Origin of the sequence: Sulfurirhabdus autotrophica (assembly GCF_004346685.1) — a bacterium.
Classification (GTDB): domain Bacteria; phylum Pseudomonadota; class Gammaproteobacteria; order Burkholderiales; family SMCO01; genus Sulfurirhabdus; species Sulfurirhabdus autotrophica.
Map to the genome: position 1 here is coordinate 1 of NZ_SMCO01000002.1, position 230,686 is coordinate 230,686.

A 230,686-nucleotide genomic window follows, 5' to 3' on the forward strand; every position below is an offset into this window, starting at 1 on the left:
ATTGTTGGGGCCCAAAGCATGCTAAAGGCGCTGGATTCGAAGGAACAACACTACTCAGTTGATTTGGCAGAGTCAGTTATCTCGGAATCACGTCTAGAACTGTTATGCGAGGATGACCAGGTTGATGAACTTGTAGAGATCATTCGAAGTAAGGGGCGTACTGGCCAACCCGAGGCAGGCTGGGTGGTTGTGATGGATGTAGCAAAGGCTGTCCGGATCGATGTAGCATGAGAAATTGTCAAGTTGACTGTTCAGGCAGGCCCACGTGCTACTTACGGCAAGTCTGTAGATTTAAGTCTTCCGCCATAAATTTTCATGTTGAGATGTCTGGCCTTGGAATTAGATACTAGTGAGACGTTACAACTTTCCGAATGATAGTATGGGGCAGAACATTATACAAATTGGTAGGTCAGTGAGGCGCGCAATTCAACTGTGTCACTTATCAGAGGCTGAACGGACCCTTGATGGATAGGCTATGACAGTCTCTAAAGGGTCGAGGTTGTGTGAAAACACCCCAAACATGTAAACGAATAACGTCCACCATGCGTTAAATTTCATGTAGCAACATTGATTGAGGTGAACATGAAACGATTCATTCAGGGCCAAGGTCGAAACCAAGTCACGTTGCTGCCGGAATGCCTCGATGACTACATCAGTGAAGACAACCCAGTGCGCGTTATTGATGTGTTTGTTGAAGAACTGAATCTCATTGAGCTGGGTTTTACAGGAACTTCACCCGCCGCGACAGGACGGCCCGGTTACCATCCCGCCACACTGCTGAAGATTTATCTCTACGGCTACCTGAATCGCATCCAATCCAGCAGACGCTTAGAGCGTGAAGCGCAACGCAATATTGAGTTGATGTGGCTCACAGAAAGACTATCCCCAGACTTCAAGACCATCGCTGACTTCCGTCATGACAACGGCACCGGTATCCGCAATACCTGTCGACGCTTTGTCGCAATGTGTCGTCAGTTCAATCTGTTCACCCAAGCCATGGTGGCTATCGACGGCAGCAAGTTCAAAACCGTCAACAACCGCGACAAGAACTTCACCCAGCACAAGCTTGAACAGCGGATGAAACAGATCGATGAAAGCATCGAACGCTACATGCGTGCGCTGGACAGTGCAGACCGCGCGCAAACGATCGAAACTGAATTCACGACAGCGCGGTTGAAAGAGAAATTGGCCAAGCTCAGAAAGCATATGCAGGCACTCAAGGCAGTCGAGCAGAATTTACAGCAACAGCCTGATAATCAATTATCCCTGACTGATCCAGACTCGCGCTCCATGGCCACCAGTGGTCGAGGTACAGGTATGGTCGGTTACAACGTACAAACCGCAGTTGACACTCAGCACCACTTGATCGTTGCACACGAAGTAACCAACCTTGGGCATGACCGCACACAACTTGCCAACATGGCTTTCCAGGCACGAGAGGCAACGGGTGCCGACGCATTGGAAGTCATCGCTGACAGGGGGTATTACAAGGGGCCAGAATTGCTGGCCTGCGAACAAGCGGGTATCACGGCCTTTGTGCCCAAAACCATGACCTCCAACAATAAGACACTGGGGTTGGTGGATAAACGTGACTTCATCTATATCAAGCAAGACAACGAGTATCTGTGTCCCGCAGGAGAAAGGCTGGCCCAACGTCATTCAACAATAGAGCATGAAATGAAGATCAATGTGTACTACACCAGAGCATGCCACAGTTGTGCGCTCAAAGCGCAGTGCACAACCGCTAAAGAGCGACGCATCAGACGCTGGGAACACGAAGACGTGCTAGATGTCATGCAGGCTCGCCTGGATAACAATCCTGGCAAGATGAAGCAACGACGATGTACCGTTGAACATGTCTTTGGCACATTAAAACTGTGGATGGGATCTGCGCACTTCCTGATGAAAACCATTGAGCATGTGAGCACTGAGATGAGCTTGCACGTCCTCGCCTACAATCTGCGACGTGTCATGAATATCATGGGTATCTCAGAAATGTTGACAGCGTTGCGACTGGCAGTCGCTTGAGAAGTTAGAGGGATTTTATGTTTATTGGACCTGATAAACCAGCCAAACCACTCTCAGTTTGATCTAAGCGCGTTTTAACAACATCAATCAGAAATTGAAATGAGCTTGGGGCAAAAGCCAACTCAGCAAAGCGCCAAGTTATAGGATTGCGTTTTCACACAATCTCGGTCGGGTACGACCACACACCTTCCAACAAAGCTGACATACGCAAATAATTTTGTAGATAATATTTATCAACTACAGTGGCTGAAAACTGGCTTGCAGCCTTGGACAGACAGACTATAGTGTAAAAGTATTTTTGCACGAGCATTTTTATTGATACGCCAACAGACTTTATTGTTTTAGATCACTACTTAGTTTCATGCGACGCAATTCCGCTGAGTTTTTTGATTAAAAACCAGCATTGTGATCGCCACGCCCCCTTTTGCTGATTTTTTAAGACTCAAACAAGCACTTGGCGTGTTTCCGCAAAAAAACGGTGGATCTGCTGCTCTATTCGTGGATCGATCATCACCTCCGGGCGCTTGCCATTCGGACAGGGAAGTCGTGGCGTCGTTCCGAACAGTCGGCAAATCAGCGGACGCTCTGCATAAACTTGGCATCCCTTGTCACCAAGGTGGGGGCAACTCCATTCAGCAAGCGCAGCCTCATGTTCCGCATCGCTTTTGGCTGGCAGTCTTGCCATCTCCTCAGCAGAGGTGGTCACCGGCCCACAGCAGTCGTGACATCCGGGTACGCACTCAAATGATGGAATTCGCTCTCGGAAAAAACGGATTTTGTGAATGTTACTGGTCATTCGATATCGCACTTAGAAAAAAACAGGTTATTTCGAATCTGCCTATACACAGTCCACCAATAGCCGTCCAAATTAAAGGCTTTCGCTGACGCAAGTTGTTTTTGTCAGTTAGTCTGCGGCGTCAGTATGCATTACTTTGAAACACTCGTCATCTGGAAAAATCAACAATGAATCACGTTACGTAATCACATAAGGATTAATCTCCAGGGTCGTCATTGGCTTAAATTATGAACGTCTGGCAGTACCGTTCTTGGTGAAGATGGAACTGACTGCGACATTTTTGGTCGAATGCCAAGTACGCAACGGAGAAGAAAAATACGATGAAATCGACGTCTACCCCAAGTGATACCCAGTTTGTTCTATTCGGTGCCGGTGGCGACCTATCCTGGCGCCTGGTGGTTCCTGCTCTTTTTAACCTTTTTCTTGATGGAAATCTGCCAAAACGATTTCAGCTACTGGCCGTGGATCGTTTGGACACCAACAACGCTGACCTCGCCGAGCACTACTTTAAAGGCATCACGGAGAATTCGCGTCGGGGAGAGCCGCCTCCTGATTCTTGGGAAACTTTCACCAGTATGATCCACCCCATCATGCTCGATGCGACCGACGCAGAAGGTTTCAAGAAACTGGCCCAAGCGTTGGACTCGAAAGAATCTGAATGGGATTGCAAGGCAGAGCGGGTTTTTTATCTGGCTACACCCCCTTCACTGTTCGAGCCCATTGCGATTGGTCTCGGTGCAGTTGGCCTGGCGCAGGATCGCGAGCATGTGCGCCTGGTGGTCGAAAAGCCACTCGGGAACGACTTGGCATCCTTCCACCAAATCAACGATGTGTTGTGCCGAATTTTTGAAGAACGACAACTTTTCCGTATTGATCATTTTCTCGGCAAAGAAACAGTGCAAAACATTCTGGCCATGCGTTTCGCGAACCCGATCTTTGAGCCAATATGGAACCGACGCTATGTGGACCATGTTGTTATCACCGTTGCCGAAACCTTGGGCGTTGAAAAGCGCGGCAGTTTCTATGAACATGCCGGAGCATTGCGCGACATGGTGCAAAATCATTTGCTGCAATTGCTGTGTCTTGTCGCCATGGAACCTCCCGTGGCCTACGATGCAACTGACATCCGGAACAAAAAGGTTGATGTACTGCATGCTTTGCGTCCCATTCCACACGATGAGGTGGATGCCTTTGCTGCACGTGGTCAGTATGCCGAGGGATGTATCCATGGTGAGAAGCGCCCGGCTTATCGCAACGAGCCCAATGTTGACCTACATTCAAATACCGAAACCTATGCTGCGCTCAAACTCTATGTTGACAACTGGCGTTGGCAGGACGTGCCATTCTATTTACGAACCGGCAAAAGGATGGCGGCCGATGTTTCAGAAATCTCTATTCGTTTTCGCGATGTGCCGCACCGCGCTTTTCCCGCTTCAGCTGGTCTGAATACCCAACCAACACGGCTTGTCATACAGCTCAATCCGGAGCAAGGTATCGTGCTCAAATTTATGGCCAAAGAGCCTGGCTCGCAATTACGGCTAAGCCCCTTCGATATGCGCTTCAGCTATAAGGAAGCCTTCCAGGTTGAAACACCAGCCGCTTATGAAACGTTATTATGGGATGTCATGGTTGGTGATGCCACCTTGTTCATGCGTGCCGATCAGGTAGAAGCTGCGTGGGAAATGGTGATGCCGATTATCGATGCATGGGCAAAAAATACTGCGGCGGATTTTCCCAATTATTCTGCCGGATCGTGGGGGCCAGAATCGGCCGACATGTTAGTGGCTCGCGACGAACACAGTTGGCTGACGCCGACCCTTACGAATGACTAACGGACCATGAGCTTAGTGATGCAAGGACAAACTGAATAATGAATAATGTATCTGTGCAAACCCCCAACCTAGAAGCGCCTGGCAGTCCGGGTATCTCGCCTACATGGTGTAGCAGCGCCAAGGAAGCGGTTGGCTGTGCATTAGGGCCTTCGCGTGTATGGTTCACCATCGGTGGCGGCATCGTGAACGAAGTATATTACCCGCGCATCGATATTCCGCAGATTCGTGACCTTGGTTTCATCGTCGCTGACAATCAAGGTTTTTGGGTAGAGGTGAAGCGTTTAGACAGCCATAAGCTGGTTTGGGCAGCTCAAGGCATCCCGGCAATAGAAATCGTTCATCAACATGACCGTTTCACACTTACGCTGAGGATAACACCTGATCCCCAGCGCGACGTATTGCTTGTGGATGTCCAACTTGATGGCGATGCTAGCCTGCGACCATATGTACTTCTCGCTCCACACCTGGGTGGAAGTGGAAATAACAACCAAGCCGAAGTAAGCACCTATCGCGGCCGCCGTATACTGTGGGCAGAACAAGGCCCTTTTGGTTTGGCCCTGGCTGCGGTAGAAAAAAACCAGCTCGATGCATGGGGTTGCGCAAGTGCGGGATACGTAGGTACCAGCGATGGCTGGCAAGACTTCAATCGCCATGGCCGCATGCAATGGCAGTACGCCGGCGCTGGTCCCGGAAACGTGGCGCTAACGGGTGAGCTTCCTCGGCAAGCGACCCTTGCCCTTGGTTTCGCCGGCAGCAAGGAATCGGCAGCGACCCTGGCAGTTTCCGCCCTACTGCAACCCTTTAATGAACCTTGGCAACAACAGATCGACGACTGGACGACTTGGCATCGTTGCTGCGAAAAGCAGAACGACGGCCTGCACAGCATTCCAGATCTGCTGCGTGACCAATTCTTCACTTCGGCCATGGTATTGCGCTCCCACCAGGACAAAATCTACCCCGGAGCGATGGTGGCAAGTCTGAGTATTCCCTGGGGTAACACGCGCGACGAACGCGGCGGCTACCACCTCGTATGGCCACGAGATTTGGTTGAAAGTGCAGGTGCATTATTAGCCCTCGGCGCCGAAGATGAAGCGCGGGACATACTGCGCTATCTCATCACAACCCAACATGCCGATGGGCACTGGTATCAAAATCAGTGGCTCGGTGGAAAACCCTACTGGCAGGGCATGCAACTTGACTAATCGGCATTTCCCATCTTGCTCGCAGCTCGCTTAAAAGAGCGCAACGCGCTGAAAGGCGTTGAAGTTTCTGACATGATCTCTCGTGCCATCGGATTTATTTCGCGCACCGGGCCAATCAGCCAGCAGGATCGGTGGGAAGAAGATGCAGGGATAAACGCCTTTACTTTGTCCATATGTATCGCTGCCCTTGTCGAGGGGGCTGAATGGCTTGAACCCAAAGCACGCGTGTTCACCCTGGCGCTGGCGGATTTTTGGAATGCTCATATCGAGGACTGGACCGCAGTTTATGATACGGATCTTGCCCGTCAAATCGGTGTACGCGGCTATTACATCCGTAATGCACCGACCGAGCTTGAAAACAATCCCCGCGCACTACTCGATGTGCTGCCAATCAAAAATCTGGCCCTTGATCCGGCACTGCCCGCCGCAGAACAGATTGGCATCGATTGCCTGCAACTTGTTCGGTTCGGCTTACGCCTGGCCGACGACCCATTGATGCTTGATAGTCTTCAGGTCATCGACAAATTATTAAAAGTGGATACGCCGAACGGACCTTCCTGGCATCGCTATAATTGCGACGGCTATGGAGAGCATGATGACGGCGCACCCTTTGATGGCGTAGGGAAGGGCCGAGCCTGGCCGCTACTCACAGGCGAGCGTGGCCACTATGAACTTGCCGCCGGCAAAGATCCGCTTCCCTATCTGGAAGCTATGGCTGCCATGAGTGGTATGGGCGGTATGATCCCGGAGCAAGTATGGGACAGCACACAGATTCAATCACTAGGACTCTATCCGGGCCGCCCCAGTGGGTCTGCAATGCCACTCGTGTGGGCACACGCCGAATACGTTAAGCTGCTGACCTCCAGGCAACTGGGTTACCCCTATGACCGGCCGCCAGCAACCTGGCGGCGATACCAGGGAAAGCGTCCCGTTATTCAGCATGCCATCTGGTTAGCACAGGACCCTATTCAGGAAATTGCAGCTGGGCAAACACTGCTGGTTTCCTTGTTCGAACCGAGCATTATTCATTGGGGCATTGATGGATGGCAATCGAGTCAAAATACAGCAACACTAGAAACAGCCGTTGGGATGCATGTTGCCGAAATCGATACTAAAGGATTACATTCAGGGCAGCGTGTTGATTTCACGTTCCAGAGTGCAGATACAGGTAAGTGGTTGGGCCAAGACTACCTCATTGGAGTAAAATGACGGTGAAGTGAGAGGTTGAGCCTCTTTCGATAATGAATCACTATTAAAACTATGTGTATGGTCACCAAGGTAACGGTACCCTGCACTTTTGCGTAGCTGAATCAGCATAGGAAAGGCTGATATACACCAGTAAATTCGTCATTTAATTTGCAAACCAAAGCAACTTAACACTGGCCTTGGGATTTGATCAGACAGACTTATTGTTCATGTACGATTGAGTTGATCGCATGGGCAATTTTCAGCCCCAGCGCGTTAAGTGCTTTTGCATGTGCGGAGATTAATGGCGCCACACCGGGATTCGCTACCTTTTCAACCAAGACAGAACGCGCTTCGCGTAAACGCTTTCCTGATCTGTTTCGCACACTCCACGCAGCTTCCAATGTGATGGAATCACCCGGTACTGACTCGAACCGCAACACATCTATCAGCACAAAGTAATCCGCACCCTGTCCGCCTTGCTGCAAATCTACCGCAACATGGGCTACTGGCAGTTGCTGCCCAACCGCTTCTGCGATAACGCGGGGGATCTCGCGTTTCAAGGACTCAGACCATCGTTCGGCATCAGAAATACTGTAACGATTCGGCGCTACACGGAGCACAATTTGGGGTCGGTCCAAAGCCTCTGGCAAGGTTGCAGGTTCAATTACAACGCGATATTCAGGCTTGCTTACCGCTTTTACTGGCGGTGGCGACTCACTGGAAAGCACATAAAAATTTGTTTTCTCTGGTGTCGCGCAAGCTGCCAGCACCATGATAGATATGATCAAAACTGCCAGACGCATCATTTCGCAGGCTCCTCTACACGCCCGCGTAAAATCGCACCGGGTTTGCGCTCAAGATAGTCTGCAAGGCTGCGCAAAGCTTCGGCGGCACGCGAAACCTCTCTCAGCGTCTCACGCACGTCACGCTGTATGGGCGCATCGTCCGCAAGCAAGCCATCAAGCCCTTGATCAACACGCGCCAAAGTATGGCTCAGGTCAGCCAATGTTTTTGCTGCTTGCGGGGTTACATCACTGTCAATCCTTTTTATAGCGCGATCTGTTGTGGCAAGCGTGCTTTCAAGGGCTTTTATCGATTTGCGTGCGTCAGCGACTGTTGACTCAAGGGGTAAATTATCCAATTTTCGTGCGAGCCTCAACAGTGTGGATTGCAATTCCTGTACGCTACTAACAACCGTCGGGATTTCTGCACGGCCGGCCTGCTTGCTCATCGCCACTTTAGGTTTTTCAGAAAAAATATCAAGCGCTACGTAAAGCTGCCCTGTAAGAAGGCTTCCGCTCCGCAACTGTGCGCGCAATCCCCGTGAGACAAGCTTTTCCATAAAGGAGCCTCGCTGAACAGCACCATTTTTTTCCTTGCCTCGCAATCGATCAGGATAAAGACGTACTTCAACGGGTACACGAACATCTGCATTTTTTGCATCAAAATCGACGTCGATGGCAGTCACCTCGCCTATTACAACCCCCCTGAAATCAACAGGCGCCCCAACTGACAGACCACGAACCGATTCGTCGAACACCATACGATAAGTTTCCTCAGCAGTATCTGGCAGGCGCATAGCTTTGCCACGGTCGGAATAAAGCAGGAAACTGGTATTTCCCTGTGCCGATGGCGCCGACACTGATTCAACAGGTGTCTCAAAGGATACGCCACCAAACAGTAGCGAAACGGCAGATTCAGTATTCAAGCGAATCCCATTAGCATCAAGAGCCAAATCAAAGCCACTGGCTTGCCAAAAACGGGTATTGGCTTTGACATAACGATCATAAGGGGCTTTGACAAACACATGCAACTGCACCCCTGTCCCGTCTTTATCTAGCTCATAGTTAACAATTGAACCTACCTGAACGCGACGAAAATAGACCGGCGAACCAATATCCAGCGAACCGAGATCTTCAGAATGTAGCTGAAAATGTTGTCCGGGTAAGTCAACAGTGACAATCGGCGGCATATCGAGCCCGACAAACTTGCGCTTAGAATCACCAGATGAGCCTACATCCATACCGATATAGGCTCCCGACAACAACGTATTCAACCCGGAAATCTGTGTGCCGCTAACTCGCGGCCGCACAACCCAGAAGCGGGTATCTGCAACCAGAAATGGCTCTGCCTGTTTACTGAGTATCACGGTAGCAACGACCCGCGTACGGTCTTCCGAAAACGCCACGTTAGTAACACGACCAATATCCACACTGTGATATTTAACGCGCGTCTTCTCAGGCTCTAATCCTTCCGCAGTGCTAAAACTGATTGTGATAGTCGGCCCACGATCGAGTACCGCCTTCACGGCAAGCCAGCCACCAATGAGCGCAGCAACTATGGGTATCAGCCACACCAGTTGCAATGACCACCTTCGACGCGGTACCACACGGGCCTCAGGAACTGTCGATATATCTTGTATGTTTGGTGGCTGCTCTATGATGCTTCCTCCTGTGTATCCCAGATCAATCGTGGGTCAAAACTTGTAGCAGAAAACATGGTAAGTACTACCACTGCGCCAAATGCCGCTGCACCAGGCCCGGCATGAATCGATGCGAGTGTACTCACCTGAACCAGCGCCACAAGAATTGTTACGACGTAAATATCGAGCATAGACCAGCGGCCAGCGAACTCTATCAAGCGATAAAGCCGCGTGCGAGTCCGTCGATATCTGACAGAGCCCATTTGCACTGAACCGGCAAGTATTGCAAGTGCAATCATCTTTAGCAGGGGAACCAGCACACTGGCAAAAAATACGACCATCGCCAAAACATAAGACCCCGAAGTCCAAAGAAATGCAATGCCAGAAAGAATAGTATCGTTCTGCGTCCCGAATAGCGAACTTGTGTCCATAATCGGCAGAACATTGGCTGGTACATACAGAATCATCGCTGCGATTAGAAATGCCCATGTTCGAACCAGACTTGCAGGCTTTCTCGTATGCAGCGCCGCTCCGCAGCGTGGACAGTGAGCTACATCACCTGTAGATGGCGCGCGACTTACCAGCCTGCAAACTTCACAAGCCAGCAACCCTATCCGGGCTGTAATGGGTGCTGGATTCAATTTACTGCCTCCAACTGCACCCAAGCGGCATCAGCATCGAACGAAGCGGCAGACGCTGCAATAAATACCATCAATGCACCAAAGGTAAACAGGGCCATTCCTGGTTCAATTATCGCGATATGCGCAAGTTTTACCAACGACACCAGAACACCGAGCAAAAACACCTCTACCATGCCCCATGGCTTGACTCTCTCAATAAAATGAAGGATTGGAACAGCTCCCCATCCCTGCGAACCGCTACGCAGCACTACAAGCACCCATGTGAGTCCGATAAGTTCAGCCGCCGGCACGAAAATTGTAGTAAAGAATACCAAGGTGGCTACCGCACGTGAGTTGTCATCCCACAGTGACTCCACCGCACCGAAGAGTGTGGTGCTGGTGTGAGTCCCTTGTACTTCCAAACCAAATATAGGGTATATATTAGCTATCACAAATAGAATACATGCCGTCAGCGCCAGTGCCAGCGCTCGTTCATTGGAATCTGATGGTGCTTGCCGATAAAGAAATGCACCGCAGCGTACACAACGCGCCACACCTTTTGGCGGCAGCGTCGCATGACGATGTAATAAATCGCATTCTTGACAAGCTACAAAAGTAACTGAACTCGTATCCAGATTATTAGCCATAGAAGCATGAAAAACTTGGGTGAAAAAGCCTGAAAAACAAACTGCATTTTTATCAATTAACAATTGCCTGCTCAAAACCAGTATCAACACAAATTAATATCATTCAAAAATACGGTTAATTTTAATAAAAACATAGCAATTATCTTCTATTTAATTTGTTTCAACGCAATAAGTATGTCTATTGAAACAGGTGAAGTCCAGCCTCTTTGAACTTTTTAAAAAAAATATTCTCTACATCAATTCAAGTGAACTTATTTGGAAGACATTACGATGGATGCAGTTACAGCGCCCTTTATCACTTCTGCGCATGCGGCTTTCAACAGTCTGCGAGACTATCTTAACGACCAGATTTTGGGACAGGAAAACCTGGTCGAACGTCTGTTGGTGGCCCTGCTTGCTGATGGCCACTTACTGGTTGAAGGGCCGCCGGGATTAGCCAAGACTCGTGCCATCAAAGCTCTGGCCCATGGCCTGGAGGCCGATTTCCAGCGCGTGCAGTTCACGCCGGACATGTTACCGGCAGATCTCACTGGATCCGACATCTATCGTCCTCAGGAAGGTGAATTCCATTTCCAGCGCGGCCCACTGTTTCATAATCTGATTTTGGCAGATGAGGTGAACCGTGCACCTGCCAAAGTTCAATCAGCCCTGCTTGAAGCCATGGGTGAACATCAGATCAGCGTTGGCACCAATACCTATCGTCTGCCCGGCCTGTTTCTGGTGATGGCAACCCAAAATCCGATTGAACATGAAGGCACCTACCCCCTCCCAGAGGCACAGTTAGACCGATTCATGCTCAACACCCTGGTGGATTATCCCGACCGTGCTACCACCTTACGCATCATGGCGTTATCACGGCACGAAGCTCAGGAGGCCAAGGAACTATCACCCCCTCCCAGATTATTGTCACAGGAATTAGTCTTTATTGCTCGCCGTGAAGTACTGGGTCTCACGCTCGTCGATTCGGTAGCCGAATATATCGCCGCTCTGGTCGAAGCCACACGAAAACCTGAAAAATACAGCCCCAAACTGACCGAGTGGTTACGATGGGGTGCCAGTCCACGTGCAGCTATCGCCATGGAGCGGGGAGCCAGGGCACTTGCATGGTTAGAGGGACGAGACTATGTTAGCCCGGAAGATGTTCAGGCTATCGCCCCTGATGCACTCCGCCATCGATTATTACTGGATTACACAGCCCAAGCCCGTGGTGTAACGACCAAGGAGTGCATCACTGAATTGCTGCAACAGGTTCCAGTCCCATGATTCTCCCTGATCTGACGGAACTGGTTGCCATGCGCGGTGCCGCGCATGGCCTCAGCTTACACACCCACCGGCCCGCCTTGGCAATGTTACACGGGGGACACCGCAGCGCCCAGCGAGGTCGAGGTCTGGATTTCGAAGAAGTGCGACGCTATGCTCCCGGAGACGATGCCCGCACCATCGACTGGCGAGTCACTGCCCGACGCGGTCAGCTCTATACAAAACTGTTCAGAGAAGAACGAGAACGGCCTGTCTGGTTGGTGGCAGATCTGCACTCTGGCCTTTTTTTCGGCAGTCGCTATCAGTTGAAATCAGCTCTGTTGTTACGCACGGCAAGTATGCTGGCCTGGGTTGCCGCCCTCGGCGGTGACCGCCTGGGAGCATTGATCACCAACAATCAGTCATTACCCCAGATCTTTCCGCCTCGCGCCAGAGAAGCCGGCGTACTGCCCGTGCTGGAAGCACTGGTAGAGGCCCAACCAAAGATGCCTGGCGCACCTGATGAAAAAGGGCTTAACCTGGCTCTGGCTTCCTTGCGCCCTCTTCTCCAGCCTGGCAGTCTGGTGATGATTTTAAGCGATTTCAGCGGACTGAATGACCTTACTGAAGCCAGCTTGGCAGGTATAGCATTTCACAATGACTGTCGACTGTTGTGGCTGACCGATCCGTTAGAAAGTTCTGGCTTACCCACTGGGAAATATCGGGTTGGCCTGCCTGGTCAGCTTTGGTGGATGAATGGCGAGCAAAGTCGTACCGCCTGGCAAGAAAAGTGGGCCGCACGAGAAACGCGTTTAGACCAGATTGCTCGCCGCCTCAACCTCCCGCTCATTCGGCTTGATACCCAAAACCCTGTTACTGAAACCCTCCCACCGCTGCTCCGGGAATCAACATGGTAGAAAATAACACTGACTGGCTCTCCAAACTGGCTCCACCACATGCACCAACACCCGCAGGCTGGTGGCCACCTGCACCGGGTTGGTGGGCATTAGCGCTCATTCTGCTAATTATTTCCGGGATCATCATCTACCGAAATTCTCGTCATAAAACCCACCTTAGTCGCATCGCCTTACGCGAACTCAAACAACTGGAATCCACCTCTATCAATGATGTTCAGCTTGCCAGCGAACTGGAGCATCTGATGCGCCGCTATGCGCTTGCCATCTATGGCAGAGAGTATGTGGCCAACTTGAGTGGCGACACCTGGCTGGCCTTTATTGCCAGTCATGGGGCCAAGGAAATGACTGGAGAAGCCGGTAAAAGCTTTTTATGTGCCGCATATGGCAGCCAGGTAAAAACTGATCGTACACAATGGTTGCAAGGTGCCAGAAACTTCTTGAGGCGCTATTGATGATTCATGTTGAATGGCCATGGATGCTAGTTTTCTTGCCCCTGCCCTGGCTGCTGAATCATTGGTTGCCACCCGCTCAGCCGTCCGGTGCCGCTTTGTTTTTACCTTTTGCTGCAAAGATAGCGACTGGTTCGACACCTGCAGTTCGCACCCTGCCTCGGCTTCGTAAATGGCTGTTCGCATTTGTCTGGTTGTTACTGATGCTGGCAGCCATCCGTCCTCAATGGCTAGGCAATCCGGAATCTGTGCCTATTACCGGTCGGCGTCTGCTATTAGCGGTAGATGTTTCCGGCTCAATGTCCACTGAAGACATGGCCGGAGGCTATACCCGGCTCCAGGTTGTACAAAAAGTGGCGGGAGATTTCATCCGCCGCAGGAAGGGTGACCAACTAGGGCTCATCTTGTTTGGTACTCGACCTTATCTGCAGGCACCACTCACCACCGATCAACATACCGTAGGTCAGTTTCTGAATGAAGCCATGGTCGGCGTAGCTGGAACGCAAACAGCCATTGGCGATGCCATCGGTCTTGCTATCAAAAGATTGCGGGACAATCCAGACAAGACCGGACATAAGGGTGACACGGTGTTGATCCTGCTTACTGATGGAAGCAGCAACGCTGGCGCCATGCCTCCGGAAGAGGCAGCAAAAATGGCGGCGACCGCCGGCCTGCGTATTTATACCATCGGCGTGGGTTCCAACGCGCAACCGGATTTCTTCGGGCTTGGTGGCGGAAGCGATCTCGACGAAGACACCTTGAAATTCATTGCTAAAACTACGAATGGAGAATACTTCCGGGCAACAGACGCCAGCGACCTTGAAAAGGTCTACGCCCGGATCGACAAACTCGAACCTAGCGCCGCAAAACAACAATGGTATCGCCCAAGGGACGAGTGGTTCCAATGGCCACTTGGAATGGCCCTGCTTCTCAGCTTACCAGCCGTATTGTGGAGTGAAAAAAAATGGATCTGATGCAGAATTTTCACTTGCTGCGCCCTGGCTGGTTGCTTGCGTTGCCACTGCTTTGGGGAACGAGTTTCTGGCTGGCTCGCCGCAATAGTGGAGACGGAGACTGGAAACAGCTTGTTGACTCAGATCTGCTGCCCGGCCTGCTTCTGGCGAGCGATAGCAAGCGCAACTGGACTCCATGGCCATGGTTAGCACTGGCCTGGACAATAGCAGTATTGGCTCTGTCAGGTCCAAGCTGGCAAAAGGAAACCTCTGTCGCATTTCGTGGCACTGAAGAATGGGCGCTTATACTGGATTTATCTCCATCAATGGCGGCCTCTGATGTAAAACCGAATCGCTTCACTCGCGCCCGTTATGCATTGGATGACATCCTCAACTCCGCCAAAGATGCACGCGTGAGTTTAATCGCATTTAGCGATGAGCCCTATACCGTCACACCAATGACGGACGATGTTGCCACGATACGTGCGCTCTTGCCCCCACTAAGCCCCAACATCATGCCCAGTGCGGGAGACAATGTCGCTCCCGCCCTTGAGCAAGCTGAAAAATTGATCAGACAGGGCGGTGCTAATAAAGGCCAGATAATAGTACTGACTGACGGTTTTTCGGATCCAGCAGCAGCATTCGTTGCAGCCAAAAAACTCAAATCACAAGGTATGACAGTCAATGTGGTGGCAATTGGCACCCCTGCAGGCGCACCGCTCAGCAAGCAGGATGGTAGTTTCGTCCAAAATGCGCAGGGCACACTGAAAATGGCCAGCCTTGATGTAGAGCTATTACAGCAACTAGCCTCCGCAGGAGGTGGCCGCTATGTGGAATTGTCCCAATTACCTGATTTGCTAACTAACCTTCAAGCACGGTCAGAACAAACTGGCAAAGTGAATGCTGAGAAAAATATCCAGGTACAACATTGGCTGGATGGCGGAGTATGGCTCTTGCCATTCCTGTTATTGGCCTCTGCTTTTCTGGCTAGGCGGGGATGGTTATGATGCGAGGTCTGTTAATCATATGTCTGCTGGTATGGACAGCCATCGCCCAGGCTAGCGATACATGGAAAAACTTGTGGCTCACCGCAGATCAACAAGGTGAACAACTGATGCAACAGGGTAAGGCCAAAGAAGCTGCCAGGATTTTCAGCAACCCACGGCGTAAAGCTTATGCAGAATTGCAAGCTAAAGATTACCAGCATGCTGCAAAAGATTTCGAAACGTTCAATGACAGCGATGGACATTACAATCGAGGCAATGCGTTAGCTAAAGCCGGTCAGCTGCAAGAAGCTATCAAAGCCTATGATGCAGCCCTGGCACATGACCCAAAGAATGAGGATGCCCGCCACAATCGTGAGTTAGTAGCCAAGGCACTTCAAAAACAACCACCCCAGCCTAAACCTTCTCCCACTGACAAATCTTCAAGCAACGAGAACAAAAATACCAGTAACAATCAGCCCGGCAATAAAAAAGATGCTAACAAGCAGGCTGATGATAAAAAGAGCTCCACTTCCAAAGACACAGAAAATAATGGGCAACAAAACCAAAACAATCGAGCTAAATCCAATCAGGACAAAGCCGATCAGAGTAAAAATAACAATACCAATACTAAACAGAAAGATGCTAATTCTGGGCAGAAAAACGCTAATTCAGAACAGAAAGCTAACCAGGAACAGGAACAACAAGCACAGGAAAATCAACCAGGCCAGGCCAGCAAACCGAATACTCAGCCTCAACCAGGCAACGATGCAAATGAAGCTAAACAAGCCAAACAAGACGCAGAAGCTGCACTGAATAAATTACCTGCGGGCCAAAAAGCAGTATCCTCAAACACACCTGTCAGCGAAAAACAACTTGCGCAAGAGCAATGGCTGCAGCGTATTCCGGACGACCCCGGTGGTTTGTTACGACGTAAATTTATGATCGAACATATGATCCGACAGCAAGGCACTAATCCATGAAAAAAACAGTTCTTTTCTTTATTTTATTGTTAATTTCCGGACTGAGCCTGCCAGCCTCGGCAGCAATCACCGCCTTGCTGGACAAAAATCAGGTCGGGATTGGCGAATCTGTTCAGCTCACTCTGCAACACGATGGGCAAACCGACAGCCAACCCGATCTAACCCCTCTAAAACAAGATTTTAATGTACTCGGGCGAAGCACTGGTTCCACCATTCAGTTCATCAATGGAAAAATGTCCTCACAAGTGCAGGTAAGCCTTGCTATTGCGCCTAAACACAGTGGTAAATTAATCGTGCCAGCACTGCAATGGGATGGACAGTTTTCTCCTGTGCTTGCGTTAACCGTCAGCAGTAACAGCGCAACGGGGCAAACGGCAAACCAGTCCAATGGAAATGCAACTCACGAATTCGTCACTACCGCACTGGACCAGAAACAACCTTATGTACAAGCTGCGGTTACACTGACCGTACGTCTTTATACTGACGAACCCCTGATAGAAGCCAGTCTGGACATTCAACCCAACAATGATGTCCAGATCCAGCAACTTGGGAAAGACCGTCAAACCAGCGAAACGCGCAACGGCCGAAATTACCAGGTTATTGAACGTAAATATCTGTTGTTTCCACAACGCAGTGGCCGGATAACGCTGGATGGGCCAGTGCTAAACGCCCAAGTAAAGGATACACGCAATACCGATTCAATCAGCCAGGACCCATTTTTCAATAATTTTTTGGGGCATAATCCGCTTGCCGGCATGTTCAATGCTACCCGGCCCTTACGACTTCAGGGTGAACAGATCGTATTAAACGTATTGCCACGCCCTGCAGGTAATACTGGGAAGAATTGGCTTCCAGCGCAAAATGTCACGCTAGAGGAAACCTGGCAACCAGATAATGGGCTTGTCCACGCTGGAGAACCCATTACCAGGCATCTTCATCTTGTTGCCAAGGGGTTAACCGCAAACCAATTGCCTGACATGAGTTCATTGATGAACCTGCCAGCAAATCTTCGAGCCTATCCAGACCAGCCCAGTCTGAATACAGAGGTTCAAGGAGAAGGGGTGATCGGTACCCGGGATCAAGACATCGCTTTAATAGCCAATCAGCCTGGTAAATTTGTCATTCCCGCTACGCATCTATTCTGGTGGGACACTAACAAAAATATTCAGCGTGAGATTGTTTTACCTATACATACACTGGATGTGCTACCCAGCACGACTGCCGTATCGACTAGCTCTACGCCCTCCAGCAGTCAGGTTGCTCCTGCTTCGAGACCACCAGTCAAGAACGATTCCCTTACACCTGCAAAGCAAAAATACACGGAGAATGCTTACTGGCCATGGATCAGCCTGGGTCTGATAGTGCTTTGGATCGCAACTATTTTCGCATGGTGGCGCACCAGTCGTTCCAGGCACCCTAAAATGCCAACCGGACTTATACAGAACGCAGCCATTCCGGCTTCAAAATCCAGCGCTGACAACGCCCACAAAGCTTTTCAGCAAGCCTGCCTGAAAAATGATCCTCAGTCAGCACGTCGCCACCTCCAGGACTGGGCAAAGAACACTTGGCCGAATGACCCTCCTATTGGCCTCAAAGCAATTTCAGAGCGATTGGGCATATCAAATCTGAAACCATTACTGAATCAGCTTGATCGAGCCTGTTATGCAGGCGAGAAATGGGAGGGAAAGGCATTAAAGGAAGCACTCAAATCAATACCCGTCACCACAAAGAAGGGTATTAAATCTACGCCAGAACTATCTGAGTTATATCCATAATCCGCTTGAATGTATTGGTCGGCACAGTAGTGCTGTGGCACAAACAACTTAAGGTCGTGCTCCAAGTCTATCGTACAGAGCCAAGCATTTTGAAACATATCCAACCTTGAAGTTCAGGGCACAGCTGAATCAATGGTAATAAGAATATTCTTTTCACCAATCTTGACTTTACCGCTTCCCCCTTGCAAGTCACCCGACTGCGGCATTGCATTACCCGATTTTGATACCCTTGAAAGCACTTCAACTTCTGGAAAATTAGACAGCTTGAGTTGCGCCATCATTGCCATGTCATCTGTCAGCGTGAATTTGAAAGGCAAGTCTTTGACCTGCTTTTCGATAATCGCGAGGGGCATTTTAGTTCCGTTCAGTGCACGAGCATAGACAAACACTTTATCAGAGGGTGATGCTTTTGAAACAAGCGAAGGGCTCAAAACAACCTCACCACTAACGCTGGCACTGACAGTTGCCGATTTGTTTTCACCAGAAGCAAAATCAGCAAGATTATCCAACTTTTCTTCAGCTCGTGCCCCAGGTGTGAGCCTATTCCTGGCTTCATTAATACTCATGGAAATGTCGCGCGCATCTTCAGAATCGGGTGGCAACTGCTTGAGCAATTTTTCCCAGTAGTTCACCGCACCAGCAAAATCCTTGCGCTCAAAAGCTTCAGAACCAGCGAGCATCAACACCTTGGCATTATTTGCATCCACTGCCAGTGCTTGTTTAATCAACTCAGCCGGTTTACCTTCTAAGCGTCGATTATTCACCATCGCCTGAGCATCAGCGTAATCAGCCAGCAACCGCGCATCTGCAGGCAACAGCTTGACCGCATTTTCGAATGCATTTACCGCATCCGAAAAACGTCCAATCTCGGCATAGGAATGAGCAAGAAGCGCCCAGCCTGCACCATCTTCAGGTGAGTTTTGCAAATGTGTCGCCAGCTTTTCCACCAACGGATTGAGCTGACCGCCTGTTGCATGTCCCATTTCGGGAGCAGCAACCGCAGGTTGCGGCACTACTGCTTGTGGCGACCCCAGCTTAAGGTAAAGCAAAACAGCTGTAAGCGGGACAACCACCAGCAACGCAGCTGCCAGCGGCAAGTTGCGGCCTGCAGTAGTTGAAACATCCTTTGCCTGAGCATCAGCCAACATGCGGCGTTCCAGTTCACGGCGACTTTCATCGTATTGCTCAGAATTCAGCGCACCATTATTCAGATCGCGTTCCAATTCAGCAAACTGTTCACGATAGAGCGCAACGTTCATAGCAGCATGCTCTCCTCGTATATTTCGATACATGCCAAGCAAGGGAGGTAGCAAAAAAGCTAGCGCCACGTATATCAACCCGGCAAGAGAAAACCAGAATACCGTCATACTTGCTCTCCATTATTTTGTAGCAATGCTTCCGCTTTTTTGTGGTCATCTTCACTGAGCTGACCTTGTGCTGCCAGACGTTGACGACGGGTTTTCAGATACCGAACCAACATCAATCCAACGCCTATAAGCAATACAAATGGCCCAAACCATAGCGCCAGTGTTTTAGCATTTAGTGGCGGTCGATACAGCACGAAATCACCATAGCGACTTACCATGAACGCAACAATTTCCTTGTCGCTCATACCCTTCTCAGCCATACCACGCATTTCCCGACGCAGGTCACCTGCCAGATCAGAGTGTGAATCAGCCAAAGTCTGATTCTGGCAAACCAGACAACGCAATTCATTAGCCAGCGCCATCATGCGCGCTTCTACTTCGGGGTTTTCTGCCAATGGCTCAGCTTCTTTCGCAAAGGCTATGACAGGCAGGAAAAACAAAATCAGGAGAAAATGTTTCACTTTTGCAACTCCTTTACCATCGGCATAATCTTGTCACGCAAAATTTCAGGCGTAATCGGACCAGTTTGCTTATAGCGAATCACGCCTTGCCGATCAATTAAATAAGTTTCAGGTACGCCATAAACGCCATAATTAATGCCCACGCGGCCATCTTCGTCAAAAGCCACTGTTTCATAGGGATTGCCCATACCGCTCAGCCAGCGCATACCATCGATCCGGTTGTCTTTGTAATCCAGACCGATAATTGGCACAACACCACTTTTTCCGAATTCAACTAATAGCGGATGTTCCTCACGACAAGCGCTACACCAGGATGCCCATACATTGAGCAGCCAGACCTTACCCAGCATTTCCTTTTGCACGAAAATTTCGGCTGGATTTTCCAGTTTCGGCAAATTAAATTCAGGTGCTGCTTTGCCCACCAAAGGCGAAGGTACATCACGCGGATTCAAGTTCAGGCCAATACCTAGAAATACCAGCAGAACAATAAACACGCCCAACGGTAATAAGTAACGATTCATGCCTTGGCACCTTGTACCTGCAAGGGGGAATGCTCAGCCTGCTTTGCAATCCGTTTCTTCATACGATATCGTTTATCGCTCACTGCCAGAAAGCCACCCATTGCCATAATGATGCAACCACCCCAAATCCAGTCCACTAGAGGTTTGTAATAAACACGTACACTCCAGGCCCCGTTCTCCACAGGCTCACCCAGCGACACATACAAATCGCCAAGAAGGGTTGGTCTGATCGCAGCTTCTGTCTGCGGCATGGTGGATGAAAAATACGTGCGTTTTTCCGGATGCAATTCAGTGACGGGCTGACCATTGCGGCTTACCAGCACCGTACCATGCATGGCTTTGTAGTTTGGCCCTGGAATTTCTGTCACACCCTTAAACTGGAACTGGTAGTTGCTTACATGCACCACATCGTTCACTTCCATCTTTACATCTTTTTCCACCTCGAAACCTTTAACCATCGTGACGCCGGCAACAAAAATCGCAATACCAAAATGCGCCAGCTGCATACCCCACCAACTGCGTGACTGCTTGGACAAACGCGACAATACACCACCAGTGGCTGCACTGTGTTTGACAGCATCGGCAAATCCCGCAGCTACACTGAATGCCACCCATAAAGCCAATGCAATTCCCAGCGCAATCATTGGCGTCCATTTACCCAAGGCAAATGGCACGAGCACCCCGAGCACGACGCTAGCTATCAACGGCCAACGCAACCGGGCCAGCATTTCCTGCATATTTCCTTTTTTCCAGCGCATCAGCGGCCCTACTCCCATGAGCAATAGCGCAGGCACCAGCAACGGCACGAATACGGCTTCAAAATAAGGGGGGCCAACAGAAATCTTACCCAACCCCAACGCATCCAGAACCAAGGGGTATAGCGTACCAAGTAACACTGTTGCTGCAGCTACGCTCAGCAAAACGTTGTTACCCAGCAGCATTGACTCACGTGATGCAAGCTCAAACGCCCCTCCCAAACCGATTTTTGGCGCGCGCCAGGCAAACAGAATCAACGAGCTACCCACAACAAAAGCAAGAAACATTAGAATGAAAATGCCGCGTTTAGGGTCAGTCGCAAAAGCATGCACTGAAGTCAGCACGCCGGAACGCACCAGAAAGGTACCCAGCAGGCTCAATGAAAAAGCACTAATCGCCAGTAATATTGTCCAGCTTTTGAAGCCTCCGCGCTTTTCCGTTACCGCCAGAGAATGTATCAATGCAGTTCCCACAAGCCATGGAATGAACGATGCATTTTCAACCGGATCCCAGAACCACCAGCCTCCCCAGCCCAGTTCGTAATAAGCCCACATACTCCCCATGGCAATGCCAACAGTAAGGCACATCCAGGCCATTGTCGTCCATGGCCGCGACCACCGTGCCCACGCCGCATCAAGCCGCCCAGACATCAGTGCAGCAATGGCAAAGGCAAAGGCTACCGAAAACCCCACATAACCCATATACAACATGGGTGGATGAAATACCAATCCGGGATCCTGCAATAACGGATTCAGATCGCGCCCATTAAACGGCATGGGGAAGAGGCGATCGAATGGATTGGAAGTGAATAACAGAAATGCCAGAAAACCAACACTCACCAAACCCATGACGCCAATCACCCGCGCCACTGTGTCATCCGGCAAATGCTTACTGAATATCGACACGGCAAATGTCCAGCCACCGAGTATCAGCACCCATAGTAATAGCGAGCCTTCATGTCCGCCCCACACTGCACCAAAACGATACACTGCAGGCAAATCAGAATTGGAATTCGAAGCCACATACAACACGGAAAAATCGTTGGTGAGAAAAGCATAGACCAAACAACCGAAAGCGAATAACACCATAAAAAACTGGCCACGCGCTACAGGTCTGGCTAACGCAATCAGCGTAGCATCGCTGCGAGCCGCACCTATCAGAGGAAATATGCCCTGAATCAACGCAAGCAGGGCAGCCAGTATAAGTGCGAATTGTCCAAGTTCAGGGATCATGGTTTAACTCCTTTCTGCTTTTGTGCCTGCTCGATTGCGCTTTTAGCTTCAGGCGGCATGTAGTTTTCGTCGTGTTTGGCCAACACATCTTCGGCACGGAACACCCCATCTGCTTCCAGTTTACCTTGTGCTACCACACCTTTTCCCTCACGAAAAAGGTCTGGCAATATACCTTTGAATACAACCGGCATGCTACGCGCCGTATCAGTGACAACAAAATGAACGGTCAATCCATCCCCTTCGCGTTTCATGCTTCCAGCCTCAACAAGACCACCAATCCGAAATGCTTTATTCAGCGGCACTTCCTTGTTAAACACTTGAGTTGGCGTAAAGTAAAATGCGACGTTGCTATTGAGCGCATTCAGTATCAGTGCAGTGGCAATGCCTATCACCATCAAGCCAACCATGATATAAGCAAAGCGTTTTTGCCGAACTTTCAAGATTTTCTCCCATGCAACATAATCAGGCGTTTCAGTAATTCTTTGCGCCGCTGCTTCAGAAACCACACTTCAAACACCAGGCATATCAACGTTACTCCAAAGGAGCCCCATACATAAAAAGCATAGCCACCCATATGGAAAAAGTCGAAAACCGATTTCATTTTTTCATCCCCTCTATGAGCTCAGCCACCCAAGTTGTTTTTCGTTCCCTTTCCAGTATCTCGCAGCGAACACGCGCAAGGGATACGGCAATCGAATACATCCAGCACGCCAAAGCCATCAATAACATACCAGTAAGCATAGTGGCTGCCATACTGGGAGATTTGGTCATACTCACCGAGGCTCCCTGATGCAGGGTATTCCACCACTTCACTGAAAAATAGATGATCGGCACATTGACTGCACCAACCAGCGCCAACACTGCACCCGCCTTGTCTGCGCGACGCGTATCGTCAATAGCTGCCTGTAACGCCATGAAACCAAGATACAAGAACAACAGAATCAATTCAGATGTCAGCCGTGCATCCCACACCCAATATGCGCCCCACATTGGCTTACCCCACAATGCGCCAGTCCACAAAGCGATAAAGGTGAACAACGCACCGGTAGGAGCCAATGCGCGCGCCATCATGTCCGACAACCGCGTGTTAAGAACCAAACCAAACCCGGCGTATGCAGCCATCAACAGATAAATAAACATCGACATCCACGCGGCAGGCACATGGATAAAAATAATGCGATAAGCTTCACCCTGTTGTGCATCGGTAGGCGCTACAAAAAAGCCAACATACAACCCTGCAATGGCAAACCCCACCGCCAACAGGGAAAACCAGGGAATCATTTTGCCAGCCAGGCCGTAAAAAACCTTGGGAGCGGCGAATCTGAACAAGCTAAATTCCTTCATTGCTTCCTTACTCCAACGCAATCCGCAAAGCTGCTGCTGTCGCTAGCGGCGCAAGCAAAAGCGACAATAAAAGCAGCGCACCCAGAATCGAAAAATGAGCTTCAGCGCTTAAGCCGCCACTCACTGCTTCCACTGCACCAGCACCAAAAACCAATACAGGAATGTACAGCGGCAACACCAGCAACGCAAGCAATGCACCACCGCCTCGCAATCCAAGGGTCAGTGCGGCACCAATACCACCAATCAAACTCAATACCGGCGTACCCAGCAAAAGCGCAATCACCAAAACTGTCAGAGACTCTCCTGACAAACCATATTGCACGCCGATCACCGGCGCAATCAATGTCAGTGGCAACCCGGTCACAATCCAATGCGCCAGCGCCTTCCCAAGTGTCAGCAACGCTAACGGGCGAGGCGACAATACCATCTGTTCCAACGTACCGTCCGCATAATCAGCCGCAAACATTCTGCTCAATGACAACAGCGCAGCGAGCAATGCGGATACCCAGATAACTCCTGGCCCCATAGCCCGCAACAATTTCGTTTCCGGCCCGACGCCAAGTGGGAAGAGGCTAGCTGCCACTATGAAGAAGAAAAACACTGTCAGCACGTCTGCACGTCGGCGCAGTGCCAGCTGGATATCACGCCTTATAATGCAAAAAACATCACCCATCAGCCGACACGAATCTCAAAATTGAAACTGATCTTAAGTGGCTGATGCGTCGTAAGCACTACTAGCCCACCCCCTGTCAGATGTTCTGACAGCATTTCCTCAACCAGTGCTACTGCCTGCACATCCAATGCGGCAAGCGGTTCATCCAGAATCCACAAACGAGATTCAGCAAGCAGCAATCGTGCCAGTGCTATGCGACGCCGTTGTCCTTGAGACAACATTTTTGCCGGAAGTTCCTCACATCCACAAAGACCAACCCGGTTCAGCACCTCCCCAATCTTATCTTCAGGCGCAACAACGCCTGCCACAGTAGCGGCAAAGCTCAAGTTTTCCAAGGGGGACAATTCTTCTTTTACACCATTGTGATGGCCGAGGTAAGCCATGCTATGGCAATACTCACTTCGTTGATCCTGAATATTTTCGCCTTGCCAATGCACCTCACCCGTTGCAGGTTGTGCAAGACCACACAATAAACGCAGCAAGCTGGTTTTACCCGTACCGTTGGATCCACTCACCAACAGCATTTCGCCCGAGCCAAGTGCAAAGTTCAGGTTATTGAATAGCTCGCGATCGCCGCGCACACACTGAAGGGAAATCGCTTCCAGCATAAAATGTCATGTGGTTATTGGGACAACACAAATCATGGTCGATCAAAATTAACCGGCAATGACTAAAAATTTCTTAAATTATAACAGACTAGCGCGGTTTGAATGCCAGTTAAATATAGTTAAGAATCTACTTTATAATCAAGTTTGACACAAGATACAAACCATCCCACTGAACCTTGCATAGAAATCAACGCCAGGCTGAAATATCATGACACCCTTATTTGGTCACTTTCCCGCCAATTTGGAGTTTGCTTCCTTGATATTCATCTCAGCCAGTTTTGCAAACTGTGAATCAGCGGGGGCAGCTGCCTGCAACCGCTTCCAGAGAATCACCGCCTGCTTGTAATCAGCTCGGTCAAAAGCTTCGCTACCAGCCAGCGCAAGTGCTTTCAGATTTTTCGGATCAGAAACCAATGCCCGTTTCACGATATCGCGCGATTCATCATCCCATTTTCGTCCATTAGCAAGCACATGAGCATCTGCCCACTCGCTTAGCATTGCAGCATTTAAGGGGATCAGTGCAGCTGCTTTAGAATAAGCGGCTGCCGCTTCTTTACTCTGACGAAGCTCCCCATAAGTACGTGCAAGCAAAAGCCAACCTTCGCCATTATTAGGATCTTTGGCCATTTTATCTGCCAGATGCTTAACAGCCACATTAAGGTCACCACCTGAGTTAGCCTTCGGAGGAGACTGCAACTGTGTTTTAGGTGGCTGTGCATTCATCTCTGAAAAAGCCACCGGTGCAGGCGTTGTTTCTATGTCTTTCGGCTTACCAATGAAAGCGTACAATACAACTAGCGGTACCACCACTACGGAAATAACCACAATTACTATCATTCGCAGGTTGGGCTGCTTCGCTGTTGGATCTTGCTGCGGCGAGCCAATCAACGAAGCGTGTAGCGCAGCCTGACGTCGCTCGAATTCTTCACTGCTCACTTTTCCCTCTGCTCGCTCAAGCAAAAGCACCCTTAATGCAGCACTAATCTCGCTCCCTTGGTCCCTGCTCCAGAAGGGTAAAAAACCGCCAACAGCTAGCACAGCAAAAATAAGAGCGACAACAACTATAATGGTAAAAAAAATCACGGTTGAATCTCCGGTGGCGTTTTTATGAAATGATGATTAGGTATTCGTTCTGAAGCAATGAAAAGCCGGAAGATACTATCCAGTGTAGTTTTAGAAAAGACGTGCGCACATTTTTAATGTATGTCCCACCGTACACCCATATACATATAATCCCGGCTAGAGTGATCGTCGCGGGTTGGCCCAGAGGAATTAGACACCTCATGCCCCACTTCCCCTTCCAGGTAAAGGCTGGTACGCCATTGATAGGCAAGCTTCAGACTAGGTGAGATCCGGTCCTGCTTATTATCGCTATCATCCTTCTGAGTATAATAACGAAGATTAGTATCAAGTCGCCATTTTTCCCAGAATGGGAAGACATAACTTAAGCTCAACGCTTGCCCTGAATAAGTCGGTGCTTGAATCAAGCTGAGGTTTGCTACTCCAACAGCATTGGAAGAAAATAAATTGGTACCCACAGCCTGAAAAGACACTACATGGTTCATGCCTGATGCCTGCTGAGAAGCTGTGTCGATTATACAAGTCTCATTCACTGGGTCAATTACGCCAATACAGGTGCCGATCAACGCTAGCGGCAATACTGCCTTGACAGGCTCAGTGCTGGAAATGGAGGACAATCTGTAGTCCACACCAACCTGCCAGTTCTCCGAAAGAGGATGCGTTACACCTATTGCGAACATATCAGATATAGCTGTCAAGGAAGTGGCTTGTGTACGTACCTGGTCAAGGCCTTGCAACGCAATCATTTCCTGCAGTGACAATCCAGGTGCAGCGGGCAAAGCGTTGGTCAAACTATAAGATGGTGCGCGACGATGATCTAATACAAAAAAGTAATTATCCCCTTTGTCACTCAAGTAATTTCCCTGCAACAAGGCAATATTGACACCTTTATACAAAACATCATAGTCGAGCATACCGTATGCTGTTACATGCCCATCGAAATAACGGACCTCCGTTCCAATAGCGCGACGGTTAGCAAGATCATCTAAGGTCTGCTCAATTGCGTAAACACTGACTCCAGGCAATCCGATTTGAGGCAACAGATCGACGCTCGCGCCATAAAAGTTTTTCTTGAATGGAGAATTGAACTCTACAGCATCCCCATATACCCCATTAATCCGCCATTCCGGATTCAGGTTAAAACCAGCCTGGAGACCATCAAAACGGTCCATGACGCCCATGCCATTCGGGTTTTGCCTCCCCACTCTGAAGTAATATCCCGCTTGACGATCAGTATGGTCAAGATAGGCTGAGTAAAGTCGTGTGTAACTGCGAGTGGGCGAAAGGTAATTATGATTGTCCGTACCACGAACGACTAAGCGTGTATCCCTGAAGGCATCCCGTCGTCTGGCATTGAGATTAATAGAGGTAATCAACGAATCCTGATCTACCAACGACAAAGTATCACGATTAAAAGTCAGCTGCCCCGGAGGCGGAGGAACTAATGTCTCGATCTGCGATTTTCCTGTGTAATAGTAAGAGGAAACACTACCGTTGAAAGTCCAGTCTGCTGGACCAGCCTCCTTTGGTAACGCCCTTGTAGTAGATCGAGCAATAGATGCACCCTTAGGCAAAGCAGCAAGGCGCTCTTTGACATGCTGGGCATTGGGGCCAGAGGGAAACAACTTGAGATACAAATCATACTCAGCACGAGCCTTAAGAACCTCACCACTCATCTCTCTTGCCTCACCAATAAGTGCTTGAGCAGCTTCTGTTTGACTGCTGGCAGGTAGACCTAAAACCCGATATAAACGATTAACCGCTGTCGCAGAATCTTTTGCAGCAATTGCGTGTCGCGCCTCATCCATATAAGCCTTAGCGCGCGTTTCAATCTCGGTTGAGGAAGGCATAGGGGCTTGAGGAACCGGGGATACCCCACTTTCTTTGGCTCCTTGTGACATCGCATCAATCGGTTGGCTCACTGGTGGCGTTTTAATTGGTGCTGGTGCAGGTTGAATCACAGGCGCAACTTTTGACGGAACCGATAGTGGGGCCGGCATTACCGTGGAAACAGGTGGCAATTCTTTTGCAATTTTTTCTATCGGTTTTTTTACCTCTGGCACTGGAGCAGAAGATTTTTTTTCTGCCGGGAGCAAAGGCACTGTGATAGCAATACTTTGACCATCCGAACCGGGTCGTACCGAATATTTAGTTGACTGTGAAAAAGTAACCAACATCCCATTAATCAGCTCTGGGTATAATATGGTTAAATCCGGAACTCGTTCGGTTTTAGGTGACCGAACAATTTCCTGTACCAGATCACTTTCCAATAGATTAGTATCAATCAGTCGTAAGAAAATACGCAGTTTTACCCCTTCATTTAAGGGAATGTGCCTTAAATACAGAATTTTTTCTGAAAAATGGATAACAATCTCTGCATCATGCTCACCTGGCGTGACATCGATGTGGTCAATGATCTGGGCGTTAGCTACTGAACATACGAACAATAAAAAAACTGTCAGAAAGCAGCGTAGCTGGGAAGAAAGACAATTAATAAATGACATATTCAGCAATGTAAGCACTAAGCAAGCCGATTTTTCGGTGCATGAATTAAAATCGCAAGGCTTACTTGAGCCTTAAACAGGTTACGCAACATCAGTTCCATTTAATGTAAGTACTACCCTTAGAACCCAGTGGCTTATGACAGCCACTTGAAGAGCAATCTTTACCAACCGCATTTACACCATGGTGATTCGACGTACGGGTGCTCTTTATCATGTTTCCGAGGTAAGATGCTGACGCGTCATGACAAGTTATGCACGAAGTCTGCATGCTACCGTGATTCATTCTTTCAACTGCGAATGAAGTTGTGCTGCTGTGACACAAAGAGCATTCATTTCCTGGCATTCCGGCAGGGGTAAGGGTCGGAATATGATTTCCAGGTTTCACAGTGATATCTGTATAAGAACCACCATGGCAAGTTTGGCAAGTTCCCGTTACAACTCCAGAATGATTAAACGTCGTTGGCAACCAAGTGGAAAAACTATGGTGGCAGGATTCACATGCTCCCGTAGTAGGCAAGTGATTAGCAGGTTTTACGTCAATATTTGGATAAGCACTGCTATGACAATTACTGCAACCGGTTGAAGCTACACCAGTATGCGAATAAGGAGTAATAAGTGGTAGCCAAGAAAGCCCGGTTCGATGACAGGCATCGCAAGACTGTGTCGTCGGGATGTGCGGGGTAGACTTACCGCTTGCATTGACGTTGTTGTGACAAGTAGCACAAGTGCCAGCCACGACGCCAACGTGAGCGAAACTGGTGGGTTTCCAGGCGGTTGTTGAATGACAAGCATCGCAGGACTGGGTTGTAGGTATATGTGTTGCATTTTTGGCCAAGGCATTAATAGCAACATAGGCTCCATTATGACAAGTTGCGCAATTACCTGTTGCAACCGGGCCTGTTGTACTGCTGTGACTCATTACAGCCGGATTAAAAGCCGTGTAATTCAAATGGCAAGTATCGCACTGTGCTGTAGTAGGTATATGCGTGGATGGCTTACCTAGTGCATTCGTACCGTTATGACAAGTTGAGCAACGGCCGGTGGCTGGCGGGCTTGCGGTAGCATGATTATAAGTGCCTGTCGTCCATGTAGTGGTCGAGTTATGACAGGTATCGCACTGCGCTGTAGTCAAAATATGAGTTGGGGTTTTTGTCTGCGCATTTTGAGCAACATAGGCACCGCTGTGACAAGTGGAGCATTGACCAGTCAACCCTGCGTGATTCATCACAGACGGAGACCAGGCAGCATAGCCCCGAGTATGGCAGCTATCGCATTGGGATGTTGTCGGGATATGCGTAGCAGGCTTGGCTAATGCGTTAACCGGAATATAGCTGCCATTGTGACAAGTCGTGCAATTAGCTACTGCGACCGGTCCCGTCGTTGCAGTGTGACTCATCGTGGCAGGACGGAAGCTATTGTAGTTATTATGACAGGTAGAACATTGTGCAGAGGTAGGAATATGGGTGGTTGGTTTACCCAGAGCAGTCGTTCCATTATGGCAAGTAGAACATTGGCCTACCGCTGAAGCATCGTGTGTATAAGTGGCAGTAGCCCAAGATGTTGTCGATTTATGGCAAGTATCGCATTGTGCAGTGGTACTGACGTGAGTTGCTGGCTTGACCTGCGCGTTGAGCGAAAGATATGCCCCAGTGTGACAGGTTGAACAATTGCCTGCCGTCAATGGCCCAGTAGAACCCGCATGGTTCATATAGGCTGGAGCAAACGCGTTGAAATTGGTATGACACACATCACACGATGCACTTGTCGGCAAATGGGTCGACAATTTTCCGAGAGCTGTCGAACCATTGTGACAGCTTGCACAAGTTCCGGCTATTACGCCCTGATGGGAGTAACTGGTTGGTTTCCAGGCAACCGTACCATGACAAGTATCGCAGGATTGCGTGGTCGGGATATGTGTAGCCGGCTTGATTTGTGCATTGATAGCAACATAAGCGCCGCTATGACACGTAGCGCAATTGCCAGCAGCAACTGGACCACTTGTACCACTATGATTCATAAGCCCCGGAGCAAAGGCAACAAAACCAGTATGGCAGGTATCACACTGCGCTGCCGTAGGAATGTGGTTGGTTGGCTTACCAAGGGCATTAGTGCCATTATGGCAAGTGGAACAGCGACCAGTAACAGGCGGGGATGCAACTGAATGGTTAAAGGTAGAAGTTGCCCAAGTGGTCGTTGAACTGTGACAAGTATCGCACTGTGCCGTGGTGGATATATGAGTCGGCGACTTCATCTGGGCGTTTTGAGCAAGATAGGTACCGCTGTGACAAGTAGAACAATTCCCCGCCGCAACCGGTGAGTTTGTGCTGGCATGACTCATAACGCCAGGAGCGAAAGCGGTGAAACCGTTCACGTGGCAAACGTCGCACTGAGCGCCAGTCGGGATGTGAATAGCCGGCTTACTCAGTGCATTGACTGTAGTATAAGACCCGCTGTGACAGGTAGAGCATTGACCAGTTAATCCAGCATGATTCATCCTCGCTGGTTTAAATGCAGTGTAATTAGTATGGCAGGCATCACACTGCACGTTAGTAGGGATATGCGTTACCGGCTTGCCTATAACTGTAGCGCCGTTATGACATGACGAACAGTTACCGGTTGCGGTGGCGTCGTGCGTATAAGAAGCGCCAGCCCAGGTGATCGTTGACTTATGGCATACATCGCATTGGGCAGATGTGATCAGATGCGTAGGTGTTTTGGTCAGCGCATTGGAGGCAAGAAAAGTGCCATTATGACACGTTGAGCAGTTTCCAGTAGAAACCGGCCCGGTAGTATTGCCATGGCTCATGGCTGCTGGAGCGAAGGCGGTTGTATTAGTATGACAAGTGTCGCACTGAGCAGTGGTCGGAATGTGATTTGTTGGCTTACCCAAAGCAGAAGTACCATTGTGGCAAGTAGCGCAACGACCTGCCACTGGGGGCGAAGCTGCGCCATGGTTAAAGGTGCCGGTCGCCCAACTTACGGTTGAATTGTGACAGGTATCACACTGAGCTGTGGTCGCTATATGAGTTGGCGTCTTCATCTGCGCATTTTGCGCAACGAAAGCACCACTATGGCAGTTCGAACATGAACCCTGAAGGCCTGTATGATTCATCACAGATGGCATCCAGGCTACAAAACCAGCCGTATGACAGGTATCGCACTGGGAAATAGTCGGAATATGGTTAACCGGTCTGCCCAATGCATTTGCAAATACGAAACTGCCACTATGACAAGAAGCACACTGGCCTGACGTTCCGGTATGACTCATCCGGGCTGGTCTGAAAGACGAGAAGTTAGTATGACAGGTATCGCACTGTACGCTTGTTGGTATGTGGTTAGTTGGTTTACCTAGCGCTGTTGTGCCATTATGACATGTAGAGCATTGACCGTTAGCGCTGGCATCATGCGCATAAACTGCTGTTGCCCATGAAATTGTAGATGAGTGGCAGCTATCGCACTGCGCAGTTGTACTGATATGCGTAACAGGCTTCATCTGGGCATTCTGAGCGAGGTAAGCTCCACTGTGGCAAGCAGAACACAATCCGTTCAACCCGCTATGGTTCATCGTGGCGGGGCTCCAGTTAACAAAACCACTAATGTGACAGGTATCGCATTGGGCAATGCTTGGAATGTGGTTGATTGGCCGTGTTAGCGCATTCGCGAAAAGATAGGAGCCATTGTGGCAAGTAGAACACTGCCCACTCAAACCGCCATGGTTCATCTGTGCCGGCTTGAAGGCAGTGAAACTAGTATGACAACTGTCACACTGCGCTCCAGTTGGAATATGTGAAACCGGCTTACCAAGCGCCGACGAGCCGTTATGGCAGCTTGAACAACGGCCAGTTACTGCGGGACTAGCAGCAGCGTGATTAAAAACCGCCGTCGCAAAGGAAGTTGTTGAATTATGACAGGAATCGCACTGGGCGGTAGTACTGACATGAGTTACTGGCTTGGTTTGCGCGTTCTGGGAAATAAACACACCGCTGTGGCAAGTTGCACATTTCCCTGCCATACCCGTATGGTCCATTGTCGCAGGCGACCAGGATATGAAACCACTGACGTGACATGTATCACACTGTGCAGTTGTTGGGATGTGTATATTGGGTTTTGCTTGAGCGTTTGCGAAATTGTAAGCACCGCTGTGACAAGTTGAACATTGACCGACCGTACCAATATGATTCATGAGTGCTGGCTTGAATGCCGCGAAATTAGTATGACAACTATCACACTGTTTTGAAGTAGGGATGTGATTAGAAGGTTTTCCCAGTGCATTGACACTATTATGACAATCCGAACAACGCCCCACTACAGACGGGGTGATCGTTGCATGATTTGGTTTGGCAGCAGTTGCCCATGAAGTCGTAGAACTGTGGCAAGTATCGCACTGTGCAGTGGTGGGAATGTGTGTTGGTGGTTTGACCTGGGCATTCTGCGAAAGAAACGAACCGCTGTGACAGGTAGAACAATTACCAGCCGCTGCTGGGCCTGCCATATTTGCGTGCATTCCGCTCACACCAACAGATATTGGCGCAAAGGATACACCAGCCGCATGACAAGAATCACAGGAAGCCGTAGTAGGAATATGCGTTGCCGGCTTGCCTGTAGCGCGCGTTCCATTATGACAGGTGGCGCATGTACCAGGAGCTACAAGGGCGTGAGTATAGCCGGCAGGTAGCCAGGATGAAGTTTTATGACACGAATCGCAAGAAGAACTTGTCTGAACGTGCGTAGAAGGTTTACCAGTTGCAGTACCACCGTTATGGCAAGTATTGCACGCGCCCTGAACGATTCCTTGTGTTGTACGATGTTGAAAATTGCTGGGGGCCCAGGTTATATTACCGTGACAAGCATCACAGGCTGTGGTTGTTGGCACGTGCGTTGCTGTTTTACCGGGTGATCGCCCACCGGGTCGGTGGCATGTTGCACAATCCCGAGGAGTGCCGCGAAACTGCCCCTGAATGTGGCAGGATTCACAAGTTTCTTTGGCATGGGCGCCATCCAGAAAAAAACCTGTGGTGTTATGATCGAAAGACAAGCCTCCAGAAACAGAGGTTGCAGCTGAGGTTACACCAGAAAAAAATGCGGCAAACACAAAAAAGACCGTTAAGGTCAATTGTCGTATCAGGCGATCAATAAGCTTTTTCCGAGAAATCATTTTTTATTTTCATATGGTTAAACCCAACCGACAGAGATGACATGTGGGTTACCTTCACTTTTTTCGCAATTGTATATCAACAATCAAAAAAAGTTCAATTAATTTTGTGTTAACTAAAAATAATTTCTATAACTCCATGAAAACCATGGGTGAACCACCCACAACCACTTCTATCTACGTACTTTTTTCCAGCTGCTTGCAACATGACAACGCTCACATTGACCGCTGAAGCCGCCATTGTGCACATCGTCCTTCAAGTGACAACTGACACATGCTCTGCCAGGTTTGCTCTGACTACCGGCTGTTTCCTTATGACAGTCATAACAGGCCACTTTTATGTGCGCCCCATCCAGTGCAAAGCGAGTAGTACCATGGTCAAAGTCCCATGATTGCCATGTACCAGTGTAGTGACAAGACTCACACTTGGTGCCGAACCGCCGCTTGTGCTTGTCATCTTTTTCATGGCATGCAATACAGGTGGAAGGCGCATCTTTGAATGCCGGAGTCAGATGACATTTCTTGCATTCCACCTTGGCGTGGCTACCTGTCAATTGAAAACGCGACTTATTATGATCAAAAGGGGCTTCTTGCCAGCGCTTCTCGTTATGGCAACTTTCGCACTTATTGCCAAGCTGCCCCTTGTGCTTGTCATCCCCGCGGTGGCAATCAATACACTGGCTGCCTAACTTGACTTTATAGATGGGCCCTTTCTCGGGAACATGGCAGGCATCGCACTTGGTTTTTATGTGCTTGCCCTTCAGCGCGTATTTGGTTTCTCGATCGTGATTGAAGATACTGGTCTTCCAGTCCTTCGCTGTATGGCAGGTTTCACATTTTGCGCCATAGCGACCTTTGTGACCTTTGGCGTCATCGTCCTTGCGGTGACAAGCCACGCATTCCTTATCCACTTTTATTTTGGCATTCGGACCGGAAATACCGCCCTTGTGACAGGACTCACATTTAGCATCCCGGTGCTTATCCCGCAGGGGAAAATCCGTATCATCATGATCAAAGACTGAATTTTTCCATCCGCGTTCGTTATGGCAGGTCTCGCATTTTTCACCCAAGTTACCGCGGTGCCCCTTGTCCTGATCATCTTTTTTATGGCAGGCAACACATTTTGTCGGCAACTTTTGCTGCTGATATAGCGCCCCTTTCTCAGGTAAATGACAGGACTCACATTTAGCCTGCCGATGTTTCCCCTTCAATGCATAGTGGGTATCAGCATCGTGATTAAATGTGATCTCTTTCCACCCTTTATCGTTATGGCAGGATTCGCATTTAGTGCCATATCTACCCTTGTGGCCTTTTTCCTGATCATCCTTTTTATGGCAACCATTACAGGTAAGCGGCGTGTGCTGGAATGTTTTATCCGCATGACACTCCTTGCACTTAACGTCCGCGTGTTTCCCGCCTAGCAGCGAGAATTTGGTTTTCTCGTGATCGAAACGAGCTTCTTTCCAGGATTTTTCGTCGTGGCAGCTTTCGCACTTCTTGCCCAGACTGCCCTTATGCCCTTTTTCCTGGTCGTCCTGCTTGTGGCAGTCATTGCACAATTTAGGCGTGTCACGGTACTTTACTTTGGAAACATGGCAGCTGGCACACTTGGTGCGCGCATCCTTGTGCGCACCCTTGAGTTGAAAATTGGTGTAACTGTGATCAAATTTTTCTTTATCTAAAACCGCAAGCTTTGCGTTGCGCCCCTTATGCTCGGTATGACAATTACGACAAGTGCTATCCTCAAGCTTCCCGTGCATTCTTGTCTTGCTGCTAATATCCGCTGCGATTTCCTTGTGACAATCGACGCAAAGCTTGGCTTGGGCGACTTTGTCAAAACGCTTGTGACATTTGTTGCAGTCCAGTTCGTATTTGGCGTGACCTTGAATCACTGCGCCCGGCATCAAAGCCTTTTCAAACTGAGCAGCATTCGCCACACCAGCAAAGCTGGTCAGCAATAGCAACAAGCTAGTAAAGATGAACCGCAATAACATGAGCGATCCCGCTGAAGACCAACAGATAGATGAAAGGTACATGAGCAAGATGCCAGAGAGAGAACAATTTTGTCCACCCCGCCATCTGGGCGAGCCGGATGATTGCAAAAAGATAGTCGTCTATTTGTCGTTTGGCCAAGTTGTAGTTAAGTAGAAGTTGCGCGTGGGGCCAGCCCTGCTTTTTTGCTTCTGCAACCAACACTTTTTTGGCATCGTGACGAATTCTACGCGAGAGCTTTTTCCCCCTATGTCGCATCGTCATGAAACGCCAGACTCGATGTAGCGTACTGTCAATCGGAGCAAAAGCTGCCTGATGAAAATCCTTAAGCCTGTGCTCAATGTTTGGTTGTAACGAAAAAACCGATCCAATATGTTCCTGGCGCTCCTTGAATTCGGCCTCCAGTTCTGCCAGTGTAATTTCTCTTCCGTACATACCGCGGTGAATACGGCGGTAAACAAAACGTCCTACTACACCACTCAAAGCAACCAGCAACATTGAGAGCAAGGCAATATTGGCATTCATCGAGCCGGTTTTGAAGGTGGTATGAAACAGGATAAGCACTGGGCCGCCAATTCCCATGAACATATGGTAACGAAACCAGTTTTCCATTTGCCCAAGTCGTTCCAGCGCACGAACACGCTTACGCAAGGGATAAAGCAACAGGCTAAGCATGATTAACCCACCTGCCAAGCCAAGGTTATAGCCTAAATCAGATCCTGCAACAAAAAGGTCGGCGAAAGCCACCAACCAGGCCAGGCCAAGAACAAGCAGTACTAATAGCCCAACGGAAAAGCGCCACAGCCACAGCAGTGCGGTTTTTGTGATGGGTTTAATTTGTATATCTAAGGGTATGGCGTTCATTAATTTTGAATATAATTGGTTATGCTTTATTTTATTTATATCCAGGGAATACGGTAAAGTGAACAATCCGTCACTTAAACCCATCTATACACATGGGTATTCGCGATTATAATGTTCCGTTACCAATTTTGTCATTAATATTAATTTATGTCTGATTTCGTCTTCTATCTTGTACCGGCATTGTTCGTCCTGATTGCGATTGCACTACATATAAGATCCAATAAAAAGGCCCACAAACGCCATGCGGAAGTTCTGAAAGAGGCTGTGGAATCAGGCTTGACTGAGCCTCCTTCGTTGCACCCCGTCGTAGACGCCACCATCTGCATAGGTTCCGGTGCTTGTGTCCGCGCATGTCCGGAAAGTGCATTGGGTGTCATCAGTGGCAAGGGCCTGCTGGTTAACCCTTCTCACTGCATCGGCCACGGCGCATGTGCACCAGCGTGCCCCGTTGGCGCAATCAAATTAGTTTTTGGTACAGCCAAACGTGGTATGGAAATCCCCCATGTCACACCGGAATTCGAAACCAATGTTCCCGGCATCTTCATTGCTGGTGAACTGGGAGGTATGGGATTAATTCGCAACGCAGTCAGGCAAGGCACTCAGGCTATCGGAACAATCTCAAGTCGCCCAAGAGGTAAGGCTGATTTAGATGTTGTCATTGTGGGAGCCGGGCCTGCCGGAATTTCCGCCTCGCTTGCCGCCAAGCAGAGTAATTTACATTCTGTCACTATCGAACAGGAAGATTCTCTCGGCGGCACCACTTACCATTATCCGCGTAATAAACTGGTGATGACCTCACCGATGAATTTACCCCTGATCGGCGAGATAAAAGTGCGTGAAATAAGCAAGGAGTCGCTAATGGAAATCTGGCTGGGTGTACTTAAAAAGACCAGCCTGGACATCCACTTCAGTGAACGGATGGAAGATATCAGCCAAGAAGATGGCTTATTCGTGGTTAAAACCAACAAAGGCAGCTACCGCACTGCAAATGTATTGCTCTCCATTGGACGTAGGGGCACCCCTCGCAAACTGGGCGCCAAAGGGGAAGAACACCCCAAAGTTGTTTATCGACTGATCGAAGCCGAACAGTATCGAAACCTCCACGTACTGGTAGTTGGCGGTGGAGACAGCGCACTTGAAGCGGCTTTGGATATCAGCGACCAACCTGGCACCATCGTCACAATTTCTTATCGCAGCAACGCCTTCAGCCGGGTCAAACCCAAAAACCGCGACAGGCTAGACCAAGCCATCGCCAAACATCGCGTTCAAGTTGAATTAGAAACGACAGTCAAAGAAATCACCCCAGAACTGGCAATTCTTAAAAAAGGTGACGAACTAATCGAACTACCCAACCAGGCAATCATCGTTTGCGCAGGGGGAGAATTACCTACCCCCATGCTCAAAAAAATTGGGGTTCAAGTGAATGCGCACTATGGCACTTAAGATGACAGGGTAGGAACCCAAGACGAAATGAAGAACGTAGCTCACATTTCATGTATCCAAATTCTTAGCCGCCTTGCTGTCTACGCACTGCTCACAATTATATTGCCAGTAGCCACCAACGTTACATACGCGGCAGAACCGTCGATTGATATTTCATTCGGCACGCAAAAGCAACACCTTACCCGCACAGAACTACTCAGGCTCCCTGCCCTACGAACCATTAAAGTTCGAAGCGACATAGTATATAAACGCACAACAAGCTATCAGGCCATACCTTTATCCGCATTGATCACATCGATGCCGCTCATCGAATCAGTACAGTTTACTGCGCTAGATGGATTTGTAGCCAATATTCCCGGTAGCTTGCTTACCAGCGAAGCACAACCATGGTTGGCAATAGAACAGGCTAATAAAGGATGGCCACCATTAAAGTCGGGAAGCAGCAGCGCAGGGCCATTCTATTTGGTATGGCTAGCGCCTGAAAAAGCGGGTATCTCACCTGAGCAGTGGCCGTATCAGATTGCAAAAATTTCGGAAGCAGCGCCACTGGAAAAACGCTACCCGCAAATTCTGCCGAAGACCGAAGCGAACAGCCCTGAGCAACGCGGAATGCATGTGTTTATTGCCAACTGTGCGACATGTCACAAGATGAATGGCGGCGGCGATGCGGCGGTGGGACCGGATCTAAACATTCCTTTAAGCCCCACCGAATATTTCAAGGAACCATTTTTACGCAAACTGATTCGCGACCCGACATCGGTACGAAACTGGAATAGGCTCGCCATGCCTGGATTTACACCGTCTGTGTTGAGCGATACGCAGCTGGACGAACTTTTATCCTATCTTCAACAGATGGCAATTCAGCGCTAATATTGTAAATGAGTGATTTGGCGTTAATTGGCATATTATCCAGCAGCGTTGGATCCTGACAAGTTACTCACTGACAGCTCTCATTCGCAGGCACAGATCAACAAAAAGTGACCGTAGCTGGTACACTGCAGGAATTGCATTCTGCTAACAGCGTGCCGCAAAGTCGTCATTCATCGTTAACCGAATTCTGGCGGTAGCGGCAGACCGCTTTGGCCGATTATGCACAGCGCTTGATTATGAGAAGTAGCGAGGTAGTTTTTCGCTAGAGTGGTTGTTGGGAGCGGCCCCGACGTTGATTGACAACTGCGAGCGCTTAACATAATTTCCACTTTTGTTTGGACTGAGATGTAACGGACAACGGACTGTTATGTAACACATCTCTTTCCATCAGGCCGAGTGTATCCCCAACCAGGCTGCCCTGTCGGTGAAGTCCTGTGCATTTGAATTATGAACGCCTGCCAAAATCCATCGTTATCGTCCGCCTTGCTCACAGGTGGATGGCCTTATGGCTCGGTGATTATGTGAAGATCGAAATTCGTGCTTGCCGTGGCAAATCAGCGTTTGGTGCGCATTTTGATCCTTCACTTGACATAATCAAGCACTGTGCATAATCGGCCTTATGTGAAGCTTCACATAAGGCCGAGATATTATCGTTGACATGATTCGCATTTGGATATCTTGGGGGCAAGCATTACATCCCTAACCAAAGTTACTGGAATCGAATTTTTTGGAGGTAGTAACAAAGCTGAAATGAAATCGACTCAGGTACCTTTGATTTTGTTATTTTCTGCTCTAGACTCGGCAATATGCAGCATATTTACATCAGATGCAGTATAATTATGCACTTTATTTAATTGTTTGCCGCCCCAGTGGTGGCTTAGGTATACGACCGTTAATTCACAGGCCGTAGATTCGAAGCCTACTCGGGGAGCCAGACATAGCAAGCAATCAGGCCATCCTTTGAGGTGGCTTTTTTTTCGAGCGGATCAGTCTCTGACTGCCAGCGACGATGTGTTCAAGAAAGACTCGGACGCAAGACATGATCGCTTCAAAGCTGTATTGGCAGTCTAGGAGTCCAGTGGGTAATCCCTTCAGCGAGATGGGATCCCAGTGGGTTTCAACAAATATTAAGGAGCAATACCAGTGACCAACGCACAACGCAAAGCACTCAGTCGCATGGCTGAAATGAATTCATCAAGTAACGACAGCAAACCTGAACCAACGCACAGTAGCGCGTTCTGCCCGCATGAGGCAGGCGCGTATTACCTTGCGACAGTGGGAACTGTCGGCAAGGTCATCAACCTATTCGCCAAGGAAATCGAGCCGCCCGTTTACACATACGCCATCACCACCATTCATTTTGAACAGGATCCCGATACCGGCAAATGGATATGGTTCGATAGTAAAGAAAAGCTATCACCACGCAAAAACCAGGATGGTTGGCGTCTTGGCAGCAAGAAGTTATATGACACACGCGAAGGCGCAGAGGCTGAGCTTCAGCGCATGATGGTCAAAAACGGTGACCGGGTGACCAAGGTACATGACCTGCCAGATGATATGACTAAACTGAAAAAGATCCGTAGTACCCACCATCCAGACCGCAACAACCCCGATTCCGATCATGATCTCTATCAAGCTGTTATCGAGAAAATTGACAGGATGCGTGCGGTGAGTTTGAGAACCACACCGTAGCCTGACCGAGTACCCCACCTTTGCCCGGTGGGTTTTTTCATGGCAAAGCATCGCACAGTTTCACCTTCTTTGGATTGCTTTTTGTGAAATTCACATTTCCCGATAATCGTTCGGAACCTAAGGGGCGGAGCCCAAATGAATTTGTGAAAAGAATAGAGCTCCGTCCCAAGCAGTTCGATTGTGACTGTTCAGGTGAAGCGAACATTGTGGCAGGTAACGCCGACATCATTTTCATAACCTCTTCAGTGTTTCCTTAGGCCGACTTTGAGACACCTTCAACTCTAAACGAAAACTGCCATTTGGCACGCTAGAGAATGGCAGAACACATTCGAAATGCAAAATACCATGATTAAATTTAAGAAGCCCAGTGTAAAAACCAGGCCTTTTAAACGTTAATGTCCGACAGACTTTATTGTTTTATATTGATCTAAAACAATAAAGTCTATCGAAAACGAAACTCATAGCTATTTGATTTCTATGGCAGTTGAAAATTAACAAAATCATTGCAAAGTCTGTCGGATTATCAATAAAAGCACTCCGACAAAAACACTTTTACAATATAGTCTGTCGGACATAGGCTACAAGCCAGTTTCTAGCCACATGTAGCTGATAAATAATATCTACAAAATATTTGCGTATGTCAGCTTTGTTGGTAGGCGTACCGCCATACCTGACCCTAAGCAGGCAGTCATGTTGAAGAAACTTGAAACGCTAATATCTCTGATAATTTTGCATTAATGGCAGGCAACATCCAGTTTTAATAGCGTTGTCCAAACATATCTCAAAAGCCTTATTCAACTGCTGGCAAGTCAAAAAAAAGTGAATCCGACTCATTTAACCAACTATTTTCAGGTGCAATCGAAGCAAGCTGCAAGGCATTAGGCAAGTCGCCCATCTTCGAAGTGTAGCTAGCAAGACGCCACTCTTTCAGGAGATGGAGCGCAAGTTCAAACGCGTCATAGGGTAATTCATATAACTTCACCAATCTGAATTCTAAACCAGCATCCAGGGCAGTTAGAAGCTCGCCTAGCGTGTTAGCCGCTTCTGTGCCTTCGTTTTTCAAAAGGTACCTGTTAAATTTTATAAGCAGTTTATCCATTGCCGGTGTCTCCAAATTTGCTACAAATAACTACAGATACCTAACTGGCGCGTACTTATTCAATAGCACCGGACTGCTTTAACATATTTGCAATCGCGGATTGATTCATCGCATTTGCCCAGTGCAGAGGCGTGTAGCCTTGAGTTCGCAAATTCGGATTAGCACCATTTGCCAACAAAAGTGGTATTAATTCATCCGTCCCTTCCATCACATCCCAAAAAACAACAGATCGACCTTCTTTATCAAGGACATTAAGTTCCGGTGATTTCTTCAATATATTTTTTGTTAACGCTATATCACCGTTCTTAACTGCCAACATGACTGGCGTCATACCCTCACGATTGAGAGTGTTCACATCCGCGCCGTGTTGCAACAGCAAATCAGCAATTTTCGAGTATCCCAATTCAATGGCGTTAGACAATGCCGAATTACCATCATCGTTAATTGCATCAACATCCGCGCCAGCTTTCAAGAGTATTTTCACCATGCTTAAATCACCACGTAATGCGGCAATACCCAGCGGTGTAAATCCTGAACTTCCTTTAGTATTCACAGGGACATTCTCATCCAGCATGAACCGCAGCATTGTTTGATTACCACCGGTAGCAGCCAGCAATACAGCATTGTTTCCTGAAGCATCCGTCGCCTGTGGGTTGGCACCCATTCCAATCAACATTTTTACCAGTCGCATGTCACCTTGCCCTGCAGCCTCCATCAAATTAAGATCATTTTCAGTAGCTGACCATGATGGATTTGAGGCCAACATACTAATGGCGCACATAAGCAAGGTCAAATTTCGCAGATTGTTATATTTCATTGCAAGCTACTGCTTTTATCTACCCGTTGCATATCAAGTTTATCTCTGTAATCACTCACAGCAGACTCGATTTTTACACTTTCAATTTGCGTAAAAGGTTCATTTTGTAAAAGCGAGTCCAGGAAACCTTTATTCTTATATTTCTCTAGCAATTCGACATTCAGCTCATACAGCGTAATGTTTTTCTTCTCACATGAAGCTAATGATTGACCACGTGTCGCTAAAGAAGCTTCCAGTTTTACTTTTTCTTGTGAAGCGATTTCCTGATCAACTGCGGATTTTTTTAGCAGTGCAGCTAGATTGGTGTCCGTTAAACTCAGTTTTGCTTTTAAGCTATCATTCTCAACGCGCAACTTTTCAAATTCCTTCTCAACTGCATTTTTACCCCGATTGGCACGCGCAGCCTCATCTTTTAAACCGCCCGACTGAGAAGTTAATTCACTTAACTGTTTGGCAAGGTCGCTTTTTTCCTGCTCAAGCACTGATTTTTCTTCTGCTGCCTTTTTCTGTATCAGTTGAATTTTGCGCATGGCTTCCCGTTCGGGATCCCTTTTTGCTGCTAAAGAAGGGCCAGCAAACATTAAACATACCAAAATTATCGAAAGAGTCGTAAAACCAGATTTAGAATTTCGCATTGAGATCAACCTGTAATACATCAATTGCCAGTGGCGGACCATCTATTGCATCAGCACTCATATAACGCATACTGAGCCAGGCATTTTTTCCGATACCGTAATTTCCACCAACAAAATAACCTTTGGTATCGGTACCGCCCAAATGAAAGTCTGAGTCAGTGAATGCGTCCAGCACTGCATCACGCTCTAGATGCCGGTAACCAACATAAGCTTGCCAATCCCCCAGCTTATAGGTATCCAGCATGCCAAGAGTGACTTTTGTCTGGTAACCCTTCACCCTAGGCTCAATATCCTGTCCAGTGCGCTGTAATATTTCGGAACGGTTAAACCCGACGTTTTTTACGTAATCTCCGGTTACAACCACATGAACCGGATCAAATGCGGCAAAATCTGCTGAAGCGGTTAAATTGATTTCACGGAAATTTGAAGATAGCGCCCAAAGATTCGTAGCGGGATTTCCGTCGTTATCAATATTAAATACCGAGTTTCCCTTCTGGCGAAATTGCGGGGCAGTCCCGTTGAAATTAGAGGAATTAAGAACTGCATTTGGTTTCCCCGCCACATTCATATACTGATAATAGGCAAGCCCCACCTTGAATTTCGACTGGTTATCAGAGATCCATTCTCCCCCACCCTGAATACCATATAGCCACTTGCTTTTTGCTTTTACCGTGTCAGAAGATTCTATTTCCTGCAAAGGGAATGCGCCACCCGTTAAGAATCCTGTCAGATTGTCTGTAATGCGTGGTTTTAATGTGGCTGCTACACCTTCAAAATTCAAATCCTTATCCCATACCAGGTCTGTAGAAAACCATGGGTTAGGAATACGACCTCCCGAAGCACTCAGCCAGCGATAAGGGTCATATTTCAAGTAAACCTGATCAAACATCACGCTGTATTTGTTAAATGAAGTGCCCAGCGTTTGATTAGTGGAAACAGGGTCCGTGGTATTTCCAGTAGTCAGCCTCAAGCCAGCAACAAGATCATCTGTCACTTTAGCTTTCACGTTTAGTCTGGCACGTAATCGTAATCTCTCCCTGTCTTCTGATGTGTTATTAATATTAATTCCGAATGGCGCCAGCTGCGTAGGCGTAAAATTGTCTTTCTGAAATATATCCTTCTGATAACGTAAACGTACATCTCCATCCAGTTTGAATCTTCCCACCCAATCAGGCAATGCACCTGGATCTCCCCACCGTTCATTTTTAGCCTGGGCCAATACTTCATGTTTAATCTGCTCGCGAATTTCCTTTTTAACTGACTCAGGCACATAAGGCACACGAATCACGCCTGCTTCAGTTTTACTAGAGAAAGCATCAGTTACAGGAGACGCAGCCGCACGGGTTATCAAAGCTTCGGCCTGTTTTTTAGGCAGCAATCCCTGATCCACTAACGCCTGAATTAAATTCAGTGTTGTCTGCCGTAATGCTTCCAGCTCTTCTTTTTCACCAGCTGAGGCGCCTTGACAAGCAAGCGCTAAGGACACAGCCAATACGAGTTTTTTGGTTTTGAAATTCATGGTACTCCAGTTTCAATATATCTATCAGCAATGCAAATGACTGAAAGTGAAAATTTTATGTTCTTGAACTGATACGCAACTTAACAGGTTGTGGCATATCATCCGGCGGCATATCTCTTAATGGCGGCATCGCTGTCAATGCAACCTTGATTGCAGCATCTGTTTCGGGATTCCCGCTCGACCCTGTTAACTCAAAGTGATCAAGGCTTCCATCATGTTTAAGCCATACTTTTACAATTGCCTTGTAATCCCCGTTACGCAGGCGTTTATCCTTGGCAAGCGCCTCCTGTATTCGTTGCTTGAGCAAGCCGGTATATCCTGAAAACTTACCCCCGCCACCGCCAAACAAATCTCTCCCCCCTTTTTTACCAATCAACCCGAAACCGTCTGCTCCTAGGCCACCATCAGCATCAACGCCCAGATCTTTACCTGCGGGAGTATCGTCTTGTGTTTGTTGTGGTGTTTCTGGTTCTGGCTGAGGTTGATCGATTTTCACCTCTTCTTTCTTGATTTCTGGTTCAGGCGGTTTTTCTTCTGGTTTGGGTGGAGGAGGAGGTGGCGGTCTAAGCAGCGATATTTGCTGAACTACCGGTTTTTTTACCGGTGAATCCGAATTCAACATACTGCGCACAAACAAGAAAAACAATGCTGCCAAACCAACAAATCCGGCCCCTATCAATACTTTTTTCAATACCCTGTTATTCTTTTCATTAGTCATACATGCGCACTCAGTACAACCCTATTTGACCAGACGCTGGGTTACTAATCCAAGCTGGGTGATATCAAGCCGCCCCAACAATTCCAACACTTCAACTACCTTATCGTATTGAACATGCGCATCCCCTTTGATCACCACGGGAAAATCAGGTGTCACAGCCTTCATCTGCTGCAGGCGTGTTTCCAGTTCGGCCAATGTCACAGGGTAGGTATCCAGAAAAATCTGTCCATCCTCGGCTATTGTGACTGCCTTGGTACTGGGTTTGGCCAAACTTGGCGAGGAACTTGCCTTGGGCAAATTCACCTTAATGCCTTGCACTGAAGCGGTTGTCATGATGATAAAGATAATCAACAATACGTACGCCAAATCCAGCATGGGCGTAATATTGATTTCGTCATACGGTTGATTTTCTGCCTGAACCTTCATGTTTTTTCCTTACTGCTAAGCGTGATAGTGTTCAGCTACTTTGCTGATGAACTCATCGACAAATACATGCATGTCAGCAGTAATATCCTTGATTTGACTGCCCAGATAGTTATAACCAAACAGTGCCGGAATCGCGACTCCCAGGCCAGCAACTGTCGCCACCAAAGCCGCAGCAATACCTGGCGCAATCGCATTAACGTTCACATCCCCACTCGCGGCAATGGCTGCAAAGGTAATCATTACCCCTACCACTGTCCCCAGCAGACCCAGGAATGGCCCACCACTAATAGCAATTGTCAGCAATACCATTTTACTATTAAGCCGCTGGTTTTCCCGTATGAGTGTTGCATCCAGACTTGCACGAATAGCATCAATCGCTTGTGGCGAAAGTGTTTCACCATGCAATTTGGCAGGATCAGTACTTCCAAATCTGTTTTTGATTTCCTGCACACCAACGTGATAAATACGGAATATAGGTGAATTTTTAAAATCACCATGAGAACCGAATAATGAATGTGAAAATTCGGATTTGTTGGATTCGTCTACATCCAGTGCACCAGGATCTCGCGCCAGCTTCTTGAATGAATCTGTGAACTTTGCATTATCTGCACTCATGCGGTTAATAATCATGCCTTTCCCGATCATGACTATCCAGCTTATGACTGCCATCACCATGAGAATACCGATGACGACCCAACCATCCAGCGTCACACTGTGCAAAATTGTGCCAAAGTAGGAGGCGCTTTCAGTTTCGGCGCCTTCTTCTTCGCCTTCGGCAAAGGAAATCATCTTGGCATCCTGACCTTGTGATAAAGCTTCCGCTTTGATCCACTCAGCAGAGCGCGCTCCATTCAATATCTGCACTTCATCCAATTCACCCTGAAAGAAATGCTCGCCTGATGCAGTTGCACCCATTACCATATCGCCGTCAAGCGCAACCATTGCTGCGGGCTCAGATGCAACCTGTTTGCCATCAACATAAATCGTTACAGCATTTGAAACCGTGACAGCAATATGATGCCAAACGCCCGGCGCAATCAGTACATTACTTTTCACCTCGACCGGTTTTGCACTCTTCAAGCTGACATATAAACCAGAGGCGTCCATTCCAATTTCTATGCCACCAGCACTACCTTGCCGAGAAAAAAGCACTTCATCCTTTGCCGCTTCCTCTTTAACCCCGGCCTTGCTTCCAACTTCTTTGGGCGCATTGACTTTCACCCAGGTCATGAAAGTAAAACCCTTATCGGCCGAAATACTATTGGCAGGAGTCCCGGTTATGACAATTTTGCTTTTTCCATTGAACGACGCTGAAGACCCAATCACCGAACCACTCTGCATTGTCACACCCTGAGAAGTGATTGGATTGCCATAAGCTGTAGCATCTTTGAAGCCATTTTTATCTTCAAAATGCAGAACTGCTAACTGGTTAACGTCATAAATACCCTTATCATCACTGACGGTTGCTTTTTCATTACCGTAATACATCCAGAATGAATCGGCTTTTGATGCGCCAGCCACTTTGGGTAAGTTCACCCAGATAAGCGCCAGTTCATTTAAAGGATCAAATTTTTCGATATGAAATTTCAGGGGCGTTTTATCATCACCAGCAACAAAACGAATATCAGAGCCATCCACTTTTGCGTTTGCAAAAGGAAAATTTCCTGTATGCAAACGAACCAGTACCGGAACCTGGTCAAGACTTTGTTTGATATCTGCTCCGGTCTGGGTCGTGTCCAATTTTACTTGTGTTCGGCTGGCCCAGTCGTTGCTCCATTTAGCTTGAGCCAGGGTTGGCAAAAGCAAAGCGATAGCAAGGCAACTAATTATTCGTTTCTTTATTAGGATATTTAATTTCATGATGAAAGCTTAATAGATTAATGTTTCAGAATTGTTATGAAGAAATAACTTGTGCGTAAATAAGGACTATTCACCCAATCCAATGACTTCTACGTTAAGGAAAGAAGGCTTATAAGTTTCCTGTGTCGATCTGGCTGCATCCCCCAGGTTTTTCGAAATATCACTTCCTGCCTTACCAGCATCCGCACCAGGATTGCTGACCCCGGTTAAGCCGGCTGCAATCGGAGAACTTGCCACAGGGATACCAGTGGCAGTGCCTGCCACTTGGATATTAGAAGCGCCATCCACTCGCACTGCTGCCAAATGCAGATCACCAGCAGAACCAATACCGGCATCACCGGCATTGATAAATCCTTTTGGTGCGATCAGATCTACCGAACCTGCCTTCGCATTGCCTGTTAACAGAACACGAATACCGCTTCCCGTTGCAGCGCCGCGATATTCCACCTTGGTTGAACCGTCCGCCTGAGGGGTAATAATGGGTGGAGGTACGGATTGAGCCGTTTTTGCCCCTTTACCTGCGTCAATATTGCCATCGGACGACCAGAGCAGAATATTGCCTCCCTGCAAAGTAAATACCCTTGAAGAATTTACCAGAAAATCTCCGCTGGAAACTGAACGAACATTGCCCCCCTTCATTGTCACAACACCAATCACGGAAGGCAGTAACGCTTTATCATCTACCTTGGTTGAAATCATCTCCATCGGAATATTGGCAAGACCAGCATTCACTGCTCCACCCGGAACATAAATATCAATATTGCCACCTCGCTCGGTTTTTATTTGGCTGAAGAAAAGATTCAAGTCACCTTTGTAGCTAGTATTAGGGAACAAACTACCGATTTCATTGAGTCCAGCTGTGTATTTTTTGATTGGATCAGTTTCTCTACCTGAATCTCTGAGAGCACCAAAAAATGTGTTGGCAAATCCAGTATAAATACCGTTATCGGTAAATGTTGCGTTGGAATTTGCATTAGATACCCCCGCGATAACAGTAATATCCGCACCTTGATCAGGTAAGGCCAGATTATTTTGATTACCTTTGGTGACGGCACCTACAGAATTACCTAAATCAATATTTCTGCCTGCCGTCATCAGCAGCCTGCCAGGTCCGCTCAACTCTATGGTTCGGAAATTAGTCTTCAGTGAATTGGAATCGTTACGGGGCAAAACATAGTAGATGTCGCGCCCTGCGCTGATGGTCGTTACATCCGAGGCATGCATATTCTGGCCGAGCAAATCAAGACCAACAATATCCCTTCCGGCTTCAATTAACGCTGATTTTGGAAGCAAATAGGTAGACTCATCTTCCTGAGCTGAACTTTGCGCGATAATATCGCCTTTTTCAGCAATAATTCTCACTGGCGTATTATCATTACTATGGAGCAAAGCCGCTGAATGGGCTTCTGGCGTCTTAAGCCTGTATACCAATTTCTGATTGGTGTCTGTGTACTTGGTTACAGGAGTCGTTACGCCTGGCAATAATCCAGGGTCAAGATCAGACATATTTATCTGACCGTGCGTCGTAATATTACCTTCCGCAAGTAAAGACAAGTTACCTGTTGCTGAGGGGAAAAGTGAAAACTGCTTATTTACTTCAATGTTGCCCCCCAAAGCAGTAACTGCCAGGCTGCCAGGATAGATTAGAAGCGAGTTAAACTCATCGCTTGAATTAGTCAGCTTGGTCAGATTATTCAAGTCGCTAATGTTATTTTCCAGGCTGACATTTCCAGTAATTGATGTCAGAGCCACTTTACTTGTCGGCGCGTAAGTAAAGAAAAATGAAGTGACACTCTTCTGTCCGCTACCCACGGCATACACCGTAGGGTTCATTACAGTGCCTAGATGCAAATCTCCTGAAGAAGTCAGTTTAAAATCGCCGTCGCCAAGAGCTAGAACCGAATAGATAGGGTTACCAGTGATTGTTCCGGAAACAATGGATCCGCCAGCCGTTAATTCACCATGACCGCGACCCACATAAAATACACCACTCTTTATATCACCGTCGGCATGTACAGTAAGATCTCCCCCACCCTGGACATCTATCTTCGCTGTAGCAACATTACTGCCACTCACTCTACCAGTCGTTGGAATAACAGCCGAGGCATTGGTTATATTTCCACCCGCCACCAGTTCCAGATCGCCTCCACCCAACGTACCAAAATTCTGCATGAAGCCGCCACTGGTCGTCGTTTTCTTTGTAATTTTATTGGTTGTCGTTACAGGAACTAAATGTAACCACCATGAAGGATTTGAATTTGCCGCAAAAGTACTATCAGTATTTACTTGCCCTTGCCGATACAGCCAATCCGTTACTATTTGGTTACTTGTCTGCCCCTTAATGTCGCCTTGAGCATAAATAGACAAATTGCCGCCATTTTTGGCATAGATAGCCTGTGCATCTGATGCCGTAAATCCAGATAAAGGATCCGCTGTCTCACCTGCGGTATAGATCGCTGAATTGCTGTTACCGAGCGCTATATTATTTCCTGCTGCAACAGCGATACTGCCTGTACCTGTTCGCACCAGCTTATCAGCAGCAATATTGACATTACCTTTATTGCTGCTTGTCAGATTCTCTTTGGATATCAGTGCCAGCGGGTTAGCAGCATTCAAGTCCGCTCCTGCAACCAGCTTATAGGAGGCAGAAGCTCCGTTTGCCAATGCAGCGGAACTCGTGGACCCGACAAAACCGTCACTTAACGTGCCGTTAATATTAAGGTTACCTGCTGCGCGAAGTATAAGATCCACCGGTCTGCCTGCAAAATTCCAGCCAGCATTTGTAGCTGGATCAAAAGCAGCAGACAAATTCAGATCGGTATTCAGCGCGAGATCACCTGTTGAACGAATTTCAATTCCTGCTCTTAATTGCGCATTGTTTCCCAGTCGTTTCTCAATGGCAGTAGCGTTTGCCATCAAGTTTCCTATGCCGTTTTGCACCTGACCGGCAGCTAGCGTGCTACTGGTAATGGAGGAGAAATTATCATAAACCGTAACTGCCTCAGCGATGACATCTCTTGCACCATTGGCGATGACAGAGCTGCCCAACTGCGCTGCAATACCCTTAATTCCCTTGCTTGCGTCAGCGGCGTCAACAAGTCCATTATCGACCGGCGCCCGCAATATTACCTTTCCACCATCTTTGGCAACATTGACCGTTGCGCCAGAAACATCAATCCGGGAGCCAACCTGACCATCCAGCATACCGGATGTCGTGGATAATTCCACAGTACCACCGTGGCTTACTTTCCCGTGTGCATTCAAGCTGCTGCCGTTGTACAAAGTGACATTATCCCGAGCAGCAATCAATACATCCCCACCCTTGTCGCCGGATGCATCCACCTTGCCCTTTACATCGATCTTGCCCGCATCTGCAGCCAGAATGAACTGATGGGCGTGAGCTTCATCTCCAGCATCGATTTCGATATCACCTTGACGTACGCGAATATTTCTTTGCTCACCAAAGCTACCCGCCTCAAGTGAGGTATTCAGTGCCGTAAAACTCGTTAACGTTTTACTGTCCTGGGTATAACTGCCTTGATGGCTACCGCTCTGAGCGCTACCTTTAACCACCCCTGCCAGATTTACTTTCCCCTGTGTAGCAATTGTAGTCACGCTGCCTGCGTCACCCCCCTCTTTAGAACCGGAAACATCAATCTCAGCGCCAGATTTAATATCAACATTGCCATTAGCAGAAGTCAAAATCACATGACCACCAGGTGCAGAAACTGTTACATCGCCAAATGGTTTTGCTACACCGGCAACATTCATATTTGAGCCAGCACCCAGCGTGACATTATCCTCGGCTGCAATACCAGTAGCAGTGAGTTTGACTATACCTGCGGGCAATTCGATATTGCCATTTTGTTCTATGCTTTTTCCGGAAATTGCCAGTCGTCCATTAATAGGTGCATCGGCAAGTGTCAGCGCATTTACCGATCTGGCTATACTTACTTTCCCGTCTGCCGTCAGACTCTGGTCCGAGTTACTTGCAGTCGTCAATCGGGCTGCTTGCAGCGAGAGATCTCCTCCGTTTACTTTTAAGCTTCCTGTTCCATTCCCTGAAATTTCTCCATCTGTGATCATTCCCACACTGGCAAAACCACTTACTTGCTTTTCACCTGCACCTACTGTGACATTGCGTTTTCCAGACAAGCTGAGGGACATACCCGAAACGGGTGCCAATAATGTAGTCGCGCTACCGTTATTTTTCAGCGTGATATCCCCAGCTACTAGGCTCGCTTCATTTGCATTTTTGCCATAGCCGCGCAGTCCAGCAGCATCCAGGGAAAGATGATTGATGGTTTGATCCGCGGTAGCGCCACCGACTTTTACGTTGCCATAAAAATCAATCGTACTGTAGCTTTTCAAATACAGACTATCGATGCTACCCAATGCTGCAAGCAATGCGTTGGGAAGCGCAAGCCCGTTAGACAAACCTGTGGTTTCTCCCAGGTTAATGAGATTGGCTCCAAGGCTCAAACTACCACCATGTATTTTCAGTTCAGCTGCAGATACGGTAGAAAGTGTTGCATCCAGCACTATCGACTTGCCATCCAGCACCACATTATTTTGCACATCCAGCGTACCGGTTACCTTGCTGACATTTTCTCGCTTTACTGCGGCATAATCACCCGGGGACACACGTAACAAAGCCCCATCTCCATTACCATCGCGCCCTAAAATAAGATTCTGGGAAGCGTCAACGGATCCTGCAGCCTGAATGATACTTCCTTTGGAAACCGTCAATTTATCTTTGGCGACCAGCAATACTTCCGGTGCTTTTAGTGCATTATCCACACTGGTTGCAATGAACAAGTTATCTGATTTTGTTGTAATGACCTGACCATCTGATGCAACGCTTCGGGTACCCCCAAGAAGCAAACTTTCTGCGCCAAGACTATTCAAAGAAACTGTATCTATCCCTACATAACCAGCAGGTATGTCATTCGCCCCCCCAACAGCCAGGCTCTGCGCAACGATGTCAACAATCGCGCCTTTGCCTCCCGCTTTGTTCGCTATTAATGGCGATCCACCTAATGAAAACGTCTGAGTGGCTGAAAGTATCAATTGGCCCGCATCCATCGGCAAACGTGGTGTGATTGCGCCACTCACAACATTATCCGTAAAGAATTTGTTGCCGTAGGACTCCAGGTAAACCGCTTCTTTTTTAATATCTGTGCCGGTACGCACAGCGAAACCAGAAAAACGTGTCGAGTCATTGACCTGATTCACAACTGTACGATAGCCCGCAACGATATTTGTGCCATCAGCCTGAATAATCGGTTGTTGCGGCAACATATCACGGTAGCCGCCTACCGCCTGCACCATGAAAGCGCCCGGAAGCAACGCATAACGTGCTGGCAAAAGTGTATAAACGCCAGCAGGCAGGCCAGCCATCCCCGACAAATAAACGCTATCGCCCGGTTTAACCGTTGACCCCGTATAAGACTGTGCGTCATAAGGAGCATATGTACCATTCAAGCCAGGCATAACCGCAAAAGTATCTGGCGCATTCAAAATATCAACAGATCTCGTTGGCGGGCCGGGAAGAAACTCTGTTCCAAATATATCCCCACCGCCGCTGATATCAACTTTGGCACCGGGTTCAACAGTCACATTTTTGCCATCGAGGGACACAATTTTTTCTGTCGGCTTCAGAATGGCTATTTTTGCATCTTGATTGAGGGTATAAAGCCAATCTTTTCCGTTTGAAGTACCACCAAGGGGAATAATCTGGCCTTCTGCTGAAGCTGAAGTAATACTGTCTTTCCCTATCGTCAGGTTTTCGCTTGCTTTAAAAGCGATAGTCCCCAGTGGCGCTTTAATCACACCTTCTTGCAGGATATTCGCCGCAACAACCGTCAATTTTCCGCCTGCAGATAGAACTGGCGTATCAACGGCACCCGTTGTAGCAATGCGAATTTGTCCCAGAGAATCGTTGCTCAGCACGCCAAGGTTAAACTGGGTTAATGTAGTTGGATATATCTGGCGTGCCAGCAATGACAGATCAGACCATGCCGACAATGCGCCGGTTAAGGCCGGATTAACCGTATCGTTATTCCAGACACCTTTCAGTCGTATGTCACCATTACTGTTTAACGCGGTATGAGTAAACCCGCTCAGCGCAACATTGCCTTCCAGATCGATCAAGTCAGCATTGCCCGTCAGTTTGGCTGTCCCTGTTTGCGCCACTGGAATTGTTTGGTAATTGGCGTCGCTGTTAGCGATATGCAAATAACGGGTGTTCAAGTTCACAATTGCATCATGTGTCGCCGCAATGACCGGTGCATCCAGCGTGATTGCACGCGCCGTATCCAGCGACACATCTCCTGAGAATCGAACCGCCTGCTGGGCCTGTAATTCAACTTGGCTGAAGCCACCAACCTTCAAGCTGTCTGCAGCAACCATCCCCTTGCCGTTGTAGTTCGCAGTATTAATGACATCTTCTGGTTTAATCCCCGCAGGTAAAAATCCAGCATGCTGCGCCAGAATAATCTGGCGATCATTGGTCGGATAGGGATTAGTGACCTGATCACTCGGGATTGCCAAATTGTTCTTTGTGTCAACACTGAGACTAAACGTGCCGGCCTGCGCACCCTTGCCGCCTGCCTTGCCAATCATGCTGCCATCCAGCAACGCACCCTCACGGGTTGAAATGCTGATTGACCCTGCATCACTTGCGACTGCCACAGGCTGATAGCTTGTTCCATTAGCACTTGAACGCAGAATGTCTACAGTACCGCTTGTGCCGGAAACATCCATAACTGATCCGCTTTCAGCCACTACGTAGCCTTTATTCGCCACGATAGATATTACACCACCATTGAGCACTTCACCCTGACGCAAGCCGTTAACGGCGTCAGGGTGCGTTTGATCCGCACCTCTGCTCAACAATTGAGCATTATGATCCAGCCAGATTGACTGATTTGAAAGAAAACCAACTTCACCGCTAGTACCAGGCGTACCCAGCATGGTTAAATTAATGGCGCCTGCCGGTGCCTCTACCGTGCCACTGAGCGTCATTTGACGACCAGCCACAAGATTGACAGTACCCTTCGGCTCTACCCGAAGCACGGCATTTTGCTCCAACTGCAACGTACCACGATTCACGTTATCGGAAGACAAGGTCAGGCTGACAGGCTTGCGCAAAAGTGGGTCCAGCAAAGCATGTTGGCTAATGGACGCCATTCTGCTGCCTGTCGGTGCCGATTGAGAAGCAGGTTTCAGAATCAGGCTTTCAGCCTTTGCATCGATGGTTGTCCCGGCTGCAACAGAGAGTGATTCAATACCATTTACTTTGTATGAATTAAAACCACCTGCAGTGAAAAAACGCTCAGGCAGCACTAAAACGCCTGACTCCACTTGGCCACCTATTTTCACCTTGCTTGTAGAAACAGCCAGGCTACCCCCCTTGTTCAGGGCATAACCACTTAGGCTTCCATCAAGCGTGAGCGCAGATTCATTTAGTTGCAAGGCAGGCTGCCCCATGCCACTTTTTATCGAAATGGCGCCCGCATCTGCGCCACTACCCAACTTGCCGTTACCTTTCAGCCACCCCCCGCTGGAAACATCCAGTTTGCTTGTGTTACTTAATACAATATTTGAATAGGCATTGATATCAATTGCACCGCCTTTAACCAGCAATGGATCTTGTGGAGCAAAACCAGCTGGATAAAGCGAATCATTTATCCAGCCACCGCTTGCATCCAGCACGCCACTGACTGTCACTGACTTTCCGGCTTGCCCATTAACACTTTGCGCCTGTAATGTAATCTTGCCGGATTGGGCCGTTATAGAACCCGATACATTCACCTCATTTCCTGCCAGTTTGACACTACCATCTGGCATATTCAGCCTTGCATCTGCAGCAACATCCACCTTGCCATTGCTGTAAACTTCAAGATTGGAAACCGCGTTTTTACCCATCATGCCGGCCGATAACTGCACGCTATTGACTCTGTCTGCAGGTAAAGCATTGCCCTGATTAAACCCGGCAAGTAATGGCGCAGCACTCGCCACAATACTGACATCCGGTGTTTTGAAATCAGGTGGAACCGAATCGGTTATATGGGATACATCACCAATAACAAGGGTCGCCCCTTTTGGTGCCATGGTGTAGCGTGCTTTGTAAAGCGCACTGGCAGGGTTGCCAGAATCAATTTCTGAATAGGGCTGTCGCTGATAAATACCCGCTGTGGTCTGGCCGACTATACTGCCATTCAACACCATGGATGGCGCAAAGAATTGAACCGTACCGGCGTTCTTACCTTCCGTGTATCCAGAAGCCGGATCGCCTCGACCGCTTGCCACGGAGGGTGCAGTCCAAGTTTTGGTTACGCCCCATTTTGAATAATCACGAGTCAGTACCCCGGCGAAGCCATCGTAAATACGGTCAGGAGATGCTTCACTGATGTCGTACACCACACCTTGAGAAATCAGTTTGGTGGTATTCAAGAAACCATCAAGGTACTTGATCGACCCGCCAGACACATCGATCTTTCCTCCATCTTTCATGACGATATCGCCTTCCGAAGCGATTTTTACCGTGCCACCTGTTGAAGTCCGTTCAGCTACAGAGCGTTCGATTTTACTTTCATACCCGGAATAATCGGCAAGTGGCGTCCCTTTACTGATATCCACGCTAACGGTTTTGCCATGCAGAAAGCTGTTGCTTTGCAGGGGTGAATCTTTAAGCTCAGCTCCGTACAAATCCACCTGAACCAGATTTCTTTCAATGGCCACCGGCACATCTTTACTACCGGAAACGTCAATCAAACTGCCGCTATCCAGAAACACCCTGCTACTATTTTTTGCAGTACCTGGCACGGTTAGCGGCAAATCGAAAGGCTTGAGCGTTAGCGGGTTTTCTACAGCACTTAATGTGACCTGCCCACCCGTTGCGATGATTTTGCTATTTCCCAGCATATTTATCTGGTTACCCACCACCTCAACCCGAGAAGGATTAAACTGCTGGGCATCAGGGCTGGTTGCTGTATCTTTCAAATCTGGCAACACTTCCGTAACACTGCCATCACCAAGCGTTACGGTGCCGGTATTTGTCGCATTAACAAATTTGTCGGTGCTTCCACTACCGTTGGCACGTAATATACTTGTTACGGTATCTCTTGCCAGCAAACGAATAGAACCATTCGCATTTACCGAGGTAGTCGCAGTAATTCTGCCCTGCTGGTTCACCGCCAATCCAATCAGGGTAGCATTGCCGCGTTCCGCTAAAATCGTACCCAAATTTGCGGCTGTTCCACCGTTGTCTACCTCAACCAGCAAACCACGCAAATTATTACTTAATGAGGCACCATTCCCCAGATTGCCGGTGTTTTGCAAATTCGTGGCATCATCAATCGAAGTCAGATACACCTTGCTGCCCGCAGCAAGAATAGTCTGCCCGTCAGGAGTCGTAATGACGCCGTGATTTTCTACGTTAGGCGCAAAAAGCATAATCTTGCCGCCAGTTGAGGCAGATAAATTAGCCCCCTCTTCCACCCGAATAAAACCACTGCCAGAACCACCTGCAAAGACCGGGCTACCATCTTTCACATTACCAATTCCACCATTGAAAATGGTGTCCTCAATGTTCAAAGATGAGGCAATCAAAGAACTGGCATTAACCTGAGAATCTTTACCAAAAATAATGCCATTCTGGTTAACCAGGTAAATTTGACCATTTGCCGTCAAATGGCCTTGGATTACGGATGGATTGTTATCAAAAATCCGGTTCAGTGCAGTAGCACTGGAATTAGGTTGATTGAATACAACCGCACTGTCGCGGGCAATATTAAATGACTGCCAATTAAAAATGGCACTCTGGCTTATCTGATTAATGGTCAGCGTATTACCAGATCGAGTAGGATCATTAGCCAAAGTTGCTGCGCTACCTCGCCAGCTCGCGCTTGCAACAGGCAAAGTTCCTGATGGCAAAACTGGCGCAACAGTCGTATCTGCAATCGCCGCTGTGCAAGATAAAACACCACATGCCCACAACACAAAAATACTGGAAGTGACTTTACGTTTGGAGAATAACGCCACCCATTGGGGTATAAATTCGCGTGTTTCGATATTAGTGTGATCAGAATTCATAAAGCATCCTAAAGTGCATGCGTATATCACCGGAATGGGTATTGGTTGATTCCCTGAATGCCCTGCCCAAATCAAAAGAAGCACTTAAGTTGCGCCAGGCTTTCATCCGTGCGCCAAAACCTGCACTTGTTAACGTATAACGTGATTTTTGCTGCGGTAGCGGATCAGTAACGCGAAGCGCAGCGCTATCCATGAATACAAGAAAATGCAGATCGTCTAGATTGCTGGAAATCAGATTCGCGACCGACGGACTGCGGAGCTCCAACGTGGCATGCAAGGCATCATCGCCCAGCGCTTCAGACTCCAGATAACCGCGAACGGTATCGCCCCCCCCTGCACCATATTGTTCATTACTGATAAGCGGCTGATCTGCCCACTGTCCGCCGATTTTTGCCATATAGCTGTAATTACCAAACAGCTTGCTGCTATGCTCAACCTCGCCACGCAGATAAAAATAATTCGGCTGAGCCAGATAGCGTTTGTTACCAAACTCTTCCGGTTTATTACTCAATCCCCGTACTGCAAAATTAGCACTCAGGTTATATTGAGTAAGGCTTTGCTCAAGCTGACTGGTGGCATTGTATGAAAGCGAAAATGGCAGGTAGCTGATGGGCGTACTGAAACTGTCAGACCCACGCAATGTCAGGTCCTCTTTAAAGTCTTTATAATCCGCACCAAATGACAAAGAGTGGAATAACTGGCTGCTGCCCGGCAAGGGAACAATGCGTCGAATGCCATAAATCGTACCGTTACCCTGCACGGTAATTTCACCCACAGCAGCCACATCACTACGGGTGCGAATGGCATACATAGCCAGCGCATCCCCTTTATCAGAAAGAGGGATGAGGTAAGATGCGGAAAACACACCAACCTGACTAGGTTCTTTAGGCGCAGTCTGATATTGCAGACTTAAGCTGTGCTCCCGTTGCCATAAATTATCGTAACGCACCATTCCAATTGCCCGCCAAGGGGTCGTATTCGCACCATGGCGATCATTGAGTTCCAGGCTGGCATGCAAGGGCAGTTTGTCATCTACTTTGAGATCAACATCTACCGTACCAGGAGTTTTACCGGCTTTCAGGATTGGCGTAACGCGGCGGTCTGCAGTGGTATTGACTGAAGCAATATCTTTTTGCAAATCAGGAAAGTAAGGCACACTGCCTTCGGCAATCGAAGGCGTTTTTGCGAGAATTCGGTCCTGTGAAAAGTAACGAGAGCCAGTAACCCGCACTTTACTGATAGTCCCTTCAGTCACCTTCAGATAAATAATCCCGCTATCCACCTTTTGCTCAGGAATATCCACCAGCACAGTAGAATATCCTGCGTCATGATACGCGCGTTCCAAATCTTCCCGCGCGTGCTCCACATCATCAACGGTTTTTTTCTCACCCAACCATGGGTACACCACTTCTTCAACAGCGATCACCGGCAATACCGAATTACCTTCGATCTGATATTCCATCACGTCGAAACGGGGTTTTTCCTCTACTTTATCTTCCCCAGCAAAAGCTTGAGTCGCCAGAATGAATCCCATCAATAACAATGTAAGCCGCATTTTTATCCTGTTTTTATCACTACTTTTGGTTATTTATCCACCCCTTCATCAGAGACGGATAAATAACCAAACCATTCTCAGAAAATGAAGAATGGTTTGGTGGGTTGTACGGCAAAACAACATTGCATTGCTTTACCGTACTTGCATGACACTACTTAAGAAACAACTTAGTAGAACAACTGGGTTGGTTGGCAAGTGTTGTTCAGTTTAGTACCTTTCATGACCTGACCAACTGGGTACAGCGAAGGATCATAGTTGGTTGGCAGAGCAGCAACGCCTGGCAATGTAGCCAAAATGGTTGGTTCGCCTGAACGTGTCTTGAATTGATCAAGGAAGGTCGCCATATTGCCAGAAGGAGCAGCTACACCGGCAACAGTTGCATTACGCCACTGGATAGACTGTTCAACAAAGTAGTCATACTTGCCAGCAACAGCATTGGCAACCGTTGCAGGGATACCATCGATTGAAACAAAGTGCCAGTGATCTGTACCTGCTACAGGGGTGTTCTCAGTAGAAACCAAACCAATCGCCTTGTTGCCAACGGTGAAAGAGGTATTCAAGCCAGCTTTCACACCACCGGTAGAGGAATTTTCAACGACGGTATAGCCAGTGATTAATGTGGTTGGGGTTGCAGCAACTGAACCAGCAGCCAAAGGCACACCATTTGCGGAACAAGGCAATCCACCGAAATAAGCATTAGCAGATGCTTGTGTGCCGGAACCGGCACCACGACGTTCAACCATTACAGGACCAGACAAGGCTGGGTCAACTAAACTCCAGTCTGCATAGTTGCCTGTCAACAAACTGGTTATCTGTGAACGGCTCAAGTTAGTAACAGATACGTTATCGCTCACAGCAATACCAAATACCACAGCGTTCTGGCTGGCTGGGCTTATATGGCCCAGTTCAGTAGTGCTAAGAGCGGTTTCGCCAGCTGGAAGGTTAGGATAAACAAACAAAGCTGGCTCCACATCGGAAACACCCGCATCAGGCACCGCTTTCACAGTGCTGGTACATTTGAAAGTAGCAGATGGGTAAGCCGCACCTGTAGAAGCACAAGTAGCTGCTTCAATTTTCATACGGTCAATTAACTGAGCACGAGCAACGGGGCCAACACCCTGGAAAGAACCGCCCGCAGCACGGTTATGCATTAATACTTTCTTGCCATCCAGCGCTGTGCCAGTACCGGACACAGTACCAAAATAGGCGCGATAATCCTTACCACCGGTAGCATTGTCGTAATATACATCGATCGTGCCGGCAGTCATCATACCTTCGGCAATCTTGCCCAGTGTGCCTTGCAGGGCAGAAGAACCGGAAATAAATACTTGCAGATCAGGGGTAACAGCAGGACCATGGGCAAAAGCCTGAGTTGCTAGCGTAGCAACAGCCAAACCACAAGCGGCAGCAATTTTGTTCAGTTTCATGATAAATCCTTTGAATAATTTAGACTAAGTGACGGTTATATTATTCAGGTGACCCACAATAAGTCACCTGTCATACGATGCCTATTACTTAACTTTGCGGCGAGCTACACCAACCATGCCGATCAGACCCGAACCCAATAGCCACACAGCTGCAGGTACTGGAACAGCAGAAGGAGCAGGAGAAACGTAACTCAGGGTACCGTTGCTGGCCAATGTCCAGGTAGCGGCGCCATCTGCGTTACCAAACTGGGTAACAGTAGCCTTATGTAATCCACTGTTGTCACTTGGTGTCAACGCAAAGAAATTCAAACTACTACCTACTGCAGCAGTGCTATCAAATACTGCCTTCTTATTCCAATTATTACCGAAGCTATTTCCGAAATAGGATGAGCCATCAGCAGAAGCAGCTGTACTGGAATTGTTAGTTACAAAGTCGGTAGCACCCGCGTTAACGGCGTTTACATAACCATCAACTGTAGCAAAACCAGCCAGGTTAGTATTGGTTTGAGTTTTGACGGTAGCCAAGGACGCATTAGTTGTACTAAGGAATTGCATACCTACAAATGAATTTCCTGGATTAACAGTACTATCAAGCGCAGCCACGTTCCACAGCAGGTTGCTGTTTGTAGCTAACGATCCAAAAGCGGAAGCCAGCAGTGAGTCACCAGCAAAAGACAAAGAATATCCAGCATTAGAACCACTTGCGTTAAAGGTATTCATGTCGATACCCAGATCACGGGTATAAGATGTTAGCGCAACGGAATCATAAACCGACAGGAACAGTTCGCCATTACCGGAAGAACCAGGAGCAATTGCAGCAGCAGCCTGACCGGCTACAGCAAACATGGTTGCAGCAACTAATAATTTCATTTTCATTTTGGAGACCTTTTAAAAAATTAAGTTAAAAAGAAAACACCTCGTCAGGGAAAGAACTGGGTGCTTTCATGCCACCTGAACAACCGGAAATAAAAATGCCGGATTGCCTCTTTCCATAAGGCAACCCGGCTATCTCTTCATTGCTTGAGACCCGAAGCTTTCCGAACCTGCCTCACGACAGGGGTGGCTTTAACTTTTTCCGATACACGCAGTTTCTTGTTTCGGTGTTCAACAATTTACAGAACGACTATTACAGTTCGTGCAGGATTTTTAACTGATTTCATAGACCGATCGGACTATACGAATTACGATAAATACTTTTAAAAATATATAGATAGGTTACATTAACCGATTGAAATTGATTCTCAATATCCGATTTTTTTGTATGATGTGTTTAATACAAGAGACTTAATAAGCTCAGCCTGCATGAATAAATGACGTGAAAGATAACTTTCATAGATAACAAATCTTTGACGGTGATTATTGAAGTAACCCACACCGCATTGCCAGCGTAATTGCGTGTGCTCGATTATTGGCTTGTAATTTGTAGAGGATTTTTTGCACGTGGTTTTTAACAGTAAGCGGACTAACCTGTAGCTTCTCTGCAATCGCACTATTTGAAAGCCCTTCATTCAGGTGCTTAAGTACTTCTTTTTCACGCGCAGTCAGATTTGTTTTCCCCATGGGGATTTTTTTTGCGCTGGCAGTTTCCTTGCTTAGCACACGTATCAGCGCTGTATACAGATGAGGAACCAGTATTTCAAGCAGGTAATGATGCCGCATGCCTAGCGGTTCAGAAACACGGGAAAAACTGAAAAAACCGAGAACGGCACCATTGGTGTGGGTGACGCCATGTGCAGCAATATTTTTTAACCCGGAATCCTGCAAAATACTATCTTTACCCAGGAGCCTTCGATCAACAGGGAAAGAGGCTTCGCGCCTTTGTTCAAACAAGCAAGGATGCCCTGATTTTTGCCACAAACCAATGATATGGGAAATGATGCCCTCTTCTGGATGCGTGACGCGATCAAAATGCTCCGCAGTAAAATCTTGAACAGAAGAAAAAGAATGCATGCCGAGTCCCCTGCCATCTATGTCACTTAGCCCGCATATGAGAATTTCATGGGGCAATAGTCCCTGCAATTCCATTTGCACCAATGAATAAAAATGATGTCGCTTGCGGATTTTTAACGTTGCTTCGATTATGCGAAACAGCCGCTCTCGCTCTTCTGCATTTAGCTCAGGCGCTTTAGGCATACTCCCCCACTTCATTCTTTTATTTTTAGGAATACGTCATAATGAACTAAATTTATGACGTTATTATGAAACCAAAATAACAGGCAACAAGCCAGCATATGAAGTCATGGATTTGTGTTTTTTACTTAATTGTGATTATTGAAGCCACCTTGAGGAATTGTCGTTTGATTCTGATTGCGATTGAATACGGGCTTTGCAGTTGCTGAATTAGCTTGCTGACCGCTATTGTTTATAGCGTCTGCGGCATTACTGGATTGCTTAGGCACGTAGATAAATTTCCATTCTGTATATTTGCTTTTCCCTTCCAGATCCTGATCCGCCATCTTAAAATTATTCTGTTTTAACGGGACATCTTCCGACAGACTGTATACGCCCATAATGCCGCCATCGGGACTTTCAACCAACCCCCACTCTTTGCTTTTAGTGAGTGGATCCCAATATATTTTTCTGAGATATCGCTGCGTGAATACATTGCGATTATCCTGTAACAACGAATCCAGTGTTTTGGGGTATTGTTTTTTTGAACTGGCTGAACCCGGTGTTTTTTCAAAATAAAAACCAATTGCTTGTCGAAACTGATTACCAACAAAAATCAATTCATGCTCTTTTTCTCGCTTCTGGGCTAAATGCCAGACGTTTCCTGCCGTAGCAGCAACAATACCCATGATCATAATGAGAAAAAGCAGCCCCAAATAAGTAAAGCCGGTCTGAGATAATGATGTTGAAAAACGCTTCATTCATTACAACGCAGTATAAGGCTGACCATCGCGACCATTGCCCGTTGCGCCACTGTGAATATCATAAACACTGCCGCTCAGTGCATCTTCTGGTGGCGTAACAACCCAGCTTGTTGCACTATCGGTTATTGGATCGGGTGGAATGATGCGCAGGTATTTCTTGCTGACCAGATCATCCAGCGCGTCGGGATATTTTCCGTTATCGCCGTAAAATTTATCAATGGCATCACGCATGATATTCAGATCTTCTTTCAGCACAGCCTCTTTGGATTTTTCCAGACTATGAAAATAGCGTGGCACAGCAATGCTTAGCAAGGTTGCAATGATCGCCATGACAACCAAAAGTTCGATCAGTGTAAATCCATTATTTTTACTGAACAGCCGCATTTACCACTCCTTGTAAGGGATGCCGTTCAACCCTTTACCAGCCGCAAATGAATAAATATCGAATACGTCCTCCCCCTCCTGCGGGTCTTCTGCGCTGCTTTTATAACTCCGTTTCCCCCAGGTTGCTTCTGCCGTTGCTTTACTATCAGGTGAAAAAGGGTCACGAGGAATCCGCCTCAGAAAATATATTTTGGATTTTACCGGGCTCAATTCGTCTTCGACTCCTTCTACCAGAATATCAAGAGATTTAGGGTATCCGGATTCATCTGACGCCGCCTTGATATGCTTCTCTTCTACTGCCCTGCGATATAAATCAATCGCTTCTCGAATTTGCTGAAGAGAGTAATGCAACTCTTGCTCTTTAGTCCGTTGCAGGGTCAGCGAAGTCAGTGGCATTGCGACAGTTGCCAACAATGCCACAATCGCCACTGTGATCATCAGCTCAATCAGCGTGAACCCATTTCGATAAGCTTGCTGCATAGACTTAGGGCACAATTGTCACATTTCTTGCCGCTGGCACATTACTGGGCAAGCTGCTTCCTGAGATGTCTGATGCCGTCGGATTGACGATCCCAAGTTGCGTAGCACCTGGCTTTCCGGCCAATGGCCTGAACGTCACTGTGGCTAAATTACCGCTACCGCTAGCTGGAGTATTTCTACTAATACTGATTTGCAGATGACCTGTACCTTCACCAGAGTGCTGATAATCTGTTTGCCCACTCCCCATTTTCATCAGCAACCCTGCCTGAGAATCAACCACGTCCAATTTTGCAGGGTCATAGTTAATTTCGAATGCCACCTGTTTTACGCCATTTAAACCGGATGCATTAACATTCAACGTAAAGTTTTTACCTATTGGAGCCTGTGTCGGCGCATTCAAATTAAGTTGAACAGGTGTCCCGTTTTGCTCCTGATCGTTTGCAGGTGATGGTGCACTTTGCGGCACTTGCGACAGCCCAGTTTGCTGAACTGCAGAAACACTTGCGTTTACACCCATAGGTACCGATGCTTTTGCAGCAGAACTTAAACTGAGCGGCGCTGCACCAATCGATGATTCTGTTCCCGATGTAAATTCCGTAATAGCAAATTCCGGCCGCACCAGATTACGTATTACATGCGGCGTTATCAGCAGGATAATTTCGGTTTTGGAATGCTCATCTCGATGGCTGGAGAACAAGTGCCCAAATAATGGAAGATCGCCCAATCCAGGTAGCTTGCTTGCACTTGCACGATCTTCATCGTTAATCAAACCAGCCAGCACCTGGGTTTCTCCATCCTTTAGCCGCAATGCAGTTACCGCATTACGGGTGCCAACCTGATAAGTAAGCGTGCCGGTACTGCTCTTAATTTCACGTACAATATTGCTGACTTCCAATCCGACTTTAATGCCCACTTCGTTATCCAGAAAAACATTCGGCTCAACATCCAGCTTGAGACCTACATCCAGATAACTAACTGATTCAGAAATGCCCACATTGGCTGTGCTGGTGGTGGTAATAACCGGAACTTTATCACCAATATGAATTTTGGCTTTTTCCCGATTTTTTACCCGAATACGGGGGTTGGCTAACAAATTCGTATCGCTGTCCTCCTTCCTGAGATTAAGTACCGGACTGGGAATACCAATTTTGCTACCATTAAGACTCCTTAAACTGTCCACAGTAAACTGGCTGGCTACGACGCTTGGCGTTGTTGCAACTACAGCTCCCGCAGAAGTCGTGACAGTGTTGCTATTGGTTAAATTCAGTGCAGTAAACTGATTGGGATACTGAATACCCAATTCAGTCAATTTGGAGCGTTTTACTTCCAGCACTTCAACATCCAGCATCACTTCAGGCTCAGCCTTATCCTGCGCTGCTATCAATTTTTCAGCTAACCGAATAACTTCTGGCGTATCCCGCATCATCAGCAGATTCAACTTTTCATCGATAAAAACATCGCGGGTTTTGAGCAATGTCTTGATCATATTCAGTGTTTGCTTTACATCAGCATTACCCAGATAAAAACTTTTTAAAACAAGTTCCTGATAATCTTTTGTTTTGGCTGGCGTATTTGGGTAAATCAGAACGGTATTCTCGTTCAGAATGCGTTTATCAAGCTGATTGGTAACTACCAGCAAGTTGATGACATCCTCGATTGAGCTATCTTTCACAAAAAGTGTCGTTTTGAGATCAGGACGCACATCCTTGTCGAAAATGAAATTGATTCCGGCAGTACGCGACAGCACCTCAAATACAGAGCGCAAGTTGGCATCACGAAATTCTAGAGAAACCGGTTTTTTGTAACGCGACTTAAGTGCAGGCATTACGCTGGTGTCCTGCTTGTTTTTATCATTGATTCGCTGTTGGAGCGAAATGGCAACGTCCAGTGATTTATTTTCCTGCAATACAGGACGCAACATTTCCTGTGCCGCCTCTACATTCCCATTGTTGAAAAGCGTTTCAGCGTCTGCCACAATCAATCTTTGGCGACGTTGTGCCTGGATTGCGTTGAGCCCTTCCTGAACGCGAGGATGATTTTCATCCAACCCCTGCACGCGATGATAAACAGCCTCGGCTTCCTCCAGTTTTCCTTTTTCGCGCAGAGAGTCCGCTTCTACCAGTAATCGATTGATAATTTGATCACGGCTACGAAACAGATGTGCGCGAATTTCCGCATTGTTTGGATCATCCTTGGCGGCGGCCTGCAACTTGGAAATGCCTTCCTCGTACTTGCCTTCTGACAACAACAGGTTACCTTCACGAAACGCCCTGTCTGATGCACAACCTGAAATGAGAATGGCGATAAGCGCTGTTACCAAATAGTTTTTATACCGTTTCAATTATGTTTCTCCACCAATCATGAGTGTCTGTTTGATATTCATGGGTAAGTAAGTCAGGTTCATGACACGTCCGTTAATATCATCTACACGGTAAGTGTTATCCAGTGTGTCACCTCGTTTAACTACGTAATTTCTTTCCTGCTTGGACAAAAACACGACCTGCTGACCGTCCTCGATCAATTTACCCATATAAACAAATGGAACTGGTGGTGCTGTCGGAGGAGGGGGAGATATCGGTTTAGTTGGCGGTGGAGGAGGAGGCACATACCAGGATTTAGCAGCAAATAATTCATTATCACTTTCTGCCATCGGGGTTCGCTGCAACTTTTCCATATTTAAAATATTGCTCGACCGTTCGTCTTTCTTCACAGCCGCCACCCTTACAACATGTGCCTTTGTGGCCACTTGATTCTTTTTTTGCTGCACTGCAACGGGCTGATCCTCATCTTGCCCAACCCAAACAACAGCAGTCAAAGTAAGTCCCATTAACATAGTCAATATGACCCAACGCTGCCTGCTACCCATTTTCATCACACTGCTCCCATAAAAAGAGTCAATTTGATTTGGGCGTCGAGTTGCGGGTCACCTACTTTTTGCCTTTGCAAATGAATACTATCCAAAGCAATTGTCGGCAAATCAGTCAAAAGCTGAGCGATAAACTTGCGTAATTGCGGGTAGGTGCCTTTAGCTGGCAAGGTTATCTGGTAGCGACCGAGCTTATCACCCTTGGCAGCAATCATGCGGTATTGCCCTTGTTGCAGCGCTATGCCAGTAGAAGCAGCTGCGTCAAACAGTTTTTCGAGCAAATCAGGTGCTATTTGAGTGGAGGGAAAAAACCTGTAAAAATCTGAAAGCTGATCTTCAGGACCTTTCACTCGTACCTGAGCAACTTTTTTTTGGCTAAACTGCTGGTTCAGAACCGTGATCTGCGCCTGCATTTCACCAAGCTTTACTTTTTCTGGCTGCAAAGTGAATACATAAAACATAAGACATAAAGCAAGCCCCCCCAGCCCCGCCATACCTGACCAGCCCAACCATCTCATGCCGGACTGTGCGTACCATCTGAATTTCAATATTATTCTGCGATCCATTTAGCGCTCAATGTAAATCTGACTGGTTTTTCTGCATCCTGCTCCTGAATGTTATGGGAGAGAAGAGCCACTTCTTGCAAGGGTTTTTCCTGAATCAAGCGGCGCATATACTCAAGCATAGCTTTGACATTTTTAGCCTCAGCCCCGATCGATAGCGTCCCCTTTTTCCGATCCGGTTGAAGCGACAAAAGTGACACATCCTGTTCACCTGCATCTTCAACAGCACCAAACAACCGCCCCCAGGGTAACGCCAACTGATCAATAACATCAGCAGCTTGCTTAAATTCAGAACTGTCTTGCTCAGATAATTTGCGGTTATTGTGGGGCTCAGCTGTTCGCCCAGTTAACCGTTCAAGGCGAACCAGACTAGCCTGCGTCCGTTCAGACAATGCTTTAGCTTCTAAATAATCTGCATAAAGACTACCGCCTGTCAGAACTGTAACAATCAAAATTAACATGCCTAGCATGCCCGGCACACGACTCTTGGGTTGAAAATTGAGATCCAGCTTCCGCATTATTTATTTCCACTTAAAGCTAAACAAAACGGGGGGGCTGAATCGGGTGAAAAACCCTCTATTGCAGAAGGTTTCATTGTAGTTATTGACCAATTACCAAACTTGGATGGGTAACTGGAATGCATTGATGAAAAAAGAAAAACGCGCTGGGGGGTATCAGCAACATCGGCAAGCAATCTTTCGCGATCCAGTACTGCAATTAAATCGTCTACAGTGCTGCCAGCCAGATGCCTGTTCTGGATGGCATGCCACCCCCCCTGAAAGTACAAAGCTATCAGTAGCTTTCCTGGTTCGATAATGCAAAACCAGCTACTTTCTTCTTTCACCTGATCACACCAGTGATTAAATACCGACATCAACGCGGGTTGTATCACAGTCAGATGCACACCAACTTCCTGACAGACAATTCTAAGCCCTGCCAGCAAACCTCGTTCCATACTGCATGCCAGCATAGGCGCACCAAATGCTGACTGACTCACACGCACTTCCCGGTTACTTGCCTGATCTCCATACACTTGATTAAAGCGGTGGTGCGCTATAGCAGCAACTTCTTCGTCATTACTGACAGCGTCGTTCCAGGGAACGACCACATAGCGCACAAACTGATTGGACAGCACAATTATGGCTTCTGCCCCACGCTGCTTTTCGAGCAGTTTTTTTAAAGCAGAAAATGCAGCGATCCATGGCTCTGTTTCATGTGAGTCATACACTTCGATGTGCTTTTCAAGTACACGTCGCCGTATCCCTTTACCAATTCTGGCAAGCGTAATTTGACCGGGTTCAATACCGATTTGCAACTGATCACGAAACGAAGGTAACACGGTTGGCTTCCTGTAATGTAGTTTCTCCGTTGGCCACTAATTCCAGCGCTGCTTCACGCAAGAAACGCGTGCCGTTGCGGCGCGCTGCTTCTTTAATTCGCCGTATTGGTTCCCGCGCAACAATCAGTTCGCGGATTTCATCATTTAGATTGAGCAATTCAGCAATAGCTTTTCGCCCTTTGAATCCAGACCCGCGACATAGTCCACAGCCCAACCCACCTTTGAATGTGTAGTGTGCAGCGGATTCTGGTGAAATACCGGAATCAGCAATTAATTGAGCATCAGGTTCAACCGGCTCCATACAATGAGGACAATTCACGCGTATCAAACGTTGCGCCAGAATGCCGTTCATGGCGGCCACAAAGTTGTAAGGGTCTACTTCCATATGAAGAAATCGACCAATGACATCAAGGGAACTATTTGCATGAACTGTAGTGAATACCAAGTGACCGGTGAGTGCAGCCTGAACGGCAATTTGGGCAGTTTCAGAATCACGAATCTCCCCCACCATGATTTTGTCCGGGTCATGTCGCAGAATTGATCGCAACCCCCGGGCAAAGGTCAGCCCCTTTTTTTCATTGACAGGAATCTGCAACACGCCTGCAAGCTGATATTCCACAGGGTCTTCAATGGTGATAATTTTATCCAGACCATTGTTGATTTCAGATATGGCAGCATACAAAGTTGTCGTTTTTCCACTACCTGTCGGGCCGGTAACCAGCACCATGCCGTAGGGTTCGCTATACAATCTGCGCATTTGACCGATAGTAAATTCATCCAACCCAAGATAATCCAGACGCAACCCTTTTACCTGATCGGCAAGGGTCTGTTTATCGAGAACACGCAACACCGCATCTTCACCAAAGATGCTTGGCATAATCGACACCCGAAAATCGATTTCACGTCCGCGCATAGAAACTTTGAATCGACCATCCTGGGGTACCCGGCGTTCTGCAATATCCAGCTCAGACATGACTTTGATACGTGATATAACCTGGTCAGCCTGCTCCAAGCCTTGAGCGGAACCCACTGAAGACAAAACGCCATCAATTCGGTATTTAATAGTCAAACCAGTCGGCGTTGTTTCAAGATGAATATCACTGGCAGTGAGTTTAAGTGCATCGTAAAGCGTGGAATGCACCAATTTCACAACCGGACTAGTATCTTCGCTAATGGATTTAAGCGAAAGATCTTCCAACCCTGCAGTAACATTTGACTCATTACGATCTGCAATGGGCACATTTTCCATGGCTCGCATGGACTCTTCGTGCCGTGACAAAAACGCTGCAACATCATCACGCTGGGCAAGTTGCCATATGAAGGGCTGGGTGATGAACGCTTCTACCCAGCTTTGTACATCCTGTGCAAAAGGGTCCACAAAAATAATACGCAACTGGCCATCTGGAGAGCGAAAAGCGAGGCATTCCTTGTTTGATGCTAATGAAAATGGCAAGACATCAAATGCAGCTTCCCATTGATGCAGATCATGCATATTGGCAACCGGATAAAGCAACGTGCGCCCCAGAACCGCAACAAACTCATGTGGAGGCAAAGCCAACTTTTCTTCAAGCACCTCGTATATAAGGCGCTTGCTTCGCACTGCTTCGTCACGAGCATCATGCAGCAGTACAGACGAAATTTCCGGGATTGATACATCCGCAGCATGAATCATATTCATTGAATGCTACCCGCCAATTCAAATATCGGCATGTACATCAAAACAACAATCAAGCCAATAATCAGCCCGATAACCGCCATCAACAGGGGCTCAAACAACTTGGTAAACCAGTCAACCCAACGCGCCATTTCTTCATCGTAAAATGCAGCGATTCGTTCCAGCATATCGCCCATGTTTCCAGTTCGTTCACCAACCCTTAACATGCGTGAAGAAACCGGAGTGGTCAGCGCATATTCTTCCATGGCAGCTGAAAGCGGTCGCCCTTCGCTCACGCCCTGAATCGCACCGTCCAAGCTATTCCTCAAGGCCGTCGCGAGCAATCCAGACACCATATCCAATGCGGTTACAACGGGAATTCCTCCGCGCAAAAGCATGCCTACTGTGCGATAGAATCGCGCCAGTTGATAGATTTTCATGTGCTCTCCAATCACCGGCACCAACCATAACTTTTCACCGATCCATCGTTTGGTTTCTATACGAGTCAAGACAAAGACAATAATGGCTAGCAACCCCACCACGCCAAGCAGCATGGCGCCACCATGCGCTTCAAGCAGTTTTCCCCATTCGATCAACATCCGTGACATAAAAGGCAGGTCACCACCCATGTCTTCGTAAATATGGCTAAATTTAGGCACGACATATACCATCAAAAATAGCGTCACCAACCCGCCAACAACAATCAATACCACAGGGTAAATTGATGCACTGACAAGTTTTTTTCGTACAACATCCAGTTGCGCCTGATAAGCAACATACCGCGTAATGGCTTCACTTAATCCCCCGGTTTTTTCACTGGCTTTAACCGTAGAAACATACAATGCAGGAAATGCTTCGGGAAATCGAAGTAACGCAGCGGAGAATGTCTGACCTTCGTATAAAGAGGCAATTAGCCTGTCGAGCACTTTCCGTGTTTCTGGACGCTGCTCTTTTTCTGCTAACGTCTCAACGGCCTCCACCAGATTCAAGCCAGCGTCAAGCAATGCCAGTAATTCCTGACTGAACAATACCAAGGGGAAGTGTGTATGACGCTTGCCGAGTAAACCAGCCAGATTTTTCCAGGATTTGATCGCGAGGACGGTATATCCTTGCGTCATGACCTGTTGCAATGCTTCACGCTCATCAGTGGCATCCAGTGTCAGCTGAACAACACTATTTCCTTCTCGTAGCGCTTTGATTTCAAATTGCATGGAGGCTACCAGTTGGTAATATCAGCAGATTCCGCATTACCACCAGGCTGCCCATCTTTGCCGTAAGACAAAAGATCATACTCACTATGTTCACCTGGTTGTTTGTAAACATAGGGTTTACCCCAGGGATCCATAGGTACGCTTTTTCGTAGATAAGGGCCTTCCCACTTTGGCTCGTTTGCAGGGCGAGTATCTAGCGCAGCAAGGCCTTGTTCATTTGAAGGATAGTGTCCCGTATCCAGTCGATATTGATCGAGAGATTTACCAAGTGAATCTAATTGTGCCCGGGCTGCTTTCACTTCTGACTTACCAATCTGGGAAAAATATTTCGGACCGACATAACCAGCAAGCAAACCAATAATGACCATCACCACCAATAATTCAAGCAGCGTAAACCCTTTTTCCCGATTGATCTTATTTATTATTATCATTACAACCAACCCGTTCCTTTTGAAAAAATTCTCCGGGAAATCCGGCATACATCACGATACCTATTTCCTGAATTTACACTTCCCACAAGCCCCTGCTTAAATACATGGCTTGCAGTTATTCATTGAATTTCTGACAAGATACCGATTACTTGTTGCAGTAATATTAAAATCGAAAGAACAGCTGGGGAGAATAAAGGAGTGAAACGGCGGAAAAGTTAATTTATATCAATAAAACAATAGAGTTATCGTTTACGAATGTAAAACAGCATTAGGAAAAAACCCTCAATTCACATAGTCCGATATAACTACAAAATTAGAATACATCACACCATTATTTGTAATGTCAGCCTGATAATTTGTGTGCTCATACAAAAATTATTTCTGGCCTGAAAACTTAGGCAGCTTATAAACTATCCAGGTTGAAAATGAAAAACTTTAAACATTTCAGAAAGCTTTTTTTAGTTATCCTGACACTGGCTACTCTTGTCAGCTTGCCAACTGAGGCTACGATTATTTCAGATGGTTCCGCTGGTATATTTCACCCATCCAAAAATACAATTTTGGATCTGACAGGCCCGGATTTTCCACAATTCAGTGACGTACAGATTGATGCAGGTATTACTGTCAAAGTGTTATCAGGAACACCCGACTCACCTGCACGATTTCTCGCGCAAAATAATTTTTTGCTGAATGGCGTTATTGATGCAATCAATAGCCTTCTGACTATAGCGGCAGGGAATAGCATTGTATTAGGATCAAATTCACAGATTAATGCAGGCTCTCTCAGCCTCTACATCAATCAAGGAAGTATTAATTCACTAACAGGAAAATTCCCTGTTCGCCCACCTGCAGGCGGCTCTGTTTCCCTTTGGGGTAATATTAATTTATCCTCTCGTGGTGACCTTTCGTTACTTCAATCACCGGATTCCACTAATGTTCTCAACCCGATATTCGGTGGAAGTATAGCGCTGACGTCAGGTGGCGGAATATCAAACAGTAACAGGCTTTCTGGTGGCATTCTCACCGTCAGCCAGCCATTTTTAAATATTCCAGAACCCAAGACATTATTTCTTTTTTCAATCGGATTATTTCTGCTTACATACCGCAGAAAATGGTCCGCATAGCATCTTATTTCAATTCATCCATGTTTAAGCCTGAATGGAGCTTCCATGAAAATCAGAAACAACATTATCAATGATGTAAAGAGGTTAAGAAGAGAATTTCCTTTGCAAGACAGGATTGAATCTATAGAAGTTAGAACAACGAATACTTACACTTCTGTATTAAATTCATGGATTAAGGATGGTGTCGCCCCTCTTCCAGATGCCATCCCACCAGATGATCTGGAAACGCTTTTAACACTGGATGCAGTAGTCATGACCAATTCCGGCATTGGATGTTATCCATTCAGCGCTGCCAAAACAAGTATCAGCGCAAATTACCGCGAACATCAAATCTATGCGATGAATGCAATAGACGCACTCGCGATCCCGCTTTTAACTGGAACTGAGGTTGTCATAAAATCTCGATGCAGCCGTTGTGCTCTATCACTTACAATCAAATCTGACAGCTTGGGACAAATCAAGGAAGCAACGCCATCCGATACACAGGTTGAATACCGTCAGATATCAGCAAATCACACATCATGTTGTAATGATTTATGCCCTGGCATCACATTTATATGCGGATCTTGTGCTGAAATTACTATCAATCAAAATGACTTGATCACCCTGAAAGAAGCATCTGTTGTTGGTCGTGCCTTTTATCACTTCCAGTTATGCCTGACAAATCCATCAATACCTAATACTATGCCCTTAGATGCAGTATGATATGGCTCATTCAAAAAACAGCCCCCCTCAGTACAAAAAGAAAAGGCCCAGTGTAAAAACCAGGCCTTTTAAATTTTAAGCTTCAATCTCCGACAGACTTTATTGTTTTATATCACAACCCTACCAACCTGCTTCCCGCTCAGGCGTTGCCGATATCTTGTGTATTGAAAGATCTGCCCCGTTAAATTCTTCTTCTGCATCAAGGCGAATACCTACCATTTTCTTCAAAATGCCATAAACCAGAAAACCGCCAGCCAATGCAATTCCAACACCAAGTAGTGTGCCTAAAAGTTGCGACATGAAACTTACACCACCTATACCTCCAAGTGCTTTCATGCCAAATATACCTGCTGCGATTCCACCCCATGTTCCACATAAACCATGCAAAGGCCAAACACCCAGTACATCATCAATTTTCCATTTATTCTGTGTGACGGTAAACATCCACACAAACAAGCCACCAGCGATCAAACCAGTAACGAGTGCGCCTAGTGGGTGCATCAGATCAGAGCCCGCACAGACGGCAACCAGCCCGGCCAAAGGTCCGTTATGTATAAACCCCGGGTCATTCTTGCCAACTACCAATGCTGCCAGGGTACCCCCAACCATTGCCATTAAGGAATTCACAGCAACAAGACCACTGATTGCATTAATAGTCTGGGCTGACATGACATTAAAACCGAACCATCCTACTGTCAGTATCCACGCACCAAGTGCTAAAAATGGAATATTTGAAGGCGGATGAGCAGCCATCATTCCATTCTGGTGATAACGACCACGACGCGCGCCTAGCAAGACAACCGCACCCAGGGCAATCCACCCTCCTACGGCATGCACGACAACTGATCCTGCGAAATCATGAAACTCTGCACCGAAAGTTGCATTTAACCAACCCTGAATACCATAGTGGTGATTCCAGGCTATTCCCTCAAAGAAAGGGTAGACGAATCCTACAAGTAAAAAAGTTGCCGCGAGTTGTGGATTGAATCTGGCGCGTTCAGCAATCCCGCCCGAGACAATCGCCGGTATTGCAGCTGCGAATGTGAGCAAGAAGAAAAACTTGACCAAGTCATAGCCACTTTTTTGAACAAGGTGCTCTGCCCCTTGCATAAAATTTACGCCATAAGCAATGCTGTATCCGATGAAAAAATAGGCAATAGTCGAAACGGCAAAATCCGTCAGAATTTTTACCAGTGCATTAACCTGATTTTTTTTTCGTACCGTGCCTAATTCCAGAAAGGCAAATCCGGCATGCATCGCCAGAACCATGATGGCACCAAGCAAAATGAACAATACGTCATTATTTATTTTAAGTTCTTCCATATTTTCTCCAGACTAATCCAGCAGTACATAAGCAATAATTGTACCAAAACAACAACAATATGATTTAAAAGGAATACCATTAAAGCAGCACACTATTTTTAGTAAATCATGCTCCACAATAGTGCAAATACCGAAAAAATTGCACCAAATTAGTGCGAATTTATCAATAATATTTATTTACAATTTACGGCTGCAATTGCCTTGCTTCCAGCTCCATGCTATTTTTACACAAAACATGCATACGCAATATCCTGAGATGTTAATCGAAGCCTAGATTGAGCAACTTTAATCACAGTAGCCAATACTTAACACTAAGAGGCACAAGCGTAAATTGACTAACCTATCACCCAATACTATTTCAATGCCTGAAAACACATCGGATAACAGTTCAGTGAATGAGTTTATTTTCATTTCCAGGCAACCTATTTTCGATGCATCCGAGAAAATTATTGGTTACCAGTTACTGTTTCTGGAAGATCCTTCCAACCAGGAATCTCCTCCAAATACGCTTCGATCCAGCGCTCGACTGATTGCCAACACTTACAATAATTTTGGAATCCGCCAGGTTTTGTCCAACAAACTGGCTTTCATCCCTGTTTCAATTGATGCGCTGGTCAGTGATTTTCTTGATCTGTTACCACCCGACAATATCGTTCTGGAAATTTACCCTTCCAACATCAGAATTACCGAGCTGCTTGCCACCCTGAAAAATTTAAAGGAAAAAAAATATCGGTTTTCACTGCATAACTTCTCTTTTAGTCCCGAGCTGCTGCCACTATTCAAAATGGCATCTTATGCTTCCTACGACATTCAGAACAATTCGCTCGAAACCATTTCAAGAGAAATCAGACAAATCCAGCACCTGCCAATTCAACGTATTATCAGAAATATTCAAGGTTATCAGGAATTCAAGGAGCTTCATGAAAAGGAACCCCTTTTCAATTTATTTCAAAGCACTAACTTAGCCCCTCCTGAGACACAAACCATGAAACGCATGGACCCATCTACTATGCGTATCATGCAGCTATTTAATCTTGTTATGAGTGAGGCAGAATTCAATGTCATTGAAGAGTCATTCAAGCACGATGTAGCGTTATGTTACAGCTTGCTTTGCTATCTGAATTCAGCCGGATTTGGCATGCCATACAAGGTTGAATCCATACGTAGCGCCCTCATGATGATGGGTTATGACTTTTTGTGGCGCTGGTTGAGCCTGTTGATTTTTGCCGGCACAGATATCCATGCTGGTCAGCGCGTTTTACTCAATACTGCACTTATTCGTGGACGAATGATGGAACTATTAGGCCAGCATTCGCTAACCAAGAAAGATGGTGACCGTTTGTTTATAACGGGCGTTTTCTCAATGATCGATGCGCTAACTGGCATACCGTTAGAGCAAGTGCTGGCCAATCTCAATTTACCAGAAGACGTAACGCAAGCACTGCTTACGAACCAGGGAACCTACGCCCCTTATTTGGCGCTTGTCCTTTGCTTTGAAAAAAATGACATTCAAACAGCCAAGACGCTTTGCAACACCCTGGCAATTAATTTAAATGAAGTTACCGCCCATCATTTAGCCGCCATTGAGTGGGCGCGCAAACTAAGTTAAGTCAGACTAAATAACCTGTTTTCAGGTCAACCAGAAATTCAATTCTTGGCTGACCTGATCTTACAGAATCAAGCATCCAGTCCGTTACGGTGCGTGGTATTAATCACCTCCAGCAGTCGCTTGAACGGAATCGCCGGGCCATACATCCTCACTATAGACATATACGGTAAATCAATATCTGAAGGAAAGCTATACTGTTTACTGATCATGCTATCGTAGAGCGCACGTAATTGATGGTCCAGTGGATCAATAAAGGGAAGACTCGCTTCCATTTCTTCCATATCATCTTCGATACAAGCGCGCAATTCATCTACTTCATAAACCGCTTGATGGACAAGATCGATATACTCATCCAGTGTCTTGGGTGCTTTCATAAAAACGTTCCGTAAGATGTAATAAAAACAGGGGCGTTAAGCCCCTGCAATAAAAGACCATTAGTAAAAATGGTTATTTCTTAGATGCAATTTGTTCCAGTTTGCTAGCCTTGATAAGCTGTCCATCCAAACCGGCTTGTTTTGCAGAACCACCATAAGCTACGGTCATGAGTTGACTGTAGTATAGCACCGGGATATTGAACTTGGTGCCATAGCGCTTATTGACGTCACTCTGGTAAATTTCTACGTTAGCCTGGCAAAGCGGACAAGGTGTCACGATCATTTCTGCGCCATGATCATAGGCAGATTCAACAATGTCCTTGATCTGCTTCTGACTCTTTTCTGGTTCGGAAAATGCCAATGCACCACCACAACAAGTCACTTTCTGATCATAGGCAGCTATCGCTTCCCCCCCAACCATTTCAACCAGCTTATCCAGATAAACCGGATTCTCGAATGACTCGCCATCAATACCAAATGGGCGGTTAGTTTGACAACCTACGTATCCTGCAAACTTGATGCCTTCTAATGACTTCACCACTGGTTTTTTGAGTTCATCGTAACCGAAATCCTCAATCAGCACTTCAACCATATGACGTACATCTGCGCCACCTTTGTAGTTGAGACCTGCTTCTTTCAAAGCTTCATTGGTATCAGCCATGAGTTGTGAACTGGCATCCAGACGCTCTTTGGTTTCGCGAGCACCTAGCCAGCATGCAGCGCATGTTGCTACGATTTGCTGACCTGGCAAATTGTCTTCCGCCAAAGCAAAATTACGTGCATTCATAACGTGACGAGGCAACTCACCGCCTTCTGCATAGCCAATGGATGCGCCACAGCAATTCCAGTCAGGAATTTCTGTCAACTTAATATCCAGTGTCTCGCACATGGCGTTAACCGAAGTCAGGTAATTAGAAGCCGACGCCCCTTTCTGTGATGAACACCCTGGGTAAAATGCGTATTCTTTCTTTGCCATATTCTATATCTCCTCAGGCGGTGAAATTCTTACGACGCGCTTCAATTTCCTGCGCCTTCTTCAACATTGCATGAATACCTTTTTTGCCTTTGCATCCGTGCCCGCCAAAAATTTCAAATGGATTTAATCGCTTGGCTTTAAGCAAGCCCAAGCCAGCATCTTTCATCGCCAATGCGTTTTTTATGCCCTGAGAGAATCCGTCCTTGAAGTACAGTGCCAGAGAAAACTTCAACTCATTGATACGGCCATTCTGAATAGCGTTATTCCAGAACAACGTGCCCAATACCCGGGTAGGTTGGTTCTTTGGAGCCAATCCCAAACGGTGAGCATAATTTGCCAAACCGTGCATGATGTGGGTGATCGGCAATTTCCGTGGGCATCGTACGATACAGTTGTAGCACGAAGTACACATCCACATAGAGTCAGAGGTAAGCACTTCTTCGCGCTTACCTGCACGAATCATCATGAAAATTTCCTGTGGGGGATGTGCCCAGGCTGAGCCAAGCGGGCAAGAGCCGGAACATACACCGCACTGCATGCACATCTTTACCCAGTCACCTTCTTCAACTCGCTCGGATACCTCTTTCAGAAAGTTATTGCGGTACTTTTCAACTGCTTGTGTATTTGCATCACTCATTCTCGTCTCCTAGAAGCCTTTGAACGGGCTCATGCCGATCTCTTCGATCTTAGCCGCGTACTCATTGATTAATCGTGGTAACCGCTCTATATCTGTAATAGCAGCTTCAAAGGTTTGCACACGTTCAGGTTCCAACCCCATCCCTTTCAGAGTGTCATCAACTTTACTCATGCGGTAATTAGCTAATTCTGAACCTTTTACAAAATGACACTGATAGTCATCGCCATGTTTGCACCCCATCATCATTACGCCATCATATCCATTATTCAACGCGTCAGTAATCCAGATTGTATTGACCGAACCCAGACAACGTACTGGAATAATCCGGACAAAAGAACTGTATAACTGCTTGTTCATCGCCGCCATATCCAGTGCAGGATAGGCATCGTTTTCACATGCCAGAATCAAAATACGCAACTTTTCAGAAAACTCATCCGGCACTTCCACTGCCTTGATCTGAGAACCCACGGTATCTACAGAGTAGTTTTCAAACGAGATCACTCGAACCGGGCACGCTCCCATACACGTTCCACAACGGCGGCAACGTGACTCGTTAAACAATGGATAACGTTTTTCGTCTTCGTCAATGGCACCAAATGGACATTCAACTGTACAGCGTTTACATTGCGTGCAACCTTCCATACGGAAGCTAGGGTAGGACAAATCACCTGAGCGAGGATGCGCGGCACTACCGACTGCCGCATTTTCCATTGCCTGAATGGCTTTCATTGCCGCGCCTGTCGCATCTTCTACCGCCTGGGCGATATCCATCGGACGACGCACCGGGCCAGCAGCATAAATACCGGTTCGGCGGGTTTCGTATGGGAAGCAAATAAAATGCGAATCGTTAAAACCATATTTCAACTGCGGCAGATCAGGGCCTTGGCGGTAGGTCAGGTTAAGAATAGAAATCTTTTTCCCTTCTTGCGATTCCTGAGCATCCAGTGCCGTTAACAAGGCATCATCACCTGCCAAAGAAGCTGCTTCGGCCCTCAGCCGTGCTTCAGTATCCACACCAGAATTTGCTACTTGGCCTGTTGCAAGCACAACCAGGTCAGCATCAACTATGGCTGCATTTTCATCACCCAGAATCAAATCATGGAAGTTTACTTTGCAGGTATTGCCTGTGGCATCTACTGTAGAAACCTTACCTTTAGTAAAGGTCACACCCTTTTGCTGAGCGCTGCGATAAAAGTCTTCGCCGTTGCCGGGTGTACGCAGATCATCAAAAATAACGACTGTATCAATATCCGGATTCGCATCTTTAAAATACATTGCTTGCTTGATGCTGGTATTACAGCAGTTGCCTGAACAGTAAGGCAGATGTTTGCCTGTGTCATCGCGCTGACCAGCACATTGCACAAACACGACGCTCTTCACTTCACCACCATCGGAAGGGCGTTTGATTACCCCCCCATTAGCGGCTTTAGCCAATGCTTCCAGTCCAGCCTGATCAACCACATTTTTACTCTTGCCGTAGCCAAGCTCTGGAAGATTATTCGCATCGTAAGGTGTGAAGCCGGTAGCTTGAACAATCGCCCCAACTTCTTCAGTTATCGCAGCCGCACTTTCAGGGGTAATTTCCACGACAAATTTACCTGGCGCGCCACTTGTTTTGCTGGTTATCGCGTTGAGGTAAACCTTGATATTCGCATCCCCTTGCACCGCAGCAGCCAATTCTTCGACGCCGGTATCAACCGGATCTGAATAAGGGCTATGGGACGGTACACGCTTATACAATTGCGCCATCCAGCCACCCAGTTGCGGGGACTTTTCTACGATAACCACTTTATAACCCGCTTTGGATGCCTCAAGCGCAGCAGTCATACCTGATATGCCACCGCCAACCACCAGCATCTTCATATTGGTAGCCGCGTTTGGGTTGCCTGTTGGCAAGACCATTTTTTTCACTTCAGCGCAGCCCATACGAATATAATCTGCAGCCATTTCCTGTGTTTTTTCACGCGCTTCAACTGTATCTGGCTGAGTCCAGATCACACCTTCACGCAAATTGGCACGCGATACAGCCACATCTGTAAATCCAAAAGCCTCGGTTTTGGCACGACGTGAGCATGCACCTATCACAACGTGAGTCACCCCTTCGTTGGTAATATCATCACGGATCATTTGAACACCAGCAGCATTGCACAAAAACTCGTGCTCTTTCACCAATGGTACTTTACCTTCTTTTTGTGCGACCTTTGCTAATTCAGCGGTATCAAGGCGCTCGCCTAATCCGCAGCCTTGACAAATATAGGCTGCTAATTTCGTTTCTGCCATGACTTATCCCTCCACCCTGGCTACTTTGTTAATCACTTGGATAGCGCGTAAAGCACTCGCGGTTGCAGACTGGACTGACCGATTTACATCCAGAGGGTTTGATGCACATCCTGCGCCAAACAACCCACCATTAGATTCATCAGCTTCGATAAAACCACTCGAATCAGCCACAATTTCTGCAGGGATATTTGCCCCTTTGACACTAGGTTCCATTCCGACAGCCAGCACCACCAGATCATGTGCGTTTGCATAACGGTGATACCCTTCGGTATCTACACCGTGTAGCACTACATCACCGGTTTTTTCATCTTGCATTGCCTTGGCTACTTTTGATTTGATAAAGCTGACGGTTTTATCAGCCTGAACTTTCTGATAGAAATCTTCAAAACGATCAATTGCGCGAATATCAATGTAATAAATGGTTGATTTACCTTCTTCACCAAACGCTTCACGAACATAATTTGTCTGCTTCAGCGAGGCCATGCAACAAATACGTGAACAATGGCGCAAATGGTTTTCATCACGCGATCCCGCACATTGAATAAAAGCAACGTTTTTGGCTTCTTTACCATCAGATGGTCGCAGTATCTTGCCGCCCGTGGGGCCATGAGGATCTGATAAACGTTCGAATTCAACACTGGTAATCACATTTGAAAAACGATCATAGCCGTAAGGTTGAATTTTGCCTGCATCGTATGGCTTCCAACCTGTTGCCCATATTACTGCGCCCGCTTTGATTTGAACTGTCTCTTCCTGCATATCCAGTTCAATTGCATCGTATTTACACGCTGCTTTCGCTTTTTCACCATCGGCTGAACCAACGATGGAAGGATCCAGCACATAACGTTGTGGATAAGCCATCAAGTGCGGCAGATAAGCTGCTTTCACTTTGCTGAGATTATAATTAAACGGGTCTGGCACTTCGGTTTCCACAGCCTTACCGCATTCACCGCAAGCGGTACAGTTATCATTGACATACCGTGGGGTCAACTTGATGCTGGCAGTGTAATCTCCTTTTGAACCTGTAATTTCGGTTACTTCCGCCATCGTCAGGACGCGAATACGCTTATTCCCTTTTAAGCGTCGCAGGTTGATTTCCATCCCGCAAGTAGGATGGCACAGTTTGGGAAAGTATCGATAGAGTTGAGAAACCCTTCCGCCCAAACTGGGATTTTTTTCTACCAGGACAACATTTTTACCGCATTCCGCAGCTTCCAGTGCTGCAGTCATGCCGCTAATGCCGCCACCCACGACCAGAATGGTCTCGTTGGTTGCCACTACTTCTGTCATCAGGCCTCCTCCAAAAGTACCGATTTATTGCAGTTCCTGCTCTTTAGCCAGGACCAAAATGAAATCATTTGATTATTTTTAAACTTGATCGCCAAAGCGCTTGAATACGATGAACGCACCAAATATCCAAGCGTTCAGGATGATCAAATCCGTTTATAGACATCACTGAATATTACTCTGAAAACACAGGCCAAGCCACAGTGAGGAAGGTATTTGACGATTGAATCTTCTTATGCGCGAATAGAAAAAGTATATTCAAGCAGTAAATAAGCAAAACCAAATATTGAAATTACTACTAGATAAAACCTAAAGTGAATAGGCGATAAAAATAGAGATGGTACTTCAGGGAGTTTATATTTCAGGAGGAAGCAACTGCACCATGATTTTAAAATCCGATGCAATTGCAGCTTGAAAATACGCTCTAGAAATATTTAAAGCGTACAAATTTCAGGAGTTGGTTGTTGAAGCCTCTGGGGATCTTTCAGAAGTTGAAGATCCAGCATTCGCTACTTCAGCATCTGCCGGAACATCAAATACTGAAAACTCCATCGTCTCTAAATCACCAAGCACGTAAGTTGGCGGCGCACCCAAACCCGCTACTGTGCCGGGATTAACCATCAATGTCTTGCCACCTTTGATAGTAGGTACTAAGGAAATTTCGGCACGGTGATCGTGCCCGCAGCACACCAGATCCCAATCTCCGGTACATGCCATGGCGCGTGCGTAATGCGGGTAATGTACGATGAAAATATTGCGTCCACCGAGGACAATACCCGTGTCCTGCCCATAGTAATGAATCAGACCGTTCGATTCATGAGCAACTTTGTGCATCATGAACAGGTCACCCGTGTTGTTACCGTGAATAACATGAATTGGCAGGCCAACTTTTTTCAGTCCCAGCAAGGAACTTGGTGCCACTACATCACCGCAATGCAATATTACTTCAGCACCATGTGCTTTTGCCTCTACCGCAGCAGCAACCATTAAGCGGCGATTATCGTGACTATCTGATAGTACGCAAATTTTCATTGTTCCCACCGTGCAGATTTAAAAGTTTTCAACAAATTCAAAGTAACTCAAAACCATTTACCCGAGTAACTAGCTAACCAGCTAACCACTTTAGAACATTGGTTTTTCATCAGCATTCTTGTAACGGTCAACACCAGCCATAATTTCTACTTTTGCTTCTTCTGCCCCTACCCAACCTTCAACCTTTACCCATTTATTTGGCTCAAGGTCTTTGTAGTGTTCAAAGAAATGGGAAATTTGTGAAAGCAAAAGTGGTGAAACATCTTCGGGTGACTTCACATCTTTGTAGATCGAGCATAACTTGTCGACTGGCACCGCGATCAGTTTGGCATCCACCCCTGCTTCGTCAGTCATTTTGAGCATACCAACGGGACGGCAGCGTACTACCACACCAGTGATCAACGCTACTGGGGTAATGACCAGCACATCTACCGGGTCGCCATCTTCAGACAAGGTATGAGGAATATAACCATAATTGCATGGATAGTGCATGGCTGTGCTCATGAAACGGTCAACAAACATCGCGCCAGTTTCCTTATCCACTTCGTATTTGATTGGATCGCCGTGCATGGGGATTTCAATAATTACGTTGAAATCATTGGGCAGATCGCGCCCTGAAGTGACTCTGTCAAGATTCATTACACTTAACCTCAAATGGTATATTAGACAAAACGGGGAATTATACCAAAAATCAGCAAATCATACCTGCTTGAATTCATAGCACTTTCTTACAGCGACAACGTGATTAGTTGCCCATGAGCTTCGCCAGATGCAGTAAAAGCAGCACAACCAGCCATAGCACTAGCGTACGCCAGACAAGGCTCACTGCACTGTGCATGTAATCAAAGTCCGCATCTTCACCCACCCCTAGCTCTGGGCGAAACACAAGCTCACCATTCTGATGAATTGGATCACCCAATTTCACACCCAGCGCACCGGCTCCGCTAGCCAGAAGAATCCCCTGGGTTTTATGCATCCATAGCGCTGCCTGGCTACGCCAGCAATACACGGCATCTTCAAAGTCACCTACTATGGCAAAACTGATGGCAGTGAGCCGCGATGGCACCCAATCCATCCAATCAAAAATTCGCGTAGCAAATTTGCCGAATTCACCCAGATCATTGACCGACATATCACCCCATTTGCGAACCAGTATGGACGTTATCCGATATAAAACTGCTCCCATCGGCCCAAGTGGGCTCAGCACAACAAACCAGGCAATTGCTCCGAATATTTGTCGGTGAGAGCAAATAAACACCTGCTCAATACAGAGCCGAGCTATCTCGCCCTCGCTCAATTCGCCAGCGTCTTTGCCTGTCCACTTGGCTAACTGGCTGCGTGCCTGTTCAACATCATTATTTTTTAATGCTTCAGCAATAGCAGCATTGATATTGCTGAAATATTTAAATCCCATGGTGGCATACAGCACAACTGCATTCCAGGCCCATGCAAGAAACGGGCTGATCGAAAAGAGCAGGAAGTAAATAACAGTGACAATGATTACGGGTGGCAGAGCTGCCAGAATCCAGGCGATCATGCCGTGTTTATGCTGTTCAGCATTAAACTGCAGTTCCAGAAAATTAGTATAGCGCGTAAACAAATGATAAATCTGTAAACGGCTATTCAGCGGGTAAAAGTGCTCTACCAGCAGGGCCGCGATCAAAGACAGAAAACTCATTGGTATCCCTTAAATATCCATTTCAACAGTCAGTCCCTTATTCTGGTATATCTCCACGGTCGGCAATACCAGTTTCATTTGATGGGATTTCAAATATTCCGCTAAAGCTTTGTAAGCGATACTGGGTGCTATAACAGGATTCGCTTTAACATTAACCACCAGTACACGACGTGCAGGAATATCTGCCATCAGCAAAGGCTCACGAGCCTGAGCACCTGATTCAAGTATATACCCAGCCTGAGAATGGAGATCCTTTTTGGGTGTTATTTCAGGGTCGTTCTGCAAAACAGAAATCGGAGCATGGGCCGTGATATTTTGTTCCTTTAATATCTGATAAACACGATTCTGCTTGTCTATTAATTTGTCGTACCTTCCAATATGTTCAAGATACGCATAATGGTAGGGGCCTCTCTGCGTAATTTCAACGGTAGCCGAATTAAACGCGCCCATCATCCAGAAAACGATAATGATCGGCCCAATAAAAAACAATACAAAATAAATCCAATTTTTCTTCAACGAAACGCCCAACCCTTCAAACCAAATTCAGAAGATAACATATTCAAACAAGCATTGTCCCACATAGCGCTGGCGCTGTAACGATGGATTTCACGCTCATGAGAAGTCAGCTTATTCTATAATGATAAACAAAGTAATAAGCGCCAATCCAGTTTAACCATCTTTACAAGAGGCATACATGCAACGCTCTTTCTTTCTTTTCTTATTGATTTTTATTGGTTTTCCCACTTTTGCGGATAACCTGAGCAGCGTTTCAGTCAAGGTTACTCCTGTCAAAGTTGGCAATCATTCTTACTATGTCCAGGGATTACCCGGTGCAGCATCTTCAGCTAACCAGGGATATATGTCTAATGCAGGTTTCGTCATTACTGATAATAGTGTTGTAGTTTTTGATACATTAGGCTCTCCTCCGCTCGGTAAGGAACTGATAAAGGCCATTGGGAAAATCACAAAATTGCCAATCAAACGTGTCATCGTAAGCCATTACCATGCAGACCACATTTATGGTTTACAAGCATTTAAAGCCTTAGGAGCAGAAATCTGGGCGCATAAGCTTGGCAAGCTATACCTCAATTCAGAAGAGGCACCATTGCGCTTAACTCAAAGACGCGAAGAACTATTCCCCTGGGTAGATGAAAACACCAAACTATTGCCCGCAGACAAGTGGCTGGATGGCGATACTGACTTTGAAATGGGCGGTTTGCACTTTCAACTCCGATACATAGGACCAGCTCATTCTCCGGAAGACATGGCAATGTATGTGAAAGAAGACGGCGTACTATACTCCGGTGACATTGTATTCAAGGGGCGCGTGCCTTACGTTGGCAATGCAGATAGCAAAGCCTGGCTGGCTGCCCTTGATAAGCTGATTGCTATCAAACCGAAGTTTCTGATCCCCGGTCATGGCGCCGCTTCCAACACACCTGTCAAGGATATGACCTTAACCCGCGATTACCTTACTTACCTCAGACAAACCATGGGCAAAGCCGTAGAGAACTTCGAAACATTCGATGATGCCTATACACATACCAGTTGGAAAAAATATGAAAAATTGCCCGCCTTTGAGGCAGCCAACCGATCTAATGCCTACAACACCTATCTATTGATGGAAAAAGAATCATTGAAAGTAAAATAAACTTCAAGGAGGCAACCATGGATGTGAGCAAAAAAACACTTGGCACGCTATTTGAGCAACTCGGATTAAGTAATGATACAGCGGCCATTGAAGCTTTCATTCAATCGCACAATCTTCTGAATAGAGCAGGGCCAATTTGGGCTGAACCTTTCTGGACTCCTTCACAAGCCACTTTTCTCAAAGAAGCGCTTGAGCAGGACGCTGACTGGTCTGAAATTGTGGATGAAATGAGTAACCTCCTGCACAAACCCTAATACCTTGCCCCCCCCATAAAACAAACGAATTCATTACAAGAGATCAAATGTCTAATTTATACACTACCCTTCAACGTTCAGATATCGTTGCAGCTACCCACTCCGGTTCTTTTCATGCTGACGAAGTGCTGGCTGCGGCTGCGCTACGCCTTGTCAATCCGACCCTAACCATCCAACGCACGCGCGATCAGGCAGAACTGGATGCTGCAGATATTTTGTTCGATGTAGGACGCGTTTTTGACCCTGCAACATGCCATTTCGACCACCATCAACTGGAGTTCAAGGAAGCGCGAGAAAACGGCATTCCATTCAGTTCTTTTGGCCTGGTATGGCAAGAGTTGGGAGAGGCGCTATGCGGCTCAACAGCTGCAGCAGCCAGGGTAGATCGCTGGCTGGTACAGGGTGTTGATGCGATAGATTGTGGAGTTACTTTATGCAAAGAAACCCCGCCTGTAACAATCATGTCTATATCTTCAGTCATCGGGGGCTTCAATCCCGGCTGGCAGGATGACGCTTCAGCTGAAGCCAGACTTGCAGCTTTTGAACGTGCGGTTAGCCTGGCTAAAACAGTTCTGGAAAACGCAATTGCGGAAGCAAAAGGATTTGAAAAAGCACGTGCCATTGTGGCGCAAGGCACCCTGCTTGAAGACAGCCAGATACTGGTGCTGGATACCGATCTGCCTTGGAAAGAAATTGTATTAAGCTCTCCGGCTTATGAACACCTGCTGTTTGTTGTTTCCCCTGATTCCCAGGCAAAATGGCATGTAAATACCGTGCCAGATTATCCAGGAAGCTTCGGCAACCGCAAGCCGCTGCCTTTAGCTTGGGCCGGGCTGGACGATGAAAAGCTGGATGATGTCACAGGCATTAAAGGCTGCATTTTTTGTCACAGGGCACGCTTCGTAGCCGGAAACAAAACCAAAGAAGGGGCAATGGAAATGGCGAAATTGGCTTTACAGGAATAAACTTTTGCTATTTACCAGACCACCCTGCGGTCTGGTAAATACTTCTACATACTGACATTCACTCCATTAAATAAAGCGCTAATCATCCCGCCCCTTTCCTTGGTGCTTCCACTCTTTATTGCGCTCTTTCATTTCTTTACGCTCACGCTTATCCCATTCCTTGTCCCTCTTATCATAATACTTGTCTTTTTTACTACGGCGCACATCTTCGTTAATCACAATAAAATTATCACCACGGGATCGCATCCGCATCACCTCTTCAGGCGCATAGCCATAACGCTCAGAAATGAAACGCAAGTTAACCATATTGACTACGTCATCATCATCCAGCCTGATTTTTCTTTTGTTTTTATTTTTGTAATGGCCATAGGCATGGCCGTAAGGAGGACCATATACTTCCCTGACAGGCACATAGTAAATTTGAGGGTCAAGACCAAAGTGCAGCGTAATATCCATCCAGCTGCGTCCGCGCAAACGGTAATCAATAATCACCTCAGGCTCTACACGCGCCCTTTCAGCCAAAAACAGCACCACAGGGATATCATAGTCAGGGATTCGTCGCTCACGGATAAATACCACTTCCCTTTCAGGAACGCGATAATACTCACCAATGGCAAGGTAAAAATTGCTAATTCCGCCATTTCCAATTGAAACACCCACATCGGTACGAGTATCTGAAAATGCTGTAATACTGGTCATAAACAACGATACGGATAGTAGCAATTTCACTAATTTAAGCATGTGTACACCCCAACTGAGAATAAATTTCCGACATTCTAATTATGGACGCTCACAACCAGAAATGATTAAGATGAACAACATTTAATGACCTGTCGGCTTCGTCCAGCCTTAAATTGAGAATAAACCATGCGTGCTTCAAATGACCTCCGCACAACGCTTTACCCCAATATTGAACCCAATCTGACAGGTATGCTGCCTGTAGACGAAATTCATACACTTTACTGGGAAGAATCCGGCAACCCCGCCGGTGTCCCGGTAGTTCTACTGCATGGAGGACCCGGTGCCGGCACCAACCCTCAATTACGGCGTTTTTTCGACCCCGCCTATTACCGCATCATTCTGTTTGATCAGCGCGGCGCGGGGAAATCCATCCCTCACGGCGAGTTGCGCGCCAATACTACACCCAACCTGATTGCAGACATTGAAACCCTACGTAACTATTTAGGTGTGGAAAAGTGGCTTGTATTTGGCGGGTCGTGGGGCAGCACTTTAGCTATAGCCTACGCAGAAGCACATCCACAGCGTTGCCTTGGATTAATTCTGCGAGGTATTTTTCTATGCAGACAAAGCGAGATCGACTGGTTTTTATATGGCATCCGCAACCTGTTCCCAGAACCATGGCGACAATTTGCAGAATTCATTCCAGAAGCTGAACGTAGCGACCTGCTTGAAGCTTATTACAAACGTCTAATTGATCCAGATCCAGCTATTCATATGCCAGCAGCGCACCGTTGGAGCATCTACGAAGGTTCGTGCTCCACACTTTTACCCAGCCCCGAAACGGTTGCCAGATTTGGTGAAGATAATTTGGCACTGGGCATGGCGCGCATTGAAGCCCATTATTTCAAAAACAACATTTTTATGCCCAAAAATGCGTTATTGGAAAGTGTAGATCAGTTACGGAAAATCCCTGCGGTGATCGTTCAAGGAAGATATGATGTGGTCTGCCCTATTGTCACTGCCGATGAATTACATCAGGCATGGCTAGAAGCAGAGTATATTATCGTGCCAAACTCTGGGCACTCAGCAATGGAACCGAATACGCTTGCGGAATTAGTTGGTGCTACGGAGCGTTTTAAAAGAGTTTCTAAAGAGATATTTTGTAAAACATAATCACGGGCTTGAAAGCATGGACAAGAAAATATTACCAGAATTTTGTTTAAAGCAGGTACCAAGAAAAAAACTTTGCCCTCAGATTAACTATAGTTCCTGATATAAAACTATCCATCGGAACAGCAACCATTACATGTCAGGGGCAAGCTGCTTCAACAAAATTTTTATCTGAACGATAAGTTTGTCGCGGTGCTCGACAGTAGTCACAAAAACTCTGAAATCATTGTTTTGCAAATCGGCCGGCGCGGTACGCCGGTGCCAACAAAAAGTGCCTAAAATCCATTCTCCAACTCACTGCTAAGCTTGTAAAGCCCCTCCAATGCGCATACAATGCGCATTGGAGGCACCCAATGAAAACTAGTTATAACCTGCAAGCACGCAAACGCCCTGTCAATCTTTCACTCAATGAAGATTTGGTACTTCAAGCACGAGAGATAACCGATAACCTTTCAGGCATTGTTGAATCACTGTTGGCTAGTTTTCTGGAACAAGAACGTCAACAACGCCTGGCCAAAACCAAAACGGTAGAAGCCACCATTGCATGCTGGAATAATTTTAACGCCAAAATCGGTTCATTTGCAGACGATTATTCGACTCTCTGATGGCCCAATTCGACGTTCATCGGAACATAGGGAAAAACCGCGAAGCTATTCCATTTGTCGTGCTTGTACAATCATCACTCTTCGATAGCTACCGCCGAAGAGTTGTTATCCCTCTGGTACGCAAATCTTCGTTATCACTGATCAGTGATAAGCGCTTTAACCCCACTTTCACCATTGAGAAGATAGCTGTGGTTTTGCATCCTCTGGAGATTGTATCAATACCCGTTGAACAATTAGGTGAGTTTGTGGAATCACTTGCCAATGAAGGAAATAGCATCATGGACGCACTTGATGAGTTACTTACCCGAGCTTGGAAATAACAACCTAGTCACACAAATTTTCTCAATGTTCATTGACACGGCTTTTACAGCAATATCAGCAACTTTCCCCTCCGATTTTAACTTCAACTTTGCATTTCAACCATTCATCCCATCAGCCCGCGTTTACAAGGCTTTAACGAGCACAGTTTCAGACAAATTAGACTTGCTCTATGTGGCGATTCAAAAAGCAAATCATAAATATTGCTATAGTTATGACGGCGACGGTTTGTCTTTTAGAGTAAACTGCTCCAAAGTGAGCAATCTAATCAGGAATTGCCGAAAACTAAGAGCAAGAGTGAACCCGTTACCATAATGATATCGCTGCGCTCATGTATCCAGGTATTCACGCTCTTCCCGAAGCGAACCCTTCCTTCGAATATTCATTTCAAGCATCGACCTGGATTTTTTTACTTTAAACATGCCATAAAACTTGCCGCACCACTACATCGCATTGGCTGGAGAACAAAACTTGAACGAAAATACCCAACAGATACCCTGGTATTTTCAAATTGCTACGATAATACCCAAGCACGTATTTCTGAAAAGCATCGGAACCATGCTATTCATCGGCTTGTTTTTCGGTGCTTATTTTTATGTACTTAAAGTGCCAGCCTATCCAGCCACGATCATGCCAATCACCATTTTGGATCGCCTGATCGGTTATCAACCACTGGCGTTACCGGTTTATATTTCACTGTGGGTCTATGTTTCTCTTCCCCCGGCACTTCTTTCTACACGGAGGGAACTCTATGGCTATGGTATTGCTATGACGGGTACATGCCTGACGGGACTGATCATATTTTACTTCTGGCCCACTGCAGCCCCTGCTGCCCATGTTGATTGGTCTTTACATCCCAGCATGGATTTTCTCAAAAACATGGATACATTAGGCAATGCTTGCCCTTCGTTGCATGTGACTACGGCTATATTTTCAGGTATCTGGTTGCATCACTTGCTGCGCCGTTTTGGTGGGCCACAATGGATACTTATCTTCAATTGGGTGTGGTGCTTCGGGATCATTTATTCGACAATAGCCACCCGCCAGCATGTGGCGATGGATGTTTTGGCTGGCCTGGTAATGGGAGTCGTGGCAGCCTATCTTTCTATGCTGTCACCAGCAATGATAAACCGAAACAGTGCACCTATTAAAAACTGATCAACTTTTCACCATGGCCGACGAAATTTTGACATGTCACAAACACTGGCATTATTTATTCTGTAGCTTATAGATCGCCATGAACTCAGCGATACTGAGTTCTTTCACTTCTATCGCATCGAGCGACTGATTAGGTGCAAGCCATTCAAAATCATTTAAAACAACAGGTTGCTTCATAGCCATATGAACAGCTTGAGGTTCTTTTGTGGTAATTCTGTCTGAAATCCAGTTTAACATTTTTCACTCCAATTATTAGATATTGCAGCTTTGCTTCTTGCTGATAATTATTAAGCAGCAAGAAGCATGCCTATTTCTAAAAATTAGAGGAGCATTTCAGCATTAACCACCTAGTTTTACTGCATGCTCCCGCGTTGCGTGGAACACCACCTTGGGCCACCGTTCCTGAATGAGATTCAGGTTAACGCTGGAAGTCGCCAAATAAGCGAGGTTACCTGCTGCATCGTGCCCTACATGGGCGTACAGATTTTTTTCAAAGTCGGCCATGATTTTAGGGTCTTCGCAGGTTACCCAACGCGCGGTGTAAATACTGCTGCCTTCGAAAACCGCGTCTACCCCATATTCACCCTGCAATCGATGTGCTACCACTTCAAATTGAAGCACACCCACAGCACCCAGAATCAGTTCGCCGCCATGTACTGGTTTGAACACCTGCACAGCCCCTTCTTCGCCCAACTGCTGGAGCCCTTTCTGAAGCTGCTTGACCTTTAATGGGTTACGAATTCTAACCGTGCGGAACATTTCGGGCGCGAAGTAGGGAATACCGGTAAATTGCAGCGCTTCTCCTTCGCTGAAGCTATCGCCTATCTGCATGTCTCCATGGTTATGCAATCCGATAATATCCCCGGCAAAAGCTTCTTCTACCTGTTCGCGTTGCTGTGACATAAACGTGATTACATTGGAAATTTTGACGTCGCGGCCTAACCGCAAATGTCTGATTTTCATGCCGCGTTCAAACCGGCCTGAGCAAACGCGCAGGAATGCGATTCGGTCACGGTGTGCCGGGTCCATGTTGGCCTGAATTTTAAATACAAACCCACTGAACTTGGGCTCTTCTGGTGAAACATCACGGATTGTGGCATCGCGTGGTTGCGGTGCTGGAGCCCATTCAATCAAGGCATTCAGAATTTCCCTCACACCAAAATTATTGACGGCAGAACCGAAGAAAACAGGGGTTTGCACACCAGCGCGGAACGCTTCCAGATCAAACGGATGGGATGCGCCATTTACTAGTTCCACTTCCATGCGTAGCTGTTCCATTTCAAGCGGAAAAAGCTCGTCAAGACGTGGGTTATCAATACCTTTAACGACTTCAACTGTTTGTTTCTGCTCTGATTGCCCTGCTTCAAACAGTAGAATTTCATCACGCAGCAAATGGTATACACCACGAAACGTTTTACCCATACCGATAGGCCAGGTCACTGGCGCACACTGAATTTTTAGCACGGATTCCACTTCATCCAGCACTTCCAGCGGGTCGCGTACTTCGCGGTCCATTTTGTTCATGAAAGTCAAAATGGGGGTATTGCGCATACGGCAAACATTCAATAGCTTGATGGTTTGCTCTTCCACACCCTTGGCGGCATCAATCACCATCAGTGCGGCATCCACTGCGGTCAATACACGGTAGGTATCTTCAGAAAAATCCTGGTGACCGGGAGTGTCCAGCAAATTGATGACGTGATCGCGGTAATCAAACTGCATGACCGAACTGGCTACTGAAATTCCCCGTTGCTTTTCGATATCCATCCAGTCCGAAGTGGCATGTCGGCCACTTTTCCGACCCTTGACTGTACCCGCCATCTGAATCGCACCCGAAAACAGCAACAGTTTTTCAGTCAGCGTGGTTTTACCCGCGTCAGGGTGGGAGATAATACCGAACGTACGGCGACGCGCTACTTCCTTTGTGATCAAGGCTTGCGCGGGAGACTTGGAGCCGGTTGCTTCTGTGGTCATTGAAATCGTCTGAAAAAGGTATGAATTTTAAAGAAAAATGGGGACTAAGTCTAATCAATTCAATTGGATCGATAAAGCAATCACGCGAGCCTTCTAAAGCAGCCCCAATTTGGCAAGCTCTGGACGCACGGCCTCTTAACTTCAGCTTACAGTATCAGTCTCGTTCAGTGAAACCCAACCAATTATTACGTTGAGCCACCGCTACTACATCCGCATTATCCATCAGCGTCAGTACACATGTATCCAGAGGGGCCGCTTTCAGTACAGGATTAAACACCATCAGCTCATCGCGCCGAAATACGTGCAACTCCAGCGTTTCCCCTACGGGATAGCCACCTATGTTTTGTTCCAGATTACCGGATGCAGCACGAAGTCCATTGATTGCCATAATCACGTCCCCTGCGGCCAGCCCGGCTTCTTGTGCTGCCCCCCCATCGAACACATAGCTTAGTCTGGCGTCACCGCTACCCTGAATTTTCGCACCCAAGACGGCACGGGCTTTAGATATGTCTTCGGACTTCTTAGATGGCTTCCCACCCTTATCATTTTCTGACTCGGCAGCTCTTAACATAAACGCCACCCCGAATGGTGCCAACAATTCATTCAGTGGCAAATCTTCAGTGCTACGCAGCGCCTTATGAAAAAAATCTTGCAATGGCAGTCCTGTTACTTCCAGGACAATCTTTTCAACGCCCTCATCCGGTACACCTTTAAGGGGCAAACCGTATTCTTGCCACAAGGCGCGCATGACATCATCCAGCGATTTTTCCTGATTTGTGCCGCTACGTATGCTTAAATCCAGAGCCAGCGCTACCAGCGCACCTTTGGTGTAATAGCTGACTATGGCATTGGGGGCGTTTTCATCCTGCCGGTAAAATTTGGTCCATGCATCAAAGCTGGACTCTTCCAGTGTTTGCTTAAACCTGCCTTGGCTACGCCAAACACGGGTTGCGGTCTGTCCCAGCAATTCCAGATAACTCTCCTGCGTAATGAGCCCACAGCGCAACAGTGCGAGGTCATCGTAATAAGAAGTTATCCCCTCAAAAGCCCATAACAAGGGTGTATAGGATTCACGGCTTAATTCATAAGGTAAAAAGGCCTTTGGCTTGATCCGCTTTACATTCCATGTATGGAAATATTCGTGACTGCACAACCCTAAAAATGTGCGATAACCTTCACTGACTGCCAACTCATCTGATTTAGGCAGATCATCCCGGCTACACAACAAACTGGTAGAGGCTCGATGCTCCAGGCCTCCATATCCGTCACCAACTGCCATCACCATAAAAACATAGCGATCCATGGGTGCGGGTTCACCAAAGAAGCGAATATGGTGTTCGCAAATTTTCTTTAAATCGGTACACAAGCGATCCATGTCACTGCGATGGCGGCCTGTGATGATGATATCGTGAGGTACGCCACACGCCTCAAAAGTAGCAAGGGTAAATTCACCCATTTCCACTGGATGATCGACAAGTTCATCGTAATTTTCTGCCCTGTACAGCCCAAACCCATAAGGAGCAGCAGAATCTCGCGACATGGCTGTACCAACTCGCCATGACTGAAACACGTCTCCCACCGGTGGTCTGATATCCACGATACACGGCCGGTCTTCTTTACCCTGTACCATCAAAAAAACGCTGGTCCCATTAAAATAGCCATGAGTATTATCGAGATGAGCGGCACGTACTGACAAATCCCAAGCATAGACTTCATAGGTCAGCTTCATTGGGCCATCACATGGCGCACACTGCCAGGTATCTTTGTCCAGTTTTTTGGTCACAACGGGTTTCCCGTTGCATTCGGCAGAAAGCTGCACAATATTTTTGGCAAATTCTCTGATCATGTAACTGCCGGGAATCCAGGCTGGTAATGAAAAACGCTGACCATCCTCATCCGGATCAGAAACGATACAAACGATTTCGAATAAATGTGCAGCCGGATTTTTTGGATAAATTTGATACTGAATTGGGCTTAAATTAGTCATAATAGTCAGATGTTAATGCGTATTCTCTCAATAATTTTTCCGGTATTCGCTATTGCCGCAATTGGCTATGCTTATGGACGTTATAAACGACCTGACATGACATTTGCCAATCAGCTGAATATGGATCTCTTTGTGCCAGCACTGGTATTCAGTGCACTTGCCAGCAAGTCTTTTGATCTTGCTTCACACCAAAACCTGGCAATTGGCGCACTCGTCGTCGTACTGGGCTCCGGGTTACTTGCTTTGCCCGTAGCTAAGTGGCTCAAGGTGGATTATAAAACGTTTGTGCCGTCCATGATGTTCAATAACTCCGGCAACATGGGCATCCCGCTCATGGTGCTTGCCTTCGGGCAAGAAGCTTTGGCGGGCGCAATCATATTGTTCATCGTGGAAATGGCTCTGCATTTTTCGCTAGGCACGTATATTCTAGACCATCGCACCCGTTTCTCCCACCTGCTTCGCATGCCCATGATTATTGCCACATTGCTGGGTCTGATAGTTAGCTTTGCCAACTGGGAAGTGCCTTCCATGCTATCTATCAGCATTAAAATGCTGGGAGATATTGCCATTCCGCTGATGCTTTTTTCTCTGGGGGTTCGGCTTAATGTCGTTTCTTTGAAAGATTGGCGAATTGGTTTGTGGGGCGCGGCCTTATGCCCGATTTCGGGCTTGGCCATTGTTTGGCTCATAGCACCATTCCTCCATCTACCTCCCTTGCAGCAAAGCCTGCTATTAATATTTGGCGCCCTCCCCCCCGCTGTATTGAACTATATGGTCGCTGAAAAATATCAGCAGGAACCGGAAAAGGTGGCCTCCATTGTCATGTTAGGCAATTTAGGCGGTCTGATAGCAATGCCCATCGCCCTGGTGTTGGCACTTCAACCTGTCTGAATGAACCCCCCCAATAAAATATTAAACTCAACTTTGGCGCAAACAGGCCGTTATTAAGTCAATACAGCATGGTTACGATCAAAATCCAGCTTCATCAATAGTATGCTGGTGAAAAAATGTTGATACGGCATCTCACCGTTATCTCGAATTGAGGCTTACCCATGGGAAAATTAATTTCCTCACTACAACACACTTTAACTATTATCTCCTTTGGTCGCATAAAGGCCGCTACAGATATTCCGGAAGAGTCTGATATTACAAGCAAACAAACCTCACCAACAAAACGGCACGCCTCTGTAGATGATACAGAATCTGTAAACTCAACCAGTTTTTTAAAACGCAGCGTTGCTAAATTCAAAGGGATTTTCAAGAAGAATGCTGATAGCCCTTCCGATATCAGCAGTAAAAAATCTAAAAATGTCGCAACTGCCGATGATATCCCAACCCTGTCTGACACTGTACCTGCGACCCAGGAAGATGCGTTACTCGCAAGCACCATGGTTGTACCCTCGCCTGAAATCCCTTCAGAGCAACCTGATTCTTCAGAACCTGATGAAATGGAAGAGATGGCGGATATGGCGGACATGTCTGTGCTTTTCGAGACTACTTCGGTCAGCCGTCCAATTGAAGACACTGATATATCCGCACTATTTGAAAACAACGAGAGTGATGACATTTCGGAACTTTTCAGTTCTCCAAACGAAACAGATAGCGATGAAACTGATATATCACAGCTTCTCGATGCTAGTGACACTGTTGAAATCCCTCCTCCCAAAGAAGCAGTTGAGGACACCAAAATACCGCAATACCAACCAGTCAAGGAAATCAAAGAAAACGATCATCCGGAAATTGATGCAGAATCAGAACAAGAGGCATCATTTTTCAAACGTTTACTAGGAAAAATTTCCCTTCTGATCAAACGCCGTACAAAGACGGAAGAGGGGAAAGATCAAACAGAGCCGGAATCCGCTCTGGATTCCGATGGGGAATCTGATGAAACACCTTCCACATTCAAGCGTTTCTTTAGCAAGAAGATACTGATTATTGCTTTGGCTATTTTCCTGATTTTACTTGCCGCAGGCATTGCTACCTACGTCTTTTGGCCATCAAGCAAGCATCCGGCTTCAAAAGCAGGCAACCCTGAAAAAACGCATAAAACTCCCGATACAAGCGCGCCGGAATCACTAGAAAGCCGCAATAGGAAATTGGAAGAAGAGTACAAAAAACTCAAGGCAAAAAATACTGCCCTGCTTGAAGAAAACAAGAAACTGCAAAACCAGTCAGGCCAAACTTCTGACAATTCAGGGACGATTTTATCTTCTTCAAACGCAAATCGAAACACAAAATCTGGCAATGTGATGGATTGCGCAATCACTAGCAAAGAAGGTGCTGGTAAAACGTTAAAAGAATGTATTGATGCTTACAATGCAGGCAACTGATAACGCCGCATATTAGCCAATTGTTCAGTTCATGGCTTGGGATAGTAGAGAACGGTAGCGTGTAACCAATTCGCCCTCATTCCCCAACATGCCGAAAAGGGAAATCAAACCTTTGCGTCCTGCATCATCGCGGAATGCTCTGTCACGCTTTACAATCTCGAGCAAATGCCCCATTGCACTTTCATAATCATCCTGAATCAATTTCAACGCACTAAGCTGATAGTGCGCCAGGCTATTATCAGGCTCGCCTTCTAATATTTGCTCAAGGGTTTCGAGGTCTGGAGCATCCTGCGCAACACGGATGAATCCCACATGGGCAAGCAAAGTGCCTATTTCTGCATCATCTCTCACTTCAGATGGCAGATACGTCAGAAGATCTTCAGCTTGCGCAAAATCCCCCTTCAACACCAGCAATTTGGCAAGATCAAGAGGAATGCGAGGATTACTGGTATCATCCAGCGCCGCCTGCGCCAGCAATGAACATGCCTTGTCAATATCCCCATCCTGATAGGCGCGTAAAGCGATTGCGTGGGCCCTGTCAGAATCCCTGGCCACGAACCGATCAATTACTTTACGAAACTCAGCATCCGGATCGGCACCGTGAATCGTGTGCACCAGCTTACCGTTTCGGAAAAATTTCACTGTTGGCACACTGGTGACACCCAGGTCTTTGGACAACCTCCCCTGCTCATCTGTATTGACCATGACGAGCAAAAATTTGCCGCCATACTCTGTCGCCATCTTGACCAACCGCGGCATAAGCAACATGCAGGGCCCGGCACGAGGCGACCAGAAATGAACTAATACAGGTCCTTTTGCAGAGTTTTCCAATACCAGGGTTTGAAAATTTGCACCAGTTGCATCAAAAACATAGGGAGAATTATTCATAGCCGACTAAAGTAGCAAACCATCGAATCAGATGCAAGCCACATTGCGCAGCTTGCATCTTTGATTCTTAGCCAAACTGCTAAGACTGAACTACAAATAACTCCATGTCAGCAAGGTCAACACCATCAGAAACACCCAGGCTACCAACCCCGCTGCAAAAATAGAGCCGGACATCAGCAATGAACGACCTTTGTCTTTAAGATGAAATAACGCTGGTACTGCATAATAAATGACCGCAGCAGACCCTATCATGGCAGCAGAAGTTACTGCAATATTAAGCAGCAAATTGGGAACAAACAAGAACAAAGGCGCCAGCCACAACGGCGTCGGTGCTACTGCCGCTAATGTAAAAGCTTCGCGATAATGAGGCTGGATGCCGGCCACTTCTCCCAATGCTTGTATGACCCAGCCCATAATAGGGACGATGGCCAATTCAACCAAAAAGAAAATGGCAACAATCATTTGCAGCTTATTAGCTGAAAGCACAGGGAAAATCTGATCAGTGTACATAGTGCCTGCAAAATACACCATCAACGGCGGAATCAGTGACAGCGGTACAACATAAAGCAGATACAATTTCAGAATAGAGAGATGGCTGTGCGCAACATATTTCCAGCCAGAATGGTGCAAAAACAGTTTTGATAAAATAAGAGGATTCATAGAAAATCTCCTTAATTGAAACAAATTGTTTGGATCTTAAGTATAGTCAATTTCGCATCAATAACAATTCTTAAACGATTCGTTCCGGTTACGTTGAGCGACAAGGCTCAATCCAAGCACAATGAGCCAGGAATCTTTTAACGTTTCCTATAATTCCCATTTTTGGTTTATGACTTCAGCGAGTTACATCTTCAATTGATACGGCAACACCTTTCATTTTGCGCATCCGCAACCACGCCAACATCCCAATAGCAAGGAACACCAACAGACCAAACAGGCTAGCCGATGCGACCACGGGCATCCCAGCCTTCACCATCAGGGTATAGAGACCCACCATGATAATCATCATGAAATTTTCAAACACATTCTGGATTGCTATAGCATGCCCAGAGCCGACGGTTTCATGTCCGCGTTCCTGCAAGAGCGCATTCAGCGGAACAACATAGAAGCCCCCGCACGCGCCGATTAATATCAGCATCATTGCAGCCGTTGGCAAATTGGTGGTATGTGCGAACACCGGGATCAGCAACCCTATTAAAATACCCGCTGGCAGCGCGCGATTGATTGTCTCGAGATTGACGAATTTTGCAGCAGCTGCGGCACCCAGCGCGATTCCAATAGCGACAACTCCGCTTAAGTTTGCCGCCGTGCCGTTATCTGCAATAAACAATGCAACCGGCACCCAGGCCACCAGCAGGAACCTAAGCGTACTGCCACTCCCCCAAAATACACTGGTGCCAAGCATTGAGAACCGCGCGTCTGGATTTCTCACCAATGTATTCAGTGCTATCCAAAAATCATTGATCAGTGCTATGGGCGAAAAAGTTGCAAGCGGATGGGCTGGCGGAAGTTTTGGAATAAACAGATTTGCCAGCCCTGCAATCCCATAGCATGCTGCAACGCCTGTCAGCGCTGCGGTGATCGACCAATCTGCCAACATCCCCCCCAGAACAGCACCCAATAAAATAGCAACGATGGTAGAACCTTCCATCATGCTATTGGCTTTAACCAGCTTGTCAGCACCAACCAGTTCACTGAGAATGCCATATTTTGCAGGAGAATAGGCTGCAGCACCGACTCCAACTAAATTATAGGCAAGCAAAGGGTGCAGTCCGAATAGCATCGCAACTGCACCAGCACATTTCATCGCGTTAGCCACCAGCATCACCCTGCCCTTGGGCCAGCTATCGGCGAACGGGCCTACGAAAGGTGCCAGAAAAATAAAAGCAATGGCAAAAAATCCCTGCAACAGGGGAGTCTGCCAATCAGGTGCCTGTAAAAATTTAAGCATGGCTATTGCTGCAAACAGCAGCGCATTGTCAGCGAGAGCAGAAAAAAACTGGGCCGCAAGCACTGCAATCATTCCACGTGAGAGCAGACTGTCGTTCTGGCTAACTGGTTGATTTGTTTGGATCATGCAAGCTTCCTTTCAAAAAAACGACGTGTTTCGAAAACATTGGACGGGAACTGTCGTTTTCCCAAACTCACCAACCGTTTCAAAGCAAAATCAAACAGCAGCGGATTGTGCAGCCTGACCTCCTGCAAAAACGGTACTGAGGCAGAATCAAGTAGCCCCATATTTGCCAGGTCAGTAGCCGAAAATAAGGGCATGACACCCGGTAATGGGTAGTCAGAACCATTTAGCAAACGCGAATGCCAGTCATCTCGCTGCAAAACGGCTTTAAGTGCCCATACACGGTTGAGCTGAGTCAATGCAGAAATATCGGCATAAAGCTTTTCAGCATACCGAGATTCATCCATCATGCGAGCAAAAAGATCATAGCTTTTCACGCGCGGGCCGTTAGCACCTTGATCAATATCCTGGTCATCGCCATCGGAAGCGCAATGCGCAATGACCACGCGCACACCATGATCCATAGCCCGCCGCAACCGTAGCGGATTCCCAAAATCCTGGTTACCACCCTGCACTGCCAGTTCACGCCCGGCATGACTTATGATAGGCATATCCACCGCTGCCAGCGCTTCATAAAAACGGTCACAGCGAGGTGAAAGCGGATCAATACCCATAGCAGACGGGAGCCATTTAATTGCCTTTGCCCCATCACGTACAGCTGCTTGTACAGCGGCCACGCAATCTGTGCGATAAGGATGAATAGATGCTACCCACTCAAAAGTTTCTGGATGACTATGCGCCACCTGCGCCGCGTAATGATCAGGAATATGGAAAATAGAGCGATTTCGGTCTGGCCGTCCTGCTTCATCATGAAACCAGTCGAAAGCAAACAGCATTGCCTTGAAGCCTGGCCGCATACCCTCAACCAAATTTAACATACGATCAACATAGCTCTGATCAAGGTGTCCAGGCGTATCATGCACGCAACCCGCATTCATATAGAACAGCTTCTGTAATTTCAGTATGGGATGCCACAAACTATCCATCGCGGGGCTAAACCAAACGCCGTTATTAGAATCCCCCCCGCCCACCAGATGCACATGACAATCCCAAACTTGCATTGAGTCCAACCCTGACCACACCGACTGCATCAATGGGTGGTTCGCAACTGATCCGGGCAGATTGGCGAGACAGGGGTTAATGAGGCCTTGTTCCGGCCAAAATTTCCATCCCGCTGAGCTCCCTGCAACAAATCCAAATGCACCCAGCGATCGCATAAAGTTTCTGCGATTCATCAAGCGCTTTCCGACATCTGTTTCAGTGTGACGTAATCAGTTTTACCTGTACCCAGCAATGGCAACTCAGCCATATGTACTATCTTGCGAGCTACGGCCAGTTCATGACTGCCTAGCTCTCTTGCAGCAGCAAGCAGAACTTCACGCGTAAGGCTTGCGTCGGTTGTAAACAGCAGGATATTTTCACCACGTTGCTGATCTGCTTGTGTAGTGGCCGCATGGCTAGAGGCGGGTGATGCAAGATTTGCAATTTGTTCCACCACTTCCAGCGACACCATTTCTCCTGCTATCTTGGCAAAGCGTTTAACGCGACCTAATATGCGCACAAAACCATCAACATCCATATTTACCACATCACCAGTGCTGTACCAGCCGTCTACGGGCGGCTTCAGCACCCCTGGATTATCATGGAAATAATATCCCTTCATGACATTGGGACCGCGAACACTGAGCAGCCCACCCTGAGTAATGCCTGGCACGGCTTCCAACCGGAATTCAAGTCCCGGCAATAACGGCCCTACGGTACCTGCGCTATAAGCCATCGGTGTATTCACAGCCAGCACTGGCGCACACTCTGTAGCACCATAACCTTCCAGAATGCGGATACCAAATTTATCCATCCAGGTTTTACGGACTTCTTCTTTAAGTTTTTCTGCACCTGCTATTACATAACGAAGTTTGTAAAAATCGTAAGGATTCGCGTATTTGGCATAGTTACCAAGAAAGGTGCTGGTTCCAAACAGAACCGTACAACCACGGTCATAAATAATTTCGGGAATGATGCGATAATGCAAAGGGGATGGATAAAGAAAAATCCTGGATCCGGTTACCAAAGGCATAATGCCGCCACAAGTGAAACCAAAAGCATGAAATAGCGGCAGTGTAACCATGAATTTGTCTGATGGAGAAAAATCGACTACGGCTCTAATCTGCGCAATATTGGATAAAATACCACGATGGGTATGTACCACACCTTTGGGCTTTCCTTCCGAACCTGAAGTAAAAAGCACTACTGCAGGATCATCCGGAAGCCCCTGTTGTGCAGCAAGCGTTGGCATCCAGCGGGCAAATCCCATCAACCAGAGCTTATCCCACATATCCAATTGCTTACGCAGATCTTCCAGATAAACAACCTGTATGTTTTTCAGATTGTTCAGATTACTATCCAACTTGGCTGCCTCGACAAACTGGCGTGATGTAATAATAGTACGCACCCCTGCAGCAACGCAGGCATTCTGGATTCCAGCTGTACCAGCCGTATAATTCAGCATAGCGGGCACGCGTCGCATTGCGCTCATGCCAAATATCAAACAAATAGTATTGGTGACATTGGGCAGCATGACCCCCACATTTTCACCAGAAATACTTATCTTGCTCACCAACCTCCCAAGACCAAGGCTTTTTTTCAGCAGTTGACCATAGGACTCTTCGACTTGTTGCATATCTTCCAATAAACGCGTGCTTCTTCCATGAATTTTAATTGCGTCGATAAAAGCGCTGAACAACGTTTGAACAGGGTGCGATGCAAATAACATTTCTTGCATCACGCGACGCATTGCGTCACCTGCCATACGGCGTCGCAATTTGGCGGTGGGTGCATCCGGCATGGCAATGGATGTTGTTGGCAAAATAGAAAGGGTGATTCTGGGAAATACACGGCGCGGATAGTTACCCGATAAACGACTGAAGTAAGAGCGCGCTGCACCATCCAGCCTCACCGGCAGAATAGTGGCACCTGTTTTAGCCGCGACAAAGCCAGGACCATCGTAAACCTTCATCAGGCTTCCTGTCAGGGTAATGCGCCCTTCCGGGAAGATTACTACCGGTTCACCAGCCTCTAATAACTTAATCACTTTTTTCATTGCCAGTGGGCTGGTAGGATCCACTGCCAGATATGGAACGCGGGAAAGCAATAAACGAAAAAAAGGATTATCAAGTACCGTCGTATGCACCAAAAAGGTAGCGCGAAATGGTAGAAACAACCCTAGCAACAGCCCATCTAAAAATGATTCATGGTTGGCTACAACCAGCAGCTTTCCTGTTTTTGGAAGATTCACTTTACCGCGAATCTCAACTCTGAATAGCATTTTGCACAGTAAGCGCAGCAATAGTTTCAGCATGTTATCCCCTATATTTTCTTTTAAGTATTGTTTTTCACGTAATCCAGCACGGCTTGTAAGGTTTCTGAAACCCTGTCCCTGTTAATCCAGAAATACACTTCCTTGCCGATTTTCTCGCTATCCAAAATTCCGGCATGATGTAACACCTTAAGATGGTGTGACACCGCCGTGCGACTTAAAGCTGACACAGAAACCAGTTGTGAAACATTAAGCCGCTCACCAGGTTCAAATGTCAGCAAAATGCGTTGACGTTGCTCGTCCCCCAGCGCAACAAACACACTAGAAACATCTCGCCACTCTTGAGGCAGTTTATGAATATGTTCAGTTAACATGCCTATATGTTTACACTCGTAGTTATGTATGTCAACAACATTTTAAATGTTGCAGCATGATAAACATCTATGCGACTGCTTTAGGCGGCTGAATGAGTATTTATCTAAATGAAAATGGATAATAAAATTTCATTTTAATGAAAATATATTATCCATGTTGAAGTGACCAGCATCTTGCTGAAGTTATCTGAAGCCAGTAAACAATGAAATAACACCTACCTTTTTAATCCTTATTATTTCAGTTTGCGCTTCTTATCCATCATTTCACGAATAATTGGCGTGCAGGTAATCTCCATAGCGTGATCCATTTTCCCCCCAGGCACCACCATGGTATTAGGGCGTGACATAAAAGCTCCATCAATATTTCTCATCAAATAAGGGAAGTCATGTTTTTTGGGTTCACGGAAACGAATGACAACCATACTTTCATCCAGAGTGGGAATATCCCGGGCGATGAATGGATTGGATGTATCCACCAGCGGTACACGCTGGAAATTAATATCGGTTAACGAAAACTGGGGGGTGATGAAGCTGACGTAATCTTTCATACGCCTAAGGATTGTCGCTGTGACAGATTCCACAGTACACCCTTTTTTGCCACAATCGCGATGGATTTTCTGTATCCATTCCAGGTTGACGCTGGGAACCACACCAACCAGTAGATCAACATGCTGAGCGACATCCACACCGTTATTCTGTCTTCCCTGACGACGATCACGAACCACCTTGGGGTTATGCGAAGGACTCATACGCCGGCGTGTCCACGTAGAAGCCACTACACCACCATGCATGCCTTCATAAAACAACAAATCCGATTCTTTAGGCAGTGATTCCCACGGTGTAAATTCGCCAGTTGCCTGTTCATAATCCACCAACTGTTCGCGATCTTTAATATAGCGACGAATCTGACCTACACCCTTCTCCCCATATTCGTTAAACAACATTTCCAGTTTATCGAACAAATTGGCATCTGGGCCAAAATGACTAATCGGATTGCCTGCGACTATCGAGGATTGAATCGCTTTCTGCATTTCACTGCGGTTATAACGAAAAAAGCTGTCCCCTTCAACAAAAGCCGCGTTAATTCCTTCTCTGCGGAAAATATCGCCAAACGCATCTCGAGTCGTTGTCGTACCTGCACCTGATGAGCCTGTAATCGCAATGATAGGGTGTTTTATTGACATGCTTTTATCCTCCGGAACAATAGGCTACCTGAATTAGCCTTATTTCGGCAAGCATCATGTTACAGATAGATTACATACCCACCCTTTATCCCGCTATTTCAATGGAAGTGGAGAAATCAGTCTGCCTACTTTTTTGTCGCCGCCGATCACCTTGAGCGCGAGTATCCAGTAATATTTGAGCATCACCGACCCTGCGGCAATACTGACGACGCCCCTGACTTGATCGTTCCTGTTCGTTAAATTTTAAATCAGCACCGGTAAGATTTGACCTGTTTTCGACATACATTGCGCCTCGCCGCATCATAAGAGACGGTATCAACCGTGCACCCACTCGTTTTGCAGGTAGCACAGACCACACATATTTGACTTCATTGGTCTCTTCAACACCTTCAATTGGCGGAACCCAATTCGAGGTGAATCTCATGCCACTTTATCCTTAACCATTTTTTCTATTATAGACATCACCATCATGTTCATTGATATCCATCAAAAATGATCTATTTTTAAATAAGGATCATCCATTCACGGACTGTTTTCATTGACATCAATAACATGACCACACCACAAACTTATATTGCGTTTACACCCAGAGGTGCCGGTCTGTTATGCGCAGTTACCTACATTGAAATGGATAATCATGTTTTTGGCTGGTGGATTGGTTACCACGATGCCGCCTTTCCCTCCGCATTTTTCAAGCTTGCAAATTTCTTTTCGCTTGAAAATCCCGCTTTTTTTGTTACTGATGGACTGGACATCTATGGTGGGTGGAAATTTAATTATTCTTTGAGCGCGCCAAAGTTAGCCATGCCTATTCCTGTTGAAGATGAGATATGCCATCAGTTGAATCAACAGCAAAATGCATTTATTACAGAATGGTTGTTTTTCAATACAGATGCAGATATTGAAGAGATCAAAGCGTATCATCAAAACGAGTTACCCGTTCAAAACGTCAATATCAAATACAAAAAATTAAACAAGTTGGATCAAAGCAATGTGATCTGGACCTATGCATCAAACAATCTCAGCCAGAATGTTATCGAATACATGGCGTCTCGCTGGCCGCTGGATTATGGCAAACCCTAGCCTGTTTCGCTTTTTGTTGATGTCACCATGTTTCACGAAATCACAGAACTTCACTTCCAAATCACCTAAAATGCCCACCAGCTGAGCTGGCTGATATAATCCCCAATCTAGACAATGCAGGGAGACCCCTGCCCCCCCCATAAAAAGGATACAGATTGCAGAAGTTTATTGTTCGCATTGCTTCTATTAAGCAAGAAACACCTACTATCAAGTCCTTCACATTGGATTATGGTCAACAGGCATTCCAATTCCTGGCCGGGCAATGGATTGATTTATCTGTAGAGATAGAAGGCAAAGTGGAAACCGGAGGCTATTCCATGACGTCATCTCCGCTCAAAAAAGGCACTTTTGAGCTGGCAATCAAACAAGGCGCACGCCATCCAGTGACGCGTTTCATGTATGAACAGGCTCAGGAAGGCGACACTGTCACGGTTTCAACGGGTCAGGGTGTATTCGTTTATGTTCCAGGCATGGGAGAAAAAATTGTCCTGATTGGTGCGGGGGTCGGTGTAACACCGCTCATGAGCATTCTTCGTTTTGTTGATGATGCGGCACTTGAAGTTGACGCCACATTGGTTTACAGCATCCCCACTGCGGACGAATTTCTCTTCCGCACAGATTTGCAGCAAATTGAAACTCATAATCCCCATATTCAGAGTCTTATCACTGTTACCCAGCCAGATCAGGAAAACTGGCAAGGACGAACTGGCCGTATTGACAGTGAATTACTGAAGCAAGCTGGTCTGTCACACGAGACCATGTATTATCTTTGCGGCCCGCAATTAATGATCGAAGATGTTGTGACCGAATTGAAAAATATCGGCGTACCGGAAAGCCGGATTGTGTATGAAAAATGGTGGTAACACAGGTTTCCTGAAAGATATGAAGCAAATATGGGACCCGCAATTTCTTTCACGCTCCCCCATGTTTGAGCCACTGTACGCGATTGCTTCCAGCTTCATGAAACATACTACATGGCCACATCTGCAGGACTATCAGCAGCTATTACATACAACTGAAAAAGCCATTTCCAACCAGAATGGCCAGCCCATCCAATTTGTCCCACAAGGCCAAAAACCGCTGCAGTTTTCCGAGAAATATGAACCAAGAATTTTTCTGACTGGTGAAGTTCAGACTCGCACCCATAACTGGCATGACCTGTTCAATTCGTTAGTTTGGCTGGCCTTCCCCAAAGCTAAAGCCATTATTAATGCACGTCACTACGCCGCTTTCCGATTAAGAAATGGAACTGAAGCGAGTGAAAACAATCGACCAAAGGCTCAGGATGCTATTACATTGTTTGATGAGAGCGGAGTCGTTGTCGCCTATTCCGATGAAAACCTAGCAAACTTACTAAAAGATTTTCAGTGGAAAACATTATTTTGGGAGCAACGCTCTGCCATTCCCTCCGGCATGAAATTATTTCTCTTTGGACATTCTCTCTATGAAAAAGCTTTACACCCATACACCGGAATGACCGGGAAAGGATTGCTCGTAAAAGTAGACAAGCTTTTTTTTGACAAGCCTGTCACTGAACAAGTTATAGAACTGGACGGGAAAATTGCGGCCATTTTGTCAGATGAAAGCAAGCTCACCGCCCCGCAAGCGCTCTCCCCAGTCCCATTACTCGGAATGCCAGGATGGTCAATAGAAAATGAATCTGAAAAATATTATGACAACTCTGATTATTTTCGGCCAGGCAGATTGAACAACTCATCACAACGCGCCTGAAAACCCAATCACAGAAGCATTTCATCTTTTTAATTCCAGAAACCGTTTTTCCTGGATTTAGCCCCTCTTATGCTTGCAACACATCTTGTGTTCAGCTATTCTCAACACACAAATTCACTACTAATAATATCTGAGGAGTTTTGAGCATGAGCAATAAAGTCAATGTTGCCTTATTGGGCTTGGGTAGTGTCGGAGAAACATTTGCCGAAAACTTCCTTGAAAAAATTCAAGAACAGCATATCAACGTAGAAATCGTAGCAGTATCCACGCGCCATATCGACTCTCCGGTTGCCATGGGATTCGCTCACAGCAAAGTGCCAGTTTTTGAAAACGCACTGGATGTCATCAATTTAGGTGATAAAGTGGATATTATTTTTGATCTTACCGGCAACCCTGATTTGCGCAAATCGCTCCGCAACCGCCTGCAGGAAACAAAAAACACCCACACAGTGATTGCACCGGAAGTTGTTGCACATTTGTTATGGAATTTTTTCGGTGAAAAAACCGATATGCCTGAAAGCGAGAAAACAGGTTATTAATTAAATACACAGGCTATGATTACTTGCTTTATCAATCGCAGCCTGTTGCATTAAAATGGTTTGTCCAATAAAACTGCGTACTGGTGATGCGGCATGTAACATCACCCATTACTCCCCTTTACTTTTTCCAAGCCAGAATTCGATTATTTGCTGGCATCGCTTCATCTTGCACCAAAACCATGCCTTGAGATTCAGCCAGTTTATTCACTGCTTCAAAATCCCTAATTGCACTTTTAGCGTTTCTGCCTTTCAACCAGTCATCAAAACGTGCATTGCTTTCAGAAGTATATTGACCGTTGTAATTAAACGGACCATAGAGACATAAAATTCCGCCTGGTTCCAGGATTTTGCCTATGTTTTCAAACATTCTTTCTACTTCCTGCCATGAAACAATATGAACCGTATTCGCATTAAATACAGCGTCCACTTTATCCAGCGACCACTGACTATCATTCACATCCAATGCAATTGGCAGCAACACATTATCCAACACTGATTCTGCAAGCCAAGCGCGAATCCCGGCATGATTTTCCTCCAATTCACTTGTCTGCCAAATTAAATGGGGTAATGCTTGACCAAAATAAACGGCGTGTTGGCCTGTGCCGCTGGCAATTTCCAACACACGTGTTCTATCAGCAAACAAGGGGGTCAGTATTTCAAGAATATGCGCCTGATTACGCTCACAGGATTCAGAATAGGGCTTCATATCAATCACCTTAACAAATCATAAAAAATTTAGATATTTTACATGTGGAAGCCACAGTACCTAAGCCGCATTAAAATTTCATTGTCTATCAATGCATTAAATAAATAATAAATAAACCCTGCAGTCTGCTAAAATGCTGGCTTGAGACGTTTGCTTTCAGTCTTCTCGTCTCTGGCCAACCTGGCCCTTCACATTTTTATCCGTCTGCCTAAGACTGGCGCCGACAACGGCGACAGGCCGATGTTATTCCCGGAGTTATATGTCTTTCGCTACCCTCGGCTTGTCCGAAGAAATTGTCCGTGCTGTCACCGAACGTGGCTACACCGTCCCAACCCCTATTCAGTCACAAGCGATTCCCGCCATTTTATCTGGTGGCGATCTGTTGGCTGGCGCGCAAACCGGTACCGGCAAAACTGCAGGTTTTGTACTGCCAATATTGCATTTACTGACCACTAATGCGGCCAAAGGCCCTTCAGAAGGTCGCCCACCCATTCAGGCACTGATTCTGATTCCTACTCGTGAACTTGCTGCGCAAGTTGAAGAAAGCGTGCGTGAATATGGTAAATACCTGAAACTGAACTCGATGGTAATGATTGGCGGCGTGAACATCAACCCCCAGATCAGCCGTCTGAGAAGCCGTGTAGACATTCTGGTTGCTACACCTGGGCGCCTGCTGGACCATGTGCAGCAAAAAACCCTTGATCTCTCGCACATTAAAATTCTGGTGCTGGATGAAGCAGATCGTATGCTGGATATGGGCTTCATTCGTGATATCAAAAAAGTACTGGCATTGTTGCCTAAACATCGACAGAACCTGCTGTTTTCTGCAACGTTCTCTGATGAAATCAAGGCGCTGGCTGATGGTTTACTCAACAAACCGGCAATGATCGAAGTAGCAAAACGCAATGCTACGGCTGACAAGATTTCGCACAAGGTATATCCGGTCGATCGCGATAAAAAACGTCCTCTGCTAGCCCATCTCATTAAGGAAAATAACTGGCATCAGGTTCTGGTATTTACGCGAACCAAACATGGTGCAAACCAGTTAGCCGAATATTTAACCAAGAATGGTATTAATTCACTCGCTATTCACGGCAACAAGAGCCAATCTGCACGTACCCGCGCGCTGGCAGAATTTAAGGATGGAAGCTTGCAGGTTTTGGTTGCAACCGATATTGCGGCAAGGGGTATCGACATCGCCGACCTGCCGCATGTTGTAAATTACGAACTTCCTAACGTACCAGAAGATTATGTACACCGTATTGGTCGTACAGGGCGCGCGGGGCAGACGGGTGAAGCGGTATCACTGGTTTGCGTAGACGAAATCAAGTTGCAATCCGATATTGAAAGACTGCTCAAACGTGAACTGCCTGAAGAAGTAGTTCCCGGTTTTGAGCCTGACCGCAATGCCAAACCGGAACCTATCCAGAATGGCAGAAGTGGGCTGCCTGGACGTGGTCAGCCACGAGGCCGTTCCAGCAGCAAACCTGCATCTCAAGGACAGGCCAGATCCAATACAGGCCCAGCCAAGGCGGGAGGCGGCGGATTTGGAAGTGCAAAACCAGCTGCAACCCGCAGGCCTGCAGGCCGAGGGCGCTAACCAGTACAGTTATGCCATTAATCTCCCGCCGCGCTTTAATACAAGTTTTTCATGAAAACTATTGTAATGGTGTGGTGGGTGACAGTTCCTTGATGATAGCGGGTTCTATATAATAATTACCACGTCTTTTACTGTACTATCTTTGCTCAAAGCTTAAAGACAATTTTTTTCCATCAGGTGGATCTAACCATCCTGATTATTCACAAAACCTGATAGTTGCTCCGTTTTTTTATATGTTCACGCATTAAACCCATCTGTCTGTATTTCATGCCTCTGAGTTTGATGAAGTAATTTAGGCAATTCTTTAAATAATTTAATATAAGTAAATCATTACCGTAAATATATTTAACTTTTATTAATTACATATCAACTTCATAATTCACACCAACAATCCAGCCTCTGAGATGCACGCTTCTATTAATTTGAGATTGAAGGCTTTCGCAACCGTTGCTTGTTTAGAAGCCGCGTCATTAATTTCCGAATGACTGCAGTTCTGAGTAATATATAAATACGCCAAATAAAAACGATAGAGTTACTTTTAGGAAAAATCATGCAACCACTTGTCGGTCTGATCATGGGATCTGTCTCGGATTGGGAAACACTACAACACACTGCGCAAACCTTGGACAGGTTAAACATTCCACATGAAGTGCAAGTAGTGTCCGCCCATCGCACACCGGATTTGCTATTTGAATATGTCGCCAGTGCAGAAGAGAGGGGCTTGGAAGTCATCATCGCGGGAGCTGGTGGTGCTGCTCATTTGCCGGGTATGGCAGCCGCCAAGACGGCGCTCCCCGTGCTGGGCATACCCGTACAGTCCCAGATGCTCAACGGACTTGATTCCTTGCTTTCTATCGTACAGATGCCTGCTGGCGTGCCAGTTGGTACGCTCGCCATCGGCAAGGCAGGGGCAATTAATGCGGCACTCTTTGCTGCAAGCATTCTTGGCAACAAATATCCTGATATCCGCGTAACATTGGCCGAATTCAGGCGAAATCAGACAGAGGCAGTGCTTGCTCGACCCGACCCAAGGGAGGGTGCATGATCGTAGGTATCGTCGGTGGCGGCCAGCTTGCGCGCATGCTGGCTTTGGCCGGCTATCCACTGGATTTTGAATTCCTCATTCTCGACCCTGTGCCGGATGCCAGCGCTGCGCCATTAGGCGCACATTTATGCGGCAATTATAACGACCGAGCCCTGCTTGCCGATCTTGCCAAACGGGCAGATGTTGTCACATACGAATTTGAAAACGTGCCTCAGGAGAGCATTAAATACCTCGCTGAACACACTGCAGTTCACCCAAGTCACCATACACTTGCCATCGCCAGAGACCGGATGCGTGAGAAGACTATGTTCCGTGAACTCGGCATCCCGACAGCCCCCTTTGCGGAAGTTAATTCTCGAAGCGACCTGGAAAACGCAGTAGCCGAAATCGGCTTACCTGCTGTACTCAAGACCCGAACACTGGGTTACGATGGCAAGGGGCAAACGGTATTACGTAGTCCGGCCGATCTGGATACTGCCTGGAAACAACTGGGCAGCATGCCGCTCATATTGGAAGGATATATACCTTTTGACCGGGAAATATCTGTCATAGCTGTACGCGGGCTTCATGGCGAAACAAAATTTTACCCTATATCAGAAAACACCCATCGCGATGGGGTTTTACTGCTTTCAACAAGCCGCCCTGATGACCCAATGCAGCAACAAGCACAAAACTATGCAAAACGATTGCTGGATTCACTGAATTATGTTGGTGTGCTTGCTCTTGAACTATTCCAGGTAGGCGAAACACTGCTCGCTAACGAAATGGCACCTCGGGTGCACAACTCAGGTCATTGGACTATCGAAGGGGCCGAGACTAGCCAGTTTGAAAACCATCTACGGGCTATTTTGGGATTACCGCTAGGCGCGACAACTCCTGTGGGATACGTTGCCATGGTGAACTTTATTGGCACGATCCCCAAACCTGAACAAGTGCTGGCACTGCCTGGGGCACATTTACATGACTATGGAAAAGAAGCGCGTCCCGGACGCAAGCTTGGCCACGCTACGCTTCGGGCACAAAATGAAAAAATGTTAGCTGAAGGAATCAACCAGTTACTGACACTTGCTCAACCGGAGATCAAAATCTGAGTAAGAAGGGCAATATAAAGCGGTAAAACAATCAACTGGCGGTAACGCACAAGTTACCGTGTAAATTAAAGCTCATCTTTCATATCACAGCAATCACGTTGACATCTGTAGCGTTCCCTGAGCGGCGCGCCGCAATCTGTCCCTGACCGCAAGCCAGGGGGATGTATCAGGCGGAGCTTCAATAAGCAGAAAATCGAACCCTGCACTATCCAGGCTGCGTAGCGTCGAATAAAGTACTCGTGCATATTCATCAGCCTGCACGGGCATAGGCACAAGGGCAAAATCCCCTGTTTTATCTCCACCTGCATCACCCAATCCCAGTATAACTACCTTGCTTCCTTCAGTTGAGAGTTGGAATACTCTTTGCCACAACACTTCCGTCGCATGTAGCTCTAGCGGAGTTACCGGTGCATAGTGGGAAGCCAATGCCCCTGGAACACGTACTTCATGCCCAATCGGCTGGGTTATTGCTATAGACTGCCGAAGCACGTCTTCCATAGCTGAAACCAGAACTCCACCAGGTCTTAACAACACTGCTCTGCCAGTTACCAAACTGATTATCGAAGATTCCACTCCAACGCGGCATGGACCACCATCCAGCACCATACTCACTTGGGCACCCAGCTCATCGCGCACATGTTGGGCCTTGGTAGGACTCACCCGGCCAAAACGGTTTGCCGAAGGCGCCGCAACACCTCCACCAAACTCCCGCAGCAATGCAGCTGCAACGGGATGATCCGGGACACGCAAGCCGACAGTATCCTGCCCACCGGTAACTTCGTTCAATACCCGATTATGCCTCTGCAATATCAGGGTTAATGGCCCCGGCCAGAATGATTCTGCAAGTTGCCACGCTTCATCCGGGATATCTCGTGCCCAGCCAGACAATTGGGAAGAATCTGCAATATGAACAATAAGCGGGTGATCGACTGGTCGTCCCTTGGCTTCAAATACCCGACGCAAAGCCAACGGGTTGGCAGCATCAGCTCCTAACCCGTACACTGTCTCTGTAGGGAACGCGACTATTTCACCGGAACGCAGCAACTCAACAGCGGTGTGTATTGCATCCTGTGAAATAGTCTCTGTTTTCAAGGCACCAATCTGCCAAAAATCGGCTTTATTTTTTCTGTAGCACCAGTTTTTGCTTTACCAGCATCAGCTAACGACTTTGCTGAGACAGGTTCATGTAGCTTGCATTGCAGCAATACTTCTGCTGCGCGACCTCCGCTGCCCCATACCTTGATGCAACGCTCCACTTCTTGTCGCACCACATCGCGCACTCCAGCCATAGTAGCGGCGTACCCTTCAACACCGGCAAGCGCATTTTCCCGGATACGCTTTGCTGCAATATCCAGCAATGTGGTGCTATAGTTTACCTTGGCTGCGCCAAATCCGATCATGCGGCGCAGTTGATCGTCAGTAAAACCAACACTGTCATGTATCCCCAGAGGAATACCCACGGCTTGATTAATTTTCGAAAGTCGGGTGAAATCGTATTTATTACCGCCGCTGTTCATACGGTTGACTGATACAGCCAGACATCCCACACCAGCACGCTCCACATAGTATTTGGCTTCGAGAGGAGACGTCGATCCAACCGGGGAAGACTCCCCTCCATCATTTGCCTGTTCGCTTTCAAGCTGCCCAACCTGCCCCACTACCATTACGCCATGCGGCTCTGCCAAACCGACTACTTTTTGAGTGAACGACACATTTTCAGGTAACGGACGAGTAGAGGCATTAAAAACCACCCCGCCACAACCCATCTCAATGGCTGCTTGTGCAGCTTCGAGTGTATCTTCCACCTCAATCTGAAAAGCAACAGGAATAGACGCACGCTGCCCCATTTCTATCACTGCCCGTGCCAATGATTCAATATTATCCGTACCAGGATAAGATTTAGAAACACTCAAAATTATCGGGGCGCGCATACTCTCTGCAGCTTCCACGACACCTTCCAAAATATCCCAACCAGCTACGCCAAATGCGCCCACTGCATATCCATGACTATAGGCGTGGCTAAGCATGTCTTTCATATCAACCAATGGCATTACTTATCTCCCAAAAATCTGGCATTCAACATTTGCAAAGCAACTTCACTCGAACTGAACAGGTTTTCCTCTCCTTCGAGTTGCGTTAATCCGGCGCGGTCAAAAGTTTCTCGAACGGGCTTTTTAAGACTGCTGAACGCGAGTGTGACATTCGCGGCTTTCAGATATTGTGTTATTTCGCGGATTTTTTCTTCACCGGACGCATCGATACTGTTAATACCCTCACCCACCACCAGGATTGCCTTTGCATCTGGGTAATCAGCGCGGGCCTTCAGAATCACATCTTCAAAATGTACGGCATTCACAAAATCCAGTGAACCATCGTAACGCAAGGCTACAAAATTTGAGCTGACTGGTGTCACATGATGAGTCTTGATATCACCCAGACGTCCGTCCTGAAGACGGCCCAGGATCACTGCACGCGGTTCCATCTGACGTAGCATAAACAAAGAAATCGCCACACCAGCCCCCACCAATATACCCATATCAAGGTGAGGCGCAAAAAACAGCGTTGCAATAAATGTCACTATCGCTGCGGTTCCATCATGATGCTGGGTTTTCCAGGCATGGTGCATCGCTTTGAAGTTAATCAATCCTATCACCGCCAGCATGATGATGGCAGCCAGCACAGCCTGTGGCAGGTGATACAGTAACGGGGTTAGAAACAATAACGTGATCAATACCAGCAGCCCTGAAAAAACGGAGGACAATCCAGTAACCGCTCCAGCACCAATATTGACTGCTGAACGCGAGAATGAGCCACTGACTGGGAAAGACTGACTAAAACTGGCAGTAATATTGGCTAACCCCTGCCCGATCAGCTCCCGATTGGGATCAATACGCTCGCGAGTTTTTGCTGCCATTGCCTTTGCGATAGAAATCGCTTCCATAAAAGCCACCAGGGAAATCACCAACGCTGCAGACAACAAGGCACTAATGCTGTCCCAGTCAAAATGAGGCATTGCCAGAGTTGGCAGGCCAGGACGAACATTCCCGACCACTTCACCTCCTACTACAAGATGCACGCCCTTTGCATCTATCTTGCTGATGCGCCATTGTTCAGACGAAGCAGCGCCAGGGCCTTGTAGTGAGAGTTTAACATTCCCCAGATTATCGACTGAGGAAGCGAACATGTGGCGGCGCAACGCCTGAAAACGTTTCCTGTTTTCCTTTCTCCTATCAGTCAGTGTCAGTTCAATCAGATCGCGGCGGTAATCCACAGTAGCCATGTCAACAGTACGTGCAACCTGGCCATTCCCAGATTTTTTAATCACTGACCGTTGCTCAACCAGCGATTTTTCAAGTTCAGTTATCTCCGCTTCTACACTTAGATAGGTTTGTACTTCCGAGCGTATTTCAGGCGCTGAAAAGTGGCTGACTTCCGTACTCATTTTACTCTCGAAACCCATACTCCAACTCACCAGGGTCGTAATGGCAACCGTGATCAGCACGCCTGGTAATTTTGGCGCATAACGTTTAAGTAACAACATCAGAGTAAGCGCGCCCACTCCCATGAATAAAGTGGGCAGATGTGTATCGCCCAACTGCTGTACTACGCCCCAAATATCATTCAAGAAATGATCGCTTCGGCTCATCGAGACCCCTATGAGCTTATTGAGCTGAGACAAACCAATAATAATGGCAGCAGCATTCATGAACCCGATAATGACCGGGTGTGAAATAAGATTGACGAGGGCACCCAGTCGAAATACACCCAGACTCAGCTGAACCACCCCCACCAGAAATGCGAGCAGAATAGCCAGAGCGATGAACTGTTCCGTCCCCACAGCTGCTAATGGTGCTAATGCAGAAGCCGTCAGTAAAGATACAACAGCCACTGGTCCAGTTGCCAGCTGACTTGATGAGCCCCACAAAGCACCCACCATAACAGGCAGGAAAGCGGCGTACAGACCGTAATAAGCCGGCATTCCGGCAAGTTGAGCATAGGCCATGGACTGAGGTATCAGTACCAGTGCTACTGTCACCCCGGCGATGATATCTGCGCGTAAGGTTTCCCGACTAAGCGGGAGCCAACGCAAAAACGGGAATACTTTTTTAAAAGTACTAGTCACGCAATTTCTCCCTGACTGTTCAACAGAAAATCATGCGGGGTAATTTAGCAACTGCACAGCATTATCCTGCAGCGGGTATCCCGGAAAAACGCGACTGCAATGCCTGAAATGCAGTCTCCCTGGATTTAAATATGTTTTCTTCACCTAACAGGTCCGGCAAACCTGCACGCTCAAATTTTTCACGAACAGGCTGTTTGAGACTGCTGAATGCCAGGCTGACATTCGCTTTTTTCATATACTCGGCGATTTCGCGTATTTTCTCCTCACCTGAAGCGTCAATACTATTAATGCCATTCCCTATAACCAATATCATTTTAGCATCAGGAAATTCAGCATGTGCGCGCAAAATTACCTCTTCAAAGTGTGCCGCGTTCAGAAAGTCCAGCGAGCCATCGTAACGTACTGTAGCAAAGTGAGTGCTAAAGGGCGCCAGCGCATGCTCCTTCATGTCACTTAATCTGCCATCAGGCAACTGCCCCAGCATGACTGCACGCGGTTTCATCTGTCGCACCAGCAGTAATAGCACCGTAAGCCCAACCCCGATCAACACCCCATTGGCAATCGCTGGCGCCATTGCCAGCGTAGCTACAAAGGTAATCACTCCAGTCAACGCACCCAGTTTATCCACTTTCCACGCTACAAAAAGTGGACGTGTTTTGATAAGGTCGAACACCGACAACATCACGATCACTGCCAGCACTGCCAGTGGCAAGTGATACAGGAGTGAAGTAAAGAACATCAATACCAGCGCCACCGCTAGCGCACTCACTATAGCGAACATACCGGTGCGAGCCCCCATACGCGCCGCTACTGCCGAACGGGAGAAAGAGCCACTAACGACAAAGGAATGAAAGAACGAGCCGACGATATTAGCCAAACCCTGACCGATCAGTTCACGGCTAGGATTAATCTTTTCACGCGTCATAGCTGAAATTGCCTTGGAAATGGAAGTCGCTTCCAGAAAACCGATAAGCGCCATGACCAAGGCTCCTGGCAACAGCGCCATGAACAGATCCCAATGGATATGAGGTACAGAAAATGTCGGCAAACCAACTGGGATATTGCCTACCACGCGGCCACCACCAGTAAAGACAATCTGACCATCTTTGATCTTGCCAAAGCGCCAATTCGACTTTCCTTCTTGCCTGTCAGCCATAAACATATAAGTCCCATCAGCTTGCTCGATGCGTTTAAATTTGATCGCGTGCAATTCAACTCGGCGTTGATTGTTATCTGCCTTTAGTTTGATGATTTTCCGCCGCGCCAGATCAGCCTGGGCATTTAGCCCTGACTCAACTTCTTCTGAGTCCACGCTTTTTTTCAATTCACGCAGGTGCTGGTTGATGTCAGAAAGCTGTATTGTCAGAGCCTTTACCTGCTTTTCAGTTTCAGCATACATAAGTATTTCTGTCTGCGCTTGAGGACTGCCTACAGCCGATACCTGCACACTCTGATTGCGTTCGAAACCGATAGCCCAACTTGCCAGCGTGGTAATCACCACAGCAACCAGAATACCTGGAATACGTGGAAGAAAACGCCGCAAACCAAGCATGATTGCGGCCGTAGCCAGAGCAAACCCTATTGTCGGCCAATGTGCCTGCCCTATCTGGGCGACAACACGCCACAGGTCAGCCATGAACACATCACTGCGCGGAAACGGCACGTTCAGCACCTCGGCAAGTAAGGACAACCCGATTATCAGCGCAGCGGCATTGGTAAAACCGACAACTACCGGACTGGACAAAAGGTTGACCATCGCCCCCAGGCGAAGAAATCCAAGTATCAGCCGCAACACGCCTACCATCAGTGCCAGCATAAGGGAAAGCTCAATAAACTTATCACTGCCAGGCGTAGCAAAAGGGACAATAGTGACGGCAGAAATCAGCGCCAGCATAGCTACTGGTCCGGTGTGCAACTGGTTGGATGAGCCCCACATTGACCCAATAACCACGGGCAGAAGGGAAGCATATAACCCATACACTACTGGCAAACCCGCTAGTTGTGCATAAGCCATGCTTTGCGGTACCAGAATCAATGCCACCGTAATTCCGGCGACCAGATCAGCACGCATTTTTTCCTGAGTGAGCGGAAACCATCTTAAAAATGGAAACAATGTCTTCAAAATGGATTTCTTTTCGGTATTCATCGTGTCAATCCCATATAAAGCATAGGTAGTTTCTCCGGCAAGCGTTGAACGTGATCCACCACCATGTAATTCTTGGCACCAAAAATGCGCGATACGTACTGATCAGCTCTAGGGTCCAGGCTTAGGCAATAAGTTGAAACGCCGTTACGTGTTAGCTCCTCTACTGCTTTTTTGGCATCAAAACGCAGATATTGTGGATCGCGCACATCATTGTCAGCAGGTTCGCCATCTGTTATCACCAGCAGCAATTTTTTACTGCTGTGCTGCTGTTTCAGAATCGATCCTGCATGACGCATTGCAGCGCCCATACGCGTGGAAAGCTGCCCGCTCATGCCTGCCAGACGAGACTTTGCTTTATCGTTATAAGGCGAGCCAAAATCTTTATAGCGAAAATATTCCACATCGTGACGCCCATTGGAATCGAAGCCGTGAATCGCAAATGGATCACCGATCTTGTCCAAGGCGTCAGCCAATAACACCGTCGCTTCCCTTGCTAATTCCAGCACTGTGCTTTCGGAACCGAGTACGGCATCATTAGTGGATTCGGACAAATCAATCAGCAGCATCACTGAAAGATCGCGCACTTTGCGTACATTACGAATCATGATGCGCGGATCAGGCTGTTCACCCATACGCATTTCAATCATGGCGCGTACTGCGGCATTGATATCGATCTCATCGCCATCTTCCTGCTTGCGCAGACGCTGTACACCCTGCGGCTGCATAGCTTCAATCAGGTATTTAAGCCGCGCAACGATAGGTTTGTGCTTGACCACAATATCGTCAATCATTTGCAGTTCACCGGGCTTAGCACGCTTTTCCAGCACCGTGCACCAGTCGGGACGGTCCAATTGCATCTGATAATCCCACTCCGGATAATGGTAGGGATCAGGTGGCGGCTCACGACCTTCCTGCTGGTTGATACTGGTAGTTTCCTCATCGCGAAAAAATTCGCTGTTGAGCACCCAAATTTCATTAGCATCATCACCCGCGCCAGGCACATCAATCGCGTTAATCATTTCCATCACGCTAACGTACTTGCGGATTTGCTGTGTGGTCACACCGGCAACAACTTGCCCGGCTTCACGAATATCTTCGAACTCCCACATGTACTGATTGTCATCGCGGTAAAGAATATCAATCACATCATTAGACTGACTATAAATCACGCCCATGCCCTGCATTTCTTCCGCAAGGCGAATACCCATTTCGCGTACCCATTCCGTCACATTTTGCTGCGCTTTGTTTTCACTGAACAGGCGATAGCCAAGCATTACCAAAGGGTGATTATCACGATAATCTTCGTCCAACAGAATGCGTGCCAATCGCGCCATCAATCCCACAGCACTATCACCAGTTTGCGGGGTGGCCGTATGAAATGACAACCATGTTTGCTTAAGTCCCGGAAATTGTGCTACTGCCAACCCTTCAATGCGTGCATCTTCAATTAACCCGATCAGTACAACTTGCAATGCGCTAAGCCCGGTGCTATCAAATTGCTCAGTGGTATATACCTGATGGCATGCCGCATGTGCTGCACTGGCTCGGTAAAGATCAATACCGGGTATGCGTACTTCTTCACCAGTAGAAGAATCAAATACGAAATCATCGAAAGCATCGGGTAAATGAATAATATAACCGTCAATTGAAGGTCGATAACCTTCGCGCTGCTCAAAGTCACCGCTGGTTGGCCGCATAAAGAAATCACGCCCCCACAAGGCGCGCATATACATACCAATGCGTCGCTGCACATCGATGAACAAGGTCCCCTTGCGTTCTTTTTGCAACACGCCGATAGACTCAGGACTTTCCAGGCTGAAATATTTAAGCTGTCCATCAAAATTGGTTTTATGGGCCTGTGCACCCCACAACGCCCAGCGCCTTAACCCGCCCAATGTAAGCTGACCAAGCAGCGTACTAAGATGGTCCAGCATCGGACGAATTCCGCGTGGCGCTTGCGCCAGCAGCGTATCCAGCAAATGCAAAAATCCGCGAAACAACTCAGGATCACCAAGGCGTGCAGCAGCTACAGGACTGGTAGCAAAAATGGCAGCAATCACTGATGCGCTGGTCTTGGAATACATTTTGATTGCTGCGGCAAGCAGATCGCTCACCGAGTCTTCACCTAGCTCGCGCGCAACTGCAGGTGCATTTTGAATAAATGTCACGACCAGATCAGTACCACGACCTAACGATTTTAAACCGGTAGCACCTTGCAGATAATAGTTTTCCAGTCCACGTGGGCTGAACACGCGTGCTGCTTCACCCCAGGAGGCACGTAACACTTCGCCTGCATGCTCCCCAAGTTCGTCCAGAATATCCTGATATTTTTCAAGTTCAACCGACATAATCCTGCTCCGGATGGTGTGTTGCTTTAGTGAGTTGTTGTATGCAATGTAAGAAATACAAAACACGCAACTGACCCATTAAGGTGGGTAAACCCTTGGAAAACCCACCTGCGCGATACAAAACTCAGAAGAACGTGCTTACTGCTGCATCCAGCGCATCGCGCATATCAGGATCATCCGTAATCGGGCGAACCAGGGTCATGCGGCAAGCAGACATGGGATCCACACCACTGGCAATCAAACTGCCCGCGTAGATCAACATACGAGTGGAAATCCCTTCGTCCAGGCCGTGTCCTTTCAAATTGCGAGCGCGCTCGGCGATCGATACCAGCTTGCTGGCCACGTCTTGAGAAACCCTTGTCTCATGCGAGACAATTTCGGTTTCAATTTCATGGTCAGGGTAGTTGAAATCCAGTGCACCAAAACGCTGCTTAGTAGACTGTTTTAAGTCCTTCATCAGCGATTGGTAGCCTGGGTTATAGGAGATAACCAACTGAAAATCTGGGTGCGCCTGAATTAACTCGCCTTTCTTTTCGAGTGGCAGCACCCGGCGGGCATCAGTCAGTGGGTGAATTACAACGGTTGTATCCTGGCGTGCTTCGACCACCTCGTCCAGATAGCAGATGGCTCCGTGGCGCGCAGCAATGGCCAACGGACCATCTTGCCAGCGGGTTCCGGAAGCATCCAGCAGAAAACGGCCAACCAGGTCGGAGGCGGTCATATCTTCGTTACACGCTACGGTAATAAGCGGCTTGCCTAATTTCCAAGCCATGTATTCAACAAAGCGTGTTTTACCACAGCCGGTAGGGCCTTTCAGCATCATCGGCATACGGACTGAGTAGGCGGCTTCATACAGCGCTACTTCATCTGTTACTGAGCGGTAGTAAGGTTGTTCTTTAACACTGTATTGGCTAATCACGTCATTCATGATGGTTCCCTTTAAAGTTGGCAGCAAAACTGTCGACAACTTGCAGCAGGGGCATCTTCAATGACGCCTCTCGCTACTGCTTACCCACTGCCGACTGCATTTCGCAGTACATAATGATTTACAATCAAACTCTCAGTCTGGCCAGACACGGTCTGGGTGCAGCACGTTGGTTGAATTGGTTGAGCTAGCTGCAGGTTTTGTTGCTGCTACTTTTGTGGTTGGCTTGGCAGCGCTTACTGTTGCAGGTTTAGCTGCTGACTGAGCGTCAGACTTTTCCGCAATGGCAGGTGTCTTGGCTTGCTGCGCTTTAACCTGGCGTACACCTTGTGCAAGTTTGGATCCCATTTTTTTTACAGACATAAAACCTCCTCAATGATTGCTTCAATATCCGCCACAGCCTGCTGGCCACGCTTACCCATACCGTATACGCTCTGACCTTCTACTGCAGCACTGCGGTAAGCCGCGCGTCGCTGCATTCCGGCAACCAGCACCGGCACATCAAATTCCGCCACTGCTTCCCGCATATCCCTTGACAGGGCATTACGCGCTTCCAGTTGATTCAGTACCAGACAGGCCCGGAGATCAGGGTTGTACTGTCTGGCTTCATTTACTGCAACGGCCATATCCACACTGGCCCACAAATCAATCGGTGATGGCAACACCGGAATCAAGGCGAGGTGAGCAACGCGCAAAATCGCTACTATGGCATCACCTTGTACTGTCGGAGGACAATCCACCACCACATAGCGATGTTTACGCGACAATTTGCTAAGCACACCGGCAGGATTACCACCCAGCTGAGCTACCCCCGGCAATCCAGAATTACCTCCGCCCATTCCCACCCACTGGGTAATTGAGCGTTGGGGATCGGCATCCACCAGATGAGTAGAACTGCGTAATGCCAAACCCGCTGATAAATTCAGTGCCAGCGTCGTTTTACCGGTGCCGCCTTTCTGGTTAATCACTGCTATGATTCGGTTACTCATGTCCGCTCCATCATGGTTTTCTGCCAGTTATGGTGGGGTCGTATCGCTGGATCACACCGCGTTTAATTCTTTGTTTTCGTCACCAATGCTTGCATATCGGCAATAAAAGTAGAATTCATTTCACGCAATGCAGCCTGCCCTTCACCATCGATACTGATATTCGCGTAGGTTTTACCAAAACTCACGTCAGGATAGTAATCATCACGTTTCGATAATTCTGCCAGCTCATCCAGGAACTGACGGGTTTCAGCATAACTGCCAAAATCAAAACGTTGATTAAACTGTGCAACGCGTTCCTTACTGGCTGTTGAACCAGCATTCACATCTTTAGATTCCGTCATGATATGGCTCCTTTCTGAATTTCCATCAGCCCTCGATCCAGCTCACTCAAGTGACCCAGTTCGTCCTGCAAAATTTCAGCAAACAGCGACTGCGTCTCGCTATCGCGTATCCGTGCACAGTAGTGCGACGCTTCTTCATACAAACGAATCGCCTCAATTTCCAGCACACGATTTATCTGCAACATTTCTTCAACGCTACGCCCAGTTCGCACTGGTGGTAGCTGGGTGGCATTAGAAGGAATACCTAGCACCAGCATTCTTTCCATCAGACGTTCAGCATGAACCAATTCCTCATTCACATCCTCACGCATACGCGCACTCATGTCAGCCATGCCCCACAAACCAACCAGCTTGGACTGCATCAGGAACTGTTGCACTGCAGCCAGTTCATGACTGAGAGCGCGCGTCAGATATCCGCTTAAACGTGGGTCGGAATACATAGCCATACCTCCATTCGCCTTAAACGCCGTTTTTAGCTGAGATCACCTTCAATCATGCCCATACTGCCATCAGGTGTACTTGGCAGAATGTTCTCTACCTCGGAGTGCACGCGAGCAATAATGTGTGCTGCTACCAGACCGTCACCGACGCGTTCGCACGCATCTGCTCCGGCACGTACCGCGGCGTTTACCGCGCCGGTTTCGCCGCGTACCAGTACGGTTACGTATCCACCACCAACAAACTGACGACCTACCAGGCGAACTTCTGCCGCTTTGGTCATTGCGTCTGCTGCTTCAATCGCAGGTACCAATCCACGGGTTTCGATCATGCCTAATGCAACTCCGCTAACGTTTGCCATTTTCAGTACTCCTTCAGGTTCAATTAATTACAAGTTTTCTTTATGCTGATGCGCTTGGCAGAATGTTCTCTACCTCGGAGTGCACGCGAGCAATAATGTGTGCTGCTACCAGACCGTCACCAACGCGTTCGCACGCATCTGCTCCGGCACGCACTGCTGCGTTAACCGCGCCAGTTTCGCCACGTACCAGTACAGTTACGTATCCACCACCAACAAACTGACGACCTACCAGGCGAACTTCTGCCGCTTTGGTCATTGCGTCTGCTGCTTCAATCGCAGGTACCAATCCACGGGTTTCGATCATGCCCAATGCAATTCCGCTTACATTTGCCATTTTCAGTACTCCTTAACTAAGTTAAAAAAATTGCTCACTTGCTGTCACCAGCGTCCCATGCATCAATAATTCCGCATATTGTCAGATCGGTCATTGTTGCCCTGTCACCTGTGGCGATTCGTGCTGCTGAACCACCTGCCGTTATCACCCATTTCCCCGGAGGTACGCCTACCGGGTCACATGCCACGCTGAGTTTTCCCTGAACATCTTCCAAAACTCTCAGTGAAGTATTCTGCAATCCCGGTACTCGACGCGTCGCTACCAGTTCCGATACCACGCGCATGATTTCCATATCAACCTTCCGACCAGTGATCAATGATGCCAATGATGGTCAAATCACTGGGGAAGTCTTTGCTACCTGCTGCTTCACGAGCTGCAGAAGAACCAACACAAATTACCCAGTCACCCGCGATACAGCCCACAGCATCCACAGCAACCTGGCGCGGCCCGCCTACTTTCTCTCTCACCACCAACAGCGGACGGTGTCCCAGATCTTTGATCCTGTTGGTCGAAACCAGCGTTTTTTCCACCTGACAAATCTTCATCGCTCGCTCCTAAATCGTTTTATGCCGCGTCAACTTCAACCAGCTCAATCGGGCTGCCTGGTCGTTTATCCTGTACTGTCATTCCGCACACCAGCAAACCCTTTTTTGCCAGATCTGCATACCGTGCTTCAATTGCCTCTTTCACGCGCTGACAACGCTCCACTGTACGTTCACGGCAACCTGGCACCCTGTTGTCATAGCGAAAGTGAATAGCCACTGGAGCCGGCAGACCATGATTCACATTCAGCTTTGTGAAAATCTTGATGCCCACATCCATATCCGGTGCCCCTTCTTCTACAGTGTGCAGATGGGCAAAGTAAGCCAGATTACGCAACTGGAATTCTTCAAATCCATCACCTACACTGATGAATCTTTCTGCATGACCAATATCGGTATACCGCCCACCCCAATTGCTGCATACATATTCAATCTGCGACAAGTTATTGATCAGCAGCGAAGTGATCAGTCTGCGCATTCCTTCATGTGGCTCTCCACTACTAGCACCCCATCCGGTCGCTTCACTGGCTGCCTGGATCGCCTGATACACCTTAAGCCGGGCAGTATTCGCATCATCATTTACCGTGCTGCGATACAGTTCAATGTTGTCAACAAACCGGTGCAAATTCATTTCACCTGCGGCATCGGGTATATGTACCTTGATTGCATCAGTATCTGTATCAACGCCGATCAACAATGTATCTACCGAAGCACCACAACAAAAACTGTTTTCAATCGCCTGGCGAAACGCGTTCAGACGTTTCAAACCCGCTTCTGCTGCTACGGTCACGTTACTGCAATGTGCAGCACAACCCTCGTGAGTCGGATCTGAACTACTCCAGTGATACACAGCCACTTTCAAGTAGCGCGTACCTGCATCTGCTGTTACCGGACGCCCCTCGCGAAAGCGCATCAATTCAGTTTCAATCCAGCGTTTAACATTAGCGTCTACGTCAAACATTGCACCGGCGTATGCTTTACGACTTCGTACTGCACCTTCCGGCAGGCGCAAGATATAGCGCACCAAACCTTTCAGTCGCCCATCCGAACACGGCGAGATATCTACCGCGTGATAACCGCTATCGAGAAAAAATGCTATAGCGGCATCCGTATCCTTCTGCGGATTTTTTAGTTGCGCCTGCTCAGCTTTCTGGCGCAGTGTTTGCATGACGCACTCACCATACAAAGCGCGCATATCCAGATCAGCTATCCAGGCATCATCCAAAATCCTTGCTGGTAATTCAAAACCCAGCTGTTCACGAGCAATTACCTGAGCACGTTCAGTAAAATCAGCTTCATGTTGCAAACCGGCAATGCGTTTAAGCACTTTAACGATTGCGTCAAAACTGCCTTTAATTGTCTGTTCATGTTCCAGCAGACGTTTGTTCTCTGCTTCGTTGGTCAACGGGTGACGACAAACTCGACCACCCCCTGTTGAGCAAGCAGGATTGGGCTCAACTAAGGTATTAAGAGCGATGCCTTGTGGTGCGAAAACCGGTTGAATAGGGCGCGCCTGCAGTACCCCACCAGCTGTACCTAACCCATAAGGGAGGCGACTAGCTGAAGGCTGCTGGTTTCTCATGCGCTCTGGTCGGTTTCTCGTATTCATCGCTATTTCATTTCCGTTTTTGGTTGCTCAATCTCTGCCTGTTTCAAATCAACCTCTGGCACCACCGGAGTAAGTTATGGCCGATCCTTTCGAATCATTACCACTACTTCCGGTAATTCGGCTTACCGGTAACTCTGGACGCTCACGATCTTTCAACTGTGAAGCACCGATTACCGCACCACGCTGCTCACCCCTCATTGTGGGGTTACGGCGCGTTGAATTTCCTTCCGTGCCAGTTACACTTTCATTACGTCGCCATGCTGCACCCGTTATCGCAAAACCGCCTTCACGACCATCACCTGTCAGTCGGCTACGTGCTTCCTCAACCAACTGAACCTGAGCCATGACTACGGGTGCCGTACTTTCCTGATGGCGGAACTCAGGGGTACCAGACACCAGACCCGTTGCCAGATTAACCGGGCCAGTGATACGTCCGATTGCACCGTAAGCAGTGCCTGTGATGTTGCTGATGCTACTATCCTGGGCACTGCGAGCCGGGGTAGCGATGCTAAAATTTCCTTGCACTCTTTGTTCCTGCGGTGCAGGTGCTGCTTCGCGCGGTACATTTACCGGACGCTGTGTGAGCGGGTGCGGATTACTGTTTGCACCACGCTGAGACACACGCTGATTGGACCCGGAATAAGGAGTGCCGCTCAAAACCTGGCTTTCGCCACGCCCTGCACCTGTTACCTTCCCACCTGATTCAACCCGGGCACCACTCAGAGACAAACTTGCCTGAGCCCCACGACTAGCCATCAAAGCCCGTGAAGCGGCCTGACGATCTGCATCGCAAAAAGAGGTATATTGATCAGGCCCGATATACTCTGTTCCAGAAATCGGCTGACAACCACCATACTCATCGCCTGTTACCTTACTGCTATGCTCAACTGGTGTACCGGATACCTGCTGCTCATGCCAGGTGCGCATTACACCAATTTTTTCCGGTGCTGGTGCCGGTTCGCGATTGCAAGCCTGATATTGAGCAAGGCCATCAGATTCAGTACCGGTCACACTTGCACAAGCACCACGATCACCACCTGTAACCATGCTGCCAGGAGCAACGTCTGTTCCGCTGATTTCGCGATTTTTAACCGTGCTCATCAAACTAACCTTGTGCGGCGCGCTGCTGCCATTACGACATGCACTGGTGTTCTGGTCCTGAGCGTATTGACTACCGGTAAGCTTACAGTTGCAGCTACCAGACTCGTCACCCGTTACTTTTGAGCTGCGGCCCACTTCTGTACCGCTCACGTTTAAACCAGCTCGGGTATTGGCTATACCCACTTTTGATGGTGTCAGCGCTGGTTTGGTGCCACAGAACGATTCAAACTTGTCAGCACTCAGATACTCAGTACCGGTTACGTTTTTGCATGCACCAAATTCGCTACCTGTCATCTTTTCGCTACGATCGGTATCAATACCGCTGATGCGCTGGCCTCGGCTGGTATTGCTGATACTTACCTTAGCTGGTGCAGCCTCAGGTGTCGCATCACACAACTGCCCATATTGCTCAGCACCAATATATTCAGTACCGGTAATCGCACGACAGCTGCCAGATTCAACACCGGTCACCTTGCTGATGCGCTCAACCTGAGTACCGCTCACTGTGGTACCACTCAAAGTAGTACCAATTTCAACTTTGACAGGTGAAACCTGGGTACGTACACGCCCCGTAGGTCGGCAAGCAGGATCATTGCCACGACCGTTCTCGCACATTTCTGCGCGGCGTGCTCGTGCAGCATCCCGGCCACTTAAACCCGCAGTTGCCCTTTGGTTTAATTTTCCGGATTTAACTGCTTTCTTTCCCTGACTGGATAGTGCGCGGCGGCGCTCCTGACATAATTTGCGTACGGCAGAGGCAACCGAACCAACAACAGCCGTAGGCTCATCATCTACAATCGCACATACTTCCTCTATTGCCTGCTCACGCTCAGCCTCTTCCGCCCTGTCTTTGCTTTTGCAACCACACCCTGACTTTTGATCATCCGATCCAGCATTCGCGGTTAAAGATGCGGATGCTGACATGGTTGTCGCAGGTGCAGATGTACGAATACTTGATGCCGTTTTAGCTGAACCCAGCGCCGCTTTCCCACCCAGTGACATGGCTTCACGTCTCGCTCTGGATAATGACTTGCCAGAAGCATTCATCACTGAACCTGAGGTGGCAGCAGATGTTGTTGCAGACAATGAAGCTGCTGGCGCTGTCTGTGCCGGACGTGCAGTCTCAACGGTTGAAGTTATCGGTGCTGCTGTTGACATTGCTGGCCTGGTTGCTGGACGTGCAGGTGCGGATGGTTTTGCACCAATCGCGGTGCGTCCGTTCTGGGACAGCGCACGGCGCCTTTCCAGTGCAACAGCGCGTGACGAACGCGGAGTCGTTGTATTGTTTGCCATTGGATCGCTCATGCTCTCATCCTCCCGTATTCACTCAATCCTTGCACTGGCCGAACTAGCGGGCGGCGCAAGAAGCATATATGGATAAATCCTGTTTCTTTCGGTGCTTGACTACAACTTGCCTCACCCCAAACCAAGGTACTATCACGGTATTCTTTAACCGCTATACCCCTTGATTTGGTTGCGAATGCAATTTAAAGCTAATTACTTTCCACGGAACACAACAAATGATGTGCCCTGGCTTTGCGAGTAATTGTCATATCCGATCAATCGCACATGGTTACCAGGGTGCGCACGGTGACAGGCTTCCAGCTCGGCTATAATCACATCAACTGACTGCTCGCCGAACATTGGCAACTTCCACATATACCAGTAGTAAGCACTAGCCCGTGCAGGTTCAACGTGCTCTATCCCCGGATTCCATCCCTGACTTACCAGATAAGCAATCTGACGACGGATTTTTTCCGGGGTCATTGGAGGCAAATACGAAAATGTTTCGTATTTAGGTGTGGATTTGAAATCTTGAATATCAGCCATTTCTTTTTCCTTTCATTTTTGGGCGGCGGTGCTCTTCAACCCCTGTCCCGCACCTGTTTTCGTTTTAGCCTTTTGATTTATCGCTTAAATTAGCGGTTAACCACGTCCAGCTTGTCCACGGTATCGAACTCGAACTTGATCTCTTTCCATGTTTCCATAGCGATCTTCAATTCCGGGCTATCCTTGGCTGCATTGGTAAGAATCTCTTTACCTTCACGTTCCAGTTCACGACCTTCGTTACGCGCTTCAACACATGCTTCCAGCGCAACACGGTTAGCAGCCGCACCTGCAGCGTTACCCCATGGGTGACCTAAAGTACCGCCACCGAATTGCAACACTGAATCATCACCAAAGATGTTTACCAGTGCCGGCATGTGCCATACGTGAATACCACCAGAAGCGACCGGGAATACACCTGGCATGGAACCCCAATCCTGGTCAAACATAATGCCGCGTGAACGGTCTTCAGGAATAAATGACTCGCGCATCAAATCAATCCAGCCCAGCGTTGCTTCACGGTCACCTTCCAATTTACCAACAACGGTACCTGAGTGCAGGTGATCACCACCGGACAGACGCAGAATCTTGGTCAAGACGCGGAAGTGAATACCGTGGTGCGGGTTACGATCCAGCACGGCATGCATAGCGCGGTGAATGTGCAACAACATACCGTTCTTGCGACACCAGTTCGCCAGACTGGTATTAGCGGTAAAGCCACCCGTAATGTAATCGTGCATGATAATTGGAGCGCCGATTTCCTTGGCAAATTCAGCACGTTCAATCATGTCTTCATAAGTTGGCGCCGTTACGTTCAGGTAGTGACCTTTACGCTCGCCAGTTTCTGCCTGAGCAGTCAACGTTGCATCCTGCACGAACAGGAAGCGATCACGCCAGCGCATGAATGGCTGACTGTTGATGTTCTCGTCGTCCTTGGTGAAATCCAGACCACCACGCAAACATTCGTATACAGCACGACCGTAGTTTTTAGCAGACAAACCGAGTTTTGGCTTGATGGTACAACCCAACATCGGACGGCCATACTTGTTCATCTTGTCGCGTTCAACCTGAATACCGTGAGGAGGACCACCGCAGGTCTTCACGTAGTGCAGAGGGAAGCGCACGTCTTCAAGACGCAATGCACGAATTGCTTTAAATCCAAACACGTTACCCACCAGAGAGGTAAACACGTTAACCACAGAACCTTCTTCAAAAAGGTCGATCGGATAAGCAACAAAGGCATAGAAGCAAGTATCATCGCCTGGCACGTCTTCAATGCGATAAGCGCGTCCTTTGTAGTAATCCATGTCTGTCAAAAGATCGGTCCAAACTGTGGTCCAGGTACCGGTTGAAGACTCGGCAGCAACTGCAGCAGCAGCTTCTTCACGGTCTACGCCAGCTTGCGGGGTGATCTTAAAGCAGGCCAGGATGTCCGAATCCAATGGTGCGTACTCTGGCATCCAGTAGGTCTGTCGATATTCCTTAACACCTGCCTCATACTTTTTTGCGGCCATGTTTGCTCTCCTAAGTGCTATAGTTGAAAAATTCTGTTGGAACCGTCATTAAGGTTCCGACGGTTGAGCCCATTCTGGAAGAGATGGTTATTTAATAAAAGTTAAATATATTTACTATTACGTTTTACTTTTATTTATTAACTTCATCCTTCCACAATCCAACCCTGTACCAACTGTTGGAACCGTCATCTAGTTCCGACGGTTGAGCTTATTGTGAGAGCTCACATTAATTAATAAAAGTTAAATATATTTACCGTAATCATTTATTTTAATTTAATATAAGTTATGCCTATACACCACGCAACGCTGCACCAACTGAAGATTTTCGATGCTGTCGCCAGGCACATGAGCTTTGCTCGTGCCGCAGAAGAACTGCACCTGACACCACCAGCACTATCGATTCAGGTCAAGCAATTGGCGGAGGCTATCGGGCAACCACTGTTCGAACAGATTGGCAAAAAAATATCGCTCACCGCCGCGGGTCAAGTTTCATGGTCTACCTGCCGGGATGTACTGAGTCGTCTGGATCAACTTGCCCAGGAATTGGCCTCTCTTCAGGGTCTGGAGAAGGGCAACCTGAAACTGGCTACTCTTGCTACCGCCAAATACTTTATCCCACGGTTGTTAGGGGAGTTCTGTATAAAACACCCCGGTGTTGACACTGCCTTGTTTATGGGCAATCGTGAAGCACTACTGGAAAGGCTCGCGCGCAATCAGGACGACCTCTACATTCTGGGCCAACCTCCGGAACATATGAATGTTATTACGGAACCTTTTGCTGATAATTTTCTGGTCGTAGTTGCCGCCCCAAACCACCCATTAGCGAATGAAAAAAAAATTGATCCATCTCGTTTACGAGAAGAGCCATTTATCCTTCGGGAACCAGGATCAGGCACACGCCTTTCTACCGAAAAGTTTTTTGAGCAACATGGCGTGACACTTAAAGTGCGCATGGAATTAGGAAGCAACGAAGCGGTGAAACAAGTAGCTGCAGGTGGTTTGGGCATAGCGGTACTATCTTCAAGCGCTTTACGCTCCGAGCTTGCAAATGAGGAGCTTGTGATACTGGACGTCAAGGGTTTCCCGCTGGAACGCAAATGGTATGTGGTTTACCCGATGGGAAAACATCTGACCCCTGCCTCCAGGGAATTCATGGCATATCTATTTGCTGCTCCACCCACACACCAACTTGACCATAACCAGCTTCATGCAATTTCTGCCAAGCCTGAACACAAGAAAAAACGGCCGACACCCAAGTGAAGATATATTTAGCATGCAAGATTACTAATCCATCCATTAAGCCTTGCCAGCTAAAGCGTATGTCTTTTGGAATGCTTTACGATTTGAGGGTAATTCAATCCGGCCATATAGCCAGATTGAAACCAGCTTGATGCGCATTTATTCAATGCGAAATATTGATTCTGCGTGCCCGGTAATTCAGTCAGGCACGCCAGAAAATTGAAACCACAATTCATCTTTGACAAGTACTAACTCATCCATCAGGGCATTGCTCTTAAAACAGCAGCCTTAACTTGTCCCAAGTGAACCTGTGCCCTCGTTACCTCGGCACGTTTTTTCCCTTTATAAACGATCGTTGCCCTTGTCCAGGCAAGCTTTTTTAATTCGATCGCCAATTCTTCAATTTCATACAAATGCAATTGATTCAGGTATCGTGCCACAGCCGCCATATCATCCGATGTGCATAACCATTCACCATACGTATCCAGGCGCTTCGCGATATCCCATGCATACACAGCAAAAGATTCTAAAGCTTGTTCGTGATTCTGAATCGTTGTTTTCTGTTCCATAATATTTCCTTTGATAACAGTATTCATTCAATCAAAATTCATCGTTAAATTTGCTATGCGTTGTAGCAAGTTACAGCAGTGCTGCGCAGGACAACTTTTGCTGAAAACTTGCCAGACGTTTCGCATAATTCCAACCTTCTTCGTTATGATCATTGATCACAACAGGTACAAATCCTTCGGGTGTCTGAATCAGCTTCATCACGATAGGCCCTTTTCTTTCTGTATTTTCAGGCTGCGCGTCCGATTTATTTTCCTTCAATAAGGCAGCTTGTTCACGCATGTCGGACTGGTCAATTAATGAAGCTGATTTACGCGGTGTCAGTATGGATATGTCCGCAACGTGCTGTTCATGTTCATTCAACTCAGTATGTGTTTGATTCCAATTCATAGTGCTCTCCGTTCAATTAAGTTATGTTTATTTCGAGGCTGGAATTCAAGCCTCAACGGAGTAAAAGCAAGGTCCATGCCATAACAATTTATTGCATATAAAACAATGCACTAAAAATAGAATTAATCTGAAAAAGAAAAAGGGGGATAAAAAAAACAAGATATCGTCGCTATTTAGCGACAACGAACTGCATGCCAAATACTTACCAGTTGAAACTTATGGGTTTTTAGGTATTTTAATAAGCGACAGAAATAAAACCTTAATAATCCCGATCAGACTTAAACAGTCCAGGATCAAGGTCATATCTGTGCAACAGCCTGTAGAACTCAGTACGGTTTCGCTTCGCCATCAGTGCAGCCTGGCTCACGTTCCCGTCTGTGACTTTCAGCAACTTGGTCAAATATTCCCGCTCAAACTGTTTCCTTGCATCCAGCAGCGAAGGAATCTTACTAGGCTTATCTCTAAGCGCACGTTGCACTGATGCAGTAGAGATGATCGAAGTGGTACAAAGCGCAACGGTCTGCTCAACCACATTGAGCAACTGCCGCACATTTCCTGGCCAGGAAGCGCCAATCAATATTTCCATGGCTTCAGGGGAATAACCTTTAATTTTCTTCCCGTAATTCTCAGCTGTACGAGCCAGAAAATGCGCAGCCAATAAAGGTATATCTTCACGGCGTTCTGCTAAAGAAGGAATTTCCAGAGACACCACATTCAACCTGTAATATAAATCTTCACGAAAATTCCCTGCAATCATTTCTTCTTCAAGTTCGCGATGGGTAGCAGAGATAATTCGCACCTCTACCGGGACTGATTGCGAAGAACCAACGGGTCTGACCTGTTTTTCCTGCAACACACGTAACAATTTCACCTGCAGCGCAATGGGCATATCCCCAATTTCATCCAGCAGAAGTGTGCCGTTGTTGGCAGAGCGAAACAACCCGTTGTAATCTTGCGTTGCGCCGGTAAAAGAACCTTTAGTGTGACCAAACAATTCAGATTCAAGCAATGCCTCAGGAATGGCGCCGCAATTCACACCAACAAAGGGTTTGTGATGGCGCGAACTGGCAAGGTGTATTGCTTTTGCCAACAACTCTTTACCGGTTCCGCTATCGCCGTGTATAAATACGCTGGCATCTGTCGCTGCTACCAGCTTTGCCTGAGCAAGCATATCCTCCATAACGGGGCTGCGCGTAATCAGCTCTGACCGCCAATCGTTATTTTTTCCGCCGTTATCATCAACCCCATGACCGCTAAGGTGTAATGCACGTTCTATTTGTCCAAGCAACACCTTACTATCAAACGGCTTCGTCAAAAAACTGAATACGCCTTGCTTCGTAGCGGCTACAGCATCTGGAATAGAGCCATGTGCTGTCAAAATAATCACTGGCAATGTGGCATTATTTTTATGTATCGCCTCAAACAAGGCCATGCCATCCATCCCGCCCATGCGTAAATCTGTAATGACCAGTTGCGGACGAGCTACAGCCAGGTGTGAAAGCGCCTTTTCGCCGCTTTCTGCCGTTGTCACACCATATCCAGCAGCTTTAAGTCGAATGGAGAGTAACCGCAGCAAGTCCGTGTCATCATCCACCAGCAGAATTTCACTATAAGCATTCATTTTGAAGGTACCGTTTTAGATTCACGTTGGATAATGCTCTTTTCTATATTCTTCAGAGCATCCAGCTTTTGTTGTAACTGATCAGCACGTTTCTGCTCATCCTTCATCGCCTGGTTCATTTTCTGGAATCGTTCTTCCTGCCGCTTCAGTTCGTAGGTTTGATTAGCTAGTAGTGCAGCCAGATTGGCTATACTGCTGTTATCTTTTTTATCTTCAAACACTTCAGCCAATAACGAATTAGCACGCACATCATCTTTAAAATTGGTATTTGGTAAACACAGCAAAAAAGCCAGTTTGATCCGATTCACTGCAGTTTTCTGTTTTGCTAATGCCTGAAGTACCGATGTATATTCACGATTCAGCTCATCGCCTTGAAGACCACGAACGCGGGAAATATACTGGAGTGTGTCTATTGTCTCGGCATCTTTCTTATTAACGAAATTAATCACAGCGCAGTTATTGCAGCTTGCAGGAAGGGGTTCAACTCCGGCACAACTAGTTAAGACCACGCTCGAAATAAAAAGCAGAAGCAAGTATAGGGTTCGATTATTCATTCAGGTCTGCTCAGCCAGGTTTAAGGGTAATTTTAAGCAAAAATGTGCGCCACGATCAGGGTTTGCCACCACATCAATGGATCCGTGATGAGCTATTGCGTACTCCTTGGCTATGGATAATCCCAGCCCAGTACCCATCACATGCCCTTCCTGGCGTTGCTCACCCTGAAAAAAAGCATCAAACACCTTGGTGTAATCACTAGGTGGAATACCAGGCCCCTGGTCAACCATATCCAGCACAACCTGATTTTTTTCCTGACTAAGCGTAACTTGTATAGTACCGCCGCGTGGAGAATACTTGACCGCATTAGACAACAGATTATCTATCAGAATCATTAACTTTTCTTCATCTCCTGAATAAGTTAAAGAAAAGACCTGATTTTCTATTTTTAATTCTTTTGTCATGATCGCTAATTTCTGGTTCGCCTCAACTTTAAGTATGAGTTTATCCAGCTCAACCGATTCCAGATTCAAAGCAGAATCTCGCGACAAGGCAATGCTGAAACTGAGTAAGTCTTCAATTCTTTTCTGAAGCTGAACAGCACTCTGCTGCAATATGCCGACAATTTCAGATTGCTGCGGATTCAACCTGCCCACGACCTCATCAGCCAGTAATTCACTGCCTTCACGCACCGATGTCAGCGGCGTTTTAAGTTCATGGGAGATATGCCTTAATAGTTTATTTTTTTGCGCTTCAACATTGACCAGTCGCACTCTCAGCCAATCCAGACGATGCCCTAATCGCTGGATATCTTCCGGACCTTTTACGGATACCGGCAAGGAAAATTCACCATCACCCAGGCGACGTATTGCGGCATCAATTTGCGCGATCGGGCGTGTAATCAAATAAGTAAATCCACCGCTCAGCAATAGCGCAAACGGAATGACAGCCAGGGCTTGCAACATCATGATGCTTTGCGCTTTCTCAGCCATGGTTTGTAAAACATCCACCTGCCGGTCAATCAATCGGCTACTGCCGGTTAATATCTGTTGAGCCATGTCAATCATTACGGGAAAAATCTGAGCTGACTTGCTGCTAAGCTCAGAATCATGGGGATTTACCCTTAAGGTTTCAAATGTATTGTGCTCAGTATTGGACAATTCAGTGAGCAGATTGCGTTGGAGTTCATCCAGTTGCAAGGCAGATAATCGCTTGGCAGTATCTTCAAACTTTAAATGCATCTTTTCATAGCCTTCAAAGAGCGATTTATCATCCAGCACCAGAAACTGGCGAGCATTACGTTCCATGGTGGTGATCTGCTCAAGCAACATTCGGCTAGCCTGAGTGGCAAGCACTGCCTGATAAACAGCCCTTTGACTATGATCGGCAAGTTTGCTTAAATAAATAGCAGCGCTCACATACGATGCTATTAATGGCAGAGAAACAAGCACAAAGCCGGTAACGATAAGCTTCAGGAAGGACTTCGGATAATATGAACGCATGAAAGAAACTGATTGCCGCTGTATTCCAGATTGAGAAATAACCACCTGCTACACTAAGCAAATCAGTATAGACAATCTGAGAAAAATATTTGATGCTTGTAGCGTTACTAAACAAAATGTAATGTTAATCGGTGTTTATGACGATTTAAATACACAGGTATTTTGCCAATTTATCATTGAAAAAGCAGCGGTACTAATTGTGCTTTTTCGATTAAACTAGTGACGTATTATTTATGCCCTCCAAGCCATTCGAGATTACGCCATGCAACCAGATACAACGATTATTTCCATTGCTCATGTCATCCAACTGGCTGTTGCACCGGTTTTCCTGCTTACAGGGATTGGGGCAATATTATCAGTGCTCGTTAATCGTTTTGCCCGGATTATCGACCGCACCCGCATGGTAGAAGGCAAAATAGAAAATCAGGACGCCACAGCCAGGGCAAGATTCATGGTTGAACTGGATGTGCTCTCCCATCGCTCCCATCGCATCAATTGGGCAATCAGTTTATGTACCCTGTCGGCCCTATTGGTTTGCATTGTGATTGCGACATTATTTGTGGGGGCATTTGTGGTTGTGGATATGTCTGGAACCGTGGCACTGCTTTTTATTGCTGCGATGCTTGCACTGATTGGAGGACTGATTAATCTTTTAAGAGAAATCTATCTGGTTACTGCATTTATGCGTAAAATAAAAATGTTGACCTGAGTCGCTCGTACACCCCACACAAAACCAGTTCTAGCATTTAACACAGGTAAATTTGTTTAAATAAAATAAAGGGCAATCACATTGCTACACGCTCTTATTCCTGAACACACAGCGATTCATACAAAACAATTCAGGCGGAATAAAGACCATATATCTATTATGGTTTATACGTAAAAATTAGTTCATAATAATGCAAAATGCAATTCTAAAAATACACCTTACACGCTGCTTCACTCTATGACCGATAGCGAATTTTACCGTACCTTATTACGCGCTTATATCGACAGCGCAAACGATGGCATCTTCGTCTTATGTGACGAAATGAAATTTCATGTCGCCAATCCGCTACTTCAATCCTGGCTCGGGGTATCAGAAGATTTCCTTACCCAGCATAAATCTCGCCTGCCAATTATCGACTTCATTGGTAACAAAGAGAGCAGCGAGCAATTTATCCGCCATTTCGAGATAGCACTTACAGGTAAGCCTGTCAGCTTTGAATGCTACATTCATCCGACAGGCGCAGATGCAAGATGGGTTGAAGTTAACCTTAACAAAGTCAATCTGGATGCGGGGGAGATGTTTATCGGCATAGCGCGCGACGTCACCCAAAAGAAAAAGTCCGATGAACAAATCTGGCAGCATGCCAATTTTGATGCACTTACCGGATTGGCTAATCGCCGGCTATTCCAGGATCGCATGGAACAGGAAATTAAAAAGGCTCATCGTGCGAATCTCCAACTGGCATTGATTATCCTGGATCTGGATCGATTTAAAGAAGTAAACGACACCCTTGGCCATGAAATGGGTGATTTACTTCTCAAGGAAGTTGCGCAACGATTAGTGAGTTGCGTGCGCGAAGCTGATACTGTTGCTCGCCTGGGAGGAGATGAATTTGCTGTCATTCTAGGAGAACTGGAGGACATTGATTGCGTGGAACGCATTACCCAAACCATCCTGAAAAAACTATCAGAACCATTTGATATAGGTGAGCAGGTAATCTACATATCAACCAGTATTGGCATCACACTCTACCCAGAAGATGCTAACAGCTTTGATGAGTTACTCAGGAATGCCGATCAGGCCATGTATGCCGCCAAGCATCAGGGCCGCAATCGTTGCAGTTTCTATGCTCCCTCCATGCAGGAAGCGGTGCAACACCGGATGCGCCTGGCCAATGATTTACGCATTACCCTGGGCGCACTGACTGAATCTTTCCGCTTGGCCTACCAGCCAATTGTTGAGCTATCGACCGGTATAATCCATAAAGCAGAAGCATTGATACGCTGGCAACATCCCACACGAGGCCTCATCAATCCTGCAGAATTCATCCCCATTGCCGAAGAAACCCAGATGATACTTGAAATCGGAGATTGGGTATTCCATGATGCGGCGCTTCAAGTTGCCAAGTGGCGTTTATCTCACCATTCTGCATTTCAGGTTAGCATCAACGTTTCTCCAGTGCAGATTCAAAACATGACCAGTTTTAATGAGTGGTTTGATTACTTGCAAAAACTCAATCTGCCCGGACAAAGCATTGTGATTGAAATTACCGAGGGGTTGTTGCTGGATGCCAATGAAGGTGTCACCAAACAGCTACAAACATTCCACAAAGCTGGGATAGACGTATCTCTAGACGATTTTGGCACTGGTTACTCGTCCCTCTCCTATCTTAAGAAATTCAACATCGACAATATTAAGATAGACCAATCTTTCGTAAGAAACCTGGCACCCGATTCAGACGATATGGTTTTATGCGAAGCCATGATCGCCATGGCTCACAAGCTTGGCATTAAAGTGATCGCTGAAGGTGTAGAAACAGCAGAACAAAGAGATTTATTAGCAGCTGCAGGTTGTGATTACGGACAAGGCTATCTGTTTTCCAAACCTTTACCCGCTAAAGAATTCGAAGTATTTCTGAACAGATATAAATAGAGCCATTGCAATTTTTGACTTATATTATTCAATTTTATTTTTAATAAAATCCATAAATTCACCCAGCGGTAAAGGTTTACTAAACAAAAAACCCTGGAAAGCCTGACAACCACGCAACTCAAGAAATTGACACTGCGCTTCATTTTCAACGCCTTCGGCAATCACGTCCAGCCCTAGTGTTTCTGTCATGGCAATAATTGTCTGCACAATAGTGGCATCGTTAGGGTCGCTGACAATGTCCCGTACAAATGACTGATCAATTTTGATTTGACTCAACGGCAAGCGTTTCAAATACTGCAGGGAAGAATAACCTGTTCCAAAATCATCCATGGAAAAACTCACCCCAAGCAATTCTATTTGGTGCATCTTGCTGATGGTTTCCTCAACATTTTTAAGCATGGCACTTTCAGTCAACTCCAGTTTCAAAAGGGTGGGATTTGCTCCTGTCTCCTGCAGCACGCGCTGTACCTGCCAGACAAAATCAGCCTCATGAAATTGTTTGGCACTGACATTTACCGCCAGTGTCAGGCTTTTGGCTATCGCATCGTTTTGCCAGTTTGACAGTTGCGCACAAGCTGTTTGAAGCACCCAAAGTCCAATCGGGATGATGAGGCCGGTTTCTTCGGAAAGGGGGATGAATTGTGCTGGTGAAACCAGACCATACTGAGGATGGTCCCAGCGCAACAATACTTCTGCTCCCAAGGGGCGACGCAGATTATCCACCTGAATCTGGTAATACAACCGAAATTGCTGCTTGTTTAATGCAAGCCGTAATTCATCTTCCAGTTCCGCACGTGTATCGATAGCACGCTGCATGACTGAATCATAGAAACGAATTGCATTGCGACCGCTAATTTTGGCTTGATACATTGCTGTATCCGCATACCTGAGAAGATCATCGGGAATTTCCTGACGACCACTGAATAGCACAATACCAATGCTCGAAGTGGTATAGCACCTACGTTCATTGAGCATATAAGATTCGCTCAGCGTGGTGCGTATTTTTTCGGCGACCATTTCTGCTTGCGCTGCTGCTTCATCCACATCTGCACTGAGGGTTTCCAGTACCACGAGAAATTCATCGCCCCCCAGACGTGCCACCGTATCACCTTCACGTACGCAAGATTGCACCCTTCTGGCTACATCGATAAGTAGCAGATCACCAATCGCGTGTCCCTTCGTATCGTTGAGGGTTTTAAAGTTATCCAGGTCGATAAACAGTACTGCCCCATACTGCCCATTGCGAGAACTTGCCGAAAGCGCCTGATTCAAGCGATCCATTAACAGCCGACGGTTAGGCAATTGCGTCAGCACATCATAAAATGCCATCTGATGTATTTTGTCTTCGGCATGCTTGAGGTCGGTAACATCGTAAAACCACCCTAATATTGCCGGCACATTTTCATATTCCAGTTTAAAATAAGAAGCCAGCACCCACGTTTTTTTTGTTTCTGAAACTTTCAATTCCACCAGATTGTTAGTTACCGATTTCCCTTGCTCAAGTTGTTGTAGAGCATCTTCAAAATCCTGGGGATCCGCGTAATACTGTTTGGGGTCTGTTCCAATCACCTGATCACGTTCAAGCGAGATTAAATCGGCATATTGCTGGTTTGCAAACAATACGTTATGCCCACCAGAAGCAGCAATTCTTACTGCTATGGGACTGGTTTCAAGCATAAAGCGAAATCTGGCTCCATTTTTTTGGATTAATTCCTCTGCATGTTTGCGTTCTGTCATGTCATAAAGAATCACCAGACTGGACGTCCCTATCCATGACATACTAAAGCTAATGTCACGTACCGTGCCATCCTTACACATGACCCGGTATTCCATCGGATCAAACCCACCCCCCTTCTGCTGCATTTTTTCTACCGCCGCATGCCATTCCTGGGCAACCTGTTGCCGATAAATGGGGTCGGGATAGGCCCGTGGCCACCACGCTTCCAGCGTTGGAATATCTTCCAACGTATATCCAAAGGTATCAACAAATTTTCTGTTCAATAACGTAATTTTCAAATTTTCGTCATTCATGGCCATTGCCACTGGCGACGATTCGATAATCGCGCGAAAATTTTCCTCACTTGCACGCACCGCTGCTTCTGCAAGCTTACGTTCGGTAATATCGTTGGCCGATGGTACGAGGAACGCAATCTTGCCTGTCTTGTCACGCACAGGCTGCAAGGAAAAATCAATAGAAACCAAATGGTTTCCGGTGCCGCGCACCTGAAAATCATAGCGCGAGACCTCACCCTGAGTTGCGAGTTTAATTGCGGTACGAAGTTTTTGTTGTGTTTCCTCCAAGCCAGAAAACCAGTAGGTCTGGTCTAAAGGTTTACCCATCACATCAGATAACGCCACCCCTCCCATATCCAATGCCGACTGATTGACCTTAATCAGCGTTCCATCCAACTCCATCAGCCCTACGAACGTCGTTGGGCCAAAGCCATCAATCATATTACTCAGCCGCTCTTCACTCTTTCGCAGCTCGGCTTCAGCAATGTGTCGACCGATGGCGATGCTTGCGATATAAGTGGCGGTATCAATAAATTGCAAATGCTCCTGCCGTGGCAACCCTGGTTGACGATAATACATTGCGAAGGTGCCGAGTACCCTCCGTTCCGTATCGAGTATTGGCGTTGACCAACAGGCACGCAACCCATGCGGGAGCGCCGCCTCTTTGTAAGCATCCCAAAGTGGATCAGTGGCAATATCTTCTACAAACACTGCTTCCTTAAGATAAGCTGCAGTACCACATGACCCTGCGTTCGGGCCTATCGGCTGCCCGTCTACTGCGGCCACAAATTCAGCTGGCAAACTGGGTGCTGCGCCATGCCGTACATGAACACCATCTTCATCCATCAGCAAAATAGAACCTAACATTCCAGGGGACTGAGCTTCAATAAGCTGCACTAACGAAGTCAGCGTTTCCGGCAATGCAACGCCCACGGCGATCATCTCTAGCACTTGTTTCTGTCCGTCAAGCAGCGTCTCTACCTGCTTACGCTCAGTAATATCATGCACAATGCCGAGAATCTGGGTGACTTGCCCATATTCATCAAAAACAAAAGGCGTTTCACGACTTACCAGCCAATGCCATGCCCCGCCTTTATCCCGAATACGATAATCTATCTCGCGTATGTCACCGCTGGAGGCTTCTTTCCATGCTTCATGGGATGCAATAATACGAGCCAAATCTTCTGGATGAAAAATCTGGAGCACATTACTGCCCATGGCCTGTGTCTCTTCAACCGTATAGCCATAGGCAGTAAGCCAATGCTTGTTCAGATAAACATTTCGCTGCTCCACCAGATCGTAGATGTAGACAGTGCCCGGCTGAGTATCCAGAATCCGCTCAAGCATAAATTTTTGATCTTGTAGTGCCAACTCAAGTTTTTTGCGCTGACTGATGTCACGAACACTGGCTATTATGGCAGGTTCGCCATTGTGAACAATTGGATGTGAGAAGATTTCTACCGGCAGTTCACTGCCGTTTTTGTGTCGGTGCCGCCATTCAAACTTATTCCCCGATTTCAAGGATTCGCTGAGGTGGACATGTACCTCCTTGACCAAATCTTTGGCAGCCAAATCAACTGCATTCATATTTCTGAAATCATCAAGGCTGTAGCCATAACGGTTTACTGCGGTAGTATTCGCATCCAGAATTTGCCCCTTGAGGCTAAGGATAAAAACAGCATCAGGGTTTGCATCGAATATCGCCCGATAATCTATGCCATGATAGTCAGAGGTTTTTACATCCATATCAGGTTTATTAAGTATCAGTTCGTTATCGAGAAACTGCACTGTCATACTGGATAGAAGCATATTAAGAAGAGATTATGCCTAATCGCTATTGTTGCTTTTTTAATACCTGCTGGCAATATTATAAAGCGTCAATCCTCTTCACATGAATGTCGGCTTACATACGGCAATCAGCAAACCAGTCAAAGCTGACCAGTTTCTGATCTTACAACACTTTGAAACCCTGCTGATTTTAAGAAGCCGCTCTCGTTGGACGCAAGGGATCAGCCCCAATGGTGCCACGGAGGCTTTGCAGATACGCACCTGTCTTCACTTTTTCAAGCCTGGCTTTGGCCCGCATCAATCGGTCATGAATCTCCAGCCTGATCACCATATCCTGGTGACTAGGGCGACTGACAAAAGCTTCAAGGTTATGAATATGGCGCTGCCACAAAGTTACATCCCTAGCCTGCTTTGTCTCCAGGCGCTCCAGATACCAATCCGAGGCCAGCAGTGCTTCACGAGTAAACATGGCGCGAATGGCTGGATCATGCACGTCTTTCCCCTCGTAACTGCCGTTTGCCATGATGTGCAGCAGCGCTTTGATAGGCGGGCAGGCATCTTCTATGCTGCCATCTTCCAGATAAGATGCGCCCACTTTTTGCTGCGCTTCTACAATATTTTCCACTCCATCTACAAAAACAGCCAAATCCTGTGTTTCCGGGCGGAGAATGCTTTCACCGAATACCGACATAGGCGCATCAAAAATCTTGCCTAAATATCCATGTACAAAACGTTCTGTGATGCGATAACCCAGACGACTTGCTTGAACTGATCGCCCCTCATACTGGATATCTGCCACTTTTTCCATATAGCCGTTTTCAATCAGAAAGTGAGGATCGCGATCCTGAGCAGATAGGCGCGACCATATTTCAGGTACCAGTAAACTGACATCATGATCCACACGGAATTTAGATCCAATATAGCCTGCCGCTGTGGAAAAACCCGAATAACCCGTAAGAATAAATGAAACCAGCGCGTTATTCAGATCGACAGTCGGCCGGAGTGCATTAAATGGTCCTTTCGTTAGCGCGCCTTCACTCCCTGCGCCTGTGGTGGAGGGCGATTTCCCGGTCAAACTGCAAATAAAATCCATGAACAGTTCGGGCAACTCCTGATAATGAATCGGGTTGTACACGGCTAATGGACGAATACCAGGTTCAGCCGGGTTATTACGTCGGCCGACCAGTACTGCGTTAACAGGTTCAATAACAGCAACTTCCAAAGGTAGTCGCCGACTCAGTCGCGCCCCCACTTCTGCCACATAGCGGCGAACCGGATGCGATAAATCAGGACGCAATTGGAGATAACGTGGGTTTTTGCTTGGCTTTCCATCCACTATCCTCGGATGAGCTGATGACACCACATATTCGTCTGACTCTGAAGCTTCACGCAAGATTGTTCGCATAGGTTCTGTATATTGGCCAAAACCCACAACATCTTCCATTATTTCGGACAGAGCTTCGCCCTTCAGCGGCTCAAAGTTGGCAATAAAGTTATCACGCTGAGCTATATCCAGTTCAGTCTGGCGATCTAATCCGCGGTGCACTGCTTCGTCAGGCCGCTGGAACAAACGGTACTCGCAATTACTGACCAATTTAACACTGGCATCCGCACTTTTTGGGGATACATTCGAAAGCACTTCAGCAGGTACGACAACCGATGCGGTAATGTCGTCTTCTTTCTGCACTTTTTCTGCCGCAATAAAATCCTGACGCATTTTGAAAACTCGCCATGCGCCATTTTCCTCAAAGCCCATCCGTAAATAAGAGCCCACCAACTTACGTTCACCCAGTTTGAGTTCATGACCAGGCTGGCCATTTACAAAATCAACAGACAAGCGTTGACGCCAGCTATCACCCCAGTCCGGGCTGTACATGCGCTTGATAATAAAAACCAGCGCCAGAATGCGATCTGGCACACTTTCCAGCCAGTTGTTAAAAGCGTCTGTATAGGAGGGGGAAGGGGTGAGTACTTTAATAACAGAACCCAAACTCCGTTCCGAACTCAGTAATTTACGGCTCGCATCCCTGTCTTCACGTTCAAAACCTGGTTTAAAGCGGTCACCATAGTGACGTTGAAAAATCGCTTCCACCTGATCCAGATCTTTATCCAGATCCGCGACAAACAGCGGTCCATATATAACCGCATCATTGAGTGATTTGGAAATCTCTGATTTACCACCTCCGGAAACAGTGCAAGGCTTATGACAAAACACGCCTTCTGCATCCGTACCCACCAGACGCCAGGATGGTGCCCCCGGATGTTTCTGCATTTCTATTTTGTAGCCATTTGGCTGCATGTAAATTTTGCCGGGACGCAGTTTTATTGTTTGCTTAACGCCTGATTTCATCCACGAAATCGTTTGTCCGGCGAGATCCATGCGCAAATCCTGAGGCACATAAATCACATCCGGAAACTGTTTGTCTACCCCATAGCCCTCGGGCTGCAATGTCATCAACTCGCCATACTGCGCTACCATATCGTCAAAGTCATAGCCAGGTGCACGGGTGTGACTATCCACCCCGAATTCCTCACCATGATTTCGCCGAGGGAAGGCCAAAGCGCCTCCCGCGTGTTCTTCTTCAGCCAGGCCAAATAAATTTGTGGCATAACTGATCTGTGTTTTGACTTCTTTTTTGCAATAGCCGTAATAATTATCTGCCAGCAGGGTCACAATCACGCCTCGCTCATCTCTGGCTGTGATCTTGAACGCAGCGCCATCGTTATAACGTTCACTTTCGTCTTTCCAGCACATGCCATCTACCTGTTGGCGTGGCGTTGCTTTATCCCATGCTGGCAAGCCCAGTTCTTTCTTGGTAAATCTCGTCAGATGGGGGGCCAGAATCACACACCCGCTGTGACCTGACCAATGGTCTGCATCCAGCCCGGCATCATTGGAGGAAAGATAAGGATTACCCCCGTTTCCGAAAATGCTTTCTACAAAATCCAGATTGCTTACCAGGCTGCCTGGCGCAAAAAACCGAATTTCCATATTTTTTTCTGATTCACTGCCTGGAATTTCCGGACAAATCACCGGACGCAGCAAGAGTGACACAAACATACTCGCTTCATGGGGTTGCCCGGATGTAAACGGCAATTTCATATAACTCGGTGGTGGTGTTAAGGCCTTCCGCAATAAATTCGCAAACGTTAGCTTAGGAACGGCCTTCTTGTCGCCGGGGATAGGTAACCCGCCTTCCGCAACATGGAAAGAACCCTTGGTAGTGCGACGGTCGCTTGCTGGATTATGCAACACCCCATTTCGAATACGGTAGCTACTGACATACTCACTGCTGAACACATCTTTATCAATGGGTAGTGAAAGCTCTCTGGATACGCCGTGTCGATCGAGAATCAAAGTATCTTCAGGCAACCGGGGGATATCTCCACCTGCAACATCAGAGAGATAGCTATTCAGAAAATCCTGAATACGCTGATCCGGCGGACACAGATAGCCGCTCAACAAACGGGATTTTTCGCGATAACTTCTTAACAGATCTTGTGCAACGGCCATGAAATCGCCATCACTTCCCTGCAAGCAGGCGGGCTGGCCAGAGGATTCAAGTTTCAGATTAATGTAGAGCTGCAGGCGTTCGCGCGTTTCTTGTACATCTTCCGGGCTTCCATTGAGCCCAAGAAATTGATTCAAATCCTTCATAACTTTCTCTACCCCAAACTTAATCCTTGAAACCGATTTTACGGTTAATCCCGCATCCCGGGAAAAAGGTTATTCTAACCCGAAAAAACCACAATCATGGGTTTGAACGGAATTTATAAATAGCACCCGCCCTAAGCACCCTGCTTAAGTCGTTCAACCTCCTGAAACAACTCAGCAACCAGCACTTCCAATCGGTCCAGTCTCTCTCGATCAGATCCAGAAAATGCTTCCTCCTGGCGATTGGTGAAATCAACAACTTCTTGTACAACTTCCCCGCTAAAAAGATGTGCATAGCGCGATTCCCGTTTTCCTGGTTCACGGGGTAACTTAACCACAAACGGCCCGTCATTGCGTTCCGTTAAATGGTTCAGGGTGTTTTCAACTTCCTGCATATCATTAAACTGACACAAACGATTAGTGTGGGTGCGCAATTCTCCAGGTGTTTGAGGACCACGAAGCAGTAAAACACAAATAATACCCAACTCCTGTGGGGTAAATTTCAGCGTACCAAACTCTGTATTGCAAAATCGATGCTGAAATTTGGCAACACGACTGCCAAAACCCGTCTGCGCATTCACCATATGTTTTTTAACCAGCTCATCCACTGTTTGCAAAACCGTTGCCTCATCCAGTTCCAGAACCGGATCGCGGCTGCTTTTCTGATTGCATGCATTGGTCAGCGCGTTAAGGGAGAGCGGATATTGCTCAGGCGTGGTTATTTCCTTTTCAATCAGCGCGCCAATAATGCGTGTTTCATATAAAGTCAGTTCAATGTTCACTATGCCATTCCTTCAATCTGTTTCAGAAACCATTAACTGATTAATGCAAGGTACGCGACTGGCCACAACATTGTTTGTACTTTTTACCACTTCCGCAAGGACAGGTATCATTGCGGCCCACTTTAGGGGTATCTCGCTTGACCGGGCTATGCTTGCGCTGAGCCAGCCAATAGTTGTAAATTTTAAATACGCTATCCGGCAGCACTGCCATACATTCCAGCACCAGTTTTTCGTATTCATCAGGTGGCATAAACTCCTCTCCCCTGTTTTCTGCATCCTCCTTGAACGCACCAGATAAAAGCAAAATGGGAAATGTCAGTTTTTTTAACGGCTCGTTACCCGGCGTCATCCATTCCTGTTTAGAAAGTGACCAACCTAAAATATAACCATCACACCAGGATTGATAGCTGTCTCGTTCATCTCCCTGACTTTCAGCTTTCAGCATAAGGTTCAAATGCTGTCCGTCATCCATGAACTGGGATACCACATGATTGTAAAACCCCATCAACAGCCCCATAAACTCATTAATCTGGGCTTCTGATTCAATAGTTGGCTTGGTTCCAAGCACTTCTGCTATCCAGCGACTGGCTGGAATAACATCTGGCGAACTGACAACAGCACATAGCAAGCCTTGTAATTTATCCAAAGGCATCGCTTTACCCTTGAAGACCGGGGATACCAGCCATGTTTCCAATTGTTTTATTTGTTCTTCTGTCATAGGGCCTGTTGCCTGCATGTGTGAATTCATCGTACGGTATTGAAGAGCGAAAACACCATATTACCTCAGCCAGCCAGTTCCATAAATTCTCTTTACCCAAACAGGTGCATTGAGCTGGTTTTCACCAAGCCTTGTTTAGAAATTAAATCAGCAATCCGTTTATTCATTTTTAACCAGGCACACCATGTTATCCTTCACACATAAAAACTCATTACTTCAACCATTAAAACGTGCGATAACGCTCTAGTTCATATGCGATTTACTTTGCGGCTGCTTTTATTTTTCCTGCTTATCCTGCCTTTTGCGTGCGTATTGCTCATTTGGCTTGCACTCTCTTCGAAACCAGCCGTACCTGAATCAGCCAATTTGTCCCACCTGGACATTGCCCGTGCGGAAGCTATCCTGAGACAAAATAATCCCCGCTATTTAGTGCCGGGAACCCTGCACAGCATAACGATCAATCAACAAGATCTCAGCCTGGCAGCCAACTACCTGTTACACAGAACGGGTCATGGTGGCGCACGTATCGATATAACAGAAAATGCCATGCAGGTAGAAAGCAGCATCAAGTTACCGGCCATCCCCATTCCCACTTACCTGAATGTATGGCTAGCTGTAGAAGAATCAGAAGGGCAACCTGAAATTACCAAACTGAAACTGGGCTCTCTCACCGTTCCCACATTTATGGCGAATTTAATTGTTCATGAATTGTTAACCAGCACCAAACAAACAAGAGAATACCAACTAGCTCACAGTGTTATTCAGCAGTTTAATCTTCAACCCGATAGATTAAACATGACATACCAGTGGCGACCAGATCAGCTGGGGGAACTCAGCCGGCACTTTATATCTGGCGCCGACTCCACTATCCTGCTTGCCTATCATGCACATTTAATGGCGCTCCAATCAACCGGTACGGCAATGTCCGGCTCCGCCGCCAACATGATGAAACCCATGTTTAAATTTGCTCAAGCACGCAGCATCATGGGTGACCCCATCGCTGAAAACCGTGCACTACTGCTGGTACTTGGCGCATGGGCAAGCGGCCATGGCATGTCTACTCTGGTCCCTACAGAAATTCGCCATCCCTGGCGTTTCTCACTCACGCTTGAGCAGCGCATTGATTTTGCCCAGCACTTCCTCACCTCTGCCGCAATTGCTGCAGGCGCAGACATTTCCCTGTCGAATGCAGTCGGCGTGTATAAGGAAGTGTCAGATTCAAAGGGAGGGAGCGGATTCAGCTTTACAGACATAGCAGCAGACCGTGCAGGTACCCGTTTCGGTGAACTGGCCACTGCCTCGCCTGAAAATGCCAGGCGTGTTCAAAAACTGTTATCCGAAGGCGTACAGGAAAAAGTCATCATCCCTAGAGTCGGCGATTTACCAGAAAGCATGCCTGAAAACGTTTTCAAACAGCGCTTTGGCGATGTAGGATCGGCCATTTATCTATCGCAAATGGCCGTTATAGAAAAGCGTATTGCCGACTGTAAATTATACAAAGGGAACTGATTAGAAATAAAAATCAGCTGACCGATCACCAAGCGTTCATTTTGGTTTCTTCGAAGGGAGCGAATGAACAAAATCAAGACACTTCAATACCCATTCCGATAAATCCGAGTCCTCCTCATATCCTGAAGATTCAACGTATACATACCCCTTCATCGGTTTACCAGTAAAATCCATCTCGCGTACGTACGGCCTGGATAGTGCCAGCTCGTAATACTCCGGGCCCACTCTTGCCATAAGAACATCCCCCACAATTCCGACAAACATATATCCACGAGACATGAAGGCTAACCCGCCAAACATCTTCCTCTCGGTAATGTTCTGCTGCGACGGGAGAAGTTCTCTCAATCTTTGGGCAAGCCCTTCATCGTAAGACATGAAATATTCTCCTAACGAGGATTAGAAAACCACTTAATGTGCCATAAGTTAAGACTTGGTTTTGAATTATCCGCTAATGAAATCAACCTTGATAAAAATTTTACAATTGAAAAAAACTGGCAAGCTTATTGGAAAATCCATTAAGTTTGCCAGTTCAAAACATCTACACCGCTTTAACGCTACGGTCAGTTAACCGGACCATATCGTTCATCACCCCATCTAACCCACCATAAACGTTAAGTGTGCTGATCCGGCCTGAGATTTTTTCCAGTATTTCCAGTTCTTTTAAGCGTATCAAAACAGGGTTCCCTTCCATCACCTTCGCGGTGTTATGCAATGATCGCGTTGCCTGCGTTTCCTCCTGCCGTTTGATCAGGTTTGCTTCTGCCACTTTTTGCGCTTCCACAACCTGAGTCAGAATAGCTTTCATTTCGCCAGGCAAAACAATATCGCGTGCACCAACCGTCTTAACTTCAATACCATAAGACAATGCTTTTTCAACAACAATCGCCTGCACCTGCTGGTTTAGTGAATTTTTATCTACCAGCAATTCATCCAGTGTTTGTGTGCTGACTATCGTACGCAAAGCCAGTTGCAGCTCTCGATACAAATAGTCTTTGGCATCAGCCAGTTCTGATTTAACCAGACGGGCATCTTTAATCTGCCAGGTTGATGACAGGTTTACGCGTAAACTGACGCGGTCTTTGGTCAAAATTTCTTGCCCGTTAACCTCCATGTTTTGCAAACGACCATCCAGCATTGTTACCGCAATTTTGCGGTTAAATTTCCACCAGACATAGGTACCTGCAACCAATGTGCCAACATTTTCGCCATCCACCTCCAGAAACCCGACATGCCGCTCAGGTATGCTAGCACTGGTCACTGCTGCTGACGTAGCCAGTTTCAGCAACTCGTCCTTGGCATTGGTGAGTAACGCAGCCAGCTTTTTGGATACTGAAAAATCTTCTCTGATATCGATCTTCTCAATACGTATAGCATGCTGGGTCTTCCAGTAAGCACCTTGCTGAGCAGGCGCTTTAATATCTTTCAGCACATTATTCTGATAGACCAAACCCACTTCCTGCTCACCGGTTTGCCATGTTTGCAAGTGCGTAGCAAATGCCTCTGCATGAAGCTCGGCCAGATAAATCACTTCTTTGCTCACGCCCGCCTGCAAGGTGGTGAGAATATCGGTGACCTGCACCTGATACCGGTTCTGCCAGTCCCACACATAATGTACGCCAGGCACCAAAACCCTGACGAACTGTTTATCTTTGAATAGCAAGCCTCGCTGAGACTCTGCAATGATGATTTTCTTGTACTCCAACATGAATAATTTCATGGCACTTCTCCTGATTAACAATCGTTGGCAGTGTCTCCACTCAAGTACTGGCTTGCATCATTGTGACGTGCAGGCAAACTGCTTGTTGCCAATTGCGCGCACGCTAACCCTGATACAAGGCAGTACCTGAGCTGGCGTTGGAATTCCTGAATCAGGCGTTAAATGTTACTGCTTCACGCTCACTTCATTCCTCCCGCCGCCTGGAGGCTTACCTGTGCCCTTGCGGGCTATTTTTTACAGCTACCGTGACAGGGTAGTTTCACTAGCCGGAGTCGAACCGGCGACAACTGAATGACTATTTCAGCGCTCTACCAAGCTGAGCTATAGCGATGGAGCCGCCAGATGGATTCGAACCAACGACACCCGATTTGCATCGGTGCTCTACCAGACTGAGCTATGGCGGCAATTTTCAGTACTTGCTTGTTATCGATACGCAGTTCGCCATTGACGGCTGCGTCAGACAGATTTTTGAATCTGCTCCGCTGATAACAGGCCCACACTAAAATTTTTTATCACCCCTTTACACAAACTACTTGCTTTAAGGTGTGAACAATTTCGACTAAATCCGCCTGTGCAGCCATCACCTGTTCGATGGGTTTGTAAGCAGAGGGGGTTTCATCTATAACATCTTTGTCTTTACGACATTCCACGCCTTCCGTCGCTTTAATATGTTCAGCCAACGTAACTTGGCGTTTGGCTTCAGTTCTTGACATCACGCGCCCCGCACCGTGGCTGCAACTACAGAAACTTTCCTCATTCCCAAGTCCGCGTACGATGAAAGATCGCGCCCCCATGCTGCCCGGAATAATTCCCATCTCGCCCTTGCGCGCGCTTACGGCCCCCTTACGCGTTACCCAGACATTTTCACCATAATGACTTTCACGACTGATGTAGTTATGGTGGCAATTCACCGCTTCAACATCAGCTTCAAATTTCACATTCATGACTTCGCGCATGGCGCTTAATGTGTTCAACATCATCACCTCCCGATTTGCGCGAGCGAAATCCTGTGCCCATGCAACTGCTTCGATATAGTGGCGAAAATTCTCACTCCCTTCGGGTATGTAAGCCAAATCTTTATCCGGCAAGTGAATGAACCATCGCTCCATATCCTTTTTGGCTTGCTCAATAAAGTACGTACCAATACGGTTACCTACTCCGCGTGAACCACTATGCAACATCACCCACACTGCATCTGCTTCATCCAGACAAATTTCTACAAAGTGATTCCCTGTACCCAACGTCCCTAAATGATTCAAGTTGTTCGTGTTCTTCAAAAAAGGATGCTTTTCACACAAATGCTCAAACCCGGCATGTAAGGGCGCCCATGCTTGCAACACTTCTTCTGGCGCTTTACCCCAGCTACCTGTATCACGTACACCACGATGTTGAATCGAGCGTCCATGCGGTACTCGCTTCTCAATTTCCGCACGCATTGCACTTAACGAATCTGGCAACTGTGCAGCAGTAAGTGATGTTTTTGCCGCCATCATGCCGCACCCAAGGTCCACACCTACGGCCGCCGGAATTACTGCGCCAATTGTCGGTATCACGCTACCAATTGTCGCGCCCTTACCAACGTGCACATCTGGCATGGCAGCGATCCATTTATGAATAAATGGCATCTGGGCAATGTTGCGCAGCTGCTGCTTGGCGTTATCGTCAAATTGCACACCTCTTGTCCATGATTTAACTGGATGTTGGCCTTCGGCACTTAAAACTTCGTATGGTGTATTCATATTTATTCCTTTCAACTTATTGTTATTCACAGTTATCAGATAGCAATTGCTGTGCCAGAAATAATTAATTTCAGCATAATATTTTTATCCAATTGTAAATAAACAAATAATTCACACTATTAAACAAATAATAAATTGGCGCGATAAATTTAATATACAATAAATCTATCTTACAAGATAAGTTGCTATCTAAATGAATACAACGATAATCGGCATTTTGGGTTCCAGGCTAGATCATGGCGGCCTTGGCAGAAACAGAACGAAACGGTGGCGTCCAAATGTTTCGCTGCTCATGCATGCAGAACTGCCCGTTAATGAGTTTGTGTTGATCCATCACCCGGAAGAGGCTGCACTTGCCGAGATCACCATGCGCGACATGCGCGAAATATCTCCGCAAACAAGTGTCATCCCTTATCTGGTTAATTACAGTGATCCATGGGATTTTGAGGAGGTATACAGTCAGCTATTGGATTTCACACGCAGCTATTCATTTGACCCTGAACAAAGTGATTATTATGTCCATATCACTACGGGAACACATGTAGCCCAAATCTGTTTGTATTTATTGACTGAGGCAAGATACATACCCGGCAAACTGCTGCAAACTTCCCCAGGCGAAGAAGGGCCAAAGGGGCAATACCAGATCATTGATCTTGATCTTTCGCGATACGATCAGATTGCATCACGTTTTGAGCGTGAGGCCATGGATGGCATCACCTATCTGAAAAGCGGAATAGAAACACACAACACAGCATTCAATGCATTAATTTCACAACTGGAACATGTATCTATCCGATCCTCCGCGCCCATCCTGCTTACCGGACCAACCGGAGCAGGCAAGTCACGCCTTGCAAAACGCATTTATGATCTGAAGAAACAGCGTGGGCAAATAAAGGGTAAATTGGTTGAGGTTAACTGTGCCACTTTGCGGGGCGACAATGCAATGTCTGCCCTTTTTGGCCATGTAAAAGGCGCATTCACCGGTGCGCTTAACACCCGCGCCGGGTTGTTACGGGAAGCAGACAACGGCTTGCTGTTTCTGGATGAAATTGGCGAACTCGGCCTAGACGAGCAGGCAATGCTGCTCAGGGCAATTGAAGACAAGATTTTTATGCCATTTGGCGCAGATATTGAAGTAAGCAGTAATTTTCAGTTAATCGCAGGAACCAACAGAGATTTATTCGAGCAAGTTCGTCTGGGACTTTTTCGCGAAGATCTATTGGCACGTATTAACCTGTGGACTTATGAGCTACCTTCCCTAAGAAACAGAATAGAAGATCTGGAACCAAACATAGAACACGAGTTGCACCAATTCACCATTAAAGCCGGACACAAAGTGAATTTTAATAAAGGTGCGCGTGAAAACTATCTGGAATTTGCTCGCTCACCGCAAGCAATGTGGCGGGCAAATTTCCGCGATCTCAATTCCAGCATTACCCGCATGGCCACTTTGGCAACCGGAGGCAGGATTACGGAAGAAATTGTAGAAGGTGAGATTTTGCGCCTACAAAAAGGGTGGTCCGGATTTTCAGATAAGCAACCATTCTCAACTGAAATACTCAGTGAAATTTTACCATCAGAAACATTAACCGAAATTGATTTGTTTGATCAAATTCAACTGACGCAAGTCATCAATATATGCAGAGAAAGCCGGAGTCTTGCAGAAGCAGGTCGTAAATTATTTAATCGCAGCCGCACACAAAAATCCAGCATCAATGACTCACATCGGTTAAAGCAATACTTAATACGTTTTGGCCTGGAGTTCCAAGGAGTAATCACCAGGCAATCCTAAGCTTCACTCCCAGCTTTTATCATATAAAACCGCACAACCTTTTCCTGATTTCTTTGCACGATACATAGCCATATCGGCTTTATTCAATGCCTCAACCGCATCCAGTCGTTCCGATCCTAACAGGCATATTCCGATGCTGGCACCAACGTGCAGTACATGGCCGTTAAAATCAAAAGGCCTATTTGCCAGATTAATCAACTTTTCAGCGATTCGTAACGATTTATCCTTTGCTTGCGGCTCATCAACATCCAAATGATCAACCATAACAACAAACTCATCCCCCCCCATTCGCCCTGCAACGTCTTCTGTTCGAATGGAAGACCTAAAGCGTGTAGCTATTTCAACCAGCACCGCATCGCCCGCATCATGACCAAAATCATCGTTTACACGCTTAAAGCCATCCAAATCAATTACCAGCAAAGCCCCAAAAATCTTATGTCTAACGCTGCTCGCTAACACTCTTTCCAGATGTTTTAAAACATGACGTCTATTTGCCAGTTGCGTCAACGCATCGGTAAATGCCAAGTGACTGATTTGACCTAGAGCATCATCACGCGCATTCACAAAAGGCTTAATCACCCATAAGTAAACAGCTGGCGTAGACAAAGTTGCCAACAGCATTACGTCCAGCACTGCTTCTGCAATTGCATTCATTTCAAAGGGAACAATGCGCAAAACAAGCATAATCAGGAATTCTGCAGATGCAATAATGGCTGCTATCCTGATAATCACTTGTTTTGTTGATAATAGTTCAATGATCATAGTAGAATTTATTATAAAAACTCAAAATTGAATTGACCGTTATGCAATAAGAATATACTACGCGTCAATCTGAAACAAATATCCTTAAAAGTATTACGCTCCTCAAAATTCGGGAAATTTCAACTAATACATTTTAAGCCTGATCAGCGTGTAACTCGTTGTGCATAGATTGGCTACTTAGACATTCTTGTTATATTCTAAAAAAATACGATAGTATAGGAATTTGGCTTTCAAATCTGCTATAAGCACCACAAAAGTGCCCGAAAAACCAATATTGAACTTGACATGGCAGCTTACAAAATTTCAACGTTTAAAAAACCATACGTTTTTCAACGAGGTTTCACCTATATCGGGCTGATGATTGCTGTGGCTATCATGGGTATCAGCCTAGCTGCTGTGGGCCAGATGTGGCACAACATTCAAACTCGTGAAAAAGAAAAACAGCTACTCTATATTGGCGATCAATACCGGAAAGCCATTGCACATTATTATCAGGAGAGTCCAGGCGCCGCAAAAAAATATCCGACTTCACTGGACGAACTGGTCAAGGATTCACGCTACGTCACTACAAAACGCTATATCCGGAAAAAATATAAAGACCCGATAACCGGCAATGAAGAATGGGGAGTGATTCCTGGTACAAATGGTGGCATTATGGGCGTTTACAGCCTCTCTACAGACGAGCCACTTAAAACGGGTGACTTTCGCCCTGCAGACAGCCTGTTTGAAAATAAAAAGAAATATTCTGAGTGGGCCTTCTTTGCGCCACGCACCAGCCCCGCCACCACGCAAACACAAACATTAGCTACTGGAACAGCACCCAATCAAAATCCAGCAATCCCGCAAACCATTCCTCAACCACCATCTTCCATTATTCAGCCTCAAAACTAGTAAGTTCGAGTATTTAGCCCATAGATAGAGCTGAAGGCTTATTTGTTTGCATATGCCCACACCAGCAAATAGCTTTAAAGTGCCCATTTGAAACCCTGGCTGACAACTAACTAGTACCAAGTTGCGTAGGGTAGACATCCATTCGTTCACTCTGAATCTTGGCCGTGCCAAATATCGTCATCTACATGGGTCACTTGGGAGATAAAGGTCTAAGTTAAGTAGCTGATCGTAAAAACGTTTACTAAAGATATTGGCAATTATGTCGATACTTTAATTTTATTGGGACAATTCGTGAATGTAAATTACCAATTCCAATAGGTACATTAATCAGCACAAGTGCGTAATTATTTAACAACTTGTTATCAGTTCGCTGATTTTGATCGCCTGAATTATGTCTTTGATTCAGGCTTTCCAGATAAATGTTTCGCTTAAAATAATCATTGGACTACTGGTGTAAAACATTGCGTACATATTCGATTCAAACCCATCTCCTGCTGCTAGTCTTGGGAGTTTCCGTTCCGCGCGTATCAGCCGTCGGACTTGTCATTTATTCCTCAGCGACCCCAACGATGCAGCCATTGCCAGAACCATCGTGGCACTGGCACAGAACTTGGGGTTAAGCGTCATTGCGGAAGGTGTTGAAACAGACGCGCAATGCGCATTTCTGGCGAGTGCAGGTTGTTATGCATATCAAGGGTATTTTTTTAGTCGCCCCCTGGCTTTAAATGCATTCGAAGCTTTTGTGCTGCAACCTTGAAACCTTCTGGATATTGTGTCAGTACAGTGTCTGCGAGTTCCTGACTATCATTGATCACAAACCAATTGCATGTTGTGCAAGTTGAGCAAACCTTTATGAAAGAGTCAACGCGTGCTTAGGGTTGGTAACACCCATTCTTTCCCCCTGTTACCAAGTTAAATGGGCTGCGGGGATACCGGCGCATAAAACGATCACCTGCAGTAACATTTGAATCACTGTTTGAACAAGATGGCGGATTATGTTAATGACCTGACTTAGATAAATCTGCTTGCTTGTCAAAGAATATTGCACTAGCATTTCGTGTTATGAAAGCCAAGCCAACAATTATTTCCTTTTCACTTATTCTGTTACTCATATCGAGTCCAGCATGGGCTGATATATATAGTTTCACAGCAGCAGATGGTACAGTCCATTTAAGCAATGTTCCGTCAGACGGTCGTTATACGCTGTACATGCGCACCCCATCAGAAAATCCAACTGTTTCCGTTAACAAACCGGGACGTGTTAACACTGCATCCGCAGAAAATCGTCAGCGTTATAGCCATTTCGTCAAACAGGCTGCGCAGACTTACAACATTGAACCCGCTTTGCTGGAAGCAGTCATTGCCACTGAGTCGGGTTTTAATTCCAATGCTGTTTCTCCCAAAGGAGCGGTAGGCCTGATGCAGATCATGCCTGATACAGCAAAGCGTTATGGTGTTTCCAATCTCTATGACCCTATGCAGAATATTTCAGGGGGCGCACAATATCTCAGCGACCTGATGCAACTATTCAACAATGATTTGAAACTGGTACTGGCTGCATATAATGCAGGTGAAAACGCCGTCATCCGGCATGGAAATCGTATTCCGCCATATAATGAAACTATCAGGTATGTACCTAAGGTCATGGGCGCATATACAAAATATCAGCAGATGTGATTCACCCCCTAACCAGATTTCACCAACCTTGCGCTTTTTAACACTCACTGAGTGATTGTGCGCCCCTTGCTCCGTTTTTCGCAACTTATCCCTAGTTGTGCATTTTCACACACGAATCATTCCGCATCTTTTACAAGTGTTTGAAATCACGCTTGTCCAGACCGTATTCCTGCATTTTCCTATAGAACGTTTTGTTATCGACTTCGCAGTGTTGTGCACAATGCGCCACATTACCCTTAAATCGACGGAGACATTCAGACAGATAGGCTTTTTCAAATTCCGCAATGATGCTTTGCCTGCCTTCTTTAAAGGGTAAATTCAACGGCAAGTTGATACCCTGATGAGTGTGCTCAGGGGGTTGAATTTGAGTAGCAGTCAGTTCCACAGAATTAATCACCTCCCCCACTGTGAGTGCTGATGCACGCTCCATTACATTGGCCAATTCACGTACATTGCCCTGCCAGTGATAAGCCAGCATCGCGTTAAGTGCATCGTGGCTGATTCCCGTAAGGTGCCTTCCGGTTTTATCGCAAAAAACTTTAATAAAGTGCTCTACAAGCAAAGGTACGTCTTCCATGCGTTCACGTAATGGCGGTAATTGCATGCGGACAACATTCAAACGATAATATAAATCAGACCGGAATGTGCCGTCTGCGACTGCCTGCTCCAAATTTCTGTTGGTTGTTGCAAGTATTCTCACATCAACAGGGATGGTTTCATTTCCACCTACTCGCTGAATCTCTTTTTCCTGCAATACGCGCAATAATTTCACTTGCATCACATGAGAAATTTCGCCAATTTCATCCAGGAGCAACGTCCCTCCCGTTGCATACTCAAATTTCCCTCTTCTGGCTTGTATTGCACCGGAAAAGGCACCCCGCTCGTGCCCAAACAGTTCGCTTTCCAGCAGCGTTTCAGTCAGCGCTCCGCAATTAATTCGGACAAAGCGTTGATCGCGCCTGTTACTGTGAAAATGAATTGCACTGGCAACCAGTTCTTTACCCGTGCCGGTTTCTCCCGTAATGAGAACGGTTGTATCCAGATCAGCCAGGTTACGTACCATCTCGAAAATTTCCAGCATCTTGGGGCTTTTACTGATAATGCGTTCAAAACGATAAGGGTCTCCTACACGTTCACGCAATGTGCGTACTTCTTCAACCAGATCCTGCCGCTCAAGCACCCGTCGTACTACGAGCATCAATTCTTCGGGCGAAAACGGCTTCTGAATATAATCTATAGCCCCTGCTTTCATTGCATTAACGGCGGAATCTACAGAACCATGCGCTGTTACTATGACCACTGGCAAATCAGGACGCCCTCCATGGATTTGCTGCATCAACTCTACGCCAGACATGCCAGGCATGAGCTGATCGGTCAACACTAACCGAATACCCCCTTGCTGTACTCGTTGCAATGCAATTGCGCCAGAAGATGCTGTTGCCACACTGTATCCATTCGCTTCCAGCACCGATCGAACCAGTTCGCGGTGGGATTCCTGATCATCCACCACCAATATCATCAAATCACTCATTTCGGTTTTTTCTCCGGCTTATCGGCAGAATAAAGATAACTGAAGTACCCACACCAACCTGGCTTTTTAACTGAACTTCTCCACCATGTGCTTCCACAATTCGCGATGCCATTGCCATTCCCAGACCGGTACCTTTTTGCTTGGTTGTAAAAAACGGACGCAGAACACTTTGAATATCTTCTGAGGCAATGCCTTCACCCGTATCCTGAATTTCAACTGTTATGAAACCTTCTTTCGGTCCTACTGCTGTACTCACACTAAGTTTTCCGCCATTTACCATGGCTTCAACCGCATTTTTCAACACATTATTAAGTGCTTGTTCGAGCTTGAATACATCTGCGTAAACCTGGGGTAAATCCGGTGCAAAATTATGTTCGACGGTGATTTTTTCTGATATTTCTTTGTAAATGGGTTCTAACAAACTGGCTAGGCTAGCGTTGAGGTTGAGCGGTGCAAAATGCAGTTTCAAGGTTCGGCTGTAATCCAGCAGGTCCGTTACCATTCTGTCCATTTCATTAATTGCAACTAACATATCCTGATGTGCTTTATACACACCCCCTTCAATAGTCTGAGGGTGCAAAATCGCCGCATTCATTAAAATACGACCAAGATAATTGCGAATCTGATGGGTTATCCACGAAGCTACCTGACCGATGGATGCCATTTTTTCAGATTGAATCAGTTCATTTCTCAAAGCTTTAGACAGCGTCACATCACGCCCAATACATATTGCGCCAATCAACATGCCGGCATTGTCACGCAAAGGAGAAAGGGTCACTTCAACATCAATAATCTTACCATTTTTGCAGGTCAGGCGAGTTTCGGCATTTTGTACTGGCTGTCCTTGATATACCACGCCATAGAGCCTGTCCAGCTCAGCACAATCCTGATAAATCATGGATGAAGGTTTGCCTATCACCTCTGCCCTGGAAAATCCCAAAGTGCGTTCTGATGCGGTATTAAACTCCACCATACGGCCATCAAGTCCCGTGGTCGCCATCATGTCAGCAGAGTTATCCAGGATATTTGCCAGATAATCCCGCGTTTCTTTAAACTTGCAACGCTGTTCCTCAATTTTATTTAATTGCGACTGCAACTCATCCGCCATATGGTTAAAACTTTGAGCAAGTAAACCTATTTCATCCTTATGCAGAATGGGCGCTCTTGCATTCAGATCACCGCCCTGTAAACGTGACATCCAGGACATCAGTGATTGAATTGGCGATACTACAGTACGACGAAAAATCCCTTCAATCAGTAACAACAATACAACCAGCGAAATAACAATTAAACTTGCCGTAATGACGGCAATACGCTGTATTTCGATTTCCAGATTTCTGGAAAGCTCTTGAGCGCGGTGCGTAATACGAGTACGAGAAAGTGCAATTTCAACCACACCCAAATTAACACCTTCATATTCTATTGGACGTCGCACCACTAATAACCCTGGATCATTACGCGCTTTAGTAAGCACGCTTAAAAAATCACTCTGCTTGATTGATTTACCAAATTGCTGGAAATAAGGTTCTTTCAATTTTAGAAAATGCGTCAAGGGTACGCCAGCAGGATTAAATATCACCACATATAAAATATCTGAATCTGACGACAATTCTTCAACATAACCCTCAAGCAATAAGTAATCGTATGAAAGGATACCCTGAGGCGCTATTCTCGCTAAAAATCCGGAAGAAGCATTTCCCTTATCAAAAAGAAATTGCGTCAGGGCTTGCGTATCTTGAGCCAGCCGTTTTTCCATACTCTGGCGTTGATTGATAAACAAAGCTACGCCAAGCATGGTCATGAACGTTGCGACAAATAATGCTTGCGTCAAAAAAAAACGCGTTTGAATACCACGTGGGCGAGCCAGCCACTGCTTAATTTCCAGCATCTGCGGTTTCCAGCAAACTTTTTAACATTGCGTATTCTGCGTCGTTGGCCACTTCAAATCTGTCTGCATTCAACTTTTTTAGAATGGAAACGCCTTCCATATGCCGATGCAATTGAAGCAACACTTTCATGATGTTATTGACTAGCTGTGGGTCCATATCTCGGCGGACTGCCAGTGGCAATTGTGGTATGGGTTTACTTTCGATCAACACCCGTAATTGTGTTTTGTCTACTCGCTGAACAATTTCCGGATGAGAAAACACAGACGATCCCACACCAGCAGCTTGAGCTTCGCTGTTGTAAACCGCAAATAGCGCGTTAGGCGGGTTTTTGGTAAAGATCATGCGATATTGATCCTGCGGTAATCCTGCTGCTTGAAGGACACTTTTAGCCAAAACATAGCTGACCATGGCATTCCGATCACCAAATGCGATGGTTTTACCACGTAAATCGGCTATATTTTTTATTCCTCCATCATTTCTGACAACGATTGCCGCAGAGATGGTACATTCAGGGCTTTCACAAAGTTTGGCTATGGCAATGTACCCGGCAGCTTGATGTGCTTGTACATATTGCAGTTGATTCAAGTAAACAATATCAAATTCACCAGCACGAACGCGCGCCATAAATGAATTAAAATCCTTGTCAGTTTCAACACGCACTTCACGACCCAATGACTGGCTAAGAACATGGGCAAGTGGCGAAAAATTCCGCACCATGATTTGTGCATTCCAGCGTGGAAAAACACCAAATGTCAGAGGGGGTTTATTCGGATCTGAAACAGCCAATACTTGAAAAGGGAATGCTATTGCAATGAAAAATACAACAAAAATGGCGAGTTTCCACCATTTAAAAGCATGATAAAATTTCGACTCGTCCATATTTTGCATGGGAACAAAAACATCCCCGCACAAGCATGCACTGTCCTGCCATTGGCATTTCGAAATGCAATACATTTGTTTCCGTTCAATATGAGTGTGATGATGTCCAATCCCCGGTACGGCTTAATGATGTTTTTTATTTATAATCCGGTAGATGGCTATTTTTTATATATACAAAATAGTACTCCGCAGCCGAAACTTAGGCAAGCGTCATGTAATAACTCATTCAAACGAAATCAAAAATTACCTTTTAAATTGACTGCTAACTTATTAAAAACAAAAAACCCCTTTTTTATCTGATTCAATTTTTCTTCGCAACATATTGATGTCATATACCAATACATACTTTTCTGATGTACTGCTGAATGATTTTCACAAGGTTTATTAAGGCACCTCATGATCAATCATGATTCTTAACGATTCCGAACCGACTTTAACAGGCTTGCTATATCCTTCCAGATCCCCGCTTTGCGGTGCCGCAGATCCGGATTTTGATAAGCGAGCGACTACCTGCACTTGCTCAAAACTGGAAAGCTTCATTTTGGACGTCATCGCCATATCATCTGTTAATTGAAATTTCAAGGGAAGTGCTCCCCCTGTTTTACTAAGAATAGCCAAAGGCATTCTTGAACCGTTGGCAGCGCGGGCAAACACAAATAACTTGGCATCCGTAACTAACTTAGCCTTCAACGCTGGCGCAATCTCCACTACGCCGCTCACTTTCCCCACCACGCCTGCTTGCTGAGTTGATACGTTGGATGGTTGATCCGGGACCAGCCCCTTCATTTCCGATTGCAGTTGCATTGCTGCTGCCTTGTCACCTGTTCGCGCTTTCGCATCCAGAATACTTAGCGTTATTTCTTTGTTGGATTCTTTACCCGGTGGTAGCAATGCGTACAGCTTTTCCCAATATTTAACAGCATTTTTATAATCACGCCGGTTGTACGATGCTGTGCCTGCAAGGTACAGCGCTTTTTCATTTTCGGGGTGAATTTTCAAAGCTTGTTGCACCAGTGCTTCTGGTTTTCCTTCCAGACTGCGGCCTTGAGCCATTGCCAACGCATCCGCATAATCTGCCAATAATGTTGCATCGTTATTAACCAGTTTTGTGGCACGTTCAAAAGCCTTCACTGCTTCGGGATATTGCTTGAGCATCACATAAGAACGACTTAGCATTACCCAGCTCTCGGTATCATCCGGCACTCGGTTTAACCTGTCTTTCAGGCGTTCAACAAAACCAATGACCGAAGCTTGCATCTGATCTGCTGCCGGGCGTTCTGTTTGTTCAGCAGCCATAACGGGGGCTTGCACTGTTCTTTGCTTATCTATTGACTGTGGAGATCCAAGCTTCACATAAAGCGCAATTGCTATCCCGGGTAACAGCAACAAGAACGTAATGGCTACAGCATAATTAAAATGCGATTTCGCAACTATTGATTTTTGCGATACCGAAACATCTTCCATCATGCGCTGCTCAAGTTCACTTTTTGCTTCGTCATAATGCTCCATACTGAGTGTCCTATTGGCTAAATCGTGCTCTAGCTCATTCATTTGTTCCCGATAAAGCGACACGTTCAACTGCTTCTGCTCAACGCCGCTTAACGGTTTTTTAGATAACAAGGGTGGTATTAGAAATGCAAGAACAGACACCATCATCAACCCGGATATTATCCAAAAAATCACCATAATTGCATTCCGGATACAATATAAAAAAACGAACTCTCAACAAGTGTGCTTTCTTAATGCCAAGTGCAATTAGTACCGGGAAAATCCCAAATAAACACGCACTAATTTCAAATTAAAAAACATCTGCTACCTCCCTTATTTCGGATGTTCTCCCGAACAATACGAATATAAGGAAGCGAGCAAATTACATGTTTTTAAACAATATCATCCAATACTATAATTTTAATTTTGCGATGAGTATTATGGGCAAAGTGCCGCCTTGTAACTGGTAATAATACTCTTCTGCAAAGCAATCATATCCGCCCACGGTCCATACTTATGCTTGTCTGGTGAGTACACGGCAGGGGAGTTAAGGTCTGGTGGTGCGCAATAGTTAGTTGCATAGTTAGCTCTTGGATAATAATTCGGATAGCCTGCATCAACCGATTTATTCATCCAGTCAGGCACACCATCGGGTCCTTTTAAATTACCCCAGTCAACCAATCTATTTTTCCATAATGGCCTTGGCTGGGATATCACATAGGCCATCACATCCCAAGAGTCTTCCTGACTGAGCAATGATGTGGTATCGGGTGGCACAGCAGTCGCCATTGAAGCATCGGCATGACCAAAAGGCATGTTGCCATAAATGAAACCTACTGCAGTCCGCAACCGGTAAATTCCGGCTCCATCATTAAAGCTGTTTGGACCAAATATTGCTGGATAAACATGTCGGTTGGCATCTGCATCCCAAACACCCTCTCCATCAGCCTGGTGGCAAGCTTCACATTTATTTTTATAAATAGCCGCCCCACGAACCGGGTCGGCAGCACGTGTCATATCTGGTACTGACAGCGTACCTGTTCCTTTAACGTCTTGGTACTTGGCCACCTTCATGCCAGTCGCCAGCCAAGCCCAGTAAGCTTTAATCGATTGCATTTCATAACTGGTTTCGGGTAATGGCACGCCATTCATGGACCGTTGCATGCAATCGTTAACACGGACTTCCTGTGTTCGATAATCATGGCTGCGCGATGAATAAGGTCCCGGGTTTGCATATTTAAGCGCCACCACCGACCAGGGAATGGCCAATGCAGAAGTGCCCGCCTCTAAATGGCAGCTGGAGCAAGACAGTCGGTTACCCGAGATCGGCGGCATGTAATTACTGCCACCGCCTAACTGGTTATAGGTATCAGTAAGAACCAGCCTCCCTTTGCGGATCATGTCTCCAGTGGGATCACCGACTGGAGGAATGGTAGATTCAGCCGGTTTAACCCATGTACCCTGAAATCCATCTGCACCTGCAGCAAATGCAGTACCCGTGTTAAGTAGCAGTAATATTATTGATATCGACAAATTTTTCATCATGACTAAATTCCTCTGTGTCAATGTGGTCCATTCAGTATTCAAAAGCTGGCAAATATAAACTTTGCCAGCCAATACCTTTGATCTACCTTAAGGATGAATTCCATGTGGTAGAGGTCATTACATAGGGTTCTGCCATACCTGTATTTAACCAGGCATCCAGCATATTCTTGCCTTCATCACGCAGGAATGAGCTGGTGCGATCATTTGCAAGATGCAGGAACTGAATATACTCCCAGCTGGTAGGCTGATACATGAGGCTGATCACAGCAGTAGCAGCGCCATTTGGGGGGCTCAGCGGAACTGTGTCCATGTATATATATGTCCCGCCCGGGCCAGGGTTATTGAACTGAGTTGCTGGTACAGGCAAGGCGTTACGTTTCTTCGCCTCGTCATACTTGAAGCCGTAAGGCGGAATGCGATTATCTTTCACCACGGTATTATTCAAGATAAAATGGAATGTTTCATGGGTACTACCTGCTTTCATTTTAGCCAGATCTCCCAATGTAAAATCCACTGCCCCAGTCACACGATCAAAACTAAGCGGCCTGGTTGCAGGCTGACCAAGCAACAACAACTGTTTGGCCCATTCCTGAGTCATGGCACCATTTGCCTCATAGATGCGGGTATTGGTACCTTTTAAATCCAGCAATGTTCGGATAGTCTTTGTTTGACCATCAATGGTTACCTGCATATCGCCATACTTACCGTCTTCACGGATCAATACACCCGATGAGTTATACCATTTGAAATTCAGCCACATTCTGCGACCTTCCGGATAGCCGGAGATCAGCTTGTGCCCGGTCAGGTTTGTCACAACCAGAGTTGACTTCGCAGCTTTCATGGCAGCAGCAGAGTTGAGCGTAGCTTTCGCACGCGTAATCCCTTCATTCATCGAAGTTATTTGCTCGGGTGTCAAACCACTGCCCAAACGTAATTTGCTGGGCACTTGCGAATCCAGCCACTGAATAGCCTGAGGCATCCAGTAATTGCCCCCGGTTAAATCATGCAACGGCAAGTCATAGCGCGTTTTAGGTTCATTATGAACAGTTGTGCTCGCTTGACCTACAGTAGGTGGAAGGTGGCAGGTCTGACAGGTAAAGGTACGAACTGTACCGTCTTCGTAATTACCTCCTTTACCTGCAAACTGCGCTTGATCGTAAACTTTTTTCACTACACCCTGACGTAAATTCAGCGGTAATTTGCCATAGTCCGTCACCTTGTATGTGGGCCAGGCACTTGCCTTGTATTCACTGTAGGTGCGTTCTACAACGCCATATTTATAGGGTGGATTATTGAATGCTGCCTTGGTTTCAACCTTGGAACCCAATATGCCACTGTAAGTCCCGGCAGCGAGTGGAACCTGCGCGCCATTGTTGTGAGCCAGATCACCTGTCACTGGATTGGATACATCGTGACAAGTTCCACAAAAGTCTGGTGAGCGATGGAATTTTGATTGCAATGAAGGATGTTTGGTAACGGCATCGGCGTAAGGACCCAATTTGCTCACCTTAGGCCACATCACATACTGCCCGGAGCCATAATGACCTTCCGTGCCAGTTTTCGCAATGAAAGGAGAATTTTGCACACCCTGATATTCAGATTTATCCGGATTTGTCATTCGGTGACAGGTATCACATTCAATACCATTTTTATCCCGCTCCAGCATAGCTGATCCATCTGTGGGTACTGAACGCCCGGCTGTCCAGCCTCCGGATGTATGGCATCGGAGACAGACATCGCCAGAACCATTAAAATCCTGCTCAGCGACAGCCATGGTCGCCCAGAACACCGGATCGCGAGCAGCATGAGACATCATGCTGCCTTGCCAATTATGCTGAGGCTCAACGGCCTTGTTATAATTGCCATGACAAAAACTGCACTGTTCAGCCTTATCAAATTCACCAATTTCATGGGGCTGAGTTCCCGGCATTTGCGCTTCATTAGGAACAACCGATGCCGCATGTGTTGTACCCGCCATGATGAAAAGCAAAAATAAAACTGCCGATAGCATTTTCATTTCTTCAATCTCCTCTATCCTTCCAGCTAAAATTTTCCTGTTGCTTATTTTCAAGTGTTTATTACTTTGAATAATGCATGCAGGCTGACAAATACAATTTTTCAAACACACAACAAAACGAAGTCAAACTGAGTAAGTATTCAACATGACCCACAAACCATCGAAAACTGCCTGAACATTTTTCGATTTACATTTTTTACCGGGATATTTCATAAATTGAAGAACTCGTCGCCAATTTATGAAATATCCAACTTGATACATTTGAAAACTTAAAAAAATAGCGTTACCGATATCTATTAACTGATAAGTTGCCGTACTTTCTCGCACTTGCAAGTTGCACGGTAAAAAACCTGCTCCCACTCAAATGAATGGGAGCAGTCAAGCTCACTTCCTTATACCAGGCGTTTAATTACTTAGCGCCTCTTAAAGGCTGAATTTCCGGATTAGCAAATGCAGGCACTGGCAATGGCTTCAACAAGTTAATACGATGTCCCTGTGGATTTGCTGTCATATTAGGCAGCGTTTTCAGGTAACGCACTACAATTTCGGTCACATCCAGCGGATTACCCAACTCATCTACGAGTGGAGTAACTGATGCGCCAGTTCCTCCACACGCACCACAGTTATTGATCGTGTTAGGATCCTGAGCAAACCAGTAACCAGCTACTGAATATGGCTTAACCGAAGTATCAGCCGGATCTATTGCCACGCCATTTATCTTGATATTTGAACCACGACTTCCATATGGCTGATAAACATCCAGATCATAAGACACCCCGCTATAACCAAACATCCAGCCACCGGTCCACAGCTGTGGATTGGTATCAAACGAACCACGAGCAGAGTTCTCAACCTGATCTTTCAGGTTCTTCCCATAAGCTGGGTACACCTTAGCTATCCGTGCCCCTACAGGCATAAAATGGTAAAGGTCCTGCATGGTGATCGGTCCTGGTTTAACATGCGTGCCATAACGGAAGCCGCGAATGGTCGCAAAATCTGATCCAGCAGCCCATCGCATAGCATCAGCAATCAAATCATGGGACGTACCTTCAATCACACCAGGTCCTTCAACTGTATTGTTATCAGTGAAGTTGGAACGGTGTAAATTGACAGCTGTATAACCTACAACAGAATCACAGGAACGGAGCATGGTAGCCGTATTACCCCCAATCGTTACCGTTTGCCCTGGAACAAATGTTTTTCCGTAAAAAGGAGCCGTCACTTTAGCAATCTTTGCAGCAACCAACAGATTTGGCGTAATAGCATCAGTAATAATATGCGGAGTCCAAGTCCATGACACTTTTCCATCACCTGGTGTTAGGTGCCCCTTACTGACCTTCACTTGAATTTCACCCAACATGGTACCGTCCTGACCTTCTTCCACCAGTACAGTGCCCGTTTTCACAACAATCGGCTTAATGGTTCGCTCATGCATGTCGGCATTTAATACAAAATCCACGCCTGGAATGGTTTCTGTCAAGGTAATGGTTTTGGCCAATTCCAACTCAGAGATCATCACAATCAAGTCGACTTTTTCTACATTACGCAATTGGTTAATGTAGTAAGGAAGCTCTGCACTGCCGTCTGTGAATATAAATCCTTTTGTCACAATCGGGCCAATAGCACGAATACCGCGTTGTGTAGTCATCCCTAGAACACCAATTTTCACGCCATTAACGGTTGTTACTTTGTAGGGTGGCAAAACACGCTGACCCGATTTGGTTGGATAAGGTGTAGTGGGGTCTAACAGTGCTGCTGCTCCAATTGCCGGGCGATCTGCACCTGCCACGTCAGGGCAAAGTGTTGTAACAGTTGTACAAGTGTAGTAAAGGTTGGCTGCAAGTGCGTTCCACTGAGCCAGAGGGGGAACAGTTGATGTCCCTACAAAAGTTTCAAGGAAACGTTCAGTACCATACAGATAATCCCAGTTCCCTGGTGCATCAAAATCTGGCTTCAACATACTGACCACATCAATCATTGCCTGACCACGTGTAAACATTGCTTCAGCCGAACCTTGAAGTGTGTCTCCCGTATTGAAATAAACAGTCTGGTTCGGATTAGCAGCGCGAATATCATTAATGACTGTCGCCATCCTGGCCAAACCTCCTTCCATACGGCCTGTTGTATCACTGCGCACATTAGGCCTTGGAATCAGGTGACCATGGATGTCACCAGAGTGAATTAAAGTAACCGTGCCGCTGCCAGCATATACGGAAGCTGATATCAGCATACCCGTCAGCATCGTTAATTTCCCTGCAAATGAAGCGATCTTCATGTAATACCCCGATTAAATTTATAAAATGCCAGTTGATTGATCAATTAAACGATGCCAAAAAATTCACAGTTAAAACACATGAACTTTCTAGTCCACCCATACTAAATTGATGACTCATTTGTACTAGCAAGTAATATGCCATTCGCGCATGACATTTATGTAATATTTAAATCCCAATAAAATCATTGAAATAGTATTTTCCTATCAAATTGAAAAATCCATTACAGCTTGATTTCGGGCATGGATTGGATGAACAATCTACCCGAATTTCCTTTTTATGCCCGACATTGCAAGTAATCCATACGTAACTTCGACCCCGATAAAAATCCTTTTTTTATTCAAGGCATAACTTCCTCTTGATGCCTGATTAACCAATCCTTTATTCTGTATTAATTAATAAAAAATACTCAATAGGCACCGAATTCATCGCCACATCTATTAAATCTGTTGCCCTCAAAATAACGGGCTTAAATACCCGTTATTGATATTTTGCGCCCGCTTTTAATAAATACTTTAAATTCAATATACTGCATTCATTTTACATATCATATCGAAGCATTTATGTTGAAATTCAGCATAAATACCATTTGTCATTAAACAAATAATTACCATCGATTTATTATGCAATATGCTATTTATACGAAATTAATTATGCAGTTATAAGAAAACCTCATCAGAACACATAAAAATGGCACATTATTTGCTTGTATTTTTCTCCTAGAATCAATAACTTTTATCTTTGTTGAATGCTTTCTGTATGCAACATGGCAAATATTAAGGAATCAGCATGAATCAATTGAATTTTCCACGTATCGCTTTATGTTTTTTCCTATTCACAAATATATCTGCCATCCATTTATCCGCCAATGCACAGGAATTCATTCAATACGGCAGTCCTAACACATACAACAACACTACTGCACGCGCAGCCTTCCCTCAATCATGGAGTCAATATGGAAATGGTCAGCAGCATAATCCGGTATACACTGTTCCAGGTAACGCCCCTTCGTTCCTGACCACAGGTATCTCCACGATTTCCCCCCTTACGGGAGATGAATTCCGACGAATTGATTTAGCTCAGAATTATTTTCCTCAGGATGGCCGTATGGCATGGGGCTCGTCTGCATCTCAATGGGTAGGCAATGTCGCTGGTTCGTCTGTCGCACAAGGCATTGTTTTCACCACGACAAGCAGACGTGAAATTTATGCTACTGATGCCCAAAGCGGATTAGCCATTTGGAGGAAAGAACTTGTTTCCGTTGCCGGCATGGGGCAGCCACTGGTACAAACAATTGGAGGCAAGCTACGCGTAATTGTTACGACCGGAGATGCTGATTTCAACGCTCAAAACAGCGTTCGCGCCATTGGTGGATTACAACATGATCGCGGAGCGGAGTTCTCTGCAGTGTATTGTCTGGATGCATTAACCGGTACGCAGATATGGCGCTTTGATACGCAAGGTTCTTCACGCCCTACGCCACTGTATCGCAATGGCTACCTTTATGTAGTGAGTGGAGATGGACATTTATACGTATTGGATGCAACCAATGGTTCGCTGATATCGACTTTTACTAACCCGGGTGAGGGCCAGGTAGGGCTATCCAGTCCAAACTGGTTTTTGACTGCTCAAGGTCATGTCCTCATTTACTATGGAACCCTTAGTCCACGTAATATTGTCGCTGTAGATGTCACTTCTCCTGCAGCTCCTGTTCTTGCCTGGACTTACGCACCCCCTGGAGCAGCATCAAATGCTCCTGGCGATGTATCTGTAGCAGTCGATCAAAGTTCTGCCTTGCTTGTAACCAGTGTATTCACCAACGTAGGTACAACTTCATCCCCAATTTACGATGAACAAATCATTGCACTTGATGCAAATACGGGCCAGGCAATATGGAATGTGTACAGCGGCCAGGGGCCTACTCTGGATGGGTTCAAATCCGCCAATCCAATGATAAACAACGGAGTTGTTTATCTGGGTAACCCTTTAAATGCAACTGTACAGGCTTACGATTTGCGTACCGGAAGTTTTCGCTGGTCAACCGCTATTCCATCCAATGATCCTGCGATACGCAACGCACCACGCGCAGCACCAGTACTGGTGAATGGAAAATTGATAATACCAGTCGCACAACATATTTATACTTTTGATGCCATGTCCGGTGCATTGCTTAACGACTACTATTCACCACAATCCTACATTGCCTTCGGATTAAATCAGCCGGTAGTGGTTGGCAACGTCATGTATATTTCCTCTACATCAGGGTACGTATACACCTTTCCTGTTAGCTACATCACCACGCAAGCAGGCCCGGGACCTGTCACTGTCCCGGCACTACCTTTAAAAACAGCCGAATATTATGACTCTACCGCAAAGCCGAGCAGTTCCCAGAAAACCGGCTTTCCTGCACAGTGGTTATCCTATGCTGGCGGACAAAATCACAATAGTTATCTGTCTACAGGACCTGCCATCAGCAAAAAATGGGCATCATCCATGCTTTCAGCAATTTCACTAAGCTCAACACCGCTTGATGATGCCATTTTCGGGACTGAGATTGCTACACAGATGACCCACTTATCTTTTGGCGCAGGTACTGGTGTAGCTGCAGCCAACGGCATAGCCTATGCCACAGGCAACAATCGGACTGTTAACGCCTATAACGCCACAACAGGCAAGCTGATCTGGCGATTCCGAACCAACAATCACAATTTTGGTCAGCCTGTCGTCACACCCAATGCCGTGCTAGTCATGGGTGGCAATATAGCAACGAGTTTATCGAACAACATCAGCTTTTCCAAACAATCAGCCCAAACCCGCTTAGGAACGGGATTCATGTATATACACGCACTTGATCCGCTTAATGGAAACGAGAAGTGGACTTTTTATGCCGGGCAGGGCGCCATGTCATCAACTCCGCTCTACTCTAATGGCGTACTGTACTGGGTAGATGGCCAAAGCAAGGTATGGGCTATCAATGCGGACACCGGCACCCCTGTTGCGCCATTCATGGATTCGAATGGCAATCCGCTGCTAACACTAGGCGGTGGGTTCAATGCTGTTTCTTCTGCTAACGTATATCAGGATCCGAGCGGTAAAAAGCTGATGGTTGTAGGGATGAGCATGCCTAATCAAATGGTAGCAGTAGATCTTGGCACGGCCACCATTGCCTGGACACAACCACTAACGGGTTTAGCAACACATTTCACTGGATTATCGTCCGCTTCGCCTGCCATAGATCAAGCCAATGGCCTTGTGATCAGCACCGCCATGGCAAATGTAGATTCTACGACGAATACAGCCCAAGTATTAACATTTGGATTGAATGCCTCAACAGGAACGATAGTATGGACACAACTTCTTGATGCCGGCCCAATTCCAGCCGGATTTGTGGCACCTACTCCGATGGTTGCAAATAACCGCGTTTATCTGACCAACCCGACCGCAAATCAAATCACTGCACTAGATGCCACTACCGGGTCAACTTTATGGAAGACAGCTGTTACCGCAACAGGAGGCAAGTATTCCTGGGCACCCGGAACACTTGTAGGTAGTACTAAACTGATCATGCCAATGGGGGGGAACTTATATACGCTTAACCCTGACTCCGGTGCCTTACTCAAAACTTACGTCATAGGCGGCGCACACACTTATAACCATGTATTAGTCATAGGCAATAGCGTATACCTTGGAAATGCCTATGGCTGGGTATTGGGTATTCCACTGGCGGATGTAGCGGGTTAAGTGAATCATCACTATATAGTCACTCATGCCAATGCTTCGATTAGGCTAAAAAATATAAAGGTAGTGGCCAATCATTGTAGCTATCAGGGCGGCAATCTCTGCCAGAGAATTCTAACTGCAGTAATTCTGAGCATTTCCTAATAAAGTTAATCCTTAAAAATTAACTTTATTGCTCTCCCACCCTGCTGATCATAATAAGCATTTCCCACATTTTAATTAGCAACGCAACAACCACTGCGTGATTGAAATTCGAATATTTCAGTACTTGAGCCTTCGCTTAAATTTCCTAAATCTAAAAAAAATTTAATATTTTTCATTGCTAGAAGTTTTCCCAACCATCTCAAACCCGGTCAAACAAGGTTTTTATCAAAAAAAACTAACGTCCCCCGTTATGTTAAAAAATTCTACTATAGTTATTTGCATGATGATGTATGTGGTTATCCATAAGACTAGCGATATGATTATCACGTAGTGAAGCCAGAAGCTAACACACTAAAACTATAATAGTTTCAGAAAGTTACTTAAAAATAAAATTTGTTATCTCTATGTTTTATCGACGAAACTTCAAGCAGTGAAAGCGAGATGTTTTATATAAAAATTATTGCAAAAGCATTAATAAAATGTATAAAAACAATTAGATACAGTTTTATTTAGCTATCTAACTCGAAAAAATTACATCCGGGGATTAGTATATGGCGAAAAAAATTCTTATTGTCGAATGTGAGGAAACGTTGCGGATTAATATCAACCATTATCTGGCTGCTCAGGGCTTCGATACTGAATGTCGAACTGGAAATGAGAACATCGTATCCTTACTGGAGCACCAGACATTCGACGTACTCATCGACTGCATGTGTGCTGGAAATGAAGATGGGCTGGATCTTCTACGGCACGTTCGCAAAGTATCGCCCTCGACTGCGGTGATAGTCACGACCGACAAAGGATCCATGGATTCAGCTATCAAAGCTTTTCGCACTGGTGCCTGCGACTACCTGATAAAACCCTTCCAGCTGGAAGAGCTGAAACAAAAGATTGAAAACATCTGTCACTTGAGCATGATTTCTGGCCAAAACATCGCCCTCCGTTCAGAAATCCGAAAGCGCCACGACTCATCCAATATCATCGGCAAGAGTCGAGCGATGATCGATTTAATGAAGAAAGTGGAGAAAATCGCGCAGTGCCATAGCAACGTGTTGATTACCGGCGAAACCGGAACTGGAAAAGAATTGGTGGCACGCGCCATTCACGATTTATCGCCTAATCATGACTCGGTATTTATACCTTTAAACGTTGCTGCCATCCCTGAGAACCTAGTGGAAAGCCATTTTTTCGGGCATGTGCGTGGGGCCTTCAGCGGAGCAGACCGTGCACGAGAAGGCATATTTCGTGCCGCCTCGGGAGGAACGCTATTCCTGGACGAAATCGGCGAAATGGCACTTGCCATTCAGCCAAAATTGTTGCGCGCTCTGGAAGAAAAGGAAATCCTGCCCCTCGGCAGTGACGTCCCGCTGAAAGTCAATGCCCGAGTAATTACGGCAACCCACCGTAACCTTGAACGGATGGTCGAGGCAAATACCTTTCGACAAGATTTACTGTTCCGGCTAAACGTAGTCAATATCCACATACCTCCCCTCCGCGAAAGGCGAGAAGATATCCCGTTGCTGGCGAGGCACTTCATTAGCCGCCATTGCCGTGAACTCGGGAAACCAGTGTTTGATATCGACCATGTTGCTATGCAGAACTTGGTGGATCATGACTGGAGCAAAGGAAACATAAGGGAGCTTTCCAATGCCATCGAGCGTGCAGTCATCATGTGCGAGTCCGGCACCCTCAATCTCGATGATTTGCTTACCAATGTTAAAGGCAACAAGACTCCTCCAGCAAATTTACAATCCGCAGCAGAAAAATTTGAAGCTGGCTACATCCAGTCTGTTCTGGAAAGCGTTAACGGTAGACGGGAGTTGGCTGCAAAAAAACTTGGCATTTCACTGGCAACATTGTATCGCTGCATAAAGAAGCATAGACAAATTGATCCTGAATGTTGCACAAGTTGCTCTAAAGTATCAACCAGTACAGATTTATCAGGTGGTGCAGGCTTCCAACAAACTGGCTTTTCACCCCCAGGATAAGGATGGTATAGGATTGAGCAACGAATCGGGAGGGCAAGTGCCCCAGTCAATATAGTGTCGCCATTGAGCCACCGTATCTGATTATATCAATATTATTCTATAAAATATGAGCGGAAAATGGATTTTAGCCGCATAACGCTCAGCATTTCGACAGTAACTTTGTATCTCCTCAAGAAGCAACTCAAACAGGCTTAAGTGAAAAATTCATAAGACCGAAATTCTCACAACTGCGAATATCCGAGAAAAAACTCTCAGAATTGATACACAAATCATTGGATTTTGTGCATGCGCAACCATTTGTTCTGAGAGGATTTTATAATTAATAAAACTTAATTCCTTTTGTTACATTCGGTTACGAAATCCTACGCCATTTCTACTCATGGCAGGCATCAATATTGCTGTAGCTAATAAGTATGCATAGCTGACTCATGCTCCCAGCAACCATGGAAAAGCATATTCACCTATTCAGTTAAATCGTTTCACTACACTAAACTTCAATTGGAGCACCCCAAAATGAAAAAGCAATATAGAAACACGTTCCTTAAGCTGGGACTGACTGCAACGCTAGCTAGCTCCATGGGTATGGCACTAGCAGCGCCAACATATACGATCAGCAACGTACTCGTCCCACCCGACGAGTATTCTGGCGAAGCAGACCTCACGCCGGCGCCGGTTTACAAACCGCACGAGACTGGTGCTGCGGCGACGCCCACGTACTGGATCTCAAGCAACGAGCGCGGTAATGAGGCAGTAGCCCCCGGACAGACACAACAGTTCGACAAAATGGCTGGCATCTCGATCTTCGAATACGGGACCAACAAGGTGCTGTCGACGCTCAACATCGAGAAAGCCTGTATTCCGGTGGTCTTGCCCGACGGCACGCTGATGAAGACATTTGGCGGCTGCGCGCCTCTAGGAGCCGAAGGCCACCCGCGCCATCCACACGGCATTTCCATCGACGATGCCCAGAAGGTCGCCTATCAGGTGATCGAGCATTCCGGTTTGCAATGGAATGCGACCCGTACCGCCTTTAAGAAAGCGACCACGACCGATGCCGAATCGGGCCTGCTCGTGGCCTATGACATCAGCGATCTGACCAATCCGAAGATCCTCAAAAGCTACGTGCTCGGCCATGCTGCCGAGGAAGACGTGGTAAATCCGATCAACCATAAGATCTACGCGGGCAATCACGAACCCTCTCCGACCAACGTCGGGTGCTTCGTGTCCGTGATCGACCGCAGCCTGGCACGTCCCTACAAGTTCATTGATCTGCCCGGCACCGACTGCGTGCAAGGCGTCGGCGTCGATGCGGCGTTGAACACGGTGAATGGCACCACGCACTTCGGCCAGAAGATGTACACCTTCAACAGCACCAACGACACCGTCGCCTATTCGGTCGATATCCGCGGGCCGTTTAATGCGTTCGTCGCGAGCTTGCCTCAGTCCGAGCAGTTCACGATCCCGGCCGGCTATATCGTCCACCTGCACGACCTGGCCACCGATGGGGTGAATCATCGGGCGTATAACGCAATTCACACCATCGCCACGGCCGAAGAGGTAACCGCAGAGGATGCGGAGGTGGCAGGAGCCCCCGAGGCGGATGAAATCACTGGCCGTTGGGTAGCGGAGGTCAACACCGATCCGTCATCACCCGACTTCAAGAAGGTCACCATCATTGATCTGTCCAACGGCCAGTCGGTGCCTGCGGTCCGGAATCACCATGACGCGATCGCCACGCTTCACGGCAGTAATGCTTTCCAAAACCTCTTCATCCACGCGCACTTTCTAGACGTCGATCCAGCGCGCGCCGCGTTGCTCGTGAGTGGAGAGCATACCGGCAATCTAGCGGTCGTCAACACCAACACGATGACACTGCAGAACGTGCACTCGATCACGCGACTGATCCCGAACTGCACGCCAACGGATCTCGAACCCCATGTGCATGGTGTCGACATCCAACTGACGACCGGCACAGCCTATGTCAGCGACGAAGGTGAGCACTGCACCTACGAGTCAGTAACGATCCTGCAACCCTAATTAGTCCACAGCGCTACTAACCGACCGGGCCTTGTGTCCGGCCAAAAGGAGACAGACATGAAACAGACGCTCAAAAACCAAACCAAACATTCCAGCATCGCGCTCACGGCGGTGGCCGTCTTTTCGGTGATCGGGATCGGAACCGCGCAGGCCGCGCCGACCTTTACCAGTGCGAATATAGTCCTCGACCGCTTCGGCAACCTCGAATGCACGTTCAGGGAGACGGGACTCACCCCCGGTGGGCAGGTCAGATACGACTGCGCATCGACATCCGTAGGTGTGAACACACAATGCTTCCTGAAAAACAAGCCCGTGGGAAACAGCAAGCTGCTTGTTTTCCATAACATAAGTGCTGCAGAACTAGTAAATATCGACGTCAGCAGAAGCGGGCAGGTCAGAGCCGGGATCATTACGCAAATACCCGAATCACCAAATAACGCACTCGTCTGCACAGTACCCGCGGAGGTAGCCGTTACCTCCATAAGGTGGTGCGACAACTCGCTTGTGGATCTTACCAACACTATCACTGCCGCTAATGTGAGTGAATTGTTCACTAATCTTGTAACCAATGGCAGCGGCAGCGTGCCTTCGTGCGCCGTATTGGCGACAATGCCAGGTTTACCACCGGGCGAATAAGCCAGGCGGGATGGGCACGCGCGTGTCGTGCCCAGGCGAAACCAGATAGTTAATCCATCAACCTGATACATCGCTCAACGCCTCGGGGTTGGGCAATTTCAAGGAGTATAAACATGAAATATACATTCAAAAAACATGCCAAGCTGTCCGGCATCGCGCTTGCGGCAATGGCCGCTTTATCGATGCTCGAGACCGGAGCCGCGCAAGCCGCAAATTTTGCCATCGCCGGTATCACCGTCAACAGCGTAGGTTTCCTCGATGCTGCCTTCAAGGAGACAGGACTAGGCGCCGGTGCATCGATTAACTACACCAGCGGAGCGACGGACGTCGGTTGGTTGACTCAATGCTTCGTCAGAAGTAAGCCCGTAGCCAACATTGCACCCAGGCTACATGTCGCCCACGCCGCTGACGGACTGACTACCGACCGAACCCTCCTTGCTAGCAACCGGGGGACGATCAGCTCTTCCATCCTGACCGCCTACCCCACCGCAGCAGAAAACGAGGGTGTTCCACCACTCTGCCCGGAAGTGGAAGGGGTGACGATGACCGAAGAGATTACCGCCATAAGGTGGTGCAATGCCACGCTGACGGATACGACTACCCCTCTTCAGGGCGCTACGATGCCTGAATTGTTTCTGCAGATCACAAGAAATGGCACAGGCACCGTGCCTGGCTGCGGCGCATTACCGGGAATGCCAACTAACTATTAAACCGAGCCAGTTGTGCACGCGCTCTTCGTGCCCCAGCGAATGGGTAATCGTTAATCCATCACATCAGGCCGGACATTGTTGCCGACCTTAAGGAGAAAGACATGAAACAGACAATCAAAAATCAAGTCAAGCGGGTCAGCATCGCGCTCGCAGTAATGGCCGCCTTTACGGCATTCGGGACCGGCACCACGCAAGCCGCCGCAACCTTTACCAGGGCTGACATCACTCTCGACATTGCCGGCAACCTCGCATGTGGCTTTAGGGAGACGGGACTCGGCACCTACTCGCAGATCACCTACGACTGCGGAGCTCAGGCCCTCGGTGTAGTGTCAGGCTGCTACGTTAAAAACAAGTTTGTGGGCCCCACCTCGACGGCTGTTTTCCATAATGTGACAGCAGAAGAATCAGTAGCACTCCTCGCCAAGAATAATGGGACGATCAACACCACAATCACAGTGGCAGCACCCGAATCACATGGAGGAGGAGCCATCTGCACCGAGCCAGCTGAGTCACGCATTGTCGCTGTGAGGTGGTGCAATGCCTCCCTGGTGGATATGACCAACGGCATCGTAGGCGCTACGTCGAGCGAACTGTTCGCGCAGCTCGCAAGAACTGGCACCTCGGTAGTCGCTGTGCCAACGTGCGCCGAATTGCAAGCAGCCCCCCCTACCCCGTAACGGGTAAAGGGCACACACTTATCGTGCCCACGCAAAACAGGTTAATCTATCAACCTAAATGCAACCGCACAATCTCTCAGGGTTGGGCGGTTTTTTATGGGTTACGTTTTGCTCTATCAGTAGATAGACCATTCCGTAATTGTTTACCACTAGTTGAAAGAGCGCTGCCAAAAAATGCGTTACAAGCCGAGCCTTGCGCGCAATTTTTTATGCTTGAGCGTGGCGTCATGTTACAAAAGTTTCATCTAGTGTTTAAGTTTTATAGATCCGAAGCCCTAATATTAGGGAACGACATGGGTATTTCAGGGGCAATTTAATCGTAAATTACAAAACGAACTTATTAGCTAAATAGGTGATAAATTTATGAAATTTACTTTAACCCTATTATTTTATGGGACTTTCTTTGCAGGACTACTCCTCAAACTTTTCACATACCACCTTGATTGACATTCATTTGATGATTGACTCGATATGCTTATATACTTTTCTTGAAGCCTAATTCATAATGTTTTTAATATGATGCAGTGAGTAATACACAAAAATTATTTTCAGAATATGCTTTTTTATTAAAGCTCAATTCATAATATTCATTTAGAATTGAATGGTGTGTACAATAAAAATGAACAATTTGCATCCATATAACAAAATAATATTTATAAGAATATGGAACAAGTACTTGCTGTTGCAGTCAAAATATTAGTATGACATAACTATAATATGAGCAATCATCATGTAACAGCCCATCTGGGTTAGTTCTGGTTGCCAATTGAACGGAGATTTACTTGTGAAATTCCCTGATATAAAAAGAGCAAGCGGCTTTACGCTCTTGGAGCTATTGGTAGTAATGGTCATCATCGGGTTACTGGCTGGTTATGTTGGCCCTAAATATTTTGCTCAAATTGGCAAATCGGAAGTTAAAACCGCAAAAGCACAAATCGATGCTATCGGTAAAGCGCTTGATCAATACCGCCTGGATACTGGACACTACCCCACCAGTGAACAAGGCTTGGCTGCATTGGATACCCGCCCAGCAAACGAACCTAAATGGGAAGGTCCTTACCTGAGAAAAAATGTTCCGCCAGATCCATGGGGAAAACCCTACCTGTACAAGCAGCCTGGTGAACATAGCGAATATGATCTGCTTTCCTACGGAAAAGATGGCCAGCCAGGCGGTAGTGGTGATGCTGTAGATATTACCAACTGGTAACGAACCATGCATTATGCAATCAAAGCCCTGCGTGAAGACGGCAGCGTAATAGCCCTGACTCTGGAAGCCACTGACGAAAGTGACGCTTCACGACAAGCTATGAGCCAAGGACTGACTGTACTCACAACCAAGCCGCAATTGGCTTTGTCAGGGCTCTTCGCCAAGCGCAATACTCACTTCCCGTTAGTTCTGTTCAGCCAGGAATTACTGGCTCTGCTGGATGCGGGATTGAACCTGGTAGAAGCGATTGAAACCCTGGCAGAAAAAGAGCAACGTACCGAAACACGTAAACTGCTGGACCAGTTAATCAAGACGTTATACGAAGGCCAGACCTTTTCTGCAGCTTTGCAACACTTTCCAGAAGCGTTTCCGCCGCTTTATGTTTCCACAGTGCGCGCCAGTGAAAAAACAGGTGGATTAAGCGAAGCAATCACTCGCTATATTGCTTACCAGTCACAGCTGGATATCGTACGCAAAAAATTGGTTAATGCTTCTATTTATCCTGTATTACTCATGGTAGTCGGTGGCTTGGTCACATTATTCCTGATGGTTTATGTTGTGCCAAAATTCAGCCACATCTATGAAGACATGGGTGGAGACCTGCCCTGGATGTCGCGCATGTTGATTGAATGGGGTAAATTACTGGAAGCCCATGGTAGTACCATGCTGGCTGTGACAGTTGGTGTACTGACTTTGTTTATCTATTTCTTTACACGGGTTGAAACCAAACGCTGGATCGGTGAAAAATTATGGCTGGTTCCGGTGATTGGCGAACGCATGAAAGTGTACCAACTGGCGCGCTTTTACCGTACTGTAGGCATGTTGTTACGTGGCGGCATTCCTATCACCACTGCATTGGATATGGTGTCCGGTTTACTGGCCCTGGCGCTCCGTGGTAGCTTGCAGGGTGCTATTCTGAAGGTTAGGGAAGGCAGTCCACTTTCCGTTGCAATGGAAATGAATGCATTAACTACCCCGGTTTCACTTCGCATGTTACGAGTGGGCGAGCGAACCGGCAACATGGGCGACATGATGGAGCGTATTGCCGCCTTTTATGATGATGAAATGGCACGCTGGGTAGATTGGTTCACCCGACTCTTTGAGCCTATATTGATGGCAGTGATTGGCCTGATTATTGGTCTGATAGTGGTATTGATGTATATGCCTATCTTTGAACTGGCAGGGAGTATTCAATGAATTCCCCGAACACAAATGCAATCCTGCTTACTGAAGCACATGCCAGTGAAATTCCGGCATCCGTTATGCGAGAAGCTCGTGCTGAGTCTGCTCGCAACAACCGACGCATTATCGACATTCTGGAAGAAAGATTAGGATTCCCCGCACAAGATTTTGTGGCAAGTTTGGGACTTACACTGCTCTACCCTGTCGCCTCAATGGGGGAGTTACACCAGTGGTCAATCGCCTTTGACGTCCTCCCTTTTGCACAATCACTACAAAAAGAATGTATCGCCTTCCGCAATAGCGAAGAGCAATTGCTGCTGGTTTTTGCCGATCCATTTGCTCAAGATATTCAAAGCTGGGCTGAAGAAATCATCACTCAGCCATTCCGTTGGTACCTCGCACAACGAGCCGATATCACGGCGTACCTGGCACGGCATGAAGAGTCCATGCGCGCCATGGAAAATGTCATGCCTAGCGACCGGCAGGAAAACAGCCCAACCGCCGGAATCGAGATACTTTCGCTCAAATCCATCAGTGAAGACACCAGCCCAGTGGTCAAACTGGTCCATTCCACGCTATATGATGCGCTTAAACTCAATGTCAGCGATATTCACCTGGAAACCACACATAGCGGTCTGACCATCAAATACCGTATCGATGGCGTCCTTTCTTCCGTAGGTTCTGCACAGGGATTGGAGCAGGCAGACCAGATCATCTCCCGCATTAAAGTCATGTCTGAACTAGACATTGCCGAACGCCGCATACCACAGGATGGCCGTTTCAAAATTGCAATGCAAGGCAGGGAGATCGATTTCCGGGTTTCGATAATGCCCAGCATCTTTGGCGAAGATGCAGTGCTGCGTGTGTTGGACAAACAAGCCCTGGCTGATCAAGTCAAAGGGTTGCGACTGGATTATCTGGGGCTGGATGATCTCACTATCTCGCAAATGCGTCGGCTCTACAATGAACCTTACGGCATGGTATTGGTTACCGGCCCAACGGGAAGCGGCAAAACAACCACTCTTTATGCAGCAATTTCGGAAATCAACCACGGCCTGGACAAAATCATCACCATTGAAGACCCGGTAGAATACCAATTGGCTGGCGTATTGCAAATTCCCGTGAACGAGAAAAAAGGTCTGACGTTTGCCCGAGGCCTGCGCTCCATTCTGCGTCATGACCCGGACAAAATCATGGTAGGTGAAATACGTGATCCAGAAACCGCACAAATTGCAGTACAGGCAGCACTTACAGGACATTTGGTATTCACGACAGTCCATGCCAATAGCAGCCTGGATGTGATTGGCCGATTTTTACACATGCAAGTTGATCCATACAGTTTCGTCACCGCGCTCAACGGCATTCTTGCCCAGCGACTGGTAAGGGTAAACTGCCCTCATTGCGCTGCACCCGACACACCAGATGCGCAACTTCTGGCAGACTCCGGCCTTACACCAGAAGAAACTGCTGGATATACCTTTCGCAGTGGATTGGGATGCGGGCAATGCCGAGGTTCCGGCTACAAAGGACGGAAGGCAATAGCAGAACTATTGAATCTGAATGATGAAATCCGGGAACTGATCGTAGCCCGCGAACCTATTCGGCGCATCAAGGAAGCGGCCAGAAAAAACGGCACACGCTTCTTGCGTGAATCAGCGCTGGATCTGGTAGCCAAAGGTGAAACCACGTTACAGGAGGTGAACCGTGTTACCTTTGTGGCGTGATCAACTTCGCATTGGCATAGCGCCAGACAGATTGATTCTGGTCAGAATCGGCAAAGGCTTGCGCCCGAAAATCACAGAAAAACAGGTAGTGAAATGCCCTCCACAATCTGACCATCATTGGGAATCCCCCCTTAACGTATTGGCTAAATGTTTAACAGAACCAAAATGGCAAAACGCCAATGCTTCAGTCATTGTGTCCAATCACTTCGTTCGCTACCAAATCGTACCCTGGAGCCCCGATATCACCGGAGAACAGGAGCAAACTGCTTTTGTAAAACATTGCTTCACTAAAGTTTACGGTGAATCCACCAATAACTGGGCGCTTAGTTACAGTGAGAGTCCAGCTGGCTCCCCGGGTATAGCCAGTGCAATTGACCAGCCATTATTGGATAGCCTCAAAAAAACCGCGTTATTGGGCAAATTACGTTTGCATTCAGTGCAACCTTATCTGATGCCAGCCTTCAACCAGAACCGCCAGCTATTCAAAGCAGGCTCGGCATGGCTGGTTATTCTTGAGAAAGAAAAATTATGTATTTCTCTTTTTCACGAACAAAAATGGCAAAGCATCAGCACCAAACTGATCGAAAAAGATGACTGGGCGTCGGAACTGCCTTTTCTGCTTGATCGCCTTTGGCGCCTGACAAATCTGGACAACCCGCCCAGCAAGGTGTTTCTGATAGCGCCAGGCCAGCAGCTAACTTTACCTCGCAAGGATAAATGGGTCATGCAACAACTATTACCCAAAGCACAATTTGGACTCTCATCCAAAGATATAACCCGGTACGCTTTGGTTATGGAAAATTAGACTGGTGCGCGCTCTTTCTCTCGATTATCTGCAGACCAAAACCACCTCAGCCCTGACTGGTTTCTTGCTATTACTCATTGGCATTTCAGCAGCGGTCACGATAGGCCTGCAATTTCGTACCCTTAACACTGCACTATCTGCTGCTGAAGAAAATGCCGGACACCTCGAAAAACTGGTGCAAAAAAACAGTGGCATCAATACTCAAACCAAGCTCTCGCCAGAAGCAATGGAAGAAGCAAAGCAGGCCAACGCAACCCTGCAGAAACTTGCCTTACCCTGGGAAGGCCTTTTCAAGTCGCTGGAATCATCCAACCCCGATACCATTGCGCTACTGGCCATACAGCCAGACGCTGGCAAACAGGTAATGAAACTCAATGGGGAAGCGAAAGATTTGAATGCAATGCTGGATTACATTAAGCAGCTTCAACAGGATAAAATATTGGCAAATATTTCCTTGCTTACTCATGAAATAAGCCAGCGTGACCCAGAAAAACCCGTTCGATTTACCTTAAGTGCAACATGGAGAACACAACCATGAAAGCATGGATATGGTCAGTCAAACGATTACTGAGCCGCGCCGGCTGGATGGGGATTGTTGGGATTACACTCATCGCGTTCAGCGGGGCTTTTTATCTGTCTTCTGTCGTTCCAGAGCAAAATCGTCTTGAGCAACTCAAACTGGAATCCACCTCACTTCGTCATCGCGCACAAGTTGCCTTGAGCAATGGTGGCATAGGCAAAGCAAACAATACCGAAACGCAACTGGCTGCATACTACCGGTTTTTCCCTCAAGCAATTGATAAAAATGACTGGCTTGCAAAAATATACAGCGCAGCTGAACACCAGCAATTGGTGCTGGAAACGGGAGAATACCGTTTCATCCCTGATCAAAACAAAAAGCTTTCTCGATACCAAATTATCCTGCCATTAAAAGGTACTTATCCACAAATTCGAAAATTCGCAAACGAAGTACTGACTGAAGTCCCGGTTGCGGCGATAGATGACATCAGTTTTAAGCGCGAAACCATTGGAGCGGCTTCGCTGGACGCTCGTATAAAACTGACATTATATTTTGGAGCCCCTTGATGGCAGTTCCAAAAACAACTCGCTGGATTCTCATTTCAACTGCGCTGCTGCTCACGCTTGGGGCTGTTTTCTGGGTCAGCAATCAGGAAGAATCTGCGACAGCCAAAAATGAATTTACGCTTTCAACCCACGCAAAAACCACTTCAAAAAAACATAATGACTCCGTAGAGTCAACTAACGTGATTCAACTTGATAAACTGAATAGATCATCGCTCGATGCACATGCTGATTTGAATGATATTTTCAAGGGCAAGTCCTGGTATGTGCCACCACCTCCTCCCAAACCGCAGCCTCCACCACCGCCTTCTGCACCACCGCTTCCCTATACCTATATGGGTAAACTGATAGACGGTGGAAAACTTAGCATTTTCCTGAGCAAGCAGGATCGAAATTTTATTATCAAGGAAGGGGATACTCTGGAAGGTATGTATCGCGTGGAAAGTATTACTCCTTCAAACATTACCCTTACCTATATTCCGCTCAACATCAAGCAGATCATGCAAATCGGAGAAATGAATTGAAATTGAATGTATGTAACCGCTGCTGGCTAGTTTTATCTCTGATTACCTTGCTCATTTCAGGATGCGCAGGCGAAAAGGCTTTCCGTGATGGCAAAAGTTTATTGGCCGAAAGCAAGATTGAAGAGGGATTAGCGCAATTAGAAACTGCTACCAAAGAAGATCCGAAAAATATTGAGTACCGTGCCTATCTTCACCGTGAGCGCTTGAATCAGGTAAATCGATTATTGTTGCAGGCGGACAGCCTACGCACTGCCGGACAATACGATGAAGCCGAAAAAATGTTCACTCGTGTTCAAAAAATCGATAAAGAAAACAAACGTGCAGCGGATGGATTGCAACAATTACAAAATGATCGAAAACATAATGTCGAGTTCAATAAGGCAAATGAGCAATTCACGGCAGGCAACATTGATGCATCTCAATCTATTGTTCGCGCAATATTAGCTGAAGATCCCAGCCATCTGCCCAGTTTAAAACTACAACGCGCAATTGACGACCAACAAAAGCAAAGTGTGATATCCAATCCACCGCTTGCCTCCGGCCTCAAAAAACCGATCACCTTAGAGTTTCGTGATGCCAATATGCGCTCGGTTTTTGAAGTTATTTCACGCACTTCAGGCATTAATTTTATTTTTGATAAAGACGTACGTCCAGACCTGAAAGCAACGGTATACGTCAAAAATTCGTCTATCGAAAATGTCATTAATTTACTGCTCATCACCAATCAACTGGAAAAACGTATTCTCAGTGAAAACACCCTGCTGATCTATCCGAACACACCAGCCAAGGCAAAAGACTATCAGGAACTAGTTGTTAAAAGCTTTTACCTGGCGAATGCCGACGTGAAGCAAACTTTAAACATGATTAAAACCATGCTTAAAACACGCGATGTATTTATAGATGAAAAGCTTAACTTACTGATGATGCGTGATACGCCTGAAGTTATTCGTCTCGCAGAGAAACTGATTACAGCTCAGGATATGGCCGAACCTGAAGTGATGCTGGAAGTAGAAGTACTGGAGGTTAAACGTTCCAAATTGACTGAATTGGGCATTCAATACCCCAACCAGTTCACTGTGTTGAACTTAACAAATTCCAACACGGTAACTACATCTGCAGGATCTATTGTTGCCACCACGCCCAGTGTAGTGGCCAGCCAGCTTACTGTCGAAAGCCTGAAAACACTGAACGCCGGTAAAATCGGAATATCCAGCCCTGTGCTCAATCTCAGAAAAGAAGACAGCGACACAAACATTTTGGCGAACCCACGCATTCGCGTAAAAAATCGTGAAAAAGCCAAAATTCATATTGGTGACAAAGTGCCCGTCATCACCACCACCAGCACCGCCAATGTGGGAATCTCTGAATCTGTGAGCTATCTGGATATTGGACTGAAACTGGATGTAGAACCTAACATTTTCCTTGAAAACGAAGTAGGCATTAAAGTCGGACTGGAAGTCAGTAATATCGTGCGCGAGATCAAGAGCAGCACAGGCACGCTGACCTATCAGGTCGGAACTCGTAATGCCGTAACCAATCTCAGATTGAAAGATGGTGAAACCCAGGCACTCGCAGGGCTCATTAACGATGAAGATCGTGCCAGTGCAAGCAAGATACCGGGTTTAGGTGATCTGCCTTTGTTCGGGCATTTGTTTTCAAGTCATCGTGACGAGCATTCCAAAACCGAAATTATATTGCTGATCACCCCGCATATCGTACGCAATCTGGTACGACCTGACTCAGATATTACTGAATTTACTTCAGGCACAGAAACCAGCATTGGCGCAGCGCCTCTTTTCCTGGGCACCGCCACACCCAAAACTGACAAGGCCCCTTCTGGCCAGCCTGTTATCAGTCTTTCCAGCCCGCCAAAAGGTGTATCTACAACAAATCCCGCTGCGAATCAAGCAACTACTGGCATACCGGTTCAACTCGGATTGATTGCCCCTCCACAGGCTAATATTGGGAAGGAATTTGTCGTAAACGTCAGTGCGGCTGCATTTAATAACGTTAAACAAACTTCCTTTGAGGTGGTCTATGACCCGGCAAAACTGGAAGTCACTAAAGTTCAGGCAGGCAATTTCCTGGAACAGGATGGTCAACCAACCGACTTCACGCACACTGGAGAAGGTTCTGGCTACTTACGACTCAATTTTGATCGCGAAGCACCCGTAAATGGTAGTGGAAACCTTGCCATCATTTACATGCGGCCATTACCCGGAAAAACTGGGCCTACGTCACTCAGCATTTCCAATCCGGAAGTGGCTGACATGACAGGGAATCCTGTAAAAAGCAGCGCCACGCCTCCGCGCCCATTAATGATAGTGCCCTGAAAGCCTTATGCTGTTATCGTCCCAAAAAAAAGGATTCACGCTTATTGAACTGGTGATCACCATTGCGATTGTTGCCATACTCGCAACGGTTGCACTGCCGTTAACATCATTAACTGTACAGCGGAGCAAAGAACAGGAATTACAGGCATCCCTGAGACAAATTCGTGATGCCATCGATGCCTACAAGCAAGCGGTAGATGACAAACGTATTATAAAAGCGGCTGATGAATCAGGTTATCCAAAATCACTGGAGACATTAGTTGAAGGTGTAGTCGACGCAAAAAGCGCCAATAAGGAAATGATCTATTTTTTGAGACGAATTCCACGGGACCCCTTATCCAAAAACCCGAATGCAACGGCGTCAGAAACCTGGGGCAAGCGCAGTTACAAAAGCCCTCCTGATGCTCCCCAGGAAGGCGAAGATATTTATGATGTCTATTCACTATCGAGTGGCACTGGATTAAACGGCATTGCATACAGGGAATGGTAACCATGCCAAAAAAATCTAAACACAATGCTTTTACCTTGATTGAGCTGCTGGTCGTGATGGCCATCATCGCTACTTTGCTCAGTATTGCTGTACCCCGCTACTTCCATAGCCTGGAAAAATCCAAAGAAGCCATTTTGAAGGAAGATCTAAACATCATGCGTGATGCGATAGACAAATACTATGGAGATAAAGGAAAGTACCCTGACTCACTAGAGGATCTCGTCAGCAAAAAATATATCCGTAAAATCCCGCCTGACCCGATCACGGAAAGCGAAGCCACTTGGGTTGTCATTCCGCCAGAGGATGCCGAAAAAGGGGGGGTATATGATATCCAGAGCGGAGCGCCGGGAAACAGTCGGGACGGGTCACCCTATAATACTTGGTAAATACTCAATAAACATGTGTTAGCCTATTTTTCCAGCACATTGGAAGTGCTATTGCGGCCCTAAAACCCGCAATAATTCTTCCAATGTCGTCAAACCTTGATTTACCTTATTAAAACCGTCTTCAATTAACGTAGAGGTACCTAACTTTCGCGCAAGGTTGTTTATTTCCAGGATTGTCGCACCACTTGCAATGAGATGGCGCATTTCGTCATTGGGCACCAGCACTTCATATAAACCTATTCTGCCTTTATAACCACTGCCGTTACAATGCCCACAACCTTTCCCCTTGGAAGCAGTGACGCTTTCCTGCCTGAATAATGGCCCAAGGCGTGCCATAAGCGCTTGATCTGGTAAATCAGGTACGCGACAATGATCGCAGATTTTCCGGACCAGCCTTTGTGCAATCACGCCTTCCAAAGCAGTCGCCACTACATAGGGTTTCAGGCCCAAGTCAAACAGGCGTGAAATAGTTGCAACGGCCGAATTGGTGTGCAGCGTGGAAAATACCAGGTGACCAGTAAGGGCAGCATGAAATGCCACTTCGCCAGTCTCATAATCACGGATTTCTCCCAACAGAATTACGTCTGGATCCTGCCGCAGGATAGAGCGTAAAACAACAGGAAAGGTCAACCCGATCTTCTCTTTGATCAGCACTTGACCAGCTTGATCCATATAATATTCCACCGGATCTTCGATGGTGACATAATTTTTAGTCGGCGATGCATTGTGCTGCAACAAGGCATAAAGCGTGGTGGTTTTACCACTTCCAGTGGGGCCGGTTGTAAGAATCAATCCCTGGGGTTTATCAACCATATTCAGGACCTTCACCAAGTCCGACTTGGAAAACCCTAACCCCTCCAGGCCAACAATGGCTGAATTGCGATCAAGAATACGCATTACAACCTTTTCGCCATTGATAGTCGGTAGCGTTGAGATACGCAAATCCACTATACGCATTGGGGTTTTAACCGTGATACGACCATCTTGCGGTCTGCGCCGCTCGCTGATATCCAGCTCCGACATGACTTTAAGCCGTGAAACCAGTGACTGGTGCAAATGATGTGGAATATTAATTTTGTCCACCAGCACCCCGTCTATTCGATAACGTACTACGACACTCTTGGTGCGAGGCTGAATATGAATATCACTAGCGCCCAAACGGATCGCTTCCAGCATAACCGCATTTAACAAGCGGATTGCAGGTGGTTCATCGGTGCCGCGCAGCAATTCATCGAGTGATGCGTTATCTTCTTCCTCTATGACAACTTCAATTCCTTCATAGGGATCAGGGCTGGAAACCAACGTTTCCAGTTCTTTAAAATCTATTTCTTCTGCACCGTACACCTCTGCGAGCTTGCTCTTGATAGCGGCCACATTAGCCATCACAGGCTGGATTTCCAGTCCGGAAACAAAGCGTAAGTCATCAATCAGTCCGGTATCCATAGGGTCTGCTACTGCCAGCAGCAAACGTTTTCCCTCCAGTCTGAGCGGCACGACCAGTTGCCGTTCACAAAAACTGTGAGGCACAAGGGAAGCCACGGTAGGATCCACCTGAAATTCGGCAAGAGAAACTTCCTCAACCAGCAAATCCTTGCGCAAAATATCGCGGATGGTTTTTTCTGATACCCAATCATGCTCTAGCAGCAGCTTGATCATGGGTTCCTTCCGTTGCTGCTGCAACCGATACAGTTCCTGGACCTGCTGACTATTCAGCAAATTGCGTTTATTGAGCATGATGGCGAGCTGACTGCGATTGGTAACAGTCAGTTTGGAAAGCGCAGAAATTTCATTTGATTTCTGCGCGTTGTCTTTCTGCAGTGCTTTGTTTTTCTGAATCAGATCGTACTGTTCCAATGCCAATCCGACTGTGATGCGAAGATCATCATCATTCCAGGGTTTCAGAATGAATTTATACACGGCACCTTCATTGATGGCACCCATCACCGCTCCAGTGTCCGCATGGCCGGTCAACATAATTCGTATCATGTCCGGATGCAACGCTTTGGCCTGTTTCAGCAAATCTGCGCCATTCATGACCGGCATCATATAATCGGAGATCATGAGTTGAAACGGTTCTTTACTTAGCAGTTCAAGCGCTTCCAAACCATTTGGAGCAGTAACGACCGTATAATTTTCCTGGCGAAAAACCCGCTGCAATGCTTTTAGCACATTTGGCTCATCATCGACCAAAAGAATCCGGTAACCTGCTGATTTAGGCAATTCATGTTCTTGATCTTTATCAGGCGCACTACCTGTAAATAAGGATGCGTAACGAGTCATTCAGTTTCCTGCACAAAGTTTTATACATTATGTTTACGCTACTATGGTTCAGCACGCAACTTAAGCTACCCTTCTTAATAACCTGAACGGAAAAAACAAGATCATTATTCCACTACAGGCAAATAAATCGTAACCGTTGTTCCCACGCCTATCTCACTTGCCACTTCCAAAAAACCACCATGGGCCATTATTACATCCCTGCTGACTGTCAGCCCTAAGCCAGTACCCTGCCCCACATCCCGAGTAGTGAAAAAAGGGTCGAATATTCGCGGTAATGCCTCTGCCGGAATACCACTTCCCGTATCGGCTATCTGAATGCCGATCTTTCCATTCGAAAAGTTGGTTTTAATCCGTATTTCACCACGAGTTTTCATGGCCTGAGCTGCATTGAGCAGCAAATTCAAAAACACCTGATTTAACTGTCCCGGGAAACAACGCAACATCGGCAATTCACCAAGTTCCAAAACAATTTCAGCCTGGCTGCTGATCTGATTTGCAGCTACATTACACACTGATCGTATATTGTCATTAAGGTTAACGCTTTCTTCTTCGGCCTGGTCTACATTAGAAAATCCTTTAAGATCCGCTACAATACGTGCCACCCGATCCGAACCCGATATGCTCTCCTGCAACAATGCATCAAAGTCATTAAGCACAAAGTCCAGATCAGCGGTTTTCCATGCATTAACAAGCTTCTCTCCCCCCTCTGACTTCACCAGGTCTGCCATGGAGCGGCATTTTTTTACGTAAGACTGTGCAGCACTCAGATTACTTTTAATAAATCCAATAGGATTATTAATTTCATGGGCGACACCCGCAGCCAGTTGGCCGATTGAAGCCATTTTTTCAGCTTGGTATAACTGGCGTTGAGCTGAATCAATCATCTTAACCTGTTCCTTTACCCGCTCATCCAACTGTTCCGCCAGAGCCTTATAACGGGATTCCGATTCCAATAGTGCCGCGTGCTTACGCTGAAGTTCTTCATAATCTGACTTCACAACCTCAATATGCATTTCAGAGGCCATAAAATAACGTGCACCGGATTTCATCAACAACTGAAGCAAGTTGACTGCGGCCCGCAGTTTGGCTTCATCAATCTTTTCTGTAGAAATCGTTTCCAGATAACCAACGGATTCAAGATCATAGCTGAGTGAAATTCGGTTGCTTGCCTCGTTAAAGGCGATTGTCTCTCCTGCAATCAGATCTCCATTTTCAGCAACTACGCGGAACTTTGAATCGAGTAACACAGACATCACAGCGCCCAGCCTATCCTCTGAAATACCAGACAGCAGATCACGCAAACTTAATTCGCTGTCGTATCCTCTAACCGGGATTTCCATCCGGCTCTCCTACAACAGCACGAATAAATGCAGACATTCCAATCTGGTGCGTTTCTTGCAATGAAAATGCCTTATTCAGTGCTGGATAAACCGCTTCCAACAGCTTGATAAATGATTCTTTCACGCCAGTACCCACTAGGGCTGAGGCGAACACCAGAGGCCATGGCGCTGCCGACCAACGGTCCTGAATCTCTGTTTCGGAAAGAATGTGGGGCAGATCACGCTTATTAAACTGTACGACTAATGGCAGAACATCAAAATCAAGACCTACACGACGTGCATTATCTTCCAGATTCTGAAATGACTCGGAATTATTGATGCCTTGCGAACGCTGGGAATCGGCCACAAATACAACACCATCTGCCCGTGAAAGCACCGCCTTGCGCGTTGCATCATGTACTACTTGCCCCGGCACTGTATATAACTTGAACTTGATTAACCAACCGGATTGCGTGCGAAAACCCAAAGGAAGCAAATCGAAAAACAATGTTCGATCATTTTGAGTTTCCAGAGTCATGATTTCACCCTTCAAATCGGGTGCCAGCATGTCATGCAATTGCATGACATTAGTAGTCTTGCCACTCATAGCCGGGCCATAATAAACCAGCTTAATGGTGATTTTGCGATTAATTTCGTCAAATTCTGCCATCTTTAAAGTGTAGACCTTATATTATTTGCAAAATAATCTCACCAGCGAATGGAAATTTTATAGATTACATATCTTCTTCATCCAGCATCACGGAACCATCAGGCCCCCAATTCACTTTAGTGATACCCGGACTTTCTGCCTCAAGTTGCTTTAACGCCATTTCCTGCTTGCTGAGCTGCCCCTGCTGCACACGCACCAGATCTGCCAACCGCTCATTCTCCATTATTAAGCCGCGATAAGTTAACGCCTGGGCAATGGCTGACTTCAAATCGAAGTCATTCCAGGGTTTATTGATAAAGCGGTAAATTTGCGCTTCGTTAATAGCCCCAAGCAAACCATCCAGATCAGTGTATCCACTTAAAATCATGCGAGAAGAGTTTGGCTGAATTTTTCTAAATGCCTTCAAAAATTCCACACCATTCATAACTGGCATTCGAAAATCAGAGATCACCAGATCAAAAGCTATTTCTTCTGCACGTTTTAGTGCATCTTTTGGCAAGCTAAATGTTTCAACAGTTAATTGGTAGTTTTGACCTTCATGGTCAAAATCACTGACTAATACACGTCTCAAAGCATTCAAAATATTTTCTTCGTCATCCACCAGCATGATACGGTACATGTCAGCTTCCTTTTTTTGCGTAAATATAAATGGTAAGCAGCCTGTCTTCCAATACTTCAAAATTCCGGATTTGTGCAATCAGGTTATCGTCTATCACATGATCTTTAGAAAGCAACAATCCGCCATCCTTACTAAGCAGATCCCGGGAAAGCTTCATACCAGGCTGCAATTGATCGGTTTTTACTGGAAGTTCTGGTATTGGCTGAGTTGCTCCACTTGTGTCGGTCACTTTAATGAATGCCTTAACCACTGCAGAATCGTAACGTTTGCCATTCCCCTCCAGGATATAACTGGTCGCTTCAGCGGGGCTCATGACTTTACTAAGCAGGGAACCAGTCTGTACAGCATCGTAATCCGTTGCTACTGCGATAATACGAGCACCAAGCGGTATAGCATCGCCTATTAGCTTTTCTGGAAATCCCATCCCGTCAACACGTTCACGGTGACTTCGAATCAGTTTTGCTGCACCTTGCAGTTGCTCCAAAGCCATCAACGCTGCCTGTCCTTTTGCTGGATGCTTGACTACCTCCGCCCTTTCTTCGGCGGTTAAACCTGAAAAGGGTTTTTCAAGCAGGCGGTCCGGCAATCCAATTTTTCCCACATCGTGCAACAGACCCGCAAGAAAAATATCCTGCAATTCTGAACCTTTTATACCCATCTGCTGGGCGATCGCTTTGGAAAGATCGGCAACACGGCGGGAGTGACCAGTCAGCTTTCCTTCTCGCATCTCGATCAGGTTGGCAAATACTCTGACGGTAGTAATAAAACTCTTTTTAAGATTATCATTGGCGACCTCCAGGAAGCCCATCGTTTGACGCACTTCTTCGGTACGCGATTTAACCTTACTTTCAAGCGTGGCGTTAAATTCTTTCAATTCTTCAAATTGCTTTTGCGTCAAAGCTTCCAGACGCTCTTTTTCGCGTTCCAACTGTTTCCGTTCAAGCGCCTGTTTAACAGTCAGGGTAATGTCATTATCTTCCCAGGGTTTCGATATATAACGATAAATCTGCCCCTTGTTAATCGCGTCAATCGTTGCTTCCATTTCTGCATAACCTGTCAGCAATATTCTGACAGTATCGGGCCATTTTTCTCTGACTTTCTCAAGAAATTGTGCACCATTCATTTCAGGCATGCGCATGTCGGATACAACCAGATCCACGGAATCCCGTTCCATGATTTCCAGTCCCTCCGCCCCGCTCTCTGCTGTAAATATACGGTAGCCGAAAGGGCGAAATAGCCTCTTAAGTGAAGAAAGAATATTGGCCTCATCATCAACAAACAATAATGTTGAAGGTGCGGCTGGCTCAGCTTGCGGCGTTGATGTTGCTTGCATCTCGCTCATTTTTCCATCCATCTTTCAACTTGCTTCATCCAAAAATTCCGCTATCAAATTGATATTTAAAATATTTACTAAAAATCTATTCAACTCCCATGCTTCTGCATCAGACTTTTATCAGCTCTGATGATTCTGAGGCAGGCATACTCTGAATGTAGTGCCTTTACCTACTTCACTGTGCACTTCAATTCTGCCGTGGTGTTTCTGAATAATGCCATATGCCATGGACAACCCCAATCCCGTTCCTTTTCCAATGGGCTTGGTTGTAAAAAATGGGTCAAATATCCGCTTGATATTTTCGGGTGCAATACCCTTGCCGGTATCGGCTACTTCCACCCAAACTTCTTCACCCTGCTTCCCGGTTCGAATGGTGATTGTGCCACGCTCTTCTATGGCATGCGCTGCATTCACCAACAAATTCATGAATACCTGATTAAGCTGAGAAGACAAGCAGTTTACTTCAGCAATGCTGCCATACTCCTTGACCACATCTGCCTTATATTTAATCTCGTTATTTACAATATTCAGCGTGGTGTCAATTCCCTTCTCCAAATCCGCAAAATCCCATTTCTCTTCTACATCCGCATGTGAGAAATCCTTCAAATCCTGCACTATTTTCTTTACACGCGTAATACCATCTTTTGATTCGCCCATTAAAGCGGGCAGGTCTTCCTTCAAAAACTTCAAATCCAGTTTTTGTTTGGCAAGTTGCAAACGCGCCAGCACATCCCCATCAGCGATAGAACTTTCTGCCAACTCATAGCTATCCACCATTGCGAACAAATCTTCCAGATATTTTTCCAATGTACCCATATTGGAATAGACAAAACCAATCGGATTATTGATCTCGTGGGCAACACCTGCTGCCAGTTGTCCGACTGATGCCATTTTTTCAGATTGCAACAACTGACTCTGGGCCGATTCTAATTGCTCAATAAGTACCTGCTGCTTTAATTGCTCTGCATGTAAAGATTTGTTGCTTTGCTCCAGTGCCCGCATAAGGTCAATTCGTTCCAGCACTCGCGTGACATCGGGTAACAGCTGATCAAGCATGGTCAAATCATCACGGCTAAATACGCCTTCTCCCTCTCTTTCGAGCATGAGAAATATCCCTATCGTCTTGCCATGCACAATGACTGGCGCAACAAGCATAGGACTTGCTAGCACAGGAGGGATGCCTTCCCCGCTAAACCCGGATTGATGAACAACTTCTTTTCCTGTAAACGCTGTAACCAGTAATTTATGAAAATCTCTATTTCTTTTCAGCAACTTGACAGTCTCGACATCTAAACCTGGTGCCAACAGATTCCTTAGATTTCCCCCGCCATCAAGTGATACATATAGCCCTACTTGTGCACTCGTTGCTTCTTTTAAATCAATCACCACTTCTTCAAAAAAGGTTTTTAAGTCACTGGCTGTTTTTACGTGTTTATCAGCTTGATTCAATCGATCATGTACATCTGCCATGACTACCATTCGAATACTGGCCGCTGCCAAGCTGTCGGATTCTTTACTGCTCAAGCTATATTTTACTGAAAGCCGCTCCAGCAAACGGTTAATTCCCTGAGCTATTATTTGCGCATCTGCATCCGCATCTGGTGGCAACGAAATAAACTGTTGAAAATCATCAATAACATCAATAGCCGTTATTAATGGATGAACATGAGGGGTGTTCGCCATTACAAATGCGCTCCTTGGATAAGATCAGGCCTCCGCGCTCAGATATGATTTATCATTACTTTTAATGAGTCGACAATTGGCCTGTATGAGTATTGCCTTGGTCGTCAAAATCCTGACGGCTTAACGGCAAACATACTCTAAAGGTTGTTCCTTTGTCTACTTCACTTTGCACCTCTATCCTCCCATGATGTTTCTGAATTATTCCATAAGAGAGAGATAGCCCTAATCCTGTCCCTTTTCCAATTGGCTTGGTTGTAAAAAAAGGATCAAATATTCTTTTCAGATTCTCTGGTGCGATCCCTTTACCCGTATCTGAAATTTCTACCCATACTTCATCTCCCTGCATCCCAGTGCGAATGGTGATAACACCGCGCTCTTCGATTGCATGGGCCGCATTCACCAACAGATTCATGAATACCTGATTAACCTGGGAAGACAAACACTCCACTTCCGGAATATCGCTGTATTCCTTGATCACTTCGGCCTTATATTTGATTTCGTTACTGACAATATTAAGCGTACTGTTAATTCCCTTGATCAAATCAGCCCAATGCCACTCTTCAGAAACATCAACATGAGAAAAATCTTTCAAATCCTGCACAATCTTTTTAACACGTGAAATGCCATCTTTTGATTCATTCATTAATTCCGAAACATCTTGTTTCAAAAACTCCAATTCATACTTCTGCTTAGCTATCTGGAGCCGAGCCAATGCTTCTGCATCTGCAATCCCGGGTTCTACTTGCTCATAGACTTCAAGCATACTAAACATATCTTTCACATACTTATCGAGCGTACCCAGATTGGAATAGACATAACCGATCGGGTTATTGATCTCATGGGCCACGCCTGCCGCCAATTGACCTACTGACGCCATTTTTTCCGATTGCAGCAATTGGTTTTGCGTTTCCTGTAGCTTCTGATTCAGTTCATTCAGTTCCAAGTTGCGTTGTCGAATATTTGCTTCGGCTATCTTTCTCTCCGAAACATCCACGATTGTGCCAACCAGACCGGCCAAACCACCATCGAATTTTGTATAAGTCGCCTTGTAGTAAACTGCATGACGAATATTGCCATCAGGTCCTTCCATTGATATTTCATATGACTGGCTGCCCTCATGCTCAAACAACTGCCGATCCATTTCCAGGTGTTTTTGCGCCACTTCAGGCTGCACCGCATAAAGATCAGATACCGTTTTCCCAATGACATCCAGGCGATTGCGACCAAAAAATGTCTCCCATGCCTTATTCACACCAATGTAAATACCATCTACCCCCTTGTAAAACAAAGGGTTTGGCAGCACCTCCATCAACTCCCGGGTAAAATGCAGCTGCTCGCTCAACGCCGCTTCTGTCTGTTGGCGCACCTGCACATCTGCCTCCAGCGCATGTTTGGCCTCCATCAATTCACTGGTGCGTTCCTGCACCACTTTTTCCAATTCCTCCTGACTACGCTGGAGCAACTGTTCTGCTGCCTTGACTTGTGTAATATCTGTCCTAATAGAGACATAGCGCAGTGGCAAACCATTCTCATCCAAAAAAGGCACAATGGTCGTCTTGACCCAGTACAATCCATCACCCTTTGCACGATTACACACTTCTCCCTGCCAGGTATGCCCTTCTGTAATAGTCGCCCACATTTCATGAAAAAACGCTGGTGGATGAAAACCGGACTTCAGTACGCGATGGTTTTTACCCAGCAATTCATCCCGCCCGTATTTACTGATCTCGCAAAATTTATCATTCACATAAATAATATTGCCACGAACATCCGCGATACTGACAATCGCATGTTGATCAAGCGCAGTTTTCTGGAACTGCAATTCAATACCAGCATCGCGGATTTTCTCGATCAACTGATTGCGCTCAGTGATGTCATAAGCGACGCCAAGCACACCCTTGCATTGCCCTGCTTCGTCATAAATCGGCGTACGGGATGTAGCAAATTGCCGGCTCTTGCCGGCATGATTTGTCAGAGCATACTCACTTTGGATAGTCGTATGGCTTTCCATTGCTTTGCGATCATCACTTTGGCAAAGCACAGCTTCGCTCGCCTGCCACACTTCCCTGTCTGACAATCCGGTTACTTTCCCAGGCTCTAAAGCTGAAGCCAGCTCGAATTGAGGATTGGCCCACACGTAATGTGATTCGCAATCTTTAAGCCACACTAGATCAGGAATATTATCCAGCAATATACGCGCTTCCTGTTCTTTTCCTCGTAGACTCGTCATCAAGCCTGACATTTTTCGATTGACAAAAAGCGCAATAAAAATACTTAAGACAAGTGCCACTAGCCCACTAACCGTCAATAAATACACAGCGTCCTGGTAACTCTGTTTTGCTGACGCAGCAACCTGACTGGCTTGTTCAAATTGTAAATTTATAAACTGCCCTAACACATCCAAAGTCTTATCCTGTGCCGGGACAGCCTTATTCAACAACAAACTGACTGATTTATCCGTTTCACCATCTAACGCTAGAAGCAGCACTTCTTCCTGAATTGGTGCTGCAGTAGACATATGCTTACGTTGCAAATCAATTAAAGCTTTTTCCTCCTCAACCATATCCTGTTTTAACTCTGCATTCATCGCTTCCAGGAATTTAGGCGCTAACGCGTGAAAACGCTCAATCAGTACATCACGATCAAAGACATCAACTGTATTGATAATTGCCTGTAGTAAAATAATTCTTTCTCGGGCAATAAACTGCATTTTGTATGCAAAAGCTGCTTTTACATTGTGGCCTGTTACAATTTTCTCCAATTGTTGATTGTTAATATGCAAACGTGACAGGCTGAATATCACCAAAAAGATCATAAGTAACATCACTATGGCAAAACCTACACCAATTACTTTTAATGACTGTTTTTTGCTTGTCTTAATTGAATGAATATGCTCCGCCATTTTATTAGTCATGTTATTCATTCACCCCAACCTGCCAAACCATATTGAAATGCTACACTCAGATTAGACATGTTTCACCGGTAGCCATATTGTAAAAGTTGTACCTTTATTCACCTCGCTTTGTACTTCAATACTGCCATGATGCTTCTTGACAATACCGTAAGACATGGACAACCCTAACCCCCTTCCCTGCCCTTCTTGCTTCGTAGTGAAAAATGGCTCAAACACTCTATTAAGGTGCTCCGGCATTACTCCTTTACCCGTATCTGAAATGGATACCCACACTTCCCCGCCCTCAACTCCCGTCCCTATTGATATGGCGCCCTCCTTCTCAATTGCCTGTATTGCATTCATCAATAAATTCATGAATACCTGATTGATCTGGGAAGGCAGACATTCCACTTCTGGAATTTGTCCATATTCCTTCTTGATTTCAGCCTTGCCTTGCAATTCTCTACGCAAAAGGGTGAGTGTACTGTCCAGACCTTTATTCAAATCAACCCATTGCCAACGTTCCATGGCATCCGGATCGGAAAAATCCTTCAGGTTTTGCACAATCGTTTTGACTCTTCCAATACCTTCTTTTGATTCCTTGATCAGATTTTGGAGATCAATTCGCAGAAAAGGAATATCCAGCCTTGCTTTTAATGCCTCTAAACGATCAATCACTTCTTCGTCTGAAATACTCGTTTCTGCCTCTCCATACGCATCCAGAATCTGAAAGACATCCTTGATATACTGCTCAAACGTCCCGATATTGCCGTATACATAACCGATCGGATTGTTAATTTCATGAGAGACACCCGCCGCGAGTTGACCAACTGATGCCAGCTTCTCCGATTGCATCAACTGGCTCTGAGTATGTGCAAGCTGGCGATGAGCCTGCTGCAATTGAACATGAGCCAGTTGCAACTCCACTTCCACCAGTTTGCGTTCAGTAATATTTGTGTGAGAAACAACTGCCCCGCCTTTACCCCCTTCCAGCGGCGTAACATTCATCATGAACCAGCGTTTTTTGTCTGGTGAGTGACAAGGATATTCAAGAAAAAATTGGGGAAGTGAGCCGTCCAGCACTCCGGCTATACCTTCACTGGCCTGCTGCCCCCCTTCGCAGGAATGACCTGATGCCGATCGGCAAATTTCCAGATAATTGGTACCAATTCCTGTACGCTTTAAGTCAGTTCCGTTATTAGAGGCAAACCGAACCCATGCTGCATTGACCATGGTGATGTAGCCCTGAATATCCAGCACTGCAATATGCTCGGTAAGTGAATCGAGAATACCCTGCAACAATTTCTCTCGCGTTTTCAGCCTGCTATCCATTTCATGCCGTTGCAAAGCGAGCTCTATTGTCAAACGCAACTCACTTTCCTTAAGCGGTTTCATGAGATAGGCAAACGGCTGTGTAATCTTTGCCCGTTTCAAGAAGCCTTCATCGGAATGTGCTGTCAGAAAAATGATGGGAATATCCGAATGATGATGAATCAGTTCCGCGGCAGCAATACCATCCATCTCACCTGCCAGCACCACATCCATTAAAACCAGATCAAGGCTTTGTTCAATAGCTATGCGGACTGCTTCTTCACCTGTATCAACAACCCCGGCCACTGCATATCCCAAATCCCCGAGGGTAACCCGCAAATAACCAGCCACAAATGGTTCATCTTCAACAATCAATATAATTTTTTTCAGCATTCTTACCATTTACCTGCTTGAACTAATTTGGACTTGCATGGGTTTCCACGTGCCTGATTGGCAACCACACTTTAAACGCAGTCCCCTTCCCTTCTTCGCTTTGAACTTCTATCCGCCCATGATGTTTCTGAATAATGCCGTAGGATAAAGACAACCCCAGGCCGGTTCCTTTACCCACTGGTTTAGTTGTAAAAAATGGGTCAAATATCCGTTTCAGATTACCAGGGGCAATGCCTTTACCTGAGTCAGCAATTTCCACCCATACTTCTTCCCCCTGTTTTCCGGTACGGATGGCTATTTCGCCTTTTTCTTCGATTGCATGAGCTGCATTCACAAGCAAGTTCATAAAGACCTGATTAAGCTGTGAAGAAAGGCATTCCACTTCAGGAATATCGCCATATTCCTTGATTACTTTGGCTTTGTATTTGATCTCGTTATTGACAATATTCAAGGTACTATCAATCCCTTTAATCAGATCAGAAAAGTGCCATTCATCCGAGGTATCCACATGTGAGAAATCTTTTAAATTCTGGACAATTTGCTTGACGCGCGTAATTCCATCTTTCGACTCTCCCATTAACTCCCGCAAATCCTCTTTTAAAAATGCCATATCCAGCTTTTTTCTTTTCGCCTGTAATTGTGCTCGTACATTCGTATCAGTAATTGCGCTTTCTGATTGTTCATAAGCATCTACCATACTGAACACGTCCTGCACGTACTTTTCCAAGGTACTCAGGTTGGAGTAAACATAACCTATAGGATTGTTTATTTCATGGGCCACACCTGCTGCCAATTGACCAATTGACGCCATTTTCTCTGACTGCAGCAACTGATTTTGCGTCTCCGCAAGCTTTGCATTTACCTGCTTCAATTCTTCAATGCGGCGATTTTGATCAACATGCAATTGCATGTTGGCTAATGCCAGACTCACCATATTTAATAAAGCCGTTCCCTGTTCCATATCAGTTTCTGCAAAAGGTGGCGTGGCATTGGGTCGGTTAACACTTATCGCGCCTATTACACGATCCTGAACTTTTAATGGCCAGCATATGGCAGAGTTGGATAAGGTTAGGGCTGCACCACGACCTTCTCTATTACGCTGAAAACGAACGTCATTTGAAGCATCACCGTTCAGCAGCAACGGGCTACCTTCCTGTGCTACCCATCCCAACACCCCGCCCCCTAGTTTCACTGAACTGCCAACCACGCCTTCTGGCAAATCAATGCCGGCGACAATGGTAAGATTGTCTCCCTTAGCATCACGCAATGCCAATGAACCACTTTTTCCTTCAAACCCATCAACAATATGTTCAATAATCTGCTGATAAATAGCGTCGGTATTTTCCCGCAGTGCAACATCCTGCCCAAGACGATATAAATCATAAATCCAGGAAAGTTTCGTCATCCGGTCAAAAGCCATGCCAACCCCTTATCAATTTTTATGCAGATAGCAGCAGGTTTGCACCAGCATTGACCTCATCAGTATCAGGCAAACCCTCCTCTATATCTGCCCAGTTAATCCGAAGGCGTTCACGCAACACTTCCGACACGCTACTTGCCAACGCATCACCACTTAAACCGCTTTCAATCAGTGCCGCCACATGCACAATACCGGTAACTGGTTCGAATGGATTCTGATCGGGTAAATGCCAAAAGCGAATGACGTGTTCGATTGATTGAGGGAAGTTCCAGTATTTGGCAACTTCTGCACCAATCACGATATGATCGAACCCCAGAATCGCCTTCTCAATTTCAAACAGATCTTCACCGGATGCATGCTGTTTTTCCAGCACACTTGAAAACTGCTCCTGCATACAAGTGTCCAGCACTAGTTGCCCGATATCATGAAACATGCCCGCAGTGAATGCCATACCTTGATCTTGCTTGAGAAGCTTTGCCAGCGCCTTGGCATATGCAGCAACACGGAAACTGCGTTTCCAGTATGCATGTCGATCAAACAAACTTTCTTCGCCTGCTGGAAAAGCCTTCACAAATCCCGCTGACAATGCCAATGAACGAATATTGTTGAACCCCATCACCACTACAGCATCCTGCATGGAGCCAATTTTTCTGGGTAACCCGTAAAAAGACGAATTTGCCACGCGAAGAATTTTTGCAGTCAAGCCTTGATCCTGTTCAATTTTATGAGCAAGTACATGACTATCCATATCAGGATCGCTAAAACTGCTAATCACTTCCTGTATCACAACTGGAATTACGGGAAGTTGATGCAATTTTGCAAGCACTTCCTTCATTTGAATGCCATCTGTCATTTTTATATCACTTCCTGGAAAAACTGATTTTTAGATTGATAGAAGCTGGCTTCCTATGAAACAGGATCAATAACTAACACCACGCCTTTCGCATGAGAAAGTTCACCCATGGAGTAGCACCAGTAATTCACATCTTGTCCACCTGAAAGGCTCAATTGTTTTTTGCCGGTCTGCTTGAAACATTCCTTGGTTGTAGCGTTAGCCAACAACTCCGCAGGTATCATTTCGCTAGCCATCTCTCCCAGCAAGGGCCGTTCACCATTCCCACCAAACATCTTATGTGCCATTTGGTTGGCAATGGCGATTAATCCGTCATCCCCAATCCCCAACACGGCAACAGGCAGAAAATCCAGAATATCCTGTGAAATCTGTAAAATATGCATATTGCGCACGATTTCACGGGTTTTATCTTCTACCCGCTGCTCAAGTTCATGATTGATCTTGGATAAAGCTTCATTAGCTTCTCTTAATTGCAATGTCAGCCGGATATTTTCAATTTTCATCTCATAGCGACGAAATGCCTCTTCCACGTTTGCCCGCAGCAATTCATCTTCCCACGGTTTAGTCAGAAATTTGTAGATGGCTCCCCGGTTAATGGCATCTGTCACCGAATTCAGATCGGTATAGCCACTTAACACAATGCGCACAGTATCCGGATAAAGTTCTTTCACTTTGCTCAAAAACTCCACCCCGGTCATTTCTGGCATACGCTGGTCTGAAATAATGACGCCCACATTGTTTTTCGACAACAGCTCCAGCCCCTCCTTACCACTACTCGCCCTTAGAATTTGATAGCCATCCCGACGCAGCAAACGCACCAAGGCAGAGGCAATATTCTCTTCATCATCTACCAACAGCAATGTACGTTCCATCATGCTTCCTTTATGTATAATAGCTTGCCTTCCTGCAGCAAGCGGGTAATCTCTGCAGCAGGCAACGGCTTACTAAACAGATATCCCTGCACATCATCACATTTTGATGCTTGCAAAAAGGCCAATTGCTCTTTTGTTTCTACACCTTCTGCGATTACCTTTAACTTAAGGCTATGACCCAAAGCAATGATCGCTGTGACAATTGACGCATCGTCCGGACTGGTTGAGAGATCACGCACAAATGACTGGTCGATTTTCAAGGTATCAATCGGAAAGCGCTTCAAATAACTCAGGGAGGAATATCCCGTTCCAAAGTCATCAATGGAAATCTGCACGCCCATCTCATGCAGGCTCTTCAAGGTGGCAATAGTGCCTTCAACATCTTTCATGATCAGGCTTTCGGTCAACTCCACCTCCAGACAGCCAGATGCATAGTTCAACCCGACCTCATCCAGAATTGTTGCGATAATCTGGCTCAACCCCGGCTGCCTGAATTGCAACGCCGACAAATTGACTGCCACACGCAGCCTCGGAAATTCCATGGCCTGCCATTGTTTGATTTGAGTCGCTGCAGCACGTAACACCCATTCCCCCACCGGTACAATCAAACCGGTTTCTTCGAGTATTGGAATGAACTGGGCTGGTGCCATCAATCCTTTTTCAGGGTGCTGCCAGCGTAACAAAGCTTCCATGCCTATAATTTTGCCGCTTTCCAGACTGATTTGCGGCTGGTAATAAAGTAAAAATTCATTTCGCTCCAACGCCCGGCGTAATACACCTTCAAGCAAGAGCCGCTGTAGCGAACTGGCATTCATTTGTTCGGTATAAAACTGAAAATTGCTCCTGCCCTGTTCCTTGGCGTGATACATCGCCGTTTCGGCATTTTTGATCAGCGTTGTCGTATCCTTGCCATCCATGGGAGAAACACTGACACCAATACTGGAAGTAATAAAGATTTCATGTCCTTCAATCAGAAAAGGCGCCGACAGCAATTCCAGAAATTCCTGCGCTTTTTCACCCGCTTCATGGTAATGACCAAACCCGATCAAAGCGAATGAAAAATCGTCTCCGCCCGTCCGGGCAACCGTGTCCCCCGTTCGTATACAACTGACAAGTCTTTCCGCCACTGCACCCAACAACTTGTCACCCACAGGGTGCCCCAGAGACTCATTTATATTTTTAAAACGGTCCAGATCAAGCAGCATCACCACTACCAGTTTTCCGTTCCGTTCAGCCTGCGCCAGTGCCTGTTTCAATCTGTCGCAAAATAGAAACCGATTAGGCAGATTGGTAATGGTGTCAAAATGGACTATCTGCTCAATACGCTGATCTTTTTCCTTTACCAGCGCGGCCATTTCTTGATTAATACGCATCAAAGTCTGGTTAGCTGCCTGAATTTCTCTGGATAGCCGCTCTCTTTCCTGTGCTAATTCATAATGTAAAAATGCTTCCGTTACATTGCTGCGTAAAACCTCGTCATCCCATGGCTTAGTCAGATACTTATAAACTGAGCCTTGATTGACCGCAGCTTTCACTGAATCAAGATCAGCATAGCCACTCAACACCATACGAATGGTATCGGGATGATGATCCCTCACTTGCGTTAACAATTCTATTCCCGTCATTTCCGGCATGCGCTGGTCAGTTATTACCACCCCAACCCTGTGCTGTTCCAATATACCAAGCGCAACCTTGCCGCTAGTCGCTGTCAATATCTGATAACCATCCCGACGCAACAGGCGTGCAAGGGATGCGGTAACATTTTCTTCATCATCGACCAATAGCAGCACTCTATCCATGTCGCACTCTGATTTTTAGGCACACCAAACTACCCACCGACAAATTAATTTCCAAAAATGCTCACTCCTATTCCATCAAACGCGAATACCGACTATTAAAACAATATTTAATAATTGGGATATATCTGGATACTTTTGGATTATAGATTACCTATTCAATATGGCTGATATGTTTGAAATTTCTTGTCTATGAAGACCATAGCCCACGTCCTTCCTTCAATAGTTTGACAACCTGCTCAGCTGGCAACGGTGGACTAAAGAAATAACCCTGCATCTGGTCACAGTTGTGATCCCGCAAAAACTGGAGTTGTTCCGCAGTTTCCACCCCTTCTGCGATTACCTGTAATTTCATGCTATGGGCCAGTGCAATCACGGCCGTAGCAATAGCGGCATCATCGGCATCAGTTGTAATGTCCCTGACAAAAGACTGGTCAATCTTGAGATAACCAATGGGGAATCGCTTCAGATAGCTCAAACTGGAATAACCAGTACCAAAGTCATCAATAGCCAGTTTTATGCCCATATTACTGAGCGTTCGCAAAGTTTCCACAGCCGCATCGGGATTTTCCATAATGATACTTTCGGTTATCTCCAGCTCCAGGCCCGCCGCATCACACTCTGTCTCATGCAACACCCTTGACACCACTTCCACTAGATTCTGTTGCATAAACTGGCGAGCTGACAGATTAACCGCAATCCGGCATACGTTCACTCCGGCATTTTTCCACGCTGCGTACTGAGCGCAAGCCGTTCGCAACACCCACTCTCCGATCGGTACAATCAACCCGGTTTCCTCGGCAATCGGGATAAAATCCAGAGGGGAAACCATTTTCTGCCCTGGAGGCTGCCAGCGTAACAAGGCTTCCATCCCTTCTATTTCGCCACTCACAAGATTTACTTTAGGCTGGTAGTACAAAATAAATTCCTTACGCTCCAAGGCACGTCGCAACCCACTTTCAAGAGTCAAACGGTCCATGGCCCGGGCATTCATATCCTGAGCATAAAATTGATAGTTATTCCTGCCCGCATCCTTCGCCCTATACATTGCCGTATCGGCATTTTTCAGCAAAACCTGGGCATTATGGCCATCCCTCGGGAATAGGCTGATGCCTATGCTGGCAGTGGGATAAAACTCAGTACCGTTCATTGCCAAGGGCTGAGATAGCGAGTCCAGCGCCTTATGGGCAACCATAGACACATCCAGCTCACTGGCAATATCTGTCAATACAACCACAAACTCATCACCACCGAGCCGGGCAACCGTATCACCATCACGCACAGTGGACAAAAGCCTGTGGCCGGCTTCTACAATAACCTTATCGCCTATGTCATGCCCCAGACTGTCATTAATATTCTTGAAGCGATCCAGATCAATAAACATGACGGCCACCTGCTTTTCAGATCGCGCGGCATAGGATATGGCTTGTGATAGTCGGTCCTGCAATAGTGTTCGATTGGAAAGGCCAGTCAATGCATCATGATTTACCAGATGTACCAACTCTGCCTCAATCCGCTTACGCCGCGAAATATCCTCGATTACCGAAATAAAATAGTTGGGCTGCCCATCCGCGTTTCGTGCCAACGAAACTGTCAGATTGATCCAGATATAGGCGCCGCTTTTATGTATATAGCGTTTTTCCAGAGAATAATCATGAATCTCTTCGGCCAGCATTTTACGGATAAATTCGAGATCTTCATCCAAATCGTCTGGATGAGTCACATCTTGAAATGTAAAACCCAGCAATTCTTCTTCAGAATAACCGGTGATCTCGCATAACTTCTGATTTACGCGCAACCATCGCCCTTCAAGGGAAACATGCGCCAACCCCATGGCTGCCTGACTAAACGTTGCACGAAAACGTTCTTCACTTTCTCGCAGACTCGCATCCGCTTCTATGCGCGACGTCATATCGCGAGCTACTGCCACCAGAATATCTTTACCTTCTGACTTCAGCGCCCGAATGTAAATTTCCACCGAAATGCGGTCACCATTCTTACGTTCGTGAATGGTTTCAAGAATGCCCGTCTTGGTATCACTCTTGATAATTTCATCAAAACGGCTCTCCAGCTCACTTTGGCTAATATTCGGCTTAAGATCCAGTGGCCCGAGCGCCAGCAGTTCTTTACGACTATATCCCAGCATATTCCAGGCTGTTTCGTTTGCATCGATAAAACGCATTAGATCGCGATCAATCAGATAAATGGCATCAATAGAACTATCCAGTGCCATGCGAAAGCGCTGCAAAGCATTCTGCGACTGCGTTCGTTCTGTCACATCCTGCATCATCAACAGCAAAACATGCTCCCCCTCAAGCAAGGTTCCTGAGATATTGAACTCAAAATAGCGATTACCCGAATCAGAAGGTAAGGTAATCGACAGATTGTGTTGATGGATATTGCTTGATAAAACCTGTGCAGCACTTTTGACAAGAAGCGGGCTACGAATCACTTCAAAAAGGGGCACACCTGCATAGATATCTTCTTCCGCAAGACCTAACATGCGTCTCAATGTGCGATTTGTCGACTGAATATTCAGATCATGATCTACTATGATCATGCCGGACGGCATGCATCGAATAATCTGCTCAGCGTAATTCTGATGCTGCAAAATGACCTGGCGGTCAGCCTGAAAGTAGGTATCCAGCGCAAGCCCCATATCGAGGCTCACGATCTTGAGCAACGCATCATAGGTAGGCATCACCTTTTCAGGTTCATCAGCCAAGGTCCGCCACAATACCGGCATCAAATCTGAAAGATATTTGCGATAGGCACCCAGATACCATTTGGGTTCAAGCCCTATACGCTGGTGCACCAGCCCCACGCGCAAACGGTTCTTCACATACTCAGGGCCATAATCACCCTGTGTCAACTTGCTAAAATAGGCAGACTGGGAAGCCCGGAGACGATTGATTGTTTCAACATCAGGCAGGAGGGTACGAAGCTGGGGAAATTCAAGAAGATGCGAATAAAAAGAATCGGCGAAGGAATAGGACTCCTGTTCCAGCCGTTCATGTATTTGCTTTAAAAGCGCAATATCAGCAGGCGTAATTTCAAGAAAGGACTCGCGCTGCGCGATCTCTTCCTGGTCTAGCCCCATTTCACGGGCAAGTGCTTCCACAGCCTCGTTAATATCTTTCATGCATAAACCCACCAGCTTTTTGTTTTTTTCTGTTCAACAAGCAGCAACGGGGTTTAGGTTGCATACATAAATAAATAACTTATACAGATATACTAAAGTAAATTAGTCAACAATACAATACTCAACTGTATGGTATTTCTCTTGAATTATGAAAAAATTAATACCAAATCAATAAGTTAAAATACACCCCGCTTGAATGGGGTTATACAGGTACGGTTACTACAATACTGAATGGATCATGGTGTCATCACCCGCTACAAAGCTGATTACCAACTCGAGCTTGAACCTGCACTACGAAAAGAAAGACCAAACGTACCGACAAATATAGCTGAATACGCAGAAAATTTTCAAATTTCAATCAAATTTTTTTTCAATCACAACAGGCACTGCCAAAGCATTCATTTGATCTTCTGGTTGTGCTTCCTCTGCCTGAGGCTCGCTTAGTTTGGCATTTGAAGGAACAAACATAGCAGCTTTCAGCAGGCGCGTTGTCAGATTATGGCTTGCCCGTGCAAATGCACCTTCTGAAGATAGGTCACAACGTGCACCGACGAAGTCCTTTTGTTTAATTTTACGGGTAATTTCTGCTGCTGCATGATGAAACTCACTATGAAATGTACAAATTTCAGCGTAATGTTTTGACTGCAGAAGTTTGCCACCTTTATGCTCTAGCCAATGCCCCAACTTGCAGCAATTGGTTTCTTCCAACTTAGATAGATCGAGTGCCAACTTGCCACTGAGAAAATCCCTGAATTTGACCTTCCATGCGTTGTGCTCCTGAATTGCATCTTCGATGTCATCTTTAAGGCTCATAACTGTTCCTTTTAAAAAATTCATCCACCAGACAGTAACGGCAAAATGGCAGCTTCCTTTAGGGTATAGCGTATTATCAAATTACCGAGGGTCGATTTTTCTTTACCCTGTCACCGATGATACCGTTTCACGGAAAACATTATCTTTTGTACCATGTGCTTTGATGCCTGCCCAGAAACACCTCTTGGCCGCAACTGATGCAGCGCTGGCTGGTTTCATCGGAGACTGCGGCAACTGGTTTTGGCAATACCGCCAGTTTGAGATCGCATACCACCATCGTTTCCTGCGCAGGGATTTTTCCTGATTTATCACCAGAAGACGGAGATAAATAGCAATGCGTACAAATCAAAATCATCGTTAGCGCTCCTGAAAGTGAACATTATGAAACAATCTCAGAACAAACAGGCTTCAAACCTCGCCAGTCCACATGCATTACGTAGTGATTAGCAATTCCAAACAATTTTCTATGCCTGTTAATCAAGTGACTTCTCAAAATGCGCAACCAGCGATTGTAACTCGCCTGCTGTTTGAGCCAATGCCGTCACCACTCTTGTCACTCCGGAAATACTGGCGTTGTTTTTCTCTATCAGGGATGACATCTTCTCCATGTTAATTGCAACTTGCTCGCTGGCTGTTGATTGCTCGTTTGCTGCACTGGCTATATGCTGAGCTATTTCATTTACTTGCTCGCTGCTTCCCGTAATCTGCAGAAAGCTATCACTTGTTTCCTGTAGCAAAGAGCGTCCTTCTCCCACTTCGAGTGCAGCTTTATCCATAGAGGCAACGGCAGATTGTGTCGCGACCTGAATTTCTTCAACAATGCTGGCAATATCGGCGGTACTAATGGTTGTCCGCTCCGCCAACTGACGGACTTCGTCAGCCACAACTGCAAAACCGCGCCCCTGTTCGCCAGCTCTTGCAGCTTCGATTGCCGCATTCAGTGCAAGCAGATTAGTACGATCAGCAATGTCCTTAATCACCTGCGTAACGAGTCCCACTTTCTGGATGGATTTACTTAGCTCATCAATAATATTGCTTGATTCTTGAACAGAGGTGACCAGACGCCCGGTAGAAACCATGCTCAGGTTCATGTGTTTACTACCGCCTTTTACAGTAGAAAGAGAGGTTGTAGCAGCGCTGGCGGCTTCATCTGCACTTTTTGCAACTTCAGAAATTGATACTGTCACTTCCTCCATTGCAGCACTTACTTCTATAACACGATCTTGCTGTTCCTGCAGGTGAGAAGCTACCTGCTCTATGTCAGTTTGCAACATAACACTGTGTTTTTTCATATTAAGTGAAGCCAACCGGATCTCATCAGTAATGACCCGCAGATGTGCCTGAGTGTAAGCCAGAGATGAAAGTACTTGCCCAGTTTCATCCAGCCGGTCAACAGGAATTGCATTGTTGAGATTGCCTTGGGCAATTTGATCAAAAAACTGAACAGCCTGCTTTAATGGTCGAACAATACTATGGGACATGAAAAAAGCACTACCCCATGCAAGTATAGACCCGACACTAACAACTGTAGCCACTGCGCTTGTTGAGCCACTCAATCCCGCCAGGCCTGCAACTAATAACAGCAGCGTAAATGTTATCAAGAACACCGATATACGCAACTTGATGGACGTGTCTTGCGTCAGGCGAAATTTACGCTTGAGTTTGGTTTGCTTTTCACGAATGGCTTTGTATAGCGCTTCAGCTTGATTTACCTGCTGCCGGTCGGGTTCTTTTCTTACCGACATATAGCCTATGATCTCGTTGTTTTCACGCACCGGCACGACCAATGCTTCAACCCAATAATAATCACCATTTTTACAGCGGTTTTTAACTAACCCGCGCCAAGGTCGCCCTTTTTTGACTGTACTCCAAAGATCAGCGAATGCTTCCTGAGGCATGTCAGGATGACGAACTATATTGTGGTTACGCCCCACAAGCTCATCCTGACTAAAACCGCTAATTTCAATAAATATATCATTAACATAAGTGATCGTTCCCTTGGTATCCGTTTTGGAAACAAGAATTTTCCCGCGAGGGTAAGGTTGTTCCTTTTGAGTAACAGGCATATTTATTTTCATTATTGTTTCCTTTAAGCAATTAATTTAAAGTGTTAACCATTACCCTACAGGGGGGAAAATTCCATTCAGTCAATCTATCAGGCAACCTCCACGCGGTTTCTGCCATTAGCCTTTGCTTTGTAAAGTGCCATATCAGCTCTTCTCACCAAGTCTTTGATTGCATCAGCCTCAGCAAATTCGGCCACTCCAAAACTACAAGTAACTCGACCTACTTCAGGAAACACAAAACTTTGAATATCCATTCTCAGGTTTTCAGCGAGGCGTAGCGCCCCCAACATGTCCCCTCCTGTTAACAACAATACGAATTCCTCCCCACCCCATCTTGCAAATACATCATTCAACCGTATTTTTTCAGATACCAGTTTTGCTAATTGAACCAGCACTGAATCGCCTATTAAATGCCCAAAATTGTCGTTAACACGCTTAAAATGATCAATATCAAACATAATCAGATAAATCGGGGTATGGTATCGTTGCGCTCTGACCAATTCTTTTTCCAGAATTGCGTCAAACTGGCCGCGGTTGGTAATTCCCGTCAATGCGTCTGTTGTTGCCAATTGTTGCAACTTTTTCTCTGCACGTTTGCGCTCAGTGATTTCCAATTCCAGATCAACATTGACTTTGGTAAGTTCTGATGTGCGTTCTTGTACCCGTTTATCCAACTCATCATAAGCCTGTTTGAGCGCTTGCTCGCTGCGCTTTCGTTCAGAAATATCGCGAATCGTACCAACAAATTGACGTTTTCCCATCAGATTCATTTCTGTCAAAGCCAGGTCCATTGAAAACACCTCACCATTTTTGCGCTGGCCAGGCAATTCTCGTCCGACACCAATAATCTTTGCTTTTCCAGTACTCAGATAATTAGCGATATTTCGATCATGGGCACCGCGGTAAGCATCCGGCATTAACCTGTTTACGCTTTGACCAATGAGTTCCTTTGAAGTGAATCCAAATATTTTTTCTGCCCCGGAATTGAAACTTTGGATAATGCCATTTTCATCTATCGTCACAATACCATCAAAAGCATTATTTAAAATTGCTTCGGTATTCAGTGCGTTAGCCTGCAACAGCTCATTAATCTGTTTATGCTCCTCAATATGTTGAATTAAGGGTCTAAACAAAAAAACATACAAAATGGGGGCTAGTAGCGATAACAGAATGACCCCATCCAGTACCGTTTCCAGAACAGGAGACAACTGAAAAAGGTGTAATACGATCATCACCACTGTTTCAGCAACAAAGATTGAGGCACCAATTGCAAGCAGGATCTTGACAGGAGACTGGCAAAAACGTTTCAGGCGATCATGCGCTATATGAGATGCAAGAGCAGGTTTCTGATGCTTCATCACACTTCACCTCGTTTGAACAAGGTTTTGCGATGTGACTTGCAATAAAAACTATTGAGGCTACCCCTGAAAACGATTATTTTACCAATTGGAAAACTCAGGGGGTAAGAGCACACCCTTGCTACGAAAAAAACGCCGAAACAAACACAGTTTGTAAATACCAATAAAGTGACCAACCCTTTTACCATGCAAATACTTCCCTTAAGGACAAAGCAACAGGGTTTGGGTTGCTAACGTTACAAGTACAATATATATCCTCTATATCAAGAAGAGAAGAGGTGTGTATCTTTTTTTAACAATCCCATTAAGATTTGATATATTCACGCAGTTTTTTAAGCGCATGTTCCCCAGCCAGAACATCTGCCGCCACGTCAGTGATCCGACGACGCTCGCTGCGCGCATAACTGCGCAACGCTTCAAAAGCAGCCACTTCCTTAAGTGCATAACGTTCCATCACCAGTCCAACGGCTATACTTGTCTCACGGCTGTTTTTAAGCGCTTCAACAAGGTTATCACTGGATTCCCGGAGCTTTTTGAATTCTGTGGCACGTGCCAGCGCTGCTTCAATAGCTGGAACAATTTGTACTATGTCCAGCGGCTTGACCAAGTAGCCAATTGCGCCTACTGCTGTTGCCTGACTGACAGTTTCTTTGTCACTATAGGCAGAAAGAAACAAAAACGGCACCCCAAATTCATCACTCATGCACTTACCCAGTTCAACGCCAGACATACCTGGCATACGAATATCCAGCAATGCTAAATCGGGCTTGTTATTCATGCACAATTGAATCGCCTCATCAGCATTAGAGGCTTCCAACACCTCATAGCCAGCCTCTCGCAATCCACTGGAAAGCGAATAGAGTACTAAACGGTCATCGTCTGCAATCAACAAACGTATTTTAAGCATTAAAACCTCATTTCCAAGTGACTAAAATCAATAAATGCTTGAAACCAGCACTTCTCATTCAGGGCACAAACCGCTTTTTGAAAATCCAGCTTCATTGACGATCACGGGTGGCGTCAGCACAAATTGCGCGCTCACCATATCAGCCTCTATGGAAAAATCCAGCTGCGCACCCTCATGGGGAAGCAGTGACTTCACCAGACTAAGCCCAGTTCCCAAACCGCTGCCTGTGGAAAAATCAAACTCGCCAGGCAAGCCAGCGCTCTTGTTCTGAACGCGAACGGTTACTCTATTTTCGTCCCCTCCCATAAAAACTTGAATGGGCTGGCAATCCTGGCCTGGACGACTATGCTTAATCGCATTATGAATCAACTCATTAAGTATCAATGCAACAGGAACTGCCTCCTCTTTGGCGATCTTAACCGGTTTGATGACATCCACTTCCACAATCGGTTCAATCATCGCTTCCATCATGATCTGGGCTGAACTGCAAATTCCGCATACCATGTCACAAAGTCTCACCTGCTCTTGCATATCTTCGCTTTGCAATCCGTACACCATGGCAATGGAATTGATCCGGGCAATAGCGGCCTCGAGTTCTCTTTTCACATTCGGGTGCTCTACGACATGCTGCCGCAGTAATCCCACCACCCCCTGCAAATTGTTTTTAATACGATGATGAACCTCTCTAACCAGTGTATTGCGCTGAGAAACTTCAAACGCAAATCGTGATGCCTCTTCCTGTTTTCGCTCCGTCACGTCATTGATAATCGCCAAGGCATATAATGGCTCACCCGCTTCGTTATGAATAACCGTGCCGATCAAGTCGATCCAGAACACTTCGCCGTTTTTCCGGATATAGCGTTTTGCAAGCTTATAACTGGGTATTTCGCTGCTGAACAGTTTCCTGCAATACTCAAGATCAACCTCAAGATCATCCGGATAGGTCAGGTCACCAAAGGTTTTGTTTAACAACTCGTCCTGGCTATATCCCAACATTGTACTTAGCACCTGATTCACTTCAATATACTTGTAATCCTTACCAATAATTGCAAATCCGACAGGCGCATGCTCAAACAGCATGCGAAAACGTTCTTCGCTTTCCCGCAAAGCATCTTCAGCCACTATCCGGTCAGTAATATCTGACACAATTCCGGCCATACGGTAAATTTTTCCCTGGGCATCGCGAACGGGAAACGCCCGCGACCATACCCAGCGAATTTCGCCATCAGGTCGAACCAAACGGTATTTCTCATTAAACCAGATCTGGTCTGTTTGTTGTTTTTGCAATACAGCGAGAACATGCTCACGGTCATCCGGATGGATGGATTCAATAAAAGACCGTGGGTCATTAAATAACGATTCCCGGCTTTTTCCCCATATGGTCTCATAGGCGGGACTAATATAAATCAGCTTATTGAAATCAGCTTCTCGTATCCAGAATGTATCCTGAATATTCTCCGCCAGTTGACGAAAACGTTCTTCGCTTTCCTCTAATGACGCCTCGCGCAGCTTGATGTGTGTAATATCCTCTGCCATCCCTACTGTCCGATAGACCTTGCCATTGGCATCGAGAACAGGAGAAATGCGCGCCCATATCCAGCGTACCGAACCGTCTGGCCGCACTATCCGATATTCATGATCATAAGCCCCTCCTTCTACTCGATGAAAAGCAAAAGTGTCTGATACGCGCTCTATGTCATCAGGGTGAACCGCAGAAAGAAAGGAGCGTGGACGTTCAATGAGACTTTCACAAGTCCGCCCCCACACGGTCTCATAAGCTGGGCTCACATAGAGCATTTGCCCTGTCACATCATCCCTTACCCAGAAAACCTCCCGAATATTTTCTGCCAGCTGACGGAATTTTTCTTCACTGTCACGCAGTAACTTTTCAGCTTCATGCCGCTTTGTCACATCCCGCGCTATCGCAACGATAGTCGATCCACTATCCGATTTAATCGCTCTCACATTGATTTCTACCGGAAACAAGGAGTGATCTTTGCGCTTGTGAAAAGTTTCTATAAAATTACCGGTTGAGCCACTACGCAACATCTCATCAAAATATTCTTCCAGGGCCTGTTTGCTAAACAGCGGCTTGATATCCTGCGGCCCCAGGCTAAACAACTCCTCCCTCGTGTATCCCAGGCAGCTACAACCAATTTCATTGAAGTCTATAAAACGCATCGAGGGCCGATCAATCAAATAAATACCATCTGCTGAGCTGTCAATCGCAACGCGGAAACGCTGCAACATTTCCTCTGCCTTGTTTCGCGCACTCACATCGCGCACCATCACCAAAAGTGAAGATACCCCCATGTAATCAAAGGCAAATGAAACCGCTTCAATATCAACAGTGGTACCATCACGTCGCATCAATTTGTACGGCATTCGCTGATTAATTATGCGGTTTTCAAGTACTGAACTCATCCGCTGACTAATTTGCGCATAGTATTCAGGAGAAACCCAATCCTCTGGCTTTGTCCCTATCACTTCACTTTTGCTTTCAACCCCCAGCAATTTTACTGCGGCAGAATTGACCAGAACCACGATTCCGTCTGCCACTACTCCGATAGCATCTGGTGAAGCTTCAACAATGCTGCGGTAACGATCCTCACTCTCCAGCAACGCCTGTTCGGCTCGCTCACGCGCTACCACCTCACGCAGATGCCGTTCATCGGCTAACTGGGCTTCGTTTTCACGCAAGCGAATTTCCATTTGGTGCCGGTATAAGGCCGTCTCTATAGTGAGTTGCAGTTCGCGTTCACTAAACGGTTTGAGAAGATATGCGGAGGGTTCTGTGATCTTGGCGCGCTGAAACAGGTGTTCATCTGCATAAGCCGTCAGATATAAAACCGGGACGTTAAAGCGGGAACGGATTAGCTGAGCAGCTTCAATGCCATCCATTTTCCCTTCCAGAACAATATCCATTATCACCAGATCGGGGCGGGATGCGGCTACGCTTTCAACAGCAGTCTCTCCGGATATTGCAATTCCCAGCACCTCATAACCCACATGCTCAAGATGAATTTTTAAATTTTGAGCGAAAAAAGCCTCATCTTCAACAATTAAAATTTTAGCCTTAGTCATTGCCGCTGAGTCTCCAAAAATAGCTGTGGTCTTTAATAAACACCTACTCGACGGTGAGAAAGGGTAGATCGATCTGACGACAAGCAGTTTGAATTATGCCGCAATTTAAATACGAGGGTAAACTGTTTGATTAACATGATTATATCTGGCATCAAAACAGCATATGCCAAATAAAATCAAACAGGTATGAAAAGGCTAAACTAATGGCAAGGCCACATGAAAATTGACTGTCGTTAACAGTATAAATTCAGCTTCGTCGCCACCCAGGAAGCATATCGAATATTGACCTCATCATATTTCCGCCCCGTAGCCAGCGATACCAGCCTGGCCACAAGCGATATTGGAATTGAAAGTAATGATCCGATTAAACACTTCATTGATGACGTGCTGCGCGATAATAAGGCATCATTCTTGGCACCAGATCAGAAAGCGCATTAATGCGAGCACTATCCGATGGATGTGTACTCAAAAATTGCGGCACACCGCCATTCTGTTTCCGTGACATTTTGGTCCAGAGCGACACCGCAGCATTGGGATCATAGCCTGCCTTCGCCGCAATCTCGATCCCGATTCTGTCCGCTTCTGATTCCATCAACCTGCTGTTTGGAAGTCTTACAGCCAGAAGTGCGGCAGCTGCAAGTGCCTGTTGAGTGTTATCACTCGCCGCTTGCGTTGCACCATAGGCAGCTATGGCCAAATCAGTACCCATGGCGATCGACATCTTCTCGCGGCTATGTCCGGCGAGCGCATGAGCAATCTCATGACCCAAGACTTGCGCCAATTCATCATCAGTCGGGTTTATTTGATTAAGCAAACCTGTATAAACGGCAATCTTTCCGCCTGCCATTGCGTAGGCATTCACTTCTGGCTCATCAATCACATTGACCTGCCAATTCCAGCGTGCCGTTTCGGGGCGGATTTTCACAGCCTGTGCAATGACTCGATCAGCAATGCCGCGCACCCTTGAAAGAATTCGCGCATTAGACTCTAACTTTCCCAATTTGCGTTGCTCAGCTATTTGAGAAACGTATGCCTGCTCTGAAGCATTCATCACTTCACCTTCAGAAACGAGCATCAGTTGGGAACGGCCAGTAATGGGATTAGTGGCACACCCTGTCAATACAGCCGTTACTAGCAAACCTGCAAAAGCAGCTTTCTTCATCATTTACCTTTCTGTTTATTCAGTTTAATTAATTTCTCTCAAAAACATTCAACCCATTCCTGCATCTCACAAATCCTTAATACTTCCACTTCCATGGCGGAATCGGGTTTGTTTCAGACCACAACCCATTTCGATGAATCTTCGCTGCAAATTCAGCTTGTCCATATTGCGCCCCCTCCTCTGCAGACTGCTCCTTTGTACGAAACCACCAGGCTAACCCAGCCTTGATCTGCTCTAATCCAGTATCTACCGTTTTCTGGCAACTATTTTGAGCGCATTGAGAATCGTGAGGCGCCACCATCACTTTACCGAGAAGCAGCCCATTTCGATCCAGCATGGGCTTCTCAACATCCACTTCCCGATTAAAAACCATTACAGACAAGTTTTGCAGGGCCTTGTCTCCAAAAGGCTGATAACGTTCAGGCGCATCGACCCCCATAATTTTAACTGTATATTGCTTGCCCGCAGAGTCAACAATTGTGATTTGATCGCCATCCAGCACTTTGGTTACCCGCCCGGTTATCGAATCAGCCTGTACGTACGAAAAGAAAGCCCAGCCAAATATCACTACCAAGAGCTGAAATATAGGTGAAATAAACCGAAATTTCATGAAAAAAATCCTCCAGATCAATTAGCTGCTTACCAACCATACTATAAATACCATGGTTTTTCTAATTCCAAACACTAGCGTTGCCAACTTTTCCAATATTCACAAGGTTCACAATAATAGAAAACTGGATTCATAGCGCGCGCATCACATAAAGCAAGCATGACTTGCATTGAAAATGCTAAATATTGCATGTTTATACATACCGAAATCTTAAAATTCAAGGTTCACTTTGCTTTTAGTTTAGCCATAAAGCTATGAATATTCAGTTACATGTTTTACATTTTGTTACATATTATCAGTCAACATAAGTCAGCATGAGGCGTTATTTGATCAGCCGATGAGAATTGGCGCTAACTACGAATGACAACCCAATATGGAGAGTAAAAATGTTAAAAAAATCCTTCTTTGCCGCAACTGCTTTAGTTAGTTTTGCTTTCATTGCACCCGTTCATGCTGCAGATGCAAATCTGGACCGTGCTGCTATCCAAAAGGACAATAAGGATGTCCGTCAAGACAAACAGGAAATGGTAAAAGACAAAACTGACCTCAGGAAAGACATAAAAGAACGAAATGAAGACCGCAAAGAACTAAGGCAGGATGTCAAATCTGGCGATAAGGCTGATGCACAAAAAGAAAGAGCTGAACTGCGCAAAGACAACAAAGAAATCCATGCCGATCGCAAAGATATGCGTCAAGACCGGAAAGAACTTCACGCAGATAAAATGGATCGTCATCAGGATCGTCGTGAATTAAATCGCGACAAACATCGCAACTAATCAACTTGGCACTGCGCTACCAATCAAATCCAGCCTTTGGCTTGCCGGAGGCTGGCGCTATTTAATTAACTGATACCCATTGTTTCGCTGAATAAATTAAAAATTGGAAAAGCCAGACGTAAAAAAGGCCATAAACCTTGTATTTATTTGGGTTTACGGCCTGATTTGGACTGCTTTAGATTTGTTCGTGGTGCAGAGAGGAATGAAACAACGGCTGTTAAACCCCATGATTGGCTGCTCTAGATTTCTTCGTTTCCAAAAATACCAACAAATGTACCAACAAAAAATCTAAGTTTGGATTTGTTATTTCGTGCTATCTAAACCATGTTTCAATCGAACCATAGTTTTCATTTACTTTGTCGCCTATCCTCTCAATAGGTTCAATGATATTTCTCAAAAATACATTAATACAAAACATAGCTAGAATGTCGGTAATCTTTACTTACCAACATATTGTGTGGTTATTTGGGTTTTGGACATGTAGCTTCTGAAAAATGGCTTTTGGGAACAATATTTCGAAGATGTTCTGTCGAATATTTTTACAACTACCAACCATGCATTTTAAATTACCGATCCTGTATTGGCATGTACCCTGGCTTTACAGTGGATTTGAGCTAAGTGGTATATTTATTGCTTTATGATTCTATCATAACTACAAGATGCTTCATTCTCAACAATATAATTTAAGTGCCAAAAGAAATCTGTTGGTTATCTGCCATATATTTTGAATGAAGCATGTTGTTGGTTAATAGGTGCTTTTTGATTGCTGCAAAAGTTTTGCAACTTTGTTAAATATAAATTCTAACTGGAATAAATGAATGAAATCTCGTCTTTTTAAGGCTAGCCTAATTGTCGCAATAATTGCAGGTGTAACTACCGTTGCGACTCCAATAATCTCATCAGCTGATACAACATATTCTTACACTGGGAATAACTTCAATTCGTTCCAGAATGATCCTGGGACAGAACCTTTCCTTAGTACCGACCATATTTCCTTCAGTTTCAGGGTTGCCTCTTTAATTGATCCCTCTCTGGATATTCAAGAAATTAATCCTACTTGGTGGAGCGTAAACGTAGGGGGGCTGACTTCAGGGAGTGACGCTGGAGATAATTTATACCTTGCTATCGCACCTGGTGCTTCGCCCAACGCACCATGGAAGTGGGAATTTTCTTCCGACAATCAAAATGGTTTATTTATACAATCGTGGTCAAATATGCCATCGGGTTTTAATATGGGGCAAATGGATCAAGTAAACTATAGTTATCCATTTTTTGTGGATAGTTCAACAAACACCTTTGCAGTTAGTTCTGCTTTGAATGAAAACACCCCTGGTACTTGGAGCGTTTCTGCTTCTAGCCCTGTTCCGCTACCATCATCATTATGGTTACTTGGATCAGGCTTAATTGGTTTGATGGGGATTTACCAGAAACGAAAGTAACTTAATATATTTGTTACGATCTTGGCGGCCAATTGGTCGCTATTTTCTTTTCTGGAATTTCCCGCCCCCCCCTGATCTTTCAATAGCGCTGATATTTCACGCAGCAAGGCACGCACGCCGCCCTTATAAGCATTGCGTGATGCTATCGCCTTACCTTGCTGTGTTCGTGCCCCTGTTGAGTGTTGCCACGGTTGCCAATTCTTTATCAATTCCGCTTGCCGTTGTCGTCTTTCCGGTGTCCAGCCATTCGCCATTTTTTTGATGCTCCAATAGTTCGTTTTGCTGATTTACAGTTTTCCCCGTGTGCGCGTGCGTGCGCGTACTGCTTTGTATGCTGTTGTTTATTTGCTGGTGTCCATTTGAAATGTTGGCTTGTTTGGCAAATACTACAGGCGGGGTTTTCATAGCGGCTAACACTTCTATTGTTCTCGCGCATTGTGCCTGGGCCTTCAATGCTAACCTCATGTAGCTTTCGGTTGCGCTCATATGTTCACCCATGTTTAATGCTGCACGCCTCGCCAGCTCGTTGAATATCGTATCAAGTGAAACTGTCTGGGCTGTTAATGTAGCTTCAAGCTCAATTAAATTACCTGAATTTACTTGAGCTACTTTTTCACGCATGACGCTAATAGTTTCAGTCAGGTCTATTTCGCCCATTGTCTGTTGGCTAAAGGTTCGCGCTGTCACTGCATTGAGTGTTGTTGCTGATAGCCCGATTTCTGCAAACTGGTGATCTTCAGTTTTGTTTTTATCGTGCATTATTTCCAATGTGTTTGCATTGCGCTTAGTTGGCACTTGCTTTTTAGCGGTCATTGCTGTTGCTCCTGAGTTAGTTGCTGCTATTAGTGCGTATGCTTAAGAGCACCAGCAGATAGCAAAAGAACATCACCCCTACATGGTATATCTATAGAGGTGTACGCCTGGCGGGTCAATTGAGTTTTGAAAAATGGCCTGACTGCTACGGCTGGCGGGTCAATTAGCATATTGCCTCCTTTGAATTGATACGGGTGGCGGGGCAATCATCCGATAATTGACCCACTAGGCGGGGCACCACTTTTAATTTTGGCATGGGTGGCAATGGCTCGTTTTTCTTCCATGTGCCTCTTGGTGTTCGGGTCGGCTGAACATCTAACTTTCCCTTGCATTCATCTATCGCGTAGAAAGTGACAGCATAGAGGCCAGCTTTGTTTCTGCCCCCTTGCCTGGTCAATTCCAGCCATCCTGCCTCGATCAATTCCTTGATGGCTTTACTCAACGTTCCTTTTGATTTCCACCCCCTGGGCTGCATCAATGTCCATGCCGTGCAAAAATCGCCGTTATTGCTGCCGTTGTACTGTGCCAACAGATCAAACAGCAGCTTGATAGCATAAGAGCTTAACAGGCTGTAGGAATGAGAACGGATAACGGCATGGGGAATGGCGATAAATCCTCCCCATTCCCGTTTTTCCGCTGCATCCTTGTAACGGTTTTTGCGTGCCATTACGCCTCCCCAGCCAATCGACTCAGAAGGCAATACAACCCCCATAGGTCGATTAATCCCATTGCGCCAATATCAGCAGTTATGCCCAGACTGGAGAAACGATTTAATAGCCATTGAAGGCGTTCCAGCCAATCAATGGAAGTTGATTGCAGAAATTGCAGCTCATGGCTCATGCGGCATCCAGTAGCAGGTGTGCGCCGCTTGCGTAGTGTTCTACTTGCCGCTTTGCTTCTAGGTAAGCGCTGTGATGGTCAGCACCAGATTCAAGCGCCTGTTGGATGGCTTTCTGCACGATGAAATTTGCTGCAGTGACGGCAATTCGCTGTTGCGGTGTGAGGTTTGATCGTTCACCTGATGCTAAACCTACTGCACTGTTAACCAGTCGATTCATATTGACGTGAAATATGCGCTCTGGCGTTGTACTGCCAGCGGCATGGGCGGCTTCAGCCAAGTGCCGCACACCTTCATGCAGTTGATGGTAAAACGGCAAATAGTCTTTGCTGATTTCCACGTTATCACGCACACGGCGGAAGGCTTGCACCAGTCGCATTTTCAGACGAACCACGTTCTTGGTATTGCGGCTCAGTGTCAGCAGGAAAAATGCTTGATCTTCCGAAAGCAGCGCATAGCGTTCTGCATTGCCGCCGCCTTGGGTGCGTTTACCATCTGCGTTTTTAAATCGCAGTTGGTCAATTTCCTGGAGCTCGTTCTCATATTGCAGGATCAATGCAAAAGTGCTTCGGTGCTGCACGCCAAGTTGCCCCGCAAGGATTCTTGAATCGACTCGCGCCATATCTTTTGCGACAACCAGCGGCAATGCTTCCGGGGTATAATCTAACTTGCAAAGTGTTGATTTCTCAGCCGCCCGGATGCCAGTCCCGGCGGTTTTTGTTTTGTTATTCATGGTATGTTCAGTAGTCATTGCCGCCCCCTATGCCGAAGCAATCAGAGCGCGAATATCTTCTACCCGCCAAGCGGTTGTACACGGCCCGAGTTTTACTGATTTTGGGAAGCGCCCGGATTTGACCCCAGCCCACCATGCAGATTTGCAAACAGGAATAACAGCGGGGATCGGTGGTTCAGCTTTGGGATTGCCGATGATTTGGGAAAGGCGAAGAAAGCCTGTTTCAGGTAGTTGGTTCATTTCGGATTGCTCCCGTCTAAGTAAGGCCACTGTGGGCCGACGAGTGAATCCTGATTGATCTAGCAATTTTTAAAAATGGAAAGGGGATTACCGTTAAGGGTGTTACCCTTCGGAAACCCGCACCATCTCAGGCGCTATAGGTGTCTTTATTCTTCCGGTTTGCGTCCAGTCGGTACCCATTCAGGTCGAATGATTGTTGCAGCCTTGTCTGCAAGGGTTGTTGAAAATCCTTGCTGCACCAACCAAGCTGAAACCGTTGCGTTGTCAGGATGCGTTCCCCTGTCGTTTCGATCAGCATTACCCCAGAATTTAAACGCTGCCTGATTCATATACGCAAGCTTATCGGAAACGTGGGCGCGACCTGAATCAGTACGATGCTCACTCTTACTTGCTCGCAAGTTGTCCACTACAGCTATTTTTGCCAACGACCTATCATCGGGTGTCTGTAAAAAACAACTGGGACGAAAGTCGAACTTAATATTATCAGGATCACCAAAATCATATGCTGTTTTGATTTTTAGTGCAGCAAACAAAACGGCCAAATCCCATCTGAAAAAATCAGGTTCAGTCGCACGCAAGAGAAATTCAGATTCGTTAAATTTTTGTTTTGACTTTATTATTTTATCCAAATACCCCAAAAGCTGGGCGCTTGGCAACATATATTTTCTCCATCTTGTTGTTGACTTCCATATTTCCGATGGCAGGGGATAATTATCTGGGTCACTATCCAGAACTTTTTGTGCGTGCCTAATCGCCATATGAGCTGCTAAATCAATTTCGGTTTTCACCACTTTGGCATTAGCCAATATTACTTTCCCATAATTGCCGTTTAATGGATCAGCTCCGACAGCAAGTAAGGATGCTTCGTCTATAGAAAATGAAATTTTACTATTCCAGAAAAACAACTCCATGAATGTATACCCCTTCCACCCCTGAATCAGGAGCCGCACCATCTGGGCAGGGGTTTCCCAGTTTTCGCCTTTGGGGATCAACCTCGGGCTAGGTGCAGCAAAACGTTATGCCGCGTTACCGTGCAGCGGAACTATTTCAGCCCCAGCTTTTAATTTATCCAAATAATCCGCCCATTGTTGCATCATTTTTTTACGCTCTGGTAAGTGTGTTGTTCTGTTGTAGGCTCGCCCGTTCAAATCTTTAACTGCATGGGCTAATTGATGCTCTATTAGTTCCACACGGATGCCTAGCACCTCATCCATGATCGTCCTGGCAGCGGCTCTGAATCCGTGACCCGTCATTTCTTCTTTACTGTAACCGATTCGGCGAAGGGCCGCATTAATAGCGGCTTCGCTCATGGGTCTTGCGCTGGTTCGGATGCTTGGGAACACAAACTTGCCACTTCTTGTAAGCGGCTGAATCTCTCGCAAGATTTCAAGCGCCTGAAGTGACAAGGGGACTATGTGATCTTCACGCATTTTCATCACTGATGCCGGGTAGCAGATTGTTGCAGAATCCATATCCACCCAAGCCCATTCTGTTTGCCTTAACTCTCCGGGTCTTACAAAAATCAGCGGTGCCAGCTTCATGGCGCATTTAACTGCAAGGGTGCCAGTGAAGCCATCAATTGAACGAATTAACGCTCCGAATTTTAGTGGCTCTGTGATGGCTGCACGGTGAATAACATTAGGTGCTGGCAATGCGCCTTTGAGGTCTTGCGTGATGTCCCGCTCTGCTCTTTGGGTGCCGACTGCATAGCGGAATATCTGTCCGACGTATTGCTTTGCACGGTGCGCGGTTTCCAGTGCGCCACGGGTTTCAATTCGTTGCAGGACGGTTAGCAGATCAGAAGGTTTGATTTCATCAATTGGCCGCGCACCTAACCACGGAAATACATCGCGCCGAAGTATGAAATTGGTTTTCTCGATGGTTGAAGCAGCTTTGTTGGTACTAAATTTTTCAATCCATTCTTGTGCCACCACTTCAAAACTGTTGGCAGCTTTCCCCTGTTTTGCGGCCTTTTGCGCTTTCTTGTTCTCGCCCGGGTCTACGCCCGCAGTTAACTGCTTCCGTGCATCCTCTCGCCGATCCCGAGCATTTAACAAGCTCACGTCAGGATATACACCAACAGCCAGCGTTTTTTGTTTACCAGCAAAACGGTAAGCAAGCCGCCAATACTTTGAACCGTTAGGTTGCACCAGTAAAAATAAACCACCACCATCTGATAACTTAATTGGCTTGTCGGTCGTTTTTGCTGTTTTCACTTGTAGCGCGGTCAGTGCCATTTGCACTCCTTTGTTGGTATCAGTGTTGGTATCTGCGTTATTGATATTGCCACATACCAACAAAAGTACCAACACTTTTACAGGATTTCTTTGGATTTAACAGGACCAATACGGACGTAAAAAAGGCCGTAAACCTTGTATTTATTGGGGTTTACGGCCTGATTTGGACTGCTTTAGATTTGTTCGTGGTGCCGCAGAGAGGAATCGAACCCCCGACCTATTCGTTACGAGTGAATTGCTCTACCAACTGAGCTACTACGGCATTTGAGTCACGCATTATAAATCAAAAGCCAATGAATTCAAAGATCATATATACCGGGACAAAAATGGTGCAGTTCACATCCGTTTATTATCAGTCCACATTGATCAGATAATCCAACTTTAGCCACGCAAGCCCGGCGTTGAATTTTAATTGTAGCGACAGTGCCTCATCATCATTCGGAATGCTCATCAATTCCTTTAGCGATGGCCATGTGTAAGCCAACCCCTGAAAAACCTGCACAATTTTATTCCTTTCATAACTATTGTGCAGCACATTAGGTATCAAATCCTCTCTTTTGATATAGGTAAGCACCATTTTCAGCTCATCATCGCTCCAGACTGGTTTGTTCATCATTACGCATCCCCTTTAGGCTAAAACTGATACCCCAACTCTCCAATAATGCCTGTTCTCTGGTGCCGCTCAAACAACAGAGGGAAGTCAAGCCATCGGTCCAAAATTCATACCCATAGAGAGGCGCCTTTCTTCGCTGAGGTTGGCTGTAACCGAATGTAGTACAGTGGGCGCAAAAAATACAAACATTCCTGCTTGGGGTGTGACCAGAGTGCGTGTATGCATTTGCTTATCCAACACAACCAGTTCACCAGCATTTTCTGGAACATGAACATAGTAAACGCCCGAAAGCAGTTCATCATCGTCATCATGATCATGCTCTGTCGTAACGTGTCCAGGACCCATGTCATTCATCCAGAAACCACTACGCAGAACATGCTTAACTTGAAGAATATTTTGTGCAAGCATTTCCGCCTGCTCCATCACTCTGCCAATGGCGGGGATAAGACCTCGATCAAGGTATAAATTTTCATAACGTCCATTAAAAAAATGGCTACGACGTAGCAAATCCTGTTCTCCCAGATTTTGGTATGCCTCCTTGATTTGCTGATTAATTGAAACAGCTTCAGGCAGAAAAGCGACATGAATCGTCGAATTAGTATAAAGCGTTGGCGTAACCAAAGATTCCATAGTCGATTTTCTATCTGACTTCTAAATAAGCGAGCAATTGCGCTCAAAAATCACATTTTATGCGAACTCATCGATTCTTGACAGACAGTTAATCGGCAATTGAGCTG

Annotated in this window: 195 protein-coding genes, 3 tRNA genes and 1 riboswitch; of the genes, 62 read left to right on the forward strand and 136 right to left on the reverse strand. The window is 46.6% G+C overall.

What is annotated here, in order from left to right; all coding sequences use genetic code 11:
* Both EDC63_RS04280 and EDC63_RS04285 read left to right on the forward strand, forming a co-directional pair.
* Positions 1-231 (forward strand): P-II family nitrogen regulator (locus EDC63_RS04280; protein ID WP_132920889.1); only part of this gene is annotated, 231 nt, incomplete at its 5' end.
* Between the two features lie 351 nt (positions 232-582).
* Positions 583-2,028 carry an IS1182 family transposase gene (locus EDC63_RS04285; protein ID WP_124948253.1) on the forward strand — a complete coding sequence of 482 codons (1,446 nt, stop codon included), beginning with the start codon at positions 583-585 and terminating at the stop codon, positions 2,026-2,028.
* A 442-nt stretch (positions 2,029-2,470) separates the two neighbouring features.
* Here the strand turns inward: EDC63_RS04285 and EDC63_RS04290 are convergent, their stop codons facing one another.
* Complete coding sequence (locus EDC63_RS04290) at positions 2,471-2,824, reverse strand: YkgJ family cysteine cluster protein (protein WP_124948254.1); 354 nt, start codon at positions 2,822-2,824, stop codon at positions 2,471-2,473.
* A gap of 320 nt (positions 2,825-3,144) precedes the next feature.
* Between EDC63_RS04290 and zwf the strand changes: the two genes are divergently transcribed.
* Genes zwf through EDC63_RS18720 form a run of 3 tightly spaced genes read left to right on the forward strand, consistent with a single transcriptional unit; the run spans position 3,145 to position 7,067 of the window.
* Positions 3,145-4,656 carry a glucose-6-phosphate dehydrogenase gene (gene zwf / locus EDC63_RS04295; RefSeq protein WP_124948255.1) on the forward strand — a complete coding sequence of 504 codons (1,512 nt, stop codon included), beginning with the start codon at positions 3,145-3,147 and terminating at the stop codon, positions 4,654-4,656.
* A gap of 38 nt (positions 4,657-4,694) precedes the next feature.
* Positions 4,695-5,858, forward strand: coding sequence for a glycoside hydrolase family 15 protein (locus EDC63_RS18715; RefSeq protein ID WP_223248495.1), 1,164 nt, complete (start codon positions 4,695-4,697; stop codon positions 5,856-5,858).
* A gap of 15 nt (positions 5,859-5,873) precedes the next feature.
* On the forward strand, positions 5,874-7,067 hold the full coding sequence (locus EDC63_RS18720) for a glycoside hydrolase family 15 protein (RefSeq protein ID WP_223248496.1): 1,194 nt from the start codon (positions 5,874-5,876) through the stop codon (positions 7,065-7,067).
* Between the two features lie 197 nt (positions 7,068-7,264).
* On the opposite strand, the gene EDC63_RS04305 is transcribed toward EDC63_RS18720, so the two are convergent.
* The 4 genes from EDC63_RS04305 to EDC63_RS04320 form a co-directional block, all read right to left on the reverse strand.
* A complete protein-coding gene (locus EDC63_RS04305) occupies positions 7,265-7,852 on the reverse strand; it encodes a PqiC family protein (RefSeq protein WP_124948256.1) in 588 nt (195 codons plus the stop codon).
* Entirely contained in the window at positions 7,849-9,402 is a 1,554-nt protein-coding gene (locus EDC63_RS04310; RefSeq protein ID WP_223248503.1) for a PqiB family protein, read from the reverse strand. Before EDC63_RS04310 ends, EDC63_RS04305 begins: the two co-directional genes overlap by 4 nt.
* 80 nt (positions 9,403-9,482) lie before the next feature.
* Positions 9,483-10,109, reverse strand: coding sequence for a paraquat-inducible protein A (locus tag EDC63_RS04315; RefSeq protein ID WP_189836570.1), 627 nt, complete (start codon positions 10,107-10,109; stop codon positions 9,483-9,485).
* Positions 10,106-10,735 carry a paraquat-inducible protein A gene (locus EDC63_RS04320; protein ID WP_124948258.1) on the reverse strand — a complete coding sequence of 210 codons (630 nt, stop codon included), beginning with the start codon at positions 10,733-10,735 and terminating at the stop codon, positions 10,106-10,108. Before EDC63_RS04320 ends, EDC63_RS04315 begins: the two co-directional genes overlap by 4 nt.
* A gap of 270 nt (positions 10,736-11,005) precedes the next feature.
* On the opposite strand from EDC63_RS04320, the gene EDC63_RS04325 reads away from it, so the two are divergent.
* The 7 genes from EDC63_RS04325 to EDC63_RS04355 are packed head-to-tail and all read left to right on the forward strand — an operon-like array spanning position 11,006 to position 18,034.
* The gene (locus EDC63_RS04325) at positions 11,006-11,998 is read left to right on the forward strand and encodes an AAA family ATPase (RefSeq protein ID WP_124948259.1); all 993 of its coding nucleotides are present in this window, start codon (positions 11,006-11,008) and stop codon (positions 11,996-11,998) included.
* Positions 11,995-12,891 (forward strand): DUF58 domain-containing protein, encoded by an 897-nt coding sequence (locus EDC63_RS04330; protein ID WP_124948260.1) that lies wholly within the window; start codon positions 11,995-11,997, stop codon positions 12,889-12,891. Before EDC63_RS04325 ends, EDC63_RS04330 begins: the two co-directional genes overlap by 4 nt.
* Positions 12,885-13,343: a DUF4381 domain-containing protein gene (locus EDC63_RS04335; RefSeq protein WP_124948261.1), complete on the forward strand. Its 459-nt coding sequence runs from the start codon at positions 12,885-12,887 to the stop codon at positions 13,341-13,343. Before EDC63_RS04330 ends, EDC63_RS04335 begins: the two co-directional genes overlap by 7 nt.
* Positions 13,343-14,314 carry a VWA domain-containing protein gene (locus EDC63_RS04340; protein WP_124948262.1) on the forward strand — a complete coding sequence of 324 codons (972 nt, stop codon included), beginning with the start codon at positions 13,343-13,345 and terminating at the stop codon, positions 14,312-14,314. Before EDC63_RS04335 ends, EDC63_RS04340 begins: the two co-directional genes overlap by 1 nt.
* Entirely contained in the window at positions 14,305-15,300 is a 996-nt protein-coding gene (locus EDC63_RS04345) for a vWA domain-containing protein (RefSeq protein ID WP_124948263.1), read from the forward strand. Before EDC63_RS04340 ends, EDC63_RS04345 begins: the two co-directional genes overlap by 10 nt.
* On the forward strand, positions 15,297-16,259 hold the full coding sequence (locus EDC63_RS04350; protein ID WP_165922906.1) for a tetratricopeptide repeat protein: 963 nt from the start codon (positions 15,297-15,299) through the stop codon (positions 16,257-16,259). The genes EDC63_RS04345 and EDC63_RS04350 overlap by 4 nt, the downstream gene beginning before the upstream one ends.
* Positions 16,256-18,034: a BatD family protein gene (locus tag EDC63_RS04355; protein ID WP_124948265.1), complete on the forward strand. Its 1,779-nt coding sequence runs from the start codon at positions 16,256-16,258 to the stop codon at positions 18,032-18,034. Before EDC63_RS04350 ends, EDC63_RS04355 begins: the two co-directional genes overlap by 4 nt.
* A gap of 113 nt (positions 18,035-18,147) precedes the next feature.
* Here EDC63_RS04355 and ccmI (EDC63_RS04360) read toward each other — a convergent pair whose 3' ends face one another.
* The 14 genes from ccmI (EDC63_RS04360) to EDC63_RS04425 form a co-directional block, all read right to left on the reverse strand.
* Positions 18,148-19,401: a c-type cytochrome biogenesis protein CcmI gene (ccmI, locus tag EDC63_RS04360; RefSeq protein ID WP_124948266.1), complete on the reverse strand. Its 1,254-nt coding sequence runs from the start codon at positions 19,399-19,401 to the stop codon at positions 18,148-18,150.
* Complete coding sequence (locus EDC63_RS04365; protein WP_124948267.1) at positions 19,398-19,862, reverse strand: cytochrome c-type biogenesis protein; 465 nt, start codon at positions 19,860-19,862, stop codon at positions 19,398-19,400. The genes ccmI (EDC63_RS04360) and EDC63_RS04365 overlap by 4 nt, the downstream gene beginning before the upstream one ends.
* On the reverse strand, positions 19,859-20,383 hold the full coding sequence (locus EDC63_RS04370) for a DsbE family thiol:disulfide interchange protein (protein WP_124948268.1): 525 nt from the start codon (positions 20,381-20,383) through the stop codon (positions 19,859-19,861). The genes EDC63_RS04365 and EDC63_RS04370 overlap by 4 nt, the downstream gene beginning before the upstream one ends.
* Complete coding sequence (locus tag EDC63_RS04375; RefSeq protein ID WP_124948269.1) at positions 20,380-22,371, reverse strand: heme lyase CcmF/NrfE family subunit; 1,992 nt, start codon at positions 22,369-22,371, stop codon at positions 20,380-20,382. Before EDC63_RS04375 ends, EDC63_RS04370 begins: the two co-directional genes overlap by 4 nt.
* A complete protein-coding gene (ccmE, locus tag EDC63_RS04380) occupies positions 22,368-22,811 on the reverse strand; it encodes a cytochrome c maturation protein CcmE (RefSeq protein ID WP_124948270.1) in 444 nt (147 codons plus the stop codon). Before ccmE ends, EDC63_RS04375 begins: the two co-directional genes overlap by 4 nt.
* Complete coding sequence (gene ccmD, locus EDC63_RS04385) at positions 22,808-22,972, reverse strand: heme exporter protein CcmD (protein WP_124948271.1); 165 nt, start codon at positions 22,970-22,972, stop codon at positions 22,808-22,810. Before ccmD ends, ccmE begins: the two co-directional genes overlap by 4 nt.
* Positions 22,969-23,715 (reverse strand): heme ABC transporter permease, encoded by a 747-nt coding sequence (locus EDC63_RS04390; RefSeq protein WP_124948272.1) that lies wholly within the window; start codon positions 23,713-23,715, stop codon positions 22,969-22,971. Before EDC63_RS04390 ends, ccmD begins: the two co-directional genes overlap by 4 nt.
* Positions 23,716-23,722: 7 nt before the next feature.
* On the reverse strand, positions 23,723-24,388 hold the full coding sequence (gene ccmB / locus EDC63_RS04395) for a heme exporter protein CcmB (RefSeq protein WP_124948273.1): 666 nt from the start codon (positions 24,386-24,388) through the stop codon (positions 23,723-23,725).
* Positions 24,388-24,996: a cytochrome c biogenesis heme-transporting ATPase CcmA gene (gene ccmA, locus EDC63_RS04400; protein WP_124948274.1), complete on the reverse strand. Its 609-nt coding sequence runs from the start codon at positions 24,994-24,996 to the stop codon at positions 24,388-24,390. Before ccmA ends, ccmB begins: the two co-directional genes overlap by 1 nt.
* Positions 24,997-25,221: 225 nt before the next feature.
* On the reverse strand, positions 25,222-26,079 hold the full coding sequence (locus tag EDC63_RS04405; protein WP_124948275.1) for a TPR domain-containing protein: 858 nt from the start codon (positions 26,077-26,079) through the stop codon (positions 25,222-25,224).
* A 113-nt stretch (positions 26,080-26,192) separates the two neighbouring features.
* A complete protein-coding gene (locus tag EDC63_RS04410) occupies positions 26,193-28,580 on the reverse strand; it encodes a hypothetical protein (protein WP_124948276.1) in 2,388 nt (795 codons plus the stop codon).
* Between the two features lie 91 nt (positions 28,581-28,671).
* Complete coding sequence (locus tag EDC63_RS04415; protein WP_132920890.1) at positions 28,672-33,735, reverse strand: cytochrome c3 family protein; 5,064 nt, start codon at positions 33,733-33,735, stop codon at positions 28,672-28,674.
* 170 nt (positions 33,736-33,905) lie between these two features.
* The gene (locus EDC63_RS04420; protein ID WP_124948278.1) at positions 33,906-35,726 is read right to left on the reverse strand and encodes a cytochrome c3 family protein; all 1,821 of its coding nucleotides are present in this window, start codon (positions 35,724-35,726) and stop codon (positions 33,906-33,908) included.
* On the reverse strand, positions 35,701-36,588 hold the full coding sequence (locus EDC63_RS04425) for a hypothetical protein (protein WP_124948279.1): 888 nt from the start codon (positions 36,586-36,588) through the stop codon (positions 35,701-35,703). Before EDC63_RS04425 ends, EDC63_RS04420 begins: the two co-directional genes overlap by 26 nt.
* A gap of 147 nt (positions 36,589-36,735) precedes the next feature.
* Between EDC63_RS04425 and EDC63_RS04430 the strand changes: the two genes are divergently transcribed.
* The 4 genes from EDC63_RS04430 to EDC63_RS04440 all read left to right on the forward strand — a co-directional run bounded on the left by EDC63_RS04430 (position 36,736) and on the right by EDC63_RS04440 (position 40,593).
* Positions 36,736-38,031 (forward strand): NAD(P)-binding domain-containing protein, encoded by a 1,296-nt coding sequence (locus EDC63_RS04430; RefSeq protein ID WP_124948280.1) that lies wholly within the window; start codon positions 36,736-36,738, stop codon positions 38,029-38,031.
* 27 nt (positions 38,032-38,058) lie between these two features.
* Positions 38,059-38,901, forward strand: coding sequence for a c-type cytochrome (locus tag EDC63_RS04435; RefSeq protein ID WP_124948281.1), 843 nt, complete (start codon positions 38,059-38,061; stop codon positions 38,899-38,901).
* Positions 38,902-39,335: 434 nt separating this feature from the next.
* A complete protein-coding gene (locus EDC63_RS18515) occupies positions 39,336-39,512 on the forward strand; it encodes a hypothetical protein (RefSeq protein WP_165922907.1) in 177 nt (58 codons plus the stop codon).
* 532 nt (positions 39,513-40,044) lie between these two features.
* On the forward strand, positions 40,045-40,593 hold the full coding sequence (locus EDC63_RS04440) for a hypothetical protein (RefSeq protein ID WP_124948282.1): 549 nt from the start codon (positions 40,045-40,047) through the stop codon (positions 40,591-40,593).
* Positions 40,594-41,383: 790 nt separating this feature from the next.
* On the opposite strand, the gene EDC63_RS04445 is transcribed toward EDC63_RS04440, so the two are convergent.
* The 23 genes from EDC63_RS04445 to gspG (EDC63_RS04555) all read right to left on the reverse strand — a co-directional run bounded on the left by EDC63_RS04445 (position 41,384) and on the right by gspG (EDC63_RS04555) (position 72,548).
* On the reverse strand, positions 41,384-41,656 hold the full coding sequence (locus EDC63_RS04445; protein ID WP_124948283.1) for a hypothetical protein: 273 nt from the start codon (positions 41,654-41,656) through the stop codon (positions 41,384-41,386).
* A 91-nt stretch (positions 41,657-41,747) separates the two neighbouring features.
* On the reverse strand, positions 41,748-42,509 hold the full coding sequence (locus EDC63_RS04450) for an ankyrin repeat domain-containing protein (protein WP_124948284.1): 762 nt from the start codon (positions 42,507-42,509) through the stop codon (positions 41,748-41,750).
* On the reverse strand, positions 42,506-43,144 hold the full coding sequence (locus EDC63_RS04455) for a hypothetical protein (protein WP_124948285.1): 639 nt from the start codon (positions 43,142-43,144) through the stop codon (positions 42,506-42,508). Before EDC63_RS04455 ends, EDC63_RS04450 begins: the two co-directional genes overlap by 4 nt.
* The gene (locus EDC63_RS04460; RefSeq protein ID WP_124948286.1) at positions 43,131-44,663 is read right to left on the reverse strand and encodes a putative porin; all 1,533 of its coding nucleotides are present in this window, start codon (positions 44,661-44,663) and stop codon (positions 43,131-43,133) included. Before EDC63_RS04460 ends, EDC63_RS04455 begins: the two co-directional genes overlap by 14 nt.
* A 55-nt stretch (positions 44,664-44,718) precedes the next feature.
* Entirely contained in the window at positions 44,719-45,381 is a 663-nt protein-coding gene (locus tag EDC63_RS04465; protein WP_124948287.1) for a TonB C-terminal domain-containing protein, read from the reverse strand.
* A 21-nt stretch (positions 45,382-45,402) separates the two neighbouring features.
* Positions 45,403-45,807 (reverse strand): ExbD/TolR family protein, encoded by a 405-nt coding sequence (locus tag EDC63_RS04470; protein WP_124948288.1) that lies wholly within the window; start codon positions 45,805-45,807, stop codon positions 45,403-45,405.
* A gap of 15 nt (positions 45,808-45,822) precedes the next feature.
* Positions 45,823-47,667, reverse strand: coding sequence for a DUF2341 domain-containing protein (locus tag EDC63_RS04475; protein WP_124948289.1), 1,845 nt, complete (start codon positions 47,665-47,667; stop codon positions 45,823-45,825).
* Between the two features lie 66 nt (positions 47,668-47,733).
* Positions 47,734-57,765: a filamentous haemagglutinin family protein gene (locus tag EDC63_RS04480; RefSeq protein WP_132920892.1), complete on the reverse strand. Its 10,032-nt coding sequence runs from the start codon at positions 57,763-57,765 to the stop codon at positions 47,734-47,736.
* A complete protein-coding gene (locus EDC63_RS04485) occupies positions 57,755-59,320 on the reverse strand; it encodes a ShlB/FhaC/HecB family hemolysin secretion/activation protein (protein WP_124948291.1) in 1,566 nt (521 codons plus the stop codon). The genes EDC63_RS04480 and EDC63_RS04485 overlap by 11 nt, the downstream gene beginning before the upstream one ends.
* A 167-nt stretch (positions 59,321-59,487) precedes the next feature.
* Positions 59,488-60,747: a type 2 periplasmic-binding domain-containing protein gene (locus tag EDC63_RS04490; protein ID WP_124948292.1), complete on the reverse strand. Its 1,260-nt coding sequence runs from the start codon at positions 60,745-60,747 to the stop codon at positions 59,488-59,490.
* A gap of 84 nt (positions 60,748-60,831) precedes the next feature.
* The gene (locus tag EDC63_RS04495) at positions 60,832-61,623 is read right to left on the reverse strand and encodes a VPLPA-CTERM sorting domain-containing protein (protein ID WP_223248500.1); all 792 of its coding nucleotides are present in this window, start codon (positions 61,621-61,623) and stop codon (positions 60,832-60,834) included.
* Between the two features lie 116 nt (positions 61,624-61,739).
* Positions 61,740-61,821: riboswitch (cyclic di-GMP riboswitch) on the reverse strand.
* Positions 61,822-62,103: 282 nt separating this feature from the next.
* On the reverse strand, positions 62,104-62,895 hold the full coding sequence (gene epsA, locus EDC63_RS04500) for an XrtB/PEP-CTERM-associated transcriptional regulator EpsA (protein WP_124948293.1): 792 nt from the start codon (positions 62,893-62,895) through the stop codon (positions 62,104-62,106).
* A 110-nt stretch (positions 62,896-63,005) separates the two neighbouring features.
* Positions 63,006-63,617 carry a type II secretion system protein gene (locus tag EDC63_RS04505; protein WP_189836573.1) on the reverse strand — a complete coding sequence of 204 codons (612 nt, stop codon included), beginning with the start codon at positions 63,615-63,617 and terminating at the stop codon, positions 63,006-63,008.
* A gap of 3 nt (positions 63,618-63,620) precedes the next feature.
* The gene (locus EDC63_RS04510) at positions 63,621-64,004 is read right to left on the reverse strand and encodes a type IV pilin protein (RefSeq protein ID WP_124948294.1); all 384 of its coding nucleotides are present in this window, start codon (positions 64,002-64,004) and stop codon (positions 63,621-63,623) included.
* Positions 64,005-64,484 carry a type II secretion system protein gene (locus tag EDC63_RS04515; protein WP_124948295.1) on the reverse strand — a complete coding sequence of 160 codons (480 nt, stop codon included), beginning with the start codon at positions 64,482-64,484 and terminating at the stop codon, positions 64,005-64,007.
* 4 nt (positions 64,485-64,488) lie between these two features.
* On the reverse strand, positions 64,489-66,825 hold the full coding sequence (locus EDC63_RS04520) for a secretin N-terminal domain-containing protein (protein ID WP_124948296.1): 2,337 nt from the start codon (positions 66,823-66,825) through the stop codon (positions 64,489-64,491).
* Positions 66,826-67,356 (reverse strand): hypothetical protein, encoded by a 531-nt coding sequence (locus EDC63_RS04525; protein ID WP_124948297.1) that lies wholly within the window; start codon positions 67,354-67,356, stop codon positions 66,826-66,828.
* Entirely contained in the window at positions 67,356-67,898 is a 543-nt protein-coding gene (gene pilO / locus EDC63_RS04530; RefSeq protein ID WP_165922908.1) for a type 4a pilus biogenesis protein PilO, read from the reverse strand. Before pilO ends, EDC63_RS04525 begins: the two co-directional genes overlap by 1 nt.
* A gap of 2 nt (positions 67,899-67,900) precedes the next feature.
* Complete coding sequence (locus tag EDC63_RS04535; RefSeq protein WP_124948299.1) at positions 67,901-68,431, reverse strand: PilN domain-containing protein; 531 nt, start codon at positions 68,429-68,431, stop codon at positions 67,901-67,903.
* Entirely contained in the window at positions 68,431-69,252 is an 822-nt protein-coding gene (locus EDC63_RS04540; RefSeq protein WP_124948300.1) for a hypothetical protein, read from the reverse strand. Before EDC63_RS04540 ends, EDC63_RS04535 begins: the two co-directional genes overlap by 1 nt.
* Positions 69,233-70,930, reverse strand: coding sequence for a GspE/PulE family protein (locus EDC63_RS04545; RefSeq protein WP_124948301.1), 1,698 nt, complete (start codon positions 70,928-70,930; stop codon positions 69,233-69,235). The genes EDC63_RS04540 and EDC63_RS04545 overlap by 20 nt, the downstream gene beginning before the upstream one ends.
* Positions 70,927-72,117 carry a type II secretion system F family protein gene (locus tag EDC63_RS04550; RefSeq protein ID WP_124948302.1) on the reverse strand — a complete coding sequence of 397 codons (1,191 nt, stop codon included), beginning with the start codon at positions 72,115-72,117 and terminating at the stop codon, positions 70,927-70,929. Before EDC63_RS04550 ends, EDC63_RS04545 begins: the two co-directional genes overlap by 4 nt.
* 5 nt (positions 72,118-72,122) lie before the next feature.
* Positions 72,123-72,548, reverse strand: a complete 426-nt coding sequence (gene gspG / locus EDC63_RS04555) for a type II secretion system major pseudopilin GspG (RefSeq protein ID WP_124948303.1) — start codon at positions 72,546-72,548, stop codon at positions 72,123-72,125.
* A 425-nt stretch (positions 72,549-72,973) separates the two neighbouring features.
* Here gspG (EDC63_RS04555) and EDC63_RS04560 point away from each other — a divergent pair, with 425 nt between their 5' ends.
* Entirely contained in the window at positions 72,974-73,672 is a 699-nt protein-coding gene (locus EDC63_RS04560; RefSeq protein WP_124948304.1) for a PEP-CTERM sorting domain-containing protein, read from the forward strand.
* Positions 73,673-73,717: 45 nt separating this feature from the next.
* On the forward strand, positions 73,718-74,377 hold the full coding sequence (gene merB, locus EDC63_RS04565) for an organomercurial lyase (RefSeq protein ID WP_124948305.1): 660 nt from the start codon (positions 73,718-73,720) through the stop codon (positions 74,375-74,377).
* 120 nt (positions 74,378-74,497) lie between these two features.
* On the opposite strand, the gene EDC63_RS04570 is transcribed toward merB, so the two are convergent.
* A complete protein-coding gene (locus tag EDC63_RS04570) occupies positions 74,498-75,700 on the reverse strand; it encodes an ammonium transporter (protein ID WP_124948306.1) in 1,203 nt (400 codons plus the stop codon).
* Between the two features lie 361 nt (positions 75,701-76,061).
* Between EDC63_RS04570 and EDC63_RS04575 the strand changes: the two genes are divergently transcribed.
* On the forward strand, positions 76,062-77,309 hold the full coding sequence (locus EDC63_RS04575; protein WP_124948307.1) for an EAL and HDOD domain-containing protein: 1,248 nt from the start codon (positions 76,062-76,064) through the stop codon (positions 77,307-77,309).
* Positions 77,310-77,377: 68 nt separating this feature from the next.
* Here EDC63_RS04575 and EDC63_RS04580 read toward each other — a convergent pair whose 3' ends face one another.
* From EDC63_RS04580 to EDC63_RS04620, 9 genes are all read right to left on the reverse strand, one after another.
* The gene (locus tag EDC63_RS04580; RefSeq protein ID WP_124948308.1) at positions 77,378-77,683 is read right to left on the reverse strand and encodes a hypothetical protein; all 306 of its coding nucleotides are present in this window, start codon (positions 77,681-77,683) and stop codon (positions 77,378-77,380) included.
* Positions 77,684-77,756: 73 nt separating this feature from the next.
* Entirely contained in the window at positions 77,757-78,659 is a 903-nt protein-coding gene (locus EDC63_RS04585) for a CoB--CoM heterodisulfide reductase iron-sulfur subunit B family protein (protein ID WP_124948309.1), read from the reverse strand.
* A gap of 13 nt (positions 78,660-78,672) precedes the next feature.
* Positions 78,673-79,296, reverse strand: a complete 624-nt coding sequence (locus EDC63_RS04590) for a 4Fe-4S dicluster domain-containing protein (protein ID WP_124948310.1) — start codon at positions 79,294-79,296, stop codon at positions 78,673-78,675.
* A gap of 9 nt (positions 79,297-79,305) precedes the next feature.
* Positions 79,306-81,576 carry an FAD-dependent oxidoreductase gene (locus tag EDC63_RS04595; RefSeq protein ID WP_124948311.1) on the reverse strand — a complete coding sequence of 757 codons (2,271 nt, stop codon included), beginning with the start codon at positions 81,574-81,576 and terminating at the stop codon, positions 79,306-79,308.
* A gap of 3 nt (positions 81,577-81,579) precedes the next feature.
* Positions 81,580-82,866 carry a CoB--CoM heterodisulfide reductase iron-sulfur subunit A family protein gene (locus EDC63_RS04600; RefSeq protein WP_124948312.1) on the reverse strand — a complete coding sequence of 429 codons (1,287 nt, stop codon included), beginning with the start codon at positions 82,864-82,866 and terminating at the stop codon, positions 81,580-81,582.
* A 447-nt stretch (positions 82,867-83,313) separates the two neighbouring features.
* Positions 83,314-83,895 carry a metallophosphoesterase family protein gene (locus EDC63_RS04605; protein ID WP_124948313.1) on the reverse strand — a complete coding sequence of 194 codons (582 nt, stop codon included), beginning with the start codon at positions 83,893-83,895 and terminating at the stop codon, positions 83,314-83,316.
* A 90-nt stretch (positions 83,896-83,985) separates the two neighbouring features.
* A complete protein-coding gene (gene ppa / locus EDC63_RS04610) occupies positions 83,986-84,534 on the reverse strand; it encodes an inorganic diphosphatase (RefSeq protein WP_124948314.1) in 549 nt (182 codons plus the stop codon).
* 106 nt (positions 84,535-84,640) lie between these two features.
* Positions 84,641-85,573 carry a CobD/CbiB family protein gene (locus EDC63_RS04615; RefSeq protein WP_124948315.1) on the reverse strand — a complete coding sequence of 311 codons (933 nt, stop codon included), beginning with the start codon at positions 85,571-85,573 and terminating at the stop codon, positions 84,641-84,643.
* Positions 85,574-85,582: 9 nt separating this feature from the next.
* On the reverse strand, positions 85,583-86,089 hold the full coding sequence (locus tag EDC63_RS04620; RefSeq protein ID WP_124948316.1) for a GyrI-like domain-containing protein: 507 nt from the start codon (positions 86,087-86,089) through the stop codon (positions 85,583-85,585).
* Positions 86,090-86,267: 178 nt separating this feature from the next.
* On the opposite strand from EDC63_RS04620, the gene EDC63_RS04625 reads away from it, so the two are divergent.
* From EDC63_RS04625 to EDC63_RS04635, 3 genes are read left to right on the forward strand one after another with little or no spacing between them, the layout of a single operon-like run.
* Positions 86,268-87,224, forward strand: a complete 957-nt coding sequence (locus EDC63_RS04625) for an MBL fold metallo-hydrolase (protein WP_124948317.1) — start codon at positions 86,268-86,270, stop codon at positions 87,222-87,224.
* 17 nt (positions 87,225-87,241) lie between these two features.
* Positions 87,242-87,478, forward strand: a complete 237-nt coding sequence (locus EDC63_RS04630; protein ID WP_124948318.1) for a DUF2789 family protein — start codon at positions 87,242-87,244, stop codon at positions 87,476-87,478.
* A 47-nt stretch (positions 87,479-87,525) separates the two neighbouring features.
* Positions 87,526-88,443 (forward strand): MYG1 family protein, encoded by a 918-nt coding sequence (locus EDC63_RS04635; protein WP_124948319.1) that lies wholly within the window; start codon positions 87,526-87,528, stop codon positions 88,441-88,443.
* Between the two features lie 78 nt (positions 88,444-88,521).
* Here EDC63_RS04635 and EDC63_RS04640 read toward each other — a convergent pair whose 3' ends face one another.
* The gene (locus tag EDC63_RS04640; RefSeq protein WP_124948320.1) at positions 88,522-89,184 is read right to left on the reverse strand and encodes a hypothetical protein; all 663 of its coding nucleotides are present in this window, start codon (positions 89,182-89,184) and stop codon (positions 88,522-88,524) included.
* A 126-nt stretch (positions 89,185-89,310) separates the two neighbouring features.
* Here EDC63_RS04640 and pip point away from each other — a divergent pair, with 126 nt between their 5' ends.
* The 4 genes from pip (at position 89,311) to EDC63_RS04660 (ending at position 92,375) form a co-directional block, all read left to right on the forward strand.
* On the forward strand, positions 89,311-90,297 hold the full coding sequence (gene pip, locus EDC63_RS04645) for a prolyl aminopeptidase (protein ID WP_124948321.1): 987 nt from the start codon (positions 89,311-89,313) through the stop codon (positions 90,295-90,297).
* 350 nt (positions 90,298-90,647) lie between these two features.
* Entirely contained in the window at positions 90,648-90,899 is a 252-nt protein-coding gene (locus EDC63_RS04650) for a type II toxin-antitoxin system CcdA family antitoxin (RefSeq protein ID WP_124948322.1), read from the forward strand.
* Positions 90,899-91,219, forward strand: coding sequence for a CcdB family protein (locus EDC63_RS04655; RefSeq protein WP_124948323.1), 321 nt, complete (start codon positions 90,899-90,901; stop codon positions 91,217-91,219). The genes EDC63_RS04650 and EDC63_RS04655 overlap by 1 nt, the downstream gene beginning before the upstream one ends.
* Before the next feature lie 469 nt (positions 91,220-91,688).
* Positions 91,689-92,375, forward strand: coding sequence for a phosphatase PAP2 family protein (locus EDC63_RS04660; protein WP_124948324.1), 687 nt, complete (start codon positions 91,689-91,691; stop codon positions 92,373-92,375).
* A 51-nt stretch (positions 92,376-92,426) separates the two neighbouring features.
* On the opposite strand, the gene EDC63_RS04665 is transcribed toward EDC63_RS04660, so the two are convergent.
* The 3 genes from EDC63_RS04665 to EDC63_RS04675 all read right to left on the reverse strand — a co-directional run bounded on the left by EDC63_RS04665 (position 92,427) and on the right by EDC63_RS04675 (position 96,336).
* Positions 92,427-92,612 carry a hypothetical protein gene (locus EDC63_RS04665; protein WP_124948325.1) on the reverse strand — a complete coding sequence of 62 codons (186 nt, stop codon included), beginning with the start codon at positions 92,610-92,612 and terminating at the stop codon, positions 92,427-92,429.
* A 102-nt stretch (positions 92,613-92,714) separates the two neighbouring features.
* Positions 92,715-94,349 (reverse strand): peptide chain release factor 3, encoded by a 1,635-nt coding sequence (locus tag EDC63_RS04670; RefSeq protein WP_124948326.1) that lies wholly within the window; start codon positions 94,347-94,349, stop codon positions 92,715-92,717.
* A 154-nt stretch (positions 94,350-94,503) separates the two neighbouring features.
* Complete coding sequence (locus EDC63_RS04675; protein WP_124948327.1) at positions 94,504-96,336, reverse strand: M61 family metallopeptidase; 1,833 nt, start codon at positions 96,334-96,336, stop codon at positions 94,504-94,506.
* Positions 96,337-96,351: 15 nt separating this feature from the next.
* On the opposite strand from EDC63_RS04675, the gene EDC63_RS04680 reads away from it, so the two are divergent.
* Positions 96,352-97,227, forward strand: coding sequence for an AEC family transporter (locus tag EDC63_RS04680; RefSeq protein ID WP_223248501.1), 876 nt, complete (start codon positions 96,352-96,354; stop codon positions 97,225-97,227).
* A gap of 161 nt (positions 97,228-97,388) precedes the next feature.
* Positions 97,389-98,666: a hypothetical protein gene (locus EDC63_RS04685; protein WP_124948329.1), complete on the forward strand. Its 1,278-nt coding sequence runs from the start codon at positions 97,389-97,391 to the stop codon at positions 98,664-98,666.
* 24 nt (positions 98,667-98,690) lie between these two features.
* Here the strand turns inward: EDC63_RS04685 and EDC63_RS04690 are convergent, their stop codons facing one another.
* The 8 genes from EDC63_RS04690 to EDC63_RS04725 form a co-directional block, all read right to left on the reverse strand.
* Positions 98,691-99,554 carry a tetratricopeptide repeat protein gene (locus EDC63_RS04690; protein WP_124948330.1) on the reverse strand — a complete coding sequence of 288 codons (864 nt, stop codon included), beginning with the start codon at positions 99,552-99,554 and terminating at the stop codon, positions 98,691-98,693.
* Positions 99,555-99,644: 90 nt separating this feature from the next.
* Positions 99,645-100,214 (reverse strand): Yip1 family protein, encoded by a 570-nt coding sequence (locus tag EDC63_RS04695; RefSeq protein WP_124948331.1) that lies wholly within the window; start codon positions 100,212-100,214, stop codon positions 99,645-99,647.
* Positions 100,215-100,389: 175 nt separating this feature from the next.
* Positions 100,390-101,631 carry a lysophospholipid transporter LplT gene (gene lplT, locus EDC63_RS04700; RefSeq protein WP_124948332.1) on the reverse strand — a complete coding sequence of 414 codons (1,242 nt, stop codon included), beginning with the start codon at positions 101,629-101,631 and terminating at the stop codon, positions 100,390-100,392.
* Positions 101,628-102,863 (reverse strand): amidohydrolase family protein, encoded by a 1,236-nt coding sequence (locus tag EDC63_RS04705; protein WP_124948333.1) that lies wholly within the window; start codon positions 102,861-102,863, stop codon positions 101,628-101,630. The genes lplT and EDC63_RS04705 overlap by 4 nt, the downstream gene beginning before the upstream one ends.
* A complete protein-coding gene (gene aas, locus EDC63_RS04710; protein WP_124948334.1) occupies positions 102,863-104,983 on the reverse strand; it encodes a bifunctional acyl-ACP--phospholipid O-acyltransferase/long-chain-fatty-acid--ACP ligase in 2,121 nt (706 codons plus the stop codon). Before aas ends, EDC63_RS04705 begins: the two co-directional genes overlap by 1 nt.
* 20 nt (positions 104,984-105,003) lie before the next feature.
* A complete protein-coding gene (locus EDC63_RS04715; RefSeq protein WP_124948335.1) occupies positions 105,004-105,315 on the reverse strand; it encodes an ArsR/SmtB family transcription factor in 312 nt (103 codons plus the stop codon).
* A 233-nt stretch (positions 105,316-105,548) separates the two neighbouring features.
* Positions 105,549-106,499 (reverse strand): phosphoribulokinase, encoded by a 951-nt coding sequence (locus EDC63_RS04720; RefSeq protein ID WP_124948336.1) that lies wholly within the window; start codon positions 106,497-106,499, stop codon positions 105,549-105,551.
* An 85-nt stretch (positions 106,500-106,584) separates the two neighbouring features.
* Entirely contained in the window at positions 106,585-106,923 is a 339-nt protein-coding gene (locus EDC63_RS04725; RefSeq protein ID WP_124948337.1) for a hypothetical protein, read from the reverse strand.
* Between the two features lie 128 nt (positions 106,924-107,051).
* Here EDC63_RS04725 and EDC63_RS04730 point away from each other — a divergent pair, with 128 nt between their 5' ends.
* The 4 genes from EDC63_RS04730 (at position 107,052) to EDC63_RS04745 (ending at position 109,852) form a co-directional block, all read left to right on the forward strand.
* The gene (locus EDC63_RS04730; RefSeq protein WP_124948338.1) at positions 107,052-107,582 is read left to right on the forward strand and encodes a hypothetical protein; all 531 of its coding nucleotides are present in this window, start codon (positions 107,052-107,054) and stop codon (positions 107,580-107,582) included.
* A 155-nt stretch (positions 107,583-107,737) separates the two neighbouring features.
* Positions 107,738-108,445 carry a ferredoxin--NADP reductase gene (locus EDC63_RS04735; RefSeq protein ID WP_124948339.1) on the forward strand — a complete coding sequence of 236 codons (708 nt, stop codon included), beginning with the start codon at positions 107,738-107,740 and terminating at the stop codon, positions 108,443-108,445.
* Positions 108,446-108,464: 19 nt separating this feature from the next.
* Entirely contained in the window at positions 108,465-109,313 is an 849-nt protein-coding gene (locus EDC63_RS04740) for a DUF3025 domain-containing protein (protein WP_124948340.1), read from the forward strand.
* A gap of 146 nt (positions 109,314-109,459) precedes the next feature.
* Entirely contained in the window at positions 109,460-109,852 is a 393-nt protein-coding gene (locus tag EDC63_RS04745; protein WP_124948341.1) for a hypothetical protein, read from the forward strand.
* A 118-nt stretch (positions 109,853-109,970) separates the two neighbouring features.
* Here the strand turns inward: EDC63_RS04745 and EDC63_RS04750 are convergent, their stop codons facing one another.
* The gene (locus EDC63_RS04750; RefSeq protein WP_124948342.1) at positions 109,971-110,558 is read right to left on the reverse strand and encodes a DUF938 domain-containing protein; all 588 of its coding nucleotides are present in this window, start codon (positions 110,556-110,558) and stop codon (positions 109,971-109,973) included.
* Positions 110,559-110,817: 259 nt separating this feature from the next.
* Between EDC63_RS04750 and EDC63_RS04755 the strand changes: the two genes are divergently transcribed.
* The 3 genes from EDC63_RS04755 to EDC63_RS04765 all read left to right on the forward strand — a co-directional run bounded on the left by EDC63_RS04755 (position 110,818) and on the right by EDC63_RS04765 (position 114,294).
* Positions 110,818-112,158, forward strand: a complete 1,341-nt coding sequence (locus tag EDC63_RS04755) for a DEAD/DEAH box helicase (RefSeq protein WP_124948343.1) — start codon at positions 110,818-110,820, stop codon at positions 112,156-112,158.
* A 550-nt stretch (positions 112,159-112,708) separates the two neighbouring features.
* The gene (purE, locus tag EDC63_RS04760; RefSeq protein WP_124948344.1) at positions 112,709-113,203 is read left to right on the forward strand and encodes a 5-(carboxyamino)imidazole ribonucleotide mutase; all 495 of its coding nucleotides are present in this window, start codon (positions 112,709-112,711) and stop codon (positions 113,201-113,203) included.
* Positions 113,200-114,294 (forward strand): 5-(carboxyamino)imidazole ribonucleotide synthase, encoded by a 1,095-nt coding sequence (locus tag EDC63_RS04765; RefSeq protein ID WP_124948345.1) that lies wholly within the window; start codon positions 113,200-113,202, stop codon positions 114,292-114,294. Before purE ends, EDC63_RS04765 begins: the two co-directional genes overlap by 4 nt.
* Before the next feature lie 93 nt (positions 114,295-114,387).
* Here EDC63_RS04765 and EDC63_RS04770 read toward each other — a convergent pair whose 3' ends face one another.
* From EDC63_RS04770 to EDC63_RS04845, 16 genes are all read right to left on the reverse strand, one after another.
* Positions 114,388-115,386 (reverse strand): L-threonylcarbamoyladenylate synthase, encoded by a 999-nt coding sequence (locus EDC63_RS04770; protein WP_124948346.1) that lies wholly within the window; start codon positions 115,384-115,386, stop codon positions 114,388-114,390.
* Positions 115,383-116,345 carry a class II fructose-bisphosphate aldolase gene (locus EDC63_RS04775; RefSeq protein WP_124948347.1) on the reverse strand — a complete coding sequence of 321 codons (963 nt, stop codon included), beginning with the start codon at positions 116,343-116,345 and terminating at the stop codon, positions 115,383-115,385. The genes EDC63_RS04770 and EDC63_RS04775 overlap by 4 nt, the downstream gene beginning before the upstream one ends.
* Positions 116,345-118,417, reverse strand: a complete 2,073-nt coding sequence (locus tag EDC63_RS04780) for a SulP family inorganic anion transporter (RefSeq protein WP_132920894.1) — start codon at positions 118,415-118,417, stop codon at positions 116,345-116,347. Before EDC63_RS04780 ends, EDC63_RS04775 begins: the two co-directional genes overlap by 1 nt.
* A 61-nt stretch (positions 118,418-118,478) precedes the next feature.
* The gene (locus EDC63_RS04785; RefSeq protein WP_124948348.1) at positions 118,479-120,563 is read right to left on the reverse strand and encodes a SulP family inorganic anion transporter; all 2,085 of its coding nucleotides are present in this window, start codon (positions 120,561-120,563) and stop codon (positions 118,479-118,481) included.
* Entirely contained in the window at positions 120,560-122,911 is a 2,352-nt protein-coding gene (locus EDC63_RS04790) for a nitric oxide reductase activation protein NorD (protein ID WP_124948349.1), read from the reverse strand. Before EDC63_RS04790 ends, EDC63_RS04785 begins: the two co-directional genes overlap by 4 nt.
* Positions 122,912-123,035: 124 nt before the next feature.
* On the reverse strand, positions 123,036-123,839 hold the full coding sequence (locus EDC63_RS04795) for a CbbQ/NirQ/NorQ/GpvN family protein (RefSeq protein WP_124948350.1): 804 nt from the start codon (positions 123,837-123,839) through the stop codon (positions 123,036-123,038).
* A gap of 132 nt (positions 123,840-123,971) precedes the next feature.
* The gene (locus EDC63_RS04800; RefSeq protein ID WP_124948351.1) at positions 123,972-124,199 is read right to left on the reverse strand and encodes a hypothetical protein; all 228 of its coding nucleotides are present in this window, start codon (positions 124,197-124,199) and stop codon (positions 123,972-123,974) included.
* Complete coding sequence (parA, locus tag EDC63_RS04805; RefSeq protein ID WP_124948352.1) at positions 124,190-124,825, reverse strand: ParA family partition ATPase; 636 nt, start codon at positions 124,823-124,825, stop codon at positions 124,190-124,192. The genes EDC63_RS04800 and parA overlap by 10 nt, the downstream gene beginning before the upstream one ends.
* Positions 124,826-124,887: 62 nt before the next feature.
* Positions 124,888-125,166, reverse strand: coding sequence for a hypothetical protein (locus tag EDC63_RS04810; protein ID WP_124948353.1), 279 nt, complete (start codon positions 125,164-125,166; stop codon positions 124,888-124,890).
* The gene (locus tag EDC63_RS04815; protein WP_223248502.1) at positions 125,163-125,612 is read right to left on the reverse strand and encodes a ferritin-like domain-containing protein; all 450 of its coding nucleotides are present in this window, start codon (positions 125,610-125,612) and stop codon (positions 125,163-125,165) included. Before EDC63_RS04815 ends, EDC63_RS04810 begins: the two co-directional genes overlap by 4 nt.
* Positions 125,613-125,638: 26 nt before the next feature.
* A complete protein-coding gene (locus EDC63_RS04820; protein ID WP_132920895.1) occupies positions 125,639-125,965 on the reverse strand; it encodes a BMC domain-containing protein in 327 nt (108 codons plus the stop codon).
* 40 nt (positions 125,966-126,005) lie between these two features.
* Positions 126,006-126,299, reverse strand: coding sequence for a BMC domain-containing protein (locus EDC63_RS04825; RefSeq protein ID WP_132920896.1), 294 nt, complete (start codon positions 126,297-126,299; stop codon positions 126,006-126,008).
* Positions 126,300-126,333: 34 nt separating this feature from the next.
* Positions 126,334-126,591, reverse strand: coding sequence for a carboxysome peptide B (locus EDC63_RS04830; RefSeq protein ID WP_124947089.1), 258 nt, complete (start codon positions 126,589-126,591; stop codon positions 126,334-126,336).
* A gap of 1 nt (position 126,592) precedes the next feature.
* Positions 126,593-126,844, reverse strand: coding sequence for a carboxysome peptide A (locus tag EDC63_RS04835; RefSeq protein ID WP_124947088.1), 252 nt, complete (start codon positions 126,842-126,844; stop codon positions 126,593-126,595).
* A 19-nt stretch (positions 126,845-126,863) separates the two neighbouring features.
* Positions 126,864-128,450: a carboxysome shell carbonic anhydrase gene (locus EDC63_RS04840; RefSeq protein ID WP_124947087.1), complete on the reverse strand. Its 1,587-nt coding sequence runs from the start codon at positions 128,448-128,450 to the stop codon at positions 126,864-126,866.
* Between the two features lie 48 nt (positions 128,451-128,498).
* Entirely contained in the window at positions 128,499-130,475 is a 1,977-nt protein-coding gene (locus EDC63_RS04845) for a CsoS2 family carboxysome shell protein (protein ID WP_223272271.1), read from the reverse strand.
* Here EDC63_RS04845 and EDC63_RS18725 point away from each other — a divergent pair.
* On the forward strand, positions 130,474-130,932 hold the full coding sequence (locus EDC63_RS18725; protein WP_223248338.1) for a hypothetical protein: 459 nt from the start codon (positions 130,474-130,476) through the stop codon (positions 130,930-130,932). The genes EDC63_RS04845 and EDC63_RS18725 overlap by 2 nt on opposite strands.
* A 116-nt stretch (positions 130,933-131,048) precedes the next feature.
* Here the strand turns inward: EDC63_RS18725 and EDC63_RS04850 are convergent, their stop codons facing one another.
* Together EDC63_RS04850 and EDC63_RS04855 are read right to left on the reverse strand one after the other, a co-directional pair.
* A complete protein-coding gene (locus EDC63_RS04850) occupies positions 131,049-131,381 on the reverse strand; it encodes a ribulose bisphosphate carboxylase small subunit (protein WP_124947086.1) in 333 nt (110 codons plus the stop codon).
* Between the two features lie 89 nt (positions 131,382-131,470).
* Positions 131,471-132,892: a form I ribulose bisphosphate carboxylase large subunit gene (locus tag EDC63_RS04855; protein WP_124947085.1), complete on the reverse strand. Its 1,422-nt coding sequence runs from the start codon at positions 132,890-132,892 to the stop codon at positions 131,471-131,473.
* Between the two features lie 285 nt (positions 132,893-133,177).
* Between EDC63_RS04855 and EDC63_RS04860 the strand changes: the two genes are divergently transcribed.
* Positions 133,178-134,152 (forward strand): LysR family transcriptional regulator, encoded by a 975-nt coding sequence (locus tag EDC63_RS04860; protein WP_124947084.1) that lies wholly within the window; start codon positions 133,178-133,180, stop codon positions 134,150-134,152.
* A 239-nt stretch (positions 134,153-134,391) separates the two neighbouring features.
* Here EDC63_RS04860 and EDC63_RS04865 read toward each other — a convergent pair whose 3' ends face one another.
* The 5 genes from EDC63_RS04865 to EDC63_RS04885 all read right to left on the reverse strand — a co-directional run bounded on the left by EDC63_RS04865 (position 134,392) and on the right by EDC63_RS04885 (position 138,706).
* Positions 134,392-134,700 (reverse strand): hypothetical protein, encoded by a 309-nt coding sequence (locus EDC63_RS04865; RefSeq protein ID WP_124947083.1) that lies wholly within the window; start codon positions 134,698-134,700, stop codon positions 134,392-134,394.
* 70 nt (positions 134,701-134,770) lie between these two features.
* Positions 134,771-135,088 carry a hypothetical protein gene (locus tag EDC63_RS04870; protein ID WP_124947082.1) on the reverse strand — a complete coding sequence of 106 codons (318 nt, stop codon included), beginning with the start codon at positions 135,086-135,088 and terminating at the stop codon, positions 134,771-134,773.
* A 259-nt stretch (positions 135,089-135,347) separates the two neighbouring features.
* Positions 135,348-136,709: a sigma 54-interacting transcriptional regulator gene (locus EDC63_RS04875; RefSeq protein ID WP_124947081.1), complete on the reverse strand. Its 1,362-nt coding sequence runs from the start codon at positions 136,707-136,709 to the stop codon at positions 135,348-135,350.
* Positions 136,706-137,158, reverse strand: a complete 453-nt coding sequence (locus EDC63_RS04880) for a hypothetical protein (protein ID WP_124947080.1) — start codon at positions 137,156-137,158, stop codon at positions 136,706-136,708. The genes EDC63_RS04875 and EDC63_RS04880 overlap by 4 nt, the downstream gene beginning before the upstream one ends.
* A gap of 105 nt (positions 137,159-137,263) precedes the next feature.
* Complete coding sequence (locus EDC63_RS04885) at positions 137,264-138,706, reverse strand: HAMP domain-containing sensor histidine kinase (protein ID WP_124947079.1); 1,443 nt, start codon at positions 138,704-138,706, stop codon at positions 137,264-137,266.
* 262 nt (positions 138,707-138,968) lie between these two features.
* Between EDC63_RS04885 and EDC63_RS04890 the strand changes: the two genes are divergently transcribed.
* The gene (locus EDC63_RS04890) at positions 138,969-139,415 is read left to right on the forward strand and encodes a DUF2721 domain-containing protein (RefSeq protein WP_124947078.1); all 447 of its coding nucleotides are present in this window, start codon (positions 138,969-138,971) and stop codon (positions 139,413-139,415) included.
* 237 nt (positions 139,416-139,652) lie between these two features.
* Positions 139,653-141,347: a sensor domain-containing protein gene (locus EDC63_RS04895; RefSeq protein WP_124947077.1), complete on the forward strand. Its 1,695-nt coding sequence runs from the start codon at positions 139,653-139,655 to the stop codon at positions 141,345-141,347.
* Positions 141,348-141,371: 24 nt separating this feature from the next.
* Here the strand turns inward: EDC63_RS04895 and EDC63_RS04900 are convergent, their stop codons facing one another.
* The 4 genes from EDC63_RS04900 to EDC63_RS04920 all read right to left on the reverse strand — a co-directional run bounded on the left by EDC63_RS04900 (position 141,372) and on the right by EDC63_RS04920 (position 150,333).
* Positions 141,372-145,154: a PAS domain S-box protein gene (locus tag EDC63_RS04900; protein WP_165922909.1), complete on the reverse strand. Its 3,783-nt coding sequence runs from the start codon at positions 145,152-145,154 to the stop codon at positions 141,372-141,374.
* A 184-nt stretch (positions 145,155-145,338) separates the two neighbouring features.
* Positions 145,339-148,806 (reverse strand): hypothetical protein, encoded by a 3,468-nt coding sequence (locus EDC63_RS04905; protein WP_124947075.1) that lies wholly within the window; start codon positions 148,804-148,806, stop codon positions 145,339-145,341.
* Positions 148,807-148,937: 131 nt separating this feature from the next.
* Positions 148,938-149,585 (reverse strand): YceH family protein, encoded by a 648-nt coding sequence (locus tag EDC63_RS04910; protein WP_124947074.1) that lies wholly within the window; start codon positions 149,583-149,585, stop codon positions 148,938-148,940.
* Between the two features lie 40 nt (positions 149,586-149,625).
* Positions 149,626-150,333, reverse strand: a complete 708-nt coding sequence (locus EDC63_RS04920) for a YecA/YgfB family protein (RefSeq protein WP_124947073.1) — start codon at positions 150,331-150,333, stop codon at positions 149,626-149,628.
* Between the two features lie 222 nt (positions 150,334-150,555).
* Here EDC63_RS04920 and EDC63_RS04925 point away from each other — a divergent pair, with 222 nt between their 5' ends.
* Positions 150,556-151,812, forward strand: a complete 1,257-nt coding sequence (locus EDC63_RS04925) for a hypothetical protein (protein ID WP_165922910.1) — start codon at positions 150,556-150,558, stop codon at positions 151,810-151,812.
* A gap of 36 nt (positions 151,813-151,848) precedes the next feature.
* Here the strand turns inward: EDC63_RS04925 and EDC63_RS04930 are convergent, their stop codons facing one another.
* The 5 genes from EDC63_RS04930 to EDC63_RS04950 form a co-directional block, all read right to left on the reverse strand.
* Entirely contained in the window at positions 151,849-152,187 is a 339-nt protein-coding gene (locus tag EDC63_RS04930) for a TfoX/Sxy family protein (protein WP_124947071.1), read from the reverse strand.
* A 163-nt stretch (positions 152,188-152,350) separates the two neighbouring features.
* Positions 152,351-153,529, reverse strand: a complete 1,179-nt coding sequence (locus tag EDC63_RS04935; RefSeq protein WP_124947070.1) for a slipin family protein — start codon at positions 153,527-153,529, stop codon at positions 152,351-152,353.
* A 260-nt stretch (positions 153,530-153,789) separates the two neighbouring features.
* Positions 153,790-153,860: transfer RNA gene (locus EDC63_RS04940), tRNA-Thr, on the reverse strand.
* Positions 153,860-153,933 (reverse strand) — tRNA-OTHER (locus tag EDC63_RS04945). The genes EDC63_RS04940 and EDC63_RS04945 overlap by 1 nt, the downstream gene beginning before the upstream one ends.
* A gap of 108 nt (positions 153,934-154,041) precedes the next feature.
* The gene (locus tag EDC63_RS04950; protein ID WP_124947069.1) at positions 154,042-155,268 is read right to left on the reverse strand and encodes an RtcB family protein; all 1,227 of its coding nucleotides are present in this window, start codon (positions 155,266-155,268) and stop codon (positions 154,042-154,044) included.
* A 193-nt stretch (positions 155,269-155,461) separates the two neighbouring features.
* Here EDC63_RS04950 and rtcR point away from each other — a divergent pair, with 193 nt between their 5' ends.
* Positions 155,462-157,060 (forward strand): RNA repair transcriptional activator RtcR, encoded by a 1,599-nt coding sequence (rtcR, locus tag EDC63_RS04955; protein ID WP_124947068.1) that lies wholly within the window; start codon positions 155,462-155,464, stop codon positions 157,058-157,060.
* 3 nt (positions 157,061-157,063) lie between these two features.
* Here rtcR and EDC63_RS04960 read toward each other — a convergent pair whose 3' ends face one another.
* On the reverse strand, positions 157,064-157,822 hold the full coding sequence (locus EDC63_RS04960) for a GGDEF domain-containing protein (RefSeq protein ID WP_124947067.1): 759 nt from the start codon (positions 157,820-157,822) through the stop codon (positions 157,064-157,066).
* A gap of 285 nt (positions 157,823-158,107) precedes the next feature.
* Between EDC63_RS04960 and EDC63_RS04965 the strand changes: the two genes are divergently transcribed.
* The 3 genes from EDC63_RS04965 to EDC63_RS04975 all read left to right on the forward strand — a co-directional run bounded on the left by EDC63_RS04965 (position 158,108) and on the right by EDC63_RS04975 (position 160,390).
* Entirely contained in the window at positions 158,108-158,713 is a 606-nt protein-coding gene (locus tag EDC63_RS04965; protein ID WP_124947066.1) for a type II secretion system protein, read from the forward strand.
* A gap of 526 nt (positions 158,714-159,239) precedes the next feature.
* The gene (locus EDC63_RS04970) at positions 159,240-159,470 is read left to right on the forward strand and encodes an EAL domain-containing protein (protein WP_399166280.1); all 231 of its coding nucleotides are present in this window, start codon (positions 159,240-159,242) and stop codon (positions 159,468-159,470) included.
* Positions 159,471-159,742: 272 nt separating this feature from the next.
* Complete coding sequence (locus EDC63_RS04975) at positions 159,743-160,390, forward strand: lytic transglycosylase domain-containing protein (RefSeq protein WP_223272272.1); 648 nt, start codon at positions 159,743-159,745, stop codon at positions 160,388-160,390.
* A 130-nt stretch (positions 160,391-160,520) separates the two neighbouring features.
* Here EDC63_RS04975 and EDC63_RS04980 read toward each other — a convergent pair whose 3' ends face one another.
* From EDC63_RS04980 to EDC63_RS05010, 7 genes are all read right to left on the reverse strand, one after another.
* Positions 160,521-161,921, reverse strand: coding sequence for a sigma-54-dependent transcriptional regulator (locus EDC63_RS04980; RefSeq protein WP_124947065.1), 1,401 nt, complete (start codon positions 161,919-161,921; stop codon positions 160,521-160,523).
* Positions 161,914-163,809 (reverse strand): sensor histidine kinase, encoded by a 1,896-nt coding sequence (locus tag EDC63_RS04985; RefSeq protein WP_124947064.1) that lies wholly within the window; start codon positions 163,807-163,809, stop codon positions 161,914-161,916. Before EDC63_RS04985 ends, EDC63_RS04980 begins: the two co-directional genes overlap by 8 nt.
* Positions 163,796-164,689, reverse strand: a complete 894-nt coding sequence (locus EDC63_RS04990) for a phosphate/phosphite/phosphonate ABC transporter substrate-binding protein (RefSeq protein WP_165922911.1) — start codon at positions 164,687-164,689, stop codon at positions 163,796-163,798. Before EDC63_RS04990 ends, EDC63_RS04985 begins: the two co-directional genes overlap by 14 nt.
* A 384-nt stretch (positions 164,690-165,073) precedes the next feature.
* Entirely contained in the window at positions 165,074-166,375 is a 1,302-nt protein-coding gene (gene ccmI / locus EDC63_RS04995; RefSeq protein WP_124947062.1) for a c-type cytochrome biogenesis protein CcmI, read from the reverse strand.
* A 240-nt stretch (positions 166,376-166,615) separates the two neighbouring features.
* Positions 166,616-167,722 (reverse strand): c-type cytochrome, encoded by a 1,107-nt coding sequence (locus tag EDC63_RS05000; protein WP_124947061.1) that lies wholly within the window; start codon positions 167,720-167,722, stop codon positions 166,616-166,618.
* A gap of 82 nt (positions 167,723-167,804) precedes the next feature.
* A complete protein-coding gene (locus EDC63_RS05005; RefSeq protein WP_124947060.1) occupies positions 167,805-169,739 on the reverse strand; it encodes a hypothetical protein in 1,935 nt (644 codons plus the stop codon).
* 409 nt (positions 169,740-170,148) lie between these two features.
* Positions 170,149-172,014, reverse strand: a complete 1,866-nt coding sequence (locus EDC63_RS05010; protein WP_124947059.1) for a bifunctional metallophosphatase/5'-nucleotidase — start codon at positions 172,012-172,014, stop codon at positions 170,149-170,151.
* Between the two features lie 787 nt (positions 172,015-172,801).
* Between EDC63_RS05010 and EDC63_RS05015 the strand changes: the two genes are divergently transcribed.
* From EDC63_RS05015 to EDC63_RS05090, 16 genes are all read left to right on the forward strand, one after another.
* Positions 172,802-175,753, forward strand: coding sequence for an outer membrane protein assembly factor BamB family protein (locus EDC63_RS05015; RefSeq protein ID WP_124947058.1), 2,952 nt, complete (start codon positions 172,802-172,804; stop codon positions 175,751-175,753).
* Positions 175,754-176,445: 692 nt separating this feature from the next.
* The gene (locus tag EDC63_RS05020; RefSeq protein ID WP_124947057.1) at positions 176,446-177,882 is read left to right on the forward strand and encodes a sigma-54-dependent transcriptional regulator; all 1,437 of its coding nucleotides are present in this window, start codon (positions 176,446-176,448) and stop codon (positions 177,880-177,882) included.
* 513 nt (positions 177,883-178,395) lie between these two features.
* The gene (locus EDC63_RS05025) at positions 178,396-179,919 is read left to right on the forward strand and encodes a hypothetical protein (protein WP_124947056.1); all 1,524 of its coding nucleotides are present in this window, start codon (positions 178,396-178,398) and stop codon (positions 179,917-179,919) included.
* Positions 179,920-179,976: 57 nt separating this feature from the next.
* The gene (locus tag EDC63_RS05030; RefSeq protein WP_124947055.1) at positions 179,977-180,555 is read left to right on the forward strand and encodes a hypothetical protein; all 579 of its coding nucleotides are present in this window, start codon (positions 179,977-179,979) and stop codon (positions 180,553-180,555) included.
* A 113-nt stretch (positions 180,556-180,668) separates the two neighbouring features.
* Positions 180,669-181,265, forward strand: coding sequence for a hypothetical protein (locus EDC63_RS05035; protein ID WP_124947054.1), 597 nt, complete (start codon positions 180,669-180,671; stop codon positions 181,263-181,265).
* A 101-nt stretch (positions 181,266-181,366) separates the two neighbouring features.
* The gene (locus EDC63_RS05040; RefSeq protein ID WP_124947053.1) at positions 181,367-181,942 is read left to right on the forward strand and encodes a hypothetical protein; all 576 of its coding nucleotides are present in this window, start codon (positions 181,367-181,369) and stop codon (positions 181,940-181,942) included.
* Positions 181,943-182,726: 784 nt separating this feature from the next.
* On the forward strand, positions 182,727-183,149 hold the full coding sequence (gspG, locus tag EDC63_RS05045) for a type II secretion system major pseudopilin GspG (protein ID WP_223248337.1): 423 nt from the start codon (positions 182,727-182,729) through the stop codon (positions 183,147-183,149).
* 6 nt (positions 183,150-183,155) lie between these two features.
* Positions 183,156-184,346, forward strand: a complete 1,191-nt coding sequence (locus EDC63_RS05050) for a type II secretion system F family protein (RefSeq protein ID WP_124947052.1) — start codon at positions 183,156-183,158, stop codon at positions 184,344-184,346.
* Positions 184,343-186,055: a GspE/PulE family protein gene (locus tag EDC63_RS05055; RefSeq protein ID WP_124947051.1), complete on the forward strand. Its 1,713-nt coding sequence runs from the start codon at positions 184,343-184,345 to the stop codon at positions 186,053-186,055. Before EDC63_RS05050 ends, EDC63_RS05055 begins: the two co-directional genes overlap by 4 nt.
* Positions 186,036-186,860, forward strand: coding sequence for a hypothetical protein (locus EDC63_RS05060; protein WP_124947050.1), 825 nt, complete (start codon positions 186,036-186,038; stop codon positions 186,858-186,860). The genes EDC63_RS05055 and EDC63_RS05060 overlap by 20 nt, the downstream gene beginning before the upstream one ends.
* Positions 186,861-186,864: 4 nt before the next feature.
* The gene (locus EDC63_RS05065) at positions 186,865-187,398 is read left to right on the forward strand and encodes a PilN domain-containing protein (protein ID WP_124947049.1); all 534 of its coding nucleotides are present in this window, start codon (positions 186,865-186,867) and stop codon (positions 187,396-187,398) included.
* Positions 187,395-187,946: a hypothetical protein gene (locus EDC63_RS05070; RefSeq protein ID WP_124947048.1), complete on the forward strand. Its 552-nt coding sequence runs from the start codon at positions 187,395-187,397 to the stop codon at positions 187,944-187,946. The genes EDC63_RS05065 and EDC63_RS05070 overlap by 4 nt, the downstream gene beginning before the upstream one ends.
* On the forward strand, positions 187,946-188,467 hold the full coding sequence (locus EDC63_RS05075) for a hypothetical protein (RefSeq protein WP_124947047.1): 522 nt from the start codon (positions 187,946-187,948) through the stop codon (positions 188,465-188,467). The genes EDC63_RS05070 and EDC63_RS05075 overlap by 1 nt, the downstream gene beginning before the upstream one ends.
* Positions 188,464-190,800, forward strand: a complete 2,337-nt coding sequence (locus EDC63_RS05080; RefSeq protein WP_124947046.1) for a secretin N-terminal domain-containing protein — start codon at positions 188,464-188,466, stop codon at positions 190,798-190,800. Before EDC63_RS05075 ends, EDC63_RS05080 begins: the two co-directional genes overlap by 4 nt.
* Positions 190,801-190,807: 7 nt before the next feature.
* Positions 190,808-191,290, forward strand: a complete 483-nt coding sequence (locus tag EDC63_RS05085; RefSeq protein ID WP_124947045.1) for a type II secretion system protein — start codon at positions 190,808-190,810, stop codon at positions 191,288-191,290.
* A gap of 2 nt (positions 191,291-191,292) precedes the next feature.
* Positions 191,293-191,676 (forward strand): type II secretion system protein, encoded by a 384-nt coding sequence (locus tag EDC63_RS05090; RefSeq protein ID WP_223248336.1) that lies wholly within the window; start codon positions 191,293-191,295, stop codon positions 191,674-191,676.
* Between the two features lie 48 nt (positions 191,677-191,724).
* Here the strand turns inward: EDC63_RS05090 and EDC63_RS05095 are convergent, their stop codons facing one another.
* The 21 genes from EDC63_RS05095 to EDC63_RS05195 all read right to left on the reverse strand — a co-directional run bounded on the left by EDC63_RS05095 (position 191,725) and on the right by EDC63_RS05195 (position 222,260).
* A complete protein-coding gene (locus tag EDC63_RS05095; protein WP_124947043.1) occupies positions 191,725-193,956 on the reverse strand; it encodes an ATPase, T2SS/T4P/T4SS family in 2,232 nt (743 codons plus the stop codon).
* Between the two features lie 104 nt (positions 193,957-194,060).
* Positions 194,061-195,296 carry a sensor histidine kinase gene (locus tag EDC63_RS05100; protein ID WP_124947042.1) on the reverse strand — a complete coding sequence of 412 codons (1,236 nt, stop codon included), beginning with the start codon at positions 195,294-195,296 and terminating at the stop codon, positions 194,061-194,063.
* Complete coding sequence (locus EDC63_RS05105) at positions 195,280-195,945, reverse strand: GTP-binding protein (RefSeq protein ID WP_124947041.1); 666 nt, start codon at positions 195,943-195,945, stop codon at positions 195,280-195,282. The genes EDC63_RS05100 and EDC63_RS05105 overlap by 17 nt, the downstream gene beginning before the upstream one ends.
* A 64-nt stretch (positions 195,946-196,009) precedes the next feature.
* Entirely contained in the window at positions 196,010-196,564 is a 555-nt protein-coding gene (locus EDC63_RS05110; protein ID WP_124947040.1) for a response regulator, read from the reverse strand.
* 1 nt (position 196,565) lies between these two features.
* Positions 196,566-197,906, reverse strand: a complete 1,341-nt coding sequence (locus EDC63_RS05115) for an HD domain-containing phosphohydrolase (RefSeq protein WP_124947039.1) — start codon at positions 197,904-197,906, stop codon at positions 196,566-196,568.
* A 111-nt stretch (positions 197,907-198,017) separates the two neighbouring features.
* Positions 198,018-199,580 carry an ATP-binding protein gene (locus EDC63_RS05120; RefSeq protein WP_223248335.1) on the reverse strand — a complete coding sequence of 521 codons (1,563 nt, stop codon included), beginning with the start codon at positions 199,578-199,580 and terminating at the stop codon, positions 198,018-198,020.
* Positions 199,581-199,641: 61 nt separating this feature from the next.
* Entirely contained in the window at positions 199,642-202,503 is a 2,862-nt protein-coding gene (locus EDC63_RS05125; protein WP_124947038.1) for a PAS domain-containing protein, read from the reverse strand.
* Positions 202,504-202,545: 42 nt separating this feature from the next.
* A complete protein-coding gene (locus EDC63_RS05130) occupies positions 202,546-204,177 on the reverse strand; it encodes an ATP-binding protein (RefSeq protein WP_165922912.1) in 1,632 nt (543 codons plus the stop codon).
* 22 nt (positions 204,178-204,199) lie between these two features.
* Complete coding sequence (locus EDC63_RS05135) at positions 204,200-205,597, reverse strand: ATP-binding protein (RefSeq protein ID WP_124947036.1); 1,398 nt, start codon at positions 205,595-205,597, stop codon at positions 204,200-204,202.
* 19 nt (positions 205,598-205,616) lie between these two features.
* On the reverse strand, positions 205,617-206,450 hold the full coding sequence (locus tag EDC63_RS05140) for an HDOD domain-containing protein (protein WP_124947035.1): 834 nt from the start codon (positions 206,448-206,450) through the stop codon (positions 205,617-205,619).
* A gap of 53 nt (positions 206,451-206,503) precedes the next feature.
* Positions 206,504-207,322, reverse strand: coding sequence for a response regulator (locus tag EDC63_RS05145; RefSeq protein ID WP_124947092.1), 819 nt, complete (start codon positions 207,320-207,322; stop codon positions 206,504-206,506).
* Positions 207,322-209,121 carry a putative bifunctional diguanylate cyclase/phosphodiesterase gene (locus EDC63_RS05150; protein WP_124947034.1) on the reverse strand — a complete coding sequence of 600 codons (1,800 nt, stop codon included), beginning with the start codon at positions 209,119-209,121 and terminating at the stop codon, positions 207,322-207,324. Before EDC63_RS05150 ends, EDC63_RS05145 begins: the two co-directional genes overlap by 1 nt.
* A 187-nt stretch (positions 209,122-209,308) precedes the next feature.
* Positions 209,309-212,260 (reverse strand): EAL domain-containing protein, encoded by a 2,952-nt coding sequence (locus EDC63_RS05155; RefSeq protein ID WP_124947033.1) that lies wholly within the window; start codon positions 212,258-212,260, stop codon positions 209,309-209,311.
* A 354-nt stretch (positions 212,261-212,614) separates the two neighbouring features.
* Positions 212,615-213,073, reverse strand: coding sequence for a CZB domain-containing protein (locus EDC63_RS05160; protein ID WP_165922913.1), 459 nt, complete (start codon positions 213,071-213,073; stop codon positions 212,615-212,617).
* Positions 213,074-213,212: 139 nt separating this feature from the next.
* Positions 213,213-213,428, reverse strand: a complete 216-nt coding sequence (locus EDC63_RS05165; RefSeq protein ID WP_124947031.1) for a hypothetical protein — start codon at positions 213,426-213,428, stop codon at positions 213,213-213,215.
* Positions 213,429-213,546: 118 nt separating this feature from the next.
* A complete protein-coding gene (locus EDC63_RS05170) occupies positions 213,547-215,151 on the reverse strand; it encodes a methyl-accepting chemotaxis protein (protein WP_124947030.1) in 1,605 nt (534 codons plus the stop codon).
* A 77-nt stretch (positions 215,152-215,228) separates the two neighbouring features.
* Entirely contained in the window at positions 215,229-216,497 is a 1,269-nt protein-coding gene (locus EDC63_RS05175; RefSeq protein ID WP_124947029.1) for a sensor domain-containing diguanylate cyclase, read from the reverse strand.
* A gap of 304 nt (positions 216,498-216,801) precedes the next feature.
* Positions 216,802-217,404: an ANTAR domain-containing response regulator gene (locus EDC63_RS05180; protein ID WP_124947028.1), complete on the reverse strand. Its 603-nt coding sequence runs from the start codon at positions 217,402-217,404 to the stop codon at positions 216,802-216,804.
* A gap of 54 nt (positions 217,405-217,458) precedes the next feature.
* The gene (locus tag EDC63_RS05185) at positions 217,459-220,488 is read right to left on the reverse strand and encodes a PAS domain S-box protein (RefSeq protein WP_124947027.1); all 3,030 of its coding nucleotides are present in this window, start codon (positions 220,486-220,488) and stop codon (positions 217,459-217,461) included.
* A 373-nt stretch (positions 220,489-220,861) separates the two neighbouring features.
* On the reverse strand, positions 220,862-221,653 hold the full coding sequence (locus EDC63_RS05190) for a M48 family metallopeptidase (RefSeq protein ID WP_124947026.1): 792 nt from the start codon (positions 221,651-221,653) through the stop codon (positions 220,862-220,864).
* Positions 221,654-221,726: 73 nt separating this feature from the next.
* Positions 221,727-222,260: a thermonuclease family protein gene (locus EDC63_RS05195; RefSeq protein ID WP_124947025.1), complete on the reverse strand. Its 534-nt coding sequence runs from the start codon at positions 222,258-222,260 to the stop codon at positions 221,727-221,729.
* Positions 222,261-222,646: 386 nt separating this feature from the next.
* On the opposite strand from EDC63_RS05195, the gene EDC63_RS05200 reads away from it, so the two are divergent.
* On the forward strand, positions 222,647-223,036 hold the full coding sequence (locus EDC63_RS05200; RefSeq protein ID WP_124947024.1) for a hypothetical protein: 390 nt from the start codon (positions 222,647-222,649) through the stop codon (positions 223,034-223,036).
* Between the two features lie 818 nt (positions 223,037-223,854).
* A complete protein-coding gene (locus EDC63_RS05205) occupies positions 223,855-224,475 on the forward strand; it encodes a VPLPA-CTERM sorting domain-containing protein (RefSeq protein ID WP_124947023.1) in 621 nt (206 codons plus the stop codon).
* Between the two features lie 150 nt (positions 224,476-224,625).
* On the opposite strand, the gene EDC63_RS05215 is transcribed toward EDC63_RS05205, so the two are convergent.
* From EDC63_RS05215 to EDC63_RS05255, 10 genes are all read right to left on the reverse strand, one after another.
* Positions 224,626-225,288, reverse strand: a complete 663-nt coding sequence (locus EDC63_RS05215; RefSeq protein WP_124947021.1) for a hypothetical protein — start codon at positions 225,286-225,288, stop codon at positions 224,626-224,628.
* Between the two features lie 163 nt (positions 225,289-225,451).
* Positions 225,452-225,955: a helix-turn-helix domain-containing protein gene (locus EDC63_RS05220; RefSeq protein WP_189836527.1), complete on the reverse strand. Its 504-nt coding sequence runs from the start codon at positions 225,953-225,955 to the stop codon at positions 225,452-225,454.
* Positions 225,955-226,128, reverse strand: coding sequence for a hypothetical protein (locus EDC63_RS18520; RefSeq protein ID WP_165922914.1), 174 nt, complete (start codon positions 226,126-226,128; stop codon positions 225,955-225,957). Before EDC63_RS18520 ends, EDC63_RS05220 begins: the two co-directional genes overlap by 1 nt.
* The gene (locus EDC63_RS05225; protein ID WP_124947020.1) at positions 226,125-226,877 is read right to left on the reverse strand and encodes a Rha family transcriptional regulator; all 753 of its coding nucleotides are present in this window, start codon (positions 226,875-226,877) and stop codon (positions 226,125-226,127) included. Before EDC63_RS05225 ends, EDC63_RS18520 begins: the two co-directional genes overlap by 4 nt.
* Positions 226,878-226,886: 9 nt before the next feature.
* Positions 226,887-227,099, reverse strand: a complete 213-nt coding sequence (locus EDC63_RS05230) for a helix-turn-helix transcriptional regulator (RefSeq protein WP_124947019.1) — start codon at positions 227,097-227,099, stop codon at positions 226,887-226,889.
* Positions 227,100-227,245: 146 nt separating this feature from the next.
* On the reverse strand, positions 227,246-228,010 hold the full coding sequence (locus tag EDC63_RS05235) for a hypothetical protein (RefSeq protein ID WP_124947018.1): 765 nt from the start codon (positions 228,008-228,010) through the stop codon (positions 227,246-227,248).
* 105 nt (positions 228,011-228,115) lie between these two features.
* On the reverse strand, positions 228,116-229,336 hold the full coding sequence (locus EDC63_RS05240) for a tyrosine-type recombinase/integrase (protein WP_124947017.1): 1,221 nt from the start codon (positions 229,334-229,336) through the stop codon (positions 228,116-228,118).
* 186 nt (positions 229,337-229,522) lie between these two features.
* Positions 229,523-229,598, reverse strand: a tRNA-Thr gene (locus EDC63_RS05245).
* Between the two features lie 90 nt (positions 229,599-229,688).
* Positions 229,689-229,952, reverse strand: coding sequence for a hypothetical protein (locus EDC63_RS05250; protein WP_124947016.1), 264 nt, complete (start codon positions 229,950-229,952; stop codon positions 229,689-229,691).
* An 84-nt stretch (positions 229,953-230,036) separates the two neighbouring features.
* A complete protein-coding gene (locus EDC63_RS05255) occupies positions 230,037-230,579 on the reverse strand; it encodes a putative 2OG-Fe(II) oxygenase (protein ID WP_124947015.1) in 543 nt (180 codons plus the stop codon).
* Positions 230,580-230,686: the final 107 nt, after the last annotated feature.

Excerpts from the sequence above, each read along its gene's own strand:
- EDC63_RS04285 (WP_124948253.1), top strand. The coding sequence starts at position 583 with ATGAAACGATTCATTCAGGGCCAAGGTCGAAACCAAGTCACGTTGCTG.
- EDC63_RS04290 (WP_124948254.1), bottom strand. The coding sequence starts at position 2,824 with ATGACCAGTAACATTCACAAAATCCGTTTTTTCCGAGAGCGAATTCCA.
- zwf (WP_124948255.1), top strand. The coding sequence starts at position 3,145 with ATGAAATCGACGTCTACCCCAAGTGATACCCAGTTTGTTCTATTCGGT.
- EDC63_RS18715 (WP_223248495.1), top strand. The coding sequence starts at position 4,695 with ATGAATAATGTATCTGTGCAAACCCCCAACCTAGAAGCGCCTGGCAGT.
- EDC63_RS04305 (WP_124948256.1), bottom strand. The coding sequence starts at position 7,852 with ATGATGCGTCTGGCAGTTTTGATCATATCTATCATGGTGCTGGCAGCT.
- EDC63_RS04320 (WP_124948258.1), bottom strand. The coding sequence starts at position 10,735 with ATGGCTAATAATCTGGATACGAGTTCAGTTACTTTTGTAGCTTGTCAA.
- EDC63_RS04325 (WP_124948259.1), top strand. The coding sequence starts at position 11,006 with ATGGATGCAGTTACAGCGCCCTTTATCACTTCTGCGCATGCGGCTTTC.
- EDC63_RS04330 (WP_124948260.1), top strand. The coding sequence starts at position 11,995 with ATGATTCTCCCTGATCTGACGGAACTGGTTGCCATGCGCGGTGCCGCG.
- EDC63_RS04335 (WP_124948261.1), top strand. The coding sequence starts at position 12,885 with ATGGTAGAAAATAACACTGACTGGCTCTCCAAACTGGCTCCACCACAT.
- EDC63_RS04340 (WP_124948262.1), top strand. The coding sequence starts at position 13,343 with ATGATTCATGTTGAATGGCCATGGATGCTAGTTTTCTTGCCCCTGCCC.
- EDC63_RS04345 (WP_124948263.1), top strand. The coding sequence starts at position 14,305 with ATGGATCTGATGCAGAATTTTCACTTGCTGCGCCCTGGCTGGTTGCTT.
- EDC63_RS04350 (WP_165922906.1), top strand. The coding sequence starts at position 15,297 with ATGATGCGAGGTCTGTTAATCATATGTCTGCTGGTATGGACAGCCATC.
- EDC63_RS04355 (WP_124948265.1), top strand. The coding sequence starts at position 16,256 with ATGAAAAAAACAGTTCTTTTCTTTATTTTATTGTTAATTTCCGGACTG.
- ccmI (WP_124948266.1), bottom strand. The coding sequence starts at position 19,401 with ATGACGGTATTCTGGTTTTCTCTTGCCGGGTTGATATACGTGGCGCTA.
- EDC63_RS04370 (WP_124948268.1), bottom strand. The coding sequence starts at position 20,383 with ATGAATCGTTACTTATTACCGTTGGGCGTGTTTATTGTTCTGCTGGTA.
- EDC63_RS04375 (WP_124948269.1), bottom strand. The coding sequence starts at position 22,371 with ATGATCCCTGAACTTGGACAATTCGCACTTATACTGGCTGCCCTGCTT.
- ccmD (WP_124948271.1), bottom strand. The coding sequence starts at position 22,972 with ATGAAATCGGTTTTCGACTTTTTCCATATGGGTGGCTATGCTTTTTAT.
- EDC63_RS04390 (WP_124948272.1), bottom strand. The coding sequence starts at position 23,715 with ATGAAGGAATTTAGCTTGTTCAGATTCGCCGCTCCCAAGGTTTTTTAC.
- ccmB (WP_124948273.1), bottom strand. The coding sequence starts at position 24,388 with ATGGGTGATGTTTTTTGCATTATAAGGCGTGATATCCAGCTGGCACTG.
- ccmA (WP_124948274.1), bottom strand. The coding sequence starts at position 24,996 with ATGCTGGAAGCGATTTCCCTTCAGTGTGTGCGCGGCGATCGCGAGCTA.
- EDC63_RS04410 (WP_124948276.1), bottom strand. The coding sequence starts at position 28,580 with ATGTCATTTATTAATTGTCTTTCTTCCCAGCTACGCTGCTTTCTGACA.
- EDC63_RS04415 (WP_132920890.1), bottom strand. The coding sequence starts at position 33,735 with ATGATTTCTCGGAAAAAGCTTATTGATCGCCTGATACGACAATTGACC.
- EDC63_RS04420 (WP_124948278.1), bottom strand. The coding sequence starts at position 35,726 with ATGTTATTGCGGTTCATCTTTACTAGCTTGTTGCTATTGCTGACCAGC.
- EDC63_RS04425 (WP_124948279.1), bottom strand. The coding sequence starts at position 36,588 with ATGAACGCCATACCCTTAGATATACAAATTAAACCCATCACAAAAACC.
- EDC63_RS04430 (WP_124948280.1), top strand. The coding sequence starts at position 36,736 with ATGTCTGATTTCGTCTTCTATCTTGTACCGGCATTGTTCGTCCTGATT.
- EDC63_RS04435 (WP_124948281.1), top strand. The coding sequence starts at position 38,059 with ATGAAGAACGTAGCTCACATTTCATGTATCCAAATTCTTAGCCGCCTT.
- EDC63_RS04450 (WP_124948284.1), bottom strand. The coding sequence starts at position 42,509 with ATGAAATATAACAATCTGCGAAATTTGACCTTGCTTATGTGCGCCATT.
- EDC63_RS04455 (WP_124948285.1), bottom strand. The coding sequence starts at position 43,144 with ATGCGAAATTCTAAATCTGGTTTTACGACTCTTTCGATAATTTTGGTA.
- EDC63_RS04460 (WP_124948286.1), bottom strand. The coding sequence starts at position 44,663 with ATGAATTTCAAAACCAAAAAACTCGTATTGGCTGTGTCCTTAGCGCTT.
- EDC63_RS04465 (WP_124948287.1), bottom strand. The coding sequence starts at position 45,381 with ATGACTAATGAAAAGAATAACAGGGTATTGAAAAAAGTATTGATAGGG.
- EDC63_RS04470 (WP_124948288.1), bottom strand. The coding sequence starts at position 45,807 with ATGAAGGTTCAGGCAGAAAATCAACCGTATGACGAAATCAATATTACG.
- EDC63_RS04475 (WP_124948289.1), bottom strand. The coding sequence starts at position 47,667 with ATGAAATTAAATATCCTAATAAAGAAACGAATAATTAGTTGCCTTGCT.
- EDC63_RS04480 (WP_132920892.1), bottom strand. The coding sequence starts at position 57,765 with ATGAATTCTGATCACACTAATATCGAAACACGCGAATTTATACCCCAA.
- EDC63_RS04485 (WP_124948291.1), bottom strand. The coding sequence starts at position 59,320 with ATGCGGCTTACATTGTTATTGATGGGATTCATTCTGGCGACTCAAGCT.
- EDC63_RS04490 (WP_124948292.1), bottom strand. The coding sequence starts at position 60,747 with ATGAAACTGAACAAAATTGCTGCCGCTTGTGGTTTGGCTGTTGCTACG.
- EDC63_RS04495 (WP_223248500.1), bottom strand. The coding sequence starts at position 61,623 with ATGAAAATGAAATTATTAGTTGCTGCAACCATGTTTGCTGTAGCCGGT.
- epsA (WP_124948293.1), bottom strand. The coding sequence starts at position 62,895 with ATGAAGTGGGGGAGTATGCCTAAAGCGCCTGAGCTAAATGCAGAAGAG.
- EDC63_RS04505 (WP_189836573.1), bottom strand. The coding sequence starts at position 63,617 with ATGAAGCGTTTTTCAACATCATTATCTCAGACCGGCTTTACTTATTTG.
- EDC63_RS04510 (WP_124948294.1), bottom strand. The coding sequence starts at position 64,004 with ATGCGGCTGTTCAGTAAAAATAATGGATTTACACTGATCGAACTTTTG.
- EDC63_RS04515 (WP_124948295.1), bottom strand. The coding sequence starts at position 64,484 with ATGCAGCAAGCTTATCGAAATGGGTTCACGCTGATTGAGCTGATGATC.
- EDC63_RS04525 (WP_124948297.1), bottom strand. The coding sequence starts at position 67,356 with ATGAAAATGGGTAGCAGGCAGCGTTGGGTCATATTGACTATGTTAATG.
- EDC63_RS04535 (WP_124948299.1), bottom strand. The coding sequence starts at position 68,431 with ATGCGGAAGCTGGATCTCAATTTTCAACCCAAGAGTCGTGTGCCGGGC.
- EDC63_RS04545 (WP_124948301.1), bottom strand. The coding sequence starts at position 70,930 with ATGAATATGATTCATGCTGCGGATGTATCAATCCCGGAAATTTCGTCT.
- EDC63_RS04550 (WP_124948302.1), bottom strand. The coding sequence starts at position 72,117 with ATGCAATTTGAAATCAAAGCGCTACGAGAAGGAAATAGTGTTGTTCAG.
- gspG (WP_124948303.1), bottom strand. The coding sequence starts at position 72,548 with ATGATAATAATAAATAAGATCAATCGGGAAAAAGGGTTTACGCTGCTT.
- EDC63_RS04560 (WP_124948304.1), top strand. The coding sequence starts at position 72,974 with ATGAAAAACTTTAAACATTTCAGAAAGCTTTTTTTAGTTATCCTGACA.
- merB (WP_124948305.1), top strand. The coding sequence starts at position 73,718 with ATGAAAATCAGAAACAACATTATCAATGATGTAAAGAGGTTAAGAAGA.
- EDC63_RS04570 (WP_124948306.1), bottom strand. The coding sequence starts at position 75,700 with ATGGAAGAACTTAAAATAAATAATGACGTATTGTTCATTTTGCTTGGT.
- EDC63_RS04575 (WP_124948307.1), top strand. The coding sequence starts at position 76,062 with ATGCCTGAAAACACATCGGATAACAGTTCAGTGAATGAGTTTATTTTC.
- EDC63_RS04580 (WP_124948308.1), bottom strand. The coding sequence starts at position 77,683 with ATGAAAGCACCCAAGACACTGGATGAGTATATCGATCTTGTCCATCAA.
- EDC63_RS04585 (WP_124948309.1), bottom strand. The coding sequence starts at position 78,659 with ATGGCAAAGAAAGAATACGCATTTTACCCAGGGTGTTCATCACAGAAA.
- EDC63_RS04590 (WP_124948310.1), bottom strand. The coding sequence starts at position 79,296 with ATGAGTGATGCAAATACACAAGCAGTTGAAAAGTACCGCAATAACTTT.
- EDC63_RS04595 (WP_124948311.1), bottom strand. The coding sequence starts at position 81,576 with ATGGCAGAAACGAAATTAGCAGCCTATATTTGTCAAGGCTGCGGATTA.
- EDC63_RS04600 (WP_124948312.1), bottom strand. The coding sequence starts at position 82,866 with ATGACAGAAGTAGTGGCAACCAACGAGACCATTCTGGTCGTGGGTGGC.
- EDC63_RS04605 (WP_124948313.1), bottom strand. The coding sequence starts at position 83,895 with ATGAAAATTTGCGTACTATCAGATAGTCACGATAATCGCCGCTTAATG.
- ppa (WP_124948314.1), bottom strand. The coding sequence starts at position 84,534 with ATGAATCTTGACAGAGTCACTTCAGGGCGCGATCTGCCCAATGATTTC.
- EDC63_RS04615 (WP_124948315.1), bottom strand. The coding sequence starts at position 85,573 with ATGAGTTTTCTGTCTTTGATCGCGGCCCTGCTGGTAGAGCACTTTTAC.
- EDC63_RS04625 (WP_124948317.1), top strand. The coding sequence starts at position 86,268 with ATGCAACGCTCTTTCTTTCTTTTCTTATTGATTTTTATTGGTTTTCCC.
- EDC63_RS04630 (WP_124948318.1), top strand. The coding sequence starts at position 87,242 with ATGGATGTGAGCAAAAAAACACTTGGCACGCTATTTGAGCAACTCGGA.
- EDC63_RS04635 (WP_124948319.1), top strand. The coding sequence starts at position 87,526 with ATGTCTAATTTATACACTACCCTTCAACGTTCAGATATCGTTGCAGCT.
- EDC63_RS04640 (WP_124948320.1), bottom strand. The coding sequence starts at position 89,184 with ATGCTTAAATTAGTGAAATTGCTACTATCCGTATCGTTGTTTATGACC.
- pip (WP_124948321.1), top strand. The coding sequence starts at position 89,311 with ATGCGTGCTTCAAATGACCTCCGCACAACGCTTTACCCCAATATTGAA.
- EDC63_RS04650 (WP_124948322.1), top strand. The coding sequence starts at position 90,648 with ATGAAAACTAGTTATAACCTGCAAGCACGCAAACGCCCTGTCAATCTT.
- EDC63_RS04655 (WP_124948323.1), top strand. The coding sequence starts at position 90,899 with ATGGCCCAATTCGACGTTCATCGGAACATAGGGAAAAACCGCGAAGCT.
- EDC63_RS04665 (WP_124948325.1), bottom strand. The coding sequence starts at position 92,612 with ATGTTAAACTGGATTTCAGACAGAATTACCACAAAAGAACCTCAAGCT.
- EDC63_RS04670 (WP_124948326.1), bottom strand. The coding sequence starts at position 94,349 with ATGACCACAGAAGCAACCGGCTCCAAGTCTCCCGCGCAAGCCTTGATC.
- EDC63_RS04675 (WP_124948327.1), bottom strand. The coding sequence starts at position 96,336 with ATGACTAATTTAAGCCCAATTCAGTATCAAATTTATCCAAAAAATCCG.
- EDC63_RS04680 (WP_223248501.1), top strand. The coding sequence starts at position 96,352 with ATGCGTATTCTCTCAATAATTTTTCCGGTATTCGCTATTGCCGCAATT.
- EDC63_RS04685 (WP_124948329.1), top strand. The coding sequence starts at position 97,389 with ATGGGAAAATTAATTTCCTCACTACAACACACTTTAACTATTATCTCC.
- EDC63_RS04690 (WP_124948330.1), bottom strand. The coding sequence starts at position 99,554 with ATGAATAATTCTCCCTATGTTTTTGATGCAACTGGTGCAAATTTTCAA.
- EDC63_RS04695 (WP_124948331.1), bottom strand. The coding sequence starts at position 100,214 with ATGAATCCTCTTATTTTATCAAAACTGTTTTTGCACCATTCTGGCTGG.
- lplT (WP_124948332.1), bottom strand. The coding sequence starts at position 101,631 with ATGATCCAAACAAATCAACCAGTTAGCCAGAACGACAGTCTGCTCTCA.
- EDC63_RS04705 (WP_124948333.1), bottom strand. The coding sequence starts at position 102,863 with ATGAATCGCAGAAACTTTATGCGATCGCTGGGTGCATTTGGATTTGTT.
- aas (WP_124948334.1), bottom strand. The coding sequence starts at position 104,983 with ATGCTGAAACTATTGCTGCGCTTACTGTGCAAAATGCTATTCAGAGTT.
- EDC63_RS04715 (WP_124948335.1), bottom strand. The coding sequence starts at position 105,315 with ATGTTAACTGAACATATTCATAAACTGCCTCAAGAGTGGCGAGATGTT.
- EDC63_RS04720 (WP_124948336.1), bottom strand. The coding sequence starts at position 106,499 with ATGTCAATAAAACACCCTATCATTGCGATTACAGGCTCATCAGGTGCA.
- EDC63_RS04725 (WP_124948337.1), bottom strand. The coding sequence starts at position 106,923 with ATGAGATTCACCTCGAATTGGGTTCCGCCAATTGAAGGTGTTGAAGAG.
- EDC63_RS04730 (WP_124948338.1), top strand. The coding sequence starts at position 107,052 with ATGACCACACCACAAACTTATATTGCGTTTACACCCAGAGGTGCCGGT.
- EDC63_RS04740 (WP_124948340.1), top strand. The coding sequence starts at position 108,465 with ATGAAGCAAATATGGGACCCGCAATTTCTTTCACGCTCCCCCATGTTT.
- EDC63_RS04745 (WP_124948341.1), top strand. The coding sequence starts at position 109,460 with ATGAGCAATAAAGTCAATGTTGCCTTATTGGGCTTGGGTAGTGTCGGA.
- EDC63_RS04750 (WP_124948342.1), bottom strand. The coding sequence starts at position 110,558 with ATGAAGCCCTATTCTGAATCCTGTGAGCGTAATCAGGCGCATATTCTT.
- EDC63_RS04755 (WP_124948343.1), top strand. The coding sequence starts at position 110,818 with ATGTCTTTCGCTACCCTCGGCTTGTCCGAAGAAATTGTCCGTGCTGTC.
- purE (WP_124948344.1), top strand. The coding sequence starts at position 112,709 with ATGCAACCACTTGTCGGTCTGATCATGGGATCTGTCTCGGATTGGGAA.
- EDC63_RS04765 (WP_124948345.1), top strand. The coding sequence starts at position 113,200 with ATGATCGTAGGTATCGTCGGTGGCGGCCAGCTTGCGCGCATGCTGGCT.
- EDC63_RS04775 (WP_124948347.1), bottom strand. The coding sequence starts at position 116,345 with ATGCCATTGGTTGATATGAAAGACATGCTTAGCCACGCCTATAGTCAT.
- EDC63_RS04785 (WP_124948348.1), bottom strand. The coding sequence starts at position 120,563 with ATGAATACCGAAAAGAAATCCATTTTGAAGACATTGTTTCCATTTTTA.
- EDC63_RS04790 (WP_124948349.1), bottom strand. The coding sequence starts at position 122,911 with ATGTCGGTTGAACTTGAAAAATATCAGGATATTCTGGACGAACTTGGG.
- EDC63_RS04795 (WP_124948350.1), bottom strand. The coding sequence starts at position 123,839 with ATGAATGACGTGATTAGCCAATACAGTGTTAAAGAACAACCTTACTAC.
- EDC63_RS04800 (WP_124948351.1), bottom strand. The coding sequence starts at position 124,199 with ATGTCTGTAAAAAAAATGGGATCCAAACTTGCACAAGGTGTACGCCAG.
- parA (WP_124948352.1), bottom strand. The coding sequence starts at position 124,825 with ATGAGTAACCGAATCATAGCAGTGATTAACCAGAAAGGCGGCACCGGT.
- EDC63_RS04810 (WP_124948353.1), bottom strand. The coding sequence starts at position 125,166 with ATGACGGAATCTAAAGATGTGAATGCTGGTTCAACAGCCAGTAAGGAA.
- EDC63_RS04815 (WP_223248502.1), bottom strand. The coding sequence starts at position 125,612 with ATGGCTATGTATTCCGACCCACGTTTAAGCGGATATCTGACGCGCGCT.
- EDC63_RS04820 (WP_132920895.1), bottom strand. The coding sequence starts at position 125,965 with ATGGCAAACGTTAGCGGAGTTGCATTAGGCATGATCGAAACCCGTGGA.
- EDC63_RS04825 (WP_132920896.1), bottom strand. The coding sequence starts at position 126,299 with ATGGCAAATGTAAGCGGAATTGCATTGGGCATGATCGAAACCCGTGGA.
- EDC63_RS04830 (WP_124947089.1), bottom strand. The coding sequence starts at position 126,591 with ATGGAAATCATGCGCGTGGTATCGGAACTGGTAGCGACGCGTCGAGTA.
- EDC63_RS04835 (WP_124947088.1), bottom strand. The coding sequence starts at position 126,844 with ATGAAGATTTGTCAGGTGGAAAAAACGCTGGTTTCGACCAACAGGATC.
- EDC63_RS04840 (WP_124947087.1), bottom strand. The coding sequence starts at position 128,450 with ATGAATACGAGAAACCGACCAGAGCGCATGAGAAACCAGCAGCCTTCA.
- EDC63_RS18725 (WP_223248338.1), top strand. The coding sequence starts at position 130,474 with ATGGTTGTCGCAGGTGCAGATGTACGAATACTTGATGCCGTTTTAGCT.
- EDC63_RS04845 (WP_223272271.1), bottom strand. The coding sequence starts at position 130,475 with ATGTCAGCATCCGCATCTTTAACCGCGAATGCTGGATCGGATGATCAA.
- EDC63_RS04850 (WP_124947086.1), bottom strand. The coding sequence starts at position 131,381 with ATGGCTGATATTCAAGATTTCAAATCCACACCTAAATACGAAACATTT.
- EDC63_RS04855 (WP_124947085.1), bottom strand. The coding sequence starts at position 132,892 with ATGGCCGCAAAAAAGTATGAGGCAGGTGTTAAGGAATATCGACAGACC.
- EDC63_RS04860 (WP_124947084.1), top strand. The coding sequence starts at position 133,178 with ATGCCTATACACCACGCAACGCTGCACCAACTGAAGATTTTCGATGCT.
- EDC63_RS04865 (WP_124947083.1), bottom strand. The coding sequence starts at position 134,700 with ATGGAACAGAAAACAACGATTCAGAATCACGAACAAGCTTTAGAATCT.
- EDC63_RS04870 (WP_124947082.1), bottom strand. The coding sequence starts at position 135,088 with ATGAATTGGAATCAAACACATACTGAGTTGAATGAACATGAACAGCAC.
- EDC63_RS04875 (WP_124947081.1), bottom strand. The coding sequence starts at position 136,709 with ATGAATGCTTATAGTGAAATTCTGCTGGTGGATGATGACACGGACTTG.
- EDC63_RS04885 (WP_124947079.1), bottom strand. The coding sequence starts at position 138,706 with ATGCGTTCATATTATCCGAAGTCCTTCCTGAAGCTTATCGTTACCGGC.
- EDC63_RS04890 (WP_124947078.1), top strand. The coding sequence starts at position 138,969 with ATGCAACCAGATACAACGATTATTTCCATTGCTCATGTCATCCAACTG.
- EDC63_RS04895 (WP_124947077.1), top strand. The coding sequence starts at position 139,653 with ATGACCGATAGCGAATTTTACCGTACCTTATTACGCGCTTATATCGAC.
- EDC63_RS04900 (WP_165922909.1), bottom strand. The coding sequence starts at position 145,154 with ATGACAGTGCAGTTTCTCGATAACGAACTGATACTTAATAAACCTGAT.
- EDC63_RS04905 (WP_124947075.1), bottom strand. The coding sequence starts at position 148,806 with ATGAAGGATTTGAATCAATTTCTTGGGCTCAATGGAAGCCCGGAAGAT.
- EDC63_RS04920 (WP_124947073.1), bottom strand. The coding sequence starts at position 150,333 with ATGAATTCACACATGCAGGCAACAGGCCCTATGACAGAAGAACAAATA.
- EDC63_RS04925 (WP_165922910.1), top strand. The coding sequence starts at position 150,556 with ATGCGATTTACTTTGCGGCTGCTTTTATTTTTCCTGCTTATCCTGCCT.
- EDC63_RS04930 (WP_124947071.1), bottom strand. The coding sequence starts at position 152,187 with ATGTCTTACGATGAAGGGCTTGCCCAAAGATTGAGAGAACTTCTCCCG.
- EDC63_RS04935 (WP_124947070.1), bottom strand. The coding sequence starts at position 153,529 with ATGAAATTATTCATGTTGGAGTACAAGAAAATCATCATTGCAGAGTCT.
- EDC63_RS04950 (WP_124947069.1), bottom strand. The coding sequence starts at position 155,268 with ATGAATACACCATACGAAGTTTTAAGTGCCGAAGGCCAACATCCAGTT.
- rtcR (WP_124947068.1), top strand. The coding sequence starts at position 155,462 with ATGAATACAACGATAATCGGCATTTTGGGTTCCAGGCTAGATCATGGC.
- EDC63_RS04960 (WP_124947067.1), bottom strand. The coding sequence starts at position 157,822 with ATGATCATTGAACTATTATCAACAAAACAAGTGATTATCAGGATAGCA.
- EDC63_RS04965 (WP_124947066.1), top strand. The coding sequence starts at position 158,108 with ATGGCAGCTTACAAAATTTCAACGTTTAAAAAACCATACGTTTTTCAA.
- EDC63_RS04980 (WP_124947065.1), bottom strand. The coding sequence starts at position 161,921 with ATGAGTGATTTGATGATATTGGTGGTGGATGATCAGGAATCCCACCGC.
- EDC63_RS04985 (WP_124947064.1), bottom strand. The coding sequence starts at position 163,809 with ATGCTGGAAATTAAGCAGTGGCTGGCTCGCCCACGTGGTATTCAAACG.
- EDC63_RS04990 (WP_165922911.1), bottom strand. The coding sequence starts at position 164,689 with ATGGACGAGTCGAAATTTTATCATGCTTTTAAATGGTGGAAACTCGCC.
- ccmI (WP_124947062.1), bottom strand. The coding sequence starts at position 166,375 with ATGGTGATTTTTTGGATAATATCCGGGTTGATGATGGTGTCTGTTCTT.
- EDC63_RS05000 (WP_124947061.1), bottom strand. The coding sequence starts at position 167,722 with ATGATGAAAAATTTGTCGATATCAATAATATTACTGCTACTTAACACG.
- EDC63_RS05005 (WP_124947060.1), bottom strand. The coding sequence starts at position 169,739 with ATGAAAATGCTATCGGCAGTTTTATTTTTGCTTTTCATCATGGCGGGT.
- EDC63_RS05010 (WP_124947059.1), bottom strand. The coding sequence starts at position 172,014 with ATGAAGATCGCTTCATTTGCAGGGAAATTAACGATGCTGACGGGTATG.
- EDC63_RS05015 (WP_124947058.1), top strand. The coding sequence starts at position 172,802 with ATGAATCAATTGAATTTTCCACGTATCGCTTTATGTTTTTTCCTATTC.
- EDC63_RS05020 (WP_124947057.1), top strand. The coding sequence starts at position 176,446 with ATGGCGAAAAAAATTCTTATTGTCGAATGTGAGGAAACGTTGCGGATT.
- EDC63_RS05025 (WP_124947056.1), top strand. The coding sequence starts at position 178,396 with ATGAAAAAGCAATATAGAAACACGTTCCTTAAGCTGGGACTGACTGCA.
- EDC63_RS05030 (WP_124947055.1), top strand. The coding sequence starts at position 179,977 with ATGAAACAGACGCTCAAAAACCAAACCAAACATTCCAGCATCGCGCTC.
- EDC63_RS05035 (WP_124947054.1), top strand. The coding sequence starts at position 180,669 with ATGAAATATACATTCAAAAAACATGCCAAGCTGTCCGGCATCGCGCTT.
- EDC63_RS05040 (WP_124947053.1), top strand. The coding sequence starts at position 181,367 with ATGAAACAGACAATCAAAAATCAAGTCAAGCGGGTCAGCATCGCGCTC.
- EDC63_RS05050 (WP_124947052.1), top strand. The coding sequence starts at position 183,156 with ATGCATTATGCAATCAAAGCCCTGCGTGAAGACGGCAGCGTAATAGCC.
- EDC63_RS05055 (WP_124947051.1), top strand. The coding sequence starts at position 184,343 with ATGAATTCCCCGAACACAAATGCAATCCTGCTTACTGAAGCACATGCC.
- EDC63_RS05070 (WP_124947048.1), top strand. The coding sequence starts at position 187,395 with ATGAAAGCATGGATATGGTCAGTCAAACGATTACTGAGCCGCGCCGGC.
- EDC63_RS05075 (WP_124947047.1), top strand. The coding sequence starts at position 187,946 with ATGGCAGTTCCAAAAACAACTCGCTGGATTCTCATTTCAACTGCGCTG.
- EDC63_RS05085 (WP_124947045.1), top strand. The coding sequence starts at position 190,808 with ATGCTGTTATCGTCCCAAAAAAAAGGATTCACGCTTATTGAACTGGTG.
- EDC63_RS05090 (WP_223248336.1), top strand. The coding sequence starts at position 191,293 with ATGCCAAAAAAATCTAAACACAATGCTTTTACCTTGATTGAGCTGCTG.
- EDC63_RS05095 (WP_124947043.1), bottom strand. The coding sequence starts at position 193,956 with ATGACTCGTTACGCATCCTTATTTACAGGTAGTGCGCCTGATAAAGAT.
- EDC63_RS05100 (WP_124947042.1), bottom strand. The coding sequence starts at position 195,296 with ATGGAAATCCCGGTTAGAGGATACGACAGCGAATTAAGTTTGCGTGAT.
- EDC63_RS05105 (WP_124947041.1), bottom strand. The coding sequence starts at position 195,945 with ATGGCAGAATTTGACGAAATTAATCGCAAAATCACCATTAAGCTGGTT.
- EDC63_RS05110 (WP_124947040.1), bottom strand. The coding sequence starts at position 196,564 with ATGTACCGTATCATGCTGGTGGATGACGAAGAAAATATTTTGAATGCT.
- EDC63_RS05115 (WP_124947039.1), bottom strand. The coding sequence starts at position 197,906 with ATGAGCGAGATGCAAGCAACATCAACGCCGCAAGCTGAGCCAGCCGCA.
- EDC63_RS05120 (WP_223248335.1), bottom strand. The coding sequence starts at position 199,580 with ATGGCGAACACCCCTCATGTTCATCCATTAATAACGGCTATTGATGTT.
- EDC63_RS05125 (WP_124947038.1), bottom strand. The coding sequence starts at position 202,503 with ATGAATAACATGACTAATAAAATGGCGGAGCATATTCATTCAATTAAG.
- EDC63_RS05130 (WP_165922912.1), bottom strand. The coding sequence starts at position 204,177 with ATGCTGAAAAAAATTATATTGATTGTTGAAGATGAACCATTTGTGGCT.
- EDC63_RS05135 (WP_124947036.1), bottom strand. The coding sequence starts at position 205,597 with ATGGCTTTTGACCGGATGACGAAACTTTCCTGGATTTATGATTTATAT.
- EDC63_RS05140 (WP_124947035.1), bottom strand. The coding sequence starts at position 206,450 with ATGACAGATGGCATTCAAATGAAGGAAGTGCTTGCAAAATTGCATCAA.
- EDC63_RS05145 (WP_124947092.1), bottom strand. The coding sequence starts at position 207,322 with ATGGAACGTACATTGCTGTTGGTAGATGATGAAGAGAATATTGCCTCT.
- EDC63_RS05150 (WP_124947034.1), bottom strand. The coding sequence starts at position 209,121 with ATGGATAGAGTGCTGCTATTGGTCGATGATGAAGAAAATGTTACCGCA.
- EDC63_RS05155 (WP_124947033.1), bottom strand. The coding sequence starts at position 212,260 with ATGAAAGATATTAACGAGGCTGTGGAAGCACTTGCCCGTGAAATGGGG.
- EDC63_RS05160 (WP_165922913.1), bottom strand. The coding sequence starts at position 213,073 with ATGAGCCTTAAAGATGACATCGAAGATGCAATTCAGGAGCACAACGCA.
- EDC63_RS05165 (WP_124947031.1), bottom strand. The coding sequence starts at position 213,428 with ATGATTTTGATTTGTACGCATTGCTATTTATCTCCGTCTTCTGGTGAT.
- EDC63_RS05170 (WP_124947030.1), bottom strand. The coding sequence starts at position 215,151 with ATGAAAATAAATATGCCTGTTACTCAAAAGGAACAACCTTACCCTCGC.
- EDC63_RS05175 (WP_124947029.1), bottom strand. The coding sequence starts at position 216,497 with ATGAAGCATCAGAAACCTGCTCTTGCATCTCATATAGCGCATGATCGC.
- EDC63_RS05180 (WP_124947028.1), bottom strand. The coding sequence starts at position 217,404 with ATGCTTAAAATACGTTTGTTGATTGCAGACGATGACCGTTTAGTACTC.
- EDC63_RS05185 (WP_124947027.1), bottom strand. The coding sequence starts at position 220,488 with ATGACTAAGGCTAAAATTTTAATTGTTGAAGATGAGGCTTTTTTCGCT.
- EDC63_RS05190 (WP_124947026.1), bottom strand. The coding sequence starts at position 221,653 with ATGATGAAGAAAGCTGCTTTTGCAGGTTTGCTAGTAACGGCTGTATTG.
- EDC63_RS05195 (WP_124947025.1), bottom strand. The coding sequence starts at position 222,260 with ATGAAATTTCGGTTTATTTCACCTATATTTCAGCTCTTGGTAGTGATA.
- EDC63_RS05200 (WP_124947024.1), top strand. The coding sequence starts at position 222,647 with ATGTTAAAAAAATCCTTCTTTGCCGCAACTGCTTTAGTTAGTTTTGCT.
- EDC63_RS05205 (WP_124947023.1), top strand. The coding sequence starts at position 223,855 with ATGAAATCTCGTCTTTTTAAGGCTAGCCTAATTGTCGCAATAATTGCA.
- EDC63_RS05215 (WP_124947021.1), bottom strand. The coding sequence starts at position 225,288 with ATGACCGCTAAAAAGCAAGTGCCAACTAAGCGCAATGCAAACACATTG.
- EDC63_RS05220 (WP_189836527.1), bottom strand. The coding sequence starts at position 225,955 with ATGGCACGCAAAAACCGTTACAAGGATGCAGCGGAAAAACGGGAATGG.
- EDC63_RS18520 (WP_165922914.1), bottom strand. The coding sequence starts at position 226,128 with ATGAGCCATGAGCTGCAATTTCTGCAATCAACTTCCATTGATTGGCTG.
- EDC63_RS05225 (WP_124947020.1), bottom strand. The coding sequence starts at position 226,877 with ATGACTACTGAACATACCATGAATAACAAAACAAAAACCGCCGGGACT.
- EDC63_RS05230 (WP_124947019.1), bottom strand. The coding sequence starts at position 227,099 with ATGAACCAACTACCTGAAACAGGCTTTCTTCGCCTTTCCCAAATCATC.
- EDC63_RS05235 (WP_124947018.1), bottom strand. The coding sequence starts at position 228,010 with ATGGAGTTGTTTTTCTGGAATAGTAAAATTTCATTTTCTATAGACGAA.
- EDC63_RS05240 (WP_124947017.1), bottom strand. The coding sequence starts at position 229,336 with ATGGCACTGACCGCGCTACAAGTGAAAACAGCAAAAACGACCGACAAG.
- EDC63_RS05250 (WP_124947016.1), bottom strand. The coding sequence starts at position 229,952 with ATGATGAACAAACCAGTCTGGAGCGATGATGAGCTGAAAATGGTGCTT.
- EDC63_RS05255 (WP_124947015.1), bottom strand. The coding sequence starts at position 230,579 with ATGGAATCTTTGGTTACGCCAACGCTTTATACTAATTCGACGATTCAT.